At 52.8% G+C, this 230,686-nt stretch carries 206 protein-coding genes, 6 tRNA genes, 2 other RNA genes and 2 pseudogenes (2 of these 216 only partly in view); 102 read left to right on the top strand and 114 right to left on the bottom strand.

From position 1 onward, the window contains the following. Nucleotides 1-1,785, top strand: partial view of a gamma-glutamyltransferase gene (gene ggt / locus EOV40_RS01410; RefSeq protein WP_128104833.1) — the 3' portion only. The gene continues 36 nt to the left of window position 1, outside the view; 1,785 of the gene's 1,821 nt are visible here — the last part of the coding sequence; its start codon lies off the left edge, out of view; it ends in the stop codon at nt 1,783-1,785. A gap of 2 nt (nt 1,786-1,787) precedes the next feature. Here ggt and EOV40_RS01405 read toward each other — a convergent pair whose 3' ends face one another. Beyond that, complete coding sequence (locus tag EOV40_RS01405) at nt 1,788-2,837, bottom strand: lysine-2,3-aminomutase-like protein (RefSeq protein WP_128104832.1); 1,050 nt, start codon at nt 2,835-2,837, stop codon at nt 1,788-1,790. A 20-nt stretch (nt 2,838-2,857) separates the two neighbouring features. Here EOV40_RS01405 and epmA point away from each other — a divergent pair, with 20 nt between their 5' ends. The 3 genes from epmA to EOV40_RS01390 all read left to right on the top strand — a co-directional run bounded on the left by epmA (nt 2,858) and on the right by EOV40_RS01390 (nt 5,429). Next, the gene (gene epmA, locus EOV40_RS01400; protein ID WP_128104831.1) at nt 2,858-3,883 is read left to right on the top strand and encodes an EF-P lysine aminoacylase EpmA; all 1,026 of its coding nucleotides are present in this window, start codon (nt 2,858-2,860) and stop codon (nt 3,881-3,883) included. A 91-nt stretch (nt 3,884-3,974) separates the two neighbouring features. After that, a complete protein-coding gene (locus EOV40_RS01395) occupies nt 3,975-4,385 on the top strand; it encodes a hypothetical protein (protein WP_006116827.1) in 411 nt (136 codons plus the stop codon). A 72-nt stretch (nt 4,386-4,457) separates the two neighbouring features. Next, nucleotides 4,458-5,429: a fasciclin domain-containing protein gene (locus tag EOV40_RS01390; protein WP_244296965.1), complete on the top strand. Its 972-nt coding sequence runs from the start codon at nt 4,458-4,460 to the stop codon at nt 5,427-5,429. A gap of 102 nt (nt 5,430-5,531) precedes the next feature. Here the strand turns inward: EOV40_RS01390 and EOV40_RS01385 are convergent, their stop codons facing one another. The 4 genes from EOV40_RS01385 to EOV40_RS01370 form a co-directional block, all read right to left on the bottom strand. Continuing rightward, on the bottom strand, nt 5,532-5,957 hold the full coding sequence (locus EOV40_RS01385) for a DUF2501 domain-containing protein (RefSeq protein ID WP_196332629.1): 426 nt from the start codon (nt 5,955-5,957) through the stop codon (nt 5,532-5,534). Between the two features lie 161 nt (nt 5,958-6,118). Beyond that, the gene (locus EOV40_RS01380) at nt 6,119-6,691 is read right to left on the bottom strand and encodes a thiamine phosphate synthase (protein ID WP_128104830.1); all 573 of its coding nucleotides are present in this window, start codon (nt 6,689-6,691) and stop codon (nt 6,119-6,121) included. Nucleotides 6,692-6,735: 44 nt separating this feature from the next. Further along, nucleotides 6,736-7,650 (bottom strand): class I fructose-bisphosphate aldolase, encoded by a 915-nt coding sequence (locus EOV40_RS01375; protein ID WP_050819101.1) that lies wholly within the window; start codon nt 7,648-7,650, stop codon nt 6,736-6,738. Further along, nucleotides 7,647-8,177 carry a hypothetical protein gene (locus EOV40_RS01370; protein WP_128104829.1) on the bottom strand — a complete coding sequence of 177 codons (531 nt, stop codon included), beginning with the start codon at nt 8,175-8,177 and terminating at the stop codon, nt 7,647-7,649. The genes EOV40_RS01375 and EOV40_RS01370 overlap by 4 nt, the downstream gene beginning before the upstream one ends. Nucleotides 8,178-8,232: 55 nt before the next feature. On the opposite strand from EOV40_RS01370, the gene EOV40_RS01365 reads away from it, so the two are divergent. The 5 genes and pseudogenes from EOV40_RS01365 to EOV40_RS01345 all read left to right on the top strand — a co-directional run bounded on the left by EOV40_RS01365 (nt 8,233) and on the right by EOV40_RS01345 (nt 10,459). Then, on the top strand, nt 8,233-8,535 hold the full coding sequence (locus EOV40_RS01365) for a hypothetical protein (RefSeq protein WP_050819099.1): 303 nt from the start codon (nt 8,233-8,235) through the stop codon (nt 8,533-8,535). Nucleotides 8,536-8,541: 6 nt separating this feature from the next. Further along, a pseudogene (locus tag EOV40_RS01360) lies at nt 8,542-8,868 on the top strand (cell division protein ZapA); the annotation flags it as partial. A gap of 21 nt (nt 8,869-8,889) precedes the next feature. Beyond that, a non-coding RNA gene (gene ssrS, locus EOV40_RS01355) (6S RNA) lies at nt 8,890-9,045 on the top strand. Then, nucleotides 9,032-9,619: a 5-formyltetrahydrofolate cyclo-ligase gene (locus EOV40_RS01350; protein WP_128104828.1), complete on the top strand. Its 588-nt coding sequence runs from the start codon at nt 9,032-9,034 to the stop codon at nt 9,617-9,619. The genes ssrS and EOV40_RS01350 overlap by 14 nt, the downstream gene beginning before the upstream one ends. A 24-nt stretch (nt 9,620-9,643) precedes the next feature. Next, nucleotides 9,644-10,459: a TIGR00282 family metallophosphoesterase gene (locus EOV40_RS01345; RefSeq protein ID WP_128104827.1), complete on the top strand. Its 816-nt coding sequence runs from the start codon at nt 9,644-9,646 to the stop codon at nt 10,457-10,459. 27 nt (nt 10,460-10,486) lie between these two features. Here the strand turns inward: EOV40_RS01345 and EOV40_RS01340 are convergent, their stop codons facing one another. From EOV40_RS01340 to EOV40_RS01330, 3 genes are read right to left on the bottom strand one after another with little or no spacing between them, the layout of a single operon-like run. Further along, a complete protein-coding gene (locus EOV40_RS01340) occupies nt 10,487-10,909 on the bottom strand; it encodes an NUDIX hydrolase (protein WP_208729232.1) in 423 nt (140 codons plus the stop codon). Beyond that, nucleotides 10,903-11,781: a TIGR01459 family HAD-type hydrolase gene (locus EOV40_RS01335; protein ID WP_128104825.1), complete on the bottom strand. Its 879-nt coding sequence runs from the start codon at nt 11,779-11,781 to the stop codon at nt 10,903-10,905. Before EOV40_RS01335 ends, EOV40_RS01340 begins: the two co-directional genes overlap by 7 nt. Beyond that, nucleotides 11,778-12,851: a quinone-dependent dihydroorotate dehydrogenase gene (locus tag EOV40_RS01330; RefSeq protein WP_128104824.1), complete on the bottom strand. Its 1,074-nt coding sequence runs from the start codon at nt 12,849-12,851 to the stop codon at nt 11,778-11,780. Before EOV40_RS01330 ends, EOV40_RS01335 begins: the two co-directional genes overlap by 4 nt. A 175-nt stretch (nt 12,852-13,026) precedes the next feature. Between EOV40_RS01330 and EOV40_RS01325 the strand changes: the two genes are divergently transcribed. The 5 genes from EOV40_RS01325 (at nt 13,027) to EOV40_RS01305 (ending at nt 18,561) form a co-directional block, all read left to right on the top strand. After that, nucleotides 13,027-13,644, top strand: a complete 618-nt coding sequence (locus EOV40_RS01325) for a hypothetical protein (protein ID WP_050819094.1) — start codon at nt 13,027-13,029, stop codon at nt 13,642-13,644. Between the two features lie 164 nt (nt 13,645-13,808). Beyond that, nucleotides 13,809-14,567, top strand: a complete 759-nt coding sequence (locus tag EOV40_RS01320) for an aspartyl/asparaginyl beta-hydroxylase domain-containing protein (protein WP_128104823.1) — start codon at nt 13,809-13,811, stop codon at nt 14,565-14,567. Between the two features lie 95 nt (nt 14,568-14,662). Beyond that, nucleotides 14,663-15,742, top strand: coding sequence for a DNA polymerase IV (dinB, locus tag EOV40_RS01315; protein ID WP_128104822.1), 1,080 nt, complete (start codon nt 14,663-14,665; stop codon nt 15,740-15,742). Nucleotides 15,743-16,000: 258 nt separating this feature from the next. Continuing rightward, nucleotides 16,001-17,494 carry an amino acid permease gene (locus EOV40_RS01310; RefSeq protein WP_128104821.1) on the top strand — a complete coding sequence of 498 codons (1,494 nt, stop codon included), beginning with the start codon at nt 16,001-16,003 and terminating at the stop codon, nt 17,492-17,494. Beyond that, nucleotides 17,491-18,561 (top strand): hypothetical protein, encoded by a 1,071-nt coding sequence (locus tag EOV40_RS01305; RefSeq protein WP_087651693.1) that lies wholly within the window; start codon nt 17,491-17,493, stop codon nt 18,559-18,561. Before EOV40_RS01310 ends, EOV40_RS01305 begins: the two co-directional genes overlap by 4 nt. Nucleotides 18,562-18,636: 75 nt before the next feature. Here EOV40_RS01305 and EOV40_RS01300 read toward each other — a convergent pair whose 3' ends face one another. Next, complete coding sequence (locus tag EOV40_RS01300) at nt 18,637-19,407, bottom strand: glycosyltransferase family 2 protein (RefSeq protein ID WP_128104820.1); 771 nt, start codon at nt 19,405-19,407, stop codon at nt 18,637-18,639. Next, nucleotides 19,404-20,954 carry a CgeB family protein gene (locus EOV40_RS01295; protein WP_128104819.1) on the bottom strand — a complete coding sequence of 517 codons (1,551 nt, stop codon included), beginning with the start codon at nt 20,952-20,954 and terminating at the stop codon, nt 19,404-19,406. The genes EOV40_RS01300 and EOV40_RS01295 overlap by 4 nt, the downstream gene beginning before the upstream one ends. 329 nt (nt 20,955-21,283) lie before the next feature. Between EOV40_RS01295 and EOV40_RS01290 the strand changes: the two genes are divergently transcribed. Further along, a complete protein-coding gene (locus EOV40_RS01290; RefSeq protein ID WP_128104818.1) occupies nt 21,284-23,134 on the top strand; it encodes an HAD-IIIC family phosphatase in 1,851 nt (616 codons plus the stop codon). Nucleotides 23,135-23,211: 77 nt separating this feature from the next. On the opposite strand, the gene EOV40_RS01285 is transcribed toward EOV40_RS01290, so the two are convergent. The 6 genes from EOV40_RS01285 to EOV40_RS01260 all read right to left on the bottom strand — a co-directional run bounded on the left by EOV40_RS01285 (nt 23,212) and on the right by EOV40_RS01260 (nt 31,370). After that, entirely contained in the window at nt 23,212-23,691 is a 480-nt protein-coding gene (locus EOV40_RS01285; RefSeq protein ID WP_128104817.1) for a hypothetical protein, read from the bottom strand. A gap of 230 nt (nt 23,692-23,921) precedes the next feature. Beyond that, entirely contained in the window at nt 23,922-26,666 is a 2,745-nt protein-coding gene (locus tag EOV40_RS01280) for a M16 family metallopeptidase (RefSeq protein ID WP_128104816.1), read from the bottom strand. Between the two features lie 43 nt (nt 26,667-26,709). Further along, a complete protein-coding gene (locus EOV40_RS01275; protein ID WP_128104815.1) occupies nt 26,710-27,375 on the bottom strand; it encodes a 2OG-Fe(II) oxygenase family protein in 666 nt (221 codons plus the stop codon). Between the two features lie 131 nt (nt 27,376-27,506). Then, nucleotides 27,507-29,753: an excinuclease ABC subunit UvrB gene (uvrB, locus tag EOV40_RS01270; protein WP_050819083.1), complete on the bottom strand. Its 2,247-nt coding sequence runs from the start codon at nt 29,751-29,753 to the stop codon at nt 27,507-27,509. Nucleotides 29,754-29,822: 69 nt separating this feature from the next. Continuing rightward, entirely contained in the window at nt 29,823-30,275 is a 453-nt protein-coding gene (locus tag EOV40_RS01265) for a hypothetical protein (RefSeq protein WP_128104814.1), read from the bottom strand. 111 nt (nt 30,276-30,386) lie between these two features. Then, nucleotides 30,387-31,370 carry an aldo/keto reductase gene (locus tag EOV40_RS01260; protein WP_003624799.1) on the bottom strand — a complete coding sequence of 328 codons (984 nt, stop codon included), beginning with the start codon at nt 31,368-31,370 and terminating at the stop codon, nt 30,387-30,389. 133 nt (nt 31,371-31,503) lie between these two features. Here EOV40_RS01260 and EOV40_RS01255 point away from each other — a divergent pair, with 133 nt between their 5' ends. Next, on the top strand, nt 31,504-32,001 hold the full coding sequence (locus EOV40_RS01255) for an NUDIX hydrolase (RefSeq protein ID WP_208729230.1): 498 nt from the start codon (nt 31,504-31,506) through the stop codon (nt 31,999-32,001). Between the two features lie 14 nt (nt 32,002-32,015). Here the strand turns inward: EOV40_RS01255 and EOV40_RS01250 are convergent, their stop codons facing one another. The 8 genes from EOV40_RS01250 to EOV40_RS01215 all read right to left on the bottom strand — a co-directional run bounded on the left by EOV40_RS01250 (nt 32,016) and on the right by EOV40_RS01215 (nt 39,681). Next, nucleotides 32,016-34,973, bottom strand: a complete 2,958-nt coding sequence (locus EOV40_RS01250; RefSeq protein ID WP_128104813.1) for a glycosyltransferase — start codon at nt 34,971-34,973, stop codon at nt 32,016-32,018. A gap of 106 nt (nt 34,974-35,079) precedes the next feature. Then, nucleotides 35,080-35,595, bottom strand: a complete 516-nt coding sequence (locus EOV40_RS01245) for a disulfide bond formation protein B (RefSeq protein WP_128104812.1) — start codon at nt 35,593-35,595, stop codon at nt 35,080-35,082. Next, nucleotides 35,592-36,938: an alpha,alpha-trehalose-phosphate synthase (UDP-forming) gene (locus tag EOV40_RS01240; protein ID WP_128104811.1), complete on the bottom strand. Its 1,347-nt coding sequence runs from the start codon at nt 36,936-36,938 to the stop codon at nt 35,592-35,594. The genes EOV40_RS01245 and EOV40_RS01240 overlap by 4 nt, the downstream gene beginning before the upstream one ends. A gap of 3 nt (nt 36,939-36,941) precedes the next feature. Then, nucleotides 36,942-37,685: a trehalose-phosphatase gene (gene otsB / locus EOV40_RS01235; protein ID WP_128104810.1), complete on the bottom strand. Its 744-nt coding sequence runs from the start codon at nt 37,683-37,685 to the stop codon at nt 36,942-36,944. 176 nt (nt 37,686-37,861) lie between these two features. After that, nucleotides 37,862-38,449, bottom strand: coding sequence for a DUF2155 domain-containing protein (locus tag EOV40_RS01230; RefSeq protein WP_128104809.1), 588 nt, complete (start codon nt 38,447-38,449; stop codon nt 37,862-37,864). Then, nucleotides 38,446-38,667, bottom strand: coding sequence for a hypothetical protein (locus tag EOV40_RS01225; RefSeq protein ID WP_050819075.1), 222 nt, complete (start codon nt 38,665-38,667; stop codon nt 38,446-38,448). The genes EOV40_RS01230 and EOV40_RS01225 overlap by 4 nt, the downstream gene beginning before the upstream one ends. A gap of 51 nt (nt 38,668-38,718) precedes the next feature. Continuing rightward, nucleotides 38,719-39,264 (bottom strand): outer membrane lipid asymmetry maintenance protein MlaD, encoded by a 546-nt coding sequence (mlaD, locus tag EOV40_RS01220; RefSeq protein WP_128104808.1) that lies wholly within the window; start codon nt 39,262-39,264, stop codon nt 38,719-38,721. 48 nt (nt 39,265-39,312) lie between these two features. Continuing rightward, a complete protein-coding gene (locus EOV40_RS01215; protein ID WP_128106172.1) occupies nt 39,313-39,681 on the bottom strand; it encodes an NADH:ubiquinone oxidoreductase subunit NDUFA12 in 369 nt (122 codons plus the stop codon). A gap of 209 nt (nt 39,682-39,890) precedes the next feature. On the opposite strand from EOV40_RS01215, the gene EOV40_RS01210 reads away from it, so the two are divergent. The 6 genes from EOV40_RS01210 to EOV40_RS01185 all read left to right on the top strand — a co-directional run bounded on the left by EOV40_RS01210 (nt 39,891) and on the right by EOV40_RS01185 (nt 47,098). Next, nucleotides 39,891-41,447, top strand: a complete 1,557-nt coding sequence (locus tag EOV40_RS01210; protein ID WP_128104807.1) for a TSCPD domain-containing protein — start codon at nt 39,891-39,893, stop codon at nt 41,445-41,447. A 76-nt stretch (nt 41,448-41,523) separates the two neighbouring features. Beyond that, entirely contained in the window at nt 41,524-41,988 is a 465-nt protein-coding gene (locus EOV40_RS01205; protein ID WP_003624824.1) for a RidA family protein, read from the top strand. Between the two features lie 19 nt (nt 41,989-42,007). After that, entirely contained in the window at nt 42,008-43,156 is a 1,149-nt protein-coding gene (locus EOV40_RS01200; protein WP_128104806.1) for a GNAT family N-acetyltransferase, read from the top strand. Nucleotides 43,157-43,274: 118 nt separating this feature from the next. Next, nucleotides 43,275-44,189: a bifunctional methylenetetrahydrofolate dehydrogenase/methenyltetrahydrofolate cyclohydrolase gene (locus EOV40_RS01195; protein ID WP_050819071.1), complete on the top strand. Its 915-nt coding sequence runs from the start codon at nt 43,275-43,277 to the stop codon at nt 44,187-44,189. Then, nucleotides 44,186-44,935, top strand: a complete 750-nt coding sequence (locus EOV40_RS01190) for a methylenetetrahydrofolate reductase (protein WP_128104805.1) — start codon at nt 44,186-44,188, stop codon at nt 44,933-44,935. The genes EOV40_RS01195 and EOV40_RS01190 overlap by 4 nt, the downstream gene beginning before the upstream one ends. Before the next feature lie 60 nt (nt 44,936-44,995). Continuing rightward, complete coding sequence (locus EOV40_RS01185; RefSeq protein ID WP_128104804.1) at nt 44,996-47,098, top strand: hypothetical protein; 2,103 nt, start codon at nt 44,996-44,998, stop codon at nt 47,096-47,098. Nucleotides 47,099-47,143: 45 nt separating this feature from the next. On the opposite strand, the gene EOV40_RS01180 is transcribed toward EOV40_RS01185, so the two are convergent. Both EOV40_RS01180 and EOV40_RS01175 read right to left on the bottom strand, forming a co-directional pair. After that, entirely contained in the window at nt 47,144-47,641 is a 498-nt protein-coding gene (locus EOV40_RS01180) for a kinase inhibitor (protein WP_128104803.1), read from the bottom strand. Nucleotides 47,642-47,660: 19 nt separating this feature from the next. Then, on the bottom strand, nt 47,661-47,873 hold the full coding sequence (locus tag EOV40_RS01175; RefSeq protein WP_003624836.1) for a hypothetical protein: 213 nt from the start codon (nt 47,871-47,873) through the stop codon (nt 47,661-47,663). Between the two features lie 170 nt (nt 47,874-48,043). Here EOV40_RS01175 and queA point away from each other — a divergent pair, with 170 nt between their 5' ends. The 7 genes from queA to EOV40_RS01140 all read left to right on the top strand — a co-directional run bounded on the left by queA (nt 48,044) and on the right by EOV40_RS01140 (nt 54,262). Continuing rightward, nucleotides 48,044-49,126 carry a tRNA preQ1(34) S-adenosylmethionine ribosyltransferase-isomerase QueA gene (queA, locus tag EOV40_RS01170; RefSeq protein WP_128104802.1) on the top strand — a complete coding sequence of 361 codons (1,083 nt, stop codon included), beginning with the start codon at nt 48,044-48,046 and terminating at the stop codon, nt 49,124-49,126. Beyond that, nucleotides 49,123-50,283, top strand: a complete 1,161-nt coding sequence (tgt, locus tag EOV40_RS01165) for a tRNA guanosine(34) transglycosylase Tgt (protein ID WP_128104801.1) — start codon at nt 49,123-49,125, stop codon at nt 50,281-50,283. The genes queA and tgt overlap by 4 nt, the downstream gene beginning before the upstream one ends. 12 nt (nt 50,284-50,295) lie before the next feature. Further along, the gene (queG, locus tag EOV40_RS01160) at nt 50,296-51,366 is read left to right on the top strand and encodes a tRNA epoxyqueuosine(34) reductase QueG (RefSeq protein WP_128104800.1); all 1,071 of its coding nucleotides are present in this window, start codon (nt 50,296-50,298) and stop codon (nt 51,364-51,366) included. Then, a complete protein-coding gene (locus tag EOV40_RS01155; protein ID WP_050819063.1) occupies nt 51,363-51,608 on the top strand; it encodes a ribbon-helix-helix domain-containing protein in 246 nt (81 codons plus the stop codon). Before queG ends, EOV40_RS01155 begins: the two co-directional genes overlap by 4 nt. A 79-nt stretch (nt 51,609-51,687) precedes the next feature. Continuing rightward, a complete protein-coding gene (locus EOV40_RS01150) occupies nt 51,688-52,515 on the top strand; it encodes a TerB family tellurite resistance protein (RefSeq protein ID WP_128104799.1) in 828 nt (275 codons plus the stop codon). 244 nt (nt 52,516-52,759) lie between these two features. Beyond that, nucleotides 52,760-53,608, top strand: coding sequence for an MlaA family lipoprotein (locus EOV40_RS01145; RefSeq protein WP_080986737.1), 849 nt, complete (start codon nt 52,760-52,762; stop codon nt 53,606-53,608). A gap of 27 nt (nt 53,609-53,635) precedes the next feature. Further along, the gene (locus EOV40_RS01140) at nt 53,636-54,262 is read left to right on the top strand and encodes an MlaC/ttg2D family ABC transporter substrate-binding protein (protein ID WP_050819061.1); all 627 of its coding nucleotides are present in this window, start codon (nt 53,636-53,638) and stop codon (nt 54,260-54,262) included. 52 nt (nt 54,263-54,314) lie between these two features. Here the strand turns inward: EOV40_RS01140 and EOV40_RS01135 are convergent, their stop codons facing one another. The 3 genes from EOV40_RS01135 to EOV40_RS01125 form a co-directional block, all read right to left on the bottom strand. After that, nucleotides 54,315-54,818 (bottom strand): GNAT family N-acetyltransferase, encoded by a 504-nt coding sequence (locus EOV40_RS01135; RefSeq protein WP_050819060.1) that lies wholly within the window; start codon nt 54,816-54,818, stop codon nt 54,315-54,317. A 123-nt stretch (nt 54,819-54,941) separates the two neighbouring features. Further along, on the bottom strand, nt 54,942-56,621 hold the full coding sequence (gene ettA, locus EOV40_RS01130; RefSeq protein WP_128104798.1) for an energy-dependent translational throttle protein EttA: 1,680 nt from the start codon (nt 56,619-56,621) through the stop codon (nt 54,942-54,944). Between the two features lie 80 nt (nt 56,622-56,701). Further along, nucleotides 56,702-56,775: transfer RNA gene (locus EOV40_RS01125), tRNA-Ile, on the bottom strand. A gap of 156 nt (nt 56,776-56,931) precedes the next feature. On the opposite strand from EOV40_RS01125, the gene ppa reads away from it, so the two are divergent. The 4 genes from ppa (at nt 56,932) to EOV40_RS01105 (ending at nt 59,352) form a co-directional block, all read left to right on the top strand. Further along, nucleotides 56,932-57,459 carry an inorganic diphosphatase gene (gene ppa, locus EOV40_RS01120; protein WP_003625653.1) on the top strand — a complete coding sequence of 176 codons (528 nt, stop codon included), beginning with the start codon at nt 56,932-56,934 and terminating at the stop codon, nt 57,457-57,459. Nucleotides 57,460-57,617: 158 nt separating this feature from the next. Then, nucleotides 57,618-58,436: a DODA-type extradiol aromatic ring-opening family dioxygenase gene (locus EOV40_RS01115; protein WP_128104797.1), complete on the top strand. Its 819-nt coding sequence runs from the start codon at nt 57,618-57,620 to the stop codon at nt 58,434-58,436. 81 nt (nt 58,437-58,517) lie between these two features. Next, a complete protein-coding gene (locus tag EOV40_RS01110; protein ID WP_128104796.1) occupies nt 58,518-59,126 on the top strand; it encodes a YceI family protein in 609 nt (202 codons plus the stop codon). Nucleotides 59,127-59,275: 149 nt separating this feature from the next. Continuing rightward, nucleotides 59,276-59,352, top strand: a tRNA-Asp gene (locus EOV40_RS01105). 98 nt (nt 59,353-59,450) lie between these two features. On the opposite strand, the gene EOV40_RS01100 is transcribed toward EOV40_RS01105, so the two are convergent. Both EOV40_RS01100 and EOV40_RS01095 read right to left on the bottom strand, forming a co-directional pair. Further along, nucleotides 59,451-59,978: a carboxymuconolactone decarboxylase family protein gene (locus tag EOV40_RS01100; RefSeq protein WP_050819057.1), complete on the bottom strand. Its 528-nt coding sequence runs from the start codon at nt 59,976-59,978 to the stop codon at nt 59,451-59,453. Between the two features lie 203 nt (nt 59,979-60,181). Then, entirely contained in the window at nt 60,182-60,724 is a 543-nt protein-coding gene (locus EOV40_RS01095) for a peroxiredoxin (protein WP_128104795.1), read from the bottom strand. A 180-nt stretch (nt 60,725-60,904) separates the two neighbouring features. On the opposite strand from EOV40_RS01095, the gene EOV40_RS01090 reads away from it, so the two are divergent. The 3 genes from EOV40_RS01090 to EOV40_RS01080 all read left to right on the top strand — a co-directional run bounded on the left by EOV40_RS01090 (nt 60,905) and on the right by EOV40_RS01080 (nt 62,795). Then, nucleotides 60,905-61,867, top strand: coding sequence for a hydrogen peroxide-inducible genes activator (locus EOV40_RS01090; protein ID WP_050819056.1), 963 nt, complete (start codon nt 60,905-60,907; stop codon nt 61,865-61,867). Between the two features lie 108 nt (nt 61,868-61,975). After that, the gene (gene ykgO / locus EOV40_RS01085) at nt 61,976-62,101 is read left to right on the top strand and encodes a type B 50S ribosomal protein L36 (RefSeq protein WP_003625637.1); all 126 of its coding nucleotides are present in this window, start codon (nt 61,976-61,978) and stop codon (nt 62,099-62,101) included. Nucleotides 62,102-62,105: 4 nt separating this feature from the next. Next, a complete protein-coding gene (locus tag EOV40_RS01080; protein ID WP_128104794.1) occupies nt 62,106-62,795 on the top strand; it encodes a tetratricopeptide repeat protein in 690 nt (229 codons plus the stop codon). A gap of 15 nt (nt 62,796-62,810) precedes the next feature. On the opposite strand, the gene EOV40_RS01075 is transcribed toward EOV40_RS01080, so the two are convergent. Together EOV40_RS01075 and EOV40_RS01070 are read right to left on the bottom strand one after the other, a co-directional pair. After that, the gene (locus EOV40_RS01075; RefSeq protein WP_128104793.1) at nt 62,811-63,707 is read right to left on the bottom strand and encodes a prephenate/arogenate dehydrogenase family protein; all 897 of its coding nucleotides are present in this window, start codon (nt 63,705-63,707) and stop codon (nt 62,811-62,813) included. After that, nucleotides 63,700-64,791, bottom strand: a complete 1,092-nt coding sequence (locus tag EOV40_RS01070) for a lysylphosphatidylglycerol synthase domain-containing protein (protein ID WP_087651689.1) — start codon at nt 64,789-64,791, stop codon at nt 63,700-63,702. The genes EOV40_RS01075 and EOV40_RS01070 overlap by 8 nt, the downstream gene beginning before the upstream one ends. Nucleotides 64,792-64,984: 193 nt before the next feature. Between EOV40_RS01070 and hpnA the strand changes: the two genes are divergently transcribed. The 7 genes from hpnA (at nt 64,985) to EOV40_RS01035 (ending at nt 73,212) form a co-directional block, all read left to right on the top strand. Next, nucleotides 64,985-65,980: a hopanoid-associated sugar epimerase gene (hpnA, locus tag EOV40_RS01065; protein WP_050819052.1), complete on the top strand. Its 996-nt coding sequence runs from the start codon at nt 64,985-64,987 to the stop codon at nt 65,978-65,980. Nucleotides 65,981-65,990: 10 nt separating this feature from the next. Next, nucleotides 65,991-67,187 carry a glycosyltransferase gene (locus EOV40_RS01060; RefSeq protein WP_128104792.1) on the top strand — a complete coding sequence of 399 codons (1,197 nt, stop codon included), beginning with the start codon at nt 65,991-65,993 and terminating at the stop codon, nt 67,185-67,187. Nucleotides 67,188-67,299: 112 nt separating this feature from the next. After that, nucleotides 67,300-68,160, top strand: a complete 861-nt coding sequence (gene hpnC / locus EOV40_RS01055; RefSeq protein ID WP_050819050.1) for a squalene synthase HpnC — start codon at nt 67,300-67,302, stop codon at nt 68,158-68,160. Nucleotides 68,161-68,258: 98 nt separating this feature from the next. Next, on the top strand, nt 68,259-69,137 hold the full coding sequence (gene hpnD, locus EOV40_RS01050; RefSeq protein WP_128106171.1) for a presqualene diphosphate synthase HpnD: 879 nt from the start codon (nt 68,259-68,261) through the stop codon (nt 69,135-69,137). A gap of 21 nt (nt 69,138-69,158) precedes the next feature. Next, on the top strand, nt 69,159-70,457 hold the full coding sequence (gene hpnE / locus EOV40_RS01045; protein WP_128104791.1) for a hydroxysqualene dehydroxylase HpnE: 1,299 nt from the start codon (nt 69,159-69,161) through the stop codon (nt 70,455-70,457). Nucleotides 70,458-70,523: 66 nt separating this feature from the next. Continuing rightward, nucleotides 70,524-72,494, top strand: a complete 1,971-nt coding sequence (gene shc / locus EOV40_RS01040; RefSeq protein ID WP_128104790.1) for a squalene--hopene cyclase — start codon at nt 70,524-70,526, stop codon at nt 72,492-72,494. A gap of 4 nt (nt 72,495-72,498) precedes the next feature. Continuing rightward, nucleotides 72,499-73,212: a phosphorylase family protein gene (locus tag EOV40_RS01035; protein ID WP_128104789.1), complete on the top strand. Its 714-nt coding sequence runs from the start codon at nt 72,499-72,501 to the stop codon at nt 73,210-73,212. A 5-nt stretch (nt 73,213-73,217) separates the two neighbouring features. Here the strand turns inward: EOV40_RS01035 and EOV40_RS01030 are convergent, their stop codons facing one another. The 7 genes from EOV40_RS01030 to EOV40_RS01000 form a co-directional block, all read right to left on the bottom strand. Next, complete coding sequence (locus tag EOV40_RS01030) at nt 73,218-73,547, bottom strand: hypothetical protein (RefSeq protein ID WP_244296957.1); 330 nt, start codon at nt 73,545-73,547, stop codon at nt 73,218-73,220. Then, a complete protein-coding gene (locus EOV40_RS01025; RefSeq protein WP_050819045.1) occupies nt 73,525-75,051 on the bottom strand; it encodes an efflux transporter outer membrane subunit in 1,527 nt (508 codons plus the stop codon). Before EOV40_RS01025 ends, EOV40_RS01030 begins: the two co-directional genes overlap by 23 nt. Nucleotides 75,052-75,060: 9 nt before the next feature. Continuing rightward, nucleotides 75,061-75,972 carry an HlyD family efflux transporter periplasmic adaptor subunit gene (locus EOV40_RS01020; protein WP_003625609.1) on the bottom strand — a complete coding sequence of 304 codons (912 nt, stop codon included), beginning with the start codon at nt 75,970-75,972 and terminating at the stop codon, nt 75,061-75,063. Nucleotides 75,973-75,998: 26 nt separating this feature from the next. Then, complete coding sequence (locus tag EOV40_RS01015; protein ID WP_019088863.1) at nt 75,999-76,193, bottom strand: DUF1656 domain-containing protein; 195 nt, start codon at nt 76,191-76,193, stop codon at nt 75,999-76,001. 22 nt (nt 76,194-76,215) lie between these two features. Further along, nucleotides 76,216-76,710, bottom strand: coding sequence for a MarR family winged helix-turn-helix transcriptional regulator (locus EOV40_RS01010; protein WP_050819044.1), 495 nt, complete (start codon nt 76,708-76,710; stop codon nt 76,216-76,218). 133 nt (nt 76,711-76,843) lie between these two features. Further along, nucleotides 76,844-77,269: a phage holin family protein gene (locus EOV40_RS01005; protein ID WP_003629184.1), complete on the bottom strand. Its 426-nt coding sequence runs from the start codon at nt 77,267-77,269 to the stop codon at nt 76,844-76,846. A gap of 39 nt (nt 77,270-77,308) precedes the next feature. Then, nucleotides 77,309-77,611: a hypothetical protein gene (locus tag EOV40_RS01000; RefSeq protein WP_003625602.1), complete on the bottom strand. Its 303-nt coding sequence runs from the start codon at nt 77,609-77,611 to the stop codon at nt 77,309-77,311. A gap of 73 nt (nt 77,612-77,684) precedes the next feature. On the opposite strand from EOV40_RS01000, the gene EOV40_RS00995 reads away from it, so the two are divergent. The 7 genes from EOV40_RS00995 (at nt 77,685) to EOV40_RS15495 (ending at nt 81,967) form a co-directional block, all read left to right on the top strand. Then, nucleotides 77,685-78,800 (top strand): ATP-binding cassette domain-containing protein, encoded by a 1,116-nt coding sequence (locus EOV40_RS00995; RefSeq protein WP_128104788.1) that lies wholly within the window; start codon nt 77,685-77,687, stop codon nt 78,798-78,800. Between the two features lie 35 nt (nt 78,801-78,835). Further along, nucleotides 78,836-79,948 carry an extracellular solute-binding protein gene (locus tag EOV40_RS00990; RefSeq protein ID WP_128104787.1) on the top strand — a complete coding sequence of 371 codons (1,113 nt, stop codon included), beginning with the start codon at nt 78,836-78,838 and terminating at the stop codon, nt 79,946-79,948. Further along, nucleotides 79,930-80,367 (top strand): spermidine/putrescine ABC transporter permease, encoded by a 438-nt coding sequence (locus EOV40_RS00985; RefSeq protein WP_128104786.1) that lies wholly within the window; start codon nt 79,930-79,932, stop codon nt 80,365-80,367. The genes EOV40_RS00990 and EOV40_RS00985 overlap by 19 nt, the downstream gene beginning before the upstream one ends. After that, on the top strand, nt 80,364-80,816 hold the full coding sequence (locus EOV40_RS00980; RefSeq protein WP_128104785.1) for a YcgN family cysteine cluster protein: 453 nt from the start codon (nt 80,364-80,366) through the stop codon (nt 80,814-80,816). Before EOV40_RS00985 ends, EOV40_RS00980 begins: the two co-directional genes overlap by 4 nt. 69 nt (nt 80,817-80,885) lie before the next feature. Continuing rightward, entirely contained in the window at nt 80,886-81,563 is a 678-nt protein-coding gene (locus EOV40_RS00975) for a M48 family metallopeptidase (protein WP_128106169.1), read from the top strand. A gap of 72 nt (nt 81,564-81,635) precedes the next feature. Beyond that, nucleotides 81,636-81,722, top strand: a tRNA-Leu gene (locus tag EOV40_RS00970). Between the two features lie 89 nt (nt 81,723-81,811). Next, on the top strand, nt 81,812-81,967 hold the full coding sequence (locus EOV40_RS15495) for a DUF6538 domain-containing protein (RefSeq protein WP_341873035.1): 156 nt from the start codon (nt 81,812-81,814) through the stop codon (nt 81,965-81,967). A 310-nt stretch (nt 81,968-82,277) separates the two neighbouring features. Here EOV40_RS15495 and EOV40_RS00960 read toward each other — a convergent pair whose 3' ends face one another. After that, nucleotides 82,278-83,063, bottom strand: a complete 786-nt coding sequence (locus tag EOV40_RS00960) for a glycosyltransferase family 2 protein (RefSeq protein WP_167506837.1) — start codon at nt 83,061-83,063, stop codon at nt 82,278-82,280. A 786-nt stretch (nt 83,064-83,849) separates the two neighbouring features. Here EOV40_RS00960 and EOV40_RS00955 point away from each other — a divergent pair. From EOV40_RS00955 to EOV40_RS00935, 4 genes and pseudogenes are all read left to right on the top strand, one after another. Next, the gene (locus tag EOV40_RS00955) at nt 83,850-85,121 is read left to right on the top strand and encodes an autotransporter strand-loop-strand O-heptosyltransferase (RefSeq protein ID WP_128104783.1); all 1,272 of its coding nucleotides are present in this window, start codon (nt 83,850-83,852) and stop codon (nt 85,119-85,121) included. A 5-nt stretch (nt 85,122-85,126) separates the two neighbouring features. Beyond that, nucleotides 85,127-88,275 (top strand): annotated as a pseudogene (locus EOV40_RS15515) (Hint domain-containing protein). A 302-nt stretch (nt 88,276-88,577) separates the two neighbouring features. Next, complete coding sequence (locus EOV40_RS00945; RefSeq protein WP_128104782.1) at nt 88,578-90,932, top strand: TonB-dependent siderophore receptor; 2,355 nt, start codon at nt 88,578-88,580, stop codon at nt 90,930-90,932. A gap of 639 nt (nt 90,933-91,571) precedes the next feature. Beyond that, nucleotides 91,572-91,778, top strand: a complete 207-nt coding sequence (locus tag EOV40_RS00935) for a cold-shock protein (RefSeq protein ID WP_003623691.1) — start codon at nt 91,572-91,574, stop codon at nt 91,776-91,778. Between the two features lie 69 nt (nt 91,779-91,847). Here the strand turns inward: EOV40_RS00935 and EOV40_RS00930 are convergent, their stop codons facing one another. The 6 genes from EOV40_RS00930 to EOV40_RS00905 all read right to left on the bottom strand — a co-directional run bounded on the left by EOV40_RS00930 (nt 91,848) and on the right by EOV40_RS00905 (nt 101,741). Beyond that, on the bottom strand, nt 91,848-93,332 hold the full coding sequence (locus EOV40_RS00930; protein WP_128104781.1) for an efflux transporter outer membrane subunit: 1,485 nt from the start codon (nt 93,330-93,332) through the stop codon (nt 91,848-91,850). A gap of 4 nt (nt 93,333-93,336) precedes the next feature. Next, nucleotides 93,337-96,492: an efflux RND transporter permease subunit gene (locus tag EOV40_RS00925; RefSeq protein ID WP_128104780.1), complete on the bottom strand. Its 3,156-nt coding sequence runs from the start codon at nt 96,490-96,492 to the stop codon at nt 93,337-93,339. A gap of 5 nt (nt 96,493-96,497) precedes the next feature. Continuing rightward, entirely contained in the window at nt 96,498-97,688 is a 1,191-nt protein-coding gene (locus EOV40_RS00920; RefSeq protein ID WP_128104779.1) for an efflux RND transporter periplasmic adaptor subunit, read from the bottom strand. A 497-nt stretch (nt 97,689-98,185) separates the two neighbouring features. After that, on the bottom strand, nt 98,186-99,538 hold the full coding sequence (eat, locus tag EOV40_RS00915; RefSeq protein WP_128104778.1) for an ethanolamine permease: 1,353 nt from the start codon (nt 99,536-99,538) through the stop codon (nt 98,186-98,188). Between the two features lie 32 nt (nt 99,539-99,570). Next, entirely contained in the window at nt 99,571-100,356 is a 786-nt protein-coding gene (eutC, locus tag EOV40_RS00910) for an ethanolamine ammonia-lyase subunit EutC (protein ID WP_128104777.1), read from the bottom strand. Then, nucleotides 100,353-101,741, bottom strand: a complete 1,389-nt coding sequence (locus EOV40_RS00905; protein ID WP_128104776.1) for an ethanolamine ammonia-lyase subunit EutB — start codon at nt 101,739-101,741, stop codon at nt 100,353-100,355. Before EOV40_RS00905 ends, eutC begins: the two co-directional genes overlap by 4 nt. Before the next feature lie 92 nt (nt 101,742-101,833). Between EOV40_RS00905 and qhpR the strand changes: the two genes are divergently transcribed. After that, nucleotides 101,834-102,979, top strand: coding sequence for an AraC-like transcriptional regulator QhpR (gene qhpR / locus EOV40_RS00900; protein WP_208729228.1), 1,146 nt, complete (start codon nt 101,834-101,836; stop codon nt 102,977-102,979). Nucleotides 102,980-103,004: 25 nt separating this feature from the next. On the opposite strand, the gene EOV40_RS00895 is transcribed toward qhpR, so the two are convergent. From EOV40_RS00895 to EOV40_RS15180, 3 genes are all read right to left on the bottom strand, one after another. Continuing rightward, nucleotides 103,005-104,039, bottom strand: a complete 1,035-nt coding sequence (locus EOV40_RS00895; RefSeq protein WP_128104774.1) for a sulfate ABC transporter substrate-binding protein — start codon at nt 104,037-104,039, stop codon at nt 103,005-103,007. Nucleotides 104,040-104,065: 26 nt separating this feature from the next. Next, complete coding sequence (locus tag EOV40_RS00890) at nt 104,066-105,733, bottom strand: OprO/OprP family phosphate-selective porin (protein ID WP_128104773.1); 1,668 nt, start codon at nt 105,731-105,733, stop codon at nt 104,066-104,068. Nucleotides 105,734-105,952: 219 nt separating this feature from the next. Then, a complete protein-coding gene (locus tag EOV40_RS15180; RefSeq protein WP_128104772.1) occupies nt 105,953-106,162 on the bottom strand; it encodes a hypothetical protein in 210 nt (69 codons plus the stop codon). A gap of 550 nt (nt 106,163-106,712) precedes the next feature. Between EOV40_RS15180 and cysT the strand changes: the two genes are divergently transcribed. The 5 genes from cysT to EOV40_RS00860 all read left to right on the top strand — a co-directional run bounded on the left by cysT (nt 106,713) and on the right by EOV40_RS00860 (nt 111,807). Next, nucleotides 106,713-107,552: a sulfate ABC transporter permease subunit CysT gene (gene cysT, locus EOV40_RS00880; protein WP_128106168.1), complete on the top strand. Its 840-nt coding sequence runs from the start codon at nt 106,713-106,715 to the stop codon at nt 107,550-107,552. Continuing rightward, a complete protein-coding gene (locus tag EOV40_RS00875) occupies nt 107,549-108,367 on the top strand; it encodes a sulfate ABC transporter permease (RefSeq protein ID WP_128104771.1) in 819 nt (272 codons plus the stop codon). The genes cysT and EOV40_RS00875 overlap by 4 nt, the downstream gene beginning before the upstream one ends. After that, entirely contained in the window at nt 108,364-109,401 is a 1,038-nt protein-coding gene (locus EOV40_RS00870; protein WP_128104770.1) for a sulfate/molybdate ABC transporter ATP-binding protein, read from the top strand. Before EOV40_RS00875 ends, EOV40_RS00870 begins: the two co-directional genes overlap by 4 nt. Nucleotides 109,402-109,571: 170 nt before the next feature. Further along, nucleotides 109,572-111,053 (top strand): amino acid permease, encoded by a 1,482-nt coding sequence (locus tag EOV40_RS00865; RefSeq protein WP_087651680.1) that lies wholly within the window; start codon nt 109,572-109,574, stop codon nt 111,051-111,053. A 148-nt stretch (nt 111,054-111,201) separates the two neighbouring features. Further along, nucleotides 111,202-111,807 carry a GcrA family cell cycle regulator gene (locus EOV40_RS00860; protein WP_128104769.1) on the top strand — a complete coding sequence of 202 codons (606 nt, stop codon included), beginning with the start codon at nt 111,202-111,204 and terminating at the stop codon, nt 111,805-111,807. 84 nt (nt 111,808-111,891) lie between these two features. Here the strand turns inward: EOV40_RS00860 and EOV40_RS14930 are convergent, their stop codons facing one another. Beyond that, nucleotides 111,892-112,581, bottom strand: coding sequence for a bactofilin family protein (locus tag EOV40_RS14930; protein ID WP_208729226.1), 690 nt, complete (start codon nt 112,579-112,581; stop codon nt 111,892-111,894). Between the two features lie 214 nt (nt 112,582-112,795). Here EOV40_RS14930 and EOV40_RS00850 point away from each other — a divergent pair, with 214 nt between their 5' ends. Next, entirely contained in the window at nt 112,796-113,794 is a 999-nt protein-coding gene (locus EOV40_RS00850; protein WP_128104767.1) for an adenosine kinase, read from the top strand. Between the two features lie 30 nt (nt 113,795-113,824). On the opposite strand, the gene rnd is transcribed toward EOV40_RS00850, so the two are convergent. Continuing rightward, nucleotides 113,825-115,033 carry a ribonuclease D gene (gene rnd, locus EOV40_RS00845; protein WP_128104766.1) on the bottom strand — a complete coding sequence of 403 codons (1,209 nt, stop codon included), beginning with the start codon at nt 115,031-115,033 and terminating at the stop codon, nt 113,825-113,827. A gap of 119 nt (nt 115,034-115,152) precedes the next feature. On the opposite strand from rnd, the gene queF reads away from it, so the two are divergent. Next, a complete protein-coding gene (queF, locus tag EOV40_RS00840; RefSeq protein ID WP_035362188.1) occupies nt 115,153-115,623 on the top strand; it encodes a preQ(1) synthase in 471 nt (156 codons plus the stop codon). Nucleotides 115,624-115,682: 59 nt separating this feature from the next. Here queF and atpC read toward each other — a convergent pair whose 3' ends face one another. The 6 genes from atpC to EOV40_RS00805 all read right to left on the bottom strand — a co-directional run bounded on the left by atpC (nt 115,683) and on the right by EOV40_RS00805 (nt 121,049). Next, on the bottom strand, nt 115,683-116,093 hold the full coding sequence (gene atpC / locus EOV40_RS00835; RefSeq protein WP_128104765.1) for an ATP synthase F1 subunit epsilon: 411 nt from the start codon (nt 116,091-116,093) through the stop codon (nt 115,683-115,685). Nucleotides 116,094-116,120: 27 nt separating this feature from the next. Then, nucleotides 116,121-117,593, bottom strand: coding sequence for a F0F1 ATP synthase subunit beta (atpD, locus tag EOV40_RS00830; RefSeq protein WP_050819015.1), 1,473 nt, complete (start codon nt 117,591-117,593; stop codon nt 116,121-116,123). Between the two features lie 31 nt (nt 117,594-117,624). Further along, nucleotides 117,625-118,515, bottom strand: coding sequence for a F0F1 ATP synthase subunit gamma (locus EOV40_RS00825; RefSeq protein ID WP_128104764.1), 891 nt, complete (start codon nt 118,513-118,515; stop codon nt 117,625-117,627). Between the two features lie 17 nt (nt 118,516-118,532). Then, entirely contained in the window at nt 118,533-120,068 is a 1,536-nt protein-coding gene (atpA, locus tag EOV40_RS00820) for a F0F1 ATP synthase subunit alpha (protein ID WP_050819014.1), read from the bottom strand. Continuing rightward, a complete protein-coding gene (atpH, locus tag EOV40_RS00815) occupies nt 120,068-120,691 on the bottom strand; it encodes an ATP synthase F1 subunit delta (protein WP_012812312.1) in 624 nt (207 codons plus the stop codon). The genes atpA and atpH overlap by 1 nt, the downstream gene beginning before the upstream one ends. A gap of 284 nt (nt 120,692-120,975) precedes the next feature. Beyond that, nucleotides 120,976-121,049 (bottom strand) — tRNA-Gly (locus EOV40_RS00805). 224 nt (nt 121,050-121,273) lie between these two features. On the opposite strand from EOV40_RS00805, the gene EOV40_RS00800 reads away from it, so the two are divergent. From EOV40_RS00800 to EOV40_RS00785, 4 genes are all read left to right on the top strand, one after another. Then, nucleotides 121,274-121,350: transfer RNA gene (locus tag EOV40_RS00800), tRNA-Trp, on the top strand. Nucleotides 121,351-121,493: 143 nt separating this feature from the next. After that, the gene (gene secE / locus EOV40_RS00795; RefSeq protein ID WP_003629800.1) at nt 121,494-121,688 is read left to right on the top strand and encodes a preprotein translocase subunit SecE; all 195 of its coding nucleotides are present in this window, start codon (nt 121,494-121,496) and stop codon (nt 121,686-121,688) included. Nucleotides 121,689-121,692: 4 nt separating this feature from the next. Further along, entirely contained in the window at nt 121,693-122,223 is a 531-nt protein-coding gene (nusG, locus tag EOV40_RS00790) for a transcription termination/antitermination protein NusG (protein WP_003629802.1), read from the top strand. A gap of 147 nt (nt 122,224-122,370) precedes the next feature. Continuing rightward, nucleotides 122,371-124,005, top strand: a complete 1,635-nt coding sequence (locus EOV40_RS00785; protein WP_128104763.1) for an NAD-dependent malic enzyme — start codon at nt 122,371-122,373, stop codon at nt 124,003-124,005. 55 nt (nt 124,006-124,060) lie between these two features. Here the strand turns inward: EOV40_RS00785 and EOV40_RS00780 are convergent, their stop codons facing one another. Continuing rightward, nucleotides 124,061-126,088 (bottom strand): S9 family peptidase, encoded by a 2,028-nt coding sequence (locus EOV40_RS00780; protein WP_128104762.1) that lies wholly within the window; start codon nt 126,086-126,088, stop codon nt 124,061-124,063. Between the two features lie 110 nt (nt 126,089-126,198). Between EOV40_RS00780 and EOV40_RS00775 the strand changes: the two genes are divergently transcribed. Both EOV40_RS00775 and EOV40_RS00770 read left to right on the top strand, forming a co-directional pair. Further along, complete coding sequence (locus EOV40_RS00775) at nt 126,199-126,861, top strand: DedA family protein (protein WP_050819010.1); 663 nt, start codon at nt 126,199-126,201, stop codon at nt 126,859-126,861. Further along, the gene (locus EOV40_RS00770) at nt 126,858-127,808 is read left to right on the top strand and encodes an SDR family oxidoreductase (protein WP_050819009.1); all 951 of its coding nucleotides are present in this window, start codon (nt 126,858-126,860) and stop codon (nt 127,806-127,808) included. Before EOV40_RS00775 ends, EOV40_RS00770 begins: the two co-directional genes overlap by 4 nt. 53 nt (nt 127,809-127,861) lie before the next feature. Here the strand turns inward: EOV40_RS00770 and EOV40_RS00765 are convergent, their stop codons facing one another. Continuing rightward, nucleotides 127,862-130,210, bottom strand: coding sequence for a helicase-related protein (locus EOV40_RS00765; RefSeq protein WP_128104761.1), 2,349 nt, complete (start codon nt 130,208-130,210; stop codon nt 127,862-127,864). Nucleotides 130,211-130,528: 318 nt separating this feature from the next. Here EOV40_RS00765 and EOV40_RS00755 point away from each other — a divergent pair, with 318 nt between their 5' ends. Genes EOV40_RS00755 through EOV40_RS00745 form a run of 3 tightly spaced genes read left to right on the top strand, consistent with a single transcriptional unit; the run spans nt 130,529 to nt 134,254 of the window. Next, nucleotides 130,529-131,425, top strand: a complete 897-nt coding sequence (locus EOV40_RS00755) for a ferredoxin--NADP reductase (protein WP_050819007.1) — start codon at nt 130,529-130,531, stop codon at nt 131,423-131,425. Between the two features lie 60 nt (nt 131,426-131,485). After that, entirely contained in the window at nt 131,486-132,883 is a 1,398-nt protein-coding gene (gene gorA / locus EOV40_RS00750) for a glutathione-disulfide reductase (RefSeq protein ID WP_128104760.1), read from the top strand. Nucleotides 132,884-132,889: 6 nt separating this feature from the next. Continuing rightward, nucleotides 132,890-134,254, top strand: coding sequence for a dihydroorotase (locus EOV40_RS00745; protein ID WP_128104759.1), 1,365 nt, complete (start codon nt 132,890-132,892; stop codon nt 134,252-134,254). Between the two features lie 94 nt (nt 134,255-134,348). Here the strand turns inward: EOV40_RS00745 and EOV40_RS00740 are convergent, their stop codons facing one another. From EOV40_RS00740 to EOV40_RS00730, 3 genes are read right to left on the bottom strand one after another with little or no spacing between them, the layout of a single operon-like run. After that, nucleotides 134,349-134,813 carry a hypothetical protein gene (locus tag EOV40_RS00740; RefSeq protein ID WP_003629813.1) on the bottom strand — a complete coding sequence of 155 codons (465 nt, stop codon included), beginning with the start codon at nt 134,811-134,813 and terminating at the stop codon, nt 134,349-134,351. Nucleotides 134,814-134,829: 16 nt separating this feature from the next. After that, a complete protein-coding gene (locus EOV40_RS00735) occupies nt 134,830-135,966 on the bottom strand; it encodes a DegT/DnrJ/EryC1/StrS family aminotransferase (RefSeq protein ID WP_128104758.1) in 1,137 nt (378 codons plus the stop codon). Then, nucleotides 135,963-137,993 (bottom strand): polysaccharide biosynthesis protein, encoded by a 2,031-nt coding sequence (locus tag EOV40_RS00730; protein WP_128104757.1) that lies wholly within the window; start codon nt 137,991-137,993, stop codon nt 135,963-135,965. The genes EOV40_RS00735 and EOV40_RS00730 overlap by 4 nt, the downstream gene beginning before the upstream one ends. Between EOV40_RS00730 and EOV40_RS00725 the strand changes: the two genes are divergently transcribed. Continuing rightward, nucleotides 137,987-139,084, top strand: coding sequence for an MraY family glycosyltransferase (locus tag EOV40_RS00725; RefSeq protein ID WP_128106167.1), 1,098 nt, complete (start codon nt 137,987-137,989; stop codon nt 139,082-139,084). The two genes, EOV40_RS00730 and EOV40_RS00725, sit on opposite strands and share 7 nt — an antisense overlap. 8 nt (nt 139,085-139,092) lie before the next feature. Here the strand turns inward: EOV40_RS00725 and EOV40_RS00720 are convergent, their stop codons facing one another. The 3 genes from EOV40_RS00720 to EOV40_RS00710 form a co-directional block, all read right to left on the bottom strand. Further along, nucleotides 139,093-139,539, bottom strand: a complete 447-nt coding sequence (locus EOV40_RS00720; RefSeq protein WP_003629818.1) for a hypothetical protein — start codon at nt 139,537-139,539, stop codon at nt 139,093-139,095. A 142-nt stretch (nt 139,540-139,681) separates the two neighbouring features. Continuing rightward, the gene (locus EOV40_RS00715; protein WP_208729219.1) at nt 139,682-140,155 is read right to left on the bottom strand and encodes a MarR family transcriptional regulator; all 474 of its coding nucleotides are present in this window, start codon (nt 140,153-140,155) and stop codon (nt 139,682-139,684) included. Nucleotides 140,156-140,253: 98 nt separating this feature from the next. Then, nucleotides 140,254-141,840: a leucyl aminopeptidase family protein gene (locus EOV40_RS00710; protein WP_128104756.1), complete on the bottom strand. Its 1,587-nt coding sequence runs from the start codon at nt 141,838-141,840 to the stop codon at nt 140,254-140,256. Nucleotides 141,841-141,849: 9 nt separating this feature from the next. On the opposite strand from EOV40_RS00710, the gene EOV40_RS00705 reads away from it, so the two are divergent. Further along, entirely contained in the window at nt 141,850-144,384 is a 2,535-nt protein-coding gene (locus EOV40_RS00705) for a helicase-related protein (protein WP_208729293.1), read from the top strand. A 176-nt stretch (nt 144,385-144,560) separates the two neighbouring features. Continuing rightward, nucleotides 144,561-144,893 carry a ferredoxin FdxA gene (gene fdxA / locus EOV40_RS00700; protein ID WP_012812302.1) on the top strand — a complete coding sequence of 111 codons (333 nt, stop codon included), beginning with the start codon at nt 144,561-144,563 and terminating at the stop codon, nt 144,891-144,893. Between the two features lie 279 nt (nt 144,894-145,172). Here the strand turns inward: fdxA and cyoD are convergent, their stop codons facing one another. The 5 genes from cyoD to EOV40_RS00670 form a co-directional block, all read right to left on the bottom strand. After that, the gene (cyoD, locus tag EOV40_RS00690; RefSeq protein ID WP_050819001.1) at nt 145,173-145,505 is read right to left on the bottom strand and encodes a cytochrome o ubiquinol oxidase subunit IV; all 333 of its coding nucleotides are present in this window, start codon (nt 145,503-145,505) and stop codon (nt 145,173-145,175) included. Continuing rightward, nucleotides 145,505-146,110: a cytochrome o ubiquinol oxidase subunit III gene (gene cyoC, locus EOV40_RS00685; RefSeq protein ID WP_003629826.1), complete on the bottom strand. Its 606-nt coding sequence runs from the start codon at nt 146,108-146,110 to the stop codon at nt 145,505-145,507. The genes cyoD and cyoC overlap by 1 nt, the downstream gene beginning before the upstream one ends. 1 nt (nt 146,111) lies before the next feature. After that, nucleotides 146,112-148,103, bottom strand: a complete 1,992-nt coding sequence (cyoB, locus tag EOV40_RS00680) for a cytochrome o ubiquinol oxidase subunit I (protein WP_087651677.1) — start codon at nt 148,101-148,103, stop codon at nt 146,112-146,114. Nucleotides 148,104-148,108: 5 nt separating this feature from the next. After that, nucleotides 148,109-149,035, bottom strand: coding sequence for a ubiquinol oxidase subunit II (gene cyoA / locus EOV40_RS00675; protein WP_006116679.1), 927 nt, complete (start codon nt 149,033-149,035; stop codon nt 148,109-148,111). Nucleotides 149,036-149,648: 613 nt separating this feature from the next. Further along, nucleotides 149,649-150,425 (bottom strand): Bax inhibitor-1/YccA family protein, encoded by a 777-nt coding sequence (locus tag EOV40_RS00670; protein WP_128104754.1) that lies wholly within the window; start codon nt 150,423-150,425, stop codon nt 149,649-149,651. A 188-nt stretch (nt 150,426-150,613) separates the two neighbouring features. Here EOV40_RS00670 and EOV40_RS00665 point away from each other — a divergent pair, with 188 nt between their 5' ends. From EOV40_RS00665 to EOV40_RS00650, 4 genes are all read left to right on the top strand, one after another. Further along, a complete protein-coding gene (locus tag EOV40_RS00665; RefSeq protein ID WP_128104753.1) occupies nt 150,614-151,177 on the top strand; it encodes a hypothetical protein in 564 nt (187 codons plus the stop codon). A 208-nt stretch (nt 151,178-151,385) separates the two neighbouring features. Beyond that, nucleotides 151,386-153,614, top strand: a complete 2,229-nt coding sequence (locus tag EOV40_RS00660) for a PQQ-dependent dehydrogenase, methanol/ethanol family (RefSeq protein WP_050818997.1) — start codon at nt 151,386-151,388, stop codon at nt 153,612-153,614. 52 nt (nt 153,615-153,666) lie between these two features. Beyond that, on the top strand, nt 153,667-155,085 hold the full coding sequence (locus EOV40_RS00655) for a cytochrome c (protein WP_050818996.1): 1,419 nt from the start codon (nt 153,667-153,669) through the stop codon (nt 155,083-155,085). A gap of 129 nt (nt 155,086-155,214) precedes the next feature. Then, on the top strand, nt 155,215-155,856 hold the full coding sequence (locus tag EOV40_RS00650; RefSeq protein WP_208729217.1) for a uracil-DNA glycosylase family protein: 642 nt from the start codon (nt 155,215-155,217) through the stop codon (nt 155,854-155,856). 6 nt (nt 155,857-155,862) lie between these two features. Here the strand turns inward: EOV40_RS00650 and EOV40_RS00645 are convergent, their stop codons facing one another. The 6 genes from EOV40_RS00645 to EOV40_RS00620 form a co-directional block, all read right to left on the bottom strand. Beyond that, nucleotides 155,863-157,158: a glycerate kinase type-2 family protein gene (locus EOV40_RS00645; protein WP_128104751.1), complete on the bottom strand. Its 1,296-nt coding sequence runs from the start codon at nt 157,156-157,158 to the stop codon at nt 155,863-155,865. 63 nt (nt 157,159-157,221) lie between these two features. Next, the gene (locus EOV40_RS00640) at nt 157,222-159,456 is read right to left on the bottom strand and encodes an FUSC family protein (protein WP_050818995.1); all 2,235 of its coding nucleotides are present in this window, start codon (nt 159,454-159,456) and stop codon (nt 157,222-157,224) included. 144 nt (nt 159,457-159,600) lie between these two features. Then, nucleotides 159,601-160,134, bottom strand: a complete 534-nt coding sequence (locus tag EOV40_RS00635) for an adenine phosphoribosyltransferase (protein WP_050818994.1) — start codon at nt 160,132-160,134, stop codon at nt 159,601-159,603. 161 nt (nt 160,135-160,295) lie between these two features. After that, nucleotides 160,296-162,539: an ATP-binding protein gene (locus EOV40_RS00630; RefSeq protein WP_128104750.1), complete on the bottom strand. Its 2,244-nt coding sequence runs from the start codon at nt 162,537-162,539 to the stop codon at nt 160,296-160,298. Nucleotides 162,540-162,642: 103 nt separating this feature from the next. Beyond that, nucleotides 162,643-163,905: a multidrug effflux MFS transporter gene (locus tag EOV40_RS00625; RefSeq protein ID WP_128104749.1), complete on the bottom strand. Its 1,263-nt coding sequence runs from the start codon at nt 163,903-163,905 to the stop codon at nt 162,643-162,645. 160 nt (nt 163,906-164,065) lie between these two features. After that, nucleotides 164,066-164,845 (bottom strand): TVP38/TMEM64 family protein, encoded by a 780-nt coding sequence (locus EOV40_RS00620; protein WP_128104748.1) that lies wholly within the window; start codon nt 164,843-164,845, stop codon nt 164,066-164,068. Between the two features lie 14 nt (nt 164,846-164,859). Between EOV40_RS00620 and EOV40_RS00615 the strand changes: the two genes are divergently transcribed. From EOV40_RS00615 to rodA, 7 genes are all read left to right on the top strand, one after another. Then, the gene (locus EOV40_RS00615) at nt 164,860-165,909 is read left to right on the top strand and encodes a COX15/CtaA family protein (protein ID WP_208729292.1); all 1,050 of its coding nucleotides are present in this window, start codon (nt 164,860-164,862) and stop codon (nt 165,907-165,909) included. Nucleotides 165,910-166,204: 295 nt separating this feature from the next. Further along, nucleotides 166,205-167,794 carry a 2-isopropylmalate synthase gene (locus EOV40_RS00610; protein WP_128104746.1) on the top strand — a complete coding sequence of 530 codons (1,590 nt, stop codon included), beginning with the start codon at nt 166,205-166,207 and terminating at the stop codon, nt 167,792-167,794. A 204-nt stretch (nt 167,795-167,998) separates the two neighbouring features. After that, a complete protein-coding gene (locus tag EOV40_RS00605; RefSeq protein ID WP_003629847.1) occupies nt 167,999-169,045 on the top strand; it encodes a rod shape-determining protein in 1,047 nt (348 codons plus the stop codon). Nucleotides 169,046-169,140: 95 nt separating this feature from the next. Then, entirely contained in the window at nt 169,141-170,055 is a 915-nt protein-coding gene (gene mreC / locus EOV40_RS00600) for a rod shape-determining protein MreC (protein WP_128104745.1), read from the top strand. A 4-nt stretch (nt 170,056-170,059) separates the two neighbouring features. Then, nucleotides 170,060-170,623 carry a rod shape-determining protein MreD gene (locus EOV40_RS00595; protein ID WP_128104744.1) on the top strand — a complete coding sequence of 188 codons (564 nt, stop codon included), beginning with the start codon at nt 170,060-170,062 and terminating at the stop codon, nt 170,621-170,623. A gap of 19 nt (nt 170,624-170,642) precedes the next feature. Next, nucleotides 170,643-172,571 carry a penicillin-binding protein 2 gene (mrdA, locus tag EOV40_RS00590; protein WP_003629851.1) on the top strand — a complete coding sequence of 643 codons (1,929 nt, stop codon included), beginning with the start codon at nt 170,643-170,645 and terminating at the stop codon, nt 172,569-172,571. Next, nucleotides 172,568-173,734: a rod shape-determining protein RodA gene (rodA, locus tag EOV40_RS00585; RefSeq protein ID WP_128104743.1), complete on the top strand. Its 1,167-nt coding sequence runs from the start codon at nt 172,568-172,570 to the stop codon at nt 173,732-173,734. Before mrdA ends, rodA begins: the two co-directional genes overlap by 4 nt. Nucleotides 173,735-173,821: 87 nt before the next feature. Here the strand turns inward: rodA and EOV40_RS00580 are convergent, their stop codons facing one another. The 8 genes from EOV40_RS00580 to hrcA all read right to left on the bottom strand — a co-directional run bounded on the left by EOV40_RS00580 (nt 173,822) and on the right by hrcA (nt 183,366). Further along, nucleotides 173,822-175,051 carry a tetratricopeptide repeat protein gene (locus EOV40_RS00580; RefSeq protein WP_128104742.1) on the bottom strand — a complete coding sequence of 410 codons (1,230 nt, stop codon included), beginning with the start codon at nt 175,049-175,051 and terminating at the stop codon, nt 173,822-173,824. Between the two features lie 12 nt (nt 175,052-175,063). Next, nucleotides 175,064-175,504, bottom strand: coding sequence for an ExbD/TolR family protein (locus tag EOV40_RS00575; protein ID WP_012812288.1), 441 nt, complete (start codon nt 175,502-175,504; stop codon nt 175,064-175,066). Nucleotides 175,505-175,558: 54 nt separating this feature from the next. Continuing rightward, nucleotides 175,559-175,978 carry an ExbD/TolR family protein gene (locus EOV40_RS00570; RefSeq protein ID WP_128104741.1) on the bottom strand — a complete coding sequence of 140 codons (420 nt, stop codon included), beginning with the start codon at nt 175,976-175,978 and terminating at the stop codon, nt 175,559-175,561. A 29-nt stretch (nt 175,979-176,007) separates the two neighbouring features. After that, nucleotides 176,008-177,021 carry a MotA/TolQ/ExbB proton channel family protein gene (locus tag EOV40_RS00565; protein WP_244296871.1) on the bottom strand — a complete coding sequence of 338 codons (1,014 nt, stop codon included), beginning with the start codon at nt 177,019-177,021 and terminating at the stop codon, nt 176,008-176,010. Between the two features lie 106 nt (nt 177,022-177,127). Further along, entirely contained in the window at nt 177,128-177,877 is a 750-nt protein-coding gene (locus tag EOV40_RS00560; protein ID WP_012812286.1) for an energy transducer TonB, read from the bottom strand. A 341-nt stretch (nt 177,878-178,218) separates the two neighbouring features. Continuing rightward, a protein-coding gene (gene prfB, locus EOV40_RS00555) for a peptide chain release factor 2 (RefSeq protein WP_124296306.1) occupies nt 178,219-179,350 on the bottom strand; the annotation gives its coding sequence in 2 pieces (ribosomal slippage) (nt 178,219-179,280 and nt 179,282-179,350; 1,131 coding nt in all). Between the two features lie 57 nt (nt 179,351-179,407). Continuing rightward, nucleotides 179,408-182,170 carry a penicillin-binding protein 1A gene (locus tag EOV40_RS00550; protein ID WP_128104739.1) on the bottom strand — a complete coding sequence of 921 codons (2,763 nt, stop codon included), beginning with the start codon at nt 182,168-182,170 and terminating at the stop codon, nt 179,408-179,410. 95 nt (nt 182,171-182,265) lie between these two features. Continuing rightward, a complete protein-coding gene (gene hrcA / locus EOV40_RS00545; RefSeq protein WP_012812285.1) occupies nt 182,266-183,366 on the bottom strand; it encodes a heat-inducible transcriptional repressor HrcA in 1,101 nt (366 codons plus the stop codon). A 99-nt stretch (nt 183,367-183,465) separates the two neighbouring features. On the opposite strand from hrcA, the gene rph reads away from it, so the two are divergent. Both rph and rdgB read left to right on the top strand, forming a co-directional pair. Continuing rightward, nucleotides 183,466-184,200, top strand: a complete 735-nt coding sequence (gene rph / locus EOV40_RS00540) for a ribonuclease PH (RefSeq protein ID WP_050818987.1) — start codon at nt 183,466-183,468, stop codon at nt 184,198-184,200. Then, the gene (gene rdgB, locus EOV40_RS00535; protein ID WP_128104738.1) at nt 184,197-184,796 is read left to right on the top strand and encodes an RdgB/HAM1 family non-canonical purine NTP pyrophosphatase; all 600 of its coding nucleotides are present in this window, start codon (nt 184,197-184,199) and stop codon (nt 184,794-184,796) included. Before rph ends, rdgB begins: the two co-directional genes overlap by 4 nt. Before the next feature lie 19 nt (nt 184,797-184,815). Here rdgB and EOV40_RS00530 read toward each other — a convergent pair whose 3' ends face one another. The 4 genes from EOV40_RS00530 to aroA form a co-directional block, all read right to left on the bottom strand. Further along, nucleotides 184,816-186,168 carry an L-dopachrome tautomerase-related protein gene (locus EOV40_RS00530; RefSeq protein WP_208729290.1) on the bottom strand — a complete coding sequence of 451 codons (1,353 nt, stop codon included), beginning with the start codon at nt 186,166-186,168 and terminating at the stop codon, nt 184,816-184,818. Between the two features lie 113 nt (nt 186,169-186,281). After that, nucleotides 186,282-188,000 carry a 30S ribosomal protein S1 gene (gene rpsA, locus EOV40_RS00520; protein WP_042786349.1) on the bottom strand — a complete coding sequence of 573 codons (1,719 nt, stop codon included), beginning with the start codon at nt 187,998-188,000 and terminating at the stop codon, nt 186,282-186,284. 284 nt (nt 188,001-188,284) lie between these two features. Continuing rightward, nucleotides 188,285-188,938, bottom strand: a complete 654-nt coding sequence (gene cmk / locus EOV40_RS00515; RefSeq protein ID WP_128104737.1) for a (d)CMP kinase — start codon at nt 188,936-188,938, stop codon at nt 188,285-188,287. Beyond that, nucleotides 188,935-190,335: a 3-phosphoshikimate 1-carboxyvinyltransferase gene (gene aroA / locus EOV40_RS00510; RefSeq protein WP_208729215.1), complete on the bottom strand. Its 1,401-nt coding sequence runs from the start codon at nt 190,333-190,335 to the stop codon at nt 188,935-188,937. Before aroA ends, cmk begins: the two co-directional genes overlap by 4 nt. A 192-nt stretch (nt 190,336-190,527) precedes the next feature. Here aroA and EOV40_RS00505 point away from each other — a divergent pair, with 192 nt between their 5' ends. Continuing rightward, the gene (locus EOV40_RS00505) at nt 190,528-190,863 is read left to right on the top strand and encodes a TIGR02300 family protein (protein WP_050818983.1); all 336 of its coding nucleotides are present in this window, start codon (nt 190,528-190,530) and stop codon (nt 190,861-190,863) included. 74 nt (nt 190,864-190,937) lie between these two features. Here the strand turns inward: EOV40_RS00505 and folB are convergent, their stop codons facing one another. From folB to ffs, 6 genes are all read right to left on the bottom strand, one after another. Then, nucleotides 190,938-191,339: a dihydroneopterin aldolase gene (folB, locus tag EOV40_RS00500; RefSeq protein WP_003624885.1), complete on the bottom strand. Its 402-nt coding sequence runs from the start codon at nt 191,337-191,339 to the stop codon at nt 190,938-190,940. Nucleotides 191,340-191,342: 3 nt separating this feature from the next. Next, entirely contained in the window at nt 191,343-192,143 is an 801-nt protein-coding gene (locus EOV40_RS00495) for an SDR family oxidoreductase (protein ID WP_128106165.1), read from the bottom strand. Between the two features lie 20 nt (nt 192,144-192,163). Beyond that, the gene (recR, locus tag EOV40_RS00490) at nt 192,164-192,760 is read right to left on the bottom strand and encodes a recombination mediator RecR (RefSeq protein ID WP_003624888.1); all 597 of its coding nucleotides are present in this window, start codon (nt 192,758-192,760) and stop codon (nt 192,164-192,166) included. Between the two features lie 31 nt (nt 192,761-192,791). Further along, nucleotides 192,792-193,115: a YbaB/EbfC family nucleoid-associated protein gene (locus EOV40_RS00485; RefSeq protein ID WP_003624890.1), complete on the bottom strand. Its 324-nt coding sequence runs from the start codon at nt 193,113-193,115 to the stop codon at nt 192,792-192,794. A gap of 100 nt (nt 193,116-193,215) precedes the next feature. Further along, nucleotides 193,216-195,213, bottom strand: coding sequence for a DNA polymerase III subunit gamma/tau (locus EOV40_RS00480; RefSeq protein WP_128104735.1), 1,998 nt, complete (start codon nt 195,211-195,213; stop codon nt 193,216-193,218). 71 nt (nt 195,214-195,284) lie between these two features. Continuing rightward, nucleotides 195,285-195,382, bottom strand: an RNA gene (ffs, locus tag EOV40_RS00475) — signal recognition particle sRNA small type. Between the two features lie 29 nt (nt 195,383-195,411). Here ffs and EOV40_RS00470 point away from each other — a divergent pair. The 3 genes from EOV40_RS00470 to nagA are packed head-to-tail and all read left to right on the top strand — an operon-like array spanning nt 195,412 to nt 198,369. Continuing rightward, nucleotides 195,412-195,954: a hypothetical protein gene (locus tag EOV40_RS00470; RefSeq protein ID WP_167506836.1), complete on the top strand. Its 543-nt coding sequence runs from the start codon at nt 195,412-195,414 to the stop codon at nt 195,952-195,954. Between the two features lie 33 nt (nt 195,955-195,987). After that, a complete protein-coding gene (gene gluP, locus EOV40_RS00465; RefSeq protein WP_128104734.1) occupies nt 195,988-197,253 on the top strand; it encodes a glucose/galactose MFS transporter in 1,266 nt (421 codons plus the stop codon). Between the two features lie 12 nt (nt 197,254-197,265). Next, on the top strand, nt 197,266-198,369 hold the full coding sequence (nagA, locus tag EOV40_RS00460; protein ID WP_128104733.1) for an N-acetylglucosamine-6-phosphate deacetylase: 1,104 nt from the start codon (nt 197,266-197,268) through the stop codon (nt 198,367-198,369). Between the two features lie 47 nt (nt 198,370-198,416). Here the strand turns inward: nagA and mdoH are convergent, their stop codons facing one another. The 3 genes from mdoH to EOV40_RS00445 all read right to left on the bottom strand — a co-directional run bounded on the left by mdoH (nt 198,417) and on the right by EOV40_RS00445 (nt 202,528). Further along, nucleotides 198,417-200,549: a glucans biosynthesis glucosyltransferase MdoH gene (gene mdoH / locus EOV40_RS00455; protein ID WP_208729214.1), complete on the bottom strand. Its 2,133-nt coding sequence runs from the start codon at nt 200,547-200,549 to the stop codon at nt 198,417-198,419. Between the two features lie 2 nt (nt 200,550-200,551). Further along, complete coding sequence (locus EOV40_RS00450) at nt 200,552-202,096, bottom strand: glucan biosynthesis protein (RefSeq protein WP_128104731.1); 1,545 nt, start codon at nt 202,094-202,096, stop codon at nt 200,552-200,554. 66 nt (nt 202,097-202,162) lie between these two features. Continuing rightward, nucleotides 202,163-202,528, bottom strand: coding sequence for a winged helix-turn-helix domain-containing protein (locus EOV40_RS00445; RefSeq protein ID WP_087651664.1), 366 nt, complete (start codon nt 202,526-202,528; stop codon nt 202,163-202,165). 69 nt (nt 202,529-202,597) lie between these two features. On the opposite strand from EOV40_RS00445, the gene EOV40_RS00440 reads away from it, so the two are divergent. After that, nucleotides 202,598-203,110 (top strand): GNAT family N-acetyltransferase, encoded by a 513-nt coding sequence (locus EOV40_RS00440; RefSeq protein WP_128104730.1) that lies wholly within the window; start codon nt 202,598-202,600, stop codon nt 203,108-203,110. Nucleotides 203,111-203,118: 8 nt separating this feature from the next. Here the strand turns inward: EOV40_RS00440 and recA are convergent, their stop codons facing one another. Both recA and EOV40_RS00430 read right to left on the bottom strand, forming a co-directional pair. After that, nucleotides 203,119-204,144, bottom strand: a complete 1,026-nt coding sequence (gene recA, locus EOV40_RS00435) for a recombinase RecA (protein WP_280114343.1) — start codon at nt 204,142-204,144, stop codon at nt 203,119-203,121. A gap of 260 nt (nt 204,145-204,404) precedes the next feature. Beyond that, nucleotides 204,405-205,859: a gamma-glutamyltransferase gene (locus tag EOV40_RS00430; protein ID WP_050818972.1), complete on the bottom strand. Its 1,455-nt coding sequence runs from the start codon at nt 205,857-205,859 to the stop codon at nt 204,405-204,407. 47 nt (nt 205,860-205,906) lie between these two features. On the opposite strand from EOV40_RS00430, the gene EOV40_RS00425 reads away from it, so the two are divergent. Beyond that, nucleotides 205,907-206,785 carry a DsbA family protein gene (locus EOV40_RS00425; protein WP_128104729.1) on the top strand — a complete coding sequence of 293 codons (879 nt, stop codon included), beginning with the start codon at nt 205,907-205,909 and terminating at the stop codon, nt 206,783-206,785. A 53-nt stretch (nt 206,786-206,838) separates the two neighbouring features. Here EOV40_RS00425 and hemA read toward each other — a convergent pair whose 3' ends face one another. Both hemA and EOV40_RS00415 read right to left on the bottom strand, forming a co-directional pair. Continuing rightward, a complete protein-coding gene (gene hemA / locus EOV40_RS00420) occupies nt 206,839-208,146 on the bottom strand; it encodes a 5-aminolevulinate synthase (protein ID WP_128104728.1) in 1,308 nt (435 codons plus the stop codon). Between the two features lie 60 nt (nt 208,147-208,206). Then, nucleotides 208,207-208,683, bottom strand: coding sequence for a hypothetical protein (locus EOV40_RS00415; protein ID WP_128104727.1), 477 nt, complete (start codon nt 208,681-208,683; stop codon nt 208,207-208,209). 157 nt (nt 208,684-208,840) lie between these two features. On the opposite strand from EOV40_RS00415, the gene EOV40_RS00410 reads away from it, so the two are divergent. The 3 genes from EOV40_RS00410 to EOV40_RS00400 all read left to right on the top strand — a co-directional run bounded on the left by EOV40_RS00410 (nt 208,841) and on the right by EOV40_RS00400 (nt 213,070). Next, nucleotides 208,841-210,751 (top strand): transketolase-like TK C-terminal-containing protein, encoded by a 1,911-nt coding sequence (locus tag EOV40_RS00410; RefSeq protein ID WP_128104726.1) that lies wholly within the window; start codon nt 208,841-208,843, stop codon nt 210,749-210,751. A gap of 73 nt (nt 210,752-210,824) precedes the next feature. Further along, nucleotides 210,825-211,847, top strand: a complete 1,023-nt coding sequence (gene gap / locus EOV40_RS00405) for a type I glyceraldehyde-3-phosphate dehydrogenase (protein ID WP_128104725.1) — start codon at nt 210,825-210,827, stop codon at nt 211,845-211,847. Continuing rightward, nucleotides 211,847-213,070 (top strand): phosphoglycerate kinase, encoded by a 1,224-nt coding sequence (locus tag EOV40_RS00400; protein ID WP_003629435.1) that lies wholly within the window; start codon nt 211,847-211,849, stop codon nt 213,068-213,070. The genes gap and EOV40_RS00400 overlap by 1 nt, the downstream gene beginning before the upstream one ends. 89 nt (nt 213,071-213,159) lie before the next feature. Here the strand turns inward: EOV40_RS00400 and EOV40_RS00395 are convergent, their stop codons facing one another. The 7 genes from EOV40_RS00395 to EOV40_RS00365 form a co-directional block, all read right to left on the bottom strand. Then, nucleotides 213,160-214,053 carry a DMT family transporter gene (locus EOV40_RS00395; RefSeq protein ID WP_128104724.1) on the bottom strand — a complete coding sequence of 298 codons (894 nt, stop codon included), beginning with the start codon at nt 214,051-214,053 and terminating at the stop codon, nt 213,160-213,162. A gap of 46 nt (nt 214,054-214,099) precedes the next feature. Beyond that, on the bottom strand, nt 214,100-214,762 hold the full coding sequence (locus tag EOV40_RS00390; RefSeq protein WP_003624925.1) for a tyrosine-protein phosphatase: 663 nt from the start codon (nt 214,760-214,762) through the stop codon (nt 214,100-214,102). 176 nt (nt 214,763-214,938) lie between these two features. Further along, entirely contained in the window at nt 214,939-215,721 is a 783-nt protein-coding gene (locus EOV40_RS00385; protein ID WP_003624930.1) for a succinate dehydrogenase iron-sulfur subunit, read from the bottom strand. Between the two features lie 36 nt (nt 215,722-215,757). Then, nucleotides 215,758-217,569, bottom strand: coding sequence for a succinate dehydrogenase flavoprotein subunit (sdhA, locus tag EOV40_RS00380; RefSeq protein WP_050818965.1), 1,812 nt, complete (start codon nt 217,567-217,569; stop codon nt 215,758-215,760). Between the two features lie 117 nt (nt 217,570-217,686). Continuing rightward, nucleotides 217,687-218,100 (bottom strand): succinate dehydrogenase, hydrophobic membrane anchor protein, encoded by a 414-nt coding sequence (sdhD, locus tag EOV40_RS00375; protein ID WP_050818964.1) that lies wholly within the window; start codon nt 218,098-218,100, stop codon nt 217,687-217,689. A 1-nt stretch (nt 218,101) separates the two neighbouring features. Beyond that, nucleotides 218,102-218,575, bottom strand: a complete 474-nt coding sequence (gene sdhC / locus EOV40_RS00370; protein WP_050818963.1) for a succinate dehydrogenase, cytochrome b556 subunit — start codon at nt 218,573-218,575, stop codon at nt 218,102-218,104. Between the two features lie 136 nt (nt 218,576-218,711). Next, nucleotides 218,712-219,734: an aspartate-semialdehyde dehydrogenase gene (locus tag EOV40_RS00365; protein ID WP_087651661.1), complete on the bottom strand. Its 1,023-nt coding sequence runs from the start codon at nt 219,732-219,734 to the stop codon at nt 218,712-218,714. A 401-nt stretch (nt 219,735-220,135) separates the two neighbouring features. On the opposite strand from EOV40_RS00365, the gene EOV40_RS00360 reads away from it, so the two are divergent. The 5 genes from EOV40_RS00360 to EOV40_RS00340 all read left to right on the top strand — a co-directional run bounded on the left by EOV40_RS00360 (nt 220,136) and on the right by EOV40_RS00340 (nt 225,561). After that, nucleotides 220,136-221,287, top strand: a complete 1,152-nt coding sequence (locus EOV40_RS00360; protein ID WP_128104723.1) for an NAD(P) transhydrogenase subunit alpha — start codon at nt 220,136-220,138, stop codon at nt 221,285-221,287. Next, a complete protein-coding gene (locus tag EOV40_RS00355; protein ID WP_128104722.1) occupies nt 221,284-221,610 on the top strand; it encodes an NAD(P) transhydrogenase subunit alpha in 327 nt (108 codons plus the stop codon). The genes EOV40_RS00360 and EOV40_RS00355 overlap by 4 nt, the downstream gene beginning before the upstream one ends. Beyond that, nucleotides 221,611-223,026, top strand: coding sequence for an NAD(P)(+) transhydrogenase (Re/Si-specific) subunit beta (locus tag EOV40_RS00350; RefSeq protein WP_050818960.1), 1,416 nt, complete (start codon nt 221,611-221,613; stop codon nt 223,024-223,026). A 75-nt stretch (nt 223,027-223,101) separates the two neighbouring features. Next, a complete protein-coding gene (adhP, locus tag EOV40_RS00345) occupies nt 223,102-224,130 on the top strand; it encodes an alcohol dehydrogenase AdhP (protein WP_050818959.1) in 1,029 nt (342 codons plus the stop codon). A 39-nt stretch (nt 224,131-224,169) separates the two neighbouring features. Further along, nucleotides 224,170-225,561, top strand: coding sequence for an NAD-dependent succinate-semialdehyde dehydrogenase (locus tag EOV40_RS00340; RefSeq protein WP_128104721.1), 1,392 nt, complete (start codon nt 224,170-224,172; stop codon nt 225,559-225,561). Between the two features lie 83 nt (nt 225,562-225,644). On the opposite strand, the gene EOV40_RS00335 is transcribed toward EOV40_RS00340, so the two are convergent. The 4 genes from EOV40_RS00335 to xseA all read right to left on the bottom strand — a co-directional run bounded on the left by EOV40_RS00335 (nt 225,645) and on the right by xseA (nt 228,888). Continuing rightward, nucleotides 225,645-226,820 (bottom strand): phosphoserine transaminase, encoded by a 1,176-nt coding sequence (locus tag EOV40_RS00335; protein WP_128104720.1) that lies wholly within the window; start codon nt 226,818-226,820, stop codon nt 225,645-225,647. A 32-nt stretch (nt 226,821-226,852) separates the two neighbouring features. Beyond that, nucleotides 226,853-226,939: transfer RNA gene (locus EOV40_RS00330), tRNA-Leu, on the bottom strand. A 55-nt stretch (nt 226,940-226,994) separates the two neighbouring features. Next, nucleotides 226,995-227,336: a hypothetical protein gene (locus EOV40_RS00325; RefSeq protein WP_003623232.1), complete on the bottom strand. Its 342-nt coding sequence runs from the start codon at nt 227,334-227,336 to the stop codon at nt 226,995-226,997. A gap of 97 nt (nt 227,337-227,433) precedes the next feature. Further along, entirely contained in the window at nt 227,434-228,888 is a 1,455-nt protein-coding gene (gene xseA / locus EOV40_RS00320) for an exodeoxyribonuclease VII large subunit (RefSeq protein ID WP_128104719.1), read from the bottom strand. Between the two features lie 51 nt (nt 228,889-228,939). Between xseA and purD the strand changes: the two genes are divergently transcribed. Then, nucleotides 228,940-230,223, top strand: a complete 1,284-nt coding sequence (purD, locus tag EOV40_RS00315) for a phosphoribosylamine--glycine ligase (protein WP_128104718.1) — start codon at nt 228,940-228,942, stop codon at nt 230,221-230,223. Nucleotides 230,224-230,286: 63 nt separating this feature from the next. On the opposite strand, the gene rimI is transcribed toward purD, so the two are convergent. Next, on the bottom strand, nt 230,287-230,686 hold the 3' portion of the coding sequence (gene rimI / locus EOV40_RS00310; RefSeq protein ID WP_208729288.1) for a ribosomal protein S18-alanine N-acetyltransferase. 38 nt of this gene lie beyond the right edge of the window; the window shows 400 of its 438 coding nt (coding positions 39-438); its start codon lies beyond the right edge, outside the window; it ends in the stop codon at nt 230,287-230,289.

Genomic DNA, 230,686 nt, shown 5'->3' with positions numbered 1-230,686 from the left:
CGTTTGGTGGCGATGGCAGTGCTTTGTATGGGAGTGGGGGCCACCACCATCCAGCCGGTATGGGCAGCGGCCCCCGTGGCATCTGCGCCAGACCCGCTGGCATTCAGCACAACACAGCCTGATCACCTCCCACCTTTAGCACCCACGCGTGGGGCGCATGGCATGGCCGTTTCTGCCCAGCGCCTTGCATCTGAAGCCGGAGCGCACATTCTGGCCCAAGGCGGCAACGCAGCAGATGCCGCCGTGGCCATGGGTTATGCATTGGCTGTTGTTTACCCTGCCGCGGGCAATCTGGGCGGTGGTGGCTTTATGCTGCTGCGCCCACCGGGCAAACAGCAAAGTGTTTTTCTGGATTTTCGGGAAAAAGCTCCTGCTGCGGCCACCCCCACCATGTTTTTGGATGAACACGGCAATGTGCTGCCCGATCAATCTGTAACCGGCTGGAAGGCTGTTGCCATTCCCGGCACTGTGGCTGGGCTGGAGGAAGTGCATAAACGCTGGGGCAAATTGCCGCGTCAGGCTGTGCTAGCCCCAGCCATTCGGCTAGCGCGTGAAGGCTTTGTGCTGGAAACCGGAGATGTGGCGTTACTGAACACCTCGACCGAGGCTTTTCGTAAAGACTCCTATGCACGGGCTATTTTCCTGCGCCCCGATGGCTCCCCCCTGCAGGTGGGAGATAAACTGGTGCAAAAAGACCTTGCTCGCTCGTTGGAACAGATTGCCCGCCACGGTGCAGATGCTTTTTACAAAGGCCCCATTGCCCACGCCATTGTAGATGCCTCTCGCAAAAATGGTGGCATCCTCACCCTTTCAGATTTTGCGCGTTACGCACCGCGCGAACTTTCTCCGCTAACGTGTCATTATCGCGGGCTGGAAGTGGAAACTGCACCGCCCCCAAGTGCCGGTGGCGTTGCCTTGTGTGAAATGCTGAACATTCTGGGTGGCTACAACATGCAAACCCTTGGTTTGCACACAGCCCCAGCTTTGCAGCGCGAAATAGAAGCCATGCGCCACGCTTATTCTGACAGGCGTGATCTGGGTGATCCGGCTTTTGTGCCCAACCCCAGCCAGCATTTGCTAGACACAACTTACGCAGCCGAAATACGGGCGCACATTCCCACAGATCACGCTGTGCCTTCTACATCCCTGAAAGCCGGGGATGCTTCTGCCGAAAAACCTGAAACCACGCAGTTTTCTGTGATGGACAAAAATGGCTTTGCCATTTCCACCACATACACACTGAACGGATGGTTTGGGGCCAAGGTGATGGGGGGCAATACCGGCATTTTCATGAATGATGAGATGGATGATTTTTCCATCAAACCCGGCGCGCCCAATATGTTTGGTATTCCCGGCAGCACAGCCAATGCCATTGCTCCGGGTAAAACGCCTCTTTCTTCCATGACACCCACCATTCTCTCCCGCAATGGCAAGCCCATTATGGTGATAGGCAGCCCCGGTGGCTCGCGCATTCCCACCATTGTGCTGTCTGTTATTCTGGGTGTTGTGGATTACGGATTAGACATCCAGCAGGCCATTGATCTGCCGCGCCTGCATGAACAGTGGATGCCTGATGCAGTGGAAATAGAATCCGGCGCAGTTTCCTCATCTGTAGAACAGACACTGGAGCATGAGGGCTACCATTTTGCCCCTCATGCGCCGTGGGGCATACCGGAGGGCATTCTGACAGGCGGCCCACGCTTAACAGACCAAACCACAGGTGCTCCTCCTTATTTTGGAGGGTATGACAGGCGCCACCCCGGGGGTGCCGCTATAGGTGAGTAAGCCTATAGCCGGTCCAACTTGTGGGTGGTTCCTTTAGGGTCTTTCACCTGCTTGGGGCCTTGCACATACTCAGGCCCCAACGGCACCTTGCCGTAGCCCCCGGGAATATCCAGCACATAGAGCGGCCACGCCAAACCGGTTACGCGCCCGCGCAAACCTGCCAGCAAGCGCTGCCCTTCCTCTACCGGCACATGAAAATGCGCTGTGCCGGGGGCCGGGTCCAGCTGGTGCAAATAATACGGGCGCATACGGGTTTCCACCATGGCGCGGAACAGATCTTCCAGCGCCTGCTCGCTATCATTCACACCACGCAGCAAAACAGACTGCCCCAGTAGCGGAATACCCCTGCGCACAATGCGCTTAAGACATGCCCGTGCGGGTTCGGACATTTCCCGCGCGTGGTTGATGTGCACGGCCATCCACATAGCTTTATCTGTTTCCAGCGCATCCAGCAGGGCATCTGTTACACGCTCAGGGTCGGCCACGGGCACGCGGCTATGCACCCGAATGGTGGTGACATGCGGCATGGCTGAAAGCGCTGCCACAATATCCCCCAGCCGGCGCGGAGAGAGCATAAGTGGATCTCCCCCCGTCAGAATCACTTCGCGAATCTGCTCATGCGTGCGCAGCCACTCCAGCGCCTGTTCCAGTGCGGCATCATCCAACACACCGCCATCTGGCCCCACATGCTCGCGCCTAAAACAGAACCGACAATAAAGCGGGCAGATCAGCAAGGGCTTCAACAGCGCCCGATCTGCATAACGGTGCACAATGCCGGGAACAGGTGAAAGCGCGTTATCCCCAATAGGGTCAGAGCGTTCCTCTGGAGCAATCTCCAGTTCCTGCGCGGAGGGCACAACCTGCACACCTATCGGATCATCTGGCGCGGTGATTACATCCAGAAAAGCTGGTGGAATGGCCGTGGCATAATGCTGGGCAACAGCATCCAACATCTCGCGCTGTTTGGGGGGCACCAAACCGGCTGCTATCAGATCATCCGGGGTGCGCAATGTTTTGCGCCGCGAAAAAGAGGGCTTGACCGGGAAAGACATGTCACGCCTCTACTCCTCTCATGTCAGACTCTGCAACTGTTCAGCCTGATCCGGGTATGAAAGACCCCGATCATATTCTTGACCGGCTTCCTTTTCTGCTGCGCCGTAATCTGGTTTTGCGCGGGACACGTGCCTTTCTGGAAGCGCGTGGTTGTGTGGAAGTGGAAACGCCTTACGCCGTGCCTACACCGGGGGAGGAGGTACACCTCCAACCTTTTCATACAGTGCAGGAAGCACCTGATGGCGTGCAACAAAACCTGTTCCTGCACACCAGCCCGGAATTTGCCATGAAGCGTATTGTGGCGGCTACCGGATTGCCTGTTTTTCAGTTTGCGCGTGTCTGGCGAAATGGCGAGGGCAGCCACCTGCATGCTCCAGAATTTACCATGCTGGAATGGTATCAACCCAACATGACGCTGGATGGGCTGATGGATGAAACCGAAGCCCTTTTGCAAGCCGTATTGCCGCCGATTCTCCACCATTCTGGCCATAGCCTGAACATATCCGGCCCGTTTGAGCGGCTGACCATGCAAGAAGCCTTCCATCGCCATGCCGGTATCGACCTTCTGCCAACAGAAGGAAATGCGCAGGCTTTGGCAAAAGCAGCGGGCTGCACTTTGCGTGATGGTGAAACGTGGGAGGACCTGTTCTTCCGCCTGCTGATGGAGCGCATAGAACCCGCTATTGGCCGCACACGCCCAACTTTTCTAACCCACTGGCCCGCCAGCCAAGCCGCACTGGCGCGCAAAAGCCCGCAAGACCCCCGTGTGGCTCTACGGTTTGAACTTTATGCCGCAGGCATGGAGTTAGCGAACGCTTTTGAAGAACTGACAGACGCCACAGAACAACGCTCCCGTTTTGAGGCCGACCGCCACCAGCGCAAAACCCTCTACCCCGACCGGCCCGAATGGCCCGTAGATGAAAAACTGCTCAGCGCCCTGCCCCATATGCCCACCTGTTCTGGCATTGCATTGGGGTTTGATAGGTTAGTTATGCTGGCTTGCGGCACAACACGTATACAGAACGTCTTGTGGATAAACGGTTAGTCTGCAACATTTGGCGCAACCATAATATGCTGTTCAACATTCATCCGTATGATGCCCGGTTACAAAACTGCCGGCGGGAGCCAGAGCTGCCATGATGCATAAAAGATTTATCCTGCTGCTGGGCGCTCTGGCCCTAACGGGTTGCCAAGTTCCCAGTAAAAAGGAACGGCGCCAGCTTGATTCCATGATCGGCAAACAAACAACCGATGTAGTGCGTACATTCGGCGTGCCTACGCGGCAATTTGTTTCTGGCAACCACACCTTTCTGGCCTATATCAACCAGCAAACCGATTACACCATGCCCATGAGCGGATGGGGATGGGATGGCGGCTGGGGCGGCTGGGGCGGATATGGCCCTGGCTGGGGTATGGGCGGCTGGGATGGCGGTTGGGGCGGCATGGGCGGTGGCATGGGCACAGCCTATACCTACACCTGCCAAACCACGTTTGAACTGGTAAACGGTATTGTAACAGCCTGGACAATGCGAGGAGACGGGTGCTGAGTATGCCCGGTGCAGTCTTCTACTTCATGAAGCCAGACTTTTTTCAGCGGCATGATCTTTTAGGAGACATCCATGCACCTTAAGCGTGTTCTGTACAGAACAGCCTTTAACCCACGTGCGCTTGCACCCGCTGCCATAGGCATTGCAGCCTTGGCCCTTGCCGGTTGCACACAAAGCCGCGCACGGCAGGATACGTATAAGGTTGCCAATTCAACCTGTTCGTACATGATGCCAACAGTTTCGGGCACACGTACCTACATGCCTGCCCAACAAACCCAGCAACTGGGAAGAGAGCCAAAAAGCGCTCCCGACAGTCAGATTGCTTACCCCAACCCAGAAACTCCGGCTTTTTGTGACCGCCCCTTGTCGGACACCCTCCCAAGTTCTTTGGAAATGGCAGATTATACTCATCTGCTGAATACAACAGGCCTGCTTGCCACCTTGCAGCGCAGTGGACCGTTTACAGTTTTCGGTATCCCCAATTCTGCGCTGGAAACCTATGATGCCCAGACAGGCAACAAGCTGACAAACCCGGACAATACGGCAGTTATCAAGGAAATTCTGTCCTATACCATTGTCAAAGGGCGTTGGCCGCTGGCCAAAATCAAGCAGGCTGCTCTGGCCTCGCCCACTCAATCTGTCGGACTACCAACCCTGAATGGCCAGTTGCTTTCAGCGTGGGTGGATGGGCCTTCTGGCCAAGTGGTTATAGGCAACGGGCAAGGCATGACATCCCACCTATGGGTTACGGGCATTCCGCAATCTAACGGTGTGCTGTACTTCACGCAGGATCTTGTTCTTCCACCTGTTGCGCAACAAAATGCAGGTGCCAGCACATCTGCTTCTGCGGTCTCTGTAGCTCCAGCCAACCCACTGCCCACAGCACAGGCACAGGCACAGGCACAGGCACAGGCACAGGCACAGGCACAGGCACAGGCACAGGCACAGGCCAGCACGATTGCCGCGCGCACGCAACCGGCTACAGCCTCCTACTCCTCTCGCAAGGAAAACCTGACAACGCCGCCTGTTTTACAGCTGCCCTGAAAACAGTTTGAGAACACGCAAAAAGCCCCTGCCAGTGTAAATACTGGCAGGGGCTTTTTTACAGATGGAGCAGACAGAAGGCCTGCTAACATCATCGCAGAATTAAAGGGCAGACTGCGCCTTATCCAGCACCATGCTGCACAGCTTGGTTTTGAGTTCACCCTTAAGGTTCGCCAAGGAGAACATCTGGTTATTGCCGGTCTGCAACAGGCCGCGCTGGCCAGCTTCATATGCGCTGGAAGATGTCACACCCGGCTGCTGTGTCAGGCTACCCAGAACGGATTGCGCTGTAGAAGAGCTCTGCTGGAGCACATTGTTCTGCACGCAGTAACCAAGAATACCGGCCAGGTTGCCCGTGCTGGCAGAAGAAAGGCTTGGCAACATGCTGGATGCCATGCTTGCACCCTGGCTTTCCACACCGCTTTCAGCACCAGACAGAGCACTTTTGCCGATAGAGCCCAGTCCACCACCAAAACCCTGTGCATGCACAGCCGGAGCAGCCACAACACCAGCAGCCATAGCCAGCATCAGGAATGTTTTTTTATTCAGCATGGAAAATATCCAGTTCTCGATAATCGTGCCGCTTCCTTCATCCGCAGATCAGCATGATCTGTTTGATCAGAAAGCGCGTTCTGATACTTAGCATTGCCCGCAAACATGGCAAAAAACCGTATCAAACCCGACAAAAATCAGCCCTGCCACGCATCTGGCTGCTGCCACCACTGTTTGGAGGGCATAACAAAATCTGCCCCGCTGGCATTTAACACCGCCAGATCAGCCGGTGTTTGCGCCTGCGCCACCACGGGCAGTTCCATCATTAAAGACCACCAGCGTGTAAGAGCAGAAACAGTTTCAAGCGATGCCCCATCTTCTGCGCCAAAGCAGATGTAATCTGCGCCATCTTCACCAGCGCACATGGCGGCATCACGGCTTTCCCCTACAGCCACACCAAGCTGGAGGTCCGGCCCAATAATACGCCGCACATCTTTTACAGAAGCCGCTGTATATGACGCAGACAGGTGCACGCCATCGCACCCGGTTTCCTGCGCAAGAGTGGGAGCGTTTTCCAGCATCAGGGCGATATCACGCGCCTGAATAACCGGCTTAAGAAGCAGCACGGCCTGCCGGGCTGTAGAGGCAGGCATATCCGCCAGCCGCAGCAACAAAGCTGCGGGCTGATGGTGGGCCAAACCTGCCTCAAGGACAGGTAAAAAAGCCTGCGCATCAGACACAGCAGGCGTGACAAGATAAAGATCAGACATAGCGCTCCTTATCTCATGCCCGCTGCGCAGATACTACGGCTGTTTTAGCCTTTGAAAATGGTGGTGATTTTGTCCAGCAGAGCCAGAGCTTCTGCCTTCGGACGCTGGAACACGTTACGGCCGATAATGGAACCGAAGCCGCCACCATCCTGAATACCCTGAATGGTCTGCAGCAGTTCATCCGTGCTGGTATGCGCACCACCAGAGAAGATCACGATACGGCGGCCAGCAAAGCAGGACTGCACCACATGCTGCACGCGGGCAGCCAGAGTGGCAACGTCAATCTTGTTCTGCTCATACACGGGCTTGTTGGCATCCAACGCCACCACATCCGTCGGCGGCTTTACCTTGATGATATGCGCGCCCGTCAGCGCAGCCATATGTGCGGCATAAGCGCATACATCCACTGCGGTTTCAGCCTTTTTGTCCAGCACGGGGCCACGTGGGTAGCTCCATACAATAACGGCCAGACCGGCAGCTTTGGCTTCTGCTGCCAGTTCACGCAGCTCTTCCATCTGCTCGAAGCAGTACTCGGAACCCGGATAGATGGTGAAACCAATACCGGAGCAGCCCAGACGCAGCGCATCAGACACTGTGCCCGTTACAGCCTGATCTTTTTCTGTCGCAAGGCTGTTGGAACTGTTGCACTTCAGAATCAGCGGAATTTCGCCAGCATATGTTGCTGCGCCGCATTCCAGCATGCCCAGAGGGGCTGCATAGCCGCTCAGGCCAGCTTCAATAGCCAGTTCAAAGTGATAATGCGGATCATACGCTGCCGGATTGGCTGCAAAGGAACGGGCCGGGCCATGCTCAAACCCCTGATCAACCGGCAGAATCACCAGCTTACCCGTGCCACCCAGCTTACCTGCGTTAAGCAGCCGCGCCAGATTCATCTTGGTGCCGGGATTATCGCTCTCGTACTGGTCGAGAATAGCCTTAACCTTGGGGGTAAGTGTCATGGGTAACAATCCTTTTTTTGCCTTGTGTCCGGCAGTTTATTTTCCGGATCTGAGGATTGGCAATAACCGTCGGTGAAATACCCGACAAGAGAAGACGTGTGACATAATAACGGTATAAGGTGAAATGATGGCGGCCGAGCACTCAACAGCATGCCAGATTCCTGCAAATAAACCGCTTTTACCGCCTTAAACTGGGCTGTAGGAGCCTGCAACACAGCATGTTTTTGCCCCATGCGTACAGCCCCCAATGCATAAGCTGCGCTGCCACCGCAATCCAGCGCATGCCAAAATGCACAGCCTACCGAATCCTCCAGCGCCGCAATAAGGGCCAACCACCACCCTGCCCCCATAAACCCAGCCGCACCTGGGGCAGAAAGAAAACCAAAACGCGCGCTTGTGCCGTCTATCATGCTCTCCACTTCACGCGCAGCCCGACAGGCAGCCATGCCAGATTCGTATCCATCAATCGTAAACAGCCTGTCTGGCTGCAATTTTGGCAAGAAAAGTGAAGCGTTTTTGGTTAGCATGCTTGACGCCATCGCGTTTGCGGGTGATTCCTGAGCGCAGTTGACAAAAACAAGAATGCAGGATCAAGCCGTGGAGCCGTCTTTGCCCCAGACTGACGAACACGCTGGTAAACAGCACCCGGCCACGCAGCCGCTGGCTGGGCAAGACCCCATAGCCCGGCTGGATCGTGCCTTGCAACGCATTTCCTTTGCTGTTGAAAAAGGGCTGCAACAGCAAACCCGTACAGGTGCAGAAAAGCAGGAACTGGTGGCCAATGTAGATGCCCTTCTCTCCCGCGTGCGTGATGCGCTGGAACGGGCAGACAAGCCATCTCCCCTTACGTTTTACAACCCGGCAGAACACGAACAGGGAAACTGATAGAGCATGGCACTTGTTTCGGTTCGGATTAACGGTCACAGCTATACGGTAGGGTGCGATAACGGGCAGGAACGCCACGTTCAGGCCATGGCCCAGCAGGTAGAACGCCGCGTGCAGCGTGTGCGGGACATGGGCTTTAGCGGAGATGCCCGGGTGCTGGTGCTGGCCGCCCTTTTAATGGCAGATGAAATACAGGATCTTTCTGGCAGCCGCGTGCCAGATGCCACCATACAGGCTGCAAAAGATGCCGAACGCCTGCGGGCAGAACAGGCTTTGACCACCAGCCGTTTGGCAGATTTGGCCGAACGTGCGGAATCTCTTGCAGCGGAGCTTGAGCGCGCCTACATAGATGGGGCGGGGCTGCCCAACGCGTGAGGCAAGTCATCCCCTGGGCCGATAAGCACTTCCTAGGGAGCTGGCTCTGTTGTGGCCCTGGTCACATTACCCGGCGCCCACCTGCACTCGCAGGTCCTGGAGGTTGAAAGACCCACGGTTCATGGTGGCTCCGCACATTTCTTCCCCTCAAGGTGATTCGCCTGCTGTTGCCGCGCGCAAAAAAGAATTGCGCCAGCACTGCATGGCCACGCTAAAGGCGCGTGATGAGGCGCTGGACAGCGGTATTCTCACCCATTTGCATACAATGCTGTACCCGCAGTTGCCTGCCGTTGTGGCTGGCGTGTGGCCACTGCCGCATGAAGTAAACTTATGCCCACTGTGCCACATATTGGTGGATGCAGGTGCAACCATGGTGCTGCCTGAAACACCCCCACGTGGGCAGCCGCTTATTTTTCGGCGCTGGACACCCGATACCCCCATGATGCAAGGCCGTTTTGGCACAGAATTTCCCGCAGGGCCTGTGCTGCAACCCGCCATCATATTGGTGCCTTTGCTGGGGTTTGACCGCACAGGCAACCGGCTAGGATATGGCGGCGGATATTATGATCGCACTCTGGCCGCCCTGCCCGATGCGCTCAGCATTGGATACGCACCCTCCTGCCAAGAATTAGACAGTCTGCCTACTGGCCCGTATGACAGGCCACTTTCCTGTATTGTGACTGAAAAGGAGATTCTCCGTTTTGACTAACTGCAAGCACAGGAAACCTTTGGCGTGAGACTCCTTTTTCTGGGTGATATTGTTGGCCGCACAGGCCGTGAAGCCGTTTTAAGCCGCCTGCCCGCTCTGCGTGAAAAACTGGCGCTGGATCTGGTTGTGGTAAATGCCGAAAACGCTAGCCATGGCTTTGGCCTTTCCCCCGCTATTGCCACCTCTCTGCTGCAAGGTGGTGTGGATGTGCTCACCCTGGGCAACCATGCGTGGGATAGGCGCGATCTGATCGGGCATATTACCTCCGAACCCCGCATTGTGCGCCCACTCAACTATCCCCCCGGCACGCCCGGCCAAGGGAGCGTGGTGGTAGAACTGGCAGATGGCCGCAAAGTCCTTGTGGTCAACGTTATGGGCCGTTTGTTTATGGACCCGTTGGATGACCCATTCCGGTGCATGAATGAACTGTTAAACAAGCATCGCCTTGGCGCCACCATACAGGCGGCCATTGTGGATGTGCATGCAGAAGCCACGAGCGAAAAGTGGGCTATGGGCCATATGCTGGATGGCCGCGTTTCTTTGGTTGTGGGCACGCATACGCATACCCCTACGGCAGACCATCGGATTCTGGCAGGTGGCACTGCGTTCCAGACAGATGCAGGCATGTGCGGAGATTACGACAGCGTTATTGGCATGACCAAGGAACCTGCAGTTACACGCTTTGTGCGTAAGATGCCGGGCGAACGCCTGCAACCCGCTGAAGGTGAAGCCACAATATGCGGAATTATGGTGGAAACAGAAGATGCCACCGGCCTTGCCCGCCGTGTGGCTCCCCTGCGCCAAGGTGGCCTGCTGGCCCAGACGCTGCCTGATTTTTAAATCAGGCTTGGCATTTGTGGCGCTGTTTTAGGCTGACTGATCTTTCAAGGCAGCTACAGCTTGCTGTGTGGCAATGGTAAGGGACTGGGGCAGCGCATCTAACGCAAACCATTCCAGCCCATCATGCTTATGTGGCTCGCAGATATGGGGCTGTCCGGTGTACTGCCGCACCTTGTAAACTGGGGCAACCCAATGCGCGCCTGCTGCCGGATCAATCTGATCCACCACGCAAAGCAACGCACCCAACTGCACGGCTAAGCCGGTTTCTTCCTGCACTTCGCGGATAACGGCAGCCGGTACGGTTTCAAACGGATCCACCTTCCCGCCCGGTAAGCCCCAGCACCCTGCTTCTGGCTGTTTAAGGCGGCGTATCAGCAGAATGTGGCCAGCATCATTCAGAATAGCTGCGCCACATCCTACTGCTGGTAAAGTCGGCTGCGCGCTCACCACACCAACCTTTTAATAGCGGCAACTGGCGCCAAACCTGCGGCTTTGGCTTCTTCTTTTGCCAACTGGATATCATCCCCGATCATTTCCTGATGGATACCACCCAGAATCCACAACCCGGCCACACCTACAGCAGAAGCACCGCGCATATCGGTGGCCAGTGCATCGCCAATGGCCAGAATACGCTGGCGCGGCACATTCAGCATCTCAAAAACAGGTTCGTACACACGGGGGTATGGCTTGCCAATCCAGCTTACCTTACCGCCCTGCTCTGCATAAAAGGCGGCAAGTGCACCGGCGCAAATCTGCCGTTTGCCGCCTTTTACCACCACCATATCCGGGTTGGCGCATACCATTGGCAGGCCACGTTCCAAACAAGCGCGCAGTTCTGGCAGATATGGATCTAGTGAGCCTACGCCGCGTTCGGCATCTGGCCCGGTGTTCATGATAAAATCGGCATCGGCAGGCTGCGCCACGCGCTGCACATCCAAGCCATCATACAGGCCCAGATCATGCGTGCCACCAATATGCAGCACTTTTGGGCCCAGATTGGCAAACCAAGGGTCTGTTCGCGCTTTTAACAAGCGGCGCGTTTCTTCACCGCTTGTCATCACACCATCATGCAGTTCACGAGAAATGCCAAAGGCTTCAAGCTGCGCGCACACCACATCTGCCGGACGAGGCGCATTGGAAAGCATGACAATTTTTTTGCCAGATGCACGCAGGGCCTGCAAACAGTCCACAGCACCGGGATACGGCTGCACACCGTCATGCACCGTGCCCCATAGATCTATAATGTAGCCATCATACTGATCTGCCAGCGCAGCAAGGCCTGTAATCTGCTGCATATCTTCTACAGTTTGTTGCGCTGTCATAGATCCTTACCCCGAATATCATCCAGCGTTTCAATGCCCTGCGCGCGCATGATCTGCTGCATTTCACGCTTTAGCCGTCCAACCAATGCGGGGCCTTCATAGGCAAATGCGGTGTAAACCTGCACCAAATCCGCCCCAAGTCGGATTCGGGTCAGAATGTCTTCACCGCTTTCAATGCCACCACAGGCCACCAATGCCAGACGGCCAGCCGCAGCCTGCGCAACCAGACGCAACATTTCCGTTGCACGTGGTTTGAGCGGACGGCCAGAAAGCCCTCCGGCTTCTGTGCGATACGGACTTTGCAGGGAATCGGGGCGGGCCAGTGTGGTGTTGGTAACAATCAGCCCCTGTGCGCCGCCGGCTACGGCTGCTTCTACAATCGGGCCGATGGCATCATCTTCCAGATCCGGTGCCAGCTTAATCAGCAACGGCGGCCGTTCTGCATGGCGGGCAGAAATGGCATCCAGAATCCCACGCAAGCGGGCGGCATCCTGCAAACCGCGCAGGCCCGGCGTGTTGGGGGAAGAGACATTGAGCACAATGTAATTAACGTACGGCTTAACGCGGGCCACCAGTTCTGGATAATCACGCTCCGGGTCTGCACCGGTTTTGTTAATGCCAATATTTGCACCTACAGGCACCCCGGCCCCACCACCACGGCCTGATGGCAATGGGCGAGACAGACGTGCCAGACGTACGGCAAACTTGTTGATACCCTGATTGTTAAAGCCCATGCGGTTAATAACCGCCCGATCTTCCGTAAGGCGGAAAAGCCGGGGCTTGGGGTTGCCAGCCTGCGGGCGTGGCGTAACGGTTCCGGCTTCTACAAACCCGAATCCCAATTGCGCCAAGGGGCGCAGAACGCGGGCGTTCTTATCAAACCCGGCGGCAATGCCGATGGGGTTGGAAAACCGCATGCCCAGCGTGCGCGTGGCAAGGGCGGGATCATCCTTGGGCCGCTTTATGGGCACGGATACGCCCAGTGTCAGGGCATCCAAAGCCAGTTCATGGGCCTGTTCCGGATCTAACCGGCGCAGGAACGGAAGAGAGAGTGAGGCAAGCACAGACATGCCTTGTGTACTGCCCCAAGCCCCGCCTCAAGAAAAGCAGAAAAAACAGAGCCACCACACAAGCGTGAGAAAAGTTGATGCATTTTTATCTTGATAATGAGAATTATTCTCATCTAAAGAGAGTTATCGCACACGCCACACAAAGGATGAAGGCCTCTGCCTTCAGGAATGCGCCATGACACGTTCACCTGTTTACCTGACGGATCTTGCCTGCAGCGAACGGCTGACACTTTGGACCATTCGCCGCCTTGCAGGAATACAAACAACTCCGCGCACGCCCACAACCGGGCCATCGGGCGGCCTGTTTCTACCCTGCTTCAGGCAGGAGTTTCTGGCTGTTGCACAAACCTTTCATGATGCGCTGACAGATATGGCCGCGCTGGAAATGCCTGCGCTGGATATCCGGGTTGGCTGTGCTCTTTCTGTTACCAGCACAGAGTATCGTCTTTTATTGGCAACAGAAGCCGCGCAGAATGAGCGCAATACAGATATGGACGCCCTGCTTAAGCCGCTGGTACCTTTTGCTGGCCTGCGTGCACGCCTTGCTTCTGCCATTACAACGTTGGGGGCTTGCCTTGCCGGGGCGGGGTACTGGCTTTCTCATAGTTCCAGCCGTGTTGTGCCCACCAAGGTATCGGAACGCCCCTCTGCTTATGGGGCTTACCCGGCCACGGCAGCACTTTCTCTTGCACGCTGGCATGATCTGGATATGCAACCCAGACAAATGGTGGCGCACTGGCAGGAACGGGCCACCTCAAAATACCAGCACTCGCAAGGGTTTCCGGTATCTTGATCAGGATAATAATTTTTTCTAAGGGAAAACGTGACACTGAATCTCAGGAAGCGTTTTTCCCTTACGTGTAAGGTGAGACCTTCTGCGCCGTTTTCTTGAAAGTTCTGTGGCAAGGCAGGTCTCTTTTGTTCGCGCTTCCCCAAGCAAGAACACAGATAGAAGCCATGAAAGATCTGCCATCTTCCCAGCCCAATAAGCGCCCATTCCTCATCCGGATCGGAAAAACCCTGCGTCCGGTTTTTAACAAGCTCATTGCACGGGATTCTCTCATTCCCAATACGCCGGTTCTGAATCCGGACATTTTTCCATGGACCCAGATTCTACAGCGTTACTGGCAGGATATTGCCCGCGAATTTCATACCCTAAATGCTGCTGGAACAGCTATTCCGCCGTTACGGGCTCTTTCTCCTGATCACACCCGCATTGCCCCGGATACACGGTGGAAATCCTTTTTTCTGTACGGCTATGGCGTGAAAGTTCCGGAAAACTGCGCGCGTATGCCCAAAACAGCAGAACTGATTTCTCGTATTCCAGATTTGAATTCCGCCTTTTTCTCGGTGCTGGAACCCGGTGCCGTTATTCCCCCACATTATGGCGTAACCAAAGGGTTGATAACCTGCCATTTGGGAATTTCCGTACCCCGCAATGCCAATGACTGCTGGATTCGTGTCGCAGGCCAAAAACTGGTGTGGCACAACGGGCAGTGCCTGCTGTTTGATGATACGTACCAGCATGATGTGCACAACAACACATCAGACACACGCATCGTGCTGTTGATGCAAATCCGCCGCCCTACCAAAGGCATCGGCAAAATTGTGCAAAACCTCTTTTTAAACGGTATCCGCCATTCTGCTTTTGTTAAGGATGCCCAGCACAACATTGCCCAATGGAACCAACTTCAGGGCACAATGAAAGCCGCCTGATGTTTCAATTTGCAAACTCGGTTGGTAGGATTTTCAGCCGAGTTTGTTGTCTATTTGTTCCCTTTTGTGTGGTCTTCTGCTAACACACCTAGGTGATGACCGCAGTTGTACGCCGCATTATCCATATTGATATGGATGCTTTTTATGCATCTGTTGAGCAACGGGACAACCCAGCGCTTAAAGGCCAACCTGTAGCGGTAGGCAGATGCCAGGAGCGCGGTGTGGTTGCCGCTGCCAGTTATGAAGCCCGGAAATTTGGCGTCCGTTCAGCCATGCCTTCGGTTCAGGCACAGCGCAAATGCCCACACCTTATTTTTGTGCCACCGCGTTTTGATGTTTACCGTGCCGTTTCTGCCCAGATTCACGCTATTTTTGCACGTTATACGCCCCTTATTCAGCCTCTTTCATTAGATGAGGCCTATCTGGACGTCACGCATCCGCTCCTTCCCCGCCCCTCTGCCACGGCCATTGCGAAAGAAATACGTGCTACCATTTTGCAAGAAACAGGGCTCACAGCTTCCGCAGGGGTCTCTTACAACAAATTTCTGGCCAAACTGGCCTCCGATTATCGCAAACCCAATGGGCAGTTTGTTATTCCACCCAACCGGGGGGAAGATTTTGTAGCCGCCCTGCCCGTAAATGCTTTTCATGGCGTGGGCCCTGCCACAGCCCGGCGGATGCACACACTGGGCATTCATACAGGGGCAGATTTACGCCGTTTTTCGCTGGATATTTTGCGCCAGCATTTTGGCAAGGCGGCAGCATTTTATTATGGCATTGCTCGCGGCAAAGATGATCGGCCGGTAGAACCAAACAGGCCGCGCAAATCACTCGGCAAGGAAGTCACGTTCGAACAGGATTTGCACACCCAAACCGAATTACATGCGGCATTACGTGAACTGGCTAGCAAAGTGTGGGCCGGGTGCCAGAAACGAAACCTGACAGGCCGCACGATTACCCTGAAATTACGCTATACAGATTTTGAACAATGCACACGCAGCCTCTCTCTGGCCGATCCGGTACAAGATCAAGAAATTCTGGCCGAAATGGCGTGCCGGTTACTTGCGCCATTGCTGCCTGTGCGCACCCCGGTAAGACTTTTGGGTATTACACTTTCCACTCTTTTAAATCCACAAGATCAGGAAGCCACAACGCAGCTCTCTTTACTTTCTTAGATAACAAATAAATAACATTTTTATCCTCATGAACAGTACTTATATTTGAATTATTTCAATATCAAAACAAAATATCCATATTTGTCTTTTCTGATATTAATATGGATTCTGCATATTCCTTATACGATTCAACTTCATTCTTGCTCACTATTCGTATTTAATTGCGATTATTTAACGGTTCCATCTTTACAACCTGCAAAATCCAATGCACCCGATACCAATCGGTTCTGACATAATTTTGTAATCAAGGTTGACGAGATGACTGCTTCCCCCACCTCAGACGGGCATACACCTGCCAATGCAGGCGCACGCACTGAAGATGGATACCATCGTGGTTTGGGTAAGCGGCAAATCCAAATGATCTCGCTGGGCGGGGCTATCGGCACCGGGTTGTTTTTGGGGGCTGGCTCTCGCCTGCAGGCTGTCGGACCTTCTCTCGCCTTGGTTTATCTGGTGTGTGGTGTTTTTGCTTTTCTGATGCTGCGCGCATTGGGGGAATTGGTAATGTACCGCCCCACCAGTGGCAGCTTTGTTTCCTACACGCGGGAATTTTTAGGCCCTAAAGCCTCTTATATTGCAGGCACCATGGCCTTTTTTAACTGGGCTGTAACAGGCATTGTGGATATTACTGCCGTGGCGCTTTACATGCGCTTTTGGCCTGTTTTTTCCAGCGTACCGCAATGGCTTTTTGCCCTGCTGGCCCTTGTGCTGATAACCGGCATGAACCTGACCGGCGTAAAATGGTTTGGTGAGCTGGAATTCTGGCTTTCTTTGGTCAAAGTGCTGGCCTTGGGCGGATTTCTGGTTATCGCGCTGGTTATTCTGGCCTTGCGTTATCCCGTAGATGGGCACGCAACCGGGCTGCATCTGATTACCGAAAATGGTGGCATGTTTCCCCACGGCTTTTTGCCGGCACTGGTATTGGTGCAAGGCGTTGTATTTGCCTACACCAGTATTGAGCTGATTGGCACTGCTGCGGGGGAATGTGAGGATGTTAAATCCGTTCTGCCGCAAGCCATTAACAACGTTATCTGGCGTATTGCCATTTTTTACGTAGGCACCATTACACTGCTTGTACTGCTGCTGCCGTGGAACACGTATCAGGCTGGTGTCAGCCCCTTTGTTACCTTCCTCTCCAAGTTAGGCGTGCCGGGCATAGACAGTGTGATGAATGTTGTGGTGCTCACAGCAGCTCTCTCCAGCCTGAACTCCGGCCTTTATTCTACTGGCCGCGTACTGCGTGCACTGGCGCTGGATGGGGCTGCCCCACGTTATTTGGCCCGCATGAACAAACAGGCTGTGCCTTCTGCGGCCATTCTTTCCACCGTGGCCATCTATCTGGTGGGCGTGGTACTGAATTACTTCATCCCCAGCCAGATTTTTGAAATTATGCTCAGTCTGGCTTCACTGGGTATTCTCAGCACGTGGTGTTTTATTGTGCTGTGCCAGATTCAACTGCGCAAAAAAATTCGCTGTGGAGAGATTGCCCCCACCTCTTTCCCGATGCCGGGCGCGCCATTTACCTCTTGGCTGGCTCTCGCCTTCTTTATTGGCATCGTTGGGCTGATGGCGTTTGATTACCCAACCGGAACGGCAACCATATGCGCCATTCCCCTGCTGGCTTTGGCGCTGGCATGGGGCTGGCGCCGTATGCGCTCCGCCCCGGAACATGACGCCGTGCCACAAACCGTTCCTTCTGTTGTGTTGACGGAAGATTTTTTGGTTCCCCATGAAGGGTCAGACAGATCATGATTCAGGCAGCCAGTGTGTTTTCCTCCCTCCAGCCGCGCGCAGGCGTTAAGTGTTGCCCTGCTGTTTGTCGCTCTCTGGTTGGCACATTGTTGCTTTCTGTCGGCCTTTCCACCGCGCATGCTGCTGATACAGGCAACAGTGCCGCTGCTGGGTCTCAAGCTCCGGGGGAAGCACGCCCGCAATGGTATACGGGATCTCTCGTCTCACCTTCTGGTGCGCTTTCCAAATCTGGGGTGTTCGCGTGGGAACCTTACGTCAGTTACAACCTGCCCGTGGGGTACCTGGATGCTAATGGCAACAGCCACCCGCTCCACCCACGCCAGCAATCCGTTTCCAATTTTACGCTGTATAAATATTCCATCACTGATTCCATCAGTATTCAGGTAACCCCTACCATCAGTTACTTGTGGAAGAAGAAAGCAGGCACCAGCAGCGGGCTCAAATTTGGAGATCTGCCTGTTGATTTAATGTGGCGTTATCTGGACGCAGATCCAGCACGCTATATTCCAGCGCTCAGCGTATTTGCCGGGGTTGGTTTCCCCACCGGCAATTATCAAAGGCTGGGCCGGGCTGAAGATGGTGTTGGCTCTGGTGTTTATACGTTCCGCCTAGCCTTTACGGAACAATCCACTTACACGCTGCCGGGTCAGCATGAACTGCGCTTGCGTATGTGGGGCACTTTCCGCCGGGCACTTACAACTGCACATCTACATAATGTGAGCAGTTATGGCACTGAGGTTGGATTCCGCGGCACAGCGCAACCCGGCATGTATGGAGAAAGCGGGTTTTCTCTAGAATTTGGCATCAACCAGAAATGGGTGTTGGCCATGGATCTAGCGCGAGACTGGGCCGATGGATCTCACGTTAAAGGCCGTACGCCTACAAGCGGTAAAATAGAACGGATAGACCGTATCAACAGTTCTTCAGGGGACTGGCTGATAGCCCCTGCTGTTGAATACAACTGGTCCCCCCGTTTTGGGGTTATTGCTGGTGTTTCAACCTATTTTGCCGGCCACAATACCGGGTTTTCGGTTTCACCGCAGGTGGCATTTAATAGTGTGTTTTAACCGTTGCATATTAAAAATAAAAAAGAGCGGAATTGCTTCCGCTCTTTTTTATAACGCTGTATCTAGAATACCTGATTACTCAACCAAATCTGGGTGACGGAACTCCATCACCAATTCCAGATCATAATGTGCAGCCAATGCTTCCGTTACTGTGCGGGAAGAATTATGCACACGGTAGCGACACAGAATTTCTGGCAGATATCCGGGCTCTAACCCTGCATCAATAAACTTCAGCCAGAAATCATAATCTTCCCAACCTTCTTCAATATGTGAGAAGCCGCCAACCTTTTCCCACGCGCTTTTACGGATAAGCGCCATCACATCCACATAGTTGTTCTTGCGCATGCGTGCGGCATCCCAGATATCGGCATGGCCAATACCTTTGCGATCTCCAAACTCTTCAATCTGGGTATAAACCGCTGGAAACTTACCCTGCAAAAGCGCTGTGTAGATTTTTTCTAGCGCAGTTGGATAAATGGTATTATCGGCATCAATAATAAACACATACTCTGATTGCGCATGTGCAAACGCCATATTGCGCGAAAATGATGGCCCCTGATTCCGCGGGTTGGTCAAACACTGCAGGCTATAAAAACGCTGCTTGTTTTCTTCCATCCATTCCGCAATCACATCAACGGAATCATCTCGCTGGGAGCAATCATCAACAACCACAATTTCCAGATCAGCATGCGTTTGGTCTGCAATGCTATCCAGGCACTCTTCAATAACAGAAGCATAATTAAAGTTGGTAACGCAGACCGTAATCAGGTTTTTGGGCTTCCGAGATTTTTTCTTATAGGAAAAAACAACTTCCGGGCTGGGGTCCCATGGCTTGATAACGCTCATTTCACAGTGCTCCACACAGCAGAAATATAGTTTTTGAGATCGATATTCTTGGAATTGAATATTTTTTCATCTTGCAGCAAATCAAAGATATTCTGCTGAATTCTGGCTGCCTCTTTTTGCCCATCCTCAGTCTGAATCAACCATTCCACCAGATTGGGCATATGCCGCGGCGTTTCAGACAGAAAGTGCTCACCTGCCTTATACAGCGGATGCGGGAAACATTCTTCTGTAACAACGATAGTACCGGAAGCCAGACCCTGCTTGACAATACGATGCCATTCAAAAAAGCAGTTATCATCACGATGAATGTTTAACGCTACCTTGGAGTTTTCTGCGACATAGCGTGGAAGGCGCGAAAGAATGTCGTAAACACCGGTAGAGGGGATAGGCCCATCTGCCTTACGGTAATACAAGAAGCACTGGTAGTTGGAAAAGAAAGCTGCTGAACGTGAAAAGAACTTTTCGCGCTTGCGGGAAGCATTCCCAAAAAAGCTGACATCAATATCACGCTCGGCAATTGGTCGGAATGGCGTAGAACCTGTTTTGGCCTTTTCTGGCAAAATACGGAACAAGGGATGCTTTTTGTCTGCCTCGGAAAGTTTGCAAGCCTCTATTTTAACCGGCGGATCAAAGTGGAAGACCGGAAGCCCGACATCTGAAAAGGATTTGAGATTTTGATAACACAGATCCATCACCCCAGCTGACATAAGGATGTACAGAATGCCACGTGTAAACCAGAGTGTCTGAGGTTGTTCTGTATTGAACATGATGGATTTTCTAATAATCTCATCACGCTTCCAGATTTCATTGCCATCCAGAAAGAAGAACTCATGCGGAGCACAGAAAATGCAGAGTTCAGGTGTTTCTTCCTCTGGCGTTTTTTCGGTCAGCACCTTGGCATTCAAACCGGCATCGCACAGATAGTCGCTTAAACACTCGGCCAGTTCCTGAATAAAGGAATTACCTTCAGAGTGGTAGAATACCCCAATTGTTTTAGGAAAATTCTTACCATAAACTTTATCAGTTATCTTGTAATTAACGTCGTGCTTACATTCATTACCCAAAAAGCGCATGATTGAACGCTTGGAAAAAATTTCTCTCCCTTCGCCAATACCATACAGCAAAGCATGGCGGGCAGTTGGCATACTGGCGGATGAAACATCGCTGTTCATACGCACATAATCTTCTTCATTAAAGAACGGATATTTCTTTAATCTGTTCAATGCATTCGTAATGGAAACATACGAATATTCCTGCAATAGACCTTTTTCAAAGAAAAACATATGGTCATTATTTCTTATATAATGAGCAAAGGGATTCTCATTCTTCCCGATCACATTTTTATAAAGATTATAATATATTTCTGTATTGAAATTATCATTAGGATTACGGTTTTCATGCACCCCGTAAAGAACATAATGTATAATTGGATCAAGACCAGATTTTTTCACATCTGGATTTTCTTTTAAATAAAATTCAATATCGAATTTTCCTGAATCAATTATTGATTTTATGTCTTTTTTATTCCAGGCAGTTAAACTTACCATTGCATCTTCCGTTTGAATGCTATCTCTATTTGCAGGTTCTTATTCAGAATATAAATTTTTATGTTAGAAAATACAACAGTTAACTATTTCTCTACATGAAAATTATTCTGTTTATCTATAATTTTCTCATTCCCCTCCCTGAATTCATTGCCTAAAAATACTTTCCTTCATGTTGGCGGGAGACTATAAAGAGGTTCATTGTGTTGTATGAATTAATTTTTTATAAACTTTCAATGAGGCCTTACGCTCTTACTCATTTCCCTCACTGAACAAGCAATCTCTTCATTACGAATCTAAATAGAATAAGAGCTATCTTGGCGGAGTTCTTTATGTCGACAACAACAAACAATAATTCTCCTCTTGCATCTCCGGATTTTCTATTTCCTACAGATCTTCAAAAAACAGAGCGCAAGATCAATCGCATTCTCTTGGTTGGCTCATGCTTAACTTCTTTATATTTGGAAGCCTTTAAGGGATATTATCCAGATATCAATTTTGATTACATCCCTTATAATTTTGTAAGTATTTTACCTGAAACCCCACCCGTACCGGCAGATCAGTACGATCTACAATATGTACAAATTCCATTACGCACTGTTTTAAGTGACCGTGTGATAGAAGGGTTTAGGCTTAACGACCCAGCATTTGCAGAGAGTATTCTGCACGATGCCTTAAACACGCTAGATGTCATGCTAGATGCGGCACTGCTTTACAACCGCAAACATGGGTTATTAACATTTGTCTCTAACTTTATAGTTCCGCAAATAAGCACAGCTTCCAGCTTGCTCTCACAAGGTACAGAAGTAGACCTGACCTATATGGTCAGGCGCTTGAACATGCATCTGGCCAAAAAAATTTCCAGTTATAAAAATGCCTATGTACTAGACGTTGATTCCGTCGTGTCTTCTTTAGGCAAATGCTATGTGCTGGATGATGTTATTTACTTCCATACTCATGGCGGTTTGTCTTTTCAGGATTGGGATGATTTCGGTGCCATTGAACGCAATGAACCCATTCCTGCACTAGAAACCATTTATCCTATTCACCGGGAAGAATTTATTAAAACCATTTTCCGCCAGATTGTTGCAGCTCATCGCACTGTACATCAGGTAGATCAGGTTAAGGCCGTTATTTTTGATCTGGACAACACCCTATGGCGCGGCCAGATAGCGGAACATTACCGCCCAGAAGTACAACCTTGGCCACGTACCGATGGTTGGCCTGTAGGTTTGTGGGAAACTATCCATACCTTGCGCGCACGCGGTATTCTGGTGGCCATTTGCTCCAAAAATGATGAAGCCTATGTGCGTGAACGGTGGGATGATATTATCAACCCGCAGTTTATTAAATTGGAAGATTTTGCCTCTGTTAAAATTAACTGGACGCCCAAACCAGAAAATATTGCTGCCATCTGCCAGGAATTTAACATCAAACCCAAAAGCGTTGTGTTTGTAGATGATAACCCTGTAGAACGCGCTGCTGTTAATACGGCGTTTCCTGAAATTCGTACAATTGGCGGCAACCCGTATCTCACGCGTCGTATTCTTTTGTGGTCCCCCGAAACGCAGGTTGCTCGCCTGACACAGGAATCAGTCCAACGGGAAACCATGATCCGAGGACAAATTGCCCGTGAAGAAACACGCACCAACCTGAACCGTGAAGAATTTCTGGCATCGTTGGAATGTACGGTCTGCCTCACCTACATCACAGATGCAGAACAACCAGAACTGGCACGTGCCTTAGAACTTACCAACAAGACCAATCAGTTCAACACATCTGGTAAACGTTGGACATTTGAAGAACTCACACGCTTTCTTGCTGAAGGCGGAGAAGTTATTGTTGCAACTGTTCAGGACAAATTCACTAAATATGGATTGGTAAGCGTAATATACCTACGCAATAATGAAATTGTACAGTTTGTTATGAGCTGCCGTGTTTTGGGCATGGAAGTAGAAAAGAGTATTATTGCTGATGTTGTCAGCCACGTTAGAGAAAAACATGGAGATGTTCGTGTAACGGCATCTATTCATGATCTTCCAGATAATACGCCATGCCGTAACATTTATAAGGATTGTGATTTCCGGGAAGATTGGGTTTCTGAAAATATTCACTATTATATTCTGGATGAAAATAAAGAAGTAGAGTTTCCGTCTCATATAGAAGTTGTTGAAGAAATATAAAAAATATCTTTTATATAATAATAAAAAAGGGCGTATGGTTTAATAACCATACGCCCTTTTTTTAAATTTAGCGCATCCTAGCGTAGTGGACGACCTTCCTGAAAACCATAACAGATGTAATGGATAAAAGGCCCCGGCCCAAACCCAGCTACATCTGGATTTACCCGTAAATAGGAAAGGCTATTGAACAGCGCATTCGGGTTTCTACCTTCCTTAGCACCGTAATCCAGAAAGTGTTCCAGCGGATCTACACCCGCCTCACAAATATCTGGATATGCATTAAGGTACCACTGGCTATCAAAAAAGATAGCGGCCCGACGTTCTTTTTCAGCTTCTTGTTCCACAATACTCGCCTGAGACTGAAGTGCTAATGCAATTTGTTCTGCCGCCGGAGCCTGTGCAGGCTTGGCTACAGGGTCTGCTGCCACCTGTTCTTCAACTTGAGGCACCACTTCTGGTTCATGTGTTTCTGACGCTGTTGGGGCCACAACTTTTTTACGCGCCACTTTCACACGAGAAGAACGAACCTTACTGACAGGCTTTTTTTCACCGGACATCACAACACCCCCTCGTGATCTTCTGCATAGCAAGCTCTTCGATACATAAATGATTTTCTGATAAATCTAATACAAGCATAATTATTTTTCTGTCCAGAAAATACTGACACCCAATCCACTCGTACTATTTTTAATTTCTAAATACGAGTGGGAAAAGATAATTTACAATGTATCCGTAAAATGCATATGAAAAACCCATTCATAAAATATTTACGAATACATGTCATTATTTACCAAGTAGGCGTAGGACCCTTTACAATAACAGCAAGATCATCTGGTCTGATCCATTTACGGAACGCTGCCTGCACTTCTGCACCAGTGGCTTTGTAATATACTTTTGCCCCACGATCAGCATTATCAAGCGGCAAGCCCAGATCTTCCAAGTAAAGATACTGCGCAGCAATCCGGCCCAAACTGGCTCTGGCAAGAGGTAGGCTCCGCAACAGTGAGGCTTTGGCCAAAGAAAGTTCCTCTGCTGTAGGAGGTGCAGACTGCATGGCCTTCAGATCTTTCATAACAACACTCTGCGCTTTACCAACTTTATCCGGATCAGCACCATAGTTGACAGTATAGGCCCCGCGCGTACGCCCCCAATCAAAAGAACTGCTTACAGAATAAACATAGCCTGTCTTCACCCGCATATCTCTATACAGACGTGAAGAGAACAGCCCGCCGCCTAGCACCTCATTGCCCAACTGCAGCAGGAAGTGATCAGGATTTTGTGCTGTCAGCCCTAATGTTTCTGCCAGTACAACATCATTCTGCACACTACTCTTATCAGGCACTGTTGCGCGGGATGTTTTGCTCAGCGGTACAGTCGGCAGATTAACATCAGGTACTGGTCCTTCTGCTTTCCAGCTACCAAAAGCTTTTTCTAATACAGCCTGTGCTTTTTCTGGTGAGATATCACCCGTTACAACAATAGTTGTCAGATCTGGGCGCCATGCACTTTGGTAATAATGCAGCACATCATCACGGGTTACGTTCATAATAGATTCAGGTGTAGCATCACGCTGTGTCGGATCTGTTTCCGGCAGAATGGCGGCCTTGATAGCTTTATCAAACAGATGCCCAGGAGATACCAGCTCCCCAGCCTGTGCCTGTGCCAACTGTGTGCGTACAACCGTAAAATCTTTTTCTGGGAATGCCGGGTGCAATTCATTTTCTGCAAGCAGTTCCACACCTTTTTCAAAATCAGGCGTAAGAACTTGCAAAGAAAAATTGCCCCCTGCATCTTCCCATGCAGGCACATCATCTAGTGCTTTCTGAAAAGCCAGACGATCATGCTGCGTTGTGCCATAGGAGAACAGAGCCTCTGTTAAGCTATGCACACCTTCCTTGCCCTTGGGTTCCTGCAATTCGGGTGTCTGACGAATTTGGCCAGAAAGCTGAATGGTGTGGCTGACATGAGATGGCCAGACAATCAGCTTGATGCCGTTCGATAAGGTGCTGACTGCAGGCAGTGGTGTAGGTTTTGGTTCTTCCAGTTTGGCCAGAGCTTTTTCTGCCCATTGCGGCAGTTTTACTGGTTTATCTGGAGCTGTTGCAAAAGATTCTGCCCCGCCAAAGCCTTTGCCAGAAACGGCCTTGCCGGATGCTTCTGGGGTAAGAATAGCAGACACAGCATGTGCCGGATCAAGCAGCTTTGCGGCCAGATCATTCACGGCCTTTGGTGTGACGGCCTGATAGGCGGCTACCAGATCTCCCGGGCTATCCAGATTCTGAAATGCCAAGGCGTTAGACCAAATAGATGCCAGACCACTTACAGAGTTGGCGGAAAACTGAAGCTGGGCAATTTCTTTTTGCTTGGCAGCTTCAACAAGTTCTGCTGGTACGCCTTCCTTACGGATTTTTTCCAGCACAGCTTTCATGGCATTCATGGGGCCAGAAGCATCTGCACCTTTGGGGAAAGCCGCAAGCGCCAAACCAAAACCCGCTTCTTTTTTAGGGGCGTATTCAAACCCTGCGTATAACGCCTTGCCCTGCGGCACCAGATCATACAGCGCACCACGCTGGCTGGAGAGCACGTCTGACAGAATATCCGCCGTTGCGAAATCTGATGAAGAACTGCCTGCCATGGGGAAGGCAAGCGTTGCAAACCCAACAGGGTAATCTGTAGAAAGCGTAAGTGTTTTAGCCGGCGGTGCCACCGGAGTTACCTTGTGGCGCTGCGGTAAATCCTTGCGCGGGATATCGGCAAACGTATCCTGCACCAACTGCAAGGTAGAAACCGGGTTAATATCACCCACAATAACCAGCACGGCATTGTTGGGGCCATACCACTTCTGGTAAAAATCTCTCAGATCAGCGGCCGTGGTTTTATCAAAGGAAGGCCGTGTGCCCAGTGCATCGTGTTCGTAGGGCGTACCTGCAAACAGAATACCCTGTAACTGTTCCAGATACCGATATGCCGGGCTGGAAAGATCACGCGCAACTTCCTGCTCAATCGCGCCGCGCTCTTTTTCCCAATCCGCTTCAGACAGGGTTAAGCCGTTCATGCGCAGGGCTTCAATTTTCAGCAAAACAGGCAAATCCTGCGCCTGCGCTGTATAGAAATACTGCGTTACGTCTTCTGTTGTATCTGCATTATAACTGCCGCCCAAGCGCGTGCCGATAGCTGCAAGCTGATCCTTATCCAACCCCTTGCTGCCACGAAACATCATATGTTCCAGCGCATGTGCCGTGCCGGGAAAGCCTTCTGGCACTTCTGCCGAGCCGACAAGATAGTTGATTTCCGTTGTAACAACCGGAGCCAACCGGTTAGGGACGATCACAACCTTAAGGCCATTCGGAAGAGTGGCCCGCACAACCTGCGCACTGCTCAGGCTAGGGGGTACAAGAGCAGACGGCATACCCGGTGCGGCGTCCTGAGCATGAGCCAGTGTGGGAGAAAGGGCTGTTCCTCCCAACAGGGCCAGCGTTACGGCCAGCAGTGAAAAGTGTTTACGGGCAGCAGACGGCTTGCGGAAAATCATTCAGGTTTCCTGTTCAATGCAGCAACAGATCAAAAAAGGAAAGTTACTGCCCCAATTGCGGCAAAGGCAACTTTTTAACCAAGGCAGAAAGTTTATGCCGCCGGAGTTCAGACCGGGCACGTGCATCTTCTGTCATGTAATTTAACTGGATGGTATAGCGCTGCCCCACAAACTGCTTATGCCCATGCCATGTGGTTGGACCGTTGGGAAAAATCAGCAAGGTGCCATCTACTGGTGGCACTTCCTTGGCGTAATCTTCAATATCATGCGGGCCACGCAAAAGGCGCAAACAGCCTGCCTGCCGCTCCCATGCCTCACCGGCCCCCGATGGGTTCAGGTACAGCAAAATGGTTACGCGTTTGGCCAATGAATCTGTGTGGATGCGCCCATCTTTTTCACGCGTACGCCCACGAATGGTGAGCATGGAAGGCGCATGATCGAGATTGAGATGAAATTTTTCCGCAACAATCGCCTTTAAACGCGGGCCTTCCAGTTCTTCTACCAGATGTTGCATAAGAGGAGAGAGCTGCAAGGACTCTGGCGGGAAAGATCCGCCAGACACAATATGCGGCCGATGCGCAAACAAACGCCCCAGATCTTCTGACCGGATAAAATGCGGCACCACCACATGCGGGAAAGGATCTGGCGCAACAGGCGCTTGCTCCAGTGCTGTATAATCCGGCTGGATAAAAGTATCTGACGTTGTCATGCCGTAATGTCCGCACAAATAAGGGTTTGCTCTGCGGACGGTAGAAGGGATAAGCGGCAGAAACAAGGCCTGCCCGAACGCTTACGGTGTTTCGCTATATTTTTGGCCGATACCTGCCGTCTTTCTTTAGGTTACCGCTTTTTTCGTCTGGCTGCCGGGTCATACCCACCCCCACCTGGCCCCAATGGCCGTGGCACCTTGTCTTTTTTGGGTTTACGGCCACTTGTCTGCGCTTTTCCTGCGGTTGAAGCCGCTACCGGGGGTGGTTCCAACCCAAGCTGCAAGGCTTCCAATCGCTGAATTTCATCTCGCAGGCGGGCAGCAGTTTCAAACTCCAACTCTGCTGCTGCGGAGCGCATACGCTTTTCCAACCCGGCAATGGCCGCGCCCAAATCTTGCCCCACAAACTCTGCAACGCCGGTATCTTCATCCGGCGCGATGGTGACGTAATCCTGCTCAAACACAGAAGAGACAATATCGCTGATATTCTTGCGCACGCTTTGTGGCGTAATGCCGTGCTCTGTGTTCCACGCCATCTGTTTTTCACGCCTACGGGCTGTTTCCTCTACGGCGTATGTCAGGGAATCCGTCATTTTGTCTGCATAAAGCAGAACCCGGCCTTCTACATTTCGGGCCGCACGGCCAATGGTCTGGATAAGAGAGGTGCGCGAACGCAAGAACCCTTCCTTATCTGCATCCAGAATAGCAACCAGCGAACATTCTGGAATATCCAAACCTTCTCGCAGTAAGTTAATACCAATAAGCACATCAAATGCACCCATGCGCAGGTCTCGAATAATTTCTATCCGTTCCAGTGTATCTACATCGGAATGCAAATATCTTACCCGAATACCGGCTTCGTTCATGTAATCGGTTAAGTCTTCCGCCATGCGTTTGGTCAGCGTTGTCACCAACACGCGCCCACCCTTGCCAATGGTGGTGCGACATTCTGCCAACAGATCATCTACCTGATGCTCAACAGGCCGGATAATTGTAATGGGGTCCACCAACCCGGTGGGACGAATAACCTGCTCAGCAAATACGCCGCCTGTGCGTTCCATTTCCCACGGACCCGGCGTGGCACTTACAAAAATGCTTTGTGGGCGAAACTTGTCCCACTCCGCAAAATTCAAAGGCCGGTTATCCAGACAGGAAGGAAGCCGAAACCCAAACTCCGCCAGAACGGATTTGCGCGCATGGTCTCCTCGTTCCATGCCGCCAATCTGCGGCACGGTTACGTGGCTTTCATCTACAATCAACAGCGCATCTTCAGGCAGATATTCAAACAGGGTTGGTGGTGGATCCCCCGGTTTGCGGCCTGAAAGATAGCGGGAATAGTTTTCGATCCCCTTACACACACCTGTTGTTTCCAGCATTTCCAGATCAAAGGTGGTGCGTTGGTCCAGCCGTTCTGCTTCCAGCAGCTTGCCAGCCTTTGTAAACACATCAAGCTGTTCGCGCAGTTCCTGCTTGATGCCTTTAATGGCCTGATTCAACGTAGGGCGTGGGGTTACGTAATGGCTGTTTGCGTAAATGGTAATTTCCTGCAGATCAGCCGTTTTTTCACCTGTCAGGGGGTCAAACTCTATCAGCCCGTCAACCTCATCCCCAAATAGGGAAACACGCCAGGCTCTATCCTCATTCTGCACGGGAAAGATATCTATTGTTTCACCACGCACACGGAAAGTGCCTCGCGCAAATGCGGCATCATTCCGACGGTACTGGAGTTCAACAAGGCTTTTTATCAGCTTATCCCGGTCTATCTCTCCGCCTAGTTCCAGCTTCACCACCATGCGGGAATAGGTTTCTACAGATCCGATACCGTAAATACAGGAAACAGAAGCTACAATAATGACATCGTTCCGCTCCAGCAGCGCCTGTGTGGCGGCATGACGCATACGGTCAATCTGTTCGTTTATCTGGCTGTCTTTTTCAATATACGTATCAGAACGTGGCACATAGGCTTCTGGCTGATAGTAATCGTAATAGCTAACAAAGTATTCAACTGCGTTATTGGGGAAAAACTGCTTCATTTCCCCATAAAGCTGGGCTGCCAATGTTTTGTTGGGTGCTAAAATAAGCGTAGGCTTTTGTGTGGCCTCAATAATCTTGGCCATGGAAAAGGTTTTACCAGAACCCGTAACCCCCAGCAGAACCTGATCGCGTTCGCCAGCTTCCACCCCTGCTACCAGTTCACTGATAGCCTGCGGCTGATCCCCCGCCGGTTCGTATTCCGATACCACTTCCATGCGCTTGAGGCGTGGACGTGGAGCCTGCTTTTCCGGCTCGAACAGAACTGGGGGAAGGCTAGCGGCGCGCTCGCTTAATGAAGGGCGCTTTTTACCACGTGCCGCAGAGGAAGAAGTTTTGGAAGCCATTGCCCAAACATGGGCTGCCACAGCGCCTTGCGCAAGATATGAAAGCGCCCAGACCGCGACAAAACCGCCTTAACGCACTACATGGAACAAAATGCGGGACAACGGGGTATGAGAAAGCACAATCACCACCAGCCCCAGCCCAATACCCACACGCCCGCCAATATAGGTGCATGCCTGAGAAAGTTCATCTCGGCTGGCCATATCCATAAACGGATCCAGCCCTTTATAATCAGCCAGTGCGCGCATACTCCGATAACGCGAAAGCGCATCTGCCCCTAATCCGGCACGGCTAAACTGCTGGGCGCTATAGTTATCCAAGTCTTCTTTACGAAATTGAATGGCCCCTGCCCGCTGAGAAACAGATTTAGGCCCACGCCCAAACATTTCAAGAAATCTGAGCCTACGGGTAGGAATACCCAAATATTCCGCAGCCTCTACACGCCCCAACACCTGCTGAAGCGGAAACATACAGACTGTCGCCTGCTCAGGCTCAGCCTGATAAGGAGGATGCGGCTCTTTCATAACTTAATAGAGTGCGAAAAAAGCCGCATCTGAGTCAATGCGTATGGGCCACCGCCAGCCTTGCGGCGAGAACAGGGCTGGAGGAGCCAGCCCTGTGCCTGTTACGCCGAATTAGGCCCGCAGTGGAGGAGCCATAAACTCTGGGCCTACCGGATCTTTGATATCCTTGGCCAAGATGGCATCAATAGCTTTCATGTCTTCTGCATCCAGCTTCCAGCCAAAGGCATCATCCACGCCTGCAATCTGTTCTGGCTTACGCGCACCCCACAACGCAATAGTTGGACCACGATCCAACACCCAGCGGATAGCCAGAGCCAACATGCTTTTGCCGTACTTGTTGGCAATGGCTTTAAGATCTTCCACCGCCTGCAAATACTGCCCAAAACGCGGCTGCTGGAACTTGGGGTCTGTTTTGCGCAGATCATCTCCTTCAAACTTCCGGTCTGCCGTCATGCGGCCAGAAAGCAGGCCACGGCACAGCGGACCATAAGCCAGCACAACCAGATTGTTCTTTTCTGCATACGGCAGAACATCGCGCTCTATTTCACGCTCAAACAGGTTGTATGGCGGCTGCACGGCAGAAACCGGGGCAAACTTGCGGAATTCATCCATCTGCGCAGGTGAGAAATTGCTCAGCCCCAAGGCTTTAACCTTGCCGCTTTTAACCAGATTTTCCAGAGCACGGGCTGTTTCTTCAAACGGCGTGCGCGTATCGGGCCAATGAACCTGATACAGATCAATATAATCTGTGCGCAAACGGCTTAAAGATTTTTCAACTTCTTCTTCAATCCGTGCTGGCCGACTATCCCTGAAAACCTTGCCGTCCTGCCAGTTCAGGCCAACCTTGGTGGCCAGAATAACGCGGCCACGTCGGCCCTCCAAAGCTTTACCAATAACTTCTTCAGAATGCCCAAATCCATAGACTGGTGCTGTATCAATCATATTGATACCAAGCTCCAGAGCTTCATCTATCGTCTTACTGGCGTTTGCATCATCTGCACCGCCCCACATGGAACCACCAATGGCCCACGTACCTAGCGCAATGCGAGAAGCAGGTTTGGCTATACCCGGAATGGCAATTGTATCTGCCGACATAAGATGCGCTCCTTGATAGCTGGTTTGTATTTTCCGTGCGCAACATCCACACGGTTATGGCTGTATTTAACACGCATTTTCTGCATTGGGGCAAAGGGAAAAAACAGCCCAATCCCTTTTACGCAGATAAGGGTTGACCAGCATTCATGACCTTCTACACTTCCCGATCATGAAAACATCATGCCATTCCTGTCTCCCCCGCTCCGGTGTTCTTGCTATTGTACGCAGGCAGAATAATTTTTTGCTTGTTCGGCGCGCCAATGCACCAGATGCCGGGTTATGGGGTTTCCCGGGAGGACGGATTGAACCGGGAGAAACAATTTTCCATGCCGCAGAACGTGAATTATTAGAAGAAACATCCTTACCTGCAAAAGCAACTTCTGTAATAGATGCATTTGACAGCTTGCATTATGATACCGATGGAAAACTGGCGTTCCATTACATCATTCTTGCCGTAAGATGTGAGGAGCACGAACACACCCAGAACCCGGTACAGGCTGGTGATGATGCCTTGGAAGCACGCTGGTTTTCCTATCAGGACATCAGCACATTAGGGGCACGTGCCAGCGCACGGCTGCATAGTCTGGCACGTCAGATTCTGAAAATGGAAGATCCGACTCACCTCATCTGACGTGCAGATATCATTCAGGAAATTTCTAAAATTTCCTTTATTGCTTTTACATAATTCTCTTGCGTGTTCTCTGTAGAAATCCGCTTGAGTTCACGCACATGCACTTTTTCCCACATCTGCTTGTCTTCATACAGTCGGACAATGGCATCTGCAAAACCCTGTGCGTCTGAGATACTGGCGCACAGCATATCTTCACCCGGCACCCATCCAACCTGCTCACACAAGATATCCGTTGCTACAATAGGAATACCATGTGCTGCGGCTTCGTGCAGTTTGTAGGGAATGCCCGCCGCATATCGGGTTGGTGCCACAAATACTCGGTGGCTATTGTAAACAGGGGTTACATCCTCTACCCGCCCCGTCACCACAACGCGTGGATTGTTAAGAAGCGGCGTAAGATCAACACGCGGGTTTACATAGCCACAAACTGTAAACTTAACATCCTCTGGCAAACGATCATCCAGCAATGGCAACACTTCTCCGCTAAACCAGGCAAGAGAATCTACATTAGGTGAATCCTGATCGTGCATAGCCCCCAGAAAAAGAATATTCCGACGCTCTTCCCATCCGGGAGACCATGTTGAAGCATTTTGCAAATGCCCAAGAACATGAACATTCGAAAAACCATGCGCATTAAGGATTTTTGAATCCTTGCTGTTCACTGCAATAATTTTTTCAGCCATGAACAGATGTCTGAATTCGTGCTTCAGAAGATCATCTACTGTGTTTTCTGGCGTTTGCCCCCGTAATTCCATTTTACGGTACTCACGCGGGGCCGATACGGCTTCAGTATCAATAATCACCATTGTGCCTGTTAGGGCATCAGCACAATCCATCAGCACTGGGGCCAGACGGTCTGCATTATGCGTGCGTGCAATCCAGATAGCATCGTAATATCCGGCGCGGGATTTAATAAAATCTTCCAGTTCTGGCAGCTCCCTATCCCAGATCACCTCTGTCTGATCGGGAAAAGCCATGCAGATATCTTCCTGAGATTCTGTGGGTCTAAACACCGGATACACCGTTACCTGGCATCCTGCAGCAATCATGCTGCGCACAATATCATTTGAACGCGTAAAGCCTGACCCCAAAAACCGATAGGGTAATCTGTCTTCAATAAATAAAATGCGTTTCTGATCCTGCCTGCTGAAACGGGCCTTTATCAGCATTCTTGGGTTGTTCAGGCTTTTCTGGCGCAAATATGCTGTATGCTTACGGCGAAATACATCCTGATTGCGCGCTATCATGGAAGCACCGCTCATAAAACTGGATGTACCGTATTCATAATGCACCACAACCACCGAAGGGTCGTACACAACATCAAACCCAGCTTCATGAATACGCAGGCACAGATCTGTTTCTTCAAAATACGCTGGGGCATAATCCGTATCAAAGCCACCTAGTTGGCGCAGCAAAGATGTACGCACCATCAAAAATGCACCGGCGCAATAATCTACGGATCTTACAAAGTTAGCTTCTGGCACATCCGGCCGCTGGTCACGCAGATAACCGCACACAGAACCATCGCGCCAGACAATACTCCCTGCTTCCTGCAACAAGCCATTGGTGCGCACAAGTTTGCCACCAACGGCCCCTATTTTCATTTTGTAGCGTAGCCGTGCCAAGGCATTGCCAATGGCTTCTGGCATCAACTCTGTATCGTTATTCAGATAAAGCATGAATGGACCACGCACTTTTTCCAATGCGGCATTGCAACCCAACAAGAAACCAACATTGCCTGGAAAACGTACAACATCCAAACCACGCACATAACGTTCAATATGGCGCACACCATCTGTAGAACCAGAGTCCACCACAATAACCTGCATTTGGCCATTATAGTTGGCACGTAACGAGGCCAATGCGCTCATGGTCATGGCAAACAGGTTATGCGCTACAATAATAACGCTTAAATCTGGCACATCGTATGTGAAATCCAATGTCTGATTCAACAGAACAGGCAACCGAATTTGACACATTTCATGATAAAGCTTTTTGGAAAGAGCTTCGCTTTCCTTCAGCCCTGCCACATCATCTTCTAACCTGCCGTTATGGGCAATATAATGCGCGAATGCATCTGGGAAATCACCACGGGTAACTTCCTTTTGCACAACCGCATTACGATAGTAGCCTTCCAAATCAACATTGGCGCTTGGTTTACGCAGTTCATGCACACCATAACGTAAAAAATGTTCATAAAAATTACGGAAGTTTCCGCTTTCAACCGCACCACTTACATCATGGTTAACGCTGCCATAAAACTCTTCCGAAAAGTACGCGTTCGGATTGTAATCTGTTGGTGCGGAATTAGACAAATAATGGTGCAGGGCAGAAAGCCAACGCCCTGAATCCAGTTCCTTCCTGACATGTGGATAGGTTTCCAGATACCATTCAGGGTCAAAATACCAGGACAAACGGTGCCCATATCCCTGCTCAGGTTCCAGATTACGTACGCATTGTGCAAAAGCACCCAAGCCTTCAATACGTGCATGGCCGCTTTTGAGATACGCTGTTGGGTTAAAAAACCATGACCCCGTCAAAAACTGCTCATCACCCACATTTAGGTAATGATCATAAAGATTTCGAAATCCGGCTTCTTCCAATACCGCAGGTTGAAGAGCTGGCTGCTGTTTGAAATAGAATTCACGATCAAAAAGCCAGTGTGGATTATGGGAAGAAGAACCCGTGCGGCAATAATGGTCAAACCCAGATTGCCATTCACCTTTGCTTACGGCATCAGCAACAGCAGGATAACGCCGCAAATACCAATCTTCATCAAAATATGGATTGGGTGAATGGCGGAGCGCAGGCCCCTTTTCCCTATAAAATGCCTCTAATGCCTCTGCACCTTCAATACCCAGAAATTTCAGAACATCCTCATATTTTTCTGCGTACCATGTTGCGTCAAATACGCTCCAATCGATTTTTTTAATATTACCGCTTAAAGACATAGAGATATCCTGACATTTCATTCAGGCACACAGTATAAGATTTATACGTGGTGCTTCAACCGCTACAATACGGCAACGAAGTGACCACGCCTGCAACAATAAAAACCTAACACTTAAACTGTAATATTTAATGGAAAATACGACGCGTTACACGTTCCAGCTTTTTACGCCAGACCATAAAAATCCATAACACGGCAGCAGCATACAGGCCGCCCATTGCCGCCATGGAAACCGGAACCTCCGGCACCAGATACGTAGCTGCATCACAGGGTTTGGAAGGCAGCAAAGGCATGGATGCCAGACGCTCCGCCATAGTGTGCCCAGATATATGCGGCGCATGGCATGCCGGCAGTGGGCTTGGCCACCATTGCCACTCCACCCCTACATGGCAGATAGAAAGCCCGATATCTGCCACCATAAAAGGCACTGTTAACCACAAAAGCTGCCGTGTCACTTTATCTGGCAACATAGCAGCCACAATGGCTGTACCAAGCAGCAGGCGCCACGGCCAACGCTCCCACAGGCACAACTCGCACGGCATAATTTGCAAAACATGTTGGGTGTACCACACCACCCCCAGCGCCAATAATGCTGCACCTGCCAAAAATAGCGCCAGTGGCCGAGATGCGTGGCTCCCCCTCATTCAGACCGCACCTCTGCCAATGCCGTAATAAAAGAACGCGCCCAACTGCCAGCCGTAACACGCCAGACATCTGGCTTCAGCCGTTTCCACCGCACCTGTCTTTCTGAAAGAGACATGCTGAGTGATTTATGCAAGGCATCCGCCACTTCATCTGCATCATGCGGGTTTACCAAAAGCGCATCTTCCATTTCTGGCGCAGCACCAGCAAAACGGGAGAGAATAAGCACGCCGGGATCTTCCTCATCCTGAGCCGCGACATATTCCTTGGCAACCAGATTCATACCATCCCGCAAGGGCGTTACCAACGCTGCGCGAGAAAGGCGGAAAAACGGCGCCAACAGTTCACGCGGGACAGGGTGCGTGAGGTAGCGGATAGGAACCCAGTCAAAATCTCCATACGTGCCGTTAATATGGCCAACCACACCATCCAGTTCTTCACGCAGCATCTTGTATTCTGGCACACTGCCGCGAGAAACCGGGGTGATCTGAAGGTAAATAACCTTCCCGCGATATTCTGGGTATTTGCGCAAGAACGTTTCATACGCCCGAAAACGCTCTGGCAGCCCCTTGGAATAATCCATACGGTCCACGCCGATAATCAACGGCAGACCGCGCAGGCTTTTTTCAAGCTTCTGCACCTCCGGGTTATCCAAACCAGAAGAAGCCTGCTTCTGAAAACTTTCGGGGTCTATTCCAATAGGGAATACCCGTGCCTGCGCAGGCACACCCACAGCGGAAAAGCCTTCGTTAACATTCCGGGCATCGTCTTCTGTCTGCACACCCATCACATCATAGGCACGCAAAGACCGCATGAGCTTTTCTGCGCCCGGCAAGGCCCGCATCAAACTCCATGGTGGAAACGGAATGTGCAGGAAAAAGCCGATACGGCATTTTATGCCTAATTCACGCAGCGCAAGCCCAAGTGGGAATAGATGGTAATCATGCACCCATATCAAATCATCAGATTTCAATAAGGGAGCAAGTTTCTGCGCAAACATGGTGTTTACGGCATGATATGTATGCCTATCCTGCCGGCTATAATTCATTAACCCGGCGCGATAATGGCAAAGTGGCCAGAGGATTCCGTTGGAATACCCTTCGTAAAATCCATTATATTCAGACTGGGTGAGATCTACGGTGGCGTAGGTTACATTCTCCACCGTGTCTATGCTAACGCGCCGATCTTCCCCTTCATCATCTGGGATTTGTTGGCCGGACCACCCAAACCAAAGGCATTCCTGCCCTTGCACGGCATCACGCAGGGCAACAGCCAACCCTCCAGCAGGTTGAGCACGGTCGCGTACAGCCGGAACGCGATTGGAAACAATAACAAGACGCCCCATCCCTTATCGGCTCCCGCCTGTAAGGGAAGCCAGCCAGGCCCGAAAAATAGAAGGTGTTGGAAAATCAGATGGAATGCGCAGCCCCACGCCCCCCATTCTACGCACAGCGGCTATGGCATCTTCATCCGTTACGTCATCCCCTACAAACACAGGCTTTCTGCCCGTAAAGGGTGGACTTTCCATTAACAGGGAAACGGCATAGCCCTTATCAATTCCGGCAGGGCGAATTTCCCACGCCATTTTGGCCGGCAAAAGCAAGAATGTGCCTTTAGATTGCTTAACCCATTCATCCGCTGCCTTACGCAATGTTTCTGCAGCTTCTGGTGCGGCACGGTAATGCAGAACAAAACCGCCTTCTTTATGCTCTAAGCGTGTGCCCGGCAGTGTTGCCAGCAGATCTCGCGCTTGAGCTAGCCATTCAGGTGGGAGAGTAGGCAATGCTGCGCGTTCAATAGGGCCACCGGGGCGATGCCGAATGGCCACCCCGTGCTCACCCGCAACGGCAAAAGGCACATCGCCCAGAAAATGATCAATCTGATCAATCGGGCGGCCAGAAACAACGGCCAGGGCATCTCCACATGCTTCACGCAGGCGGCGCAGGCTATCAAGAAGCCCGTTTGGCACCACAACAGATTCTGGTGTGGGAGCAATATCAACCAGAGTACCGTCAAAATCGAGCAGAAAGGCAGTTTCATTCAACGGGGGTAGATGGAAACGGAAATCCTGCGCACCGAGAGAACCTAGCACGTTTGCACCTCAATTCTTGTTGTGATGGCCGGCCCTGATGACAAGACTGCTAGGCACTTGCAGCCAGACCACGATATTTTAACACGTTGCCGAACACCCCCTGCTTCGACAACCACCGATCTTACAGACCTGCCGCGCGGAACCGGCACAAAACTGAAACGGTTCCTTACCCAACGCTAATAAACGCCACCGGTTTCTTGTTTGTCTGGTATGGCATCGGGAATATCCGGGTTGCCTGCATGGTTGGAAGATGAATTATCACCCGTAGGTGCTGGGGCTGTGTCCGAACCAGATGTAGGCGGCGCAGCAGGTGCAACAGGCTTAGGCAATGGGGGTAACATAGGCTCTGTATCCGCCCCTTCGCACCGCACCATCCGCACATCGTAAACAGGGCTTTCAAACACGCCTAATGCAGGCTCTGCTGCCAGCATCCAGCCTTGAAAAGTAGCTCCGTTGGGATGTTTATCCTGTAAAGCTAGCCATGCTGCGGCATCGGGCGAAAGTGTAGGGGGACGTTGCAGACAACGTGAGGGCGTAATGTCCAGACTTTTATAATGCGCCGTTGTACCGACTGGCACAGAAAGAACTTCTACATGGGCATCCAGCCTGTCTAGCACCCTGACAACAGCTGTATTTTTACCTTGCCACGTATCAGGTGCGTAAACTGCCGGAGGTGCCAGAGCAGTACCGGCAGCCTGCGCCAGCATAGGCATTGCAGCCAGAACAACTCCACAGGCCACGGCTTTAGGTACTGTGCGCCTCATACTGCCTGCCCTCCGTTTTTAGGAGAAGCAAGGCTATCAACCATATCTTTCAAACGCGCCCGCATAAACTGCTCACTCACCCCCATCAGCATGGCATCCTCAAACGCATCGCGCACAATGTCCTGCACTTCCTGCCAGTTTTCTTCCAGAACACGCAGTTTTTCATGGCAGGTTATGGGGTCTCCATCATCCTGTGGCCAGAAGCGTGGCTTTTCCATGCTGTTTGTTTCCCGGCTTCAATTTTGAATTAACGGATTTTTATGTCTGTTTCAGGGCAGATCATTCCCGCCCGTGCCACCACCATTTGCAGGTGCTGCCTTGTTGGCACGTGTGAGGGTATCCGTAACCGAGAAAATAAACTTGCTGAGCAACTGCTCCAGACTGATGGAGCCCTGTGTCTGCCCAACTGTTTCACCGGGTTTAAGGGTTTTGTCATCCCCACCGGGGGAGAGGGCAATATACTTGCCACCCAGCAGGCTATCACTGGTGATAATAGCTGCCGTATCATCTGAAAGATGAATATCGGACCGCACAGTGAAGGTGACATGCGCCTTAAAGGTGTGCGGATCTACGGTTTCACGCACCACCTGCCCGACTGTCACGCCTGCCAGCCGCACGTCAGAGCCAATATCCAGCCCGTCTATGTGCGTAAAATCAGCATTAAGCTGGTAACCGGTTGTGTCTGTCTTGCGGCCTTCGCCCACCACGGCAGCCACCAGCATGCCGCCAATAGCCACCAACACAAAAGTGCCTGTAAGCAGTTCTGTAAGACTACGCCGAGATTTTTCTGCCATTGCTGAAGCCATAAGCCGCATCGCACTCCCTGTATTGCCTGTTCGGTTTAGCAGGAAATGCGCAGCAGATCACGCATCAGGTGTCCATGCCTCGTAATCTCCCGTTGCGGGAGGGTGCTGACCAGTGGAATACAGGCTTCCCGGTGGCCTGTAAGCTTGTGCCGTACCTGTCATATTTGGCTTATGCGGAAGCTGCCACGGCTTGCGTTCTTCTGCCGGAATAGGCGCATCCAGCGTGTGGTGCAGCCACCCCCACCATTCTGGCGGCACGGCAGAAGGATCCTCCCCTTTCAGGTAGATCACCCAGCGTTCGGGCCGTTCCACCCCACCACCCTGACGGGCCGGGCCTGTTGATTCGTAATAGCAGCGGCCATCGGCATCCTTGCCAACCAGCCGCCCCTTCCGGCGCGTATGCAGCCATGTTCCAAAGTTTGCCATGTTGTGGATGATAGGACTCCGCGCCATGCCCGGTCCATGAAATATGCACGTGTTTCCGATCAACTGCGCTCGAGCAGCCGGTATTGGGACGGGAAACACAACCTCACAAAAAGTTATCCCCCATATCCTCATTATGCAGAGTGTTAACTGCCTTTTGGCTGCACGATTCCGGGTTCCGACGCGATAGGCGGAAACGATAAACTGCCCGCATGAACGCAACAGCCAGACGCCACTGGAATGGCGTGCTGATGAGCACGCTAGAGGCCGCAGCAGACCCGGACGCTCCCCTTCGCTCCGTTACGCTGCCCGCAGAATGGGATACAGATGCCGCAACGGCATTGGCCCAGCTTGTACCAGGAGATGAAGCGCTGGATCTGCCCAGCCTTGCCTCCCGCTGGATTGATGCGCTGGCACCAGATGATGCCACGGCCCGATCTTTGGTGTGGATGCTGCTTACGCGGCAGGCCGCCCCAACAGAAGCCGTATGGCATTGCCGTTTTGACCGTCCGCCGGGCTTTATTGTTAATCTGGCGGCCTTTGTTTCCCCCGGTGAAGGGTTTGCTGCGCGCACGTTTGTTGCGGCTCTGCGGCTGATCTGTTCCGTATTGCGCCATGCCGCCAGCACGCTGGCCAACCAGCGCAATGGGGAACTGCCGCTGCCAGATTTATTTGCACCAGAACAAACAGAAGCAGCCCCCACTGCACCTGCCGATACGCTTGCCCCCACCCCTTTGGCTGGTGATATTCTGCTAACCAATCTGGACGCATGCCTTGCAGGCGTTGGGCTGGATTATGATAGCGAAGATGGCCGTGCCGCCGCATGCGCCATAGCTGCTCTGGCCACACTCACTGCCCATGCTGGCCGTGGGCCGGAATCTCTCCCGTTGCCACCAGTGCGCACCGTTCTGCCCGGATTGGGGGAAACCCTGCGCGCTGTCTGGAACGAAGCAGCAGTGGAAACAGAAACGCCGTTGGCCCCGATTGAAACCGGCTTTTCTGCCTCCAACCCGATAGACGGGCTTTTGGGGGTAGAAGCCTGCGGGCTGGCTCCGGCTTTTTCCATGTTGCGGCCAGATGGCAAACTTTCCAGAAGCGCTTTGCTGCGGTTGGAAGCACGCGGCTTTACGGTTGAAACCGCTTTGGCTGCGGCGCTGGCGGGTGAAACTGTTTTACCTCAACCCGGCCCTAACGCGCATTTGGCCATGTATCGCGCTCTGACTGGGTTTGTAGACCGCATGCCCGCCCGGCCAGAAGTGCAGAACCAGCCAATCCGCAACAAGCTGGAGCGTGGCATACGCCGCACTTTGCCCCCTCGGCACGGCGGTTTTACGCAAAAAACCACTATTGGTGGCCACCGGCTGTTCCTGCGCACGGGGGAATATGAAGATGGCACGCTGGGTGAACTCGCCCTTACCCCCACGCGGGAAAGCGGCATGGTGCGCGGGCTGATGGAAAGCCTGGGTGAAGCCGTGAGCATTGGCCTGCAATACGGCGCTCCGCTGGAAGCCTTTGTGGAAAACTTTGCCTACACCTGTTTTGGCCCGGCTGGCACGGTGGAGGGAGACCCGGTTGCCTCCTACGCCACATCCATGTTGGATTACGCCTTCCGCGCCTTATCAGACACGTATCTGGGTGTGCGGCTGCCAGATGGCCCGCACCAAGATGCACAATCTGACCCCGACCCGCTTCTGCCGCTGGACCTGCCAGAAGCAGATGATACGCCCCCCACCGGGCGCAAGCGCCGTAATCTGCGGCTTGTCTGCTAAAGGCATACGGTCCATTCTGCTGGGCAAGAGGCAAGTTTCTGCTTCTTGCCCAGCTTTTTAACACAAGGAATACAGCGTGATGAGCACTCCTGAATCCCGTCTGGCTGAACTTGGTATCGAACTGCCTACACCTGCTGCACCTGTTGCCAACTATGTAGCCTGCGTTCAAACAGGTTCTCTTCTGGTGGTTTCCGGCCAGTTGCCACTTAAAGATGGCAAGCTGTTTGCTACCGGCAAGCTGGGTGATGCCGTTTCTGTTGAAACAGCGGTTGAAGCTGCGCGTTACAGCATGATCAATGTGATCGCACAGGTGCGCGCCGCTGTGGGCGATCTTTCCCGCGTGAAACGCGTGGTGCGTCTGGGTGGCTTTATTGCCTGCACGCCAGAGTTCACCTCACACGCAGCCGCCATGAATGGTGCATCTGATCTGGCTGTTGCCGTATTTGGTGATGCCGGGCGCCATGCGCGCTCCACCGTTGGCGTGCCCTCCCTGCCGCTGGATGCCCCGGTTGAAGTAGAAGGGCTGTTCGAAATCGGCTGAGATTGCAGGAAAGACAGACATGGCTGACTGGTCCGTATCTCTGCACAACAGTATTCACGCCATTCCGGCAACGGAGTGGGATGCCTGTGCGGGGGCGGATAACCCATTTGTCAGCCATGCTTTTCTTTCTGCATTAGAAGACAGCGGTTCCGTACGCAAAGAAACAGGCTGGCTGCCACAGCATGTCAGCCTGCACGCGCCAGATGGGCAACTGGCCGCCACTTGCCCTGCCTATATTAAAGGCCATTCGTGGGGTGAGTATGTGTTCGACCAAGGGTGGGCACGCGCCTTTGAAGCCGCTGGTGGGCGCTATTACCCCAAACTGCAAATTGCCGTCCCCTTTACCCCAGCACCGGGCCCGCGCCTTTTAACGCGCCCCGATGCACCGGCAGAAACCCAAAAAGTTATGGCGGATGCCCTACGCCAGATCTGCCATGATACGGGTCTTTCCTCCGCCCATGTAACATTCTGCACTGAGCGGGAAAGCAATGTTCTGGCTGAACGAGGGTGGCTCCCGCGCCTTGGTTTACAGTATCACTGGCACAATCAGAATTACGCCTGTTTTGATGATTTTCTGGAAACACTTTCATCACGCAAGCGCAAAGCCATCCGGCGAGAGCGGCGTGATGCCAATGCCGCTGGCCTGAGCTTTCATACCCTACGCGGGTCAGACATTACGCCGGAAGACTGGCAAGCCTTTTACACATTTTACCAGAACACGATTGATAAAAAGTGGGGCAACGCCTACCTGACGCCAGATTTTTTCCCGCTACTTTCTGAACGCTTGCAAGACCGCGTTGTGCTGATGACAGCACGGCATGAAGGCACACCCGTTGCCGCTGCCCTCAACCTTTTGGGAAGCGATACATTGTATGGCCGCAACTGGGGCTGTGTTGGCAACTGGCCATTTTTGCATTTTGAGCTATGCTATTACCGCGCCATAGATTTTGCCATTGCCCACGGCCTCAAACGAGTAGAAGCCGGAGCGCAGGGTGAACATAAAATCCAGCGCGGCTATTTGCCTGCTCTCACACATTCTGCCCATTGGCTGGAAAACCCCTCTCTTCGCAATGGTGTTGGGGCTTTCCTTCAGGCAGAACGCCCCGCCATATTGGCGGAAGCCGAGGCCCTTAACGTGCTTTCTCCCTATCGGCAGAGTGAAACATGACCTGAAATTTCTTGCGCATACCGGGCATATACGGGTGAAAACGTTGTCGTTTGGCGTTTTTTTGCGTATGCCCCGGCTTGAAACCCCACACGCTTCTGCATGATCAACTGGCAGCTCCATGACCAACGCATCTTCATCCTCCCTTCCCTCCGATCATCAGGCTTCCCTGATTGATGGCAAAGGCTTTGCCGCCAAAATGCGTCAGCATATCCGTGAGGATGTTCTGGCGTTTCACGAGAAACATGGCGTAACGCCCGGTCTAGCAGTTATTCTTGTTGGGAATGATCCTGCCAGCGAAGTGTATGTGCGCAACAAGGCGGTGCAGACCCATCATGCTGGTATGCGCTCCTTCATGCATATGCTGCCCGAAAACACATCGGAAGCCGAACTTCTGGCGCTGATAGACCGCCTGAACAAAGACCCCGAAATTCATGGCATTCTGGTACAGCTTCCCCTGCCAAACGGGCTGGATGGCCGCCGCGTAACCAATGCCATTCTGCCTGAAAAGGATGTGGATGGTCTGGGTGAAATCAACGCTGGCCGTTTGGCTGTAGGTCTGCCCTCGCTCATTCCCTGCACGCCGCTGGGCTGCCTGCTACTGCTGCGTGACCAGTTGGGAGATATGAAAGGCCAGCATGCCGTGGTTATCGGGGCTTCCAACCTTGTGGGCAAACCTATGGCCCTGCTGCTGCTGGCAGAAGGCTGCACGGTTTCTATTGCGCATATTCACACGCGCGATACGGCAGCTCTTGCACGGCAAGCCGATATTCTGGTTGTGGCCACGGGTTGCCGTGAACTGGTGCGTGGAGACTGGATTAAACCCGGAGCCACCGTAATTGACGTTGGTATCACCCGTATCAAAACCGATGATGGCAAAACCCGCCTTGTGGGCGACGTTGCGTTTGATGAAGCTGTTAAAGTGGCAGGCCGCATTACGCCGGTTCCCGGTGGCGTTGGCCCAATGACCATTGCCTGCCTGCTGAAAAACACACTCACCGCAGCCAAATTGCAGCTTGAGGGGAGTGCGGAATGAGCCTTTCTCGCCTTTCGGTTGAGCTAATCCCACGTTCTGCTGAGGCTCTGGCAACAGATGTGGCTACAGTTAAAGCCACATTTTCCGTTGCAGATACGCTGAACATTCCTGACCTGATGCGCTTTCCCCTCCGCAGTTGGGATGCCGCGGCACTTGTACGCCCACAGTTCGGAAATGTTATTCCACACATCCGGGCCATAGATATTGCACCAGATGCCCCCCTGCCCGGAGCAGACCAACCGGGGTTGGAAGAGATTCTGGTTGTGCATGGTGACCCTCCGGCAGATCTCAGCCACCGTACATACCCCAACAGTACGGAAAGCATTATCCGCCGCTACCGGCGTGAAGCACCACACCTGAAAGTTTATGCGGCGTTTGACCCTTACCGTCGCGCACCGTGGAAAGAGCTGGAAGATGTGGCCCGCAAGAAAGAAGCCGGAGCCATTGGTTTCTTCACGCAGCCTGTATTTGACCTAAAACTGTTTGACCTGTGCCGGGAATGGATGCTGGGCGAATGCGTGTTCTGGGGGCTTTCCCCCGTTATTGGCCCCAAATCACGCTCGTATTGGGAAACAACAAACCACATTGTTTTCCCGCGTGATTTTTCTCCTACGCTGGATGCCAATATCCAGTTTGCACAAACGGTGCTTAAGGAACTGGCGCAGGAAAAAGGCAAGGCCTACCTGATGCCGGTGCGCATCAAGCTGGAACAGTATCTTCCCCACCTGCTGGATGCTGTGGCATAAAAAGTCGTGCCATTGTTCTACATTATTTCCACCAGCCCGATCGTTTTATAGGATCAGCCCATGCCGTTCTATCTTCTCTCTTGGCATGGTGCTCTGGTGGGTTACTCGGGGCTGCGCCTGCACGCGGTTTCCTTTGCGCGATCCTTTATGCGTGGCACAACTCCAGCCACGCTGGATGCGCAATCTGGGGTATTAAACCCCGGTGGAATATTTGCCCAAGCAGAAGCGGTCGAAAACTTTGCTGGCCGCCCGCTTGTGTCTCTCCGGGCTGGTAAAGGTTATCTTTCCAGCCGAGAACAAACTGTATTTGACGTTGTGCCGCTTTGCGCCACATGGGAACGTTTTCTGCTTTTGCCGTCAGAGTTGCTTTCCATCCTGCGCGATCTTACAGAACAGGAATGGTATCTGGGCACACGTTTTGTTGGCCGCGCCACCTGTGCAGAACATCATCTGCAATTGGGTGGCCACAAATGGCCAGCAGAACAACTGCAAGCCACACGCACAAAAGACACCATAACGCTATGGAGTGAAGCTGCACCAGAAAAGGTCACCTTTACTGTGTGCCCTTCCCATATTTTATCTGGGCTGATGGAAGATGTGCTGCATCTTCTGCAAACAAACACATTGCGCCCTGCCACAACACCTTGGGCAACGCTGGATGACCTGCGCGAACAGATTCTGCGCTTAAGTGTTACCCCGCGTGATACAGGTACATGCGTGCAATTGGCGCGTTTATGCGCTCTTTTTGGACAATGGGAGCTGGCTGACGGCTTTCTAACCCTTGCCCGCCAGCATGACCCACGGCCCGAACAGCAATGGATGGCCGCCATTCTGGCGCTGCGCACTAAAAATTACGATACTGCCGCCATGCTCATGGAGCAGTCTCTTACCACTCGTTATCCTGACCGAGATATCAGCACACTGCTTGCCCCATTGGTGGCACGGCAAAAAGCTGGAGAAAGTGCTCTTTTGCTGGTGCCTGGCGTTTTAAGCAGCGTCGGCCTTCCTGCTTTTGAAACACCGTTTGATACGCTGCTGGTGCCTATGCGCCTTGCAGCCAAAAATGGCCCCGATATTCGGCGCGTTTATAGCTCTTTGTTTGAGCAGGCTTTCCAGAAACTGGATACAGAAAACCGCCTGCGCCTGTTAACAACAGAAGCGCGGTTAAATGGCCTGAGCTGGTGGGAAGAACTAGGCTTGGGCCATACAAGCTGGCTAGCTGGCCTACAGGCCGAAGCGGATGAGCATTACGCCATTGCCCGCAAACTGGCTGTGCAGGATAACATGGCCCCTGCCTCGTATGATCAAGGGGTATTTTCATGGCTCAGCATGCAGGAATGCGGGCGCTTGGCCAGCCGCGCCATACCGGATGTAACGGGTGTGGCAAACTGGCAATGGCACTTCAGCATGCCAGAAGAACAACCTTCCACCTGCTTGGCTTTTGCCTGCACGGGGCAACATTTTGATCTGGTTCCGGGGCTTGTTCTTTCCCTTCTCCATGCGTGCCGGGAAGATCGTTCTGCTGGCAAAATCCAGCTTTGCCTTGGTGTTGCCAACCCAACGGTGGATCAGCTTACCTTTCTTTCCACTGTTTCAGAGTGGTTAGAAAGCCATGCCACAACATTGCGGCTCAGCTTTGGGCACGGAGAGACCAGATCAGATGCCACCGCGCTGGAACCGGCATTACGCTATCTGATTCTGCCCGATATTGCCGCCCAGTTTAGGGTGCCGGTTTTGATAGGAGATTGCGCAGGCTATTTTCCTGCCAATTTTGTAAGCCTGCTGCGGGATATGAAAGCCCATGCAACATATGGCTTTGATCTGACCCAGTTTGATGACAACGGTCAGCAGCAATATGGCACGCCGTGGAGCATGAATACGGCTTTGGCCTATTTTGGCGAAGCCGAACTTGTACCCGCCATTGCCGCTTTTATGAGTGATTATTTGAATACTGTCTGCTCACCCAGCAATCCGTATCATACAGACATGGACCGCTGTGCATTGGCTCAGGTCTTTCGTCGGTTTGTCAGGTCTCGCTGGGCGCAACTTTCCATCCGGTTCTTAAATGATGGTCCGCCCCTTCTGGTTATGCCGCAGCATGAGCAAACAGGGCTTGTGACACCAGATGATGTTTTAAACGATCTGAAAGCCTACACACGCTAGGGACATTCCCCTGAACCTGATAAAAAGGTTCAGGGGAATGAAAACTTAGTCGCGGGAGCCACTACCATATAGAGCTGTCAGGCTGGCAGAAGCCAACTTGTGATGGTTGACCATAAAACCAACCAATGCCGGGCTGGAATCTTCCTGCACATCCAACGTAGGCACATCCAGCGCATAAACCGTAAAGACATAACGGTGCACACGCCCCAGCGGAGGGGCAGCCCCACCATAACCCGGCACGCCAAAATCTGTGCGCACCTGCATGGCACCTTTTGGCAGCTTATCCCCGGCCGAACCGGCACCTTCTGGCAGTGCTGTAATAGTAGCGGGAATATTCACCACCACCCAGTGCCACCAGCCCGAACCAGTTGGGGCATCGGGGTCATATACCGTTACCACAAAGCTTTTGGTGCCTGCGGGGGCATCTTTCCATTCCAACGCGGGGGAAAGATTCTGCCCGTGCTGCCCCATGCCATTGTAAACCTGTGCCTGCGGCAGTGTATCACCATTTACAAAGGCCGGGCTTGTAAGAACAAATGCCATAAAAGCGGCTCCCGTGCTGTTACCAGTTACGGCTGATCAGCCAGAATTCTTCAGATGTCAGCGTAACGCCTGCTTTGGATTCTGCTGCTGCTTTGGCCAGAGCTTCAATCCGTTCAATCATAATAACCTTACGCTGATGCGCTTCTGTGGTTTCATCGCTGGTTTTCAGCACACCCAAAGAAACTTCAGCGGCCTTGGCAACACGTGCTGCATCCAGAAGTGCGTAAGACATAAATTGTCATCCTTTAAAATATCTGTGCACCGGAATACCCTCCGGCGTTACTGAAAGGGGAATCTGGCCCCTAAGCGCCCTCTCTTCAACCCCTACAGGCTGCATGCCACCTGCAGAACTGCGCCTTTGCCTCTGGCCTTGGCCCAACCTATTGCGTAAACGGTGCCATCATGAGCAGTGACCGCACCGAAGATTTTGATTTTCACCTTCCAGAAAGCCTGATCGCGCAGGAACCCGCCCGCCCGCGAGAAGCCGCGCGCCTTCTGGATGCCACACAGCCCGACATGTTTGCTGACAGGCATATCCGTGATCTGCCCTCGCTTCTGAAGCGGGGAGATTTGCTGGTTGCAAACAATACGGCCGTTATTCGTGCCCAGCTTCATGGCCTGCGTGGAGAAGCCAAAATTGGCATTACGCTGGACCAGATTCAGCCAGATGGCAGTTGGCATGTGTTGGTGCGCAATGCGCGCAGGCTCAAGGTGGGCGATACTATTGCATTCCCCGGTGTGCAGGACACAGCCCGCGTGCAGGCGTTAGAACCCGGCGGGGGGGCGGTCCTTCGGTTCAGTGCGGAAGGGGATGCTTTTGATGCGTTTTTGCAAAAAGCAGGCGCATTGGCATTGCCTCCCTATATTCATCGCCCGGAAGGACCAACGGCGCAGGATACCAGTGATTACGCCACTATTTTTGAGCGCAACAAAGGGGCCGTGGCCGCACCTACTGCCGGGTTGCATTTTACACCTGCGCTGCTGAAGGCCATAGATGCCACAGGCGCCCAGCGCTGCACACTTACCCTGCATGTAGGGGCCGGCACCTTTTTGCCTGTGCGTGAAGCCGAAATTTCTGAACACAAAATGCATTCAGAACGCGGCATCATCACCCCGGAAACAGCAGAACGTATCAACGCCACCCGTAAGGCTGGCGGGCGTATTATTGCCATTGGCACCACCAGCCTGCGCCTGTTGGAAACCGCAACAGATGAAAACGGCATTGTGCATCCGTTTGATGGCACAACCTCCATTTTCATTCGGCCCGGCTATCAATTCCGCGCTGTGGATATGCTGCTCACCAATTTCCACCTGCCGCGCTCTACGCTTTTCATGCTGGTTTCCGCCTTTGCAGGGGTTGAGCGTGCCCGGCAGATTTATGCCCATGCCGTTGCCAGCGGTTACCGCTTTTATTCCTACGGCGATGCCTGCCTGCTGCGCTGCGCCCACTCCATCCATGCCCACCACCTCGGAACAGTAGAATGACCCGCTTTAACTGGACGTGTGAAAGCACAGATGGCGCCGCGCGCGCAGGCATGCTGCACACAGCCCACGGCCCTGTGGCCACCCCAACCTTTATGCCGGTTGGCACCGTTGGCACGGTAAAAGCCATGACCATGGATGCCGTGCGCTCCACCGGTGCTGGCATTGTTCTGGGCAATACCTATCACCTCATGCTGCGGCCGGGGGCAGAACGCATACGCGCCTTGGGTGGCCTGCATAAGTTTATGGATTGGTCTGGCCCGATTCTGACAGATTCAGGGGGCTTTCAGGTTATGTCCCTTGGCGCGCTGCGACGCTTGGATCAGGACGGCGTCACCTTCCGCTCCCATATTGATGGTTCTGAACATCGGCTCACGCCTGAAAGTTCAACAGACATCCAGCACGCGCTGGATGCCACCATCACCATGTGTTTTGATGAATGCCCAGCCCTACCTGCACCGCCGGAAGCCATTGCGGCTTCCATGCGGCTTTCCATGCGCTGGGCTGCGCGCTCCCGCCAGGCTTATGTGCAGCGCGAAGGGTATGGTCAGTTCGGTATTGTGCAAGGCGGCACGGAACCTGAACTGCGGGCAGAAAGCGTAAAGGCGCTCACCGATATTGGGTTTGAAGGCTACGCCATTGGGGGCCTAGCAGTTGGCGAAGGGCAGGAACTGATGTTCGCCACGCTGGACACCACCACCCCCATCATGCCGCAGGACAAGCCGCGCTACCTGATGGGCGTAGGCACCCCAGATGATCTGCTGGGCAGCGTGCAACGCGGCGTGGATATGTTTGACTGCGTGATGCCCACACGCGCAGGCCGCACCGCCCGCGCCTATACCGAGCGCGGTACGCTCAACCTGCGCAATGCACGCCATGCCACAGATGCACGCCCCATTTCTCCGCATTGTGACTGTCTGGCCTGTTCACGCCATAGCCGCGCCTATCTGCACCATTTATTCCGCGCCAATGAAATTCTCGGCCCCATGCTGCTGACATGGCATAATATTGCCTATTACCAGCGCCTGATGCGCCAGATTCGGCAGGCGATTATTGAAAAACGGCTAGATGCGTTGGCCACCACTTTGCGTGCAGAATGGGCAGCAGAGGACTGGACGGAAGATGAAATGCCACAACCCACCATTCCGCCTGTTCCCTGAACAAGTGCTTCCATGACTGCACCCGCAGCAAAACTGGCGGAAAAAATACGCATCAAGGCGCTGGAACTGGGGTTTGATGCCATTGGCTTCTGCCCCGCTCATCTGAGGCCAGAAGTGCGTGCGCGGCTGAAAGACTTTTTGGCTGAAGGATATCATGGTGAAATGGGCTGGCTGGCAGACCGCACAGAGCAGCGCAGTCAACCCACCGCTCTATGGCCAGAAGCCCGCAGTGTTATTGCATTGGGCCTGAACTATGCACCGGCAGAGAATCCATTAAACACACTTCAGAATCGCACATGCGGGAATATTTCCGTTTATGCGCGCCACCGTGATTATCACGATGTTGTTAAGGGCATGCTCAAGCATCTGGCACAGTTTGTTGTGCGTGAAGCCCGCATGGTGCTGGATACACCCCCGGATGTGAAAGTATTTGTTGATACAGCCCCCGTGGCAGAAAAGCCTTTGGCCGCACAGGCCGGGCTAGGCTGGCAAGGCAAACACACCAATCTGGTTTCCCGACAACACGGAAGCTGGCTTTTTCTAGGTGAAATCTACACCACGCTGGAACTACCAACATCTGCCGATTCTGGGGGCAGTTGCGGCAGCTGTACCCGTTGCCTGAATGCATGCCCCACACAGGCTTTTCCTGCTCCTTATCAAATGGATGCACGCAAGTGCATTTCCTATCTGACCATTGAACATGCAGGCCCTATTCCTGCCCCACTACGCAAAGCCATTGGCACACATATCTATGGGTGCGATGATTGTCTGGCCGTATGCCCGTGGAACCGCTTTGCTCAGGCATCCCGCCACATCAAGCTACAACCGCGGCCAGATTTGATAGCGCCAGAACTGGCAACGCTCAGCCAGCTTGATGATGCCGCTTTTCGCACCATGTTTTCTGGCTCTCCCATCAAACGCATTGGCCGCAATCGGTTTATACGGAATGTGCTGATAGCCATTGGCAATTCCGGCCACCCGGCACTGCTGCCCTACGCACAATCCTTGCAGCAAGACCCGGATTCTGTGGTGGCGGAAGCCGCAAATTGGGCCACGCAGTGCCTGATGGGAGAGGCAACTTGAGCCGCCATTTACGCAAACGCAGCCTAATTCTGGCAGGCCATGATACCAGCGTGGCACTGGAACCCAGCTTCTGGAACGCGCTGGAAGATATTGCAAACCAGCAAAAACAAACGTTGCCTCAACTGGTTACAAAGGTGGATGCAGCACGTTCCCCCGAGCAATCACTGGCCTCTGCCTTGCGGGTTTATGCGCTGGAATGGCTGACACACCAACTTGCCGCAAGCGCGACTCCCGGCACCTGAAAACAACGCAGAACTGCTGTGCCCGCTTTAACGCATCAGGTTGTTTGGGCACGCTGCCAGAACGTGATAAACTGCTTTTATGGCGATCTGGGGTAAAATTTTTGGTGGCGTAGCCGGTTTTGCCGTAGGCGGCCCGGTTGGCGCAGCGGTTGGCACAGCACTGGGCCACGCAGCAGATACAGGTGCGATTCTTCAGCCCCCTACAGGCGGTTGGAGCGATAAATGGGCTGCGCGTGCACGGCCAGACCCTAATGGTGCAGCCACCTTTGTGGCCGCCAAGCTGGCTGCTGCCCTTGGCAAGAAGGAACAGCTTTATGGGCTGTCCTGCGTTATTTTAAGCGCCAAGCTGGCCAAGTGCGATGCACCCGTTAACCGGCGTGAAATCAACGCCTTTAAATCTCGTTTTCGCGTGCCTGATGAAAACATGCGTGAAGTTGGCCGCCTGTTTGATATGGCCCGCCAGCGCACGGATGACTACGAGGCTTTTGCGCGCGAACTGGGGCAGGTTTACGCAACAGACAAACGCCCGTTGGAAGACCTGATGGGGATTCTGTTTACAATTGCACGGGCTGATCTGGCTGCGGATGAACCGCTGGCTCCAGAGGAAGAGCGCTTTCTCAAGCGCGTGCATGCCCTGTTTGGCCTGAGCCGTGGCGCTTGGGAGCGTGCAGCCCATGGGCGGTCTACCCCAGCAATGGCTGAAGATGATGCCTATGCTGTTATGGGGGCCTCGCCTGATCTTTCAAACGAAGAACTGCGCGCTGTCTGGAAAAAGCTGGTGCGGCAATATCACCCGGATATCCTTCTGGCCCGGAATGCCAGCGCCGTTGAAATTGAAGCCGCATCCGTCAAGATTTCACGCATTAACGCTGCGTGGGATATCATCAAGCGTGATCGTGGTCTTTGATTTCAGGATTCTCTTTTCTTTTTGAAGCAAGATAGAAAGTGCGACTTTCTAGCAACAGGTTGCACAAAAATCTCTCACTCCGCTGTCAAAGGTCGCGCACACAGGTCTATTTTACGCCCCTGTTTGTTATGCAAGTAAGCCCTGCCATTGCGCCGCTGGTTTCTCGTGGTAGAGAAAGCGACAGCAATTGGCCTGCATACAGCATGGGCCAGACAGTCGTCACAGAGCAAAGGTAAAGGTGGCAATGATTTCAGGACGGAACGGCTCAAGGCTCCGCCCTCGCGCGCAGGCAAAAAAAAGTCAAACGCGGGAAGGTTCCTCGGCACAGCGCCGTTTTCGTCTGGGCACATTCTGCCTGGCCGCCACTTTGCTGGGCACGGCAGGATGCAGCGCCATTAAGGCACCTGTGCCCAAGGACCCGGATGCTCTGGCTGAATACAAGGCTGCGAACGATCCCTACGAACCGTTGAACCGCAAAATGTTCAACATGACCATGAAGTTCGATAAGTGGGCCCTTCGCCCCATGGCCAAGGCTTACGTATGGGCCGTACCGCGCCCGGTGCGTAATTCTTTGGGCAACCTTGTCAGAACCATGAACGAGCCCTCCGTGTTCTTTAACGATGTAGGGGCCGGCAAACCACGCCGCGCAGGCGATATGTTTGTACGCTGGTGCGTGAACATGACTGTCGGCTTGGGTGGTTTGATTGACGTGGCTAAAATGGCCGGGTTCCCGCACCATGATAACGATGCCGGCATGACATTGGCCAACTGGGGCATTCCCGCAGGGCCTTATCTGTTCCTACCAATGGGGCCATCTTCTATCCGTGATGGTATTGGCTACGCCATTGACCAAGGCCTTTCTCCATGGGACTATGTGCCACGCGGATACGGGTTGGTCAGCTTCAACTGGGCGTATAACCTGTTTGGGGTGGTTCATGCCCGTTCTGAGCATCTGGATGAGCTTGATGCGCTGGAACGTGATGCGTTGGATCCTTATGCCACCATCCGCAGTGCCTATCAGCAACAGCGCCGGGCGCAGGCCGAAGCCATCAAGAATGATAACCGTGCGACCGTGCCAGACTGGTACCATTAAGAAAAACAGCCAAAAGGGTACACAGACATGAAATTTCTTTCAAGCCGCCGTGTTGTTCTGGGTGCCTTTGCCCTGCTTTGCGCTGGTGGCCTTTTTTCCGCTCCTGCACGCGCTGCGGAAAACGCAAAACAGTTTATTCAGGTGTTTGGCAATCAGCTTGTTGCCATCGTCAACAGCCCTATTCCGTTGGCTGAAAAGAAAGAAAAAGTGCTGCCTTTGGTGCAGAAAAACGTCGATATTGATGGAATCGGTCGTTACTGTCTGGGCCGTTACTGGAAAACCGCTTCTCCAGATCAGCAGCAGCGTTATCTGGGCCTGTTCCATCAGGTTCTGGTTAACGCCATTACGGACAAGCTGGGTGAATACCGCGGCGTAAACTTTACGCTGGGCAATGTTACCAGCACTGGTGCTGGTGAATACGCCGTAGACAGCACGCTGGTGCGCCCACAGCAGCCTGCCGCTGCCATGCAGTGGATTGTAAGCGATACCTCTGGCAGCCCCAAAGTGGTGGACGTTATTGGTGAAGGTGCAAGCCTGCGCCTGACACAGCGGAATGACTATTCATCCTACATCGCACGCAATGGCGGTAACGTAGGTGCCCTGCTGGATGCCTTGCAGCGCCAGCTGAGCCACCACAACGCACCGGCTAACTAACGCAAACATATTCCAATTTAAAAAGGGGTGTTCCATATGGAACACCCCTTTTTTATGGCTTGGGCCAAACGCTTTCATAAACCAGCATTGTCTGGCCATCTCTCTGAAACGTTTCTTCCACCCGCATCCCAATGCCGCCCAGAATAGTGCGGGATGCCACATTGCTTTCTGCCGCAACGGCAATCACTTTATTAATCCCGGCGTCATGCGCAAAGTTAAGGGCTGCCCCTGCGGCCTCTCGCGCAATGCCACGGCCACTGGCCCACGGAAAAAGTGCAAAACGCAGGGCAAAGCCGCGTCCATCTGGCCGGTCATGAATACCGGTCATCCCTACAAAGCGGCCTTTTTCATGAATAGTGAAAATACCTACCCGATGGCAGGCCCAGAAAGCGATATCATCCGCCATTTCCAGTTCCGCCTGTTGGCGGCTGCGCACACCACCAAGCATGCGACCAAAGGCACCTCCATCTGCCTTCAGGCGCACCATATCTTCCATATCCCGCCAAGTTACGGGCTTAAGCAGTAAGCGCGGAGTTCTGACCGAACGCGAATCCACAATTCACACCTTGCAGCAAAGAAAAGGCAGGTACCCTTCCTTTAATTGCACATGCTGCCGGTAATACATGGTGCCTTCATCAAGATAGGAGCCCAGTAAACTCAGGGCTCCTATTAACCTTACTTAGCGCGCAAGAGGTTTGTACTGGATACGGCCTGGTTCTGTAGCCTCCGGGCCCAGACGACGGCGCTTGTCTTCTTCATATGCCTGGAAGTTCCCTTCAAACCATTCCACGTGGGAATCGCCTTCAAAGGCCAGAATATGCGTTGCCAGACGGTCCAGGAACCAGCGATCATGCGAGATGACCACAGCACAACCAGGAAATTCTGCCAGTGCATCTTCCAACGCACGCAGAGTATCTACGTCCAGATCGTTGGTCGGTTCGTCCAACAGGATCACGTTGCTTTCCTGACGGAGCATCTTGGCCAGATGCACGCGGTTGCGCTCACCACCAGAAAGCACGCCTACCTTCTTCTGCTGGTCAGACCCTTTGAAGTTAAAGGCCCCAACATAGGCACGTGAAGGCACAGCCCGTTTGCCAAGATAGATCACATCTGTGCCGCCGGAAATTTCTTCCCACACGGTTTTGTCTGCATCGAGATCATCACGAGACTGGTCTACGTAGCCAAGCTTGACGGTTTCACCAATCTTCAGATCACCCGCATCTGGCTTTTCCTGCCCAATAATCATTTTGAACAAGGTGGATTTACCAGCACCGTTCGGGCCAATAACCCCCACAATGCCACCCGGTGGCAGCTTAAAGTTGAGGTTATCAATCAGCAGGCGCTCACCAAAACCCTTGGTTAGGTTTTCGGCTTCAATAACAGTGCCACCAAGGCGTGGGCCAGGCGGAATAACAATGTCTGCCACGCCGCTAACTTTTTCAGCACTAGCAGCCAGCATTTCCTCATATTTGGTAATACGGGCTTTGCTTTTGGTCTGCCGGGCTTTGGGGCTGGCGTTAATCCATTCCTGTTCCGCAGCCAATGCGCGTTGGCGGGCACTTTCTTCCTTTTCTTCCTGAGCCAGACGCTTACGCTTCTGTTCCAGCCAGGAGGAATAGTTACCCTCGAACGGAATACCGCGGCCACGCTCGATTTCCAGAATCCAGTTGGTCACGTTGTCCAGGAAGTAACGGTCATGGGTAATGACCATCACGGTGCCATCGTAATCCTTCAGCGTGCGTTCAAGCCACGCAACACTTTCAGCATCCAGATGGTTGGTGGGTTCGTCCAACAGCAGCAGATCGGGCTTTTCCAGCAACAGGCGGCACAGGGCCACGCGGCGGCGCTCACCACCGGAAAGCTTATCGACCGGGCTATCTGCCGGCGGGCAGCGTAGGGCGTCCAGCGCAATATCCAGCTTGCGGTCCAGCTCCCAGCCATCACCGGCATCAATCTTTTCCTGCAATTCGGCCTGTTCGGCCAGCAGGGCATTCATTTCCTCATCTTCCATGGGTTCGGCAAAGCGGGCGGAAATCTCGTTAAACCGATCTACGGCCTTTTTGAGATCACCAAAGCCCAGAGCCACGTTCTCACCCACGGTCAGCTTGGGGTCTAGCTGCGGTTCCTGCTCCAGATAGCCAACACGCACACCTTCTGCGGCCCATGCCTCACCACCGAATTCCTTATCGATGCCAGCCATGATTTTCAGCAGGGTAGACTTACCAGCACCGTTCACACCCAGAATGCCAATTTTGGCACCCGGCATGAAGGACAGCGTGATGCCTTTGAACACTTCACGCCCGCCGGGATAGGACTTTGTCAGATCCTTCATGACATAAACGTATTGATAGGATGCCATGATAATGAACTCCCGTAATGCGGATGGGTAAGATAAAACTGGCGGGTGCGACCACATCGGCGCAGCAAGCTGTTATCGCCTGCGCCCGGCAGGACTTGAACCCGCAACCAAGCCGTTATGAGCGGCCCGCTCTAACCAATTGAGCTACGGGCGCGCAGGCGGGTTCCTGATTACGCAACCTGAGCGATTTGGCAAGGGTTTCTGTGCTGAAAACTGCCAGTTGGCATGAAAAACGCATTACTCTTGGCAAGCGGGCATCTGCCAGATAGGGTTTGCCGCCTTTAATTTTTCAGCTCTGGAGCAGTCTTCAATGGACGTTTCAAAACTTTCCCCCGGCAAAGATGTGCCGTTTGATATTAACGTCGTGATCGAAATTCCGCAGGGTTCTTCAGTCAAATACGAAATTGACAAAGAAAGCGGCGCCCTTGTGGTAGACCGTTTCCTGTTCACACCCATGGCTTACCCCACGGCTTACGGCTTTATCCCCAACACGCTGGCAGCTGATGGCGACCCGACGGACGCTCTGGTGCTGACCCCGCACAATGTTGTGCCCGGCTGCGTGATTCGCGCCCGCCCGATTGGCGTTCTGAAGATGGAAGACGAATCCGGTCAGGACGAAAAAATCATCTGCGTCCCGCACGACAAAGTGCACCCGCAGTTTACCAAAGTGGAAAGCGTGAGCGATCTGCCGGAAATTACCGTGCAGGCCATTGAACACTTCTTCACCCGCTATAAAGACCTCGAAAAAGGCAAATGGGTGAAAGTGACCGGTTGGGGCACCAAGGAAGAAGCAGGCGAGTTCATTGTAAAAGCTCTGGAAGCTGCAAAAGGCAAATAAGCCGCCTTTGCACTCTGCTTACAAAAAGCTGCGGTGGCTTCTGCCCCGCAGCTTTTTTCTTGCCTCATACCCTGCGTAAAAAGAGTTCTTCCAGAAAACGGCTTATCAAGCATGCCCTTCCCCTCCAATATGAGACACGGATATTGGAGAAAACCAGCATGCCCATCACGGGGTCTTCCCTTCCCTCACGTCAGCCCGTTCTCTTTCTCCCTCATGGTGGTGGCCCCTGCTTTTTTATGGATTGGCCCGATACGTGGGACCGGATGGCGGAATATCTCCGCAGTACGCAAAACACCCTGCCCCGCAAACCCGATGCCATTGTGGTGGTTTCTGGCCATTGGGAAGAAGACATCCCCACCGTTACGGCTGCGCCCAATCCACCGCTCATTTATGATTACTATGGCTTTCCACCACATACCTATCAGTTGCAATACTCGGCACCAGGCAGTCCTGCGCTGGCCAGCACTGTTTGCAACCTTTTGCATGAAGTTGGCATGCCATGTGCCACAGACGAAGAACGCGGGTTCGACCACGGCGTTTTCATCCCCTTTATGCTGGCGTTTGAAGACGCCAATATTCCGATTGTGGAGCTATCCCTGCTGAAAAGCATGGATCCCGCAGCCCATATTGCCCTTGGAGCTGCTCTGGAACCTCTGCGTGCCCAGAATGTGCTGATTGTTGGCACGGGCATGACCTATCATAACCTACGCCACTTCATGAACGGCTCTCCTGCTACCAATCAGGCTGCACAAGAATTTGATACATGGCTGGCAAAAGCGGTGACCACCCCACCAGTTGAACGCAATACACAGCTCATACACTGGACCTCTGCACCCGGCGCACGCGTCTGCCACCCGCGAGAGGAACATTTACTGCCACTTATGGTGGCAGCAGGTGCTGCCGGACAGGATGAAGGCGTGCGCACGTATAGCGATATAGTTTTGGGTAAAGCGCTATCTGGATTCCGCTTCGGTTAGAGGCGGAAAAAACTTACCGGAAACTTTCTGTTTGCTCAGGAGCTATGCCTCTAAAAGCTCTCGTTTTTGAAGGAACAGCTTATGAGCACCTCTTTCCCGCGCCCTTTCCTGACACTTGTGGGATTAACCGTTGTTCTCTCCACAGCTCAAGCTGCTCCAGCCTTTTCTGCCGTTGAACAGGGAAACTACGCTGTAGATCCCAACCACACACAAGTGGTGTTTTCTGTGCTCCATCTGGGCTTTACCAATTATGCTGGCTTTTTCTCCAACGCATCGGGCACGCTTGCGCTGGATCCTGCCCAGCCAGCCCAATCCCGGCTGAGCGTTTCCATTCCTGTTGGCAGCATCCTGACACCCAGCACCAAACTGACCGAAGAGCTCAAAACATCTGAGTGGTTTGATGTGGCCCGCTACCCCAAGGCTGAATTTGTTTCCTCCAAAATCACACAAACCGGCACAGACACGGCTGATATTGAGGGGCAATTCACGCTACATGGCATTACACAGCCGCTCACCCTGCATGCACGCTTTATAGGTGCTGGGCAAAACCCCATGAACAAAACCTATACTGTGGGCTTTCAGGCTACGGGAGAGCTGAAACGCAGTGCCTATGGCATAAAAACCTATGTGCCTCTGGTGGCAGACAAAGTGGAGCTTTCCATTGCTGGGGCATTTGAAAAGGCAAAATAAGCCATTCCTTTCAAAAGAAATTGCCGCTTTTCTGGGCTTGGCGAGAGAAAATTTTCCTGAAATGAATTTTTTTATGAAAACCCTGTTGCCAAACGCGAAAACATCGCTATAAAGCGCGACATACCAACGCACGAAAGCGCGTTGAAACTGCGGGTGTAGCTCAGTTGGTTAGAGCGCCGGCCTGTCACGCCGGAGGTCGCGGGTTCGAGCCCCGTCACTCGCGCCACTTTATTTCCTTAAAAATTTAATTTCTTTTAGGAACACAAAGTGGTGCGGCCTGCTTTTGTCCGGCTGCCAAGCAGCCGGAAGCAAGGCTTTTCAGCTTCAATCACCTAAAGCGCTGGCACCTTGCAGAATAACTGCAACGGCATGCACTGTGGCAGCAATACGCGCAGCTGTTTGCACAGCAGATGCCCCCAACGCTTCGCGCACGATCTTTTCATGGCTGGTTACGCACAGATCACACCCGTTAATCACGGAAACCGCCAGACACCACAGCTCAAAATCAGCTTTTTCCACACCGGGCTTGGCAATCACGCTCATGCGCAGCTGTGCAGGCATTTTGGAATATTCACCACCCGCCATGTGCACAAAGCGATAGTAAATATTGTTCATGGCCATGATGGCGTTGGCTGATTTAGCCGCCGTCAGTGCTTCGGGGGAAAGTGTTGAAGCAAACTGCGCCACAATGGCTGATGTCACTTCATCATTCCGGGCTGCCAGTGCAGATGCCACAAATGTACCCGCAAGCTGCTGCGGTGTCAGCGTAACATCATTGGCCAAGGAGCTGAGATTCAGCCGCAGGTCTTTGGCGTAATCGGGAATACGATCCTTGATTGAATCAATGGACATAGCGTTTTCCAGTTTTCAGGTTATTCGGAAAAATCAGACGCATAGCGTCATTACGGTTTTTGCCGCGTAAGCTGCACCATTATTTGGCACAAATGGTAACCACATCAGGGCTACCGCCTTCCCCTTCTGGAAGAAGGCAACGGGTGACAAATGCCACCCGCAACCGCCTCATCCGGCCCGTAGGCCAGATGAAATTTTCAGGCTCAGACTTTAATAAAGTCGTCACCCTTCTTCCAGTTACATGGGCACAGTTCGTCGCTCTGCAGACCATCCAGAATACGCAGGATTTCCTGAGGGTTACGACCAACGGACAGATCGTTAACGGACACGTGGCGGATCACGCCATGCGGGTCCACAACAAAGGTCGCGCGCAGGGCAACGCCGGCTTCTTTAGCCAGAACGCCTGTGCTTTCTGTCAGCTCACGCTTGATGTCAGCCAGCATCGGGATCGGCAGATCCTTCAGGTCATCATGATGCAGGCGCCAGTTAAGGTGCACGAACTGGCTGTCGATGGACACACCGTACACAACGGCATCACGATCAGCGAAGTCTTTGGCCAGCTTACCGAAAGCCACGATTTCTGTCGGGCAGACGAACGTGAAGTCCATCGGCCAGAAGAATACGATCTTCCACTTACCGGCATCGCTCTTGTCAGAAATCTGAACGAAATCGCCCTTCAGGCCTTCCGGGCCACCAGGAACGGCGGTCAGATCAAAGCTTGGAAATTTATCGCCAACTGTCAGCATAATCTTGCTCCTTATAGCTTGGCACACGCCATGCAGCACCAACGTGCCACCGGCTGTGGTATCCTGTATGGCGCGGCTTTTTCATTTAAGCCAATGAATATTTTATATCAAAATCATTGAAGTATTCGATGAAATGCCGAAGATTTGCCTCTCAGATACATTGCATCAGGAAATCATGCCGTGCTGCCGCTGCCTTCTGCCCAGCAATTACGCTATCTGATCACCCTTTCAGAACTGCGCCATTTCGGGCGGGCCGCTGCCGCTTGTGCTGTAACGCAATCCACCCTTTCCGCCGGAATTATGGCACTGGAACGCCAGCTTGATGCCCCTTTGCTGGACCGCACCGTAGGCAAGAAAGTGGTGTTCACCCCTTTGGGGCACGAAATTGCCCTCAAAGCCCGGCAGGCACTGGCCGCGCTGGAAGCCGTGCCACAACTGGCCGCCGCAGCCCGCACACCACTGACAGGGCCATTACGAGTCGGCATTATTCCAACCATCGGGCCGTTTCTGATTCCGCAACTTGTGCGTAACCTGCGAGAGCATTTTCCGCGCCTTTTACTCTCCATTACGGAAGACACCACAGAACATCTGCTAGAAAAACTCTCCCTCGGCCAGTTGGACATACTGGTGCTGGCCATGCCCTGCCTGTGTGATGGCACGGAAACACACCCATTATGGCAAGATCCTTTCCGGGTGATTATGCGGCCTGATCACCCATTTTCTGCCTTATCTGCCGTGCCCGCTTCTCAGTTATCCGAACACAGTATGATCATGATGGAAGATGGGCACTGCCTGCGTGATCAAACTTTGGCCATTTGCCGCCAGAGCCCAAGCCGTAGCGGATCTGAAGGAGAAAGCGACTCCACTTTTACCGCCATGTCTCTCCACTCCATGGCAGAAATGGTAGAACTGGGGTTGGGCATTGCCATCATGCCCGAACTGGCCATTCATGCCGGCATTCTGCAGGGGCGCAATCTTATTGCACGGCCTCTCACCAGTGATCTGGCGCGGCGCACCATTGGGCTGGCATGGCGGCCGAGATCTCCCCGCGCCGCAGATTTTCAGACACTCGCCGCAACCTTTGCGGCATTGGCTCCACCTGTATCTACCTCTCGCAAAACAAATAAAGCCGTTAAATTGTAAGAAAATGCGCCCGAAACTGCGAGAAATATTGACTCTAACGCACGCACCCGGTATGTGCCGAGCCAACTTATTTTGTACGTCCATCAGCATCGGCGGAGAAAACGGGCCATGAAAATCAGAAACAGCCTGAAGTCGGCCAAAGTGCGCGATAAAGACTGCCGTGTAGTGCGTCGTCGCGGCCGGGTTTATGTTATCAACAAGAAGAACCCTCGCATGAAAGCTCGTCAGGGCTAATTGCATGCGTCATCCGGCCCTTTTTGGCTGGCTGAACACGCATGTCATGCGTAAAACCCGTTTTTCCGCTTGCCGGAGAAACGGGTTTTTGTTTGTCGGCCTCTGCGCAATACATCTGGGCTTTCCCACTACGGTGTGGGCACAAGCCAGCACGCCACCGGCTACCTCTGCTCCCTTACAAGCAAATACGGCAGCACAGCATCCCAACAGCGTTGCTGAGCAGATCAAACAGCTCTCCACGGCCTTGGCTCATGCCAAAACGCCAGAAGAAGCTCATGATCTGCAAGAAAAGCTGGAAGCCCGCCGCTCTGCCAAACTCTCCCCCACCACGCAGCTTCTGGTGCGTCGGGCTGAAAAAGACCTGACAACCGATAAGCCAGATGATGCAGTGGAAGACATAGGCGATGCACTGGCCCTGCAACCTGACCAAGCCATTCTGTGGCGCACACGCGCCCAGATGCGCCTTGTAGCTGGAGACCTAAAAGGGGCTATCACCGACATTGGTGAAGCCTTGCAGCGTGATCCACTAGACGTGGAAAGCTGGAGTCTGTTGGCGAGCGTTGAAGAACATCGGAATGATGGCAAAGCCGCCCTGAAGGCATGGCAGAAAGTGCTGGAACTCAGCCCCATGACAGACCGCAACCACAAGCGGCTGGATGCGCTGCACATTAAAGCCTACGGGCAACCCACCTGAGAAGGAGGCAGGGCGTTAGGCCTGCTTGTTCTCAATCAGGCTTTTGCGAATTTTGCGGCCCCGCTCAATCCGATCCACAATGTAATCAGAATCTCCCCACCGGATGGCGCGCGCCATAGCCTGTGCATCTTCCATAAACCGGCCCAGCATTTCCAGCAGTGCTTCACGGTTAGAAAGAAAAATATCCCGCCACATAATGGGGTCTGATGCCGCAATGCGCGTAAAATCCCGAAAGCCGGATGCCGCAAAATCCAGCACTTCAGACCGGGTTTCACTCGCCAGATCATCTGCTGTGCCGCAAATGGTAAAGGCCAGCAAATGCGGCAAATGGCTTACAATCGCACAAACACGATCATGATGTGCAGGTGTCATTTCCCGCAAGCGGGCACCGCAACGCTCCCACAAGGTACACACTTTTTCCAGCGCTTCTGTGGTGGTGCAGTCTAACGGCGTAATCAGGCACCAGCGATTCTCAAACAAATCTGCCAGCCCGGCATCTGGGCCAGAAAACTCCGTGCCTGCCATGGGGTGCGTGGGCACATATGGCACATCTGCCCGAAGTGAAGGGCTGATGGCTTCAATAACCGATACTTTGGTAGAGCCGACATCCGTTAACACTGCGCCGGGCTTCATGGCCGGAATAACCTGTGCGGCCACTGGCCCCATAGCGCCTACCGGCACGCATAACATCACACAATCTGCCTGTGCGGCTGCGGCTGCGGCATCTGTTGTCACTTCATCCGCAATACCCAGTTCTGCCACACGGGCGCATACATCCGGGCTTTGATCCACCGCTATAAGCTTGCGGGCCAGATTGCCCTCCGCCTGCGCGCGCCGCAGCACGGAAGACCCGATAAGCCCCGGCCCAATAACAGCCAGTGTATCAAAAACAGGTACTGTATCCTCAGCCAAGGTGGGTATCCTTCACCACTGAAGAAGATGGAGGATAAGCGGCCTTGTCCTCATCATTTTTGTCATTACCGCGCAGGCCGTGCATTTCCATGAACTGCCATGCCAGCAGAACGGGAATGCCGATGATAATTTCACGTCCGCGACGCAGCAGAGAAAGCCCAAGAGACACAGAAGGATCAATGCCAAAAGCATGGCCCAACGCCATGTAGGCCCCTTCCTGCACCCCCAAGCTACCGGGCACTAAAAAGCCCAAAGACATGATGGCGCAGGTAACACCTTCCACAGCAATGGCATTGGGGAAGGAAAGATGCGCCCCCAGAAAACGCGCCGTCAGCCACAGCATGGCCGCACTGCCCAGCCACCCCACAAAATGGTACAGCGCAGAGCGGCAAATATGCCACGGGCGGCTCCATGCGGCTTCCATCTGCTCTTGCAGATCATCTGCGCCTTGTGTGAGGTTTTCATGCCATTGGGAAGCAAGGCTGCGGGTAAATGTGCCACCAAATTTGCGGAACAAATTACCACCATGCCGCTGGGTCCAGATAAACCCGGCCGTACCCGCAATCAGAAACACCGCGCCACACACCACGGGCACAACAAACGGGCTGGAACGCTGATGCGCCACCAGAAAAGCAACGGCCAGCAGCACAAAAGCCACCTGCCCCATCACTTCCGTGGTGATATCTACCAGATTGGCGCAAGCCGCCTCTGGCAACGCCACTTCCCGCTTATCGCCTTTATAAAACCCATGCGATGAACACGTGGCCCGAATCCCGATAACAATGCCACCAAGCTGAGAAAAAGGCAGACATGTAGCCGCCGCATCGCGCACCATACGGGCGGACAGCAGCCGGAAATAGCCCAGTTCGGGAAAAGCCGCATGCCAGGCCAGCCCCAGAACGCCATCTACCAGCAACTGGCAGCATACCATTACAAGAAAGCCGCCCAGACCTATACGCATAACAGCATGCAAAACGGAATCGAAACCGCTCCATGCCATTGCTGCCGTAACGGCCACAAGCCCGAGAAAAGTAAGAAAAACCGTAAGCTTCTTCAAGGCCCCAGCTCTGTCTGTCCAGCACACCCAAGGCCCTTTGCCATGTGGTAAAAAGCAACCGGCGCATCAGTGTGTGTGTGTGATTGGTCCGTCCCCTTACACCACCACGGGGTCTGGCGCCACCTCGGACAGCAGGATAAAGAAACAGACCTGCCGTTCGGGATTAACGTCCTTACCACTTTTATTTACGTATCGTACCTCTGGGGGAGCGTATATTCTCATGACTGCCCATACCCTCGTAACCGGCGCAACAGGCTTTGTTGGTTCCGCCGTAGCCCGCACTTTGCTGGAACGGGGGCATTCCCTGCGGCTAATGGTGCGCGACGGCAGCGACAGACGCAATATTGCGGACATTCCTGCCGATCTGGTGGACGGTGACCTTTCGCGCCCCGAAACCTTTGCCCGTGCGGTAGAAGGCTGCCGCTACGTGTTTCATGTTGCGGCTGATTACCGCCTGTGGGTGCCAGACCCCGCCCCCATGATGACGGCAAACGTAGAGGGCACGCGCCAGCTTATGCTTGCCGCACAAGCGGCTGGTGTTGAAAAAATTGTGTATTGCTCTTCTGTCGCGGCATTGGGCCTGATTGGTGATGGCTCCATTGCCGATGAAAACACACCAGTGCAGGAACATGCCGTTATTGGCATTTACAAGCGCTCCAAATACCGGGCCGAGCAGGAAGTGCTGCAACTGGTGCGCGATCAGGGGCTGCCGGCTGTTATCGTTAACCCCTCCACCCCCGTTGGCCCGCGAGACATCAAACCCACCCCCACCGGGCAGATGATTCTGGATTGCGCCGCTGGCCGCATGCCGGCCTATGTAGATACAGGCGTGAACATTGTGCATGTAGATGACGTTGCAGAAGGCCATGCACTGGCGCTGGAACGTGGCACAATTGGCGAAAAATACATTCTGGGTGGAGAGAACTACCTGCTGGGTGATCTGTTCGCCATGGTTTCAGAAATTGCCCACGTGCCGCCGCCAAAAATCAAACTGCCGCAGGAAGTAATCTGGCCTGTAGCTATTGTGTCTGAATGGCTTTCCCGCTCCTTTGGCATCAATCCGCGCGTTACGCGTGAGATGCTGGCCATGTCCCGCAAAAAAATGTTCTTCTCATCTGATAAAGCCAAGCGTGAACTGGGGTATAACCCACGCCCTGCACGCAAGGCGGTAGAAGATGCCATTACCTGGTTCCGCAATAATGGCATGCTGAAATAGGAGAGCAGCGGTGATACTGGCTCTGGCTATTTTATGCGCCATTATCTGGATCGGGCTGATATTTTTTCATGGAAAGTTTTGGCAGGCTGGCCCCATTCTGCGCCCCGCAGAAGCAGGCCGAACGCATATGGACATTGCGCCAGATGTTACGGTGGTTGTGCCTGCCCGAGATGAAGCTGACTCCATTCAACCAGCCCTTTCCTCCCTGCTGGCGCAGGATTACGTGGGCCGTCTTTCCGTTATTTTAGTAAATGATCGCAGCACGGATAATACCGGGGGATTGGCACGTGCATTGCCAGACCCCCATAACCGGCTGACAGTTATAGATGGGGCAGATCCTTCTGCCGGGTGGAGCGGCAAGCTATGGGCCGTTGCCCAAGGTGTGGCAGAAGCCGAACGCCAATGCGCAGATGGCAGCGGCTACATGCTGTTTACAGATGCAGACATCCTTCATGCGCCTGCACATGTTTCCACCTTGGTAGCCAAGGCACAAACAGACCGCCTGCACATGGTTTCCGAAATGGTGGAACTTCAGTGCGAAAGTCTTGCCGAGCGCGCTCTGGTGCCAGCCTTTGTGTTCTTTTTTGCCCTGCTTTACCCCTTTGCCAAGGTAAATAACCCCAAGGACAAAACTGCCGGTGCAGCCGGAGGCACCATTTTGCTGCGCCGCGATATGCTCCGCCAGATTGGTGGCATTGAAGCCCTGCGTGGCGCCCTGATAGATGACTGCACATTGGCAAGCTGCGTTAAACAGGCGGGCGGCCATTTATATCTAGGCCATTCCTGTCTGGCCAAATCTGTGCGCCCCTATCCAACCGCTGGTGATATCTGGCGTATGATTGCGCGCACGGCCTATGTGCAGTTACGCTTTTCCCCTACGCTATTGGTGCTGACAGTATTGGCCATGATTGTGGTGTGGCTTGCCCCTGCGGCACTTGCTCTTCTGGCGCATGGGCCTGCACAATGGGTGGGAGCAGCCACACTTGTGGTTTCTCTTTGCGCCTTTATCCCTACACTTCGGCGCTTTCGCCTTTCGCCCTTATGGGCATTGGCGCTGCCGTTTATCGCACTGTTTTATACAGCCGCCACTATCGGGTCTGCCCTTAACCATCACCGGGGCAAAGGTGTGGTCTGGAAAGACCGTGCTTACACCGAAGCTATCCCCAATGATGGGCGTACGCTGGAACAAAAAAGCCGGCGTGCCTGAAATATATCTGAAGTTCCCCTCTGGGCAGGGCCGCAGTTAAGGGATAGGCATTCCCGGCAGCCTCATGTAAATCACGGGGCTGCCCTTATCGCGCAATCATATTGAGCCAGGCATGACCAACACAACCAGCGTATGGGGAACAGCAGACGTTTCATCCGGGAAGGGAGCTTCCGATGAAAACTTTCCCGTCGGCTCCCTGCTCATCAGCAAAAGGCTGCGTCCGCATGTGCATGCCTATTATGACTATGCGCGCGTTATTGATGACATTGCAGACAGCGAAGCTCTTGCCCCCGATGACAAGATTACACGCCTGAATGCCATGGAAGAGGTTCTGCTGGGCAAGCGCGAACCTATCAACCGGCCCGATGCCCAGAGTGCGGCCACACTGCGCCGGTCTTTGCTGCAAACACATGTGCCGTTTGAAACAGCAACCGATCTGCTGATTGCCTTCCGTGACGATTCGCGCGGGCATGTCTATCAGACATGGGATGATCTGCTGCAATACTGCCGATATTCCGCCAACCCTGTGGGCCGTTATCTGATAGGCCTGCATGAAGAATCTTCCGCAGCCTTTGTTCCTTCCGATGCACTTTGCACATCATTGCAAATTCTGAACCACCTTCAGGATTGCGCGGGAGACCTCAAACGCCTGAAACGCTGCTATATTCCGGCAGACATGATGCAACGCTGTGGCACATCGCAAGATGATCTGCTGGCGGGCAGCACCTCCCCTGCCATGAGGCGTGTTTTCAACACCATGCTAGATGGCGTGGATGCCCTGAACCAGCAGGCATCCGCCTTAGCGGCCCATATCCGTGACCGCAGGTTCCGTATGGAATGCGCCGCTATTGTAGAGCTAGCACACTGCCTGACCCGCCGCCTACGGCGTGAAGACCCCTTGGCAGGACGTGTGGCCTTGCGCCGGGCAGACGGCATGCATGCAGCCATTGCGGCCCTGCGGGCATGGGCATGACCTTCCCGAATGGCAGAACTTCTGTAAAAAGAGCCTGACCAAATAACTTTGACAATCGAACAACAAGTGAGAAGCGCGTGACAACCCCAGACATCCAGATGCATGACGAGCCGACCCCCCTTGGGTGTGATCCTGCTGATCTTGCCTGGGTGGAAAGCACGGTCAAACAGGCAGGAACATCCTTTGCCGCTGGCATGCGCATCCTGCCGCCCATGCGCCGTTACGGCATGTATGCCATTTACGCTTTCTGCCGTGTGGTGGACGATATTGCCGACGGGCTCGCCCCATTGGCAGAACGCACGCAGGCGTTGGAAGAGTGGCATAAAAAGATTGCCCACCTGTATCAGGACAGGCTTGAAACCCCACATGAACCGCTAGAACGCGTTCTGCTGGCCGCCATTCCGTTCTTTGCCCTGCAACAGGCGGATTTTGATGCCATCATTGATGGTATGCTGATGGATACCTCTAGCCCAATTGTGGCGCCGGATGAAAAAACGCTGGACCTTTACTGTGACCGCGTGGCCGCAGCTGTTGGCCGTTTGTCTGTGCGTATTTTTGGTGAATGTTCCGATGAAGGTAATAAAGTTGCCTATCATCTGGGCCGCGCCCTGCAACTGACCAATATCCTGCGTGATTTGCCAGAAGATGCCGCCCGTGGCCGCCTGTATCTGCCATCCGATCTGCTGGACCGGTTTAACGTGCCGCATGATCCGGTAAAGGCGCTTACCGCCCCCGGCTTGCAGGAAGTTACCAAAATTATCGCAGCCCGCGCGCAAGACCACTTCACCACGGCATTTGCCACCATGAAGCTCTGCCGCCCACGCACCATGTTGCCAGCCCGCATTATGGGCGCCAGCTATGAAACGGTGCTGAAAAACCTGCGCAAACGTGGCTGGGGGCCTGATGTGCTGCGTCAGCTACCAGAAAGCTCCACCGTGGGTAAGGTTTACGCACTCGCCTGCTCTTATCTTCCCTGATCGCACGACAAGGAAACGGTGATGACAGGCACTTTGCATATTATTGGCGCGGGCATGGCCGGTTTGGCTGCTGCGGTAGAAGCCGCTGGCTCCGGCCCTCGTATTATCGTGCACGAAGCTGGCCGCGCCTGTGGTGGGCGTGCACGCTCTTATATGGACCGTCAGCTTGGTTGCCGGATTGATAACGGCAACCACCTGCTGCTTTCTGCCAACAAAACCGTTTTCCGTTACCTGGGGCTTACTGGTGCGCTGGATACCTTAACAGGCCCCCACGCACCGCTCTTCCCCTTTGTTGATCTTGCCGAAGATGCCCGCTGGACATTAAACCTCTCCCGCGGGCGTATGCCGTGGTGGGTGTTCCAGCCGCATCGGCGTGTGCCGGATATGCGCCTTCCAGATTTGCGCAGCCTTTACCGGCTGATGAATGCAGATGAAAACGAAACCGTTGCAGATTGCCTGCTACCCGGTGCCCTGGCCCGGCGGCTTTTAGAACCGTTTGCTATTTCGGCCCTCAATACACTTACAGATACCGGAAGTGCCGCATTGCTGGGCGCTGTTATCCGTGAATCCCTTTCCTTGGGTGGGAAAGCCTGTATTCCGTGGTTTGCCAAGGATGGTCTTTCCGAAACCTTGGTAGATCCGGCCCTCAAGCACCTGCAGGATATGAATGTAGAAGTACGCACCCAAAGCCGTATTACCGGCGTGCAAGAAGCGCGCGGCCGCATTACAACCCTGCATACCCCCGAAGAAGACATTATCTTGGGGCCTGATGATTCCATCATCATGGCTGTGCCCGCCCCTGTAGCGCACACGCTGTTGGCCAACAAGATTGCTGGCATAACTGCCCCAACGGAATTTGAAAGTATTCTAAACCTGCATTTCCGGCTGGATGAGCGCCCCATTCCACAAGGCTCTTTTGCGCAATGTGGATTTATGGGCGTTATTGGTGGTGTAACGGAATGGGTTTTCCTGCGTGAAAATATTCTGTCCGTTACCGTAAGTGCCGCCAACCGCTATGCAGACCAGAATCAGGATGATCTGGCCCGCACCATCTGGCAGGAAGTCTGCCGCGCTTGTGATGCCGTGCTGGAGCAACCCCTCCCGGCCGCACCGGCAGCCCAACGCGTTGTGTGGGAAAAACGCGCAACCTTTGCCGCCACGCCAGAACAAAACCGCTTGCGCTGCGGCCCAGCCACACCTTTGGTAAATCTGGCTCTGGCCGGAGACTGGACAAACACCGGCCTGCCCGCAACCCTTGAAGGGGCCATGCGGTCTGGCGTGCAGGCTGTTCATACTCTGGGCATCAAACACCCACGGTAAACTATCCCTTAAAACGCACTGCGCTCTAAACAGCTTTACGCTTGCAAGCAGAAAGGATTTTCTGACATGGCCGCCGATGGGAGTGCTCTTTCCGAATCACGCCTTTCTTCAGAGGCTCTGGATCGTGCGGTCCTTAGTGCGCATACGGCGCTCAGTCAGGCCCAACAAGATGATGGGCATTGGGTTTATGAACTGGAAGCCGATGCCACCATTCCTGCTGAATATATCCTGCTCGAACATTTCATGGACAGGATTGACGATGCGCTGGAGCAGAAAATTGCCATCTACCTGCGCCGCATCCAAAGCGAAGAACACGGCGGCTGGCCCCTTTACCACAATGGCAAGTTTGACCTTTCGGCCACTGTAAAAGCCTATTTCGCGCTCAAAGCTGTGGGAGATGATATTAACGCCCCCCATATGCAACGTGCGCGAGAAGCCATTCTGGATCATGGCGGCGCAGAACGCTCAAACGTGTTCACACGCTCCCAGCTTGCTCTGTTTGGGGAAGTGCCGTGGCGTGCAACCCCGGTTATGCCGGTGGAATTGATGCTTCTGCCTGCCAAGGCATTCTTTTCCGTATGGAATATGTCTTACTGGTCGCGCACGGTTATTGCCCCGCTTCTGGTGCTGGCAGCCCTGCGCCCTGTGGCTGCAAACCCGCGCCAGGTCCATGTGCGGGAGTTGTTTGTAACGCCACCAGAAAAAGTGCAGGACTGGATCCGCGGCCCTTATCGCTCTGCATGGGGATATGTTTTTAAAGGGCTGGATAGCGTTTTGCGGCCAGTTGTGCCGTTTATTCCCGAAAAAACACATAAAAAGGCTATTCAAGCCGCCCTTGATTTTATCGAGCCTCGCCTGAATGGCAAAGATGGATTGGGGGCCATTTACCCCGCCATGGCCAACGTGGTGATGATGTATCGGGCCATGGGCGTGCCAGATGAAGACCCACGTGCAAAAACAGCGTGGGAAGCCGTGCAGGCCCTCATTGTTGAAAAAGACGATGAAGCTTACTGCCAGCCCTGTGTTTCCCCCATTTGGGATACCGGGCTTTCTGGCCATGCCATGATTGAGGCGGCTTCCGGCCCCGATGGAATTGCACCAGAAAAAACCCTTAGTAAGCTGAAAACAGCCTGTGCATGGCTTCGTAGCAAGCAGATCCTGAACGTGAAGGGAGATTGGGCTGTTCGTAACCCCAATCTGGCTCCCGGCGGATGGGCTTTTCAATACGGAAACGACTATTATCCAGATGTGGATGATACAGCCGTAGTGGGCATGTTGCTGCACCGTGAAGGCGACCCTGCAAATGCTGACTCCATTGAGCGCGCGCGCACATGGATTGTGGGCATGCAAAGCACAGATGGCGGCTGGGGCGCTTTTGATATCGACAACAACAAGGATGTGCTCAACCACATTCCCTTTGCCGATCATGGCGCGTTGCTGGACCCACCGACAGCAGATGTCACTGCGCGCTGCATTTCCTTTTTAGCCCAGTTGCGCAACCCGGAAGATGAGCCCGTTATCCAGCGCGGGCTGGAGTATCTGCGCAAAGAGCAGGAAAAAGATGGCTCCTGGTTTGGACGATGGGGCACAAACTATATTTACGGCACATGGTCTGCCCTGTGCGCCCTGAATGCTGCTGGCGTTTCTCACGATGACCCAGCCGTGGTGAAAGCCGTGGAATGGCTACGTTCCGTTCAGCGTGCAGATGGTGGCTGGGGTGAAGGATGTGAATCTTATGAAGGCGGCCCACACGGTACATATGGTGAAAGCCTGCCCTCACAAACCGCATGGGCTGTTCTGGGCCTTATGGCTGCAGGACGTCGGGATGATCCGGCCGTAGCGCGCGGGATCTCATGGTTGGCAGACCAGCAGGATGCTAACGGGGAATGGCACGAAGACCCCTATAATGCTGTTGGCTTCCCCAAAGTGTTTTACCTGCGTTACCACGGCTACAAGCAGTTCTTCCCACTGATGGCGTTAGCCCGATACCGCAACCTTGAAAACAGCAATAGCCGACGCGTTTCCTTTGGGTTCTAAATCAATGACATCATCAGTTTCTGCGCAGCCTTCCCCATCTCGCCCCGGCATCTTGGTGGGGTTAAAAGCGGAAGCACGCCTTATACGTTCTATTTTCCCTCATGCTGCCATTGCAGCCAGTGGTGCCACACATGCCGGAGCAAAGCGGGAGGCTGCCAGATTAGTGGCCAGCGGGGCTGATTGCCTGCTTTCCTTTGGTTTGGCTGCCGGGCTCAACCCTGCATTATCTGCTGGCACCATTGTTATCCCCGAGAAAGTCTCTTGCTGGGGTGCAGATGCCGTGTGCGATGCCACCTTGCGCCATATTTTAGGTGGAGATCAGACCGGTGTGCAGGGCGGTACGTTGCTGCATAGTGATACTGTTGTGATGGATGCAGCCCATAAGGCAGAGCTTTTTGCGCAATCTCACTGCCCTGCATTGGATATGGAAAGTGGTTTTCTTGCCAAAGCAGCAGAAGAAGCTGGTCTACCTTTTGCGGTACTGCGGGTTGTGTGCGATCCAGCAGACCGTTCCCTGCCCCCTATTGCAGGATCGGTTCTTTCCCCTGAAGGGGGGCTGCAAATCGGCAAGTTGATATGTGATGTCTTACGCCACCCTACACAGATTGGTGGGCTTATTCACCTTGGGCAGGATGCCGCTCTGGCACGTAAGGCCATGATCTCGTTTCTAACAGCGCGGGCACAAACGCCAGCTTTCAAACGGCTTGCTGGCAGCTGATTCGCTTAGCGCCCATTCATATCGGATACAATTTCATCTGCGTCCTCATCATCTGAGGATGCTTCAAAACTTTCCCAGACATTCTGTGCTACCGGGCGATTGAGAAACACAAACCCGGCCGCTACCATGATAGCGCCTGAAACAGGGAACACCCATCGCAAAGCCAGCATGGCCCAGCTATCTTGCGGGTGGCTATATGCTACCGCCAGCCAGCCGGTAACGCACATCAGCGTAAAACCACCGCCCACTAACAAAGCAATAAGCAGAACGCGCCTGACGTAAGGTGACGCCAGGGCGTTTTTCTGATCGAGATTACTGTTTGAAGGCGCGGGCAAGGAAGTTCTGCGTTTCAAGTGATACGGGCAACGTGGTGTTGGTAAGGGCAACGCCTTTCCACCCAGCACCCAGAGCCGTGTACAAGTTTACCGCATCACGCAGACGCTCGAGCTTGGCAAGCGCCTCCATGTTCTGCGCGTTCAAGGTTGTGCGTTCCGTTGTCAGCACTTCCAAAAATCCTACCAGACCGGCACCATAGAGTTTACGCGCGCGCTCACTGGCAGTTGCACTATCTTCTGCGGCTTTATGCAGTTGTTCGGCATATTCAATGTCATCATGCCATGCAGCCATGGCATCTTCCACTTCCTTAAAGCCCTGCAGCACTGTCTGGCGATATGTCAGACGTGCAGCTTCTGCCGCAGCCTGTGCTGCACGAACTTCCGCTGTCATCTTGCCGCCGTGCATCAATGGCATACTGGCCATCAGCAGGAACTGCCAGCTCATCGCATTTGCCTGAAACGCCTGATACATGGCGGATGCATTGGGGTTAAAGGTGAGCGGCACCACAAAGTGTGGGTACAGGTTGGCAACAGCTACGCCAATCTGAGCCGTAGCCACGGCGTATTGCCGCTCTGCCATACGGATATCCGGACGGTTGGCAATAACAATGGATGGCAGTGTGGCAGGAAATTCCGGCACAATTGGCAGAGGCCGCGGTATCTTCAGCTCCTCTTCCAGTTCACCCGGCATTTTGCCCAACAACACCGCAATGGCGTGTGTCACTTGGGAAACACGCGTTTTGAGCGGCTCACGCGCAGCAATCTGCGCATCCATTTCTGCCTGCGCCTGTGCAATCTGCAGGGTGTTACCCACACCTTCCAGATACAGCTTGTTGGTTAGGTCCAGCGCATCCTTGGCAACGCGAATGTTATCTGTGGCAATCTTGATCTGCAGCTGTGTCACGCGCAGCAACATATAGTCAGACGCAAGCTCGGACAAAAGCCCCATCAGCAGTGCACGGCGGCCTTCAATATTGGCTTCCACCTGATGTTCATGCGCTTCCACATCACGACGGATACGCCCGAACATGTCCAGCTCCCACGATGCCATCACACCATATGTAAGCATGGAGGCTTCTGGCCGGTTCTGAGGGTTGCCCGGGCGGATTGGCCAGTTATCGATGTTGATGGAATAGCGCACATCACCACCGCCCATATTGGCATCCATTTGCGGATACCACTGCGCGGCAGACCGATCACGAATAGCCCGCTCAGCCAAAATACGCTGCCCGGCAATTTGCAGGTCATAGTTGCCTTTAATGGCATCCTCAACCAAGCGGGTTAGAATGGGGTCTTTGAACAAAGACCACCACTCTGTCATTTCCTTATTGGTGCGTTCAATTTCTTCAGGTGTAGCCGGATGCTCTTCCTCCGTCTCCTTGAACGCGGCCGGAACCTTCATGCGGTCTGGCTGATAATTTGGCCCTACGGTACAGGCTGACAACAACATGGATGTTGCCAGAAACAGCCCAAGGCGACGACGACCCTTCATGTTCTGTCTCATATCCTGCGCTTACAGATGATCTTGCAGCCAGGTCGTCAACTTTCCGCGGCGGCCTCTGGGTTCAGGGCCTACGCTGACAGTTGCCGTCATGCCTGCCGCCAGCGTGACACTATCGGGCACATGGTCAATGTGAATACGCACAGGAATACGCTGCGCCAGACGCACCCAGGTAAAGATCGGGTTCACATCCTGCAGCCCAAGTTTATCTGGTGTGCCGTTGGTATCATTAATACCGCGCGCAATGCTGACAACGTGGCCTGTAAGAATAGGCTTGTAGCCCATCAGCTTAACGCGGGCTTCATCACCCACGTGCACGCCCCACATCTTTGTTTCTTCGAAATACCCGTAAACCCAGTAGGAGTCGGAATCGATAACGGCCATACGGGCCTGCCCGGCAGACGCGTAATCACCCACTCGCAAGTTCAGGTTAGTGATGTAGCCATTTACCGGAGAATACAGAACCGAACGCTGCAAGTTCAGTTTAGCCACATCCAAGGCAGCGCGTGCGGCATCAACAGATGCAATCTGCGTTGCCACATTAGAGTTAAAGACTTCCTGTTCTTCGGCCGACACAATGCCACCCAAGCCCATACGGCGGCGGGCATCGTTGCGTTTCAGCTTCAAATCTTCCAAAGCACCGTCAAGCCGGGCCTGTGCCTCACGGATAGCAAGACGGAAACGCACCGGATCGAGCACAAACAGGGGGTCACCCTTATGCACGAACTGGTTATCCACGATGGGAATCTGCACCACGGTGCCGGAAACTTCAGGTGCCACGTCCACAACGTACACACGCACACGGCCATCTCGGGTCCAGGGTGCAATCATATACACGTTCCACAGGGTAATCCCCAGAACGATGGCCAGTGAGACGACCGCAAGGGTCAGAACAACTCGTATCAGGGTGCGCAGAAGGGGCATTGCGGAGACTCAAAAGCCTTTTCGGGTCAGACGTAGAGGATCAGCAGGCAAAGGATACTGACGTATAACGATACTTCAAACAACGCGATATGCCAGAACCAGCCCAGAAGGCCGCTCCACCACAACACGAAGCGAACAAACATTGTAATCGGCAGCGCCGCTAGGGCGTACACGACAATAGGTGCAATAAAAACACCAAAAATATTGAATTCAGCTAGCATGGCACTGTTCTGGAAACTGGCATTACCGCACGCCTCTTTTATCACCACCAACAGTATCCCGGTGGTTTTGGGCGGCTTGCTCAACCCGGTCAAGAACGCCGCAGCATTCTTCCAACTCCTGGCTGGAAACATCTTCCGTCAGGCGGGCTGTCACTTCATCAGCCACGCGGCTGACAAGAGCAGCAACACTGCGCCCTTCTTCCGTAATGCTGACCAATTTGGAGCGGCGATCTTCTTCATCCGTTTCACGCACCACGTAGCCGCGCTTTTCCAACACATCCAAAAGCCGCACAAGTGAAGGGGCTTCCAAAGAGAGGGAGCGGGCCAGATCTGTCTGGCGCATAGGTGTTTTGGAGAAGTTTAGATAATAAATGGGCCGCCATGTGGCATCTGTCAGGCCAAAGGCCCGCAGATCGGCATCAATCTCCCGCCGCCACACAGCAGCAAGACGCGCCAGCCTGTATCCAAAGAAACGGCGGGGCTCATTGGCCATAACGGGATGATGATTCGGTTCCATTCCCTACCCACACTAGTGAGCGTGCAAACAATTTGCACACTCACGAAAGACAGCGCCATCATTTACAGAAAAAATCCTGCGCGCCAATGCAAATTTGGAATGGAACCTATGGTTTCGTCCAGAGTGGACGATTTCAGTCCTTTTTCCGCCGCACAACGTCCCACACTTTGCGGGATCCGCCGCGGCCCATGGCTGTTGCAACGGTTGCTGTTACAGCTGCCATGGTCATGGAGTCGCGCATCATGGTGATGTTGCGGTCACGGGCGATGCGGGCTTCCACTTCCTGAACTGTCAGGTAAGAGCGGCGGCCAAACAGTACACAAACCAGAGCTACAAAGAGATCCAGGCCGAATACCGTAAAGGCCGCGCCTACTGGGCCAAAATGCCCCACAAAAACCAGAAGCACCCAAAGGAGCCCATGCCCTGTAATCAGGGCAAATAGTCCAAATACTGCCGCCATTGCCAACAATACGGCCTGCTTGCCGTATCGTATGGCCATCTGTTGCATCAGGTTGGACTGAGCATTCAGGGCGGATTTACCAAGATCAAAGATACGCATGGGCTCCGAGGCTACCTTTGTTCAGATGACGCACAAGCGTCAGCGTGACAGACGCCCAAGGATAAAGCCCACCACGCCGGAAATGGCAATGGACAACCAGGAAGACTGACCACGATTACGCTTAGCAAGATCGCTTTGTGCATGATCGGCCAGTTCGCGCGCATTGGCAACCGCCTGCTCTTTCAGCGTACCGGCTTTATCCCCTGCGCGGCCCAGTGCGGGCACCAGATGCTGGGTCACAAGGCGTTCAAGATGTGCTTTTACGGCTTCCAATTCGTCCCGTGCCGTGTCTGCTGCGGCTTCGCCTGCTGCTTTTACTTCTTTGATTTTATCTGAAGACATGAAAGAAACCTCCGTTTACCTGCCTGAAATATAGTGCACTTTACTTCTAACCCACGGAAAGGGACATAGTTGCATGCATACCACGCATGGCTCATCCACAGCACTGGCGGTTCACAATCTAGCGTTCTTTCACAACGCACAACCCCTCACGCTTTCTCTACCGGCGGGAAGCTGCACAGCCATACTGGGAATCGGGCAGGACAATGAGGATCTGACCTATCTGGCAGAAACATTGGCCGGCAGACGCCCCTGCACGGTTGAGCAGATAGAAATTAATGGCACACCATATAACTTAGGCACATCAGGCCATAAAAAACTGGCAACAATAGGTCCGCATGCGCCCTTGTTTCCGCATATTTCCGTTTTGGACAATATTCTCCTGCCCCTCCGCGCCAATGGCACATTCCATAAAACAGAGGTCTCACACCGCGGGGCTGAAATACTGGCCCTAACCGGATTGGAAGCCCTGCGCGCCCAACCGGCACGCACACTCAATGCAGAACAGATCTTTCGGACACAGCTCGCCCGTGCCCTGATTACACAGCCTGATGTTATGGTTCTGAACCAGCCTTTCGAAAAAATGGATCAGCCAACCATCCGCCGTGCAATCACGTTTCTGGACCGGTTACGCCATGCCATAGGATTGAGCATTCTACTGCTTTCACGACAGAAACAGGATTGCATGATGGCGGCAGACCAGATTGGCATTATGCAAAATGGCACCCTGTTACAAATAGGAGATGTTGCCACCCTTCTAAACCGCCCAGCTTGCCTGAGCGTGGCGGAACAGTTTGGCGATGCCAATGTGATCAGCGGCAAGGTACTTCTTATAGAAGATGACATTGCCGAACTACGCCTACCATCAGGCGAGACAGTAAAGGCTGTGGCCGATTACAATCTGGAAGAAAATGACCTTGCCAGCATCTGCATCCTGCCAGACCGTCTTTCTGTTTTATTTCCACGCTCTGGCGGGTTTGAAATAGAAGACAAAACTGATATTGCCTGCACTCTTGTTTCGGCCCACCACATTGGCCACGCCATTGCCATGCGCTTTCGCACTTTGGATGGAACAGAAATTATAGCCCACCGGCCACTGGTACATTTGCCGCGTGAGCTACGCCCAGGCAACAAAGCCATCTTGGCCTGGCAACCACAGAACGCTATCGCCTTTCCGATGGATGCAAAATAAGGCTAAACTAACCTGCCTTCATCTGGCTGCACTATATGCGCGAGGTTACCCTGTTTTCTTTTTCTTTCCTGCACGGTCGCTCCAGCGGGACTCCGTCACCCCACTCTCAGAAACAAGAGCCTTCTGCCGGGACCATCTCCCGACGGAAAGCCCTGCTAGCTGGGTTGGGCGGCGGTGTAATCTCTCTTGCTCCCCACACGGTTCTGGCACGCTCTGCACGTAAACACGCGGTTGCGCATACAGACGCCGCCCTAAGGGTTCTGACATTCTCGGGCAAGATTTGTGAGACACAGAAAAAAATCCTTTTTGCCGGATACACGCGTCAGACACATCATCGCATCATAACTTCCGGGTGGGACGGATCTCTCACTGCTCTTCAGCAGCAGGAAAAAACCAATCCCAAACATTGGGCTGCCGTCATGATGGAAAATAGCAGCCTGGCGCTAGGTGGCAGCGCAGGCTTACTTGCCCCTTTACCTGAAGATGCCGCAGAACCTAATTATTCAACCAGCATTGATTATGCCATTGCGTGGGATAGCTCACGTTTTGATACGCCCCCCAACTGGGGTGACTTTTGGGATGTTGCCCGCCATCCGGGCCGCCGCAGCTTACGACGTGACCCGCGCACAACCTTGGAAATTGCCCTGCTGGCTGACGGTGTGCCATCTGAAATGGTGTACCGCACACTCAATACCCAAGACGGGTTAATGCGCGCCTTCCGAAAACTGGATCAGTTGCGCCCTTACATTGTGTGGTGGTCCACCCCGGAAGAAGCCGGACAGATTTTAAAAAGTGGAGGCGCCCTGATGGGACTGGCCCCCACAGGAGAAATGCTGAACACAACCGTAGGAGACACCAAACGGTTTGGCATATGCTGGCAGCAACGCCTACAGATACGCTATGGATGGGGGGTGCCTCATAGCTCCGCTTCCACGGCTGCCGCGCTCAGTTTTGTATCATGGCTTGATCAGGCACAGCAGCAACAGGCTTTTTCCAATGCATGGCCTTCTCTACCCTCTATGAGAGATATGGCCGTAGATAACAACTTACGCCACCTGGCAGCTCCGCTTGTTGTTGATGATATCTTTTGGATAAATCACTTAAACATCATTGCAGAACATTTTGAACAATGGGCGCTCCGCAAGTGATCCCTTCTCTCATGCACATCGCGTTGCCTTATTCTTTTTGGTGGGGATTTGTCAGTATAAGTATGACAAGCATATTTCTGATGTTTGTTCTGCTTATTCTGGCATTTGCCACACATGCTGGGCGTATTTTTTATATTTCATTCTTTATGCTATTTATTCCTACATCAGTTCTGGGTATTTTCCTGCCCGTTATCACCAACGCATCCTATACTCCTTTTTTACAGGGCGCTTTAAGCTTGCCTTTACTTGCCCTCTGGCCGCTGGCTAAACTTCAAACCCTACCAGAAGCATGGGGGCCAACAGCGCATGAGCTAGGAGCCAACCGCAGCACCTGCCTACGGCTCATTATCTGGCCTCTTCTTAAAAAACCTTTATTCACAAGCTTTTTTCTCTCCCTCTTTTTTGGCATTGCACAATGACAGAACCTTTTTGGGAAACCACTCCACTTGCAGAAATGAGCACAGAGCAATGGGAAAGCCTGTGCGATGGCTGTGGGCGCTGCTGTTTGCATAAACTGCGTGATGATGACACAGAAGAACTGCATTACACATCTGTTGCATGCCGCCTGCTAGATGTAAAAACCTGCCAATGCACTGACTACGCGCAACGCCACCGCAAAGTGCAAGACTGTATTACTCTGACACCGAAAATGATTCCTGAACTTGATTGGCTGCCACCAGACTGTGCGTATCGCCGCCTTTCAGAAGGTCGAGGCCTGCCACAATGGCACCCATTGCTGACGCATACTGCTGAATCTGTTATCACTGCCGGTGAATCTGCTGCAGGACGCTGCGTAAGTGAAAGACGTGCAGGTGCACTGGAAGACTACATTGTCAGTTGGCCCGGCCTTCCTGCTGAGGAATCTTAGTAAAAATCTTTACCCAGAAAGGATGTTTTCTTGAATTATAAAGAGAATTCCTCCTGGCCAGACCACGTGATGTTGCAAGGGTATGGTGCTGCAAAAATAATCTGGCGTATTTCAACAAAAGCCAAACGCTGCATCATACGCATTTCTGCAAAAGAACAGGCTGTGCTTGTTACTTTACCAAAAAATTTTCCGCACACACAGGCCTTGGCATTTTTACATAAACAAGCACACTGGATAACAACGCGACTTGAAAAATTAGTACAGACGCCGCGCTTTACAATTGGCTCCAAAATTTCCATTCAAGACAAAGATTATCTCATTTGCCATGCGCCTGATCGCAAAGGAGGTGCATGGCTAGAAAATGAGTGCCTTTTTGTAAGCGGAGACCCCTCTTTTCTTGCCCGCCGGGTAGAAAACTTTCTCAAACAATACGCAACCAAAGTTCTCGCTGAAGAAATACACCAGATGGCCCAAACTGTCGGGCTACACCCTACACGCTTGGATATTCGTGACACATCAAGCCGCTGGGGCAGTTGTTCTTCTTCTGGGCGTATCATGTTGTCTTGGCGGCTCGTAATGGCACCATTTTTTGTACGCCATTATTTGATTGCCCATGAATTAAGCCATCTACAACATATGAATCATAGTCTCCAATTCTGGAAAATGGTTGACAGATTAACCCCTCATAGACAGCAAGCTGAAAGTTGGCTGCGACATTTTGGGGCTATTTTACAGGCTGTTCGATAAACATCCTGTTGCAGTTCTTGCCGACCATGCTAAAACGCTTCCAACTACTTTAGATGCACCCATTGCATCTACGCGAACTTGGCGGAATGGTAGACGCAGGAGACTTAAAATCTCCAGCCCGTAAAGGGCGTGCGGGTTCGAGTCCCGCAGTTCGCACCACAGACACCTGAAATAGAACGATTTTTCGGCTGAATGAGGGGCAAAGGCTGTCTTTGCTCCACTGAACTTCCCCACTGCGGAAAAATTTTATGCTATGTGTCCGAGGTACCACCTACCGCTTCGGTCATATCGTTCCCTCATCCCTGCGAACAGCCTTAAACCGGCGGAAAATATGGTTTTCCCTGAAAACCGGCTACCAGAATGAAGCCCGCAAACGTGCTTCTTTACTTCATACCAGAACCTAGAACTGTTGATGCACGCCCATTCTGTGCTGCCTGAACCGGACACTTTAAGCAGGCTTGAGGGACTGCGGGATTTGCCGAATGTGATTCCACCTTCATTTGCTCAGGAAACGGTGTCAGCACCGATGCCAAAACCCCAACGACAAATCAAACCGGCCAAAGCTGCTCCTCTTATGCTGTCGGGTGCTCTGAAACGCTTTGTGTTGGACAGCTAGCTATTCTCTTTCTTTCCTCTTTTTGATCAAGACTACATCACATTATACACCGCACATTCTCTCCTCTAGCTTGAGGCACTCAAAGCGTTTGATCAAAATTAAAGACAATCAAGAAAAACATCGGGAATTGCCATCATTGGAGAAGTAAGCGTATCGGGATCTGATTGTTTGCTCAAAACATCATCAAGAGTTCCCGGCGCTATAGTTGATCGATAATGCTCCATGGCACGACGCATGGCTATGTCTGGCACTCGATGAGATCCTCCCAAACCTTCTGCTACTGATCTGGCACTCCAGTCTAGTGCACGAGTGAGTGCTAGCCGTTCCATAAGATACTGTTCATCGGCGTATTTTAGATGAAATAGCCATAGAGCATGATCAAAGATCGATGGTGTATGTGCCGTATGAAGGCCTGGCATCCAGTCAGTTGGAACAGAAGAAACGGCGGGCTTAGAAGACCATTTTGACAAGACACCTAGCGGTCTCTGACGCAAAATTGGTAAAGACCAATCAAGTGGCTGAGTGGGATTACCAGGATCAATTACTTCGCAGCCTACACAGCGACGCGTCCCAGACGGGGTATCCCGTAGCATTGCGGTGAGGCTCGAAAAGAGTTGTGGGTTAGGAACGATAAATTCGTCCGTGTCTGTCGTGATAACCCAGTCATATTCAGAAAGCAGTTTGCGCTGCCAAACTGATAATATCTCGATATAGTCATACTCATCAACTTGGCCACGAGGTAAACGCTCAGTACGTACACCGCCAATGCTGATAGCAGGACTGCTGCCATGATCGAGCACCAGGAGATTTTCACGACCAACTAACTTTTCATAATGCCTTACCCAAAGAGGCAGCATAGTGCGCTCTTGATAAGCTTTGGTCATTACAGCTACTCGAGGCATTACTGGTGTCATTATTGTTCAGACTTTCAGAGCAATTACATTTCTCCAAGCGAGAAATGCTTATAATTTACCTGTAAAACTCGCTTTCTCAATATGATCGCTTATTTCCAATTCAAGCCATGTCGGATTACACCGGTCATTCAGATTACCACGCTAGCTTTTTAACTGCCCCACGAGCTTGCCCACACACTGAACCTGCAGTCACCATACGAAGGACGATTTCGCCTGTTGTTCATGCCTTTCTTTGGTCTGAACATGTCTTTGCCGATCAGAAATCACAGATGGGACTGTTTATGCGCACCGCCGGTATCATACGGGCCACCATGAGAATTGGGCTGGCCAAGGCGCAAAGGTATCTCCCAGTATCATAGCTCACTCTTTAACTGGAGATGAGCGTTCACAATTAATTTTATCAAACAGTGCTTAATTTTCCAATAACCAAGAATATATCATATATAATTTAAAACACTTTCCACATGAACATGCTTTATATATGTTTTTTACAGAAGATTACCCCACACAAATAAACATCCCAAAAATATTACGGAAATTCTCCGTTTATATACCTAACATTTATATGTTTTTTATGGATATTTATGTTTCTATTGCACAAACACAATTAAATGTTATAATTTTCTCCAACAATTATCTAACAAATTAATGAGCAAAGACCCGTCCTTATGCACACACATGGTTAATGAAATGGAAACATATTTTGCATTTCCAGATCAAATATAGTCAAAAACTCTCTCCTGGTGGCCAAAACATATGAACAATCAACCAAACACAACAAGTAATTCAACTAATCAGTCGCAAACAACGCAAGCGCCTCCATATCCCACAGCCGCAGCATTGCCTACACAGCAGGCTCCAAAGAATATTCGGTTTGATTTTAATGAAGGATGTCGGGTCCATCTCCCTTTACTGGAAGAAGCTGAAGGTACGTGGCGTATTGAGCTCACAGATTTGGATACCGGAAATATTTTATTTGCACAGGCAGGATTAAACCAAGCTCTCGTGCGCTCATCCAAACGTTGGTATGTACGATTTGGCATCACCATTTGGCAGGATTCTAAAGCAGAAGACGGAAAAACTACCAGTACGCAGGTTTTCTCCTACGCTTACGATTCAAAAGATAAGCAGGTACTCATCGTATTTCCTGTTGGAACATTGGGAGATACATTGGCATGGATGCCGTATGCAGCACGCTTTGCTGAGGTGCGACAAGCACAAGTGACATGCGCCATGTCCGAACTTCTGATTCCATTATTTAAGGATGCTTACCCTCACATCAATTTTGTGACGCATGATGATGTGCGGGCCCAAAAACTAACAGATCAGGCCTACGCAACTTATTACCTAGGCCTCTTTTTTGATGACGCAACGTGTGACTGGCAACCTTCTGACTTCCGCTTGGTCGGGCTCCATAAGACCGCAGCATATATTTTGGGCGTAAACCCCAAGGAGGAGCCAGCAAAAATCAGTTTTTCAGATGAAGGACGCCCCATTAAGGAACCCTATGTCTGTATTGCGGCCCAAGCTTCATCGCAATGCAAATACTGGAACAATCCAACAGGATGGGACGAAGTTATCAAATGGCTTAAAGCCCAGGGATACCGGGTGATCTGCATTGATCAAAAAACCGTACATGGCACTGGCATTGTCTGGAACCACATTCCTTATGGCGCAGAAGACCAAACCGGCAGCCGCCCGCTAACAGAACGAGCGCGCTGGCTAAAACATGCAGACTTTTTTATCGGGTTAGGCTCTGGCTTATCTTGGTTGGCATGGTCAACCGGAACCCCTGTGGTGATGATTGCGGGCTTTAGTCATCCCACAACCGAATTTGAAACGCCTTTCCGTGTCATTAACTGGCACACCTGCAATTCCTGCTGGAATGATCCGAAAGAGCGATTTGATCATCACGATTTCCTGTGGTGTCCGCGGCATGCCAATACACCACGCCAGTTTGAATGTACGCGGCTTATTACGGCCCAGCAGGTCATTGAAACAATAAAACCTCTTGCTCATAAAAGATAAAAACCATGTCTGATATTTCTCAAAATACTACTATTGGTGGCGATAGCAGCAGCACCGAGCAAAATGGCGGAACCGTTATAAATGGTGTGGGCCTTTTTGTAAGCTCAGGAGGCACAGCCAATGGTGTGACTGCTGAAGCGGGAGGATATATACATGTTTACAATAATGGGTCTGCCACCAGCTCGTTAATTTCTGGCGGCACGCTTGAGACTGTTGGAGACGTTTCTTTTACATCAGCAACCGCCGGCGGGAATATCCTCGTTTCCTCTGGCGGCATAAGCGATAACGATACTATTGGTGTAAATGGGCAGGAAACTGTTTGGGGAACAGCCAATAATCTCACCCTTTCAGGAAGTGGGGCTCACGCCTACCTGAGTGCAGGCGGAAGTGGTGCAAATTGGACCGATAAAGACGGTGGTTGGGTAGGTGTATATGATGGCGCCACGTTAACGAGCATTGGAATTACGGATTCAGGTACATTCGTTGACGTTTCGGGCGGCCAGGTCACGAGCGCTACCGTCACAAGTGGCGGAACCCTTCAGATTGAACGCGGTGTAACAGTTTCTGTTATCAGCGCCATATCGGGCGGAAATATTCAAGTTTCGGGCGGCGGCACAGCACAACAAAGCTTTATTGGCGCCAACAGCAATATGGATGTTTACAGTGGTGGCACCAGTATATCTGCCACCCTGAAAGAACCTGATGCCACGCTGAATCTTTCCGCTGGCACTGCATCAGACACAATTCTTTCTGCTGGTGCCGTAAATGTTTTTGCCAGCGCTACACTTACAGATACAACAGTTCAAAGTGGTATTATCAATCTATCTGGCGGCAGTGCTACAGTTGTAAGCGCAACAGATGGCAGTGGCGGCATTATTGTTAATAACGGTGGCAGTTTAACCTCTGCAACGCTAGCAAGCGGGGGATATGTTCATATTTCTGCTGGTGGCACTGCAACTTCTGATATCGTTTCAAGCGGCGGCACAGAGTATGTAGACAATGGCGGCAGCAGTATTTCTGCTCAAATTTTAACATCAAATGCAAATATCATTGTATCGGGTGGTGGTGTTGCCAGTGGTACTAAAATTATCAGTGGCTATGCAACAGTTTATGATAACGGAGCAATGGCTAATGGCTCCATACAAAGCGGGATCATAACCGTTTTTGGTGGGCGTGTTACCAATATAAATGCTGATAATGGCGGCGGTTTTGATGTTTCTGGCGGCACTGTTTCTGCCCTGCATATCAACACAGGAGGTTTTATAAATCTTTCTGATGGTGGCTCTGCTACGGATATTACCGGCAGCGGAAGCAATCTTGCAGATGGAAATGGGGGGATAAACGTTTTTGGTGGTACACTTACAAGCGCATCTTTTCAGGATGGAAGTACTTTAAGCGCCACAGGCGGAACAATTCAGAACGTTACGTTCAATAGCAATGGTTATGGCTTTGCTTCTAATGCAACTTTAACAAGCACGATAATTAACGCAAATGGCAATTTGGTTGTTTATGATGGTGCCACAACAAACAATACAGTTATACGCGGCACAAATGCCTTTGAAGCTGTTTCTGCGGGTGGAAGCTCTCTTAATGCCATTATAAGTGATGGAGGTAATGAATACGCCAATGCAGGCGCTACAATTATCAATCCTACTGCTGAAAATGTGGGGCCATTACCGTTGATGGTCAAGGCATTTTAAGTGATGCAACAATTCAAAATGGTGCATCACTCAATGTTCAAAATAGCGGCACACTCAGTGGCACCGTAACTCTGCAGAATGGCGGCACAGTATCCATTTATTCCAATGCTGGCGGCACCATTGTTATGGATGGTGATACAAATACCGGCCTGATTATCTCTGGGCTGGCAGAAGGCGGCATTGTCAGTACTGTTATTTCTGGTTTTAACGGCACATCTGGTGGAGATTCAGATGGCATTGTGCTGGACGGCATAAAAGAGGGAGATGTCAAAAACGTAACCTATGATGCCAATGATACTAATAAAGTATGGATTAACCTGAAAAATGGCCACTCCATAGGTTTAACTATTGATGGTGTATCGAAGCACGGTAATGCCCTAGTTGTTGGCGATGATGGCAACCTGATTTACGAGGTCTGCTTCTTGCGTGGAAGTATGATCCGTACGCCTAAAGGAGATGTTGCTGTCGAAAATCTTCTGACTGGTGATGAAGTTATTGCCTATGACAGCAACACCCAACAGAAAATCACACGCCCAGTGGTATGGGTAGGAAAAGCTCAATGCTGCGTTCGCTCTCATCTACCTGATGATGAAGCTGGGTATCCTGTACGTGTGTGCAAAAATGCCATTGCAGATGGCGTACCTTATAAGGATATGCTGATTACTGCCGAACACTGCTTGTTCTTTGATGGTAAATTTGTACCCGTGCGTATGCTGGTAAATGGAGTTTCCATTTTTTACGATAAATCCATCACTTCTTACGATTACTACCACGTGGAAACTGCGCAGCACTCTGTCATAACTGCTGATGGCATGTTGACAGAAAGTTATCTGGATACGGGCAACCGTCGTGTGTTCCATCAGGAAGGAACAGTGATCCGTTTTGGTAGTGCTCGTCGCGATTGGGAAAAAGATGCCGCAGCACCTTTATGCGTGGAGCGTGCTTTTGTTGAACCCTTGTTCCACAAACTAGCAGCACGCAATAATTTTTCCGAAACGCCCATAACATCTTCTGAACGCACAGATAATCCTTATCTGCATCTCATAACAGACAACGGAACCATGCTCCGCCCTATCCGGCAGGATGGGCAGCGCTACAACTTCATGCTGCCAGTCAATACACATTCCGTACGCATTGTTTCGCGTGCCAACCGTCCAGCAGACGTCATTGGGCCATTTGTAGATGACCGTCGTCTGATGGGTGTTGCTGTGAGCGATGTGCTTCTGCTGTCGGCACAACAACAACATAAAATCACGGCTCACCTTCAGGCCCAAAAGCCAGATGGTTGGCATGATACCGATTGGACTGATTGTGCATGGACCAATGGTAACGCTGAACTCCCTTTGGAGGGCTATCTCTCTCCCGGCAATATTGGCACCCTGTCTATCACTCTTCGTGCAGCAGGTCCCTTTTTGATCAATCATCAAAACGTGGATACCAAACGTTCTGCCTGATAAACTGGCGTAATAATTATTTCAAACAGGCTCTACTTTGTATGTGGAGCCTGTTTTTTATTGCGGCATTGCCGCCCATCACCTCTAAAGCAGGCTGCAAAAGCAAAACCTTAAATAAAAAGGCTGCATCTCTTAGCGCGCTGCAACCTCTTCCGCATAACTGTATTATTTTGGCATCACTCTCCATCCATATTTATGCATATACAGATTTATGTACCAATATATATAGACAAACTGATATCAGGCCCGGCAAAAGAGGCTCACCCCTTTAATTTTACTTTAACCCCGGACCTGCCAGATCTATGCACGATCGTTTCCATACTTTTTGCGCCGCCGGAACGTTTGGCGCCCTTTTGTTGACAACCTCGGCACTGGCTGCAACGCCTGCTTCTACAAACCTGCCTACAGGCAATAAACAAACTGCCATCAAAACAGCAGCACCCAAAAAACAGGCCACCGCGGCCCCTATTGCAGGGATACTGGATGGCTCCAATGGTGAAACCGTGAATGTTCATGGCCACCATGCAGCAGATGGCACCGCCGCCAAATACATGAACAAAATTGTTTATCTTGGTCCATTAGGTAACCGAGATACTCTGGATACGCCCTATTCCGTTATGGGGGTTCCGCATGATGTTGTGGTGAACCAGCAAATCCGCAACCTCAATGATATGGCGCAATATCTTCCATCCGTGCAGTTGGAAGTTCGCGGGGACCCCAACACATCTCGCCCTCAATCCCGTGGGTTTGAAGCTGATGTTATCTCCAACTCTCGCCTTGATGGTCTAAACGTTGTTGCCACCACACCTTATGCGGCAGAATGGGTAGATAACCTGCAGGTTCTTAACGGCTTGGCAGGCGCAATGTATGGACCAGAAAACCCAGCCGGTGTTTTTGAATACACCCTTAAACGCCCGACAGATCGGCGTACTGAACGCCTTTCCGTTGGCGTGGATTCCATCGGCACACCAACTGTGAATGGTGATATTTCTGGACGTTTAGGCCGAAACGGCTGGTTTGGTTACCGCCTGAACATGCTGCATGCTAATGGCACGGCTTATACACAAGGCAGTATGGTCCGCCGTGAAATGGTGAGCGGTGATTTTGATATCCACCTTGATGACAAGACGGTTATCGAAATTGACGCCAGCCACTACACTTTTGACCAGCGCGGCACTGCGCCCGGGTTTGGCATTCTTGCAACTGGTGTAGGCGGAGATAAGCTTCCTGAAGCGCCGGATCTTAGCAAGCGGCTTGCTCCTGAATGGAGCGGCTACAATATGGAAACCAATACGTTTCTTGCCAAAATCAAGCACCAGATCAACAAGGATTGGAGCTTCACGCTGGGTGGGCTGTACCAGGATGCCGCCAGACAATCCTTTGGTGTGGCAGATACGCTGTGCGATGGCAGTAAAACCTGTGGCGGTCTGAGAGGCAGCGATGGCTGGTTCAGCTCCAAAGCAACAGCTACAACGACGGCGAATGATTTCCGTGTAGGCAGTAACATGGCCTATTTTAACGGACGTGTTCACACTGGCCCCTTGCAGCATGATCTGGTGATTGGCACCAACGGCTACATGATGGGCAATTACAACCCTACAGGAGCTGTAACAAGCGCGCAGAACCTGGGGGTATATAACCTTTACGGCGCCTCCCCCTCCAAGGGCACACAGCCTTATTATCATGGGCGCTATAAATCCAGCAGTGTCACCAGCCAGTCTTTTATTATTGGTGACACCATGCGCATTAACAAACATTGGTCTGTTATGGGCACCCTTGCATGGAGCTGGATCAATCAGGAAAGTGCGCTTAATTCCAAAACACCTCTGAGAAAAACATTTGATACATCAGCAGCTTTCAGCCCGACAGCCAGCGTGATGTATAAACCAACAGATAACCAGACCATCTATTTCACTTATGGTCGTTCTGTTGAAGCTGGGCCTGTTACCCCTAACAGTGCAAGCTACACCAATACCAACATGGCGCTGCCCATTGCGCATTCCGAAGAATATGAAGTGGGTTATAAACTGCGTTATAAAACAATGCAGTTTAACGTTGCCGGTTTCCGTATGACATCACCTTACGCAATGTATGTTGCTGCACGGAATCCAAACGCTGGCTGCGCTGCCATGACCAACTGCCAAACCTATCAATATGGCGGCACGCAGCGGAACTATGGTGTGGAAGCCCAGATTTCTGGCGAAGTCCTACCTAACCTTTCTGTACTTGCTGGCATGACATGGTTGGATGCAGAACTGGTGCATGCTGCATCTGCTTCTCTCAACAATAAGGAAATTGTTGGCGCGGCACCTTTGCAGGCCAATATGTTGCTGGATTACCGCCTACCAGCTTCCATGGGATCATTCGCATCTGGCTGGGCCTTTAATGCCAATGTTCATTACATGGGCAACCGTGCAGCAAATGTTACCAACACACTCCATACCGGATCCTACACCACGTTGGATCTGGGCACGCGCTATGCCTTCCATGTGGCGCAGTTTCCATGGGTTGTGCGTTTTGGGGTAAGCAACGCAACCAATGAACGCTACTGGGCCTCTGTTTATACAGGCGCGCCAAGTGGTACATCTGGTGCTGCATCCAGCTTGTATGCAGGGTTGCCACGTGTTTATCACTTCACTTTCTCTGCGGAGTTCTGATACTTTTTTCCGCATAAACAAACGCACGGAAAATAGAGCCAACATGCGCGTGACCAATAGGTTGATAACTCCGCTGGTTCTATTTTCCATCTGCATCAGTTTTTTCATATTCAGAAATATAGAAGGCTTTGGCGGCCTGCCTTTTAGCGATGAATCCGGGCACTTTCTAGGTGTTCTCGCCATGCAGCATGGTGATCGGCTTTATCGGGACTATATTGATGCGCATGGGCCTCTTGTTTTCATGCTTTCGTGGATACTTGTCCCTGTTGCTGGTGTTTCACACCTCTGGGTCTTCCGATCTGCTTGTACCTTTTGCGACTTATACGTCTGCCCCGTCCCCATCCTGAGACATAAATAATGCCTTATTAAATTTTATGCCGGTGTTTTATTTAACTTTATAAATTCAAAAATAAAAATAATAAAAGCGTTATTATACAGCCTGTTGGCCTAGAAATAATGATTTAATTTTGGGTGGCCCTCAGTTTATCCTTGCATTCCTTGTGTTTTGCGCACATTGATAGCGCAAGCGGATGCTTTTATCTGAGTCATCGGCGCATGTTGCGTCAGTTTTTCTCCTTAAAAGTTATGATTTCGTGTGTATTTTGTGCACGACCGCTGTTGTAAAAAAGGAGCCTTGTTATGGCAACAGGCACCGTAAAATGGTTTAACCCCACAAAGGGTTTTGGTTTCATTCAGCCGGACAATGGGGGACAGGACGCGTTCGTTCATATCTCTGAGCTTGAGCGCGCCGGTATGCATACCCTTACCGAAGGTCAGCAGGTTTCTTACGAGCTTGAAGCTGGCCGTAACGGCAAGACATCTGCAGTAAGCATTAAAGCAATCTAATTGCTTTAAGCTGCATATGATGCTGTAAAAAGCCGCCCTTTGGGGCGGCTTTTTATTTGCAATTTTGTATTACCCTTTTTCCTTCCAGCCACCGCCCAATGACCGGTAAAGCGTGACCAGATTTTGATATCTGAGTACATCTACCGAAATTTGATTTTGCTGTGCCTGTAAATAAGAACGCTGCGATTCCAAAGTTGTTAAGTAGGAATCTATTCCTGCCTCATAACGCATTTTGGCAAGACGATAAGCATCTCCCGAAGCATTTACCAAGGCATCCACTTCTTTCTGCTCATCCAGATAGGCTTTTCTGCCAGCCAGCGCATCGGCAACTTCCCGAAATGCTGTCTGCACTGTTTTTTCATACGTCGTAATTTTACTATCCCGGCGCGCTTTGGAGGCTTTCAGGTTTCCTGAATTCTGCCCCCATGTCCACAAGGGAATCTGGATGTTCGGGTTAACCCCCCAAGTGGTTGCCGCAGATGTAAACAGCTTATGAAACTGCAAGCTGGAAATACCATCACTCGCCGTGAGTGTAATACGCGGGAAAAACGCAGCTCGTGCCGCACCAATATCCGCCTGCGCAGACAACAGATCATGTTCAGCCTGCACAATATCCGGCCGACGGTTTAACAGATCCGATGGCAAACCAGCTGGCACATCTGCCAGAACAGTCTGCTGCCCCAAAAGAGAAGGTGGAGGTAAATCTGCAGGAATAGGCGCACCTATCAGCAGGCTGATAAGGTTTTCATCCTGCTCCACTTTTCTTTGAGAATCAGCCAGCAAACCAGCACTTTGCGCAACCTGCGTTTCTGACTGCCGAACAGTCAGTAAATCAGCTTCTCCGTGGTTATATTTATCCTGAATCAGCTGCAATGTGCTTTTCTGGCTGCTTAAGGTATTCTGTGCCAATGCAACAGCCTGCCTGTCACCCAACCATGCGATATAGGCATTAGCAACCTGTGCAATAATACTGATGGTAACACCGCGCAGGTTTTCACGCTGGGCAAGTGTTTCTTCCGCTGCCTCCCGGCTCAGGGAGCGAATACGGCCAAAGATATCAATTTCGTAAGCCGAAAACCCAATACCGCCCTGATAAAAACGGAACGGATCACGCGCCATACCATTACTGGTTTTATCGGTATCCAAACCCGGAGCAAAGCTCAAACCCGCAGCATCAGAGGGAGCCTGATACATTGGCCCACCCGTTGCCCCAATGCTGGGGAATAGGCCAGCATGCTGGATATCATAACGCCCTTGGGCTTCTACAATGCTGGCCGCAGCCTGCCTGATATCTCTGTTTTCACGCAGAGCAATGGTAATCAGCTGTTGCAAACGCGGGTCTATAAAGAAGTCCCGCCAGCCAATATCGGATGCTGCTTTTTGCAGCATGACATTATCTGTGTGCTGATAATCTGCCCATGTTTGTGCAAGCGGCGGCTGTGGCCGCTTGTATTTGGGTATCATGGTGCAGCCACCCAAAAGCCCGACAGACACTGCAAAACATGCAACCTGACGATACAAACGCGACTGACGTGATACGGAAAGATGCGTCATAGTTTTACTCGTGTCCGTTAGAATTCATAATCTGGGCGTGCGGGTCTGTACGTTCGCTTATGCGCTTCACCTTGAAAAGCCGAAGAACAACCACAAAGAATACAGGCACAAAATAGACAGCCAGCAACGTTGCTGATGCCATACCACCTACCACGGCTGTGCCAATGGCAACACGCGCAGCAGATCCAGCACCAGATGCAATAGCCAGTGGAAATACGCCCACCACAAAGGCAATAGATGTCATCAAAATCGGGCGCAAACGTTCACGTGCAGCAGTGAGAACGGATTCTTCCAAGGATTTGCCTTGTTCAAAACCCATTTTGGCAAATTCAACAATCAGAATGGCGTTCTTAACTGCCAACCCAACTGTTGTAAGGAGCCCTACCTGGAAATAGACGTCATTCGCCAAGCCACGCATCAACGTGGCAATAATTGCGCCAACAACCCCCAACGGAATAACCAGCAGAACCGCCAGCGGAATAGCCCAACTTTCGTACAACGCTGCCAGACACAACAAAATAACAATCATGGCCAGCGCATAAAGTGGACCAGTAGAAGACCCCGATGCATTCTGCTCGAAAGAGAGACCAGTCCATTCATACCCAATACCTGCGGGCAGCTTTTTCAGGATATTGGTAATTGTTGCCAATGCCTGCCCGGAACTGTACCCCTCAGCGGGTTGGCCCAAAATTTCAAAAGCATTGAAGCTGTTATAGTTTTCAACCTTCTGCGGGCCAGAAATCCAGTGAGCGCTTACAAAGGCATTCAGCGGCACCAATGTGTTCGTAAAGTTACGTATATACCATTTATCCAGATCCTGCGGCTGCATGCGAGAGCTGGCAACACCTTGGATGTATACCTGTTTCACACGGTCATTCCGCGTAAACTGGTTCACGTAAATAGAGCCCAACGCCCCTTCAATAGTGGTATTGATATCATCAATTGTCACACCAAGGGCATTTGCTTTTTCCCGGTCAATATCCAGATGATACTGGCCAGCATCTTCCATGCCATTGGGGCGTACTGCCAGCAGGCTAGGGTCTTGCGCCGCCATACCCAACACCATGTTGCGGGCTTCTAGAAGTTTTTGATGGCCCAAATGCGCACGATCTTCCAACTCAAGGTCAAAGCCCGTTGCGTTACCCAACTCCAGAACGGCTGGCGGGTTAAAGGCCAGAATCTGCGCTTTGGGGCTCCCCCAGAAATGCATCATAATCCGCATGGCAATTGCAGCAGAAGATTGCGATGCCTTGGGACGGACAGACCAATCTTTCAAACGGATAAAGAACGCACCAGAGTTCTGGCCCTGCCCGGCAAAGTTAAACCCGTTTACAGAATAAACGGATTCAACAGAATCAGCTTCCGTCTTCAGAATATAATCTGCAACAGCGTGGTTAATCTCGGCTGTTTTTTCCATAGGGGCATTGGGCGGCATAGTGATCTGCCCAAAAATCAGCCCTTGATCTTCATCCGGCAAAAAGCCACCGGGCACCCGTAGGAACAAAACCACCACTACGGCTGTAATGAGAACAAAAGCCCCCATTGCCAGCATAAAGTGCCGCAAAAGATAGTTTACACCACCCAGATACCCATTGGTTAACCTTGCAAAGTTACGGTTAAACCACCCTGCCAAACCTTTGGTTTTTTCATGCTGCCCCGGCTTGAGCATAGTGGCGCACAGCGCTGGTGTAAGAACCATAGCCACCAGCACGGAAAGCCACATGGCCGAAACAATAGTAATGGAGAACTGCCGGTAAATAACCCCAACAGACCCAGAAAACGCAGCCATAGGCAGGAACACGGCAGACAGAACCAGCACAATGCCCACAAGCGCGCCCGAAATTTCATCCATGGAAACACGGGCAGCCTCACGCGGGGAAAGCTGCTTTTCCGTCATCACACGCTCAACATTTTCCACCACCACAATGGCATCATCCACCAGCAAACCAACAGCCAGCACCATGGCCAGCATGGTAAGTGTATTGATGGAATAGCCCAGCACATTCAGCAAACCGAACGTACCCAGCAACACAACGGGCACCGCAATGGTGGGAATAAGCGTGGCGCGGAAGTTCTGCAAAAACACCAGCATGACCAAAAAGACCAGACCAATGGCTTCAAGCAGTGTTTCAACCACTTCCTCAATAGAAAGGGTAATAAACGGTTCGGTATCCAGCGGATAAACAGTTTTCAAACCCGGTGGAAAAAACTGTTCCAGCTCATGCAACTGGGCACGCACTGCGGCTTCTGTTGCAATCTGGTTTGCGCCCGGCGCGAGTTTAAGCGCCATGCCCGAAGCCGGCATATTATTATAATAGGAATTGGTATTGTACGTCTGTGGGCCCAGCTCAACCTTGGCAATATCGCGGATACGCACCTGCGAGCCATCAGGCTGCACTTTCAGCAGAATTCTTTCAAACTCTTCCGGTGATGTCAGACGCTGCGGACCAATAATGGTGGCATCCAGCCGGATACCCTTGGTTGCCGGCAAACCGCCAAGTTCACCAGATGAAAGCTGGATGTTCTGGGTTTGAATGGCTGTTTCAACATCTCTTACTGTCAGGCCATAGTTAAACAGCTTGGCCGGATCCATCCAGATACGCATGGAGTATTCAGAACCAAACAGCGTATGGTCACCCACGCCGGAAACACGGCTGAGCGGGTCTGAAATATTGGACGCCACGTAATCTGCAATATCGCCACCGTTCATGCTGCCATCGGTGGAGATAAAGGCCACCACGAGCATGAAGTTCTTAACAGCTTTGGTAATGCTCAAACCCTGAGCAGTAACTTCCGTTGGCAGTTTGGGCTGCGCAAGCTGGAGCTTGTTTTGCACCTGCACCTGCGCAATGTCCGGATCTGTTCCCTGCGCAAAGGTCAGATCAATTTCCATCTGACCAGACGCGTAGGACTGAGCCGAAATATATTCCAGATGATCCAGCCCAAACATCTGCTGCAAGATCGGGCGCACAACGGTATCGTTCACCGTATCAGCCGAAGCACCCGGATACGTTACACTGATTGCAATTTGCGGCGGCGCAATGCTGGGGTACTGGGAAATAGGCAGCCGAAAAATAGACAGCCCCCCAACCAGCATAATAATAAGACTGATCACCCACGCAAAAATTGGCCGATCAATAAAGAAGCGTGAAAGGCTCATGCTGGTTACTGGCTCTTTTGAGAGTTCTGATCTACGGGGCTGGCGGCATTGGCTGCTGGTTGTGGGGCTTCTTCGTGCGGATCAACCTTGGCTCCGGGCATTACTTTTTGTAGCCCTTCCACAACAATGCGTTCGCCTTCCTTCAGCCCAGATGTCACAATCCAATTGGTACCAACGGTTTGCCCTGTCGTGATCTGGCGCAGATCCACCGTGTTATCGGGTTTAACAACCCATACTTGAGGATCACCATGTGTATTCCGTATTACGGCATCCTGCGGCACCATAAGGGCTGCAGGGTCTATCCCCTCATCCAATTGGGCATGCACGTACATACCGGGCAGCAACAGCTTATCTGGGTTGGGCATAATGGCACGTACAATAACAGTGGCCGTAGCCGTATCCACATTCACTTCAGAAAGCGCCATCTGGCCTGTGTGTTCATAGACAGAGCCATCTTCCAGCGTGACCCTTACCGGAACTTTACCATCTTCCTGCCGTTGAATACGTCCTTCTGCCAGTTCACGCTTAAGACGCAGCAACGTGATGGCAGGCAAATTGACGTCAACATATATAGGGTCCAGCCGCGTGATAATGGCCGTATTGTCTGTCTGGTTTGCTGTTACCAGCGCACCAACGGTTATCAGCGTACGGCTGATCCGGCCAGAAATGGGCGCATACATCTTTGTATAGCCCAGATTTACCTGTGCACTTTCTACCTGCCCCTGTGCGTTCAGAATGCGCCCTTGCGCTTCCTTTTCCGCTGCCACGGCATCATCGTAATCCTGCTGGCTAATGGCATGAGACTGCACAAGCCCGCGATAGCGATTCAGTTTGGCGCGCGCTGTAACTTCGGCTGCCTGGGCTTCTGCCAGTTGCCCACGAGCTGTGTCATACACCGCCTTATAACGTGAAGGATCAATTTGGTACAACTGCTGGCCAACAACAACATCCGCACCTTCACGGAACAGGCGTTTTTCAATAACACCTGTAACCTGGGGGCGAACCTGTGCAATTTCAAAAGCATCCGTACGACCAGGAAGAGTGGTATGCACCGCAACAGGCTGCTTTTTCATAACCTGAATCTGCACACTTTGCGGTGGCATTTCAGGGGTAGATGCCTTCTGATCGCATCCTGACAGCCCTATGAGCACACCCACAACAGCAGCATGGGTTAAACTACTGACTTCCCGCTTCATATGGGAATCCTTTTAAGAAATTTTGAAATAATCGTTGCTCCAACATTTGCAGATACTGTTTTAAAATAACATCTTACTCACCCTGCACCTGCAAAAAACCATATGTTTTACCTGAACAATGCAAACCATTCAGAATACAATTCAAAGCCGCATAAACAAGATCATTTTAGTCCTGTTTCTTGCATAAATCTGCGGCTTGTCAAACACTATATTCATATCTGGCTTGCCTGAAACGCAACAATGCTACCGGGCTCTAGGAACTTCCGGCATAGCAGTCTGCATCTTGTCGTGTCATGATCACTTTTGCGTGATTATATGCCTTTGCACGACAGTACATGCAAGGCTTGAGATGCATTTACATTCTCATTTACGCGAGAATAAAAATTAAAAACAAAAAATGTTATAACGCTTGGAATATGCCCAAACGTTATAACACAGCACTAAACGGCCAATAAAATATAATCTAACAATACGTTACTGTATAATATTTGGCAGCATTAAAAATCTGACTGTGGTTTGCGCGAAAAGGCCATGAAAAGGCATGTAATAACCGCAATAAACCCAACATAGATGAAAAATATTGTCAGATTATAATAGATAACTGCCACAAGTGAGATAATGGCCCCCAGCAACGCAATTGCAGGCAAAATCGGATACAACGGTGCCCGATACGGGCGAGACAAAGCGGGCTCTTTCAGACGCAAGCGAAACAGGCTGACCATGCTCAGCAGATACATGGTCAAAGCACCAAACACAGACATAGTTACCAATGTGGCCGTTAAAGACTGCCCATTGATAGAGATAATGTCATCCGAAAAAATCGCTGCAATTCCGATGCTGCCACCAGCCAACGTGGCCGTATAAGGCGTTTTGAAACGTGGATGCAGTTTACCCAATACAGTAGGCAGGAACCCAGCGCGTGCCAATGCAAAGATCTGCCGCCCATACCCCATGATGATACCATGCAAAGACGCAACCAGACCAAACAGCCCCAGCCACACCAGCATGTGCAACCAGCCGCTGTTGCTGCCCACTACGGCCTTCATGGCCTGAGGCAAAGGGTCATTCAGATTGGCAAGAGTATGCCAATCCCCCACGCCGCCAGCAAAAAGCATGACACCAAATGCCAATGAAACGAGAGTAAGCACACCCGCAATATATGCGATAGGGATAGAGCGGCGCGGATCTTTTGCCTCCTCTGCCGCCATGGCAACGCCTTCGATAGCTAGAAAGAACCAGATTGCAAATGGAACGGCTGCAAAAATACCGCCCATAGCTTCCCAGCCAAAATGCGGTGCAACACCCCAGCCGTTCTGAAGAAAGTTGTGCCATGAAAACGCAGGGGCCACGACCCCCATAAACACAAGAAGTTCGATAATAGCTGCAATTGTCACAAACAGTTCAAATGTCGCAGCAATATGTACCCCCACAATATTCAGTGTCATGAACACCAAATATGCCCCCAATGCCGCAACTTTTGGAGAAAGATGTGGAAACTGCACATTCAGATATGCACCAATAGCCAACGCAATAGCCGGTGGTGCAAAAATAAATTCCACCAATGTGGCAAGCCCAGCCAACAAACCACCCCAGCGCCCTAATGCCCGAAAACTATAGGCAAATGGCCCACCAGCGTGCGGAATGGCGCAGGTAAGTTCCGTAAAACTAAAGATAAACGCTGTGTACATAACGGCCACAAAAACTGTGGCGACCAAAAACCCTAAAGTTCCAGCCGTGCCCCAGCCATAACTCCAGCCAAAATACTCGCCGGAAATAACCAGACCAACAGCAATACCCCATAAATGGAACGTGCTGAGAGATTTATTGAGATGCGTTGAACCCTCGCCCATGCTTCAGTACATCCTTTTGTATCAGAGAATTATCAAGAAATTTTCGGTATATTTTCGATTATTCCATTCTCTGGGGAAGAATCTTTCAAACCAATTCCTGTTTCTTTCAAACGCATGGCTTTCTGCATCAACCAGGTAAGTTTATCGGCCGCAGCAGACGTTGAAAGACCATATGAATGAATATTTGACAGACAGTTTCTGGAAGAATCTGGACAGCCCACATAAGGTGCGTATGTCAGATACACTCCCATACTGTCAGCTACACTTAGACCGGGGCGCTCCCCAATCATCATGACAACAATTTTTGCACCCATTTTCTGGGCAATTTCATCACCCAGAGCTACCCGGCTTTGCGTTGCCACAACCAAAGGTGCAATACGCCACCCAACCAACCGCTTGCACATAACCCTATACAGCGGCAGGGCTTCCTTTTGCGTTGCAATAGAAGATAGTCCATCTGCAGCAACAAACACCACATCCCATTGCCCATGAGGCAAAGCCTCAAGTGATGCAGCATTCAGCCTGCGCCCCAGATCTGGACGGCGCAAATACGTTTGCCTATCTTGCGCTTGGCTAGAAACGCAAATCACAGGCACATCTTCCATTTCTGCCTGTAAATGCGCAACATCCAAAGGAATATGCACAGCATCCCGTGCTTTGGAATGAGATTCCTGAAACGCCAAAACATCTTTTGTGCATTGTGCATTTCCAGAACGATTCAAACCAATTCTGGCCCGCGTGAACTGCCGCAAATCCTGCCAGTCATCACGCTTTTCCAATGGTGCTGAACCTGTAGAAAGCAGCTTTTTATCTGTCATGCTGCACCTACCAACTGCCCTAGTCGGGTTTGCCCCGGTGCAATTTCTTTCATGCGGTTGTACTTGCTATCGTACAGCTCCATTTTTTCCAACCATGCAGCAAATTCTGGAGCAGGTTTTAAACCCAACAAATTGCGCAGTGTCAGAATGTCATGGAACGAAAGACTTTGATAATTCAGCATCACATCATCAGCACCTGGCACACCTATCAGAAAGGTAATGCCCGCTGTGCCAAGAAGCACCATCAAATTATCCATATCATCCTGATCGGCTTCAGCATGGTTGGTGTAACAGGCATCACACCCCATTGGCACACCTAACAGCTTGGCACAGAAATGATCTTCCAAACCGGCACGGATAATCTGCTTTCCATCATACAAATATTCAGGGCCGATAAATCCAACAACTGTGTTTACCAGTAAGGGATTATACGAACGGGCCACTGCATAGGCGCGTGCTTCTGCTGTTTGCTGATCCATACCATGATGCGCGTTAGCTGAAAGTGCCGCACCCTGACCTGTTTCAAAATACATGACATTCTGGCCAACCGTGCCACGCTTAAGCCCTACCGCAGCATCTTGCGCTTCTGCCAGAATAGAAAGATTGATACCAAACCCTTCATTTGCCTTTTGTGTACCCGCAATAGATTGAAAAACCAGATCTACCGCCCCGCCCTTATTCATGATTTCCAATGTATTGGTCACATGCGTAAGCACACAGGTCTGGGTAGGAATATCATAACGCTGGCGCGCATGATCCAACATGTCCAATAAGGCCATGCCATTTGCAACACTATCTGTAGCCGGGTTAATGCCAATAACGGCATCCCCCATACCATACAGCAGACCATCCAGTGTGGATGCAGCAATGCCTTTAAGATCATCCGTAGGATGATTAGGTTGCAAGCGGGAAGACAAACACCCTTCCAAACCAATGGTATTTCTAAAACCCGTGATGACACGAATTTTGCTCGCAACACTCATTAAGTCCTGATTACGCATCAGCTTGCTAACCGCCGCAGCCATTTCTGGCGTAATGCCCGGAGCAACAGCCGCCAGTGTTGCGGTATCAGCTTCATGCGAGAGCAGCCAATCCCGAAACTGCCCGACTGTCATATGTGCTAGCGGCGCAAAGGCTGCCTTATCATGCGTATCCATAATAAGGCGCGTCACTTCATCTTCCTCATACGGAACGAGAGCGACATCCAAAAAGGTCTGCAACGGCAGATCAGCCAAGGCATAGCGCGCTGCAATGCGCTGCACATCCGACTGTGCCGCAACACCAGCCAACTGGTCCCCAGATCGCTCGGACGATGCTACTGCCAGCAACGTTTTCAGATCATCGAAGCTGTATGTTTCACCCCCCAGAGTGCAACGATACACCATTGCAGGAACTCCTTAGCTACGCGCGAAAGAGATGTGATTCACTTTCTGCATGCATTCAAATTATATCTATTTCGGAATGATATCATAGAGAAATGATTTGCGACTTGACTGCTCGCTACATATTTTTAACATTTCACCACAAAGAAGGCCGCAGATTACACACCTGCTTCAGACAAAGGATTGCAATGTCTCCCCTGCCCGCCTTTTCTGCCTCTGGCGTTATGGCCGCCGCCGCTTCTGGCGCAGAAGGCTTTATTACAAGCCATGGGGGCGATATTGACCGCATTGCGGGCCGCGCGGGGTTGGCTCCGGGCAAGTTGGCCCTGCCCACAGATATGCTGAGCCTGAACGCATATTGCCGCCTGTTTACGGAAGCAGCAAAAGAAACCCAGCACGGCAATCTGGGCCTATGGTTTGGGCAGCAGTTTCAACCTCAAACATTGGGGCTGATCGGGTTTGTGGCGCTTCTTTCCCCCACGGTAAAAGATGCCATTCATAATCTTGCAACACACTTTATGTATCATCAAAGCTGCACGCACACGCGCCTTGTACGGCAGGGTAACCTATTGCGGCTTGAATACGCCATTACAGATCCAACCATTACAGAACGCCGGCAAGATGCAGAACTCACACTCGGCATGTTCTGCAATGTGCTGCGCTATGCTTTAGGGCCTGCGTGGCACCCAGAAGAAGTGCATTTTGCACATACGCAACCCGAACAGGCACACGAACACCGAAATGCCTTTCAGGCAAATGTTCATTTTGGCCGCCCCACCAATGCACTTATTTTCCGCGATATTGGTTTGGAACGCGCAATGCCGGATGCACAACCGCATACGCTGGAAATTGTAAAAGCATCTCTTATCTCACTCGCCCGCAACGGGCACAGCACACCTCATCCGTACGTATCTTTTAAAGAGCAGGTTTTGTTAGCACTTGAAGAAATTTTACCAGAAGGTGGGCACCTTACCTTATTAGCTGCACGCATGAACATGCCGGCCTGGACTTTGCAAAGACGCCTTGCAGATCATGGAATATCTTATTCTGATCTCGTGGAAACCACACGCTATAAACACGCCTGTGGTTTACTGGAAAAGCCAGAATATGACATCAGCCAGATTTCCAGATTATTAGGATATTCAGAAACCAGTGCATTTAGTAGAGCTTTTCGCAAATGGAGTGGTGTTTCTCCACGCACATGGCGCCAGCAATACATGCCAGCGCCATCCAGCATCTAAGATCAAAAATCCTACGTCTCAGATATTATCTATAAAGGCTGTCAAAAATTCCACCATTTGAGAAATGGTCTTTTTGCAGCTTTGTCCATCCACCAAGGCTTGCAACATCAAAGGTTTCTACCTTAGGAAACACCTGCCCATATTCCGCCAATACTGCTGGATCTACGGGGCGAAAATAATGTTTGGCGCCAATTTTTTGGCCTTCTGGGCTAAACAAAAACTCAAGATACGCTTTGGCAACAGCTTCTGTGCCATGTGCCTTCACATTTTTGTCCACCAAAGAAACAGGTGGTTCTGCCAAAATGGTTTGTGAAGGTACAACAATATCAAACTGGTCTGGCCCGATATCACGTGCAGCCATTAATGCTTCATCTTCCCATGCCAACAAAACATCACCTAGGTGGCGTTGTACAAAACTGTTTGTTGCACCGCGTGCCCCGGTATCCAAAACTGGAACATGCTTAAACAAGTTTTTCAGATAATCTTTGGCTGCATCTTCCGAACCTTTATTCTGGTGCAATGCCCATCCCCATGCCGCCAGGTAATTCCAACGGGCACCCCCAGAGGTTTTGGGGTTAGGTGTAATAACCTGCACACCATCACGCACAAGATCCGGCCAATCCTTGATGTTTTTCGGATTTCCCTTGCGCACAAGAAAAACAATTGTGCTCGTGTATGGTGTAGAATTGTGCGGCAGACGTGTTTGCCAATCCGATGCAATCAAACCTTTCTGTGCGAGCAAATCAATATCATAGGCCAAACCTAATGTGACCACGTCTGCGGGTACACCTTCCAGAACAGAACGTGCCTGTGCACCAGATCCTCCATGCGCTGTTTTGACAGTGACACTGTCTTCTGGATGTGCCTGATGCCAGACATTTGCAAAAGCTTTGTCCACATCAGCATACAACTCACGCGTGGGGTCATAAGAAACATTCAAAAGGTTGAAAGAGGCTGCCTGTGCCTGCCCAGCATGCATACCCAAGAAGGTTCCGCCCCCTAAAGCAGCAGCCCCAACAAGCAGGCGACGACGAGAAAGAGAAAAGGCTTTGTTTTTCATGAGTATCAGACCTTCAAAACAGTTTTTCAGAATGCCGCCTGCACGCGGCCAACAACTGCATTTCCATCGCGCCCAAACAGATTAACGCCACCAGATACACCCTTGGAACGCGTGACAATAAAGTGTGCGTAATCCAACATCACCTTGATATGCCGGTTAGGATACCAGTTAAACCCACCCTGCCAGACTGTTTGCTGGTTGCCGTTAACGCCTTCTCCACCCTGATTTTCCGTGCCGTACAAGTCTGTCACACTCCAGCGCCCACTTACTTCCAGCGCGCCCCAGTGGCCGGTGGCCGGATCAAAGTCATACGTTACACCGGGTGTGGTAAATGCTGCCGTTTTCTCACTATACACTCGGGGAGTTCCCAAAAGTGTATAGTTTGCAGCCACATACCAACCATCAAACCCAAGGGAAGGCAGATGCACAGTTTGGGCCTGATGATCACGCTGTACGCCAATATGGTAGTATTCACCTTTCAGCAAAAAACGCTTCCAGCGTAATGCCAACTGTGGCCCAGCAGCCCAGATTTGCGCAACATCTGTAAGAGCGCCTGATGTTAACAGGCTGGTTTCCCCCAGCGGCACTTCCATATTGTCTGACAATTTCAACTGGCGACCACTACTGTTTTCATTAACCTTGAATACAGAAGTTGCACCGGCACCTACATGCACATCTATGTCTTTTGAAACATAAGGACGACCAGCCGCACGGATAACCGCACCTGTCTGGCTATCAACTATCGTGGTGTCCTTGGAGCGGTCCCCAAACTTTTGGCCTGTAAAATAACCTGAAACAAGCCAACGTTTTTCGTAATGCTCACCACCAACACTAAAGCGTGCCACGCCACCAGCAAGATTACGCACCAGATCCACAATGGTAGGACGTTCCAGAAACTCAAAAGCGCCTGAACGTTCTGCACTTTCCTCTTCCATACGCGGCTGGAAGTACCCAACTGTTAGCGTTGTATTCCGCAACCCTGTGTAATTCAGGTTTGCTTCAAACAAGCCTACTGTTCCATCAACACTGCTGGATCCAAAATCTGGTGTGACGTTCACAACCCAATCTTTATACCGCCATGAAAGATAAAGCCGTAGACGACGTGCGTTCTGTGTTAAAGAATTGAAATTACCTTTGGTTTCCCCATTGCGTGGGGACATACCAAAAAATCCACCCACATCTTCCTGAGCTAGCAAGCCAATAGAAAATGCGTAGGCTTTATCATCTGATGCAATGGTTGGACGTCCTTTAGGAAAACCAACCTGAATGCCACCAATATGGACTGTTTCTTCCTTTGCTGAAGCAGCCTTGAATTCAGCCCATGAAGCCACAGGACCTTCCGGCAAAGCCGGGTGGCCTTCCGCCCCGGTGCGGGGGCCATGATGCACAGGATTTGAAGGTTCTTCTGCAAACACAGGCTGAGGCTCCTCCACCCCAGCAGCCACAAGGTGCGGGTGCGTAGTGCGGGATGCAACCTTGGCATTGTTGTCCTTACTTTGTGCAACATGCTCATATCGTGAAACGCGCATTTGCAGGCGGTGGATTTCACCCTGCATATCACGCCGCATCATGGCCATTTCACGCCGCAAAGCCGCAACTTCAGCTTCTGATGTTTCTGCATGTAATACGCACGGAAAAAACAGACCCGATATGGCTGTTGTCAGCAAAAAACCAGAGCGAACGGAACCAGTCATTAAGCGCCCCCAACAACCACTTTGGTTGTTTTTAACCCACATGGGAAATACTTGTTGTTTTACTTGAATACGATTTTACGTATATTATTTCGAACCGAGAACTATTTAGCTTGCAGAAGCCCTTCCTGTCAAAACATAAAACACTGTTTGGAAAGGCTTTTATTTCTGCATACGCCTAATAGATCAGGCAGGTTGCTTTAATACACGAAACACCTGTTTTTAGGTGCGCATTCCACCCCGCCCTTGGCTTCCACGACGGAACACGCATGTAACAGACAAGATTGGATTATCCGTTTGCGTAAATCTGCTGTTATGTAAAGATTTTACGCTTTCATGCGCCGCATAAAAACGACGTGTGGAACGGTCTGCTTCCAAAATAACAGTACCCAAAAAAGTACCATTCACTTCGATAATCTGAGATTCCAGCATTTTAATGCCTCTGGATAAAGAACACACCCAGCCGGCAAACTGATTATCCGGCCAGATCAGGAAAAGAATATAGGCGCATATTCAAACGCCTTTGCAGCACGACATCGAGCCGTGCAGCACATTCGTAAACAAACCGGATACATGCACATCACCCTTTGTGATTCTGCTACGTTGTCACCTGAAAGACATTATGAGCAAACACATAACCACGCAATAATAAACCATCACGAATGGTTATTTTTTTTAACAACAAAAATCTACGCATGTTAATTTTTATTGTTAAATCAATCATCTAACCAAAAACTCCTGTTCGGAAAAATTTTTATATCAGCAGACATCTCCCCTGAGAATCGCAGAAAATTTTTAACACGTCCATTTTTCGTATTTTTTTATTTCCAGCGATAGGATAGGTTTTAATAACATTCAGCGTAAGGAAAGACTCTCAAAACCCAGCATGGTTTGACCCACAGAGTATGCCGCATGGCATATTCCATCTTCAAAACAAATCATACGTATAACGTGCCGCTACGATGGATTTACCTGCTTGCCTATGTTTTTTCTGCGCCGCCATACTCTGCCCGGCTTTCCACTTACCTTTGGCATCACGCTTTTATGGGTAGGATTGCTTGTTATTCTGCCCTTGCTGGCCCTTATCTTACGCCCTTGGCAGGATGGCACGGCTGCCATTTTGCAAACCCTACATGATGCCAGGGTATTTGCGGCCTTTCGGGTTAGCTTTGGTTGTGCGCTGTTGGCGGCTTTGCTTGATCTGCCTTTAGGCATTTTGCTGGCATGGACATTAGTGCGGCTTCGTCCGCCGGGCTACAAAATCATTAATGCGTGCATTGATCTGCCTTTTGCTATCCCCACATCCGTAACAGGTATTACGCTTGCCACTTTGTACGGCCCCAATGGCTGGATGGGAAAGCTGCTGGCCCATGCCGGTTTACAAGTAGCCTTTACGCCAACCGGTATTGTCATTGCCCTCATGTTTGTGGGCCTTCCGTTTCTGGTGCGTACCATCGAACCTGTATTGCAAAACTTTCCATTAGAAGTGGAGGAAGCCGCTTTCCTTCTGGGAGCAACACCTTTTCAGAAATTTTACCGCGTCATTCTGCCCGCCATTCTGCCGGCAACATTAAGCGGTTTTGGGTTGGCCTTTGCACGCTGCATTGGTGAATATGGCTCTGTTATCTTTATTGCAGGCAATCAGCCTTTCCGCAGTGAAATTGCGCCTCTGCTGATTGTTATGCGCCTGCAGGAATTCGATTATTCTGGTGCCACCACTATTGCTGTCATGCTGCTGTTTACCGCCTTGTTCTGCCTTGGTGGTGTAAGCTTCTTGCGCCAGCGCGCCTCACGCGGGCTGATTATGGAAGAAACAAAATGACAACCGCACGTTTTTCCATAAGCCGCTTGATTCTGTGCGGATGCAGTTACGCTATTGTGCTGCTTATGCTTCTGCTGCCACTCGTGCTTATTTTTACAGAAGCGCTGAGGCAAGGAATGCATGCTGCTGTATCTACCTTGCTGGAACCCGATGCTCTGGCCGCCATTTGGTTGACTGCATTTGTGACCGTCATTGTCACCATAACAAACACGCTAGGTGGTATTGCCGCCGCATGGTGCCTGACAAAATATTCTTTTGCAGGCAAACGTTTTCTCATTATGCTCATAGAACTGCCTATCAGCGTATCTCCCGTCATTGCCGGCCTGATATGGCTTTTGCTGTTTGGGCAGGAAGGCTGGTGGGGCAACTGGTTAACCACCCATAATATGCAAATTGCCTTTGCTGTGCCCGGCATCGTGCTGGCCACTCTGTTTGTTACCTTCCCTTACGTCACGCGCACACTTATGCCCTATATGGAACAGCAGGGCCGCGATGCAGAAGAAGCAGCATTTTTGCTGGGTGCAAATTTCTGGCAAACATTGTGGCAAGTTACCCTGCCAGATGCTCGGTGGGCACTCCTCTCTGGCATTCTGCTCACCACTGCCCGCGCCATTGGTGAATTTGGTGCCGTTTCTGTTGTTTCAGGCCATATTCCGGGTGTGACAGAAACGATGCCACTGCATATCGAAACCCTTTACAATGGATACCAAACAGTAGCGGCCTTCAGCATGGCCGCACTTCTTGCCCTATGTGCCATGAGCACAGTTCTGCTTCGCACACTATTTGAGCATTCTTTTAGGAAACAGCCTTCATGAGCGTTAACCTGCACTCTTTTACACAATATGCTCCTGGTTCCTCCCGCAAGATTTTGGACAATATCAATCTGACAGCTGAAGACGGCGCCTTTATTGCGTTGGTTGGCCCTTCTGGTGCAGGCAAAACATCTTTGCTGCGCGCTATTGGTGGCCTCTCTCCGGTCTATGAAGGGCAGTTGCTGATTGATGGTCTCCCCATTGGTCATGCAGATTTACCAAAACGTAAAACTGGCTTTGTATTCCAGAACTATGCACTGTTCAGGCATATGAGTGTAGCGCGCAATATTTCCTTTGGGCTGGATGTTTTACCGCGCAAACAGCGCCCAGATCGCACAGCTATTGCCGCCCGCGTGCAGGATCTGCTGGAACTTATTCAGCTTCCACATTTGGCAGATGCCCGCCCGGATCAGCTTTCGGGCGGGCAGCGGCAACGTGTTGCCTTGGCGCGTGCCCTTGCAACAGAACCCAAGCTGCTTTTGTTGGATGAACCATTTGGAGCGTTGGACCCAATTGTACGCCGTACCATCCGTCGCTGGTTGCGAGAGCTCCATGACAAGTTGGGCCTTACAACCATTCTGGTTACGCACGACCATGAGGAAGCTCTGGATATTGCTGACAGGCTGGTGGTCATGCAGGATGGCCGTATTGTGCAGGATGCTGATGCCAATACGCTCAACACATCTCCGCAAACACCATTTGTTATGCAATTTTTGGGTGAGACACTCGAATTTGCGGGGGAAATACAGAATGGGCAGTTTATCCCGGAAGATACTGATGCCCTGCCGTTTCCGGTAAGTGAAAAGAACGGCAAAACAACCGTATTTATCCGTCCTTGCGATGTGCAATTTATGCGCGGCAAAGGAGCGGCTCATATCCTTTCTCGCAGCCGCAACCCCAACGGGTTGTATCATTATGCCGTGCAGACCACGCAAAAAGCGCTTGATATTACAACACCAATGCCAACAGAAATTTCCGAAGGTGAACAATTTGGGTTGGATATTTCACATGGCAAAATCTTCTCAAATCTTCCGTAGGATAAAGCTCTGCCCATAAGCCGGATTGACAGCACAGATTTTATATGTTGCGTTAAAATAACGGTTGATATGCAAGAACTTAGATAACCTTTTGCATTTCTGTATAAATTGATTCTGTATTTTCAATTTATTGTGAAAATACAGAATTTCTATCTGCACGGAATGTTTGTATGCCCGACAAAACCTCCACTCCGCACACAAAACCAGCACATACGGCAGAAGGTTATCATCGCGCCCTCAATAAACGGCAGATCCAGATGATCTCCATTGGTGGCGCTATTGGCACGGGTTTGTTTTTGGGTGCGGGTGGACGCCTGCAAGCCGTGGGGCCCTCGTTAGCGCTGATCTATCTGGTGTGTGGAATTTTCTGTTTTCTCATGCTGCGCGCTTTGGGTGAGTTGGTCATGTATCGCCCCACCAGTGGCAGCTTCGTTTCCTACACTCTGGAATTTCTCGGCCCCAAGGCATCTTACATTGCTGGCGCCATGTCTTTCTTCAACTGGGCCATGACAGGCATTGTCGATATTACCGCTGTAGCGCTTTACATGCATTTCTGGGGCACTTTTGCGCACATGCCCCAATGGGTATTTGCCATGCTGGCGCTTTTGCTCATAACCGGCATGAACCTAATTGGCGTGAAATGGTTTGGGGAGATGGAGTTCTGGTTTTCCCTCATCAAGATTGTCGCGCTGGTTCTCTTTCTCATTATCGGAAGCGCCATTTTGGGCCTACGCGTGCCCATAGATCACCATGAAACAGGATTGAACCTGATTACACAGCATGGTGGCCTGTTTCCTCATGGCATTTTACCGGCGCTGGCACTCACCCAAGGGGTTATTTTTGCCTATTCAGGCATAGAAATGATCGGCACCGCTGCCGGTGAATGTCAGGACGTGCGCACCGTTCTGCCCACGGCCATCAATAACGTGATGTGGCGCATTGCCATTTTTTATGTTGGCACGGTTACCTTGCTGGTTCTTCTGCTGCCTTGGTCTGCCTATCAGGCAGGCACCAGCCCATTTGTGACATTTTTCTCCCATCTGGGTATATCGGGCGTGGATTCCATTATGAACATTGTAGTGCTTACAGCAGCACTCTCCAGCCTGAACTCTGGCTTATATTCTACAGGCCGTGTTTTACGCGCATTGGCTTTGAATGGCTCTGCCCCGCGCTATCTGACACATATGAGCAAACAGTCCGTTCCTTCTGCTGCCATTCTTACAACCGTTGGCATTTACCTTGTTGGCGTTTTTCTAAACTACTTACTGCCTTCGCAAATCTTTGAAATTGTTCTCAATCTGGCTTCTCTGGGAATTATCAGCACTTGGTGCTTTATTTTGCTCAGCCAGATCAAGCTGCGCCAAGCCATTAATGCAGGCCGCATAGCACCTACCGGGTTTGCCATGCCGGGTGCACCATTTACATCTTGGGCAACCATTTTGTTTTTTTGCAGCATCATTGTGCTCATGGCGTTTGATTACCCAACAGGATCATTCTCTGTGGCCTGTATTCCCATTCTGGCCATCATCTTGTTTGTTGGCTGGAAAACCTTCAGCCACAAGCCCATTCACCTTGTTCCCCCCACACAATCTTCCATCACGCTGACCGATGATCTACTCGGAACATCAGACACCCCAAACAAGCAGGGCTAACCATCGCACCCAACTTAATTCTTATAGTGCAACCTGTCTTGCAGGCTTTCTTCTTGAGATGAAACGGGCATCACCGTAATATATCCGCGACTGAAAGCGTGGTATTTTCCCCGCGAACGATGCAATATTTATAGTAAGGTGGCCGTAAATGGAGTGGACCGAAGAAATTATCGCCCAGCTCAAGGCATTATGGGCGGAAGGTCTTTCAACGGCAGAAATTGGTAGGCGTCTTTCCATCACCAAAAATGCGGTTGTCGGAAAGGCGCATCGTTTGGGATTGCCTGCGCGGCCATCCCCCATTCGGCGTAATGCCAAGCCCAAAACAGCAGAAAAAGCCGAAGCTCCTGCAGCTACCTCTTCTGCTGCGGCACAAACGGCAACCCCTGTACAACCTGCCAAACAGGCCGAAGCAGCGCCCGTGGGTGAAACAGAAAAACACCAACCTACGCCATCTGCTCCTGCACGTTCTACGCCACCGGAAGCCGCGCCTGCTCCTGCTGTGGAAGAAAAAGTCGCAAAAAAAGAAAAACCCGCGGCTTCAAGCAAAAGCAAGCCCAAGGCACCTTTGCGCAGCATTTCTGATCCGGAACCACAAAAACGCCGCGGCCCATCTTGCTGCTGGCCGATCGGTGACCCTGGCACGCCGGGCTTCCACTTTTGTGGTGCTACCCCGATACCGGGCAAACCATATTGTGAGGAACATGCGCAGATTGCCTATGTAAGGCTGCGCGACAGGCGCGATAACGTCGCCTAAATTATATCTTCTAAAATAATATAAACCCCATCCCCTGAGGGCCTTATAAAGTAGGCCTTCAGGGGCAAGTCAGGGGCGTTATACTCAGCCTTCGGCTGCCGCTGGCTTTTCTGGCGCCGGCGCTGCTGAAGAAGGCTTGGAAGCAGAATCACCGCTCAGCATTTCCAGCTGACCTGTAATCTGGCCACCATCTTCAACCTTCAGGCGATGACAGGCTGCCTTGCCAAGCAAACGGCCACTGCCCTGCAGTGTCAGGCTACCACGCGCCGTTAGCGTACCATCAACGGTACCAGCAATTTCTGCATTTTCCACTTCCACACCACCACGGAACAGGCCACCGGGCTTAACCACCAGTTCCTTGGCTGTAATCATGCTGGATTCAACAGTGCCTTCAACCACAAGACGTTCTGCGTCCTGCACGGTTCCCTGCACGCTAATGCCACGCCCCACCACCAAAGTGCGTTGTTCCGGCTCATCCTTTTTAGGTTGCTGAGGTTGCTGCGGCATACCGCGCGCTGCAGCCGCACCAGGAAACGGCGGCATACCTGCACCGGAAGGAAGAGGGGAACCGGAAGGAAGAGGCGCACGACCCATGGATGAGGTCTCCTTTACTGTATCTGTGTCAGGGCGGGGCGCAGGTTTTGCTGGCGTTCCCGCTGGATTAGAAGAAAAAATGGAACCAAACCCGCCAGCGGAACGCTGTGCGCCCGCCTGACTGGCAGAACCAGGCTGCTCAGATGGCCGATTATCTTCGGGCTTACGTCTTTTAAACAAGAAAATCCCCCGCCTTGCTGGCTGTTCACTCTTGGACAGGCCCCACTACTCAGGCACCCGTCCGCATCAAACCGTCTCGCCATGTGCTCATTTTCTTATACAGCCAGGCGGTTCTGCGGCAAGCATTCCATAAGCCCTAGTGTTGCCCTTTTTATGGCAGCACTGTAGCGAAACAGCTGGTATGTGAAATTTTTCAGGAAAATCTGCCGCTATCATGACTGTTTCAGATGTAAAATATGACATCCTCGGCATTGGTAATGCCATTACGGATATTCTTGCCCGTGTAGAACCTGCCTTTCTGCAAAAACAAGGCCTGACCCCAGGTAGCATGACGCTGATTGATGCAGACCAGGCCGACACATTGCAGGCCCTTTTGGCCCCAGAACAGATTATGGGCGGTGGTTCTGTGGCAAATAGCTGCGTTGTGGCTGCTCAGTTTGGCGCACGCGTTGCTTATCTGGGTAAAGTTGCGCGAGATGATGCGGGCAAACAGTTTACCGAAGATATGCGCGGCAATGGTATTACTTTCCCATCTGCGCCGTTGAACACACAGGTTTTTGATAACCTGCCAACAGCACGTTGCATTGTTATGGTAACACCAGACGGGCAACGCACAATGGCAACCTATCTGGGCGCGTGCACCTGCTTTACGCCAGAAGACGTGCTGCCAGACATGATTGCAGACTCCAGCATTGTGTATCTGGAAGGCTATCTGTTTGACCCACCGCATGCGCAGGAAGCCTTCCGCCGTGCAGCTGCGCTGGCACATGCGGCTGGGCGCAAAGTGGCTCTTTCCCTTTCAGACCCATTCTGCGTTGGCCGCCACCGTCAGGCCTTTTTGGATCTGGTGAAAGGCCATGTAGACATCCTTTTTGCAAATGAGGATGAAATCTGCGCTCTGTACGAAACAGAAAACTTTGATGTTGCCGCGCGCCATACCGCGCAGGACACCACCTTTGCTGCGCTTACACGTTCTAGCTTGGGCAGTGTTGTGCTGCACGATGGACAAATGACCAAGGTTGCCCCTGTGCCCACTCAGGTTGTGGATACAACAGGCGCTGGAGATGCCTATGCCGCTGGCTTTATGGCGGGCCTGACATCTGGCCGAACATTACCAGAATGTGGCCGCCTAGCTTCAGTCGCGGCATCTGAAATTATCTCACATTACGGCGCACGCCCACTTTCTAACCTGTGGGAAGAAATGGGCTTCTAAGCCTGATAGCTTTGTGTCTTCCGTTTTTATTTAAACGGAAGACACATCCGTATTTTGTGGAATAGCCACAACGCGACCAGACTTTACGCAGAGGGCAATTTTTCCCTCACACAAAGCCTGAGCTGTTTCACCAAACACCTTGCGCCGCCACCCCGCCAGCACAGCATGAGGCTGAGAAGGATCAAGCGCCAAAGCATCCAGATCATCTGCAGATGCCACCAAGCGCGGAGCGACATCGTGCTTTTCACAGCAAGATGTTAAAAGCACCTTCAACAATGCCACCAACGATGCTGACGGCCTTGGTGTATCTTTGCTCTTGCTGCGTGGAGAACGCGGAAGTTCCGAGTCTGGCAAAGCCTGTGCCTGCTTGATAGCCTGCAACAAAGCTTGGCCCGTACGCCCTTCTGCCAACCCACGAGAAACACCGCGAACACGCGTTAAAGCTTCAGTTGTTGCTGGCGTCGTTGCTGCAATTTCCAGCAGGCTTTCGTCTTTCACCAGTCGTTGACGCGGAACATTCACGCGCTGGGCTTCACGCTCACGCAAGGCAGCAATGGCACGCAACACTGCCAGCATACGCCGGTTATTGGTGCGTGCACGTAAACGCTCCCACTGTTTTTCCGGGTCTGGGCGAAATGTGGCAGGGTCTTCTAGCTCGGCCATTTCAGCCGCAACCCAATCCAAACGCTTTTCCTGCTCCAGTTTTTTAACAAGCCGCTCATAAACCAGCCGCAACCACGTTACATCGCCCGCAGCATATGTCAGCTGGGCCGGGGACAATGGCCGCACAGACCAATCTGTAAAGCGGTGGCTTTTATCAATCATATGTCCGGTTAAGGAACCAACCAGACTGTCATACCCAACCTGATCTCCAAACCCAGCAACCATCGCGGCAACTTGCGTATCAAAAAGCGGAGTCGGCAAGGCATCAAACAGGTGCAGAAAAATTTCCAGATCTTGCCGGGCTGCGTGAAACACCTTCAGCACTGCCGTATCTGCAAAGAGATTTTTCAGCGGGGTCAGATCAATACCTTCAGCCAGCGCATCTATCAGCACGACATCATGAACCGCACCAATCTGAACCAGACAGAGTTCGGGCCAGTATGTTTGCTCCCGCATAAACTCCGTATCAACCGTTACGAAGCTTTCATTATGAAAGGGTGCAAGAGCCGCCTCTAACTCCTGAGTAGAGGAAATAAGGCGCGCGGGAGGGAATGCAGGGGTTGCTGATCTGGCCATGTTTTTCTTCATACATCCAGACTGTTAGAAAAAGAAGTGACCAAACGTTACACGTGAAACTTGACGAAAAAGCCAAGGCACGGAACATCTGCAAAAAACCACATGTGCAGGAAAACAAAATGACCCCAGCCGATGATGGCCGCGACCAGTTAACCCAACTAGGAAAGCAGGTTGCTGCCCCGCAAAGCCCAGAAGAAGCCATTCTGGAACGTGTGCCCGCCCCTTACCCAGATAAACACTATCTTGTACGCTTCACCGCACCAGAGTTTACATCGCTTTGCCCCATTACCGGCCAGCCGGACTTTGCACACATTGTTATTGATTATGTGCCGGATAAATGGATTGTAGAAAGCAAATCACTGAAGTTGTACCTCACCAGCTTCCGTAACCATGGCGCTTTTCATGAAGCTTGCTCAATCCAGATTGCGAATACCCTTGTTGAAAGGCTAGCGCCACGCTGGCTGAGAATTGGTGCTTACTGGTACCCCCGCGGCGGTATTCCGATTGATGTATTCTGGCAAACGGGTGAACCACCTGCTGGTGTATGGGTGCCTGCACAAGATGTGCCCACCTATCGTGGTCGCGGCTAATTAGGCATAAAAAAAAGCCACCATATTAGGTGGCTTTTTTTAGAACATTCTCAACAACCTCAGCTGGCGGGAGAGCCTGCCTCGATTTCAGCACGCACAGCCTGAATCTGATCCTGCAGCACACTCAAACGGGTTGTATCCGTTTTATCTGCCTGATCCCAAGCTTCAGACAACGCTTCCAGCTGAGCTGTTGCATTATCAATAGAAATTTCGCTTACCGGCACAGCCTTGTCAGCCAATACGGTGCAGCGTGTGGGGGTAATGTCTGCAAAGCCACCGCCAACAAAGTAACGATCGTTCACTGTATCCCCGTCATACAGGGCAACAACACCACCACGCAGAAGAAGCATCATGGGTGCCCGTTCTGGCATGGCGGCAATATCACCTTCCATACCAGGCAGAACAGCCATATCTACTTCACGCGACACCAGAACCTTTTCAGGACTGATTATCTCAATCTGGATCGGCATGAATGCGCTCCTTCCCGGAGTCGGTTATTAAACCGACTCTCTCATTTTTTCTGCTTTGGCAACAACGTCTTCGATAGAACCTACCATGTAGAAGGCAGCTTCTGGCAGATCGTCATATTCACCAGCGCAGATGGCTTTAAAGGAACGCACGGTATCGGCAACAGAAACCAGCTTACCCGGTGCACCCGTAAACACTTCTGCCACATGGAACGGCTGAGACAGGAAGCGCTGGATACGACGAGCACGTGCCACAATCAGCTTATCGTCTTCAGACAGTTCATCCATACCCAGAATGGCAATGATATCCTGCAGAGATTTGTAGGTCTGCAGAATACGCTGCACTTCACAGGCCACATCATAATGTTCCTGACCAACAATCTGCGGGTCCAGAGCACGAGATGTGGAATCCAGCGGATCCACGGCAGGATAAATACCCATTTCTGCAATTGAACGGTTAAGAACCGTAGTTGCATCCAAGTGGGCAAAAGTTGCGGCAGGTGCAGGGTCAGTCAAGTCATCGGCGGGCACGTACACGGCCTGCACAGATGTAATGGAGCCCTTTTTGGTGGATGTAATACGTTCCTGCAGGGCACCCATTTCCGTAGCCAGCGTAGGCTGATAACCCACGGCGGAAGGAATACGACCCAGCAGAGCGGACACTTCCGAACCAGCCTGCGTAAAGCGGAAAATGTTATCAACGAAGAACAGAACGTCCTGATTTTCTTCGTCACGGAAGTATTCAGCCAGCGTCAGACCCGTCAGAGCAACGCGCGCACGTGCACCCGGCGGTTCGTTCATCTGCCCGAACACAAGCGCCACTTTGGAGCCTTCGGTAGAACCGTTTTCACCCAGTTTGATAACGCCAGCGTCCTGCATTTCGTAATACAGGTCGTTCCCTTCACGGGTACGTTCACCAACACCAGCAAACACAGACACACCACCGTGCGCCTTTGCAATGTTGTTGATCAGTTCCTGAATAATAACGGTTTTGCCCACACCGGCACCACCAAACAGGCCGATCTTACCACCTTTAAGGTAGGGGCAAAGCAAATCAACAACCTTAATGCCGGTCATCAGAATTTCTGATGCGGCGGCCTGATCTTCAAAAGCAGGTGCCTGACGGTGAATAGGAGCGCGACGTGAGGTCGGGATCGGACCTTTTTCGTCAATCGGCTCGCCAATAACGTTCAGGATACGGCCGAGTGTTTCCGGGCCAACCGGCACAGAAATCTGTGCGCCTGTATCAGCCACTTCTGCACCACGGACCAAACCGTCTGTGCTGTCCATGGCAATGCAGCGCACTTCGTGCTCACCAATTTCCTGCGCAACTTCCAGCACCAGTGTCTGATCACCCAGCTTGACGTGCAAGGCATTCAGAATTTTAGGCAGTTCACCTTCGAACTGCACGTCAACAACCGGGCCCTTAATCTCGGTAATGCGGCCAACTGCATTGGTCTTCGTGGCCGCAGGGGCCTGGGTCTGGGTTGTGGTATCCGACATGGGTCAGCTCCTGCGGGGCAAACGAGCGGGCTCAGACAGCCTGTGCGCCCGAAATGATTTCGATCAGTTCGTTAGTAATGTTTGTCTGGCGAGTTCTGTTATAAACCTTGCTCAGACTATCAATGGAACGCCCAGCATTACGCGTTGCGTTATCCATTGCCGTCATACGGGCACCGTTTTCGCCCGCTGCGGTTTCAAGCAGCGAAGCATAAATCTGAACTTGCAGATTACGCGGCAGCAGCATTTCCAGCAGCGTTGCTTCATCTGGTTCAAATTCATACAGAGCCACATCATTAGATGCCGCAGCAGGTTTTTCTTCTGCCTCATCCATAACCATGGGCACCAGCTGCTGACATGTCGGCACCTGTGTCATCGCGTTTTTAAACTTGTTGAACACAAGGGAGCAGACATCAATCTCTCCTGCTTCCAGCAGGGTGTTGATTTTTTCACCCAGATTGCTGGCAGCAGAAAAAGGTACTTCCTTACCGCTAACGCCGATAACCTTATCAATGATAAGATCAGCATAATCACGAGAAAAGAAGTTGAATGCACGGCGGCCAACAGGCAGCAACTTGACCGTTTTACCTTCAGACTGAAGGCGACGGATTGTCTGCACTGTCAAGCGATGCACATTGGAGTTAAAACCGCCACAAAGCCCGCGGTCACTGTTCAACGGCACCAACAGATGCACCTTATCCTGACCTGTGCCTGCCAAAAGGCGCGGACCACCGTCCTCACCTTTTGTAGCAGCAGCAAGCTCACCTAGCATACGACGCATGGCCGCTGCGTAGGGACGTGCGGCTTCCGCACTGGCCTGAGCCCGCCGCAGCTTGGCAGCCGCCACCATTTTCATGGCGCTCGTGATCTTCCGTGTCGATTTGATACTTCCGATACGCGCGCGGAGTTCCTTCAGGGAAGCCATTGGACGATTCTACCCTCTTAGCCGGCAAAGTTGCGGTTGAAGGTTGTCAGGTATTCTGTCAGGCGTGCTTCCAGATCTTTGGAAAGAGCCTTTTCCTTTTTAATGGTATCCAGAATATCTTTACCTGCGCTGCGCACATCGTTCAGCAGCGCACGTTCCCAACTCACAACCTTATCGACAGCAATACCATCAACAAAACCACGGGTGCCTGCAAAAAGCACAACAACCTGTTCTTCAACGGTAAGCGGAGAAGACTGGCTCTGCTTCAGCAACTCAACCAGACGGGCACCACGTGCCAACATCTTCTGGGTTGCCGGATCAAGGTCAGATGCAAACTGAGAGAACGCAGCCATTTCACGATACTGCGCCAGTTCCAGCTTAATCTTACCTGCAACCTGCTTCATGGCTTTGATCTGTGCAGCAGAACCCACACGAGACACAGAACCACCCACGTTCACCGCAGGGCGAATACCGCGATAGAACAGGTCGGTTTCAAGGAAGATCTGACCATCTGTAATGGAAATAACGTTTGTCGGAATATAGGCAGAAACGTCACCAGCCTGCGTTTCAATAACAGGCAGAGCCGTGAGCGAACCTGCGCCATATTCATCAGACATCTTCGCAGCGCGTTCCAGCAAACGAGAATGCAGGAAGAACACGTCACCCGGATAAGCTTCACGGCCTGGCGGACGACGCAGCAGCAGGGACATCTGACGATAAGCCACAGCCTGCTTGGAAAGATCATCGTAGCAGATCAGGGCATGCATACCGTTGTCGCGGAAGTATTCACCCATCGCGCAAGCGGCATAAGGTGCCAGATACTGCAGCGGAGCCGGATCAGATGCGGTGGCAGCAACGACGATGGAATATTTCATCGCGCCTTTTTCTTCCAGCAGGCGCACAAGCTGCGCAACTGTGGAACGCTTCTGGCCGATAGCAACGTAAATGCAGTAAAGTGACTTCTTGTCGTCACCTTCATCATTCACGGTTTTCTGGGCAAGAATGGTATCTGTCAGAATGGTGGTTTTACCGGTCTGACGGTCACCAATCACCAGTTCACGCTGACCACGTCCAACCGGCACGAGGGCGTCAATGGCTTTAATACCGGTCTGCATCGGTTCATGCACGGACTGACGCGGCATAATGCCAGGCGCTTTCACTTCAGCGCGGCGCAGCTCAACGTCTGCCAGCGGGCCTTTACCGTCAATCGGGTTACCCAGACCATCAACAACGCGGCCAAGCAGTCCCTTACCAACGGGAACGCTCACCACCATGCCGGAACGGGTAACAGTGTCACCTTCACGGATGTTGGTGTCATCACCGAAAATAACGATACCGACGTTATCGCTTTCCAGGTTCAGGGCCATGCCCTTCTGACCGGCGGTTGGAAAGTCCACCAGCTCGCCTGACATTACATTCTGCAGGCCGAACACACGGGCAATACCGTCTCCGACAGACAGAACCGTGCCGGTTTCGACAACATCAGATTCCTTATCGAACGAGGCAATCTGCTGCTTGAGGATATCCGAAATCTCTGCGGGACGGATTTCCATCACGCGGCTCCCTTCATGGCGTAATGCAAACGAAACAGGCGAGTCTTAAGGCTGGCGTCATAAAGCTTTGCCCCCACCCGCACGACCAAACCGCCGAGGAGGGAGGAATCGACACGCTCGCGAATATTGATACGGGAGTATCCGGCTTCCGCCAGCCGTGCCTGCACTTGGGCACGTTGCTCAGGCGTAAGCGGATAAGCACTGGCAACTTCTGCCACCACTTCACCCCGGCGGGAAACGGCTAGCGCATCAAGCGCAGCCAGAATCCGGCGCAAAACAGGCAGGCGGCGGTTATCAGCCACAACGCCCACAAAATTACGAAGAGTCTGCCCGAACCCCTGTGCCTCAAGCACAGCCAAAACGGCTTTGCGAGATACAAGAATATCAAGACGCCTGTCTTCCAGGACCGTGCGCAAAGGCGCACTTTCATCAATCAGGCGCGCAAGAGCGGCACCTTCATCAAGCACTGCATCCAACTGGCGCTGTTCGGCTGCAAGATCATAAAGCGCCGTTGCATAACGGCCTTCAAGACCATTGGAAGCAAAAGCAACCGGTTGTGCTGTCGTTACGCCCGAGGCCACCACTCTTTTGGTTCTTTCCTTCTGTGCGCGCCGGCATTCCACACTAACAAACTCTGACGGTGCCGCGGCTTATCCGTTAAAGGTCTTACAGCACGCAACCATCGGCGCGGCCTCTAGCATGCTCATCAGCCCCACGCAACATCCCTGACGCGCCATTTTTGTTTCCACACCCGTTTGTGCCACCCAAAGCGCGCAAAAACAGGCCATAAATCACCACAAACCACGAAACAGAAAAAGACGCCAGACACGTAATAAAAAACTCACCTGCCAACATCCACGATGATGGGGGAGAAATTCTTGATCTGCCAAATTTTTAGGAAGAAAGATGGAGCGGACAGAGGGAATCGAACCCTCCTCAGTAGCTTGGAAGGCTACTGCATTACCACTATGCTATGCCCGCATACTCCATGTGCTTTTGCCACTAACTGCAAAGGCGACATTTTGCAAGTTTGAAGATAAAAATTTTAACCATCCACCAAAAAAGGGCAGACATTTGTTGTTTGCCTCTTGACTTTAAGCCCGCAACATATTTTCTTCCGCCACCTGCAAAGGCTGCTGTTAAGTGGCTGGTCAGGCTGACGGTTATCCGTTATAGCATTGATCCAGCTACGGCAGACAGGCTGTAGGGGTGTAGCTCAATTGGCTAGAGCGCCGGTCTCCAAAACCGGAGGTTGTGGGTTCGAGACCCTCCACCCCTGCCAGGTTTAAGATTGCAGGTTCTGCGCCGTAGTTTCCGCCTTGTTTTTCTAAGTTTCAACGCGGAAATCCTGTGCGGAATGTGTGGTGTATTCAGGACTGCCGCCGGAAAACATCCGGTTTTCGTGCAGTGTAGAAAGGGTGGTTCGTGTCGTTCAGTCCCGGTAAGTTCCTGCATGATGTGCGTGCCGAGGCGGAACGGGTCACATGGCCCACCCGCCGTGCTACCTTGGTAACCACGGGCGCCGTTCTGGCCATGGCAGGCATGGCATCCATTTTCTTCTTTTTTGTTGACCAGCTGATCGGTCTCGGTGTGCGTCAACTTTTCGGGCTGGGAGGCTAACGACATGGCCAAACGCTGGTATGTGGTTCACGTCTATTCGGGCTTCGAAAAGAAAATTGCCCAGCACATCCGTGAAGAAGCGGAACAGAAGGGCCTGAGCGACCATATTGATGAAATTCTGGTGCCTTCTGAGGAAGTCATTGAAGTGCGTCGTGGCCAGAAGGTAAATACGGAACGCAAGTTCTTCCCTGGCTACGTCCTTGTCAAAATGGAAATGACTGACGAGACATGGCATCTGGTAAAAGATACCCCAAAGGTTACGGGTTTTCTGGGAACCAGAAACCGCCCTACCCCTATTTCTGCTGCTGAAGCTGAACGCATTATCAAGCAGACAGAAGAAGGTGTGCAGCATCCTCGTTCTGCCGTCTCGTTTGAAGTTGGCGAGCAGATTCGCGTGGCAGATGGTCCGTTCACGTCCTTTAACGGTGTGATTGAGGAAGTGGACGAAGAAAAAGGCCGCTTGAAAGTCAGCGTCTCTATTTTCGGGCGTTCTACACCGGTGGATCTGGAATACAATCAGGTGGAAAAGCTGTAAAATCAGCTTTTTTATCCGAAAGAACTCAAGGCGGCCTTAGTGCCGCCTTTTTTATTGCCTTAACCCAGACTTGCTGTTTGCGCTCTTTCTTTCTGCATAAAAAACCGCTGTAATCTTGCCCTTGGCCTCACAATTCATGGAGTTATCATGCCATCTGCTTCCACGCCCCAACTGCGAGGAATGGCCCTTCTTAATAATGCGCACCTGAACAAGGGCACGGCGTTTACCGAGGAAGAGCGCCGCCTTTATGGGCTGGAAGGATTGTTGCCCACACAGGTTGAAAACCTAGACAGGCAGGTAGAACGCATCCACCGCCACCTTGAGGCCAAACCCAGCAATCTGGAACGCTATATTTATCTGAGCGGCCTGCGCGATCAGAACGAAACCCTCTTTTACAAAGTTCTGATGTCTAACCCGGCCCGATTCGTGCCGATTGTATATGCGCCCACACTGGCCGCCGTATGCCAGCAATTCAGCCATATCTATCGCCGTCCCCGTGGCATGTATATCAGCTTGGATATGCGTGGCCGTATTAAGGATGTGCTGCACAACTGGCCGATGGAAAATGTCCGCTTCATGTGTGTGACCACAGGCGGCCGCATTCTTGGGCTGGGTGATATTGGCGTAAACGGTATGGGTATCCCCATTGGCAAGCTGGATCTTTATACAGCCTGCGGCGCAGTGCCCCCCGATTCGCTTTTGCCTGTGCAGCTTGATATTGGCACCACAAACAGCGCTTTAAGAGCTGACCCTCTGTATCTGGGGCTGCGGCGTGAACCTCCCCTGTTAGAAGAACTCGATTCTTTTGTAGAAGAATTTATTGAGGCCGTGCAGGAAGTCTTCCCGCAAAGCTGTATCCATTTTGAGGATTGGAAGGGCACGGATGCCCTACGCTACCTCAAAAAATATCATGACCGCGTGCTGTGCTATAATGATGATATCCAAGGCACGGCCGCTGTTACCTTAGCGGGCCTGATTACGGCACTGAAAATCAAGAACGAATCGCTGACCCAGCAACGCTTCTTGTTCCTGGGGGCGGGTTCCTCCGGCATTGGTACTGCCGATATGCTGGTTTCCGCCTTGAAACAGGAAGGGCTATCTGAGCAGGAAGCCATTGACCGCATTACATTAATGGATGTGAACGGTCTTTTAGAAACGTCACGCACTGATCTGCTGCCCGAACAGGAACGGTTCGCCAAGAATCTCCCGCCATCACGTGATCTGCTGGGCATGATCAAAACTGTTAAACCCACAGTGCTGATTGGTGTTTCCACCGCTGGCGGCTCTTTCACCCAAGATGTGGTGGAAGAAATGAGCAAGCTGAACGAACGCCCCATTATTTTCCCGCTGTCGCTGCCGCAGAAAAATGGGGAATGCACGGCTGAGCAGGCCTATGAATGGTCTAAAGGACGCGCACTTTTTGCTGCAGGCCTGCAGTACCCAGAAGTGACGTATAATGACCGTACGTTCTATCCGGGGCAGGCCAATAACTTCTACATCTTCCCCGCTCTGGGGCTGGCTGTGTATGCTACCTGCCCCAAGCTGATTACAGATGAAATGGTAATTGAAGCCGCACAGGCTCTGGCGGATCAAGTAGATCCTGCAGCGCGTGAACGGGGACGGTTGTTCCCGCCACAAAGCGATATTCTGGAAGTGTCCATCACCTCCGCCACACGTATTGCTGAGTTTATTTTTGATAAAAACGCCGCGACGGTGGAACGCCCCAAAGACATTCGGGCTTGGATTGAAAATCTAACCTACAAACCACGCTATACAGACTAACCCTTAAAAAAAGGCTGAAGGGCATTTGCTCCTTCAGCCTTTTTTATTCCCGTGGTTAGTTCTGCACAGCAAATCCAAACACATTGGCATAAAAAGCCAATTCTTCTGCAAAGGCCGTGCGAATAGTCGCTTCCTTGCGGAAGCCATGCCCCTCCCCTTCAAATTCTCGTAAAGTCACAGGCGTTCCCACGGCTTTCAAAGCTTTGGCCATGGAATATGCCTGTTCTGGCGGTACAACTTTATCGTCCATTCCCTGCAATAGCAGCACAGGGGCGCGAATCTGATCCGCAACGGAAATTGGAGAGCGCTGCAGATAAAGCGCCTCAGCTTCTGGCCACGGGCCAATTAAACCATCCAGATAGCGTGCTTCAAATTTATGTGTTTCCTGCGCCAAAGCGCGCAAATCAGTTACGCCATACAGGCTCACACCTGCCGCAAAGATATCTGAAACAGCCAACGCTACCAGCACAGTCATACCTCCTGCACTGGAACCCCGGATGGCAATACGATTCGGGTCCACACGCCCCGATTCTACAACGGCACGGCAAGCAGACAGACAATCTGCCACATCCACCACACCCCACTGGCCTTTAAGACGATTCCGCCATGCACGACCGAATCCGGTAGAACCGCCATAATTCACATCCAGCACGGCAAACCCGCGAGACGTCCACCACTGGATTTTAAACGACAAACCTTCCTGCGCCCGTGCAGTAGGGCCTCCATGAACCTGCACAATCATGGGAGGACGCTCCCCCTTTGGCACACACGCATGGCGGTTGGTTGGCGGATAAAAGAAGGCATGCCCCATCAAGCCCTCTTCCCCATCCACTGAAAAACAAATCGATTCGGGTATAGAAATATCTGCAACATCCAGTTGTTCGGTTGATGCGCGCTGCAAAATAATCTCTGCACCTTTCTCAGGCGTGCCCACCACAACAGAAGGCAGAGCATCTGGTGGCGCTTGCAACCAGGCAAAACGGCCATCTGCCAAGGGAACAGGGCATTGGTCCGGTTTGGCATGGAAGATGCGATACTCAGATGCACCGTCCTGTTTTATCCAACATGTTGCTTGGCCCTGCGTAACGGCCAGAACCAGACAGCCCTCATTTTTGAGTAATTGATAGCTATTCTGCCCAAACACCCATGCTGGCTGCCCTACTTCCCCTTCAGGAGCAGGATAACGGGATAAGGTCGGGCTTTTTTCCTGCCAATTCACGTTCCATATCGTCCAACTTCCTGAACGATCAGACAAAACAAGCAATTGCCCATCAGATGTCCAGCGCGGCTCTATAAGCGATTCGCTTATTTGTTCGCCCGCCAGCACACGAGCACCTTCAATACCGCAGATGTCACCCGAAGCATTTCTCTGAACACGGGCAAGGCACAGGCGCGTGGCATCCCACGGCATGTTGGGGTGATCCCACTCAATCCATACCAACAATGTTCCATCTGGTGACAAAACCGGAGCGGCGTAAAAATCTGCTCCAGCTTTCAGCACCGTACCGGCTTTGTTGCCTTGAGGGTGCAATGCCACCAGTGCCGTTTTGGCCTCACCCGCTTCTCGGTGATCTTCCCGCACGGCCAGCACTGTTTCGGAACTTACGTCAAACCGCAGATCAGCAAACCGAAGCCCTGTCTCTCCAGCCACAAAAACTGCTGCGGTATCTTCTTCCCTGCGCAGCCACACGCTTACTGTACGTTTATCGGAATAGGCAATGCAGCCTCTTTTTACAGCATAAGCGCCACCGCCATACTCATGCACACAGGTTGCCACATCTGTATCTGGCTCCAGCGCTTCAGAGGCACCTTCTTCCTGCGTCCAACACATCAGCACAGAGCGGCCTGCCTCTGCGGGCCGTCGTTCCAGCCAGAAAACCGTATTTTCTACAGCCCGAACCTCAGAAAAAGACAGTGTCTTTCCTGCCACCAGATCCGGCGTAACAGGGGAAGGCCATGTGCCACACGGCATTGGCGTGACAGAAGAAGAAAGAGGAGGTGTGTTATTCATGCTGGTATTTTTTACCATTCTGGCAGTTGCATCCAGAAAAACATGCACCCGGACACCGCACGTGTTAAGCATTGCACCATACGCTCTTACGCAGAATGCTTGACACAACAGAACCTGAACGGTTTCTGCCGTGAGCAATCTCGTGCTCTGTCTAAATTGGATGTTCTGTTCTGTTACACTCTTTGCACAATTTCTTTTCAGTAGATTACCTGAGCAGCCTTTTCGCCCAATACGGTTATGGGGTGGTAGGGGTTGTGGTAATGCTAGAAAGCATGGGCTTTCCGCTGCCTGCAGAAAGCCTGCTTATTACCGGAGCGCTGTTTTGTGCCACAACGCACAAGCTGCACATTGAGGGCGTAGCGCTGGCCGGTGTGCTGGGTGCCATTATGGGCGACAATTTCGGCTATCTGATTGGCCATCTTGTTGGACTGCGGATGTTGCAGAAATATGGCCCCAAAATTGGCCTGACATCTCAGCGCCTTTTGTTAGGACGCTATGTTTTTCTCAAACACGGTGGCCCGGTTGTATTTTTTGGACGGTTTATTGCCGTACTGCGTATGTTTGTAGCCTTGCTGGCCGGAGCGAACCATATGCCGTGGCATACGTTTTTATTCCATAACGCGCTTGGCGGCATATTCTGGGCCGGTGGTTACACGCTTATTGCCTATCTGCTGGGGAACGAGATCCTTCGGCTTTCCGGGCCACTTGCTATCGCCTTTGGGGCAGTGGCCTGTATTGTCATCGGGTCTTTGTTCATATTCATCAAGCGCAATGAAAAACGTCTGACGGAGGAAGCCATGAAAGCAGCCGAGCAGGATGAACGCTTGAAAGTTCTTCCCTCATGACAGGGCGCAGAGCATGGCGCGTTAACCACAGCCAACCTGATCTGAAAGGGCAGGTTGCCCTTGTAACCGGTGGCAATAGCGGGCTGGGTTTTCAGGTTGCTTTAGGGCTTGCCCACCGGGGGGCACGTTTATTGCTGCCCGTAAGACACGCAGAGCGTGGGCGTGAAGCCATATCCCGCATCAAAGCAGAATGCCCAACGGCACAGATTATTCCTTTACCGCTGGATCTTTCTTCGCTCCAGTCTGTCGCGGAATGTGCTGCGGCTGCCACAAAATACACAGACCGGCTGCATCTGCTGGTGAACAACGCGGGCGTTATGGCCCCGACACGCCGCAAGGAAACCAAAAACGGCTTTGAGCTTCAGTTCGGCGTGAATCATCTGGGGCATTTTGCCCTGACAGCCCATTTGCGACATTTGCTGGAAAACGCTCCGGGCGGTGGGGTTGTTGTGAGTGTGGCCAGTTTGGCAGCCTGCAAGGGCCATATTCAGTTTGATGATCTGCAATCCCGCTATCGCTACAGCCCTTTTGGGGCATATCAGCAAAGCAAGCTCGCCAACCTGCTTTTTGCTATGGAATTGGCGCGCCGGGCGGGTGAACAGGGATGGAATGTGCACGCACGCGCAGCACATCCCGGTTGGGCCAGCACATCCATTATTGCCAATGGGCAGGCGGCTAGTCTGCCCGCGCCCCTTGGTCGTATTGAGCAATTTCTAGGCGGCATGATTCTACGCGTTATGGGGCAATCCGCCGCGCATGGGGCTGAGCCCATTTTATACGCTGCACTGTCCCCCACCGCCCGAGATGGGGATTATTACGGCCCGCAAGGGCATCATGAACGCCGCGGACCACCCGGACCAGCCCATATTCCTCCTACGGCGCGCAAAGGCAGCACTGCCGCACGCCTATGGGATGTTTCTGAAAGACTGACCGGCACAAGCTGGTAATATCTTATAAAAAGGGTGGTGTCTCATAAACCAGACACCACCCTTTATTGTATTCAGAAGCGAGTCGAACGGCGTGTACGGCTCTGCTGCCGTAATACGCTTTCAATCCAGTCATTCAGCCTGCGTGTTGTGTCTTCCGCTTCTTCCTGATCTGGGTAAATTTCAGGAAAGCGTAGCGCCAGCCACCGCCATGCTACCAAACGCTTGTGCCGTTTTTCAGCACGTTCCAGTTCTTCACGCCCTGCCCGCTCACTTGGAGGCAAACGGCCCGTTCCCGGCGGAAGCACGCGCCGCCCTGCGGCATGGTCTGCGGCCCAACCTACCAGACGGCGGATTCCATTATCTCGGTCATCCACCGGGCACATGGCGTAAGACCAGCGCGTTGTCAGATCCAGCCCTTCCACCCCTTCCAAGGCAGAAGCAATGGCAAAAGCCTGCTCCATATCTGACAACCGATAATTCGGATCATCCTTACGCAGCACGGCACGATGAATACGTGAAAGAACACCGTACAGACTTTGAGAGCCAATTTCTGCTGCCACAGCTTTTACGATATCGGCATCAGGCTGCACGTATGGCCGCAAATCATCAGGCTGTTCGGGGTCTGCTTCCAACTGCCGACGAATAAAGGTTGGGCTGCCTGCACCAGCAAGAACGGCAACAACGCCGGTTTCGTGCTTGCCAAAACGGCCTGCACGCCCGCCAATCTGCTTTACTTCCTGCACGGTCAGATCCCGCGTCTGGCGGCCATCATATTTTTTCAGGGCCGCAAACACCACGCGCTTGATGGAAAGATTAAGCCCCATGCCAATGGCATCTGTGGCCACCAGAATATCGGCTTCTCCATCATTAAAACGCTGGGCTTCTGCACGCCGCACCTCCGGGCTTAACGCCCCATACACCACGGCCACACGCTTGCCGTGCTGAAGCAGGGCTGCGCGTAAATCCAGAACCTCCCGGCGGGAAAACGCAATCAACGCATCCCCTGCCCCCAGATCCGCAAGCCGCACAGGGTGCGATGCTGCGCGCAGCGGGCTTTTGCGTTCCAGAGAAATTTCATCCAGTGGATCTCCGCACAATTCAGCAATACGCCGCACCATGGGAATACAATCTGGCGCGCCCAATACATATAAGTGGCGTGCAGGTGCACCCATAATGGCGGCTGTCCACGCGGCACCACGGTCTGTATCAAACAGCATCTGGGCTTCATCAATAACAGCCACATCTACAGGGCTGTAAAACGGGCACATTTCCACCGTTGCAGCCAGATGCTTGCTGCTCGGCACCACAATCCGCTCTTCACCCGTAGAAAGAGAGGCCTCAACGCCTCTGGAAGCCAGTGCTTCACGAAATTCATGCGCCAGCAACCGCAACGGAGCCAGAGCCAAGCCGCTTTCAGCCTGCGCCAGTGCATTCAGGGCCGTATAGGATTTGCCGCTATTGGTTGGCCCCGTAACAAGGGTAATCTGTCTGTTAAGCGCGCGGGCAGTACGAAAATGCGCGGCATATCGGTCGAGCGCAGCCACACGGGCAATAACGGAATTGGCAACCTTGCGGCCCATATCCGGTGCCGTTTTAGGGCCGCCAAATTCTGCCCCGCGGCCATTATCTTTCCGCCATTCACCCAGCTTGCCACGCAAAGCCACCAATGCGGCGGGGTCAAACTCCCACTTCTCACGGCCGCCGGATTCGCGCACCTTTCTGGCAACTGGCAGACGATTCTCTGCAATCCAGCGCAAAGCCTCACGTTGGGAGCAACGCAGCAGGCGCGGTACTTCTGCAAACGGAACAAGACTTTCTTCCCATTCCCGCAGTTGCGCTTCTTCCTTGTCGCGCTTCTGGCGGGCTGTCTGTTCTATTTTGCTGGCGGTCTGCTGCCTGCGGGCTTCCTCCCGCCGGGCCGTTTCAAGAAACGGATCTCCCTCTGGCAAACCAAACGCTACGGCAATAGCCATAAGCAGCAGATCTGTCTGATCGGGGGAAAGCACACGCCCTGTATCCACCAGATCAGCCTGCACTGTTTCAAACACAGCCCGAGGCGTTGCAGCATATCCACGCAGGCGAGACTCGGCCACAGGTGCTAGCGCGCGCTCTAGCTCCTGATCACCAGCCTGCGGGTCTGTAATACCGGAAACAGCTTCTTCTATTTCTTCCCGGCTGATCCAGATACGCCCGCTGCGGCGTGTTTTATCCAGCAGGCGGGAAATCCAGCGCTTGCGCCGCACCTGGCACAAAACCTGAAGGTAGGTTTCATCCGGCACCTCATGGGCGCCGGGCTCAAGATTACGGGCAAGGCGGCGGAGAACTTCGTGTTCTTCCTTGGCCTCTGGGGCAATAGTGGTGCGGGCTACAGCGCAGGCAAGAGCCTGACGGGCTGGAGAAGCAGAGCTGTCTGACGTCATGCTTTCTCTCTTGCGTCATCCTGCGGGCCGGAACAATGCCTTGGCGGCATACTTCATGCAAAATAAATCAGAAACCTGCCTTGCTCCTACAGCCCGATTTGGCCATTGTGGCGCCCCCAACCTACCCAGCAGACAGAAGCGGCAGGCGGTTTTCAGCCAGTTACGTGTTGCGCGAACACGTTGTGTGATGAATTTACACTGGCATTAGACGCCTCACCCTTCTAAAAACGCCGCCAGCAAGAAATTCACGGTGCTTTTGTATCTACTACGCAAAGGCACATTGTTCTGATCTGCTACAAGCGGAGTACATAGCGGTCCATGTCTGAAACCATGCTTGAAAACGACATCCTGCCACGGATGTCTGCCTCTGAAGTGCCCAGCGGCCTGCTGCCTGTTGATGGACAGGAAGGCGTGTGGCATCTGGCCCCGCCTACAAAAGAATACGGGCACCTTTACCCTGCCAAGGTTCTGACCGTTCATCACTGGACGGACCGCCTGTTCAGCTTCACCACCACCCGTGACCCCGGCCTGCGCTTTGAAAACGGCCAGTTTGCCATGATCGGGATTGAAGTAGACGGCAAGCCCCTGCTGCGTGCCTATTCCATTGCATCCCCCAACTATGCGGATGAAATGGAATTTCTTTCCATTGCTGTGCCCAACGGCCCGCTCACATCCCGCCTGCGCCACGTAAAAGTGGGTGATACGGTGCTGATCGGCCGCAAACCAACCGGCACGCTGTTGCTGGATAACCTGCGCCCCGGCCGTAACCTGTATTTCCTGTCCACCGGCACAGGGCTGGCCCCGTTCATGAGCCTGATCAAGGATCCGGAATGCTACGAACGGTATGACCACGTTATTCTGACACACACTGTGCGTCTGTCTGGCGAACTGGCATATTCCAACCATATCCGCCACGAACTGCCGGAACACGAGTTCCTTGGTGAAGAAATCAAGGAAAAGCTGCTGTATTACCCAGCCGTTACGCGTGAAGACTTTGCCGTAACAGAACGCATCACCAAGCTGATTGAATCGGGCAAGATCTTCAAGGATCTGAACATTCCTGAGCTTGATCCCGAACATGATCGCGTCATGATCTGCGGTTCTCCGGAAATGCTGGCTGATACGGAAGCCCTGCTGCGTGCGCGTGGGTTTGATGAAGGCAACATGTCCACCCCGGGCGCATACGTGGTGGAAAAAGCGTTTGCCGAACGATAAGGCACGCGTTTTTATGCCCAACACCGCCGCTTAAGACACATTATTAAAGGAGCACGCCCCATGAGCTATGATTTTGATCTTCTGGTTATTGGGGCGGGTTCCGGCGGCGTACGGTGCGCGCGCATTGCGGCCAGCCACGGTGCGCGCGTTGCCATTGCAGAAAGCCGACACTGGGGCGGTACCTGTGTGAATTTGGGCTGTGTGCCCAAAAAGCTTATGGTACAGGCCAGTGAATACGGTGATATGGTAGATGACAGCCACGGATTTGGCTGGACTTCTACCCGCGGCACGCATGACTGGGGCAAGCTGATGGCCGCCAAGGATCGGGAAATTACCCGCCTGAACGGCATTTATGTCTCCATGCTGGAAAAAGCCGGTATTACGCTTCTTACCGGCCATGCCCGATTTGTAGATGGGCACACTGTCCGCATTGAACCTTCCCCCCTTGCGCCGGATGAAGCCCCCCGCACCATTACGGCAGAACGCATTGTTATTGCCACCGGTTCCACACCCGTAAAACCTGATATCCCCGGCGCAGAACTGGCCATTACATCAGATGAGGCCTTTCACCTGCCGCAACGGCCAGAACGGGTGGTTATTATTGGCAGCGGGTATATCGGGCTGGAATTTGCCGGTATCTTTGCAGGCTTGGGTTCCAAGGTAGATCTGGTCTACCGGCGTGATTTGCCCTTACGCGGTTTTGATGAAGAAATGCGCAGCGCCATGGCAGAAGCCATTGATGCACGCGGCATTACCCAGCACCGCCACGCCTGTTCCACCGCCATTGCCAAAGAGGGCGCAGACCTTGTGGTAACGCTGGATAATGGCCAGCGCCTGCACACAGATTGCGTATTTATGGCAACAGGCCGACGCCCTAAAATTGATGCGTTGGGGCTGGAAAACACAGCCATTACCACCGCAGATAATGGGCGCATCAAGGTGGATATGAATAGTGAGACAGCCCAGCCGGGCGTTTACGCCATTGGGGATGTTACTGACCGTATCAACCTTACCCCTGTTGCCATTGCAGAAGGCCATAATCTGGCTGACCGCCTGTTTGGCAAAGGGCCTGCCCGCCAATGGTGCTATGCCACAACCCCCAAGGCTGTTTTCTTCTCCCCTCCGCTGGCAACCGTTGGGCTGACAGAGGAAGAAGCCGCCCGCAATGGCGTGGTAGACATTTATTTCACACGCTTTACCCCCATGCGGCACACTCTGACCGGCCGCACACGTAAAACAGTGATGAAGCTGGTTGTTGACCAAAAAAGCCAGAAGGTTGTGGGCGTGCATATTCTGGGGGATGACGCACCAGAAATGCTTCAGGGTGTTGCCATTGCTGTAACGGCTGAACTGACAAAAGCAGATTTTGACCGCACAATCGGTATTCACCCCACATCGGCTGAAGAGCTGGTGACCATGCGTACCCGCACGCGGGAAACCCCAAAAGCTGAAGGATAATTCCCTATGGCACCTTCTGCCCCTTTTATTGGCGACCAGCGCGGCCCTTTTGATCTGGCATTAAAAGGTGGTTCCGTTGTGCTGCCTGATGGCACAGTGGAAACCACTGTTTATGTGAAAGACGGCACCATTACCGCCATTGGCGGGCAGGCTGATGCCGCCCGCACCATAGACTGCACGGGCCTGACCATTCTGCCGGGCGTTATAGATACGCAGGTTCATTTCCGTGAACCGGGTGCAGAGGAAAACGAAAACCTCGAATCCGGTAGTCGTGCTGCTGTGCTGGGCGGGGTAACGGGCGTGTTTGAAATGCCCAACACCAAACCCACCACCTCTACGCCAGAAGCAGTGGCAGACAAGCTGGCACGCGCAAAAGGCCGCATGTGGTGCGAACACGCCTTTTACGTGGGCGCTACGGTTGATAACGCCGACCAATGCGGTGAACTGGAAACACTACCGGGCACTGCTGGCATCAAGGTGTTTATGGGCTCTTCCACCGGCAGTCTGCTGGTTTCGGAAGACAGTATGCTGGAACGCGTGCTGAAATCTGGTCAGCGCCGCGTGGCTATTCATGCCGAAGATGAAACTCGGCTAAAAGAACGCATGGCGGAACGGATTGAAGGAGATCCTTCATCCCACCCCGTTTGGCGGGATGATGAAACAGCCCTGCGTGCCACCACACGTGTGCTGCATCTGGCCCGCAAAACCGGGCGGCGCGTGCATGTGCTGCACATCACCACCCCTGCTGAACTGGCCCTCATTGCCCAGCACCGCGATGTGGCAAGCTGTGAACTTACCCCCCAGCATCTGACACTGGCGGGGGAAGAAGCCTATCCCCGCCTCGGCACCTTTGCGCAGATGAATCCGCCAATCCGTTCTGGTGCACATCGTGATGGCCTGTGGCATTGGGTATCCCAAGGCTTGCCAGATGTGATTGGGTCTGACCACGCACCCCATAGCAAGGAAGCCAAAGCCCGCACCTATCCGGCCTCTCCCTCTGGTATGCCGGGCGTGCAAACGCTTCTGCCCCTTATGCTCAACCATGTTGCGCACCATCGGCTCACACTGCGCCGCTTGGTGGATTTAACATCCGCTGGCCCACAGCGTCTGTTTGGCTTGGTGCGTAAAGGCCGCATTGCCGTTGGGTATGATGCAGACTTCACGATTGTGGATCTGAAAGCCCAGTGGACGATCAAGGAAGAATGGTTGGCCTCACGCTGCGGGTGGTCTCCTTTTACAGGGAACACCATTACTGGCCGCCCTGTTGGCACCATTATCCGCGGTCATCAGGTGATGTGGGAAGGCACATTGGCAGACAAAGCCATTGGCGAGCCTTTCCGTTTTGATGCCACAGACAGGCCTGCAGGCTAAACCTCCGGCGCAGCCATTCAGCGCATAGCAAAAACCCCTTCCACCGTATTGGTGGAAGGGGTTTTGTTTTTATGGTGCTATACGTTTGTAAAAATCAGGGAAAGCTGGACCGTTTATAGGGGTAACGGTCAACCATCATCCGCAAAGGCGCAAACTCCTTGTTGGAAAATGACCTGTAATGCACCTGTGAGCCATCCGGGTTTTCAACAAACACGGTAGAGTTCCAATCTGCGGCACTGATACCTGTCCAAAGTGTGAGCACCAGTGCTTCCTTGCCTTGGGCATCATTCAACACCATGCGGGCATCGCCCGATGATGGCGGCGTACGTGTTAACGGCCCCCAGCCACCTTTGTTATCCTTAAACCAGTCATTCACCGCTTTTACTTCATCCGGGCTTAGAGCACGTGTGCGGTGCATGGGACCAACATCCAAAGTGCCGCTGGCTACTTGCGGAAAGGAAACCGGCTTCAGGTTAGGTAGCGCCACTTTCCAGATCAGCGCTGCCGTACTGAGCGTAAAAATAAAAAAGCCAATAATAAAAGCCGTCTCTTTCCGCATTATCTGTATCTTTCTCTTACCCGCGCACCGCTGCAATAACGCGGGCTACTTCTTCATCAGTCAGTTCCGGGTGGATTGGCAGCGCCAAAATCCGCTGTGCCAGATCTTCAGAAACAGGCAGCGCCGTACCATCATGATGATCACGGTAGGCTGGCTGTTTATGCAGCGGCAGCGGATAGTAAATGGCTGAAGGCACACCTTGCTCTTTCAGGCGGGCCTGCATCTGCTCACGCTCGGCACTGTTTTTCAGCAATACGGAATAAATGGCCCACGCGCTCTGGCTGTCTGGCACACGTGCAGGCACCTGCACCACATCTTTCAGACCTGCATCGTACTGGCAGGCAATTTCCTCACGCCGCGTCAGTTCTCGTGCAAAATCATCCAGCTTGGCCAGCAACACAGCGGCTTGCAGGGTATCCAACCGCCCATTCATACCGGTGCGCAAAACCTCATACCGGGTTGTGCCTTCGCCATGCGTACGCAGGGAACGATAAAGAGCAGCGCGTTCCGGGTCATCCGTGAGAATGGCGCCGCCATCTCCGTACCCACCCAAAGGCTTGGACGGAAAGAAGGAAAGCGTTGTTGCTGTGGCTTCCCGCCCCAAAGGCGCACCATTCAGCTTTGCCCCAAAGGATTGTGCGCAATCTGCCAACAGAAAAAGATCTTCTTCCTGCGCAATGGTGCGCAAATCTGCCCACGGTGCAGGCTGGCCGAACAGATCCACCCCAACAATGGCGCGGGGCTTCAATTTACCTGCTTCTCGCACAGCACGAATACGGCTGCGCAGATGCTCTGGGTCAATCTGGAAAGTGTTTGGGTCAACATCTACAAAAACGGGCGTGGCACCCAAAACCAAAGGCACTTCTGCCGTGGCGGTATAGGTAAACGCTGGCAGGAACACAGCATCACCCCGGCCAATCTGCTCCCCCATCATCACAATCTGCAAGGCATCTGTGCCGGAGGAAACACCCACGCATTCCTGCGCACCGCACCACTGGGCCAAACGCTGTTCCAGTTCCTGAACTTCTGGCCCCATTACAAAGCGACAATGCGCCAGAACAGCCTCCAGCCGCTGCCGCAATGCGGGCTCCAGCCGTTTTTGCTGGGCTGCGAGATCAAGAAAAGCGATAGGCCTGTTTTGTGAACTGTTCATAATGCCACCTGCTCATTGCCATCGGCCTGCGCCTGTCCGCTGTGTACAACACCCGCAGCCATAGCACCAGACGCCGCAGATTCCGGCGCCAGGGCACGCACCTCTCCCGCTGGGTTATGATCGAATTCCGGCACCAGCAATGCCAGAATACGCAAAGCAGCCTGCACATCACCTTCTCGCGCATAGGCCGTAATCTGATCCACCGCCTGGCGTATCTGCTCCAGATCCACCAACCGAGGTGTGGCCATCAGTAAGCCGGGTTCATCGGTTGGCACCGGGGCTTCCCGACCGTGAAACAGTTCTTCATACAGTTTTTCACCGGGCCGCAGACCCGTGAAACGGATGGTTACATCTTCATCAGGACGCAAACCGGCCATATGGATCATCTGCCGGGCCAGATCTACAATACGGACGGGTTCGCCCATATCCAGCACAAAAATACCACCATGCCGCAGCAGGTCATCTGTGCCAGAACCATCGGTATGGCGCATGCCGCGCACGCTGGCTTGCAGCACTAACCCCACAGCTTCTGGCACTGTCATAAAATACCGGCGCATTTCCGGGTGTGTGACTGTAAGCGGGCCACCGCGTTCTAGCTGCCGACGGAACAGAGGAACCACAGAACCGGTAGACCCCAGCACATTGCCAAAGCGCACGGTAACACACCGCATGGCATCAGACTTACCCGATGCACGGGCACGTACATCCAGCGCCTGACAGTACATTTCTGCCGCGCGCTTGGATGCCCCCATCAGGCTGGACGGATTTACCGCCTTGTCTGTTGAAATCACCACCATGGCCTGCGCCCCATGGCGGGATGCTGTATCCGCCACAACGCGTGTACCATGCACATTGGTTAGCAACCCTTCTGCCGGGTTTGCCTCTACAATTGGTACATGCTTCAGGGCGGCAGCATGAAACACCAGTTCTGGGCGGAAACGGGCCATTACCTCATCTAGCCGGGCTTCATCTCGCACATCGGCTACAACCACTTCACGCGGCACATGGGGGGCACAATCTGCCAATTCTACATCTATCTGCCACAGTTCAAACTCACCATGGTCGAGCAGGATAAGGCGTTCAGGGCCTAACAGGGCAATCTGCCGCACCAGTTCTGAACCAATGGTGCCACCGGCCCCCGTAACCAGAACTGTGTGGTTACCCACAAGCCGCTCCATACCTTCGCGGTCCAATGGCACTTGCGGGCGGTTGAGCAGATCTTCCAGCGGCACGGGGCGCAACTGCACACGTTCTGCTGGGGTAAGATCTGTTAAAGCGGGCGTGCGCAATACCGAGATACCATGCACAGCCGCAGCATCCAGAACATTTGTCAGGGCACGACCACGGAAAGAAGGATCTGTCACCACCAAGGATTCGGGCAGTACGTTGTTTTTTGCCAGCCGGTCTAAAATAGCTCCAATATCTTCTACGTGCCCAAGAATGGGCACGTTATGGATGCGCCGACCTGCTTGATGCGTGCCCAAAGCCACAAGCCCGACAACACGAATCCCGGCTTCCGGGTTGCGCTCCAACGCACGCAAATACAGATCAGCAACCGTATCTGCCCCTATCAACACCACACGCCGCAAATTGGCGCGGCGGAGGGCTATTCTGTGCGCCAAGCGGTACCCAACACGCAGCCCGCCCAACATCACCAGCAGAACCAGCGCATAAATAATGGGAAAGGTCAGACTGGGTAGCGGAAAGCCCACAGCCACAAGCCCGCATGAAAACAGTACGGAACTGGCAATAGAGGCCCCAGCAATACCCAAAAGATCTGAAACGCCCGAAAACCGCCAGTACTGTTGCGGCATACGAAATGGCACCCCGCTGACAAGCAGCGTGATAGCCCCTCCAACCAGAAACCAGAGTGGATGCAGCAACCCATCTTGCGGGGCTGCCAACCACCGTGCCAGAGGTGCTGCCAAGGCTGCCAATACGCCATCCAACAGGATATTTACGGCTATCCTGTTTACAGGGCGCAGGCGCGGATTACGGTGCAGGGGCTGAGAGTGTTGTGATGCCATTATCTTGCACCTATAGCGTAGCACCTGCCATCCTAGAAGCGGCTCAACCGGACGACTGTCTTTTCATGTCTTTTTCTTTTTCCTGTGTGGCAATTTTTTGCCTGTTAGGTGCTTGCATTCTTTCAGCCTGCCTTGTGCGGGGTATGATCGGGCTTGCCGTTATGGATACACCGGGGCACCGCAGCGCCCATGATACGCCTACACCCAAAGGGGGCGGCATAGGCGTAATGCTTGCTTTTGCAGGTGTTTTGCCGGTTCTTATGTCTGTTACTGGCCAGCCACTTTTGTCTTTCTCAGCCTGCGCGTTGGCTGCTGCCACCTTGTTGCTGTGCGCTGTTTCGTGGCTGGATGATATTTACCAATGGTCTCCGGCTATTAAATTTGCAGCGCAATGTGCCGCAGCCTGCATAATTGTAGCTGGAGGCATTACTCTGCCTTGGCCCACACCGGTTATTGGGGCTGCTCTTTCCATATTGTGGCTGATATTTATCACCAATGCCGTCAACTTTATGGATGGGTTAAACGGACTGATTTCTGGCTGTTTATGTGTTGCAGCACTATGTCTGGCCGGAGCCGCCACTTATCTGGGCGTGCCGGCCTTACGCTGGCCTGCATTGCTCATGGCTTATTGTCTGGCAGGTTTTCTACCTTTCAATTTCCCCAATGCGCGTATTTTTCTGGGTGATGTAGGAAGCCAAGGGTGTGGCTTATTAGCTGGAGCCGCAGCCCTGTATATCGCGGCACATTCTCCACTGCCCTCTGGATGGGTTGTTGGGCCTGCACTGCTATTTCCGTTGATTTATGATGTTATTTTTACGCTTATTCGCCGCAAATTGGCCGGACATTCCTTGGTACAAGCGCATCGTGGGCATTTATATCAGGTGTTACACCGGAGCGGCATATACGCCCCTGCCCTTTCCATTATGGAATGGGCCTTCACGCTTTGGGGGATGATGGTAAGCTGTTTTGTAGCCCCCATGCCGGTTGTGGCGGGAAGTATAACGGCTTTTATACTTGTGTGTGTGCCCCAACTTGTATGGACAGGCTTTGCCATTTTACGCACGCGCCAACACCCTGTTGGCGCGTGGTAAATATAGCTTTATTTTTCCAACGTTAGGGTCAAACCCTGTGCAGAACCGGCAAGCCGAGCACCCTGAGAAATGGTTTCGATCTTGATGCGCACACCGTTCTTGTTTTCCAGAACAGCACCGCCCAAGCCTTGGCCCAGCGTTGCTTCGCCATGAGCAGCGCCATAGGTGCCATTAAAATCTGACAAACGATGCAGATTATAAACGGTACCTTTGCCTTCAATTTTGGAATAGCCAACGGCAGCAATTGTGCCACCGGTAATGGAAAACTTATAAGTTTTTCCGCCGTAACGCAGCCTGCCACCACCCCATGTATAGCCTACACCAATATCGGCTGATCTTGCCGTAATGGTAACCGTAGCTGTGGGCGAGCCCATAGCATCTTCAGCATGGGCAACAGGAATAAAACTAGCTGATGCCGCAAGCGCTGCTGCAGCAAAGAATGAAGAAAATCGCATGAAACGTTCCTTTCTTCTTGTTGGTCAGGCTGAAAAATCAGCCTGCTGCTTTAATATATAAAACAGCAGGCTTTTCAGAAAACCGTGAAGAAAAAACGTTTACTGCCTACAAAAGTTTCAAACTGGACGAAGCAGCTAGAACTCAGGCAGCCATCACACGGCGCACACGACGGGCGGCGGGTTCACGCTCTGCAGAACGCTGGGCCTTGCGGGCTGCGTTTTCTACAGTTTCACCCATAATGGTGCGAATTTCCTTCAGGTAAGCAGCACCTTTAGGTGTACGCTGTACCAGCACGGAACGACGATCCAGCGGATCAACCTTACGGCGTGCCAGATCCAGTTCACTCAGCCGGTCCAAAGCACGTGTAATGGCGGGCTTGGAAACATTCAAGCTGGCAGCCAAACCACGTACGGTATGGCCAGTTTCATCCAGATAGCACGTCAAAAACACTGCCAGTTGGCGAGCGGATAAATCTGGAGCATCTCCACGCACCAAAGACACAATCGTATCGCGCAGAGTTTTGGCCAGATCCTCTGTTTTTTCTGCTGCCTGAGGCATAAGCTTCACTTTCCTTTTGCTGCACGCTTTTCCTGATCTCTCAGGATAAAGCGACATGTTCCCGCTTCCTGTTACGGAACGAATCCCCTTGGGATTTCATATAGGAGGCGAAACGACTCTTTTAAAGTATTAATAAAAACATATTGTCTCTTCTTTTATGACACCTTTGTGGCAGCGGCATTTTGTTCTTCACAAAAAAGGTTCGTAATAGCTTTAAAAATGGTCCGAACCCCAGGAGAATCCCCACCTTTTGGCCGTCCTGGGCGAGAGCTGTCATTCCAGGCATAACTGTCGATATGCACCCAGCGCTGATCTGGATTTACAAATCGTTCAAGAAATAATCCGGCAGTAATCGCACCTGCCATAGGTCTTGATGAAATATTACTAATATCTGCAACAGAACTTCCTAGCCATTCCTTATACCCCTGCCACAAGGGCAAGCGCCACATGGGGTCTGCTTCCTGCTGCCCGGCTTCCAAAAATGCCATGGCAACAGCTTCGTCATTACACAACAAGGCGGGTAAATCTGGCCCCAGCGCCACACGCGCAGCGCCTGTTAGGGTTGCAACATCTAACAACAGATCAGGTTTCTGTTCCCCGGCTTCGTGCAGCAAATCACACAAAACCAGACGGCCTTCTGCATCTGTATTGCCAATTTCCACTGTAAGGCCAGAACGGCTGCGCACCACATCCAACGGGCGCATGGCATGGCCGGACACACTGTTTTCCACACACCCCAGACGCACTTCCAACCTTACGGGCAAATCCTGCGTCATAATCAAGCGGGCAAGAGCCAAAACAGTTGCCGCCCCACCCATATCTTTTTTCATGCGTAGCATGCCGCTAGAGGGCTTGAGATCGTAACCCCCACTATCAAAGCACACGCCCTTACCCACCAAAGAAATCAGCGGTGCTTTTTTATCTGCCGTACTGCCCTGCCACTGCGCCACCACCACGCGTGGGCCGCGGTCTGATCCATTCCCCACATGCGCCAGTAAAGGATAGGCTTTATCCAGCGCAGCACCCTTTATGACGTCCATATGGGCACCAAATTCCTTGAGCACCGTTTTGGCTGCACGTGCCAGATCTGATGGCCCCAACAAATTTGCGGGCGTATTGATCAGATCACGCGCAAGCCAAATGGAACGCGCCATTTCCGATGCCACGCTTGCACGTTCCTGCGCCGTGACCACCAGCCGTGTTGTGGGTTTTTTGGCGGATGCAGATTTCAGCCCATACTGATACGCCCCAAGGCAGAAACCCAAAATGACATCATGCCGCGCAATGTCATCCGGCGCTTCTACCCGCCAATCTCCTGCGGGCAGGTCTTGTGCCAGCACCCCGAAAACAAATGGGTCCACCACACCTTGTTCGGGCACTCCAAATAATGCTGTTGGCACCCCATTTGTATCTGGCACCATTACCAGCTGGCCCGGACGCGCCTTAAAGCCGCAACTTTCTGCAAAAGCCGCTGCTTGCTCCCCTATCCATGAGCCCAAAACTGCCTGATCCGAAGGGCGAACAGCATGAACAGTGCGCACCTTGCTTCCTCGACGGGACACAACCAGACAATCGGCTTCACGAACAGGCATGACATTTCTCCCTTCGCTTTCAGGCAAATGGCCTGTCAGCATATTTTGGTTTGTAAGGATAATGGCATCTGATGGCTTGCTTTTCCACACGCAGCAGCAGACGATGTTTGCATGATGGTTTCTTCCCGCCGTATGGCTGCTGCCGCTCATCACGCATCTATGCCGGACGATGCTCCCGTGCGGGCCATTCTGGGGCCCACCAACACCGGAAAAACACATCTGGCGCTAGAACGGATGCTGGCCCATTCCTCTGGTATGATCGGCTTTCCGCTGCGGCTGCTGGCGCGTGAAAACTACGAACGCATGGTCAAGCTTAAGGGTGTGCGCTCTGTTGGGCTGATTACGGGTGAAGAAAAAATCATCCCACCGCAGGCACGCTGGTTTTCCTGCACGGTAGAGGCCATGCCATCTGACCGTAAGGTAGAATTTGTAGCCGTAGATGAAATTCAGCTGTGTGCGGACCCGGAACGAGGCCATGTTTTTACAGACCGGCTTTTGAATGCGCGCGGGCAGTCTGAAACGCTCTTTCTGGGCGCAGAAACCATCGCGCCACTGCTGAAAACCCTGATCCGCGACATAGAAATAGACACACGCCCGCGCCTTTCCAACCTGACATATACAGGGCACATGCGCCTATCACGCCTGCCAGCGCGTACGGCCATTGTGGCTTTTTCCATGGCCGAAGTGTACGCCATTGCAGAACTCATCCGCCGCAAACGCGGGGGGTGTGCTGTGGTGATGGGGCAGCTTTCCCCACGTACCCGCAATGCGCAGGTAGCCCTCTACCAAAACCGGGAAGTGGATTATCTGGTAGCAACCGATGCCATTGGCATGGGGTTGAATATGGATATTCGGCACATTGCCTTTGCCAATATCTGCAAATTTGATGGTTACAGAAACCGGCTGCTTACCCCGGCGGAAGCCGCACAGATTGCAGGCCGCGCAGGCCGCGGCACGCAGGACGGTACTTTTGGCACAACTGGGGAATGTCCTGCCTTTCCCGAAGGAATGGTGGAGGCCATAGAAACCCACCATTTTGAACCGCTGCCGTTTTTGTGGTGGCGTAACAGCAAGCTCAATTTTACGTCTCCCAGCACACTTTATGCCAGCTTGTGCCAAAAGCCCCCTGACCGCTGCCTGAAATCTGCCGCTCCAGCATCTGATCTCTTGGCACTCTCTGCGCTGATGCAGAATGCCACAGTGCAAAAACTGGCCCACACACCTGCGCGCACTCAGCTATTGTGGGAGGTGTGCCAGATTCCAGATTTTCGCAAACTGGGAGAAGACAGCCACATCCGGTTGTGTGAGCAAATTTTCATTCTTCTTGCCCAAAAAGGGCACCTACCTTCTGCTTGGATGAAATCTCGCCTTGCCAATTTGGAGCAATTGGAAGGGGATATTGATGTTCTGATGCAGCGCCTTATGGGTATTCGCACGTGGTCTTACGTTTCTGCCAGACCGGATTGGGTGGAAAACGCTGCACATTGGCGTAACCATACCCTAAGGCTGGAAGATGCTCTTTCTGATGTATTACATGAACGTCTGACAACGCGCTTTGTAGATAAACGCGCGGCAAGCTTGGCACGACGCCTGGAAGAAGCAGACACCACCCCTTTGCTTTCAGCCATTACGCGGACGGGAGAAGTAAGTGTAGAAGGGCATGCTGTAGGCCATATGCGGGGCTTTAGCTTTATACCAGACCCCGAAGCTGCGCAGTCTGACCAGAAATTGATTCTTAAAGCAGCGCGCAGAGCAGCACGTAACCAGATTCCCCATCGTGTTGCGCAGTTCCTACAGGCACCAGACACCGAAATAACGCTGAACCTGCAAAGTGGCGCACTCAATTGGCAGGAAGATACGATTGCGCGTTTGCAAGCCGGGACAGATGTGCTGCACCCAGTTATTGAAGTGCGCGAGGCAGAATTTCTGGAACCCGGTCAGAAAGAAAAAATCCGGCAACGGCTGGCTACCTTTGTGAACGCATACATCCACAAAGAGCTAGCACCGCTCTTTCGGGCAGAAAAAGCAGTTGCAGATCAACCGTTACTCCGCGGCATGGTGCATATGCTGGTAGAAAGCGGTGGCGTGGCGGAGGTGCCGCACCTTTCCACCCTGCCTGCATCTGCCAGACACATACTGAAGCGCCTTCAGATCACCCAGCAAAAAAATACGGTGTTCTGTAGTAAAATGATGCGCCCTGGCGCCATGGCTTTGCGCGCGCTTTTGCTCAGCCTGCACTCTGGCATTGTATTGCCAGAACTTCCACGCTCAGGTGCCGTTTCTGCGCCTTTACCCGCCAAGCTAACAGCGGCTCAAAAATCTCTGCTTATGCAACTTGGGTGGATTATTTCCGAAGGCACCTTAATCCGACTCGATATTGCTGCTGCGCTGTATGCAGAATCTGTTTCCCTGATTGCACACGGATCACGGCAGATTCCGAATTTCTTTGCCTCTCGGTTAGGGGTGAAAAAGGCTATTCTTCCGGGCATTTTGCGCAGCCTTGGGTTACATGTGCAAAAACCCCAGATTTTACCGGATACACACGCAGGACCACCCGCCCCTTTTCTAATTATCCCCCGGAAAACTGTAAAAAATCGGAAACACTCAAAAAAGCGTACAGGGAAAGTTCCGTCAGAAAAATATAACCACAACAGTCCCTTTGCTGTGCTGGCAACGCTTCGGCAACACCCCTAACCCTAGCTCTGCTGTAAAAAGAAAGCTGCCCTCCTTACACAGGCGGGTTGCCATCAGGCCAAAAGCGCCTCATATCTGCGCCATCCTTGGTGGCAGGCTTCTATATAACGGTACTGCCATCTGACCCCACGCGGTGAGAGCCCCTCCTCCACCGCCAGATATTTTCGGAGATGGCAATGACCTACGTGGTCACTGAAAACTGCATCCGCTGCAAATTCATGGACTGTGTGGAAGTCTGCCCCGTTGACTGCTTCTACGCTGGTGAAAACTTTCTGGTCATCAACCCAGATGAATGCATTGACTGCGGCGTGTGTGAGCCTGAATGCCCCGCCGAAGCCATTTTCCCTGATAGCGACGACCGTGCAGCAGCGTGGGCAGAAATCAACGCAAAATACGCCACCCAGTGGCCAAACATTACACGCAAGGGCACGCCCCCGGCCGATGCGGAAGAATGGAAAGACAAGCCTAACAAAACAGAGCTGCTTTCCCCCAACCCGCAGAAAGACTGAACACCCTTATTTACTTGGGTTTAAAAGAATGGTGTCGGCCCTAGGCTGGCACCATTTTTTTATGCCCAGAACCTAACACGCACGCTTCAGCTTGGATGTTCCACACTTCATTCAAAGCCCACATCGTGGCAGAGAACAGTGGATACCAGTTGCCTTGCATAGGTTCGCCAAAAAGACATAGCCCATAAAAAAAAGCCCCTGTAGCCATTATAGCTACAGGGGCTTTCTTCAGCTTGCTTTCCCACCGCCACTTAACGTGGCGGTAGAAACCTCACCATATTAGCGGGACATCATGTGCAGCGCGGTGTTGTTCATAATGAACACCGAACCAACAATCAGGATGGCCACGAAAGCAACGGTGAAAACAAAGCACATGTTGTTCCAGCGCTGTTCGGAGTCTCCGCCCATGTGCAGGAAGTAGTGCAGATGCACCAGAACCTGAACCAGAGCGAGAGCTGAAATAGCAGCCAGAGTGCCGGCTGGCGAAAGGCTATGGCTCATCACCACGCCAAACGACAGGACCGTCAGGACAACGGCAAGAACAAACCCGATAATGTAAGAAGATACGCTACCGTGGCTCTCGCCTGAGGAGGATGTATGCGGATTGCTCATCAGATCATGCTCGCCAGATAGACATAGGTGAAAACGCAGATCCAGACGATATCCAGGAAGTGCCAGAACAGGCTCAGGCAGGTGAGCTTATTCATCATACGTTCCGGAATTTCAGTCGTACCCATCAGCTGAGCGATCAGGGTAACAATCCAGATCAGACCACACGTGACATGCAGACCGTGAGTAGACACCAGCGTAAAGAACGCAGACAGGAATGCACTGCGATCCGGACCGGCGCCTTCTGCGATCATGTGCGCAAATTCACGCAGTTCCAGCCCCACAAAGCCAAGGCCAAGCAGGAAGGTAACGCCAAGCCAAAGGATAACCTTGGAAACCTGGCTCTTATGGGCGGCAATCATGCCGAACCCATAAGTGATGGACGAAACCAGCAGGAGGGCTGTTTCCAGCCCAAGCCCACCGAATTCGAACAGTTCGTGGCCGGTTGGGCCACCGTTAAACTGGTTACGCAGAACTGCAAACACGGCAAAAAGCGTGCCGAAGATAATGCAGTCCGTCATCAGATAGACCCAGAACCCGAACACCACCGGAGATTCGTGGTGATGTTCGTCGTGGCCTGCGGTCTGAACAGTTGTGTTCTGTGCCATGTTATTCAGCTGCCTGTGCCATCAGTTTACGGGTATGCTCGTTTTCAATCCGGGCAACCTCTTCGGCAGGGATATAGTAATCAATATCCTTATCAGCGCTGCGGGCAATTACCGAACCGATAACACCAACAAGGCCAATAGCAGCCAGCCACCAGATGTACCAAACCGCAGCAAAACCGAAGATCAGGGCAAAGATACCACAAGCCAGACCCAGAGAGGTGTTCTTGGGCATGTGGATTGCTTCGTACTGAGCACCAGCCTGACGGGTATCAATACCATTTTCCTTATCATGCATGAACGCATCGAGTTCGTGCACATGAGGAACGATAGCAAAGTTATAAACCGGCGGCGGAGAAGACGTGGACCATTCCAGCGTACGACCATTCCATGGGTCACCGGTCACGTCGCGGTTCTGCGGCAGGTTACGGTCACGGATGGAAACATACAGCTGTGTAAGCTGGCAAGCGATACCAAGCATAACCAGAACTGCACCAACTTCAGCAACCAGCAGCCACGGATGCCATGCCGGGTTGTCGTAGTGGTTCAGACGACGGGTCATGCCTTCGAAACCGACAATGTAGAGCGGTACGAATGCGCAATAGAAGCCAACAAACCAGAACCAGAAAGCGCGCTTGCCCCAAGTTTCATTCAGTTTGAAGCCCATCACCTTCGGGAACCAGAAGTTCATGCCGCAGATGTAACCGAAATACACACCACCAATAATGGTGTTATGGAAGTGAGCAATCAGGAACAGGGAGTTATGCAGAACGAAGTCAGCACCCGGAATAGCCAGCATAACGCCGGTCATACCACCGATGGTGAAGGTGATCATGAAGCCAACAGCCCAGTACATGCAGGCATGGAACTGGATGCGGCCCTTATACATGGTGAACAGCCAGTTAAACAGCTTAACACCAGTAGGAATGGAGATGATCATGGTCGCGATACCGAAGAAGGCATTCACGTCCGGACCAGCGCCCATTGTGAAGAAGTGGTGAACCCACACAAGGAAGGACAGAACCATGATGGAGCAGGTTGCGTAAACCATGGTGCTGTAACCAAACAGCGGCTTGCCGGAAAATGCAGGAACAACTTCCGAAAACACACCGAAGGCAGGGATAACAAGAATATAAACTTCTGGATGGCCCCAAGCCCAAATCAGGTTGAGGTACAACATCTGGTTGCCACCACCATCATTGGTGAAGAAGTGCATCCCGAAGTAACGATCCAGACCCAGCAGAGCAACTGCAACCGTCAGAACAGGGAAGGCCACCATGATCAGGATGGAAGCACAGAAAGCTGTCCAGGTGAAAACAGGCATTTTCATCCAGGTCATGCCCGGAGCGCGCATCTTCACGATGGTTACAAAGAAGTTCACACCGGTCAGCAGCGTGCCAACACCGGAAATCTGAACGGCCCAGATGTAGTAATCAACACCAACGCCAGGGCTGAACTGATTTTCGGACAGAGGCGGATATGCCAGCCAGCCGCACTGCGAGAATTCACCAATGAACAGAGAAACGTTCACCAGGATAAACGCAACAGCCGTCATCCAGAAGCTCAGGTTGTTCAGGAACGGGAAGGCAACGTCACGCGCACCAATCTGCAGAGGCACGATGAAGTTGAACAAACCAGTCATGAACGCCATGGCCAGGAAGAAGATCATGATCGTTCCGTGAGCGGAGAAGATCTGATCGTAATGGTGTGGTGGTAGATAGCCTGGGTTACCTGCATACGCCAGCGCGAGCTGAGTACGCATCATGATAGCGTCAGCAAAACCACGGAAAAGAGCGACCAGTGCCAGGATGATGTACATCACGGCTAGACGCTTGTGATCAACAGAAGTGAACCACTCTTTCCAGAGGTAGCCCCACTTACCGTAATACGTAATAAGTCCCAGTACCGCGACACCGACAATGACAACGCCGATGAACGTCCCTACCAGGATCGGCACATCCAACGGGATGGCCGAGAGCGATAGTCTCCCTAGCATAGATCCTATTCCTTCATATTCATGTCGGACATCGCAGACTGCTGCACCTGGATCATCTTGCCAGTGCTTTTGTCCATGACCATGCCATTGTTGTACTTGGCAACGATCGTGTTGAACATGCCGGGTTCAACATGCGCGAAATACTCGACGGGGTTCGCTTCGCTTGGGGCAGCAAGTTTCGGATAGGTCTGGCTATCCAGCTGCTCGGAAGAAGACTTCACCTTTTCAACCCAGGCATTGAATTCATCACCGCTTACAGCAAGCGTGTGGAATTTCATGTCAGAAAAGCCACGGCCACTGTAGTTGGCAGATTCACCCAGATAGTCGCCTGGTTCGCTCGCCAGCAGATGAAGCTGGGTCTGCATGCCTGCCATTGCATAGATCATGGAACCAAGACGCGGGATGAAGAAGGAGTTCATCACGGAATCAGATGTGATGTTGAAGTCAATCGGGGTGTTGACCGGAATGGCCAGCTGATTGACCGTTGCAATACCCTGTTCTGGGTAGATGAACAGCCATTTCCAGTCCAGAGCCACCACTTCAACGTGCAGAGGCTTGGTATTAGCTTCTGCTTCAAGTGGCTTATACGGGTCCAGAGAATGACAGGTCTGATAGGTAATCACTGCCAGGAAGAGGATAATCAGGGAAGGCACGCCCCAAATAATCACTTCAATTTTGTTGGAGTGGCACCACTTCGGCAGATACTCGGCGCTCGTGTTAGACTGGCGATACTGCCAGGCAAACAGAAGCGTCAGCAGGATGGTCGGAATCACAACAATCAGCATTGCGACTGTGGAGGTGGCAATTAGGGTTTTAACCCCTTCACCCACCGGGCCTTTCGGGTCGAGAACATCAAGTTCACACCCGGCAAGCAGCAATGCTGACGATAGGCCGCCCAATCGCGCCACTCTCGCCAGTAACTTGTTTTTCATCGCACGCCTCTTGGTTCTGACATCAAATTAGCCTCACTAAGACTCTTTGTTCTGCTGCCATAGAAGCCTGACAACAGCAAGAAAAACCGCGTTTCAACACGTCCCCCCTACCACTAACACATGCCAGACCGTTATTTCCCTCATAAACAGAGGGAACACGACACATCATGCCGGTGACAAAATGAACGGAGTGCGAAAACACCTTGTCGGCACTTTATTCCTAAAGCGCAGATTCTCAAATGTCGGAAAAGTTCCATCAGCCTTTCGTCATAATCAGGTTAGCTGATATGGCGCTGCGGCATGGGTACGCCGGTGCGATAAAAACAGGGGCAAACAACTTCACGAAATATTACAAAATATTTCATTATATCTTATCGAAATACAATTTCGCTTTCGATTTCATGCCGTTACATGAAAAAAATTTATCTCACATTTCCGTTACAGAATCTTGAATCACAATAACGGCCTGTTTTAGTACGCATTCCAGACAAACATGCCGCCATTCATCCAGAGCATACCTTCCCATACAAAAAAACCCAGCCCTCTGAGGGGCTGGGTTTTCTTTTCCAAGATGCCGACAAAGCCAGTAACCTATGCCGACTCCTTATATAAATTAGTCGTTGGAGTTTCTTGCGCCCATAAACTGCAGAAGAAACTGGAAAAGGTTGATGAAGTTCAGATACAGGCTCAACGCATCATATACGCTGCGCTTGGCTGTCATTTCCGGGCCTTCATATGCAGCAAGCTGCGGATAGGTGACCCGAATACGCTGCGCATCAAACGCACTGAACGCTGTGAAGATGAAGACGCCGACAATGCTGTACACATAGTACAAAGCCGGGCTCTTCAGGAACAGGTTCACCAAACCAGCAATCAGCAGCCCAAAAAGCCCCATCATCAGGAAAGAGCTGAAGCGCAACAGGTTGGCTTTGGTGACATATCCCCACAAAGATGTTGCGGCGAACATGCAGGCCGTTACCAGAAAAACCCGAACAATGGATGTATCTGTATAAATAACGAAGATATTGGCCATACTGGCGCCCATGGCAGCGCAGAACGCCCAGAACAGTGCTTGCGCACCCTGTAGGGAAAGCCTGTTCAAACCAAAGGACATCACCAACACAAACGCCAATGGTAAAAGCATGGCAACGTCACCCAACAATGTTGGGCGCGGCACCAAGCCACCCGGCACTTGCACCACCTGAAAAAACAGGTGGCTCAAACTTGTGTTGGCAATAACATATGCCACTATACCGGTAAGCAGCAGGCCAGATGCCATCCAGTTATAAACGCGTAGCATATAGGCCCGCAGCCCAGCATCCAGATTGGCTGCCTGCGCATTCCAGTCTGTGGGCGTAGCGGGGGATCGGTAGTCGTGACTAAACGACATGGTGTTTAACTCTCCTTGTCCGGACAGGCCGGCTTTGCTTAATACTTGTGGCTGCCCTGCCCTGTCGTCAAGGGTTACAAAGAATCAGGTCAAAAACAGGGCGTTTGATTCCCGCCTGATTGTTATCTCTTAATATAACGCATTCCCCCACAAATCGGCTCTCACAAGCCAAGGAATAAAGTACCAGTATGTTTCTGATTGCCGGGATCCGCCTCCCCGCCCCCATGCTGGAGTTCTTCCAGCAGATTCAGACCTTCTTTCCCAACCGGGAATGGGAGCCTGAACCCTTCCTCTTTTTGCCTCTGGTAATTGTGGGAGAAACCACTGACCCAGACATCATGGAGAATCTGGATACAGGTCTGCTTTCTATCCAAACATCAACACCGGCAACACTTGTTCATGCTGGGTTAGACGTTGTGCAGCAAGGTGAACGAATCATTCTTACGGCCAAGATTCTGTCGGCTGTGTGTGATCACCTTTCCGTGAAAATCAGGCGTCAGGCTCAACACGCAGGCCTGAAGGTGAAGCGCACCTGCCACCCACTCAGCGTGCCACTCGCCACGATCTCAACAGTTCCCCCAGAAGACGTCCACAACTGGTTACGTATCCACCATAGCCTGCGTGCACCAGAAGAGGAGGTTTATGAATTCACCCTGTTCAGTTCTTGGAAAAATCGTGAAACGACAGATATGGAACTTCTGGCTGATTATGCGTTTACATCAGGTTGCATCGCACCCTCATCCTTGTTATAACAAGAATTGTAAGCGCCTTTCATAACCTGATTGTGAGCATAATTTCCTGCTCTACAGGCCTGTAAGCACGGGAAATTATCCCGCAGAATGGAAGCTGCTATTCCTTCCCCGTGATTGACAGACAGCGTTCCCCTTGGCTGTTGTGTGAGAAACCGGCCTGCCGGCTATCTTTTTCCTCACCGTATATAATAGTCGAGGACATGAACGCATGACCCGCCCCGCCTCCGCCAAGAGACGTTCACTGCTAGGAATTCTCGCGGCCGGAACAATCTGTGCCGCTGCTTTGCCTTACGCGGCAGTCCCTGCCCGCGCTGACGGTCAGGGTAATACGGGGGAAGCGATCATCCATGCAGATGATCACCCCGAAAACTGGCTTTCTTATGGTCGCACCTACAGCGAACAGCGCTATAGCCCGCTTGATCAGATCAACCGCTCCAACGTGGGTGATCTTAAGCTGGCTTGGTACTACACGCTGGATACCAACCGCGGTCAGGAAGCAACCCCGCTGGTTGTAGATGGCATTATGTACGCCACAACCAACTGGTCCAAAATGGAAGCGCTGGACGCTGCCACAGGTAAGCTGCTTTGGCAGTATGACCCCAAAGTGCCAGGCAACATTGCTGACAAAGGCTGCTGTGATACGGTTAACCGTGGTGCAGGCTATTGGAACGGCAAGGTTTTCTGGGGCACGTTTGATGGCCGTCTGGTTGCTGCCGATGCAAAAACCGGTAAAAAGGTTTGGGAAGTTAACACCATCCCAGCCGATGCCTCTCTGGGCAAGCAGCGCTCCTACACAGTGGATGGCGCGGTACGCGTAGCAAAAGGCCTGGTGCTGATTGGTAACGGTGGTGCCGAGTTTGGTGCCCGTGGCTTTGTTTCTGCATTTGATGCCGAAACCGGTAAGCTGAAATGGCGCTTCTACACCGTTCCGAACAACAAGAACGAACCTGACCACGCTGCATCAGATAATATTCTGATGAACAAAGCCTACAAAACCTGGGGCCCCAAAGGCGCTTGGGTTCGCCAGGGTGGCGGCGGCACCGTATGGGATTCTCTGGTTTATGATCCGGTCAGTGATCTGATCTATCTGGCTGTTGGTAACGGGTCCCCCTGGAACTATAAGTATCGTTCCGAAGGCATTGGCTCCAACCTGTTCCTGGGTAGCATTGTCGCACTGAAGCCTGAAACCGGTGAATATGTCTGGCACTTCCAGGCAACTCCGATGGATCAGTGGGATTACACCTCGGTTCAGCAGATCATGACACTGGATATGCCCGTGAATGGCGAAATGCGCCATGTGATCGTGCATGCACCTAAAAACGGCTTCTTCTACGTTCTGGATGCCAAGACTGGTGAGTTCCTGTCCGGCAAAAACTACGTTTACCAGAACTGGGCTAATGGTCTGGACCCTCTGACAGGTCGCCCGATCTACAATCCAGATGGTCTGTACACCCTGAACGGCAAGTTCTGGTACGGTATCCCCGGCCCACTGGGTGCGCATAACTTTATGGCTATGGCCTACAGCCCAAAAACGCACCTGGTCTATATCCCGGCTCACCAGATTCCGTTCGGTTATAAAAACCAGGTTGGTGGCTTTAAGCCTCACCCGGATTCCTGGAACGTTGGTCTGGATATGACCAAGAACGGTCTGCCTGATACCCCAGAAGCCCGTACAGCCTACATCAAGGACCTGCACGGCTGGCTGCTGGCATGGGATCCGGTCAAGATGGAAACCGTCTGGAAAATTGACCACAAAGGTCCGTGGAACGGCGGCGTTCTGGCAACCGGCGGTGATCTTCTGTTCCAGGGCTTGGCCAATGGTGAATTCCACGCCTATGACGCCACGAATGGTAGTGATCTTTACAAGTTTGACGCACAGAGCGGCATTATCGCTCCGCCTATGACCTATAGCGTCAACGGCAAGCAGTATGTTGCTGTTGAAGTGGGCTGGGGCGGCATCTACCCCATTTCCATGGGTGGTGTGGGCCGTACTTCTGGCTGGACAGTTAACCACTCCTACATCGCTGCGTTCTCTCTGGATGGCAAAGCCAAGCTGCCAGCTCTGAACAACCGCGGCTTCCTGCCAGTAAAACCACCTGCACAGTATGACCAGAAGGTCGTTGATAACGGTTACTTCCAGTATCAGACCTACTGCCAGACCTGTCATGGTGATAACGGCGAAGGTGCAGGCATGCTGCCTGATCTGCGTTGGGCCGGTGCTATCCGCCACCAGGATGCCTTCTACAATGTGGTTGGTCGCGGTGCGCTGACGGCTTACGGGATGGATCGCTTTGACACCAGCATGACGCCGGATGAAATTGAAGCTATCCGTCAGTATCTGATCAAACGAGCAAACGACACGTATCAGCGTGAAGTGGATGCTCGGAAGAATGACAAGAATATTCCCGAAAACCCGACACTTGGCATTAACCCCTAATGCCTAGGCAGAGTTACGACGTCATTCAGCACACAGGCGATAAGTGGTAAAAATGATGATTAACAGGCTAAAAGCTGCCCTGGGGGCAGTCGCTGTCGGGCTTCTTGCGGGAACGTCCCTGGCGCATGCACAGAACGCTGATGAAGATCTGATCAAGAAGGGCGAGTATGTTGCGCGCCTAGGGGACTGTGTGGCTTGCCACACATCCCTGAACGGTCAGAAATATGCTGGTGGTCTTTCTATCAAGACCCCCATCGGCACAATTTACTCCACCAACATCACGCCAGACCCTACGTACGGGATTGGCACCTACACATTTAAAGAGTTTGATGAAGCCGTGCGCCATGGCGTGCGTAAGGATGGTGCTACGCTGTATCCAGCAATGCCCTACCCATCCTTCGCCCGTATGACGCAGGATGACATGAAGGCTCTGTACGCATACTTCATGCATGGCGTACAGCCGATTGCTCAGAAAAATCATCCAACTGATATTTCTTGGCCGATGTCCATGCGTTGGCCGCTGTCCATCTGGCGCTCTGTATTTGCTCCGGCTCCCAAGGACTTCACACCGGCTCCCGGCACAGATGCTGAAATTGCACGTGGTGAATACCTTGTAACCGGCCCTGGCCACTGTGGTGCGTGCCACACACCGCGCGGCTTTGGTATGCAAGAAAAAGCTCTGGATGCATCTGGCGGGCCAGACTTCCTTGGCGGCGGTGGCGTAATCGACAACTGGATTGCCCCAAGCCTGCGTAACGATCCGGTTCTGGGCCTTGGCCGCTGGTCTGATGAAGACCTGTTCCTGTTCCTGAAATCCGGTCGTACCGATCACTCCGCAGCCTTTGGTGGCATGGCAGACGTGGTTGGTTGGAGCACCCAGTACTTCACCGATGCGGATCTGCACGCCATGGTGAAATACATTAAATCCCTGCCGCCGGTTCCGCCTGCACGTGGTGATTACAGCTACGATGCTTCTACGGCTCAGATGCTGGATTCCAACAACATCTCCGGCAATGCTGGTGCAAAAACATATGTGGATCAGTGCGCAATCTGCCATCGTAACGATGGTGGTGGTGTAGCCCGTATGTTCCCGCCGCTGGCTGGTAACCCAGTTGTTGTTTCCGATAACCCGACATCTGTTGCTCACATTGTGGTTGATGGTGGCGTTCTGCCTCCTACCAACTGGGCACCTTCTGCCGTGGCCATGCCGGATTACAAAAACATCCTGTCTGACCAGCAGATTGCAGATGTTGTAAACTTCATCCGTTCTGCATGGGGTAACCGCGCACCGGCTAACACAACAGCAGCAGATATCCAGAAACTCCGTCTGGATCATACGCCGCTGCCAACACCGGGTTGGGCTAATGCAACTGAAGAATCCGCTACATGGGGCCTCTTCATGCCGCAGCCTTACGGCGCTGGCTGGACCTTCGCGCCGCAGACACATGCTGGTGTGGATGAAGCACAGTAAAGCTTCTGCCTAAATAACTGGCCTCTTTCATGGGGCTGGTTAAAAAGCGCTGTAGTGTTACCACTACAGCGCTTTTTTTATGTTGTTTGCATTGTGAGTGAGCAGATCATCCCCACATGTTTGAACAACATGAGTCAGACCCAGACAAAATTGAAATTGTACACACCACATTCTGCAGAAAGCAGTGATGTGGAAACACAACTGAACTGTCTGGTGCAGGAAATCAGACAGTGCACGGCTTGCGCACATAAGCTGCCATTAGGCCCACGGCCCGTTTTGCATGTTTCCCCCCATGCACGTTTACTTATTGCCGGACAGGCACCGGGCACACGCGTACATGAAACCGGGGTTTCTTTTAACGATGCTTCGGGAGATCGCCTGCGGGGTTGGCTTGGTATGAGCCGAGACGTCTTTTATGATTCTAACCGCGTAGCCATTTTACCTATGGCGCTTTGTTATCCGGGTGTGTTGCCTAAGGGGGGCGATCGTCCACCCCCACCGGAATGTGCCAGCTTATGGCGCGAACGTATTCTGGCTTTACTGCCAAACCTGCGCCTAACCCTTTTAGTTGGATCCTACGCTCAGAATTACGTTTTGGGAAAAGGCAAAGTATATGAGCGGACAGAGAATTTTCAGGATTTTCTCCCGCAATATTTTCCCTTGCCGCACCCATCATGGCGCACCGGAGCATGGGAGCGTAAAACCCCCATGTTTCAGGAAAAAATCATTCCAGCTCTTCGGCACGAAGTGGCTCGGGCACTGGCTGATTAAACAGAACTAGAGCACCAAAAGTAGGCGCACGTCATTCACATTCGTTAACGTTGGGCCTGTTTTGACAAGGTCATCCAATTTCTCAAAAAAGCTGTAACTATCATGCCGTACCAGAAAATCCTCGGCCGCTATATTGTTTTGCAGGCCGCGTTCTAATGTATCCGGGGTAAATATGGCGCCTGCAGCATCTTCCGTACCATCAATGCCATCAGTATCCCCCGCCAACCCCCATATACCTGCCTGCCCATGTAAAGCGACCGCACAAGAAAGCAGAAACTCCGTATTACGCCCGCCCTTTCCTGGTTTTGTACCTGCACGAATACTCACGGTTGTTTCCCCGCCGCTCAGCAAAACAGCCGGAGCACGCACAGGCACAGCATGCGCCTGAACAGAACGCGCAATACCACTCATCATCACACCCATGACGCAGCTTTCCCCTTCCAGGGCATCTCCTAAAATCAAAGGAGTAACGCCTGCTTTGCGCGCCACCTCTGCTGCTGCCTGTAGTGCCATAAAAGGGGTTGCTATCATTTCAACCCGATTGTCTGCGTTGACAGAATGCTGAGCAGAAAATGCAGTGGTGTTTTTCTCCAGAACATGACGAACAGATTCAGGCACGTCCAAATTGTATTTATCAAGAATACGCAAAGCATCTTGAGATGTTGTGGCATCCGGCACGGTAGGACCGCTGGCAATAATTGCCGGATCATCTCCGGGTACATCACTAATCACAAGTGTTACCACTTGCGCAGGTGCGGCTGCTAAAGCCAGCTTGCCACCTTTAATAGCTGACAAATGCTTACGCACTGTATTCATTTCAGAAATTGCCGCGCCAGAATGTAAAAGCTGGCGGCCAATATTCTGCTTTTCTGCCAGAGTGATACCCTCTACCGGCAAAGCCAGTAGCGCAGACCCTCCGCCTGAAATCAGGGCAATAACAAGATCATCTGATCCCAACCCTTGAACGGCCCGCAAGATATCATGTGCAGCCTGTTCGCTCCGCGCATCTGGCACGGGATGTGACGCTTCCAGAATCGTAATATGGCGCGTTGGAACAGCATGCTCATCCCGCGTAACCACAACACCCTGCAAAGGCACATCTGGCCACGCAGCTTCCAGCGCGGCCGCCATAGCGGCAGAGGCCTTGCCCGCCCCCACAACAATGCAGCGGCCTTTGGGTTTTTCCGGCAAATATTCTGCCAACACCTTAAATGGATCTGCTGCAGCAACCGCTGCATCAAACATGCTGCGCAACAGGATACGGGCTTGCTCATCCTGTTCTATTTTGATGTCTGACTGCACCAATGAAACATTCTCCTGCAATGCTTTACCCTAATATCAGAACCTGTTTATGGCCCATCTGGTTTAGGTAAATGCTTTATCCAAATATGGAGAAGACGCATCAAAGAACGCTCGGTTCTCTGCCAATTCTGTTTCTATCACGCGCAGGCTGGCCAATGCCCGCAACATTTCTTCACGAACTGAAAGATTTGCTTCGGTTTCTTCGCAGTTTAACAAATACTCTACAGCTATATGTGTTGCGCGCGCAGTCCGGCCATATTGTCCACCATATCGGCCTGTAAAACGCTGCATGCGTTCCATCATGACTTCTACGGCTTTTTGTGCTTCTGGCGGCAGAATATTCTTTGCCAGAACAGTACGTAACCGCAGCACGTTCAATGCGATGGTCATGCTAGATAGCACGCCGCTTAAATACCGTTCCAAGACATAGGTATTCCCATCATCCGTTGCCATGGTGGAAAGGCGCACAAAACCATCTACACTGCGCCCGATAATTTCCGTTACCGCAGGTGGTCTGCGCTGCCCTGCCAAACGGCGCAAGCCACGCAGAATGTTCACACGCATATCCCACCGCAAGCCGTCTGGATCATACGGCAGAAACACGCGGTACATCCACATGCAGAACATCATGGCCAACAATAGCGGCATGGCGGTGTTGAAATACATGATTTCATCCATCCGGCCCTGATTGATTGGCCCCACTAGAATAGGCAGAAACAGATTATAGGCCACAGCCGCAAGCACCAGCGGAGGCCACGCAAAGGCTAACCCACCAATCAACATGGGCACAGCCAGACACATGGCCATCATTTCATAAATGGTCGGCTGGGCCATCACCCACAGATCAAGCAGTGCGCTCATGCCAATGACACATACAGTGCCATGCAGGAACGCCTGTGTGGCAAGAGCAGGCTGCTCCAAAGTAGAGAACAGCGCACACACAATGCCCACAAACATAATAAATGTAAGGCCGTCAGGCCACGCGGTGGTAATCCATATAACACCAGCCAGAAAGATGGTGACGGAAGCCCGCAAGCTATTGGTAAACGCCATCCGCCAGTCTCGGTAAGACTTCATGGGGTAGCGGAAATGATCATGCGGTTGCGGATTGCGGCTCATTTCAAACTGTTCAATGGCCAGATACAATTCTTCCAGCATGGTATCCAGCTTATGCAACAGTTGCCCTTGCCGGGTGAGCACTTCCTCCTGATTCACATCCATTGGGGGATGCGTGGCGGCTTCCATTTCTTTTTCCAGGCAACTCGCGGCCAGTTGTCGGCAGGTTGCCCGTAAAGACGTGAGATCCCGTAAAACCGGCTCAATAGGCTGATCATTATCCAGCCTGTCTGGCAGAGCCTGCAAAAAAGTGCTCACCTGCCGGGCTGTATCCTGATACTCCGCCCCCTGACTATGCGGCACCTCCAGCAACGCGCCCAAATCCAACCCGCGTGACAGCAACACTGTAATGGCTGCCAGAGCAGCTCGGGCGTGATCACCCTCGTGCTGATGCTTCCCCATTTCAATTTCAGCAAACTCGACCTGATCGCTCAGCGCGATAAGAGTGGAGAACACCCCGGGCGAATTTGCCACAGCACGCCTATCGCCCTGCAACAAGCGCAAAATGGCGGGCACCGCGCCTTTAAGGGCCTGCACAAAGTTGGTTGCCAGACGTGTTCTGGCCCGCAGCCCCAACTGATACTGAAATAGGGAAGAAATTGTGGTTTCCACCACAATACCAAGCGTAATGTATGTGGCACGCGCCATTGCGATCTGAAAAATATGATCGGGCGCTACTATGCCGTCCAGCGCAATAATAACGTATGTAAAACCCGATGCCCGCATACCATGGATACGGTAATTGGTCATAGCCGCGGGGCCAGGCAACAACGTGCCTATAAAACAGAAAGTGCCAATCCCTACAGCCACAAAAAAGATATAGAGCAGTGGTGATTGCGGCATACTGGCCACCAGCACGATGGCGCATATTGTGCCCACCACCATGCCGAACATATGCCAGCGCGCCTTGGCAATGGATTTACCGCGCGTGCCCTGCGCCACCATCCATACGGTAAGAGCAGCCCATTGCGGGCTCCCCAATTCCCACCACAAGGCAATGCCAAGAGCGATTAAGGATGAAATGGTGGTGCGAAGCGCATACCCAAAAGAAAGCAGATTGGGCGCAAACAGCCAGCGCAAGTGGTCAAGCTTGCGTGGTGGACCGCCACCAACAAGCGCCTGCCGGACAATAATAGAGACCGACCGCCAAAGCTGCCCCAAGGAAAGCGTCATGCTTTTCACGCGGCCAAACCTGAGGTGCTAATGGGGAAACAACGTGCCATACATCTTCTCTTACCCCAACATGGCAGAAAAGCGTATTCACACCTCATATGTTCTGTTCTGCACCCAGATGTGCAAACAGAACATATGAATATTGAAAAGTGCTTATTCTTCGTAAGTTAATAAAGTGGAAACTGGTGCATCCACTTTATTACGGCCACCCAGGCTGGTTAGCTCTACCATAACAGAAGCGCCTACCACGTTGGCTCCTGCCTTGCGCAGCAGTGCTACAGAAGCGGCCAAGGTGCCACCGGTTGCCAGCAGATCGTCCATAACCACAACGCGCTGGCCGGGCTGAATGGCGTCTGCCTGAATTTCCAGCGTATCGCTGCCGTATTCCAGATCATAGGTGTGGGAAATGGTTGCACCCGGCAGCTTGCCACACTTACGCAGCATCAGCAGCCCGCATCCCAAGCGATCCGCCAGCGGTGCAGCTGTTAAAAACCCGCGGGATTCAACGGCTGCCAGCAAGTCTGGCTTAAGTGGCGCTACCTGCCGCGCCAAACGCCCCATGGCCAGCTGCCACGCATCCGGATTCCGCATAAGAGTGGAAATATCGTAAAATAGAATGCCCGGTTTAGGAAAATCGGGAACGTGCCGGATAAAGCGCTTGAGGTCGATTTCCTCATGTGCCGTCATGGCCTTAATAATCCTTCCTGCGTGCCAGCCCAAGGCTGACCCTCTGTTACTTCTGCCTTGTATCCTGCCAAAAAGAAGAACACGTTCGGGCAATCCGGCGCCCGCTCTATCCTGCATGCGCCGGTTCTGCAAGGTATGGCGGCTTTTCCCTTATGGTCTGCTTATGCCCCGGTACGTGCACTCAGTGCTGCTGTTACCACTTCCATCAAGCCATCCCGGCGGAAGGGTTTGGCCAATAGACGCGCGTTTGCCACACCACCTTCTGGCAGTTTGGAATCCGCTGTAAGATCCCCTGACATATAAACCACAGCCAGTTCAGGATACCGTTCCACCAACACGCGTGAAAGGGTTAGACCATCCAGCGGGCCGGGAAGCTGGATATCCGTTACCAGCAGATCAAGAGCCCCTTCCGCAGCCGCAGCCACATCAAACGCCTGTTCACCATCGCCAGCCTCCAACACGCGGTGGCCCGCCATGCTCAGAATGGTCACGACAATATCGCGAATAGCTGCGTCATCTTCCACCACCAGCACCTGCAAAGCCTGTGATGGCGCTGGTTTGCTTATTTTAGGCAGCGCGGTCGGCTGCAAAACCTGCGCAGCGGAAAGAGCTGTCGCCTTGGGCAACCACAAGGAAACCTCCGTCCCACTCCCGCTGCCAGTTGCCACCACAACGCGCCCCTTCACCTGTTGAGAAAAAGCCAGAACCATGGCCATGCCAAGCCCTGTTCCTGCACCCTCTCGCTTGGTGGTAAAAAACGGTTCAAACAGATGGTCCAATACCTCACGTGTCATACCGCTGCCGCTATCAATCACGTCCAGCCTCACCCAATCCCCGGCGGGAAGCGGAGTCGGGTCGGACACCACGCGCATGTTGCGGTCTTCCTCAACAGGCAGGCTCATCAGATCTGCATTGACGGAGAATGTCACATTCCGAGCGGCAATACGCAGCCGACCACCAGAAGGCATGGCATCTCGCGCATTGATAGCCAGATTGAGCACCGCACTTTCAAGCTGTGCCGGGTCTGCCCGCACGGGCCATACGCCCGAAACATCTGCACATTCCACCACAATTCTGGGGCCAATCACGCGCGCCAACAGCCCATCGAGCAGGGAAAACAGATCGGCTAGGTCAAAGCAGTCTGGCACTCCGGTTTGCTGCCTGCGCATAAAGGAAAGAAGCTGGCTTGTAAGAGCTTCAGACCTATGCCCTGCATGTGTTGCGGCAGACAGATATTCCTGCCGTTGCTCTACCTGATCTGGCAGATCGTGCTCTGCTGCAAGCTCCAGATTTCCCAAGATAACGGTCAGAAGGTTTTTGAAATCGTGGGCAATGCCTGCGGTAAACTGCCCCAGCGCGCGCAGCTTTTGCGCCTCACCCAATGCGCGCTCACTACGCAAACGCATGGTAATATCTGCAGCTGTCAGCACAAAGCCACGCCGTTCTGCTGCTCCATCTGGAGCAAAAAACAATGTGCGGCACAGTTCCAGATCTGCGCCATTAATGCCCTTGCATTCCACCACTACAGGCGGTGCGGGCTGCCCTTTGGCCAAGCTGGTTTCAACATGCTCCAATGGTTCAAGCAGCGGTACACCATCTACCACCAGCACTGCGCTTAAATCATTGTAAGACAGGCCAGGTTTGAAAAAACTCTTTTCCAAACCCAGCGCCACAGCCAATTGTTCGTTCCAGTGCCATAAGTGGCCATCGGCACCAAATACGGCCACGCCAAGGCTCAAACTGTCCAGCGTTGCCCGCAAACGCAAAGCCAGATCACGCGATGAAGCCTCGGCCCGTGCTGCTGCCAAGGAAGAACGATCCAGCACCCAACCTGCTGAAACAAGGCTGAAAACACCAGTCAGAATCCCCAGCAACGCCAAGCGGCGCTGCCAGCTTGTGTTGCGCAGCATATTGGCAACACGGTCTGCCTGATCAAGCGTGCTGGCCCGGCTGAGAATGGAAAGATTCTGATCCAGATCCGCCAGAAGTTGCGCCCCTCCGGCGGGCGTGCCCTCTGGTGAATGGGGCCATGCACTTATGGTTTCAAGCTGCTGCCACACGCTTTGCAGTGGTTCTACGCGGCCACCGCCTTCACGCAGTTGCACTACACGAAAGGATTCGAACTCACGCCGTGCATCAGAAAGCTGCTGAATGGCCTGCACATAACAACTGCCATCCTGCGGCTTATGTTCGGCCATCCATGCATAATGGCATATGCGGGCATCACTGGTAGCGTGGTGCAGCCCGCGCAAGTAATTGCCTGCCGCGGTGCTCTGACGGTCCAGATTACCATGCCGGGCCATTTCATTGCCCAGCTCAATCCCCATTGTACCAAAAGTTACAATCAGCAGCCCGGCGCCAATAAGCGCCAGAACGTGGGCCCGTCTTGCTGGATGCCGTGGCATGTTATGCACGCTCCCTTCCCTCACCCCATCTTTTCATCTGGACTGGGCCGCAGCCCTGTCGCCGTCAAGAGCAGAGCGGGCATAACCGCTTTTTGTACAATTTTTAGTTCACATTCTGTCGATTAGGCCGCAGCAGCCCCATCAGGAACATCAGAATAGCACCACAACACATGCACCCTGCCATAGGAATTGCAGACACAGCCGGAAATTGCCCAACCACAACGCCCGCCACAGCACCCAGCACATATTGCAGCGTGCCAGCCAGAGCCGAGGCCGCCCCGGCAAGAGAGGGATGGTCTGCCAAAGCCCCCATCATGGCATTGGGGAAAATAATACCTGTAGGTGCAAGGGCCAGTAACATGGCCGCAATAACCAACCACACTTCATATGGCTGCCATGCCGGAGGTGCGTACCACGCGCTCCACAAACTCACTGCTACCAGCAGAATCCCTCCAGTAACGGAAAGGCAGATCGCGCCCATCAGCAGCTTGCCGGAATCAATACGCCCCACTAACAGCCCGTTCACTTGGGAAGCCCCGATCATGAACACCGCAAAAAAGCCGAACAGCATGGAAAAATGCAGCGGTGAGAAATGAAACAGCTGCACAAACACAAATGGAGCTGCCGTAAGATAGCTGAAAGACATGAAGGTGGAAAAAGCCGTTATCAGCGCATGGCTGGCAAAGGCCCGATCTCGGATGAGGGTGACGTAACGTGTCACAAGCGTGAAGGGAGACAATGCGACCCGCCGATCATACGGGAGGGTTTCTGGCAGCACGAACAGAATAAGCGCCACGCATATCGCGCCATAGGCCGCAGAAGCCCAAAAAATAATCCGCCAGGACACAAACTCTACAACCAGACCACCCAGCATGGGGGCCAAAATAGGCACAACCCCCATGACCATGACCAACTGAGACATCATGCGTGCCCCGGCATTACGGTCTGGCACCATATCGCGCACACAGGCCGTGGGAATAACCAGGCTGGCCGATGCCCCAACGGATGCCACAAACCGCGCAATGGAAAACGTGGTGATATCTGGCGCAAATGCACATACGGCAGAAGCCACGGCATACAGGGCATTGCCTATAAGCATGGGGCTACGGCGCCCAAACCTATCTGATAAAGGGCCAACCGTAATCTGCCCGATAGCCAACCCCACAAACCAGATGGACAGCGTAAACTGCACATTGCCCGCACTTGTATGGAAGGTCTGCTCCATGGCCGGAAAAGCAGGCAGATAGATATCTGTCGAAATAGGTCCAACGGCTGTCAGGAACCCTAAAAGCAGAGGTACCCACATGGGGATGCGCCCACCAATAAAAGACGTTCCGGCATCCCGCACAGCAGAGGGAGAAGCCATAAGCAGCACTCCAAAAAACAAACAAAAACAGAAGGAAAAGAAAAATGTCTGGCAAAAACAGCGCTAACAGCTCTGCAGGCTAGCGCCTTACTATTTTACAAGAGGGTTAGAATGAGCCCTTAGTTCCTGATACCTCAGAAACAGCCAGACCATATACGGATCAGGAAACCTGCCGGGCTATACGTGCATGCCGCCATAACCACACCCCAATGGCGCCAGACAACACAAACAACGCGCCACCTGCGGCATACTGCCAGAAAGTACCTACCTGAACCCCTGCCCCCAACAAAACGGCAACAAGGTTCTGCGGGATACCGCCCAAAAGGGTTGCTGTAAAAAACGGCAGCACATCCATACCTGAAATGCCCCCCAAAAGGTTCAGCAGTAATGCGGACCCCACGGGCAGCAGCCGCAAGGTAAGGATACTAGAAAACGGCTGACGTGTCAGAAATGCGTCCATTTGGGCAAAACGTTGCCCCAATTTCTGCCGCGCCCATACACGCCCACCCCATCTGGCCCAGAAAAACCCGGCCAAGCACCCCAATGTGGAGGCTATGGTGATAAGTGCAAGGCCTTCCCACAATCCATAAGCCAATCCGGCGGCAAATCCGGCCACTTGGCGTGGCAGCCCAAACCCACACCACAAAACAGCACCAGATAGAAACACCATGCGGCCCCATACGCCTTGGCGCAGTACATCCGTACCATGCAGCATGGTATGAAGAGCTGGCACATGCCGCAACCCAACCGCCCCCACCACCAATACAAGCAGCATGAGCAGTGGACGCAAAAGCGATACAGAGGACCGAGAGGGAGGACGAATATGCTGTTCCATCCAGCCTAGCGGTACCATCTTCTTGCAGCAGCCCGCAAGCTGGCTGTAAACCCGATACAGAAATTTAACCCACAGCGCCAAAGGCTGCCATGCCCACCTCATCATCCCCCCAGACAGACATGACACCCGCCCATCGCAAGCTCATTTCAGGCTGGCTGTTTCTGCTTTGCTTCATGCTGCTGGGCATGATCGCCATTGGCGGCGTAACGCGCCTGACGGGTTCGGGCCTTTCCATTATGGACTGGCAGCCCGTAAGCGGCTTTATCCCGCCCCTTTCTCACGCTGAGTGGGAAAGGTTGTTCGCGCTTTATAAAACCATTCCACAATATCACCTTCAGCATGAAGGATTTGGGTTGGAAGGGTTCCAGAAAATTTTCTGGGCGGAATGGATTCACCGCTTCTGGGGCCGTCTGATGGGGCTGGTGCTTCTGCTGCCCCTGATCTGGTTTGTTGTGAAAGGGATGATTACGCGCCGGCTGGCCCTGCTCTTGTTCATCTTTTTTATTCTGGGTGCACTACAGGGTGCCATTGGGTGGTTTATGGTGGCTTCTGGCTTCCGCCCCAACAGCACGGCGGTGGAACCCGTACGACTTGTGCTACACTTGAGTGCGGCATTGTTACTTTATGGCGCTATTTTGTGGACGGCATTTTCTATCCGCTGGCCCACGCCAGAAAGCCATGGCTCATCTTCCGCCGCACGTTTGGCTAAGCGGTTGGCTTGCTTCACCATCGTGCTGCTGTGCACCACCATTATTGCCGGTGGGTTTGCGGCTGGCACACATGCAGGGTTCCTGTTCAACACCTTCCCGCTGATGGATGGGCATCTGATCCCGACCGATTATGCCCAGCTTTCCCCTTTCTGGATGAACTGGTTCATCAACAAAGCGGCTGTGCAGTTTGACCATCGCCTTCTGGCCACTCTTACAGCCCTGAGTATTGGCGCTGTGCTCCTTGTTGGCCTGAAAGCAACGGATCTGGGGTCTAAAGCCCATAACGCCTTCATTCTGCTGGGATGGGCTGTGGTTATTCAGTACGCGCTTGGCGTAACCACCCTGCTGTTGATGGTGCCTGTGTGGGCTGGTGCTGTGCACCAAACATTCGCTGCCGTGTTGCTGGGTGTTATGCTGTATGTGCTGCATTGCCTGCGCGGCACCAAGGCTGTGGCCTGAGAGAGCCTTTAAGAACGTTTTAGTGTTGCGTTTGAAAAACTGGACGGTATGGTGCTGCGCATGAATTCCGAGTGGTTCACGTCCGATTCCCTGCAGACCCGCAAATTAGCGGGCGCGGGCGGCGTGGCCCTCCGTCTGGATCTTCTCCTTCGACTAATCTGCCCCTGAGCGAGCCAGGTGGCCCAGCGCTGCCACGCCCAGGGGAGAACGAAAAGAGCGCCCGTGCATAAACGGGCAGAATATGGCACAGCCCCTCTATTCTTGTTCCAGACCAGACTTTTTCAGGAAGAATTCCATGTCTGCTGATACCACCAGCTTCAATCATCCGTCCTTTGGCCGCATGACGCCAGACCGCGTGATTGTGTTTGACACCACCCTGCGTGATGGCGAGCAATCTCCCGGTTTTTCCATGAACCTGGCAGAAAAACTCCGCATGGCGGAAGCGCTGGCCAATCTGGGCGTGGACGTGATTGAAGCGGGCTTCCCGGTTGCTTCCAAAGGTGATTTCGAATCCGTTAACGAAATTGCCAAAAATACCAAGGGTTCCGTTATCTGCGCACTGGCACGTAGTGGTGGCGCCAAGGATATTACTGCTGCGGGTGAGGCTCTGGCCCCGGCAGAACGCAAGCGTATCCACAACTTTATTTCCACCTCTCCGCTGCACATGAAATACAAGCTGCGGATGGAGCCAGAAACTGTTCTGGAACTGATTACATCTGGCAATGCTGCAGCCCGCAATCTGACAGATGATGTGGAATGGTCTGCTGAAGATGGCTCCCGCACAGAACCGGATTTTCTGTGCCGCTGCGTGGAAGCCGCCATTAAGGCTGGCGCCACCACCATCAACATTCCCGATACGGTTGGTTACGCCACACCCGAAGACATGGAAAAAATCTTTTCCATGCTGCGCCAGCGTGTGCCGGGTGCAGATCAGGTGATTTTCTCTGCCCATAACCATAATGATCTGGGTCTGGCTGTTGCCAATACGCTGGCTTCTATCCGTGGTGGTGCGCGGCAGGTGGAATGCACCATCAATGGTATTGGCGAACGTGCAGGCAATGCCGCGCTGGAAGAAATTGTGATGGCGCTGCGCACACGGCATGACCAATACCCCTTCACGACCGGCATCCATACAGAAGGCCTGCTGAAAGTTTCTCGTATGCTGGCCACCATCACCAGCTTTGATGTGCAGCCTAACAAGGCCATTGTGGGCCGTAACGCCTTTGCGCATGAAAGTGGCATCCATCAGGATGGCGTGCTGAAAAATGCCGCAACTTATGAAATCATGACCCCCGAAAGCGTGGGCTGGACCCGTTCTTCCCTGGTTATGGGCAAACATTCCGGGCGCGCTGCCTTCCGCGACAAGCTGAAGGTGCTGGGTTATGAAGGCATGGATGAAACACGCCTGAACGAAGCCTTTACCCGCTTTAAAGATCTGGCTGACCGTAAAAAGGTTGTGTACGATGATGACATCATCGCGCTGGTGGATGATGAAGCCCGTGACCACGACCGCATCCGTTTTGGTGCGCTGAGCCTGAAATCCATTTCTGGCCAGCCTTCCGAAGTTGATCTGGAACTGAGCGTGGATGGCAAGGCTATTGATGCCAAAGCCACAGGCAATGGCCCTGTGGATGCTGCGTTTAATGCCCTGCGCAAGGCTTTCCCGCATGAAGCACGTCTGGCCCTGTTCTCTGTAGGTGCTGTAACGGAAGGCACGGATGCACAGGCCCGCACAACCGTGCGTCTGGAAGAAGCCGGCAAAATGGTAGACGGTCAGGGTGCAGATGCAGATACAGTTGTTTCGGCCGTACGCGCTTATGTGCATGCACTGAACAAGCTGCTGGTTAAACGTGCACGGACAGAACCAGAAGCCCTGACAGTCTGAAAAAACTTTTCAGACCCTCCTGCAAAACCGGGCAGACAGACCTTACCTTGAGATTATATGTCAGTTTCTTGACGGAAGGTCTTGTCTGCCTCGTTACGCACCGGTAATTCCTGCTCACATATTTCCAAAGCAGCAGGGGCAGGTTAGCGTGCCCGGCTTTCTCGTCCTCTGTTGTATGGTGCCCGCTTCAACCAGGAGTCCTGGATGTTTTCTCGTCTGCTCGGTCTCATGTCTGCCGACATGGCTATTGACCTGGGTACTGCCAACACCCTTGTTTACGTAAAAGGACGGGGTATCGTTCTGAACGAACCGTCTGTTGTGGCTATTGCAGATATACGAGGAAAAAAGCAGCTTCTTGCCGTGGGCGAAGAAGCCAAGCAGATGGTTGGCCGTACGCCGGGTAATATTACGGCCATTCGTCCCATGCGTGATGGCGTGATTGCTGATTTTGAAGTGGCGGAAGAAATGATCAAACATTTCATTCGCAAGGTTCATAATCGCCGCGCCTTTGCCAGCCCCCAGATTATTGTATGCGTGCCCTCCGGCTCCACTGCTGTGGAACGCCGCGCCATTCAGGAAAGCGCAGAAAGTGCCGGAGCGCGGCGTGTGTTCCTGATTGAAGAGCCCATGGCAGCCGCCATAGGTGCTGGCCTGCCGGTTACAGAACCTTCTGGCAGCATGATTGTAGATATTGGCGGCGGCACCACAGAAGTGGCCGTTATCTCCCTCGGCGGTATTGTGTATGCACGTTCCGTACGCGTAGGCGGAGATAAAATGGATGAAGCCATTATCTCCTATATTCGCCGCACCCACAGCTTGTTGATTGGTGAAAGTTCAGCAGAGCGTATCAAAATTAGCCTTGGCTCCGCTATGATGCCGGATGAACCGTATGAAAACGGCCCGTGGCAAGATGTTAAAGGGCGTGATTTGATTAACGGTGTCCCGCGTGAAGTGCAGGTTTCACAAGCTCAAATTGCGGAAAGCCTTATGGAGCCCGTAAGCCAGATTGTGGATGCCGTAACAACCGCGCTGGAAAACACCCCACCAGAACTTGCTGCCGATATTGTTGATAAAGGCATTGTTCTTACCGGCGGTGGCGCGTTGCTCTACCGCCTGAGCGATGTGCTCCGTCTTGCAACAGGCCTGCCAGTTACAGTAGCTGAAGATGCACTTTCCTGCGTAGCTTTGGGCACAGGCCGCGCCTTGGAAGAAATGAAACGTCTGCGCAACGTGCTGACAACAATGTATTAACCCAAGGCACCAGCTATCTGGCTGTAATCCGGCGCCAGAATGCAAACGGGCATGCCTTCCGCTTTCCTTCCCTCTAATTGGGGTTCCCGGCTTTCATGATCCCGGTTTCCATCCAGGTAAGACAAGCTCTTGGCAAACTGGTTTTGCCAGTGCTGCTGCTATTGTCTGTTGGGATTATTATTGCTGGGCAAGCCGATAGAAGGCTGGCTGATACGGCCCGCATGTATGTAGCAGATGCCTTAGCCCCTTTGTGGGGGCTTATTGCTCATACGCAAACAGATGTCAGCCACCTTGTGCAGGGCGTAAAAGACGCCCGGCATTTGGCTGAAGAAAACGCCAAGCTCCAAACCGAAAACGCCAAGTTGCGCCGTTGGTATGATGTAGCTGTCTCCCTCGCGCGGGAAAATGATAACCTAAAAACAGAGTTGCACTGGGTGCCAGAACCTACCCCTGCCTTTGTAACAGGCCGGGTGGTGGCAGATAGTGGCGGCATGTATGCCCGTGCTGTGTTGCTTGTAGCTGGCACCACCAGTGGTGTGCATGTTGGCAATGTGGCTTTGGCAACAAATGGTCTGGCAGGACGGGTTACCGAAGTTGGCCCTCATGCAGCACGCGTCTTGTTAATAACCGATATTGCCAGCCGCCTCCCCATTGAGCTGGAATCCAGCCATGCCACGGCCATAATGGCAGGCGACAACTCCCCCATGCCAAGGTTGATGTACTACCCGCAGGATTCACGCCCCATTGAAGGGGAGCGTGTTGTCACCAGTGATCAGGCGAGCGCCTTCCCCATGGGGCTGCCTATTGGCACGGTACATTATCTGCACCCCGGACAACCGGTTGTGCAGCCCTTTGTGCAACTGGATAAATTGACCATGCTCCGCGTGTTCGATTTTGGACAATCTGAAATTGAACCACCTGATGCACCGGGCCACGTGCCACTTACCCGCCCGCATAGGCCATTAGCACTGCCGTTCAAGACACTTCTGGGACAAGGGCAGGAAGGGTAACCTGATGTCCGATTCCACACCCCCATCATGGGACCCAGATCTTGAACCACGCCTAACACTTGGTCAGAAGCTGGACCGCACAGCGCGCCATCTGCTGCCATCGGCTTTTATTGTTCTGGTTATTATCTTTTTTTCGGCACCCCTTGCCATTCCCGGTTCTGCCGAACTGCTTTCCGCCATTGTTATTGGCTCGGTATTTTTCTGGTCTGTTTGGCGGCCTACGGGCATGCCCGCTCTGGCACCGTTCTTGCTAGGCCTGTTTATGGATCTGGTTGGTTTTACACCTTTGGGCGTCAGTTCATTTATTCTGCTTCTGGTGTACGGAATCAGCACCTATGCCCGGTTTGGGCTCATGCGCATGAATTTTTTAGTAGTATGGTTCCTTTATGGTCTGATAGGTGGAGCCGCTTCTTTACTGCAATGGGCGTTGGCATGTTTGTTCCGGCTGCACGGCCTTGATCCGGCGCCTGCCTTTTTTGAAGCACTGCTGTGCATAGGGGTTTATCCGTTGCTTTCCGCCACCTTCTCATGGTTCCTGCATATTCTGGATGAAAAGGAATCCGCATGAACAGGCATGAAAGCTTCTTATGTGGCTGAAGCGGCGCAAGAAAGAAAACCGGCGTTTTCTACCTGTTCGTGAACAGAAAGACCCCGCCCGTGGCGTTTTTACACGCCGGGCGCTGCTGTTTATGGCTGTCCAGACTGTGGCCTTGGGGGAGCTAGGCCGCCGCCTATATAAAATCCAGATAGAAGATGGCGACCATTATGCCCGCATGGCTGCCAAAAACCGTATCAGCAAGCGCCTTCTGGCCCCGCCGCGCGGGCGTATTGTAGATCGCTACGGCGTTGCCCTTGCCAATAACAAGGAAAACTGGCGCGCCCTTTTAATGCCCGAAGAAACCACAGATGTGACGGGCACGATTGAACGGTTTTCCAGCATTATTCCGCTAGATGAACGTGATCGCACACGAATCGCGCGTGAAATGCGGCATCAGCGACGCTTCGTGCCCGTCATGCTGCGCGATTTTCTCTCATGGGATGAAATGGCGCGCATTGAACTCAACGCGCCCTCTCTCCCCGGTGTGTTGATTGATGTGGGCACACGCCGCGTTTACCCGGAAGGCGAATTGCTTGCCCACATTATCGGCTATGTCGCCCCGCCTAATGAGAAAGATGTGGCCCGCTCTGCCTTGCTGGCTCTGCCGGGGATGCGCGTAGGCCGCGCAGGTATTGAGCAAAGTCAGGATGACAATCTACGCGGCACAGCTGGATCTGTGGAAATGGAGGTCAACGCCGTTGGGCGTGTGATGTCTGAACTGAACCGCGAAGAAGGCGTGCCAGGTGAAGAAATCAGCCTGACCATAGATCGTGCGCTCCAGCAAAAAGTGCTGAACGCTATAGGGGATCAAACAGCCTCTGCCGTGGTGATGGACTGCCAGAATGGCGAAGTACTTGCCATGGTCAGCACGCCTTCGTTTGATCCCTCACTGTTTGATAGCGGTGTAAGCCACGCGCAGTGGATTGAGTGGACAAACAACCAGCGCACGCCCCTTATCAACAAAGCCGTGGCGGGGGTGTATCCACCGGGCTCTACTTTCAAGCCTGCCGTGGCAATGGCAGCTTTGGAATCCGGCCTTGTTTCCCCCACAGATCGTTTTTTCTGCCCCGGTCACCTAGATGTCGGTGGCACACGTTTTCACTGCTGGTCTCGATGGGGCCATGGATCTGTTGATCTGCATCTGGCGCTTAAATATTCCTGCGACGTTTATTTTTACGAAGTCGCACGCCGTATCGGCATGGAACGCATTGCAGCCACAGCACATAAATTCGGCCTTGGCACGCAGTTGGATATTGAGCTGCCCCACACCCGCACCGGCCTGATTCCTACTCCGGCATGGCGGCAGGCTCACCACCATCACTGGAATGGTGGGGATACAATTGTAAGCGGCATTGGGCAGGGGTTTGTACAGGTTACGCCACTACAACTGGCTACCTATACAGCCCGTATTGCCTCTGGCCGGGCTGTACAGCCCCATCTTGTACGTGCCATTAACGGAGAAATTGGCAAGCAAGTACAACCAGACCACTGGCCCACCCTTGATATGCCAGACAGATATTTGGCAGCCCTGCGCTCTGGCATGTTTGCCGTTATTAACGAACCCCATGGAACAGCCCCCAAGGCACGGTTAGACCTACCCGGCATTACCATGGCTGGCAAAACGGGTTCGGCACAGGTGCGGCGTGTTTCCCGCGCATTGCGTGAAAGCGGGCATTTTAACTCCGCCAATCTGCCGTGGGAGTATCGGCCGCATGCATTGTTTATCTGCTTCGCCCCGTATGATTCCCCACGTTATGCCGTTTCTGTTGTGATCGAACACGGAAACGCAGGCGCTGATGCAGCAGCCCCGCTGGCTCGTACCATCATGCGCGATACTTTACTGCGTGACCCGGTAACACACACCACACCGCCGCCAGAAAGTGTCGCTGATGCAAGCAGCCTGGTAAGTGATCCATGAAGTTTCATAAACGGCTGCTCAGAGCAGAACCCAGCTTCCGCCTTATGTCTAAGCTATGGCGTATCAGTTGGCTTTACATTCTGCTGATCTGCACATTGGCTGGCGTTGGTTACGTTACGCTCTATTCTGCCGGGGGTGGCACACCCTACCCGTTTGCCGCCCCGCAAGCTGCACGCTTTGCTGTGGGCTTGGTGATGATGATTACCATCGCCATGCTGCCGCCGCGTATGCTTATTCATGCAGCAGCACCCATGTATGTGCTCTCACTCATACTGCTGGTAGCGGTGTTGCGTATGGGCCATGTGGGTAAAGGCGCAGAACGTTGGTTGATTATAGGAGGGTTGCAGGTTCAACCCTCAGAATTCGCCAAAATTGCGTTGGTTTTGGCACTTTCTGCATGGTTTTCCCGCATAAGCTATGCCCGAATGGGCAACCCTTTATGGTTAATACCGCCAGCTCTTATCGTGCTTGTACCTGTTAGCCTTGTTCTCAAAGAACCTAACCTTGGCACGGCTGTCATTATTGGGGGTATTGGGGCATCGCTATTTTTTGCTGCCGGAATGCGCCTTTGGCAAATTGTGCTGCTTTTGCTTCCCGTGCCTTCGCTTATCAAGTTTGCATACAACCATCTGCATGATTACCAGCGTGCGCGCATAACCACCTTTTTGCACCCTGAAAATGATCCACTGGGAGCGGGCTACAATATTATCCAGTCCAAAATTGCACTTGGTTCTGGCGGTATGTGGGGGCAGGGTTACCTGCATGGATCACAGGGGCAATTAAACTTCCTGCCCGAAAAACAGACAGACTTCATTTTTACAATGATTGCCGAAGAATGGGGCTTTGTAGGCGCTGCTGCTGTTATCGGGCTGCTGCTCATGATCATTCTGGGCGGCATGATCATGGCTATCCGGTGCCGTAATCGCTTTGGCCGCCTTATTGCCCTTGGCATCAGCATGAACTTCTTTTTTTACTGCTTGGTAAATCTTTCCATGGTGATGGGGGCTATCCCTGTGGGCGGTGTGCCTCTGCCATTGGTCTCTTACGGTGGCTCTGCCATGCTGAATGTCATGCTGGGGTTTGGGCTGCTACTTTCTACCTGGGTTCATCGTGATTCTGTCGATGATGAAGACGAAGAAGACGCCAACAAAGAGCGTATCTGATACTTCTGTTCCCGTAAGTTCATTCCTTATAAAAAAGGCCGCTCTCAATATCAGAGCGGCCTTTTTTAAATTATTTTACGGTCGTGATTATTTAGCACTAGCAGGCTGCGTTACACGCAAGATCCAAAGCTGTGCAATATCATGCGCACCGTTGTCTCCTTCAACGCTACGCAGAGCAGCCAGAGCCTGATCCTTATGGCCAGCATAAAGCTCTGCCAGCCCCAAATGCAGGCGTGCGATATTCACGTCACTTACGCCCTTGCTGATAGCCTTCTGCATAAGTTGCAGACCTTTATCAGCCTGCCCGAAAGTAACGTAATTGTACCCAACCGTCAGCAAATCATCCCCATTGCTGGCGGAAGTAGCTGCCTGTTCATCTGCTGCAATAGAAGCCTTTTTGGAAGCGACAGCCTTTTCAACCATGGCCTTCAAACGGGCCTGACGTGGCGCTTCTGCCCCCTGCCCCAACACACCCGATTGATAGCCCTGGTTCATCAGGTCTAGCGCCAGTTGCGGCGTATTCTGCTGCACGGCAATTTCCGTCATATCCATAAAGTCACGCGCTTGGGAAACATCCCCAACGGCCAAGCGGATACGATAAACATCCAGTTGCAAGGAGGCCGGAATTTTGGTGTTTACAACCAGTTCATGCAGCAATAGCGCCCAGTATTCCTTTTTGGGATAATAGGTTGCCAGCAGAACATACGCGTGGGTTGTGGCCGCAGAATCTTTTAGAGCCGTCGCACTGGCCGCAAGCATTTGCAGTTCAGATTCGGTAGGAGTTTTACCAGCCTTTATGGTGGCATCAGCCTGCTGCTTCACCACCTTGATGGTGTTGGGGTAATCCTTCTGCAGATAGTAGGATTGCGCCAGCAACGTTTCCATCTGGGGGTCAGACCCGGCAGCTTTTAGGTAACGCTGAATATTGGCAATAGCTTTGGGGTAATCCTTGGCTGTATAAGCCATGGTCGCCTCAGATTTCAGCATCTGATTTTTCATAGCCTGTGGCGTGCGCGGGGAAGCAATCAGCTTATCATAAGCCGCTGTTGCGGCAGAAAGATTACCAGCCTGCGTGGCCACGGCTGCGCGCATCTGTGCAATGGTATAATCTTCGTAATCTGTTTTGCCTTTTACGGCATCCGCAGCATTTACTGCATCCATTGCCTTGGCATAATTATGTGCTGCCAGAGCAGACTGCGCGGCTTCCAGTTCTGTCCCAACCTGTTGGCCGAGTTCATCTGCCGCATGTGCAACGGGTTGCATCACAACCCATGCTGTTGTTGCACAAAAAAGGGTACGTAAAAAACGAGAAGCCATTCTCAAAAATCCTCACTTACCGTCAGCGAACTGTTCCTGTCCGACGATTCCGAGTTTTGTGACGCCGAGACGCTGTGCGTCGGCCATGACGTGGATAACGGTCTTGTAGTCAGCCAGACGGTTGGGCTGGAGGTGGAACTCCGGGCGGGAAGCCTCTGGCCCGCTGGCGATCTCACGCAGATGCGCCTGCAGATCGGCCTCGCCATTGATGGGCTGGCCATTCCAGGTCAGCGAGTTGTCAAAGTCCACAACCAGTGTCACCACAGGTGTTTCTTCCGTGCTGGGCGGCGGGTTGCCCTGCGGCAGATCAATCGAGACCGCCTGCGTCTGCAACGGGATGGTGATGATCAGCATGATCAGCAACACCAGCATCACGTCAATCAGCGGCGTGGTGTTGATATCAACAATGCCTTCATCTTCCGTTGTGCTCTCGGAGCCAACATTCATGCCCATGGCCTGTGCTCTCCCCCACAGGATGAGGTGGCGTGCTGCGCCACCCGCCCCTGCCTATTTCGGCTTTTCCGTAATGAAATCGATATGGCTGATGCCCGCTTCCTGACACGTCGCCACCAGACGGCCCACACTCTCATAGCGTGTGGTCACATCTCCGCGGATCTGGATCTGCGGCTGGGGCTTCTGCACCGCCGCCTTCTCCAGCCGGGCCAGAAGATCGGCCCGGTCCCTGATCGGCGTTTCATCCCAGAAGGTCTGACCATCCGCCGTGACTGCCAAAACCACATTGCTCAGCTTGGTCTGGGTTGGCTGGTTCATGTCCTTGGGCAGCTGCACCTTCACGGTATGTGTCGCCACCGGAATGGTGATCAGAAAGATGATCAGCAGCACCAGCATCACATCCACAAGCGGTGTGGTGTTGATGGCGGAGACGACGTCGTCTTCCCCGCCGCTATCGCCAACCTGCATGCCCATAAGCGTTCTCCTTGCCTTGACCTGAGCGATTAGCCGACGCGGTTGGAAACCGTGGCCGTGGTGGGGGAGTTATCCGGGCGCACCACAATCTGATCCACCGCAGCCCCATGACGCACGCCACCGATGAGGATGGACTGCAGGTCAGCAGCAAAGTCACGCACCAGGTCCATGGCCGTCTTGTTGCGGCGCACCAGCAGGTTGTAGCCCAGAACGGCCGGCACCGCGGTGGCCAGACCAATGGCCGTCATGATCAGGGATTCACCCACGGGCCCTGCCACCTTGTCGATGGAAGCCTGACCGGCAATGCCGATGGCTGTCAGCGCGTGATAGATCCCCCACACCGTGCCGAACAGACCGATAAACGGAGAGGTGGAACCCACCGTGCCCAGAAAGGCCAGACCCTTTTGCAGGCTGTTCTGGATGTTGTTGACCGCGCGCTGGATGGACATGCCCGTCCAGCTATGCAGGTCAATGCTTTCCTGCATCGTGCCTTCATGGTGTTCGGCAGCCACAATACCGGTATCGGCGATGTAGCGGAACGGGGATGTGGAAGTGAGTGCGGAAGCACCTTCCTGAATGCTGTGCTTGGTCCAGAAGCTTTTGGTGGCTTCCTTGGCGGCAGCGAACAGGCGGGCCTGCTCGATGAACTTGGTGATCATGATATACCATGTGCCCAGGGACATGGTGAGCATGATCAGCAGCACGCCGCGGGCAATGATATCCCCATTGGACCACAGAGCACCCAGACCGTAGGGGTTGGCTTCTTCCTTGGTGTCTGCTGCAGGTGGCGCCTGTTCGGCCGGGGCGCTGGCAGCAGGTGCAGGCGCTTCTGGCGCCGCAGGGGCTGGGGCTGCATCCGGTGTGGCGGCAGGTGCCGGTGCGGAAGATGGCGCCGCATCAGGAGCCGGGGCCGTGGCTGCGGGTGCGGGTGCTGCGGGCGCGGCATCCTGCGCAAAAGCCGCAACTGGGGCTGCAGTGCTCATCAGCAGCGCCAGAGCCGGAGCCGCAAGACCTGACACAAAAGAACGGGGCAGTCTGGTCATCTTCCTCATAATCCTCATCATCAGGGCCCGATCCGCTACCCTGTTACGCAAACAGATCGGGCAATCCATATTTGTACTACTGGCCAGTATGAAAACTGACCCCGTTTTAGTCATCCAACCTAAATCGGATGACATAGACCTTGTGCAGTTCCTTCACCGGTGCGCCATTGCGCGTGGCCGGACGATAACGGGCCTTGTGCACGTAATCCAACGCAGACTGGGCAAAAGCCTGACCACCAGAGACCGACTGCACATGGCAGTTGCTGGTCATGCCGGAAGCTTCCACATCGCAAATCAAAGTCACGCGGCCTTCGATGTTGTCTTCCTCCATTTCTGGGGGATAGACCGGCTGCACGTTATTTAGCGGTGCAGAACCAGCAGACGTATCTGGTGCATCTGTTGTGCCATCTCCGGCTGCTGCCGCACTGCTTGGCGCAGATGTTGCCGGCGGCGCTGCTGCCGTTTTGGTCTGCGGCGGTGTTGGGTGCTTAGGCGGCGCCTTGGCCACATGCTTGATGGGCGGCTTGGGCGGGGGTGGCACCTTGATCTTGGGCGGCGGAATGTACGGCGGCGGCGGCACAGCCATAACCGGCGGTGGGGGCGGGGGTGGCGGCGGTGGAGGAGGTGGCGGCGGGGGTGGCAACATAACTGTTTTGATAGGCGGATGTGTAACAGGAACACTTGCCGTGGTTCCCATACCGTACATCAGCCCCAGCACGCCCATAAGATGCAGCGCGACAACCACCAACAGGGCAACAACACTGACAACAGCCCCTACCCGGAACGTATATTTCACCGAGCCCGGCTGTTGCTCGTAGTCATTCATATTTGCACGTCCTCCTTTGTCACCCTGCATCGCAACGGATGCTATCGTCTTACCCTTGATACACAGGGCGTTACCGGAGCCTGTTTACCTTGGTATGACAATAGCAGATTGCTGTTCTGCCATACAGGTAACCTTTCCCGACTTTCGATTGGGCAATCTGAGAGGCTTTCTGTCAAGAATGTTCTGTTAATTTCACATTTTCTTTCACAAAGACAATCTGTTCTGGCGTAGGAACAAAATTGCTCTAACACTGAATTTTCTAAGCTTTATCAGTGTTTTTCTGTTTCATGATGCCCGTTCTCACAACAAAAAAGCAGGCCCAAAATGGAACCTGCTTTTTTGTATTTTTGTTTCGATTTAGGAATAAACCATTACTGGGCTGAAGCACTCGCCTCAGATCGCGTCGCCCCTACCCGCATGGCAAGCGCGGCTGCCATAAAGGCATCCAGATCACCATCCAGCACTGCATCCGGGTTGCCGGTTTCTACCCCTGTGCGCAAATCCTTTACCATCTGGTAAGGCGCAAGCACGTAAGAGCGGATCTGATGCCCCCAGCCGATATCCGTTTTGGCAGCTTCTGCCGCTGCGGCCTCGGCTTCGCGCTTCTGCAACTCTGCCTCGTACAAACGTGCACGCAACATCTGCATGGCCGTTGCACGGTTACGGTGCTGAGAACGGTCTGTCTGACAGGCCACAACAATGCCTGTGGGCATATGCGTAATACGGATAGCGGAATCCGTTTTGTTAACGTGCTGCCCACCAGCACCAGATGCCCTAAAGGTATCTACCTTCAGATCTGCGTCATTGATTTCGATTTCAATGGAATCATCAATAACGGGATACACCCAAACAGATGCAAAGGATGTCTGGCGGCGCGCTGCGGCATCAAACGGTGAAATACGCACTAGGCGATGCACACCCGCTTCTGTTTTCAGCCAGCCATAGGCATTGGGGCCGGAAACAAGAATGGTAGCAGATTTCAGGCCCGCCTGTTCCCCTTCCGAGCTTTCCATCAGCGTGACCTTGTAGCCATGCGCCTCTGCCCAGCGGGTGTACATACGCAGCAGCATTTCTGTCCAATCCTGCGCTTCCGTACCCCCGGCACCTGCGTTTACTTCCAGGTAGCAGTCATTGCTGTCCGCTTCCCCAGAAAGCAGGCTTTCTGTTTCACGCCGTTTGGCTTCTTCCGCCAGATCACGCAGCGTGGCCATACCTTCGGCCACTAAATCTGCATCTCCTTCAGCTTCTGCCAGTTCAATCAGTTCGCTGGTGTCGCGCACATTGGTTTCAAGCGCTTCCACACCTTCAATCTGGTTGGCCAGAAGGGTGCGCTCACGCATCATTTTTTGCGCAGCGTCTGAATCATTCCACAGATCGGGATCTTCTGCCCGATTATTCAGTTCAGCGAGTCTTTCCTGGGCGACATCCCAGTTAAAGATGCCTCCTCAGCAGTGCCACTGACTGCTTGATCTGGTCGTTAAGGGCTTCAGTCTCGGCAGACATCAGGCCGATTCTCCATATTTTTCTATCATGTCAAAAAAGACAATGTGGTGTTGGCCCTCAATAAAGGCCACCCATACCAATGTCACCCCCGGCTGGTGCAGAAGGTGCTGCAGAACCAGACGAACCACCATTACCAGAAGGAGCATGCTCTCCAGATTGGCCGCCTCCAGAACCTTCAGCAGCCATATCACTTTCAGAATCAGGCATGTTTTCAGCACCTGTATCTGCGGCTGTCAGTTCCTGTGGGTTTACGTTGCTTGAAAGGTTTGCACTCAGCCCCGGCACCTGCCCTTCCTTAAAGGCATCTATGGCCACGCCCCTGCCCGTATCATACTGCACAAGTGTAATGCCCGCGGGGGGTACAAAATCCTGCCGTGGATAACCATCCAAGGCGGTTTTCATCACCTTGTTCCACAAGGGACCAGCAATGGCGCCCCCAGTTTCATTTTTACCGAGGGACTGAGGCGTATCAAATCCGATCCACACGACAGTTACGATATCTGGAGTATATCCAGCAAACCACGCATCATTAAAGTTCTGGCTGGTGCCGGTTTTGCCCGCAATCGGCACATCTATACCCGTTCCAGCTCGCACACCCGTGCCGCGCCGGATAACATCCTGCAACATGGTGGTAATCTGGAACGCACTTTGGGCGGATGCCACTTGCTGCCGGCTATCATGCAAGGCAGGCACATCATTCTGCCCCGGCATGACAATGGGCTGCTCTACAGAAGCCGGGGTAGGTGTTGGTTTTCCTGCATCTGCGGGTTTCTGATCCGATGGTGCATCGGGGAACACGGCATCAGCCGCTGGTTGGTCTGCCGCCTGCCCACCATTGGTGTTCGTATCAGGTTGTGCGGAAGCTGTGGTCAACGCCAGCCCCTCCGGCCGCCAGATAACGTGGCCTTCACGGTCCTGCACATCGTCCACCAGTGTTGGCGTCACCTTACGCCCACCTGCCGCAAGCGAGGCATAGGCTCCGGCTTCCTTCAGCACTGTGGTTTCCACGGCCCCCAATGCTGCGGGGAGCACATGCGGCATGGAATCCACCAACCCAAGGTTGGTTGCCATATCCGCCACGGTTTTCATGCCCAGATGGGCCGCCAAGCGAATGGTAACCAGATTGCGCGATTCACGCAGGGCATCATGCAGAGTGGTGGGGCCCCAAAAATCTTTTTCATAGTTATTGGGGTGCCATGCTCCGTAAGAAACAGGGGAGTCATCAAACTTCTGGGAAGGGGAAATCCCCTGCTCCATGGCATCCAGATAAACAAATGGCTTGAAAGAAGACCCCGGCTGACGCAGCGCCTGTGTTGCGCGATCAAACTGCGAAGCCTGAAAAGACCACCCACCCACAAGAGCCAGAACCCGGCCCGTGCGTGCATTCATGGTTACAATGGCGCCTTCCACCACAGGCACCTGCATGAGGGCAACGTGCCCACCTTCGGCCTGCGGTTGCACCATCACCACATCACCGGCACGCAATGGCTTAAAGCGTCGTGCCCATGCCATATCCTTGGCCTGCACGACACCTGTACGAGGCTCGCCTCCACTTTGGGACGCATTGTTCCGCCGCACGACGCTGCCTTCAAGCCAGCCCACTTGCCCCTTTGCATCCAGCACAACAGCCAAACGCCACTGGTCAAGCATACCCGCAGGCACCGGAACACCCTGTAAAGCCTGTACCCATTCTGCTGTAGAGGTGGATGTCCCGATATCGGAGAGATGATGCACTGGCCCACGCCAGCCACGATGTGCCCGATCATACGCCATCAGCCCTTGGCGCAAAATATCCTGAGCATTGCGCTGGAGCGGCAGATCCAAACTGGTGTGAACATCCAACCCGCCCTGCATGGTCACGTCTTGGCCGTAACGCTCCATCAACTCGCGGCGCACTTCTTCCGCAAACCATTCTGCACCCGGTGCCGGGCCGGGGCGCGTAAAGCTGCGAGTGGTCAACGGCTGGGCTTCTGCTACGCGCGCGGCATCATGCGTAATGGCCCCAATATCGGCCATACGTTCCAGCACCCAGTTTCTGCGCCCTCGAGCTGCATCGGGGAAGCGTACAGGGTTATAATTAGTGGGAGATTTAGGCAGCGCCGCTAAAAATGCGGCCTCTGCATCATCCAGTTGATCAAGCGGCTTGTTGAAATAGGTCTGGGATGCTGCGGCAATACCATATGCGCCGCTGCCCAGATAAATTTCGTTCAGGTAGATTTCCAGAATCTTGTCTTTGGGCAGAACCTGCTCCACCCGCATGGCCAAAAAGGCTTCCTTAGCCTTACGCCGGAAAGACACCGCGTTGCTGCCCAGCAGCATGATACGCGCCACCTGCTGCGTGATGGTGGATGCCCCAATAGGCCGCTTGCCTTTGCCGCGCGTTAAATCCGTAAGGCCAGCACGCGCAATGGCAACTGGGTCCACCCCTTTGTGTGTCCAGAATTTCTGGTCTTCTGCCGCCACAAATGCATTTTTGACCTTATCGGGCACGGCACTAATAGGCACAAAAATACGCCGCTCATTCGCCAGTTCGGCAATAAGCTGATCATCTCCGGCATAAAGGCGGCTCATGACTGGCGGCTGATAGGAGCGCAAGCCCTCTACCGTAGGCAGATCCGCCACAATCCCTTCGTATTGGGACCACAGCAGAACCACAGCACCCGTGGTGCCAACCAACGCCAACGCAGCCGTTGCCCCAAGCACCTTCCGCCATTGGCGAAAGCGCGGGCGGCGTAGATCGGGCCTGCGATTTTGCGGAGACCTGCCCTGAGAATGGCTGGAAGATGAACCCTGATCACCAGAAGACGGAGCGCTTGTCATACAGGCCCTTTACCATTCTCACACATAATCGTCTGCCCTGTTTGCGCATTGTAATAAAAATCATGGCCGAATTCCGACCACATCTACAAACAGTGCTAACCCAACATGTCACCCAGCAGGCGGGCTGTATAATCCACCACCGGTACAATACGCCCATAATTGATACGGGTGGGGCCAATAACCCCGATAGCCCCTACTATCCGGTTCGCCTCATTACGGGCAGGCGCCATAACAACAGACATACCCGTAGCCCCAAACAACCCGCTTTCTGCACCAATAAAAATGCGCACCCCTTCAGAGTTCTCTACCAACTCCAACAGGCGCAACATGGTTTCCTGCGCTTCCAGCCGGTCAAACAGTGTTTGAATGGCCAGTAGCCTGTCCTGCCCATCTACATCGGCCAATAAACGAGACTGCCCGCGCACAATCAGGGTGCCCCCCAGCCCGTCTCCGCCACCATCCCAAATGGCAAGGCCGCTTTCCACCACCTCTGCTGTAAGACCATTCAGAATACTTCGGTCTTCCGTCATTTCAGAGCTTACGCGCGTGCGTAAATCTGGCAGAGATGCCCCCATGGCCCGTGCATTCAGGTAATTTGCTGCCTCCACCAAGGCAGAAGGCGGCATACCGGGCGGTGTTTCGATAACACGGTTTTCAACATGCCCATCTGCACCCACCAGAATAACCAGTGCGCGATTGCTGCCTAACGCCACAAACTCAATGTGCTTGATGCCACCATCCCCTTTGGGCGCCACCACCAGCCCGGCTGCATCGGACATGCCCGCCAAAAGAGATGAAGCCTCTGTAAGCGTATCTTGCAGTGAGCGCCCTTTGGCCTCCAGCGATTGGCCGATGACCCGCTGGTCTTCTTCCGAGAGCGCGCCAAACTGCAACAGGCCATCTACAAACAGCCGCAACCCTTTTTCTGTAGGCAACCGCCCGGCAGATGTATGGGGGGAAAACAGCAGCCCGGCTTCTGTAAGGGATGCCATGATATTGCGTATTGTGGCCGGAGAAAGCGGCAGCCCAAGCCTGTGAGACACAGTGCGGGAGCCAACGGGTTCCCCACTCGCTACATATTCTTCCACCACTTCACGCAGAATAGCCGCAGACCGCGCATTCAGCCCCGGAGGCAGAGCAGCTTTTACTGGCAGCAAACCACGCTTCATGACACAAGGGCTCCTTCGCATATCCATAAATCCCGGATAGCCTTTATATACCTTATTCGCGCAGTTTTACTGCCGACAAAAGCGCACCATACGCGCCAGACATCTTATTTTACCAAGGAGCTTTCCATGCGCCCTTCAGGCCGCCAGCCAGACCAGATGCGCCCGATTACCATTGAAACAGGCTTTGCCCACCACGCTGAAGGCTCTGCCCTTATTCGCGTTGGCGGCACGGAAGTACTGTGCACTGCCAGCGTAGAAAACCGCGTGCCGCCTTTTTTGCGTGGCAAAGGTACAGGCTGGGTTACGGCAGAATACGGCATGCTACCCCGCGCCACCCACACACGCGGCAACCGCGAAGCTGCCAAGGGCAAACAGTCTGGCCGCACGCAGGAAATCCAGCGCCTTATTGGCCGCTCCCTCCGAGCCGTCACAGATCTGGACGCTCTGGGTGAAATGAGCATTACGCTGGATTGTGATGTGCTGAACGCTGATGGTGGTACGCGCTGCGCTTCCATTACAGGCGCATGGGTGGCGCTGCGTCTGGCTCTTGGCAAACTGGTCGCCACCAATGTACTGCCACGCCTGCCACTGCGCGGGCAGGTTGCTGCCGTTTCCTGCGGGCTGACAACTGAAGGCGCTGTGCTGGATCTGGATTACGTGGAAGATAGCTCTGCTTCTGCTGATACCAACTTTGTGCTGACAGCAGACCGTCGCATTGTGGAAATTCAGGGCACAGCAGAAAGCGCACCATTTACGGAAGATGCGTTTGACAACCTGTTTGCACTCGCACGCAAGGGTGTAACCGAGCTGTTTGAAGCCCAGATGGCTGCCGTGGAAGCTGCAGAAAAAAAGCGCGCATGAACACCATAAAACTGGAGCGTGGCAGCACCCTTGTGCTTGCCACGCACAATGCTGGCAAGCTGGCAGAATTTGCCACTCTGCTGGCTGATTTTGGCATCAAGGTTGTTTCTGCTGGTGAGTTAAACTTGCCAGAGCCAGAAGAAACGGCAACCACCTTTGCAGGCAATGCCGCCATTAAGGCCTTAGCCGCCGCCAAAGCCGCCAACCTGCCCGCACTAGCCGATGATTCTGGGCTATGTGTGGCCGCACTGGATGGCGCACCCGGCATTTATTCTGCGCGCTGGGCTGGCCCGAACAAAGATTTTGCTGGGGCCATGGCGCGTATTGAAAAAGAAATTGGGCAAGGCAAACGCAACGCATGGTTTATTTGCGTGCTGTGTCTGGCTTTGCCTGATGGCCGTACAGAAAGCTTTGAAGGCCGCATAGATGGCCAGATTGTCTGGCCACCACGAGGCACACAGGGCCACGGATATGATCCGATTTTTGCCCCCGATGGCGAAGCCCGCACATTTGCTGAAATGACTGATGCAGAAAAAAACGCCATCAGCCACCGCGCCCGCGCCTTTGAGGCCTTTAAAAACGCGTGCCTGAGCTAAAAACCTAACTGCCTACACACTAACCACCTGCCGGTTCTGCGGAACTGACAGGTGGCCCCTGAATGGGGAAGCGAATGAGCAAATAAGGTGGTTGGCGCTCATCCGTACCATCATGAAAGCCCGCAAGACGGTTCCACTGCCCCAGTGTGCAATACACATGGGTGTGCGTGCAAAAAATACCGTCTGGAGAAAGAATCCGCGGATCATGCACCATGAGTTCCATGGAACCATCCGTATTGCGGCGAAAAATGGAATCATGCTCAAAATTGGTGGTGTAAATGCGCCCTTGAGCATCTGTTGCCAGACCATCCGCCACACCTTTTTCTCCTTCATCCTTTACGGCGGCAGCCAACGCACTTTCTGAGGCAGACATATCTGACAACACGGCCGTAGGCAGGCTGTACAAGCGGCGACTGGTAAGAGGGGAATAAAATACGCGGCTGGAATCCGGGCTTAAGGTAATGCCATCCACCCCGCCGGTCACAAATTTGGGTTTTTGCGCGGGATCGTATTTAAGCGGCAATCCTTCCACCACAGCCATAAAACCAGCCTCTGCCTGTGTAGAGGAATGTTTCCCCAACACGCGCCGTTGCTGACCTGTAGCAATATCTACCACCACCAAAGCCGGACTGTGGCCGAAGGAACTATCGGTTACGTAAACAATTCCTTCCGCTCCATGCGTAAGGTCCACCCGCAAATCATTCATATGGCTGTCAGGCAACAAAGCTGGAGCTTTTAGAACGATAGAACGCACCAACTTATTGGCAGCAGGATCAAAGCAGACAATTTTTGCAGCACCCGGCTGCAAAGGTAATCCGGCCAATTTGCCATCATCAATTGCCCAGATAAAACCGCGCGTATCCTGTGTCATACCGTGAATGGAAAGCAAACGTTCTGCCGGAGGGATATCTGATGGCATGCTCAGTGCAGCACTTGGCCACGGAACAAGATGGCCATTCACCAATTCCGCCAGCGTGGCCCCTTTATGGTTAATGGCATGCCGTGGAAAGCCTACAAAAACACGGCCATTATCCGTCACCACAATGCCCGATGGCCCCGGCCCATAAAACTCTGCCACAATCTCGAATGACCCGGCAGATTCGTAACCCTGATCTCCATGCACCCCGGTTTGCACAATAGCGCTTGGAGTAGCACGCACAGATTTGGCGAGCGCCAGACCTACCCCCGCACCACCAGCCACAAGCAGATGCCGCCGCGCCAGTTTGGAGCTACGTGTGGGGCTAAACGGCTTCTGATTCAGCGTTATGTTCCGGCGCACCATTCCGTTGTGTCTCCAGTTCTTGGATGAATCTGAAACACAGTGTGGCACAGATTGGCAGATATCCGGGTGTTTTCTGCCCAGCCCTTTCATCACAACACAGCGCAACACAAAAAAATGGCGCCGGAAACCGACGCCATTTTCTTAAAACGTAATGCTCAAAAAACATAAAGGAGCAGTCAGACCGCCCCTTTATGGCTGAACAATTAGTCTTCGCCGTCTGTGTTACGACGACGGATAGCTGCACCCAGGATATCACCCAGGGAAGCGCCGCTATCAGCAGAGCCGTATTCGTTGATGGCCTGCTTGTCTTCTTCCACTTCACGACCCTTGATGGTCAGGGCCAGCTTGCGGGCTGCACGATCAACAGAGATGATCTTCGCATCCACGCGTTCGCCAACAGCAAAGCGTTCCGGACGCTGTTCTGCCTTATCACGGGCCAGTTCAGCGCGACGGATGAAGCCGGTCAGAACGTCATCAACCTTCACTTCGATACCGTTCGTCTGAACAGCGGTCACGGTGCAGGTTACGATGGAGCCCTTCTGAACGCTGGCAAGCGCATCGGCTGCCGGATCTTCCTGAAGCTGCTTGATGCCCAGAGAGATACGTTCTTTTTCCACATCCACGTCCAGAACCTTGGCTTTGACAACCTGGCCCTTTTCGTAGTGCTTCATGGCTTCTTCGCCCGGTTCGTCCCAAGACAGGTCGGACATGTGAACCATGCCGTCGATGTCTGCAGACAGACCGATGAACAGGCCGAACTCGGTGATGTTGCGGATTTCGCCTTCTACGGTGGAGCCAACTTTGTGCTCTTCCGCGAACTGCTCCCACGGGTTGCGCTGAACCTGCTTGAGGCCCAGAGAAATGCGGCGCTTGGCGCTGTCAACATCCAGAACCATCACGTCCACTTCCTGAGAAGTAGCGACGATCTTGCCCGGATGGACGTTCTTTTTCGTCCAGGACATTTCAGACACGTGCACCAGACCTTCAACACCCGGTTCCAGCTCAACAAATGCGCCGTAATCGGTGATGTTGGTCACGCGGCCCGTGAAGCGTGCACCCGGCGGGTACTTCAGGGCAACATTTTCCCACGGATCAGCTTCAAGCTGCTTCATGCCAAGGGAGATACGCTGCGTTTCCGGGTTGAAGCGGATAACCTGCACGCGCACCGGCTGGCCGATCTGCAGAGCTTCGGACGGATGGTTGATGCGCTTCCAAGCAATGTCGGTCACATGCAGCAGGCCGTCAACGCCGCCCAGATCAACGAACGCACCGTAATCGGTGATGTTCTTGACCACGCCATCCAGAATCATGCCTTCCGTCAGGCCCTGGATCAGTTCGCTACGCTGTTCAGCACGCGTTTCTTCCAGAACGGCACGACGGGACACAACGATGTTGCCACGAGCGCGATCCATTTTCAGAATCTGGAACGGCTGGGGCACACCCATCAGCGGGCTAACATCACGCACAGGGCGGATATCTACCTGGCTGCCGGGCAGGAACGCCATGGCGCCACCCAGATCAACCGTGAAGCCACCCTTCACACGGCCATAAATGGTGCCGTTGACGCGGTGATTGGCTTCGAAAGCCTTTTCCAGGCTTGTCCAAGCTTCTTCACGACGTGCCTTTTCACGGGAAAGCACAATGCTGCCGTCGCGGTCTTCATACCGTTCAACATACAGTTCAACGATATCGCCGGGCTTAACTTCCGGCTTTACACCCTGTGGTGCAAATTCACGCAGAGCAACGCGGCCTTCGCTTTTCAGGCCGACATCAACGATAGCGTAATCATCGGTCAGACGAACAACGCGGCCACGAACAACGGAGCCATCAAAGCCCGTGTCCCGGCCAAGGGTTTCGTCCAGAAGGGTTGCAAAATCTTCACCGCGGAAATGGTCCGCAGTCTGGGTTGTGGCTGAAGCCATGTGTAACTGTTAACCTTGGGCCCGCCTGCAATGGGCAAGCAAGCTATTCCTGCGCCCCGCATTATGCGGCACGGCTTACTTGGCATGTCTATAGGGGCCATCCCCTGTAGCCTTTTTGCCAAGCCTCAAATCAAAATAAAAACAAACCTGCATGGTACGCAGTGTTTGATCATGCACAGACACTGTGTACAGGCCGCTTGTCAATACAAACCACCCGTGCACAGCCTGAAAACCGCCAGAAAAACGGCATTACGTTACCACTGTAACACAATTCCGCAGAATTTTTATTCTGAGATTCCAGCGAGTCGTTCTCTTACAATCTGCAATGCTTTTGCCAAAACGGCATCTGCTTCCAGTTCATCTGTTTCAATCACATATGCGTCATCCGCCACAAGCATAGGGGCAGATGCACGCCCGGCATCTGCATCATCTCGCGCACGTAGGGACTCTTCCAGTTCTGCTATACGCGTTGGTGCATCAGGGGCATTGCGGTCTCCACCAAGCTGTAAGAAGCGGCGCAAAGCCCGTGTGCTGGGGGATGCTGTAATAAACAGCTTTACGTCTGCATCTGGAAAAATGGCGGTGCCAATATCGCGCCCATCCAGCACGGCCCCTTTTTCCTGCGCGAACCGGCGCTGCGTTTCCACCAAAGCAGCGCGCACTTCTGGCTGTGCCGCCACCTTGCTGGCAGCCTGTGCCACTACGGGTGTGCGTAAATCTGGTCTTTCCAAATCGGTGGGCAGTAAGCGGGACGCAAATTCCTGCGCAGGAGAAGCCGGATCCTGCCCAGCATCCAACGCCAAGCGCCCAACAGCACGGTAGAGCAAACCTGTATCCAGATACGGCAGATGCAAAGCTTCTGCCAACCTGCGCGCCAACGTGCCTTTACCTGCGGCGGCTGGGCCATCCACTGCGATAACTGGGCCGCCTCGTGTCATGCTACAAACCCCGCGCCAATGCTGTTCATCAGATCCAGATACTGCGGAAAGCTGGTTTCGATAAAAGAGGTATCATCAATTTCCACAGGTTTTTCAGCCACAAGGCCCATAACAGAAGCACTCATAGCCAGACGATGATCCATGTGAGTTTCCACCTTGCCGCCGCCGGGGATATGACCTGCCGTGCCGTACACAATCATATCATTCCCTTCCACAGCAGTGCGAACGCCGTTGTTTTCCAGCAGCGCTACGGTTGCAGCTAAACGGTCGCTCTCCTTCACCCGCAGTTCTTCAACCCCGCAAAAGCGTGAAACGCCAGATGCGTAAGCTGCGGCAACTGCCAACACCGGATATTCATCAATCATGGAAGGTGCACGTTCTGGCGGCACTTCCACGCCCTTGAGAGCAGACGCACGCACACGCAAATCCCCTACAGGTTCTCCGCCTTCTGTGCGTGCATTCAGGATTTCAAGCTGCGCACCCATTTCCTGCAATGTAGTAAACAACCCGGTGCGCAATGGGTTGAGCCCCACCCCAAAAATGGTGATGTCAGACCCAGCCACCAGCAGCGCCGCAACAAGTGGGAAAGCTGCGGATGAGGGATCACCCGGCACGGCAACATCACGCGCCACAAGGTTGGGGCGCCCCTGCAAACGAATGATTCGGCCACCATCTGGCGTTTTTTCTACAGAAACTTCTGCCCCAAAATGGCGCAACATATTTTCTGTGTGATCACGCGTAGCAACCGGCTCTTCTACGCGCGTTTCTCCAACTGCATTCAACCCCGCCAGCAATACGGCGGATTTAACCTGCGCAGAGGCAACGGGAAGGCGATAATCCAGCGGCTTGGGGTCTGCCAAACCACGAATAGCCATGGGCAGACGGCCACCCTCACGCGCAAGGAATGTGGCACCTGTTCCGGCCAGCGGGTCCATAACGCGCTTCATGGGCCTGCGGCGGAGGCTTGCATCCCCTGTCATCACAGATGTCATGCCATGGCTGGCCAAAATGCCAGACAACAGACGGGCTGCTGTGCCTGAATTGCCCATATCCAGCACGTTATCGGGCTCTTTAAGCTGCCCAACACCTGGCCCGCTTACGCGCCACTGGCCCGGCCCTTCCTGCACGGCATCTGCCCCCAAAGCACGCATGGCTGCGGCTGTGCACAGCACATCCTCGCCTTCCAACAGGCCAGAAATATGCGTGGTGCCCTTGGCAAGGGATGCAAACATAAGGGCACGATGGCTGATAGACTTATCTCCCGGCACGCGGATGGAGCCAGAAAGAGGAGCTTGAGCGCGAGAAACCCGTAACGGGCGGGTGGAAGATGTGGTCTGCTGTGTCATACCTTGTTCATTCCGGCGTGTGGGGCGGCAAGTCAATCCGCCAGAAACCATAAAAACTGCTTTCTGCTGCCAGAAAATGCATTTGTTCTGCAAGTCGGGTTTGACAGGACACAAAACACAATGGCATTTGGCGTCGCCTTATAGTCTGGTTCGATTCCATCTCGCGTTGCGGGAAGGTATCAGCCTTCTTTCCGGGGCATCTGTGCCCCCCAATCTGACTGCTCAGGATCGACAGGTAGCAAGATGTCTCAGCCCGATCTCGGCACCAAACGCGTCTGCGTCTCCTGCGGTGCCCATTTTTATGATCTCAACCGCACTCCAGCCGTATGCCCCAAATGTGGCACGGAACAGCCCCCACTGGTGCCCCGTTTGCGCCGGAGTTCTGACACCCTGTCCAACACCCCGGCAACAGCGGCACCCGCCAAGAAACCCAGCGAAGACGACATTGATCTGGATACAGATGCAGATACAGATGCCGATGACGTGCTGGAAGATACCGCCGATCTGGATGACGATGATGATGATGACATCAGCTCTGATATTGATGTCAGCACCGATTCGGACGAACACGATTCCTGATCTGCTGCCATAAACACGGCAAAGAAAAAGCCCGCCTTATGGCGGGCTTTTTTTATGAAGATCTCATCAAATTTTTACGCAGGTGTTGAACGTCTTTCTATTTCCACACCAACGGCTTCGATTTCTTCAAAAACATCCAGCTTTTCAATTCGTACCCGCACCACTTTCACGCGGTTATCCGCCAGCACACCGGCAGCAATACGTTCTGCCAGCGTTTCCACCAGCCTGACATGCCCTTCTGCCACAATCTGACGCACCAGCACGACCACCTGCTCGTAGGAAACGGTACGGCTCAGATCATCCGCACCAATTTCCAGATCTGTGCGGTCATCCACCCCGAATGAAACGGATACGCGAATACGCTGCGACACCCCCTGTTCGTGCGGAAAAACGCCAATATTGGCATCCAGAATCATGTTGCGGATAAACAGGCGGCGCAAAGGCGGCTGATCCGCCCACGGAGCAAAAACAGCCATTTTCTATTCTTCCAATACAACACCGGCTGGCAACGCCGGAGACCATTGTAAATGCTGCCCACCATCCAGCGCCAGCATCTGCCCTGTTACAGAGGGTAAAGCCAACAGCGCCAGTGCGGCGCGCGCAACTTCCTGAGGCGATGTGCCATGCCCCAAAGGCACAGAGGCACATTGCCGGGCAAACTGTTCTTCTGTCTGCCGCGTACTTGGCAATGCCGGCCCGGGCCCTATGGCGTTCACACGTATACCTTTAGGAGCCAGAGCCAGCGCCATTGTCTGTGTTAACGTCCACAAAGCGCTTTTAGACACCGTATAGCTGACAAAATGCGGTGTAAGAGACCACACGCGCTCATCCAGCATATTCAACACCATACCTTGCGCCGTTTCTGGTAGCGCCTTGGCAAAATGCTGCATCAGCACAAATGGGGCACGCAGGTTGGGTTTTAGGTGCGCCATCCAGCTTTCTCGCGTGGCATTATGCCATTCATCCCGCTCAAACGTAGAGGCATTGTTGACCAGCACACCCAGCGGCCCACCCAAGGCAGCCGACGCCTGTTCGACCAGAGGTTCCACCCCTTCTTCGCGCGCCAGATCTGCTTGCAACAGGCAGCTTTTCTGCCCGCATGCGTTAATGGCGGCTGCAGTTTCCTGCGCATCTTCCTGGCCTGAGCGATAGTGAATTGCCACATCAAAGCCAGCCTGAGCCAACTCCAAAGCTATGGCACGTCCAAGCCGAGCCCCTCCGCCCGTCACTAACGCACGACGGGGAATGACCGCCGAAATGGGAAAACCATCCAGTGGCATCGTATCAGCCTCCTTTATCGTCATGCTGGGCGCCGGGCACCCAGTGCTGCGGCCAGAGTGCCATCATCCAGCACATCCAGCGCCCCACCCATGGGCACGCCTTGCGCAACACGGCTGACAGTTACACCACCATAAGGCGCAAGCTGATCCATCAGCCAATGCATGGTGGTGGCACCTTCCACCGTTGCACCTAGTGCCAGAATAATTTCGCGCACCGTGCCTTTGTTCAGCTTTTCAAACAGCGGGGCTACGTCCAGATCTTCCGGCCCAATTCCCGCCAATGGAGAGAGTGTGCCACCTAGAACCTGATACACACCACGGTGCACACCTGCCCGCTCCAGCGCCCACAGATCACCCACTGTTTCCACAACACAGATCAAGCCCTGATCTCGCAAAGGATCAGAGCAGATATGGCATGGATCTATCGTATCCAGATTACCGCAGGATGAGCAGGTTTTTATGGCATTGCCTGCCCGCTCCATTGCGTGCGCCAAAGGCGCAAGCCGGGTTTGCGGCTCCTTGAGCAAATACAATGCAACCCTGCGCGCAGAACGCGGGCCAAACCCCGGCAACCGGCCCAAAAGCCGGATAAGCTGCTCTATTTCCTGCCCACCCATACCGGACAATTCTGTTACTCGTTCCGCTGTATCAGAACGGCAGTTTCATGCCGGGCGGCAGGTTGAGGCCACCTGTCACTTTCTGCATTTCTTCTGCCGCTTTTTCATCCAGCTTTTTGCGCGCATCTGCACAGGCGGCCACGATCAGATCCTGCAGCATTTCCATTTCTTCCGGATCAGCCAGTTTGGGATCAATTTTAATGGAGCGCATGTCCCCTTTGCCACTCAGCACAACCTGCACCATGCCTGCGCCGGCTGAACCTTCAATGTTCATGGCTTCCAGCGTGCTTTGCATTGCTTCCATTTTGGACTGCATCTGCGTAGCCTGCTTCATCAATGAGGCAAGATTTTTCATCAACTATCCCTTTATTCTCAAAACTGCCCTGTCTTTGGCAGCCTGTTGCTATATGTCACACCACACAGCCTGAGGGGCGTGCATTACCTGCTCACCGGAGTCAGTCTGGAGACATGCCCGGATCATAGGGCCGTTCATCATCATCCAGAAACTCTGCATCCAGCGGTGCAAAAAGCAGCTCGGGCACAGGTTCTTCTGGCGGTAGGCCGTAATCATCCAAACCGTGATCGCGCACTTCGCCCAATTCCGCATCCGGGAAAAACTTGAGAATGGCTTTTACCAGTGGATGCGCTTCAGCTTCCTTACGCCGAAACTGGATGATCTCAGCACCTTGCGCATCTAGCGTAGGTTCGCCTTCTTCTTCCGAAAGGCCGACCCGCCAAGACATACCTGTGGCACGGTCCAATACTTTGCGCAGTTCTTGCGCAGCGCCTGCAGGCACGTGCTGCTCAAACCGCAACACAATATGCCCCGGCGCAAAGGACACCAGATGTGCTGCATGCCGAAGCTGCCCGTGCAGGATGGCTTCTTTCTGGTCCTTCACCAAAGCCACGGCTTCTCGCCATGTACGCGGATGAGGGAGAGTTTGCGCCTCAACAGATGGCGTAGGCACCGGAGCCGCCACTGGCACGGCAGCAGAAATGCTTTGCCCACCACTCACCATACGCAACGGCGGCGGCTGATGCCCTGCAGAAACAGATGGTGCTGGCACAGCAGAAGTGCCCCCAGCAGTTGGCATTCCAGAACTTGCACCCATACTTGGCGCAGTTCCCCCCTGTCCTGCCGAACTTCCTGCTCCAGAAAGTCGTTTTATTAAATCTTCTGGAGATGGCAGGTCCGCCACATAACAGAGGCGAATAAGCACCATATCCGCGGCAGCTCGCCTATCAGATGCAGCTTCTACTTCCTGCATCCCTTTTACCAGCATCTGCCATGCCCGCATAAGCACCGGCACTGTAAAAGTATCCGCCATATGCGTGCCGCGCACACGCTCGGCTTCTGGCATATCTGCTGAATCGCGCAGACTGGGCACAGCACGCAAGCGGGAAACCGTGTGCACCAGCTCCAGCATATCCCCCAGCACAAGGCCGGGGTCTGCCCCGCGTGCGTATGCGGCATCCAGCAACGCCAAAGCCTGCTCAGGCTTACCTGTCAGCACAGCTTCCAGCAGATCGAACACCACTTCCCGATCCGCCAGCCCCAGCATGTCACTGATAACTGTGGCGCCAATAACGCCATCTGCATCAGTCTGCCCTGTACCCTGCGCTATGGCCTGATCCAGCAAGGAAAGCCCATCACGCACCGAGCCATCAGCCGCCCGTGCCACCAATGCCAGTGCATCTGGCGACAGACGCACATGTTCTTTTTCTGCAATGCGGGAAAACAGCCCCACCAGTTCAGATTGCGGAACACGACGCAAATCAAACCGCTGGCAGCGTGAGAGCACCGTTACCGGCACCTTCCGCAGTTCTGTAGTGGCAAAGATAAACGTAACTTGTGCTGGTGGCTCTTCCAGCGTTTTGAGCAACGCATTGAAGGCATTGCGAGAAAGCATATGCACTTCGTCAATAATAAAGACCTTCATGCGCCCCTGCATGGGGCGGAAGCGCGTGGCCTCTATTATCTCGCGCACATCATCCACGCCGGTGCGGGAGGCGGCATCCATTTCCAGAACATCAGGGTGCCGATCATTTAGAATGGCCACACAGTTGGCACACACACCACATGGATCTGCCGTTGGGCCACCCTTGCCATCCGGCCCAATACAATTAAGAGCGCGCGCGATAATACGGGCCGTAGTGGTTTTACCCACCCCACGCACACCAGTAAGCATAAACGCATGTGCCACCCGCCCAAGCGCAAATGCATTACGCAGCGTGCGCACCATGGCTTCCTGGCCAATCAGATCATCAAATGTGGTCGGACGATATTTACGGGCCAACACCCGGTAAGGTGATGCTGCCTGATCCTGCTGCGTTGCGGGAAGCTGTTCTGGCGCCTGCTGGGCGGGCTCATCACCAAACAGACCGGGGCCTTCCATTTCAGGATTGGGAAGTCCCTCATCCTGAGGAAGCTGCGCGTCTGTTTTGTCGCTCATGCCTTGCCCGAAGAAAAAGTTCACGCCTTGTTTTATATGCGAAACACGTGCCGCATTGGCGGAAAATAACGGGTGGAAAGCCGAACAATGACCCGGACGAAACTTACCATGGCTGCTTCCTTCCGGATCTGACCGGGTTGGCAAGGTATCCGTCCACTGCCGACTTTCCGCTTTTTACATAACACTAAACGGGTGCACATGCCAACCCTGTGTAATAGCCACCAAAGCCCGTTGCTTTACCTTCTGGCCATGAACAGGCTAAAAACAGAGCACCCCAGAAGCACAGACCTGTGTATTAAGAGAGTTTTGCGCGTGTTTTTATTCCGCCCTTCCACTCCGCTTTTTCGGCCACTTGCTTTGGCATCCCTCTTTTTTATGGGCTCTTTTGCTGCATCAGCAGTCGCGCGTGCAGATGATGATCCGCCGCCCCGTACAAACATGCCCAATGTGCAACTACAAAAAGAGCTGGCTGTCCTACACTTTAAACCAGAAGCAGCCAGCCCGGCCTGTATTGATGCCCTGAAGGAATTGCACAAAACACAGGATATGCTCAAAGCTGAAGAAGCGCGGTCCCATGATCAGGATCTGGCTATTGCGGAGGATGTGCTGGAATCCGATTTTGAAAACTCCATAGAAATGTGCGCCCCAGATGTGCAGCGCCTGTGCGAAGCACCCAACCCTTCCGCTGAACTGGCACATACTTGCGAGAAAATTGACAGCCTGCCTGATTCTGCAAACTAATTTTTCTTTAAACCCAGAAAGGCTTGGCCCTGCATGCACAATCGCACCTTCTGGCGCGCTGTTTCTTGCCCGGCCGGGCCTTATGGCTGGCTACCCCTTATTCTGGTTGCAATATTATTTTTTATAATCGGCTTTGTAACTTGGTTAAACGGCCCGCTGATCTCCTTTGTAAAAATTGCATTTTCTCTTGATGACATAAGTGCATTTTTAGTTCCTGTCGTTTTTTATATTTCCTACTTTTTATTCGCTATTCCAGCCGGTAAAATTGTAACAAAACAAGGCCTGCGGCAAAGCCTGATATATGCCTTAAGCATTATGACAGCAGGCATGATTGTTACAGGCCAGTTTATGAAAGCGGCATCCTACCCCGGCACATTATGCGGATTTTTAATTCTGGGTAGCGGATTGGCGCTGCTGCAGGTTGCGGTAAACCCTTATATAAGCTTTTTAGGCCCAAGTGATCGCGCTGCACAACGCATTGCAATTATGGGCATTTGCAACAAAGTTGGCGGCATTTTAGCGCCTGTTGCTTTAGCGACTTTCGCTATGCCGCATATCGAAAATTTACAGTTCTCTTATAGAAATCCGGCTTTACAGCAACAATTTATTTCCACACTTTACTGGTCTTATATAGGCATGGCTGCACTTTTGGCACTGACCACTTTATATATAAAGTTTTCAAGTTTACCTGATATAAAAACGCCTCTTTCAAACGATAAAGAATGTAACACTCCAACAAAATTCAATCCCAACTTGTGGTTGGGTGTTATTGCCATGTTTCTTTACGTGGGCGTAGAAGTTCTGGCAGGCGATGCTATTGGCACCTATGCATCTGGGTTTCATATTCCATTAAATATCTCCAGTCTTTTCACATCAGCCACGCTTTTTTGTATGCTTTGTGGGTATCTGGCAGGGTTAATATGTGTGCCGCGCTTTCTATCTCAAGAGCGCGCTCTTTTGCTCTCCTGTTTTGCGGGCTCCACCCTAAGCGTTTTGGCATATATGGCGCACGGATATGTTTCTGTTGCATGCATTACGTTTCTTGGATTTTCAAATGCCATGATATTCCCATCTCTTTTTCCAACTGTTTTAAACTCCACTCAAAATAAAACCTCTTTTGTATCTGCGTTGCTGGTTATGGCATATTGTGGGGGTGGCATTGTGCCGCAATGCTTTGTGTGGCTAAAATCCATTATAGGATTTCAGGCAGCATTTTCAGTATTATCTTGCATATGCTATTTTGTAATTTCTTTATTTATCCTATTTTTTTCAAAAAAATCTCACACCACAACCCTCTGATGGCTTTCTAATATGACCGAACTTTCTGGAAATCTTGTGCTCCCAAATACAATTGTAAGCGGAAGCATAAATTTTGAAACCACAATTCAGAATATTACCCCGACCAAGCATGAAACAGACCGCTATATCCTCCCGGGCTTTATTGATGGTCATATCCATGGGGGTGACGGTGCAGATACAATGGATGGTGTAAAAGCCATTCACACACTCAGCCAGTTTCATGCCCAACATGGCACGACAACATTGTTGCCTACAACAATCACCAGCCCGTGGCCTGATGTTATCAGCACGTTGCAGGCTATTGCTGAAGTTACCAGGCAGCAGATTCCCGATGGCCCCATGATACATGGCGCACATCTGGAGGGGCCTTTTGTAAGCCCACATAAACTTGGCGCCCAACCGCCGTTTAATATTCCACCAACACCAGATAAAGTTTCAGAAGTTCTTTCCTTAAACTGCGTGCGCGTAGTGACATTGGCGCCAGAGTTGCCACATGCACAAACCGCCATGGAAAGTTTTGCCAAAGCAGGCATACGCGTAAGCCTTGGCCATACAGTTGCCAGTTATGAACAAGCCCATCAGGCTATTTGCCATATTTGCAAAGCTGGCGGCGTGGCTGGTGGTACGCATCTCTTTAACGCCATGCCTCCCATTGAAAGCCGACGCCCCGGCCCTGTCACGGCCCTTATGTGCAGCGATGCCTATGCTGAAATGATTTTTGATACACACCATATTCACCCAGCAACATTCCAGTTGGCGCAACGCGTTATGCCGGATCGGCTTGTTTTTGTAACCGATGCCATGCGTGCTGCTGGTTTGCCAGATGGCCCAAGCCAACTTGGCGGGCAGGCCGTGATTGTAGAAAACGGTACAGCACGCTTGCCAAATGGTAGCCTTGCAGGAAGTGTGCTGACACTCGATGTCGCACTACGTAATGCCGTGCATACCGGAACGCCATTACACGAAGCTGTAGCGCTATTAACGCGCAATCCGGCAAACTATCTGGGCTTGCATGACCGCGGCACACTGGAAACCGGAAAACGTGCTGATTTTGTTGTAATGGATTCTAACCTGCATGTGCAGGAAGTATGGGTAGGTGGCCAGCGCATTCATTAAAAAACGGGAAGAGTTTTTGTTTTTCTTCCCGTCTTAACATGCCCGATTTACTCTGAAAGTTGCAGAACGCTTTCTACACCTTTGCGCGTACCAAGCACTGCAGCTTTTTCTTTTACTGTCAGCTTGTGCTCAACTTCAGAAACCGTGTGAGATTCGGAAAGTTTCACCAAGCCAACCAACTGATCTGGATTGATAGGATCACCAGCTTTACGTTCTGGTGGCAGCATGGCCATATGTGCCTGCGCCAGCCCTACATCTGCACGCAAAGCGCGCAAAGCATCTTCTGGAAGCTCTGGAGCCTCATCACTTTCGCGGTCCTGTTCAACCTTTTTTAGAACATCCGGCATATTGGTTTCTTCTGGCACCAGAAGTAGACCTGCTTTACGAAAATCCAAGCCCACATTACGGCTGCTGGTAAAAGCCACCAGAGGAATGGAAAAAACCAGCCCCAACAAAACAGGTGTCATCCAGAAAAACAGTGATGGGGAAACAACCCATGCTCCAGCACCCAACAATAAGCCGAAAATGGTAAAACGCCCATATTGGCGCACAATATCCATAAACGGCACGCCGCCATCATCTCGCCGCTGCGCATTCCAACCGGAATCATGGCCTGTGAGAATGGAGAATACGCCAAGCGTTTGAATCAACATGGCTATTGGGGCAATCAAGCCACCAATCAGCGTTTCCACCAATATGGAACCTGCTGCACGTATGGCACCACCACACCCTTTGCAATTTTCTCTATCCAGCAAAAGCGCGATATAAGCGAGAAGTTTTGGTGCCAGCAGCACAATCATGGTGCCAATAAACACGTACTTCGCCTGCACTGGATCAACATGTGGCCAGTGCGGGTAAAGAAGTTTTGTTTCACCAAAATATTCAGGCCGTTCAAAATGTGCCTGAAGGGAAATGAGAATACCAGTTAGCAAAAATACAAGCCACAAAGGGGATGTTACATAAGCCCCGATACCCACAATCATGTGCATCCGGCTAACCCAATGCAGCCCCTTTGTTGGCAGAACCTTGACGTGCTGAAGGTTGCCTTGGCACCAACGCCTATCACGAATAGCAACATCAGTAAGAGAAGGCGGGCTTTCCTCATAAGAACCATCAAGCGCTGGCACCATATGTATGGCCCACCCCCCACGGCGCATCAGAGCAGCTTCTACAAAGTCATGGCTCAGAATATGCCCACCAAAAGGTGGTTTGCCCGGCACATGCGGCATACCCGCCTGTTCGGCAAACGCGCGTGTGCGGATAATGGCATTATGGCCCCAATAATTTCCTTCGGAGCCATGCCACCATGCAATACCGTAAGCAATAACTGGCCCATACACGCGGCCCGCAAACTGCTGCAAACGCGCAAAAAGCGTTGTGCCACCAGTAATAACTGGAAGTGTCTGTATTAGCCCTACGCCGGGGTTACGCTCCATAGCGGCGGCCATACGCACAAGCGTAGCGCCAGACATAACGGAGTCTGCATCCAGCGTAACCATATGGTCATACGCTCCGCCAAAGCGGCGCACCCATTCCCCTAGATTACCTGCCTTACGTTCCACATTGTTATGGCGACGGCGATAAAAGATATGATCATATCCGCCAGTTTCTTCACGCAGTGCCAGAAATGCAGTTTCTTCTTCTACCCATACATCCGGGTTTGTTGTGTCCGACAAAATAAAGAAATCGAACGCAGCCAGTTCTCCTGTTTCCTGCAAACTGGCGTAAATGGCTTTCAACCCCGCCATAACGCGGCGAGGGGGCTCGTTATACGTAGGCAGCAAAACAGCGTTCCGCCGTGTGAGCTGAGGCAGAGGACCAGATTTGCTAATCCCCAGTCCAAGCCCACCATGTGCAACCAGAGAACAGAACCCGGCAACCGAAGATGTAAATGCCAGCGCAATCCACATAAACAGAGCAATAAACAACAGCAGCATGATCACACCCAAGGTGGAAACACCTGCCTCATCCATCACTTTATGTGTGCGCCATGCGCCATAAGCCGTTAGCAGCAAAGCTGATCCAATAACAGCCAGCCGACGCAGCACAATATTCCGTGGAGAGGTTACAGGCGTGCGGCCACGCCCTGCCATATTAGGTGCAGCATGAAAATTTTGCACCGGCATATCCAGCGGAGATTCTGAAGGAAGAGCACGAAACATTTGTGTAGAATCCGGCATGTTTACGGCGTCCATCGGTACAGCCACTGTTCAGATACTGGCCCGGCATCTGTTTCCAGCGCGCAGCTTAGATCCGCCACCTTGGCATCGCCCGGCACAAACTCAAATGTCGTGCGCCACCCGTTGATTTCCGGGTTTGACTCTACAACAACATTGCGAATTGTACCCGCAGATGCCTGGGGTGAAACATGAAAATGCGTATCCTTTGGCAGATGCTCAAAAGGTGCACCCACAAAATCTATGGCAAAAAAGCGGGCAGTTTTATCATCCACCACAGCGCCAACACGTGTGGCACCAATACGCGCCAGTGGCGTGGGGAAAGGTGCATCCCACCCCCAGTACATACGGTAGGTAAAGCTGTACTCCTTGCCAGCCAGCAAAGGTTCCTTTGGCCGCCAGAAGGCAACAATATTATCGTTCACTTCATTGGGGGTAGGAATTTCAACCAGATCTACCCAACCGGAACCCCAATCTCCAATAGGCTCAATCCACAAGGAAGGGCGCTTTTCATAATGCAAGGCCAGATCTTCATAATCATGAAAAGAACGCCGACGCTGCATCAACCCGAAACCGCGCGGAGAAGTATCGGAAAATGTTGAAAACTGGAGATCAAGCGGATTACGCAATGGGCGATACAGCTGTTGGTCTGCACCTGTCCACATTTGCAGGGCTTCGCTATCATGTGCAGCGGGGCGCCAATCATCAATGTGGTTGCGATCGTTCCCATCAAAATAGAACATGCCCGTAAGTGGCGCGATGCCAGATTGTTCTATTTTGGTACGTGGAAATAATGTGGACTGCACATCAAACACCGTACTTTCACCCGGGCGGATGGTGAAACGAAAAGCCCCCGTAAGAGACGGACTATCCAACAGTGCATGAATAACAACAGATTGCACGCCAGGCTCAGGTTTTTCCAACCAGAACGCACGGAAAAGAGCAAACTCCTCCCCTTTAGGGTCCCCCGTGCCATCAGCAAAACCACGAGCAGAAAGCCCGTAAATCTGGTCTTTCCCTACCGCACGGAAATATGACGCCCCAAGGAAAACACAGAACTCTTCCATCACGCCAGGGGTGTTAATAGGGGCACGTAAGCGCAAGCCTGCAAAACCCAGATTATCATCCACCCGCAAAGAAGGATCTGCATACGTAAACAAATCTGGCGAGTAAGGAACCGCCGCCGCCTGCCCATTTTGCACTTCGTAAATTTCAATCCGCGGTTTGTATAAAAAACCACGCGGATAAAACTCCACATCAAAGCCCAAATTATCGCCAGCCCATAAAGCGCGGTCTGCACGGTAGGCAATACTGCGGAACTGATCAAAATTCAGGTTTGAAAGCGCCTTTGGCAGGGTCTGATCTGGTGCCTTGTAAGCCCCATTACCCAACCTGCGAGCAATCTGCGCAACTGTGTTATCATCAAATGCACCCGTGGCATTTGCCAGCCCTTCGGCATGAGCCCGCCCAATGGCACCCCCTACCAGCGAAACCAGGGTGGCACCTGCCCCTGCCTTGATTACATCACGTCGCTGCACATTTGCTGACACGTCTGTCTCCCGCTCTTTTGCTAAATTTTATGGGATGGTTTTTTCATTGTTCTGAATAGACCCATCTCATTCTGGTGAGGTTTTTTGTGGGCACGCAGACAATAAATTTTCTAATTCCGTTATATCGGAACGCGCTGCCTGTGCAGCCTTCTCTTCAATCTGACGGTACAATGTGACAACAGTTTTACCTGTAGGGGTAAGAAAAGCCCCACCACCACCACCGGGCCGCGTAATAACCAAAGGTTCCTTAAAAAGCTGGTTCAGATTATCTACCAACAACCATGTCCGGCGGTAAGACATACCCATGGCACGCCCTGCCGCTGAAATGGAACCTGTTTCTTCCAACTTTTCCAGAAGATGTATCTTGCCGTGCCCCAGCGCAGGTTTGCCATCTGCATCCAGCCGCAATGTCAGTTTTACTCGTGCCGTCATGCCTACCCACTTTTCCAGTTATCAGCCTTTGAGTTGAATAACTGTATAAGGAAAAAACGGAAATTCTATATGACTCACAGCGCAGATAGCACTTGGCGTTCCATGACACCAGATGATCTTACCGGTGTTATGACATTAACTGCCTGCATTCACCCTGATTACATGGAAGATTGGGCCGTTTTTGAAGAACGCCTGAAACTTGCGCCCGATGGCTGCTTTTCTCTTGTGCGAGATAAAGAAGTGCTTGGCTATCTGATAAGCCACCCATGGCAAGGCCTTATTTCCCCGCCATTAAATACATTACTGCATACCCTGCCTGATAAAGCAGACAGTTGGTATATTCATGATCTTGCTCTTTCCCCCGCAGTTAGAGGGCAAGGATTTGCACAACAAGCCTTATTATTGGCTGAGAATGCTGCGCGCAGGCATAATCTGCATATTCTTTTACTTACATCCACCTGCCACGCCGTTAGCTTTTGGCAGAAAGCAGGCTTTACAGATGCCCCAACCAATAAAGCAGAACAGGCGGTGCTGGCATCTTATGATGCACAAGCCCGCCTGCTTCAACGCCCTATAGACTAGAAGAAAGTTCAGTCGCCTTCATGGTGTTCTGGCGCCACCATCATGGCCTCGGCAACAACACCGGCATGTTCACGCACACGGCGTTCAATATCAGCGGCCATTTCTGGATGATCACGCAGGAACTGCTTGGCGTTTTCACGCCCCTGCCCAATGCGCTGACTATCGTATGAGAACCAAGCCCCGGATTTTTCAACAACACCGGCTTTTACACCAAGGTCGATCAGTTCACCCACCTTGCTGATACCTTCACCGTACATGATATCGAATTCCACCTGACGGAAAGGCGGCGCCATTTTGTTTTTGACAACCTTTACGCGCGTCTGATTACCCGTAACCTCATCCTTGTCCTTGATTGATCCGATGCGGCGAATATCCATACGCACAGAGGAATAGAACTTCAGGGCGTTACCGCCCGTGGTTGTTTCCGGGTTCCCAAACATCACCCCAATTTTTAGGCGAATCTGGTTCAGGAAGATCATCAGGGTATTGGAACGCGCCACCGTGCCCGTCAGCTTACGCAGCGCCTGGCTCATCAAACGTGCATGAAGGCCAACATGGCTATCGCCCATATCCCCCTCCAGTTCTGCACGCGGCACCAATGCGGCAACACTATCCACAACCAGAACATCAATAGCGCCGGATCTTACAAGTGTATCTGCAATTTCCAGTGCCTGCTCACCGGCATCTGGCTGGCTGATCAGCAGGTTATCTACGTCCACGCCCAGTTTTTTTGCATAACCGGGGTCTAACGCGTGCTCGGCATCAATAAAGGCACATGTTCCGCCACGTTTTTGCGCTTCTGCAATGGCATGCAGTGCAAGCGTGGTTTTACCAGAACTTTCTGGCCCGTAAATTTCTACCACACGCCCACGGGGCAACCCACCAATTCCGAGCGCAATATCCAACCCAAGGGAACCAGTAGGGATAACATCTGCCTCTACTTTGGGCCGCTGCCCCAAACGCATGACAGAACCTTTGCCAAAAGCACGTTCAATCTGTCCTAGCGCGCCTTCGAGAGCCTTTGCCTTATCCATTTTTACCATTCCCTTCCTGTGGGCCGGACTGCCAGATGTTGTAAGGCCCCTGAATGTGCATAACGCACCATGCACGAAAGATTATGCGTTTAATTCCTGCCATAAAGCCCCTGCGGCAGCAACGAATGTACCGGGAACCGCTTTATGGAAACTTTTTGTTAATGTTGCGATCTCTAACTGTTCTATTAAGAACAAACTGGCAACTTTTCAAGATGACAAGCATGAGATTAAGCTGCCATCTTTTAAGATTCTGAAAATTATCAGCTCTTTTTTCCATGATCGGAAGAAAGAGCCAGCCCAAATCCTCTGGGGTCAGTCCAACCAAAGCATTTGCTGCCATCACCCGGCAAACCGGCAGGGCAGGATACAAAATTGGCACGGCCTACACCGTTGGTAACCTGTGGCCGACTACCCGCTATTGCAGCCTGCAACGCAACCGCTGCCGTATCTGCCGCAACATTTTGCCCAGATGCCGTGGCCGCAGCCTGAAACTGGTTACCGCGATGCGCAATAGCAACAGGCAGAAGCGGCAGAGGTTTCCGCACCGGTGAAGCCCCCAGCATAATGCCTGTAGAACCAGCAATACGCCCCGTACCAAACAGATTGTTCATGGTGAATGCGCAGCCAACGGATTCTCCCTGCCTATCCGTCACCACAAAAGATGTAGAAGCAGGCAAGGCTGGCAAAACAGACCCAGCAGGAATATGGCCAGAGTTCAGAAGAGCCTGTGCATCTGCAATACTGGTGGCCGCCCCTTTTGCGCCCTGCCGGGCACGCCAACCAGATACAGCCGTTTCAGCCCTTACACGGCCGCCATTCTGCCCCACATTGGAAAGGTACGCGGCAGCCATGCCAAACCCACCATCTGCAGGCGGCGGCAGAAAGCTGATATCAACACCATCAACACGTGCCGTAAGCGGCTGGGCTGCCACGGGAACAGCCGCGCGCAAATCCAATGTTGTCAGCCCGGCGCCGGCAGCGCGCGCAGCATCTGCAAATGTCTGACCCAGTGCACCAGCATAAAGATCGCCCACACCAGCAATGCGCATCCGCTCCAGTGCACCAGCCAGACGCGTTTGCACCATTACGTCATCCGCCACCAGCACATTACCGTTGGCATTACCAAAAATGGCGCGGGTTCTTTCATCTGCCAGCAAGGGAGCCTGAACAGCGGCAAGGTCAGATGCCAACAACCCGCCTACCGGCACCCCGCGGGATGCCAGATTACGGGCAGGCAACAGCAGATCAGCAAAGTCCACACTGCCGTAGCGCAACTGCATCAAATACAGGCCACGGGCCAGCATGGGCACAGAGGCAGGGCGATCTGCCCCGGCATCATTCAACCCGGCTCTGGGCAGAAACACAAAAGCTTGCCCCGCACTATCACCCGGCTTCCATGCCAGACAGGCACCACCGCCGCCCAAAGATGCGCGGGAAGGCAGCGTGACAGAAAGAGCCAGCCCAAGGGCAGCCGCAGCATCTGCCGCATTGCCCCCTTTGGCCAGAACATCGCGCCCCACCAAAACGGCCTGCGGTTCATCCGCCACAACCTCTCCCACAAACCCGGTTTCCACAGGCTGTGCGATATGGCTGCCAGAACTACAGGCCGGCAGAACAGAGGTAAGAGCAAGAGCCAAAGCCCCCGCACGCTTGCGAGAACCAGAAAGCACGGTTTTAAACCGCGTAAAACGGGGGATAATAGAACGGGCGGCCACGCCTTGCTTTCTCCACTACTGGGCCCGTCCGGCGGGCAGTCGTCTGGATGGTATGTATCTGGATTAACCTGCTTTACGGCGGGCAGCAACAGCCCAACCTTGCCGTAATGACTGCACGTGCCATACCATTCCAGTTTATGGACAAGGACACCATGCAGAATCTGAAATCTTTCTTCCGCCTTACAGCGGGTACTGGCGCACTGGCCGCCGCCCTGTTTTGTGCGGACTCCGCGCCAGTACGTGCAGCAGATAGCAGCTTTACACCTGCCCAGCGTGCCGAAATTGTAAACATCATGCGCAACGCCCTGAAAACCGACCCCTCCATTCTATCGGATGCGATTGCCTCCCTGCAAAACCAAGCCGCAGCGCAGAAAAATGCCTCTGCGCTCGATCTGGTTCGCCACAACAAACCACTTTTTGGTGGAAGCTCTACTGATGTGGTGCTGGGAAACCCACAAGGCACCCTGAATGTAGTGGAGTTTTATGACCCGCGCTGCCCTTACTGCCGCAAGGTACTGGATGATCTGGATGCACTTGTTGCCGCAGAACCAGACCTGAGACTGGTGGAAAAGGTTATTCCTGTTCTGGGGCCAAACAGCACATTGGATGCACAAGCCATTATGGCCGCTGGCATGCAGGGGAAATACATTCCGTTCCAGAAAATCCTGATGGCGGATTCTTCTGCCCCGGGGATGGATCGAATCCGAAATGCAGCACGTCAGGCAGGACTGGATACAGACAAGTTGGTGAAGGATATGAAAAGCTCAGCCGTCACCACAGCATTGGCAAAAAATGTTGCCTTGGCCCGCTCCATCAATCTGGAAGGAACACCCACCTTCATTATTGGGGATCAGGCTATTATCCCCGGTGCAGTTTCTTTATCTGAACTTAAAGCTGCCGTGGATAAGCTGAAAAGCAACCACTAACCCTCTATTACGGCGGGTGTAGGCTTTCGCCCTTCCCGCCGTAATGGTTTTTCTTACGCGGCCGAACAGGCTGCCTGACGTGCTGGCATAACGCCTTCTTCACGCAGCAGTACACCCAGCGCGTTAATTAGATCATCCATCATCTCATCTGTGTGGAACGGCCCCGGCGTAAGGCGCAGGCGCTCCGTGCCCTGCGGCACGGTCGGATAATTGATGGGTGTTGCATAGTGCCCATATTCGGTCAGCAAGCGGCGGCAAATACGTTTGCAACGCTCTGCATCTCCAATGGGAATGGGCACAATATGGCTGGGTGTCATGGTAAATGGCACACCGGCAGCCCGCAGGCGGTGACGGAACGTGTTCACGCGCTCAAAAATGGATTCGCGCCGCCAGTTTTCCGCACGCACCTTGCGCACACTGGCAAGTGCTCCGGCCACAACCGGTGGCGGCAGAGCTGTGGTGAAGATAAAGCCAGAAGCTGTAGAGCGCAGGAAATCTACAATTTCAGCAGAAGCCGTAATGTAACCGCCATGCACGCCAAAGCCTTTGGCCAGTGTACCTTCGATAATATCAACCTGATCGGCCACACCATCGCGCTGGGAAACACCGCCGCCTTCCTGACCGTACAGGCCCACGGCATGCACTTCATCCAGATAGGTCAGGGCATTGTATTTGCGGGCAAGCGCGCAGGTTCCGGCAATATCGGAAATATCACCGTCCATGGAATAAACGCTCTCAAACGCAATCAGCTTGGGAGCATCTTTTGGCGCTGCTGCCAGTTTTTCTTCCAGATCTTTCAGGTCATTATGTTCGTAAATGACTGTCTGAGACCCACGTGCACCCTTGATGCCTGCAATCATGGATGCATGATTCAGCCGGTCTGAAAAACAGATCCAACCTGGCATGGATGTCAGAATAGTTTGCAAGCTGGCCTGGTTGGAAACGTAGCCAGAAATAAACAGTAGCCCAGCTTCCTTACCGTGCAAGGAAGCCAGTTCTGCCTCCAACTGCGTATGCAGCGGGCTTGTGCCTGCAATATTACGCGTACCACCGGCACCTGCGCCATGTTCCCGAATGGCGGCGATAGCAGCGTCCTGCACCTCCGGCACAACGCCCATACCCAGATAGTCATTGGTTGACCATACAATAACTTCGCGCCCTTGCGGCAGATCACGCACAGCCTCTTCATACAAAGGGAAACGCTCTGCCTGACGGGCCAATGGCGTAAAGGTTCTGTAACGCCCCTGATGTTTGATCTGATCCAGCGCCTGATGGCAGTGATCATAAAAAGGATGGCGGGCGTTTTTTATCGCTCCCACGCTAACTTTCTCCTCGCTTCTCGTCAGAAACGGTCGGGGCATGGCGCGTACCCATCGGCCGTCTGGCCTGTGTGTTCACACGTTTGTGTATATAGTGCTGCTTTACCGCACATACACCCGCACAACCGGTTTCGTCACGGAAGAATCCGGCATAGCGGACATTTCCACCTGCGCTTCCGATGCTCCGGCGTTAATGATTTCCTGCAACACAGCACGGCCATCACCCTGCACCAAGTTCATTAGGGAAGATTGTTCCGCATCTGCATTGGCCTGTGGCGGCACCAGACATCTGACAACAAACAGAACATCAGGTTTGCGGCTAAGGGCAAGGCGCGTGATCTGATCAACCGGAGCTTCCCACTGCGATGCAGGGGTGCCTGCGGCCAGTTCAATCAACGGCGGCACAGGCGGCGGGCCCGGCGGCGGCGGCGGAATATATGGCTTGGGTGCCACACCTGCGTTCGGGTTGAAGGTTTTTTGATCAACCAGCTTGCAGCCTGTCATGCCAACCAGCACGCACCCCGCAACAACAACACGGAGAAAAGACCCTTTTTCTATCACTCGGGAAACGGGCAGCATAACAGGACAGTTCTCCACCAGAACGTGTAATGGCAATTCAACATGGCTTCACAGAGCCATTTCTGTTTCTTTCGCGCTCTCCTGCACCCGGTGCAAGCCCTTTGGGCCTTTTCGTACCCTTTTCAGCAGCAAAAATTCGTTCCACACTCTCTTTTCAATGGCACAGGCCACACTCACAGAGCATCCATTCGCCCCTTCTGCTGCAACCTTACCTGCGCAGGATAGCGTTGTGCTGCGCCTATATGCAGCAGCCCGTTTAATGCTTGGTAAAGCCAGAAATTCTGCGCATCTGGCATTGCTGCAAACACTTTGCCTGCCTGTAACAGCGCTATGGTGCCGCGTGTTGCGTTTTGATCCAGCACACCCTGATTGGCCTGATCGGGACAGGTTTGTTGTCCCTTCCGCCACCCTGCACCCCTTATTACAGGCCATGCTGCACCTCAGCGGCACTTATGGGTTTTCCGAGTCCCCTTTAGAATATGGCATGCATCCGGGCGTAGAAACTGCCCCCGGCCCTGCTGGCCAAGGCATTGCGGCTGCAGCTGGTATGGCACTTGCAGAACACCTGCTGGCAAAGCGCTATGGGCGTTCATTAGTAAACCATCGCACATGGGTGCTGGCGCGTGATGGAGATTTGGCCACTGGTGTTGCCATGGAAGCTGCGCAGCTTGCCGGGCGTTTTGGTCTGACTCAACTTGCCGTTCTCGTCAGTCCCACGCCCGGAGCAGATAGAACCGAGTTCTCAAACTCTCTGGCACGCTTTAGCGCATCCGGGTGGAGCATCCGCAAAGTAGATGCATCACAATTAAGCGCCATTAACGGCGCTCTGGCAGCCACATTACGGGCTAAAAAACCAACGCTTATTGCCTGCATGCCGCCTGAAAGCCCACAAACTTTTCGCCCTCAACCATACCTCTCCCCAGAAGAGGAACTGACAGGCCCGTGGAGCCCAACGGCCCGACGCGGCGCCACTGCATACCGTTCATGGCTAAAGCGGCTGGCCAGACATCGCCAACGTACGGCTTTTGAACGTGAAACAACCAATACATTGCCCAGCTTGCTCATGGAGGACTGGAGCCGACTGTACCGCCGCGCCATGCAGCCCACACATCAGGCTTCTACCCAGCAAGCTGCCATCACCAGCCTGCATACGCTTTCTGCCCTTTTGCCAGAACTGACGGTTCTAACCGCAACATCCGCATTGCCACGAACCTCTGCTGCTGCGCATATCCAACCAGACTGGCCGTGCAATATTCAGGAACATGGCATGGCCGGAATGTTAAATGGTATGGCCTTGCATGGTGGCATTCTGCCCTGTGGTATAGCCAGCATGATTACAGTGGACCGTATGCGCGCAGCGCTACGTATGGCCGCCCTGATGCGCCAGAAAATTATCTATCTTTTAACAGATGATGGACTGGCCCTCAGCCACGATGGTGCAAGCTGGCAACCTGTAGAACAACTTGCCAGCCTGCGCGCCATGCCTCATCTGGCCGTTTTTCGCCCAGCAAATGCACAGGAAGCTTTTGCCTGTTGGAAAGCCGCCATCCGCTGGCAATCTGGCCCGGCAGTTATCATGCTCTGCCCCAACCCGCCCGAACATTCCCATGCTGTGCCCATGCAAGGTTCTGCTGCCCGTGGGGGCTATATGCTGCATGGCAGTACCACACGGCAGGTTACCCTTATGGCATCTGGCCCAGAGGTGAGTATTGCTTTGGAAACAGAACAGCTTTTGCGGCAACACGGCATACAGGCCGCTGTTGTTTCCATTCCCTGTTGGGAAGTGTTTTCCAACCAGCCGGAAGCTTACAAAACTGCCATTCTAGGCACAGGCACACTGCGTGTGGGTATTGAGGCAGCCTCGGGCTTTGGGTGGGAACGCTGGTTGGGTAGCCAAGGATTTTTCGTTGGTATGGATGATTTTGGCGTATCCGCACCTGCCAACGCGGTGTATGAACGTTTTGGCATTACTGCCGGAGCGATTTGTGCGCGGGTTCTAAAACACTTGCGTGCATCCGGCGCCATAGAAGAAAGGTTTCTTCAGGCGCCATCACCTACCTCCCGTTAGCTAGAGCGGGAGCCGTTGTAACAATAAGAAGATCGTACAAGATCACAGAACGACAGAACGGAGAAAGAAAACCATGGCAGTCAAAATCGCTATCAATGGCTTCGGACGCATCGGCCGCCTTGTGCTGCGCGGCATTATTGAAAGCGGCCGCACCGATGTTGTGCCGGTAGCTATCAATGATCTGGGCAGCGTAGAAGCCAATGCCCATCTGTTAAGCTATGACAGCGTACATGGTCGCCTGCCTGCCGATATCCGAGTAGATGGCAACAAAATTATTGTCACTGCCAATGGCCGCACATGGGACCCGATTACCGTTTCTGCGGAACGTGATCCCTCCAAGGTTCCCTTTCAGGGCGTTGATGTGGCCATGGAATGCACAGGCCTGTTTACCTCCAAGGAAAAAGCGCAGCCGCTGCTTACAGCCGGCGCACGTAAGGTGATTATTTCCGCACCAGCTACAGATGTGGATGCCACCATTGTTTACGGTGTGAACCAGGATGTGCTGACACCGGACATGACCGTGATTTCCAACGCATCCTGCACCACCAACTGCCTGGCCCCAATGGCCAAGGTGCTGGAAGATGCGTTCGGGATTGAACGTGGCTACATGGTCACCATTCATTCCTACACAGGTGATCAGCGCACGGTAGACACACTGCACAAGGATCTGCGCCGCGCCCGCGCTGCTGGCCTGAACATGATCCCGACCTCCACTGGTGCAGCCCGCGCTGTTGGTCTGGTTCTGCCGCAGCTTAAAGGTAAGCTGGATGGCACAGCCATTCGTGTTCCTACCGCCAATGTTTCCATTGTTTCTCTGGACTTTGTGCCCAAAAACGCACCGGCTTCAGTTGAGAACGTCAACAACGCCATCAAAGCTGTTGTCGACTCCGGCAAGATGAAAAACGCTCTGGCGTATTCTGATGCACCGCTTGTCAGTTCTGATTTCAACCATGCACTGGCATCTTCAACATTCGATGCCACACAGACAGCATTGGTAGATGGCGGCAAACTTGTTCGTGTCTGCTCTTGGTACGATAACGAATGGGGCTTCTCCAACCGCATGTCTGATACAGCAGCTCTGTTCGGAAGCCTGTAATGGCAGAACTTCCTTTCAGCACGCTGGATACGCTTGACCCCAAGGGCAAACGTATTCTGCTGCGTGTAGACCTGAACGTACCCATGAAGGACGGGAAGGTTACAGACGAAACACGTATTGAACGTGTTGTGCCCACCATTCGCGAACTGGCGGAAAAAGGTGGCCGGGTTATCCTGCTCAGCCATTTTGACCGGCCAAAAGGCAAAGTGGTGCCGGATATGTCGCTCCAGCCCATTGCTACGGCTTTGGCCACAGCTTTGGGGCGGCCTGTCAGCTTTGCGCATGATTGCATTGGCCCAGATGCCGAAGCCGCTGCGCGCTCCATGCAGGATGGAGACATCCTGCTGCTGGAAAACACACGCTTTCAGCCGGGTGAAGAAAAAAACGATGCAGGTTTGTCCGCAGCCCTCGCCAGCCTTGGCGATGTGTATGTGAACGATGCCTTTTCTGCCGCGCATCGTGCCCATGCTTCTACCGCTGGCGTTGCAGCCCATCTGCCATCTTATGGTGGCCGATTGATGCAGGCAGAGTTGGAAGCCCTTTATGCTGCGCTGGAAAATCCGGAGCGGCCTGTTGGGGCTATTGTGGGCGGCGCAAAAATTTCCACCAAACTTCAGCTGCTTGAAAACATGCTGGCAAAAGTGGATATGCTGGCTATTGGTGGCGCCATGGCCAACACGTTTCTGGCAGCCAAGGGGCTGCAGGTTGGCAAATCCCTGATCGAAAAAGACATGCTGGATACAGCACGCACGATTATGGAACAGGCCAAAGCCAAAAACTGCGATCTGATCCTTCCGGTAGATGTTGTGATTTCGGAAGATTTTATTGCAGGAGCACCCACGCAGGTTGTGCCTGTAACGGCTATTCCTGATGGCTGGATGGCGCTGGACGTTGGCCCAGAAACAGTCAAGCTGCTGCAAAGCAAACTTGCTGGTTTGAAAACGCTGGTCTGGAACGGGCCTTTGGGCGTGTTTGAACTGCCACCGTTTGATGAAGGCACCAATGCTGTTGCTCAGGCCGCTGCCCAGCTCACGCAGGAAGGCAAACTGAAAACCGTAGCAGGCGGCGGGGATACTGTTTCCGCCCTCCGTCATGCCGGTGTGCTGCATAAGATGTCTTATGTATCCACCGCAGGTGGGGCTTTTCTGGAATGGCTGGAAGGGAAGGTACTTCCCGGCTTGACCGCTATCAGCACGACACTGGAAAAAACTCTGCCGATCTAAGCGAGAGTTTATAGGATTTTAGAATACCCATTTGTTCTAAAATCCAGTCTTGCAAAACCACTTCAGATTTTGTGTCTGAAGTGGTTTTTTTATGCTGCGTCTTCAGCTTTCAACTGCGGGCGTGGGTGCCCATACATTTGCATCAACCCAACACCAGCCATAACAATACACCCACCAATAAGGGTGCGCACATTTGGCACTTCTCTCACCAACACAAATGCCAGCAGAAGTGTTGTGGGAGAAAGCAAATACAGTAAGCCAGAAGAACGGGCGACACCCACCTGCCCGACCACATGCGCCCAAGCGCCATACCCCAAAATGGACGGAAACACCCCCAGCACCCCAACCAGTGCCCAAGCTTGCCAACCATTATGCGTATTTATGGCACTGGGAAGCCACGGCAAAAGCAAACCCGCGCCAATTAACAGAATATAGGCGGTGGTCACCAGCGCTCCGTAGCGCGTTACCAAAGGCCGTTGAAGCAGATAGTACGTTGCCGAGCATAAAGCTGCTGCCAGCATAACCGTGGTGCCAGAGCCGAAACCAAGGCCGCCGGGTTGGCCGCTCCCAATAATCACCACACCGGTAAAGCTGATGAGAGAACCTAGCCACCCCCACACAGTCAGTTGTTCGTTCAAGAACAGAACGGCGGCAATGGCAGCTAAAAAAGGGGCTGTATTCAACAACAGGCTGGCTGCACCAGCAGAAACTGTCTGTTCACCCGTATTAAAAAGAATATTGTAAAGCGCAATGCCAATGCCGCCACATGCCAAAAAACGTGGGATATCTTTTAACCGCGGTAATGTTGGGCGCTTTACACATAACCAGCACACAACAAGGCATGCAGCCACCATATAACGAGCAGCAGCTAACGGAACAGGCGCAAAAAAAGGAAGTGCCAACCGCACAACAGGATACGCACATGCCCAAGAAAGCAGTGCAGCCACAACGGCCAGAACAGGCACAGGTTTATGAGGCACCATGCGGCATCAGGCCTTGCAATTAAAAAGGATCATGGGAACCGTGATCTTATTCGCGCCGCAAAACCTGATCTGTCAGAAAAGAAGACAGCTTATTGGCCACAAATTCTTCTTTTAAAGCGTGCTCATCATATTCATTCCGCACCCATTCAAGAAAAGGCATGCGGCCTTCTCCCTCCGCCTGATAATGCAGAAAAAACGCATCCAGAATACCTGTGCGAGAGCTCCGGAAATGCCCGTATTTCCAAGACAGTTCCTTAAGCGCCTGTTGGGCAGATCCACCTTCAAACAGCACAACTAAGCCAGATGCCAAGCCAGCGCGATCTGCGCCAGATTTACAATGCATCAACATTGGAAAATCCAGCTTTTGGTACATATCCGCAAAACGCAGAATTCTGTCCTTATGGGGCGCACCACGGCTTTCAAACGCCATATCTACATGGTGCAAACCAAGGCCGCGCGCCGCATTGCGAGAAAGCGCATCAGACCCACATTTTCTATGCCCACGTAAGTTCACCAGCGTACGCAAGCCCAACCGTTCCATGGCTCTTTTCAAGCGCGCTGGGGTAGGATGGTTACACCGATATACTTTGCCCGGAATAACCGCGTGAAAGTTGGTCCACATCAGGCGGAAAATGGCATGATCTACAAACAGGCTGTCAGTCCAGGCCCGCGCACGGCCAGATGATGAAGAAAGATGGCCGTCAAACACGAAAAACCTCACTACCAAACAGATCGTCTTCTAGCAGGTTTCATGTTCCACCTTCCTCAGTTGCAGTCAATGCAGGAGGAAGGGAAGATGAAGTATCTTCGCTCAGGCAACAAAAAACCCGGCAGGGCAAAGCCATACCGGGTTTTTGTAAATGCACTGACTGGAAAGACGAAAAATCAGACTTTCCGTTCCAGTTGCAGTTCCTTGATACGCCCAATGGCCTTGGCCGGGTTCAGACCCTTCGGGCATGTCTGGGTGCAGTTCATGATCGTACGGCACGCATACAGCTTAAAGGTATCTTCCAACCCATCCAGACGGTCACCCGTATGTTCATCGCGGCTATCGGCAATCCAGCGATAAGCAGCCAGAAGAACGGCTGGGCCTAGATACTTGTCACCATTCCACCAATAGGATGGGCAGGACGTTGTGCAGCAGAAGCACAGAATGCATTCCCACATCCCGTCCAGCTTGGCACGTTCTTCAATGCTCTGCTTCCGTTCAGAATCTGGCGGAGGAGCACTGTCTGCCTGCATCCAAGGCTGGATGGAACGCAACTGCGCATAAGCACCATCCAAATTAGACACCAGATCTTTTACAATTGGCATATGCGGCAGCGGATAGATGCGCACATCGCCCTTGATGTCCTTGATGGGTTTCAGGCACGCAAGCGTGTTTTCCCCATCAATGTTCATGGCGCAGGACCCACAAATCCCTTCACGGCAAGAGCGCCGGAATGTCAGTGTAGGGTCTATTTCGTTCTTGATATGGATGATGGCATCCAGCACCATTGGCCCGATGGTATCCAGATCAAGTTCGTAGCTATCAATAACCGGGTTTTTGTCATCATCCGGGGTCCAACGATAAATCCGGAATGTTCTGACATTTTTTGCCCCGGCTGGAGCGGGAAAGGTTTTACCTTTCCCGATCGTGCTGTTGCGCGGCAGTCTGAGTTCAACCATGTTCGCCTCCCTTTATCGCCCGTTCGTTCCGATAACTCAGTAAACGCGCTTCTTGGGTGGGAAGACCTGCACATCATCGGTCAGGGTCTTCATATGCACCGGACGGTAGGTCAGCTTCACGCCGCCTTTGTCATCCAGCCACGATACGGAATGCTTGAGCCATTCCTTGTCATCACGGTTAGGATAATCATCCCGCGCGTGTGCCCCACGGCTTTCATGCCGCGCAAGGCCGCTTTCCAGCGTGACAGTGGCGTTTGCCAGCAGGTTTTCAAACTCCAGCGCTTCCATCAGATCGCTGTTCCAGATCAGGGAGGAATCTGCCACAGAGATATCGCTCACGCCGGTCCAGATATCGCGAATTTTGTCCACGCCTTCCTGCAGGCTTTCCTGCGTACGGAACACGGCAGCATGTGTTTGCATATCGCGCTGCAAGCGCTCACGCAGAGCAGAAACCTTGGTGCCACCTTTGGCGTAACGCAGCCGATCCAGCCGATCCAGAGCAGCTTCACCCGCACCAGCAGGCAACGGACGCGTAAAGTCTGTTGGCTTCACCACTTCCGCAGCACGGCGGGCCGCAGCACGACCAAACACAATCAGATCCAGCAGAGAGTTTGTGCCCAGACGGTTAGCACCATGCACAGACACACAAGCCGCTTCACCCACAGCCATCAGACCCGGCACAACTGCATCCGGGTTATCCGGGGTTGGGCGCACCACTTCGCCATGAATATTGGTGGGAATACCACCCATATTGTAATGCACGGTTGGCAGAACCGGCACGGGTTCCTTGGTCACGTCCACACCGGCAAAGATACGTGCCGTTTCAATAATACCCGGCAGACGCTGGTGCAGAAGATCAGACCCAAGATGCTCAAGGTGCATCATGATATGGTCTTTTTTCGGACCACAGCCACGGCCTTCCTTGATCTCGATTGTCATGGCGCGGGAAACCACGTCACGCGAGGCCAGATCTTTGGCTGTTGGCGCATAACGCTCCATAAAGCGTTCGCCTTCGGAGTTGGTCAGATAACCACCTTCACCACGGCAGCCTTCTGTCAGCAGGCAACCTGCCGGATAGATGCCAGTGGGGTGGAACTGCACAAACTCCATATCCTGCGTAGGAATACCCGCACGCATGGCCATACCGTTACCATCACCCGTACAGGTATGGGCAGAGGTGCAGGACTGATACGCACGGCCATAACCGCCGGTAGCCAGCACAACCATTTTGGCGTTGAAACGATGGATTGTGCCATCATCCTGGCACCATGCCATCACGCCGCGGCATTCACCTTCCTCATCCATGATGAGGTCGATGGCAAAATATTCGACAAAAAATTCAACATTGTGCTTCAGGCACTGCTGATACAGCGTGTGCAGAATGGCATGGCCGGTACGGTCAGCCGCAGCGCAGGCACGTGGCACAGGCGCCTTGCCGTAATCGCTCATATGCCCACCGAAGGGGCGCTGATAGATCTTGCCATCTTCCGTGCGGGAGAACGGCACACCAAAGTGTTCCAGTTCACGCACAGCAGGCACGGCCTCACGGCACATAAATTCAATGGCGTCCTGATCGCCCAGCCAGTCTGACCCCTTTACGGTGTCATACATATGCCAGCGCCAGTTATCTTCGGCCATGTTACCCAGAGAAGCCCCGATGCCCCCCTGTGCGGCCACGGTGTGGCTACGTGTTGGAAAAACCTTGGTAACGCATGCGGTGCTTAGCCCTGCGGCGCCCATTCCCAACGTTGCACGCAGGCCCGAACCACCTGCTCCCACAACCACAACATCATAAGCGTGATCAACAATTCGGTAAGCTCCCCGTGACGGAGAGGTATTGGCGTTCATCGTGACGGCGCTCCCATTGCGTTCGGCCTGTCAGTCTTTTCAGGTTCGTGCCACAGCGCTTCAGGCTTTGGGGCGCTGGCGGCACAGGCTCTTGATTCTATAAGGCGGTGGCCCGGCTTATTTGGCGGTGCTGCCGCGCACAAACAGCTTGATAACGGCAATTACGCCCAGCAGCCCCAACAGGGAGGTGCCGATTTTAACAAGCAGGCGGGTAGGCAGATGCGCCTTGCCGTGCACGTAATCATCCACAATGACCTGAAGCCCAAGTTGAGCATGGTAGAAAGTGGAAATGATCAGGGCGATCAGCATGGTTGCGTTTACGGGCTTGCTGCCCCACTTCACCACTTCTGCATGATCTGCACCGCCGAGGCGGAACATCTGCACCACAAACCACGTTGAAAGTGGAAGCAGGGAAGCTGCCGTTACACGTTCGGCCCACCAGTGGCCTACACCGGAATGCCCGGCCCCAAGCCCGCGTGCCCGCCCAAGCTGGGAGCGCATGACTTCAATATGAGGAGCAGAAGCATTCATGTCAGGATACCTTTCCTGCTTTGGCGCGGCTGCGTTTGCGACAAATGGAAACAGCCAGAAGGCCAGCTGCCAGAACAGTGCTGACACCAGCGGTAACACCCACGGCTACCGGGCCATCCTTGTTAACTTCCTTTTTGTCGTACCGGTAACCGCTATCCCAGATCAGATGGCGGATACCGCCAACCGTGTGGTACACAACGGATGCCAGCCACCCCAGCAGCACAAGCTGCCCAAGCGGGTTGCCTGTTACCTTGCGCGCCGTGGCAAAGGCCTTTGGCCCCTTGGCCGCGGCCCCAAGCCAGAACACACCCAGTGCTGCACCTGCTGTTGCGATAACGCCCGTAATACGGTTCATGATGGAAAGAACCATGGAAAGGCGATAACGGTAGACCTGTAAATGCGGCGACATGGGCCGCTGAATAAGTCTGCCGTCACTTCGGCTCCCTACATAGAGGGCCTTGCGGATATCCTGCATTGTCTGCCTCGTACCCCGTCTCTATCCCGTAGCGCCGGCTGGATCCGGCGTTTGCATCGTTTTTGTCCTACGCCCCACCCCTCTGGCCGGTCAATTCAACAGACCAACACGAGGCCGAGAGGGGCGGGATTCTCACTCAACCGTGTCTGGGCAGGAGATCGAGAGCAATCATGGTTTCGGCAATCTGCACCGCGTTCAAAGCCGCACCTTTCCGCAGATTATCGGACACACACCAAAATGCGAGACCATTGGGAACTGTTGGATCGACACGAAGGCGTGAAACGTAGGTTGCGTCTTCCCCCACCGAGTCAATCGGAGTCACGTAGCCGCCATCTTCACGCTTATCCAGCACCACAACACCTTCTGCTTCACGCAGGGCTTCGTAGGCACGCTTGATGTCAACAGGTTCCTCAAACTCAGCTACAACAGATTCAGAGTGACCAATAAACACGGGCACACGCACGCAGGTGGCAATTACATCTACATCCGGGTCGAGAATTTTCTTTGTCTCGACTCGCATCTTCCATTCTTCTTTGGTCGCGCCGTCATCCATAAACACATCGATCTGCGGAATGCAGTTAAAGGCGATCTGCTTCTGGAACTGCTCAATCTTCGGCGGGTCATTCACAAAGGTGCCGCGTGTCTGGGCGAACAGTTCATCCATCCCATCCTTACCTGCACCGGAAACAGCCTGGTAGGTGGACACCACAACCCGCTTGAGGGTGAACAGATCATGCAGTGGCTTAAGTGCCACCACCATCTGAATGGTAGAGCAGTTGGGGTTGGCAATAATGTTGCGCTTGATCTGCTTAAGGGCGTTCGGGTTTACTTCTGGCACCACCAACGGCACATCCGGGTCCATACGGAAGTGCGAGGTGTTGTCGATCACCACACAACCTGCTTTGGCAGCAATGGGTGCATATTTTGCAGACACGGAGCCACCGGGGGAAAACAGCCCAACGTCCCATCCCGTGAAATCAAATGTTTCAAGGTTCTTTACTTTCAGAACCTGATCTCCGAACGAAACTTCCCGCCCGGCAGAACGCGGCGAGGCCAGAGCCACAATTTCATCAACCGGAAATTCACGCTCCGCCAGTGTTTTGAGGATTTCACGCCCCACGGCTCCAGTCGCGCCTACAACAGCAACCCGATATCCCATAATCCACCTGCTTTTGATCGTATATATGTAGGCCATATATATGGCCTGATGGCGGCAGACCCTAGACCATTACGCAACCAAATGGAATTGCCCGCCACGGGCAGCTGCCCCGGTGGGCACACGCCCCGCCACTTTTCCTGCTTTCCTCAAGCCTTGCTATCCACCCAAAACCGAAACCCACTGCCATGATCAACCGTTCATGCTCAAGACACGCAGAGCAAGGGGTGTGCCCACTTAAACAAAATTACAATAAATTACTTGAACACTATGACTATATTTTTTGATGCACATCATTGCAGCACCCCTACGCACCGTAGTGTCATAACTTTTGTGCCTCAGGCAGGATGCAAAACCCTGTTCTGACCTTTGCCCAACTTTTACAACAGAGTTTGGAACAGACCGTGACACTTAAAATTGCAATTCTGAAGGAAACGGCAGCCGATGAAAGACGGGTTGCCATGATTCCATCAGTGGCCCAGCGCATTGCCAAACTTGGAGCCTCCTTGGTTCTGGAACAGGGTGGGGGAGCTGCTGCCACTTATACGGATGCAGCATACACACAGGCCGGTGTCACCACAGAAGCGGATCAGCAGAAACTTCTGGGGGATGCTGATATTGTGCTGGCTGTGCAGCCGCCCAGCGTGGAAACGGTAAAAAAAATGAAGCCCGGCAGCCTGCTGGTGTCTTTCATTTACGCCAAAACGGAGCCTGATCTGGTAAAGGCTTTGCGGGATGGCAAGATCACTACATTTGCCATGGAGCTTATTCCGCGCATCAGCCGGGCACAGGCTATGGATGCACTTTCCAGCCAAGCGGCTTTGGCCGGGTATTACGCACCTCTGCTGGGCTGCGTGCACATGCAGAAAATCCTGCCCATGATGACAACAGCCGTTGGCTCACTTCGGGCCGCGCGTGTGTTGGTAATGGGTTTGGGTGTTGCCGGGTTGCAGGCTTTGGCAACAGCGCATCGGCTTGGCGCTGTTTGCGAAGGTTATGATGTGCGCCCCGAAACCAAGGAAGAAGCAGAATCCGTTGGTGCGCGCTTTGTAGATACGGGTGTAGATGCTCGGGGCGCTGGCGGGTATGCACGTGAACTGACACCAGAAGAAAAAACAAAAGTGCGTGCTGCACTCAGCCAACATATTGCACAGGCTGATCTGATTATCACCACAGCAGCTGTCCCCGGCAAACACGCACCACGCCTGATTGATGCAGACCAGTTGGCCGCCATGAAAGAAGGGGCTGTTGTGGTGGATATGGGTGCACCCAATGGCGGAAACTGCGAAGGCACAAAAGCCGGAGAAATTATTAAAGTTGGGCCAGTCACATTGGTAGGTCCCACTAACCTGCCATCCTGCCTGGCAGCTCAGGCAAGTGAGCTTTATGCCAAGAATATCTATAACCTTTTAGAACAGGTCGTGCATGACGGCGTACTGAAACCTGATTTCACGGATGATGTCATCAAAGGCACCACCCTTACGCATGATGGTGCAATAACCAATGATGTCATCAAACAATTTATCGAAAGCGCTCCTGCGGAGAAAGTATCATGATTACCGCAACATCCATGACCTTTATTATCGCTTTATACATTTTCATGCTGGCAGCCTTTACCGGCTATGTGGTGATCAGCCGCGTACCATCCATCCTGCATACACCCCTGATGTCTGGCTCCAACTTCATCCACGGTATTGTGGTTGTTGGTGCGCTGGATGCGTTGTTTAACGCAACCAGCATTTACGGACAGATTATTGGCTTTATTGGGGTTTTTCTAGGAGCAGGTAACGTGATGGGGGGCTATGTGGTAACAGACCGCATGCTTGCCATGTTCCGGCCCAGCCAAAAACCGGCACCTGCCAAAAAGGAACAGCAATAAATGTTTATTGAATACATTGTGGGCCTAAGCGGCCTTATTGCTGCCGGCCTGTTTATTTACGGGCTGAAAGCCATGTCATCCCCTGTTACGGCTGTATCTGGCATTGTAACAGCCGGTTACGGTATGATCTTTGTTATTGCAGCAACTTTTCTCAATTTATTTAACGTAACTGAGGCCGCCAAACCGCACCTTCTGGTAAATGTGGTACTGGCCGTATTAGCTCTGGTTCTGGGTTGCGCATGGGCTGGCTGGCGTGGTCGTACCGTGCAAATGACAGCCATGCCACAGATGGTTGCAATTTTTAACGGTATGGGCGGTGGTTCTGCAGCATGCTTGGCCGCTGTAGAACTTTTAAGCGATGACCCAACATCTCCGCTACACCTTACCATTACCGTTTTGGGTGCGCTTATCGGGTGTATTTCGCTTACCGGTTCCATTATCGCATGGGCCAAGCTGGACGGCCGGATGAAAAAGCCGGTGCGCTTTGGTGGTCAGCGTATTTTCAATGCCGGGGTGTTTCTTGTTGCTCTGGTGTTGGGCGCACTTACGGTCATGCAATATGCCACCCCAATGGGAGAACTCCCGCGGGATCTGTTCTTCCTGACGGCCCTGCTGTTTGGTGTGTGCATGACACTGCCTATCGGTGGTGCCGATATGCCGGTTGTTATTTCGCTCTACAACGCATTTACCGGGTTGGCTGTTGGGCTTGAAGGGTATGTGATGAACAACCCCGCCCTGATGATTGCAGGTATGGTTGTAGGCTCTGCCGGCACATTGCTGACTGTGCTGATGGCCAAGGCCATGAACCGCTCACTCACCAACGTGTTGTTCAGCAACTTTGGTGATAGCACCAGCAGCGCCAAAGGCCCGCAGGGTGAAATGAAATCTGTTGATCCAGCAGATGCTGCCACCACCATGCGTTATGCATCCAGCGTGATCATTATTCCCGGTTACGGGCTGGCCGTGGCACAGGCACAGCAGAAACTTTACGAGTTTGTCAAGATTCTTGTTGCCGATGGTGTGGATGTTAAGTTTGCCATCCACCCCGTTGCTGGCCGTATGCCGGGGCATATGAACGTTCTACTGGCCGAGGCTGGTGTACCATATGACATGATTTATGACATGGATGACATAAATGATAGTTTTGCCACAACGGATGTTGCGCTGGTTATTGGCGCCAACGATGTGGTGAACCCGGAAGCCCTGACCGATAAATCCTCCCCCATCTATGGCATGCCTATTTTGAATGCTTACAAAGCACATCAGGTGTTTGTCATTAAACGTGGTACGGGCGTGGGGTATTCCGGCGTGCAGAACCCTCTCTTCTTCCAGAAGAACTGCACAATGGTATTTGGAGATGCACAGGCTGTGCTTTCCAAAATGGTTGAAGCTGTCAAAAGTCTTGGCGGCTCCTGAGCATGACAAGGGCGAGGCTTATTCCTCGCCCTTTTTTATTTCTCATATCTGTTTGTAAAATAAAGGAAGCATATCATGTCCGGAAAAATGAAAGCCGCTGTGGTTCATGAATTTGGCAAACCACTGACCATTGAAGAACTGGACATTCCCACCATTAAACCTACCCAGATTTTGGTTAAAATGATTGCCTGCGGCGTGTGTCATACAGATTTGCATGCCGCCAGCGGAGACTGGCCCAAAAAACCACATCTGCCCTTCATTCCCGGCCATGAAGGTGTTGGCACGGTTGTGCAGGTTGGCAGCGAGGTAGATTGGGTAAAGGAAGGTGATGTTGTGGGTGTGCCCTGGCTGTATTCTGCCTGCGGCCATTGCGAACACTGCCTGGCAGGCTGGGAAACCCTTTGCCCGAAGCAGGAAGAAACTGGCTATTCCGTAAACGGCTGCTTTGCCGAATATGTGGTGGCAGACCCTAACTACATTGCTCATCTCCCCAAAGGCGTAGATCCCGTAAAAGTTGCCCCCGTACTATGCGCCGGCCTGACCGTTTATAAAGGCCTGAAAATGACAGATACGCGCGCAGGGAACTGGGTTGCCATTTCTGGCGTTGGGGGGTTAGGCCAAATGGCCGTGCAGTACGCCGTAGCAATGGGGCTGAATGTTGTGGCGGTAGATATTGATGATGAAAAACTGGCAACCGCCAAAAAGCTTGGTGCAACGTACACCGTGAATGCCAGAAATACAGACCCGGCAGCATTTATGCAGGAAAAGGTTGGGGGCGTACACGGTGGATTGATCACCGCTGTTTCCACCAAAGCATTTTCTCAGGCTATGGGTTATGTGCGGGCAGGGGGCACTTTGGTGCTAAATGGCCTGCCGCCGGGAGATTTCCCAATTTCTATCTTTGACATGGTCATGAATGCCATTACCATTCGCGGCTCCATAGTAGGCACACGGCTGGACATGATTGAAGCTCTTTCCTTCTTTGCGGAAGGGAAGGTAACATCTGTCACCACAACGGATCGGATTGATAACATCAACGCAATTTTTGATGCGCTCAAGAACGGTCGGGTGGAAGGCCGCGTGGTTCTGGACTTCCGCAACTGAGCAACTCCTAATCTCAGAAACAAAAGAAGGGTTATTCTGATGGCTTATGCAACAATCAATCCCTTCACCGAAGAGCAGGTGAAGACATTCCCCACCGCCACAGATGCGGAAATTGAAACAGCGGTTGGCAAGGCTGATGCCGCTTTCCAGAAATGGAAAAACTTCTCCCATGCAGATCGTGCACGCATTCTGCAGAAAGCAGCTGACCTGCTGCGCGAAAATCTGGATGAGTATTCCAAGCTGCTGACCCTTGAAATGGGCAAGCGCTTTGCTGAAGCTCAGGCAGAAACGGAACTATCCGCTGCTATTTTCGAATACTACGCCAAGAACGCTGAAAAGCTGCTGCAGCCGCAAGACCTGCCCGTAGCAGACCCGCAGGAAGGCCGCGCCAAACTGGTGTACGAACCGCAGGGAATCATTGTTGCGATCGAACCTTGGAACTTCCCGTTCTATCAGGTTGCCCGCATTATCTCCCCTCAGCTTTCCGCCGGTAACACTGTTATCCTGAAGCACGCTTCCAACGTGCCGCAGTGTGCTGCTGCCATGGAAAAACTGATGCTGGATGCCGGGCTGCCAGAAGGAGGCTTTATCAATCTGTATCCGTCCCACGCACAGCTTGCCACGGTTATTCAGGACCCACGCGTACGCGGCGTTGCCCTTACAGGTTCTGAAGGTGCAGGTGCCAAAATTGCTGCTACAGCCGGTGGCGCACTTAAAAAGTGCATCATGGAACTGGGTGGCTCTGATGCGCTGATCGTGCTGAACGATGCAGACATTGAAAAAGCCGCCAAATGGGCTGTTTTTGGCCGCCACTGGAACGGCGGGCAGGTGTGCGTTAACGCCAAGCGCATGATTGTGGAAGACGGTGTTTACGACAAGTTTGTAGAGCTGTACCGCAAAGGCGTGAGCGCCCTGCGTATGGGTGATCCGATGGACCCCAACACCACCATGCCGCCGCTTTCTTCCCGCGGGGCTGTAGAAGACCTGAAAAAGCAGGTTTCTGAAGCTGTGGCACACGGTGCAAAAGCAGAAGAAGTTCCGCTGGAAATGCCCAACAAAGGCTGTTTCTTCCGCCCTGTTATTCTGACAGATCTGGATGAAAGCAACCCGGCACGCCGTTGGGAATTCTTTGGTCCGGTTACCATGCTGTTCCGCGCAAAAGACGCAGACCATGCTGTGGAAATCGCCAATGATTCCCCATACGGTCTGGGTGGCTCCATCTTCTCTCAGAACGAAGAAAAAGCAACTGAACTGGCCCGCAAGATGGACACCGGCATGGTGTACATCAACCACCCAACAATGGTGAAAGCTGATCTGCCGTTTGGTGGTGTGAAGCGTTCTGGCTTTGGCCGTGAGCTGATTGACCTTGGCCTGAAAGAATTCGTCAACACCAAGTTGATCGATATCGTGGACATTGACGCACCGTTCTAATAGGCGCGCTTCAACCCAACAAAAAAGGCGGAGGGAAATTTCCCTCCGCCTTTTTTATACCGTGTAACGGCAAATTTTTTTAATTACTGCGGCACAACCTGTGCAAAAGCCCAATCCAGCCAAGGCAGTAGGGCACGCACATCTGCCGCTTCTACCGTAGCACCACCCCAGATACGCAGGCCCGCAGGAGCATCACGGTAACTGGCCAGATCAAACCCAATGCCTTCTTCGGCCAGAATGGTCAGCATCTTTTTAACTGTTTTGGTCTGCTCTTCGCGCTCAAGAGCCAAGAACCACGGGGCAACAATACGTAGGCAAATTGCTGTTGAGGAACGCTCTTCACGCTTCTGAGCCAGAAATTCTACCCAGTCCGTTTTTTCCACCCACATGGTCACTTCAGCCAGATTGGCCTGGCTGCGTGCTTTCAGCCCTTCCAAACCACCGGCACCTTCAGCCCATTTCAGGCTGTCCAGCGCATCTTCTACGCACAGCATGGAAGGTGTGTTGATGGTATCACCCCGGAAGATACCTTCAATCAGACCATTCTTGTTCGTCATACGGAAGATTTTAGGCAGTGGACGTGGAGCCTGAAAACTTTCCAACCGCTGCACAGCCTTGGGGGAAAGGGCGATCATGCCGTGGGCGGCTTCACCCCCCAAAGCTTTCTGCCAAGACCATGTCACCACATCCAAGCGGTCCCACGGCAAATCCATTGCGAACGCGGCAGAAGTGGCATCACAGATCACCAGCCCATCATGCTGCGCTGGAATGGCATCTGCTGAAGGAATACGCACACCAGAGGTGGTGCCATTCCATGCCAGCACCACATCATGGTTCCAATCAACCTGCGTCATATCTGGCAGACTGCCATATTCGGCTTTCAAAACCCGTGTGTTTTCCAGCTTAAGCTGGGTAACAATATCTTGCGCCCATAGTGCTGAGAAACTTTCAAACGCCAGCACATCTACCGGGCGTTCCCCCAACATGGACCACAAGGCCATTTCCACCGCACCGGTATCAGAAGCAGGCACGATACCTACGCGCCAACCTTCTGGCACACCCAGAATGGCGCAGGAGCGGTCTATAACTTCTTTCAGCCGTGCACGCCCTTCTGCAGAGCGATGCGAACGCCCTACCAACGCATTTGCCAGCGTCGATACATTCCAACCCGGCCGCTTTGCGCACGGGCCAGAAGAAAAGCATGGATTAAGGGGACGGCTGGCCGGACGAGGAAGAACGGATAAGGAAGCGGCTGTCATAACCTTGGCCAGAATAGGGGGGAGAAGAAATCTGGTGCGAGAGAGGGGACTCGAACCCCTAAGCCCTTTCGGGCGGTCGATTTTGAGTCGACTACGTCTACCAATTCCGTCACTCTCGCAGCGTGGCCCTTTTCCTATCAGCAAATTGCCGCCGGGAAAAGAGGCATGCATGCTTTATCGGCACACTCTTTTTGTACCATCAGAGGCAATATAGGTGCCTGTCTGGGTATCAAAGCATGCATTTTGCACACAAGAATTGCCAGAAGAAAGTGGCTGCGGGTAATTTTGCACACCCATCGCCATATTTTCACGCGCAGCAGTTCCGCACAGCGGTGTGTTCAACGGTGCAGAAGGGTCATTCGTCAAATGGCTGTCATTCGTTGCAGACGGCTCGGTTGTCAGGCCCGGCGCAAAGCTTTGTGGCGGAATACGATGCCCCTGCTGAGGCGCACACCCTGCCAGTAGCCCTCCCGCCAGACACAGGCTGACAACACCAACAGAAAAACGGATGGACATGCGCTTTCTTCTTTCCTGACAGCGCGGACCGCTCCGCCCGCGTGGTTTGTATTGGCCGATCATAAACCTGATTGGCATTGCAGCTCAACTCAGCCTGTTACAGTTCCAGCACGCCTTGCTTTGGCTGGTGTGTGCCATCACCAATCACAGCCGGGCGGGCACCATCACCAAATGTCAGTTCTACGCGTTCGCCATCACGTAATTGTCCAGCACTGGTCACTGGCCGCCCCTCCGCCGTAACAAGCGCATACCCACGGGCCAACACAGCGCGGGGAGAAACAGCTTCCAACTGCCCGGCAATGCCTGCAAGAGCTGTCCGTCTTTCCCGCACCAAGGCTTGTAATGGAGCTGGAGATATCCGTAGGCGGCCCAACCGGGCATCCTGCCTTTGGAATGTATGTGCCATGCTAGCTTGCAACATGTTCGCCAGCACAGCCAAACGGGTGCGCCGCCCTGCCAATAAGGCTTCAACCGCAGGCATATGGCGTTCAACTGCAACCAGATCTGCTTTCCGCCGCTGCACCAAAGCGGGTAGGGCAACATCTAGCCTACGGCCTCTATCATCCAGCTGCATACGTGCTGTCTGCAACAGGCTAGGCAGATCCGGCATGGCAGAAGATGCACGATCCAGCCTTAAGCGTGCGGTTTGCAGCAGGCGAGAAAGCGCACCCAGTGCCCGTGCGTTACGGTGTTCTATATCTGCCAGAAGTTCCGTGCGCACTGGCACGGCCATTTCTGCAGCGGCTGTGGGTGTTGGCGCACGCCTGTCTGATGCAAAATCAATCAGGGTTGTATCTGTTTCATGCCCTACGGCAGAAATCAGCGGAATGGTACACGCAGCCGCTGCTCGTACTACGGCTTCATCATTAAAAGCCATCAGGTCTTCTAGTGATCCACCGCCACGCGCCACAATCAGCACATCCGGCCGTGGCACTGTGCCTTGGCCATCAAGCTGAGAAAACCCATCAATAGCCGCGGCAATACGGGCGGCTGCGCCTTCCCCCTGCACGGGCACGGGCCAGACAATCACAGGCCGCGGAAAACGCCTTTGCAAAGTTGTGCAGATATCATGCAGCACAGCGCCTTGAGGTGATGTTACCACCCCGATCACGCGCGGCAAAAGTGGAATGGCTTTTTTACGGGCTGTATCAAACAGCCCTTCTTCTGCCAGCCTGATGCGCAGGCGCTCAATACGGGCCAGCAAAGCGCCTTCGCCCGCATATTCCATCCGCTCTACAACAAGCTGATAGCTGGAACGCTCACCATATGCCGAGATCTTACCGGTGGCGATAATCTCCACCCCGTTTTCCGGCGCCAGACCAAGGCGGGACACCGAACCACGCCATACCACGCCAGAAATTTTGCCCCGCTCATCCTTGAGCGAAAAATACACATGGCCGGAGGGGTAGCGTTTAAGTTCCGTAATTTCGCCACGCACACGCACGCGGCTGAACGTGCCCTCCAGCGTGCGCCGGATAGCCCCCGAAATTTCTGAAACGGTAAACTCCGGCACATTGTTGCTGGCCGATGGAATGTCAAACTGTTCGGTCATGCGGCTAACCTATGCTACAGACGCTCGCCCTGAAAAGAGCAGAACATCAAGATGCAGGAGAAAACAATGCGGGTACTTCTGGTTGGATCTGGCGGCAGGGAGCATGCGCTGGCCGCAACACTTGCCCGTTCTCCGGAACTTTCAGCCCTGTTTATCGCACCCGGCAACCCCGGCACAGCAGAAGTTGGGGTAAATGTGCCCATTGGTGCACAGGATGTTCCTGCTCTTGTGCAGTTTGCTCTGGAACAAAAAGTCGATCTGGTTATTCCCGGCCCGGAAGCCCCATTGGTGGCAGGGCTGGCCGATGCCTGCGCCCGCGCCAAACTGGCCTGTGCCGGCCCCACGCAGGCTGCTGCCCGGCTTGAAGGCAGCAAAAGCTTTACCAAGGAAATCTGCTACGCTGCCAACATTCCCACAGCGCAGGCAGAACGTTTTACAGATGTAAACGCTGCCTTGACCTATGTGCGTGAAAAAGGCGCACCCATTGTTATCAAGGCCGATGGTCTGGCAGCCGGAAAAGGCGTTGTGGTGGCCACCACACTGGCTGAAGCCGAAAGCGCTGTGCAAGACATGATGGCTGGCGGCTCACTTGGTGATGCAGGCCGCTGCGTGGTGATTGAAGATTGCCTTGTAGGTGAAGAAGTCTCTCTTTTTGCATTCTGCGCAGGTGAGACAGCAACGCTGATTGGCGCTGCCCAAGACCACAAACGCATTGGAGATGGAGATACCGGCCCCAATACCGGCGGAATGGGCGCTGTTTCTCCGCCAAAAGGTTTTGGTCGGGCAGAACAGGAAGCTGCGCTTGATCTGCTGGTACGCCCCATGCTGAAGGAGATGGTGCGCCGTGGCACGCCTTTCCGGGGTGTTATTTTTGCCGGCCTGATGCTGACAGATAGTGGCCCGCAGCTGATAGAATATAACGTAAGATTTGGTGACCCGGAAGCCGAAGCATTGTTGCCACGCCTTACTTCTGATCTTCTTCCGGCTCTCAAGGCTCTTGCAGAAGATCGGCTGGATACCGCACCTGTCACATTTTCAGATCAAGCATCCGTTTGCGTTGTGATGGCAGCGCGCGGCTATCCTGGTGCGCCTGAAAAAGGTGCTGTTATTTCTGGTGTTGAAGATGCCAACAAACTGCCTGATGTGCAGGTCTTTCAGGCTGGCACCAAGCTGAATGCAGCAGGGGAACTTGTTGTAGCCGGAGGACGCGTACTGGTTGTTTGCGCCTTGGGAGACACCGTGAAACAGGCGCAGGAACGCGCTTACGAAGGCGTTAAGGCTATTTCATGGGATGGCGCAACATGGCGCACAGATATTGGTAACCGCGCCCTTTAAACAGCTTTAAATAACAGTCCTTGGCCATGCAGACCGGCTTCTGTTTGGCTAAGGGCTTGCTGTTTAGCAGGGCCGCCCCAAAACCAAGGCATCTGAGCCATCTTCATAATACTTTTTGCGCAAACCCAATTTTTCAAAACCCTGTTTTTCATAAAGGGTTCTGGCAGATTGATTATTTACTGAAACTTCCAAAAACAGGGTTTGCGCCCCTTTGTGTTGCGCAACCTGAGCACACCATGCCAACAACTGTTGGGCCAAACCGCGTTTTCTATACTCTGGTAATACGCAAACTGTTAGAATCTCTGCTTCATCCACCACACTTCGTAACATGATAAAGCCGGCAGGGTGATCTTTCACCATCACAATACCTGCATGCACTCCCGGAGATAATAGCAAAGCCGTTATGGCTGCTTGATCCCACTGGGCACCTGTATTGAAGCATTGCGTATGCATGCCGGCCAAT

The sequence above is a fragment of the Acetobacter oryzoeni genome (genome assembly GCF_004014775.2).
Taxonomy (GTDB): domain Bacteria; phylum Pseudomonadota; class Alphaproteobacteria; order Acetobacterales; family Acetobacteraceae; genus Acetobacter; species Acetobacter oryzoeni.
The sequence above is the reverse complement of the archived record's forward strand: the minus strand, read 5'-3'. Positions and strand labels throughout refer to the sequence as shown.

Excerpts from the sequence above, each read along its gene's own strand:
- EOV40_RS01405 (WP_128104832.1), bottom strand. The coding sequence starts at position 2,837 with ATGTCTTTCCCGGTCAAGCCCTCTTTTTCGCGGCGCAAAACATTGCGC.
- epmA (WP_128104831.1), top strand. The coding sequence starts at position 2,858 with ATGTCAGACTCTGCAACTGTTCAGCCTGATCCGGGTATGAAAGACCCC.
- EOV40_RS01395 (WP_006116827.1), top strand. The coding sequence starts at position 3,975 with ATGATGCATAAAAGATTTATCCTGCTGCTGGGCGCTCTGGCCCTAACG.
- EOV40_RS01390 (WP_244296965.1), top strand. The coding sequence starts at position 4,458 with ATGCACCTTAAGCGTGTTCTGTACAGAACAGCCTTTAACCCACGTGCG.
- EOV40_RS01385 (WP_196332629.1), bottom strand. The coding sequence starts at position 5,957 with ATGCTGGCTATGGCTGCTGGTGTTGTGGCTGCTCCGGCTGTGCATGCA.
- EOV40_RS01380 (WP_128104830.1), bottom strand. The coding sequence starts at position 6,691 with ATGTCTGATCTTTATCTTGTCACGCCTGCTGTGTCTGATGCGCAGGCT.
- EOV40_RS01375 (WP_050819101.1), bottom strand. The coding sequence starts at position 7,650 with ATGACACTTACCCCCAAGGTTAAGGCTATTCTCGACCAGTACGAGAGC.
- EOV40_RS01370 (WP_128104829.1), bottom strand. The coding sequence starts at position 8,177 with ATGCTAACCAAAAACGCTTCACTTTTCTTGCCAAAATTGCAGCCAGAC.
- EOV40_RS01365 (WP_050819099.1), top strand. The coding sequence starts at position 8,233 with ATGCAGGATCAAGCCGTGGAGCCGTCTTTGCCCCAGACTGACGAACAC.
- EOV40_RS01350 (WP_128104828.1), top strand. The coding sequence starts at position 9,032 with ATGGTGGCTCCGCACATTTCTTCCCCTCAAGGTGATTCGCCTGCTGTT.
- EOV40_RS01335 (WP_128104825.1), bottom strand. The coding sequence starts at position 11,781 with ATGACAGCGCAACAAACTGTAGAAGATATGCAGCAGATTACAGGCCTT.
- EOV40_RS01330 (WP_128104824.1), bottom strand. The coding sequence starts at position 12,851 with ATGTCTGTGCTTGCCTCACTCTCTCTTCCGTTCCTGCGCCGGTTAGAT.
- EOV40_RS01325 (WP_050819094.1), top strand. The coding sequence starts at position 13,027 with ATGACACGTTCACCTGTTTACCTGACGGATCTTGCCTGCAGCGAACGG.
- EOV40_RS01320 (WP_128104823.1), top strand. The coding sequence starts at position 13,809 with ATGAAAGATCTGCCATCTTCCCAGCCCAATAAGCGCCCATTCCTCATC.
- dinB (WP_128104822.1), top strand. The coding sequence starts at position 14,663 with ATGACCGCAGTTGTACGCCGCATTATCCATATTGATATGGATGCTTTT.
- EOV40_RS01310 (WP_128104821.1), top strand. The coding sequence starts at position 16,001 with ATGACTGCTTCCCCCACCTCAGACGGGCATACACCTGCCAATGCAGGC.
- EOV40_RS01305 (WP_087651693.1), top strand. The coding sequence starts at position 17,491 with ATGATTCAGGCAGCCAGTGTGTTTTCCTCCCTCCAGCCGCGCGCAGGC.
- EOV40_RS01300 (WP_128104820.1), bottom strand. The coding sequence starts at position 19,407 with ATGAGCGTTATCAAGCCATGGGACCCCAGCCCGGAAGTTGTTTTTTCC.
- EOV40_RS01295 (WP_128104819.1), bottom strand. The coding sequence starts at position 20,954 with ATGGTAAGTTTAACTGCCTGGAATAAAAAAGACATAAAATCAATAATT.
- EOV40_RS01290 (WP_128104818.1), top strand. The coding sequence starts at position 21,284 with ATGTCGACAACAACAAACAATAATTCTCCTCTTGCATCTCCGGATTTT.
- EOV40_RS01285 (WP_128104817.1), bottom strand. The coding sequence starts at position 23,691 with ATGTCCGGTGAAAAAAAGCCTGTCAGTAAGGTTCGTTCTTCTCGTGTG.
- EOV40_RS01280 (WP_128104816.1), bottom strand. The coding sequence starts at position 26,666 with ATGATTTTCCGCAAGCCGTCTGCTGCCCGTAAACACTTTTCACTGCTG.
- EOV40_RS01275 (WP_128104815.1), bottom strand. The coding sequence starts at position 27,375 with ATGACAACGTCAGATACTTTTATCCAGCCGGATTATACAGCACTGGAG.
- uvrB (WP_050819083.1), bottom strand. The coding sequence starts at position 29,753 with ATGGCTTCCAAAACTTCTTCCTCTGCGGCACGTGGTAAAAAGCGCCCT.
- EOV40_RS01265 (WP_128104814.1), bottom strand. The coding sequence starts at position 30,275 with ATGAAAGAGCCGCATCCTCCTTATCAGGCTGAGCCTGAGCAGGCGACA.
- EOV40_RS01260 (WP_003624799.1), bottom strand. The coding sequence starts at position 31,370 with ATGTCGGCAGATACAATTGCCATTCCGGGTATAGCCAAACCTGCTTCT.
- EOV40_RS01250 (WP_128104813.1), bottom strand. The coding sequence starts at position 34,973 with ATGAAATGTCAGGATATCTCTATGTCTTTAAGCGGTAATATTAAAAAA.
- EOV40_RS01245 (WP_128104812.1), bottom strand. The coding sequence starts at position 35,595 with ATGAGGGGGAGCCACGCATCTCGGCCACTGGCGCTATTTTTGGCAGGT.
- EOV40_RS01240 (WP_128104811.1), bottom strand. The coding sequence starts at position 36,938 with ATGGGGCGTCTTGTTATTGTTTCCAATCGCGTTCCGGCTGTACGCGAC.
- EOV40_RS01230 (WP_128104809.1), bottom strand. The coding sequence starts at position 38,449 with ATGAGGCGCACAGTACCTAAAGCCGTGGCCTGTGGAGTTGTTCTGGCT.
- EOV40_RS01225 (WP_050819075.1), bottom strand. The coding sequence starts at position 38,667 with ATGGAAAAGCCACGCTTCTGGCCACAGGATGATGGAGACCCCATAACC.
- mlaD (WP_128104808.1), bottom strand. The coding sequence starts at position 39,264 with ATGCGGCTTATGGCTTCAGCAATGGCAGAAAAATCTCGGCGTAGTCTT.
- EOV40_RS01215 (WP_128106172.1), bottom strand. The coding sequence starts at position 39,681 with ATGGCAAACTTTGGAACATGGCTGCATACGCGCCGGAAGGGGCGGCTG.
- EOV40_RS01210 (WP_128104807.1), top strand. The coding sequence starts at position 39,891 with ATGAACGCAACAGCCAGACGCCACTGGAATGGCGTGCTGATGAGCACG.
- EOV40_RS01200 (WP_128104806.1), top strand. The coding sequence starts at position 42,008 with ATGGCTGACTGGTCCGTATCTCTGCACAACAGTATTCACGCCATTCCG.
- EOV40_RS01195 (WP_050819071.1), top strand. The coding sequence starts at position 43,275 with ATGACCAACGCATCTTCATCCTCCCTTCCCTCCGATCATCAGGCTTCC.
- EOV40_RS01190 (WP_128104805.1), top strand. The coding sequence starts at position 44,186 with ATGAGCCTTTCTCGCCTTTCGGTTGAGCTAATCCCACGTTCTGCTGAG.
- EOV40_RS01185 (WP_128104804.1), top strand. The coding sequence starts at position 44,996 with ATGCCGTTCTATCTTCTCTCTTGGCATGGTGCTCTGGTGGGTTACTCG.
- EOV40_RS01180 (WP_128104803.1), bottom strand. The coding sequence starts at position 47,641 with ATGGCATTTGTTCTTACAAGCCCGGCCTTTGTAAATGGTGATACACTG.
- EOV40_RS01175 (WP_003624836.1), bottom strand. The coding sequence starts at position 47,873 with ATGTCTTACGCACTTCTGGATGCAGCACGTGTTGCCAAGGCCGCTGAA.
- queA (WP_128104802.1), top strand. The coding sequence starts at position 48,044 with ATGAGCAGTGACCGCACCGAAGATTTTGATTTTCACCTTCCAGAAAGC.
- tgt (WP_128104801.1), top strand. The coding sequence starts at position 49,123 with ATGACCCGCTTTAACTGGACGTGTGAAAGCACAGATGGCGCCGCGCGC.
- queG (WP_128104800.1), top strand. The coding sequence starts at position 50,296 with ATGACTGCACCCGCAGCAAAACTGGCGGAAAAAATACGCATCAAGGCG.
- EOV40_RS01150 (WP_128104799.1), top strand. The coding sequence starts at position 51,688 with ATGGCGATCTGGGGTAAAATTTTTGGTGGCGTAGCCGGTTTTGCCGTA.
- EOV40_RS01145 (WP_080986737.1), top strand. The coding sequence starts at position 52,760 with ATGATTTCAGGACGGAACGGCTCAAGGCTCCGCCCTCGCGCGCAGGCA.
- EOV40_RS01140 (WP_050819061.1), top strand. The coding sequence starts at position 53,636 with ATGAAATTTCTTTCAAGCCGCCGTGTTGTTCTGGGTGCCTTTGCCCTG.
- ettA (WP_128104798.1), bottom strand. The coding sequence starts at position 56,621 with ATGGCATCCTATCAATACGTTTATGTCATGAAGGATCTGACAAAGTCC.
- ppa (WP_003625653.1), top strand. The coding sequence starts at position 56,932 with ATGGACGTTTCAAAACTTTCCCCCGGCAAAGATGTGCCGTTTGATATT.
- EOV40_RS01115 (WP_128104797.1), top strand. The coding sequence starts at position 57,618 with ATGCCCATCACGGGGTCTTCCCTTCCCTCACGTCAGCCCGTTCTCTTT.
- EOV40_RS01110 (WP_128104796.1), top strand. The coding sequence starts at position 58,518 with ATGAGCACCTCTTTCCCGCGCCCTTTCCTGACACTTGTGGGATTAACC.
- EOV40_RS01100 (WP_050819057.1), bottom strand. The coding sequence starts at position 59,978 with ATGTCCATTGATTCAATCAAGGATCGTATTCCCGATTACGCCAAAGAC.
- EOV40_RS01095 (WP_128104795.1), bottom strand. The coding sequence starts at position 60,724 with ATGCTGACAGTTGGCGATAAATTTCCAAGCTTTGATCTGACCGCCGTT.
- ykgO (WP_003625637.1), top strand. The coding sequence starts at position 61,976 with ATGAAAATCAGAAACAGCCTGAAGTCGGCCAAAGTGCGCGATAAAGAC.
- EOV40_RS01080 (WP_128104794.1), top strand. The coding sequence starts at position 62,106 with ATGCGTCATCCGGCCCTTTTTGGCTGGCTGAACACGCATGTCATGCGT.
- hpnA (WP_050819052.1), top strand. The coding sequence starts at position 64,985 with ATGACTGCCCATACCCTCGTAACCGGCGCAACAGGCTTTGTTGGTTCC.
- hpnC (WP_050819050.1), top strand. The coding sequence starts at position 67,300 with ATGACCAACACAACCAGCGTATGGGGAACAGCAGACGTTTCATCCGGG.
- hpnD (WP_128106171.1), top strand. The coding sequence starts at position 68,259 with ATGCATGACGAGCCGACCCCCCTTGGGTGTGATCCTGCTGATCTTGCC.
- hpnE (WP_128104791.1), top strand. The coding sequence starts at position 69,159 with ATGACAGGCACTTTGCATATTATTGGCGCGGGCATGGCCGGTTTGGCT.
- shc (WP_128104790.1), top strand. The coding sequence starts at position 70,524 with ATGGCCGCCGATGGGAGTGCTCTTTCCGAATCACGCCTTTCTTCAGAG.
- EOV40_RS01035 (WP_128104789.1), top strand. The coding sequence starts at position 72,499 with ATGACATCATCAGTTTCTGCGCAGCCTTCCCCATCTCGCCCCGGCATC.
- EOV40_RS01025 (WP_050819045.1), bottom strand. The coding sequence starts at position 75,051 with ATGAGACAGAACATGAAGGGTCGTCGTCGCCTTGGGCTGTTTCTGGCA.
- EOV40_RS01020 (WP_003625609.1), bottom strand. The coding sequence starts at position 75,972 with ATGCCCCTTCTGCGCACCCTGATACGAGTTGTTCTGACCCTTGCGGTC.
- EOV40_RS01015 (WP_019088863.1), bottom strand. The coding sequence starts at position 76,193 with ATGCTAGCTGAATTCAATATTTTTGGTGTTTTTATTGCACCTATTGTC.
- EOV40_RS01010 (WP_050819044.1), bottom strand. The coding sequence starts at position 76,710 with ATGGAACCGAATCATCATCCCGTTATGGCCAATGAGCCCCGCCGTTTC.
- EOV40_RS01005 (WP_003629184.1), bottom strand. The coding sequence starts at position 77,269 with ATGCGTATCTTTGATCTTGGTAAATCCGCCCTGAATGCTCAGTCCAAC.
- EOV40_RS01000 (WP_003625602.1), bottom strand. The coding sequence starts at position 77,611 with ATGTCTTCAGATAAAATCAAAGAAGTAAAAGCAGCAGGCGAAGCCGCA.
- EOV40_RS00995 (WP_128104788.1), top strand. The coding sequence starts at position 77,685 with ATGCATACCACGCATGGCTCATCCACAGCACTGGCGGTTCACAATCTA.
- EOV40_RS00990 (WP_128104787.1), top strand. The coding sequence starts at position 78,836 with ATGCGCGAGGTTACCCTGTTTTCTTTTTCTTTCCTGCACGGTCGCTCC.
- EOV40_RS00985 (WP_128104786.1), top strand. The coding sequence starts at position 79,930 with ATGGGCGCTCCGCAAGTGATCCCTTCTCTCATGCACATCGCGTTGCCT.
- EOV40_RS00980 (WP_128104785.1), top strand. The coding sequence starts at position 80,364 with ATGACAGAACCTTTTTGGGAAACCACTCCACTTGCAGAAATGAGCACA.
- EOV40_RS00975 (WP_128106169.1), top strand. The coding sequence starts at position 80,886 with ATGTTGCAAGGGTATGGTGCTGCAAAAATAATCTGGCGTATTTCAACA.
- EOV40_RS15495 (WP_341873035.1), top strand. The coding sequence starts at position 81,812 with ATGCTATGTGTCCGAGGTACCACCTACCGCTTCGGTCATATCGTTCCC.
- EOV40_RS00960 (WP_167506837.1), bottom strand. The coding sequence starts at position 83,063 with ATGACCAAAGCTTATCAAGAGCGCACTATGCTGCCTCTTTGGGTAAGG.
- EOV40_RS00955 (WP_128104783.1), top strand. The coding sequence starts at position 83,850 with ATGAACAATCAACCAAACACAACAAGTAATTCAACTAATCAGTCGCAA.
- EOV40_RS00945 (WP_128104782.1), top strand. The coding sequence starts at position 88,578 with ATGCACGATCGTTTCCATACTTTTTGCGCCGCCGGAACGTTTGGCGCC.
- EOV40_RS00935 (WP_003623691.1), top strand. The coding sequence starts at position 91,572 with ATGGCAACAGGCACCGTAAAATGGTTTAACCCCACAAAGGGTTTTGGT.
- EOV40_RS00930 (WP_128104781.1), bottom strand. The coding sequence starts at position 93,332 with ATGACGCATCTTTCCGTATCACGTCAGTCGCGTTTGTATCGTCAGGTT.
- EOV40_RS00925 (WP_128104780.1), bottom strand. The coding sequence starts at position 96,492 with ATGAGCCTTTCACGCTTCTTTATTGATCGGCCAATTTTTGCGTGGGTG.
- EOV40_RS00920 (WP_128104779.1), bottom strand. The coding sequence starts at position 97,688 with ATGAAGCGGGAAGTCAGTAGTTTAACCCATGCTGCTGTTGTGGGTGTG.
- eat (WP_128104778.1), bottom strand. The coding sequence starts at position 99,538 with ATGGGCGAGGGTTCAACGCATCTCAATAAATCTCTCAGCACGTTCCAT.
- eutC (WP_128104777.1), bottom strand. The coding sequence starts at position 100,356 with ATGACAGATAAAAAGCTGCTTTCTACAGGTTCAGCACCATTGGAAAAG.
- EOV40_RS00905 (WP_128104776.1), bottom strand. The coding sequence starts at position 101,741 with ATGGTGTATCGTTGCACTCTGGGGGGTGAAACATACAGCTTCGATGAT.
- qhpR (WP_208729228.1), top strand. The coding sequence starts at position 101,834 with ATGATTTGCGACTTGACTGCTCGCTACATATTTTTAACATTTCACCAC.
- EOV40_RS00895 (WP_128104774.1), bottom strand. The coding sequence starts at position 104,039 with ATGAAAAACAAAGCCTTTTCTCTTTCTCGTCGTCGCCTGCTTGTTGGG.
- EOV40_RS00890 (WP_128104773.1), bottom strand. The coding sequence starts at position 105,733 with ATGACTGGTTCCGTTCGCTCTGGTTTTTTGCTGACAACAGCCATATCG.
- EOV40_RS15180 (WP_128104772.1), bottom strand. The coding sequence starts at position 106,162 with ATGCTGGAATCTCAGATTATCGAAGTGAATGGTACTTTTTTGGGTACT.
- cysT (WP_128106168.1), top strand. The coding sequence starts at position 106,713 with ATGTTTTTTCTGCGCCGCCATACTCTGCCCGGCTTTCCACTTACCTTT.
- EOV40_RS00875 (WP_128104771.1), top strand. The coding sequence starts at position 107,549 with ATGACAACCGCACGTTTTTCCATAAGCCGCTTGATTCTGTGCGGATGC.
- EOV40_RS00870 (WP_128104770.1), top strand. The coding sequence starts at position 108,364 with ATGAGCGTTAACCTGCACTCTTTTACACAATATGCTCCTGGTTCCTCC.
- EOV40_RS00865 (WP_087651680.1), top strand. The coding sequence starts at position 109,572 with ATGCCCGACAAAACCTCCACTCCGCACACAAAACCAGCACATACGGCA.
- EOV40_RS00860 (WP_128104769.1), top strand. The coding sequence starts at position 111,202 with ATGGAGTGGACCGAAGAAATTATCGCCCAGCTCAAGGCATTATGGGCG.
- EOV40_RS00850 (WP_128104767.1), top strand. The coding sequence starts at position 112,796 with ATGACTGTTTCAGATGTAAAATATGACATCCTCGGCATTGGTAATGCC.
- rnd (WP_128104766.1), bottom strand. The coding sequence starts at position 115,033 with ATGGCCAGATCAGCAACCCCTGCATTCCCTCCCGCGCGCCTTATTTCC.
- queF (WP_035362188.1), top strand. The coding sequence starts at position 115,153 with ATGACCCCAGCCGATGATGGCCGCGACCAGTTAACCCAACTAGGAAAG.
- atpC (WP_128104765.1), bottom strand. The coding sequence starts at position 116,093 with ATGCCGATCCAGATTGAGATAATCAGTCCTGAAAAGGTTCTGGTGTCG.
- atpD (WP_050819015.1), bottom strand. The coding sequence starts at position 117,593 with ATGTCGGATACCACAACCCAGACCCAGGCCCCTGCGGCCACGAAGACC.
- EOV40_RS00825 (WP_128104764.1), bottom strand. The coding sequence starts at position 118,515 with ATGGCTTCCCTGAAGGAACTCCGCGCGCGTATCGGAAGTATCAAATCG.
- atpA (WP_050819014.1), bottom strand. The coding sequence starts at position 120,068 with ATGGAAATCCGTCCCGCAGAGATTTCGGATATCCTCAAGCAGCAGATT.
- nusG (WP_003629802.1), top strand. The coding sequence starts at position 121,693 with ATGGCCAAACGCTGGTATGTGGTTCACGTCTATTCGGGCTTCGAAAAG.
- EOV40_RS00785 (WP_128104763.1), top strand. The coding sequence starts at position 122,371 with ATGCCATCTGCTTCCACGCCCCAACTGCGAGGAATGGCCCTTCTTAAT.
- EOV40_RS00780 (WP_128104762.1), bottom strand. The coding sequence starts at position 126,088 with ATGCTTAACACGTGCGGTGTCCGGGTGCATGTTTTTCTGGATGCAACT.
- EOV40_RS00770 (WP_050819009.1), top strand. The coding sequence starts at position 126,858 with ATGACAGGGCGCAGAGCATGGCGCGTTAACCACAGCCAACCTGATCTG.
- EOV40_RS00765 (WP_128104761.1), bottom strand. The coding sequence starts at position 130,210 with ATGACGTCAGACAGCTCTGCTTCTCCAGCCCGTCAGGCTCTTGCCTGC.
- EOV40_RS00755 (WP_050819007.1), top strand. The coding sequence starts at position 130,529 with ATGTCTGAAACCATGCTTGAAAACGACATCCTGCCACGGATGTCTGCC.
- gorA (WP_128104760.1), top strand. The coding sequence starts at position 131,486 with ATGAGCTATGATTTTGATCTTCTGGTTATTGGGGCGGGTTCCGGCGGC.
- EOV40_RS00745 (WP_128104759.1), top strand. The coding sequence starts at position 132,890 with ATGGCACCTTCTGCCCCTTTTATTGGCGACCAGCGCGGCCCTTTTGAT.
- EOV40_RS00740 (WP_003629813.1), bottom strand. The coding sequence starts at position 134,813 with ATGCGGAAAGAGACGGCTTTTATTATTGGCTTTTTTATTTTTACGCTC.
- EOV40_RS00735 (WP_128104758.1), bottom strand. The coding sequence starts at position 135,966 with ATGAACAGTTCACAAAACAGGCCTATCGCTTTTCTTGATCTCGCAGCC.
- EOV40_RS00725 (WP_128106167.1), top strand. The coding sequence starts at position 137,987 with ATGCCATTATCTTGCACCTATAGCGTAGCACCTGCCATCCTAGAAGCG.
- EOV40_RS00730 (WP_128104757.1), bottom strand. The coding sequence starts at position 137,993 with ATGGCATCACAACACTCTCAGCCCCTGCACCGTAATCCGCGCCTGCGC.
- EOV40_RS00720 (WP_003629818.1), bottom strand. The coding sequence starts at position 139,539 with ATGCGATTTTCTTCATTCTTTGCTGCAGCAGCGCTTGCGGCATCAGCT.
- EOV40_RS00715 (WP_208729219.1), bottom strand. The coding sequence starts at position 140,155 with ATGTCGCTTTATCCTGAGAGATCAGGAAAAGCGTGCAGCAAAAGGAAA.
- EOV40_RS00710 (WP_128104756.1), bottom strand. The coding sequence starts at position 141,840 with ATGAGCGGCAGCAGCCATACGGCGGGAAGAAACCATCATGCAAACATC.
- EOV40_RS00705 (WP_208729293.1), top strand. The coding sequence starts at position 141,850 with ATGCCGGACGATGCTCCCGTGCGGGCCATTCTGGGGCCCACCAACACC.
- fdxA (WP_012812302.1), top strand. The coding sequence starts at position 144,561 with ATGACCTACGTGGTCACTGAAAACTGCATCCGCTGCAAATTCATGGAC.
- cyoD (WP_050819001.1), bottom strand. The coding sequence starts at position 145,505 with ATGAGCAATCCGCATACATCCTCCTCAGGCGAGAGCCACGGTAGCGTA.
- cyoC (WP_003629826.1), bottom strand. The coding sequence starts at position 146,110 with ATGGCACAGAACACAACTGTTCAGACCGCAGGCCACGACGAACATCAC.
- cyoB (WP_087651677.1), bottom strand. The coding sequence starts at position 148,103 with ATGCTAGGGAGACTATCGCTCTCGGCCATCCCGTTGGATGTGCCGATC.
- cyoA (WP_006116679.1), bottom strand. The coding sequence starts at position 149,035 with ATGAAAAACAAGTTACTGGCGAGAGTGGCGCGATTGGGCGGCCTATCG.
- EOV40_RS00670 (WP_128104754.1), bottom strand. The coding sequence starts at position 150,425 with ATGTCGTTTAGTCACGACTACCGATCCCCCGCTACGCCCACAGACTGG.
- EOV40_RS00665 (WP_128104753.1), top strand. The coding sequence starts at position 150,614 with ATGTTTCTGATTGCCGGGATCCGCCTCCCCGCCCCCATGCTGGAGTTC.
- EOV40_RS00660 (WP_050818997.1), top strand. The coding sequence starts at position 151,386 with ATGACCCGCCCCGCCTCCGCCAAGAGACGTTCACTGCTAGGAATTCTC.
- EOV40_RS00655 (WP_050818996.1), top strand. The coding sequence starts at position 153,667 with ATGATGATTAACAGGCTAAAAGCTGCCCTGGGGGCAGTCGCTGTCGGG.
- EOV40_RS00650 (WP_208729217.1), top strand. The coding sequence starts at position 155,215 with ATGAGTCAGACCCAGACAAAATTGAAATTGTACACACCACATTCTGCA.
- EOV40_RS00635 (WP_050818994.1), bottom strand. The coding sequence starts at position 160,134 with ATGACGGCACATGAGGAAATCGACCTCAAGCGCTTTATCCGGCACGTT.
- EOV40_RS00630 (WP_128104750.1), bottom strand. The coding sequence starts at position 162,539 with ATGCCACGGCATCCAGCAAGACGGGCCCACGTTCTGGCGCTTATTGGC.
- EOV40_RS00625 (WP_128104749.1), bottom strand. The coding sequence starts at position 163,905 with ATGGCTTCTCCCTCTGCTGTGCGGGATGCCGGAACGTCTTTTATTGGT.
- EOV40_RS00620 (WP_128104748.1), bottom strand. The coding sequence starts at position 164,845 with ATGATGAGGTGGGCATGGCAGCCTTTGGCGCTGTGGGTTAAATTTCTG.
- EOV40_RS00615 (WP_208729292.1), top strand. The coding sequence starts at position 164,860 with ATGACACCCGCCCATCGCAAGCTCATTTCAGGCTGGCTGTTTCTGCTT.
- EOV40_RS00610 (WP_128104746.1), top strand. The coding sequence starts at position 166,205 with ATGTCTGCTGATACCACCAGCTTCAATCATCCGTCCTTTGGCCGCATG.
- EOV40_RS00605 (WP_003629847.1), top strand. The coding sequence starts at position 167,999 with ATGTTTTCTCGTCTGCTCGGTCTCATGTCTGCCGACATGGCTATTGAC.
- mreC (WP_128104745.1), top strand. The coding sequence starts at position 169,141 with ATGATCCCGGTTTCCATCCAGGTAAGACAAGCTCTTGGCAAACTGGTT.
- EOV40_RS00595 (WP_128104744.1), top strand. The coding sequence starts at position 170,060 with ATGTCCGATTCCACACCCCCATCATGGGACCCAGATCTTGAACCACGC.
- mrdA (WP_003629851.1), top strand. The coding sequence starts at position 170,643 with ATGTGGCTGAAGCGGCGCAAGAAAGAAAACCGGCGTTTTCTACCTGTT.
- rodA (WP_128104743.1), top strand. The coding sequence starts at position 172,568 with ATGAAGTTTCATAAACGGCTGCTCAGAGCAGAACCCAGCTTCCGCCTT.
- EOV40_RS00580 (WP_128104742.1), bottom strand. The coding sequence starts at position 175,051 with ATGGCTTCTCGTTTTTTACGTACCCTTTTTTGTGCAACAACAGCATGG.
- EOV40_RS00575 (WP_012812288.1), bottom strand. The coding sequence starts at position 175,504 with ATGGGCATGAATGTTGGCTCCGAGAGCACAACGGAAGATGAAGGCATT.
- EOV40_RS00570 (WP_128104741.1), bottom strand. The coding sequence starts at position 175,978 with ATGGGCATGCAGGTTGGCGATAGCGGCGGGGAAGACGACGTCGTCTCC.
- EOV40_RS00565 (WP_244296871.1), bottom strand. The coding sequence starts at position 177,021 with ATGACCAGACTGCCCCGTTCTTTTGTGTCAGGTCTTGCGGCTCCGGCT.
- EOV40_RS00560 (WP_012812286.1), bottom strand. The coding sequence starts at position 177,877 with ATGCAGGGTGACAAAGGAGGACGTGCAAATATGAATGACTACGAGCAA.
- EOV40_RS00550 (WP_128104739.1), bottom strand. The coding sequence starts at position 182,170 with ATGACAAGCGCTCCGTCTTCTGGTGATCAGGGTTCATCTTCCAGCCAT.
- hrcA (WP_012812285.1), bottom strand. The coding sequence starts at position 183,366 with ATGGATATGCGAAGGAGCCCTTGTGTCATGAAGCGTGGTTTGCTGCCA.
- rph (WP_050818987.1), top strand. The coding sequence starts at position 183,466 with ATGCGCCCTTCAGGCCGCCAGCCAGACCAGATGCGCCCGATTACCATT.
- rdgB (WP_128104738.1), top strand. The coding sequence starts at position 184,197 with ATGAACACCATAAAACTGGAGCGTGGCAGCACCCTTGTGCTTGCCACG.
- EOV40_RS00530 (WP_208729290.1), bottom strand. The coding sequence starts at position 186,168 with ATGAAAGGGCTGGGCAGAAAACACCCGGATATCTGCCAATCTGTGCCA.
- rpsA (WP_042786349.1), bottom strand. The coding sequence starts at position 188,000 with ATGGCTTCAGCCACAACCCAGACTGCGGACCATTTCCGCGGTGAAGAT.
- cmk (WP_128104737.1), bottom strand. The coding sequence starts at position 188,938 with ATGACACGAGGCGGCCCAGTTATCGCAGTGGATGGCCCAGCCGCCGCA.
- aroA (WP_208729215.1), bottom strand. The coding sequence starts at position 190,335 with ATGGTTTCTGGCGGATTGACTTGCCGCCCCACACGCCGGAATGAACAA.
- EOV40_RS00505 (WP_050818983.1), top strand. The coding sequence starts at position 190,528 with ATGTCTCAGCCCGATCTCGGCACCAAACGCGTCTGCGTCTCCTGCGGT.
- folB (WP_003624885.1), bottom strand. The coding sequence starts at position 191,339 with ATGGCTGTTTTTGCTCCGTGGGCGGATCAGCCGCCTTTGCGCCGCCTG.
- EOV40_RS00495 (WP_128106165.1), bottom strand. The coding sequence starts at position 192,143 with ATGCCACTGGATGGTTTTCCCATTTCGGCGGTCATTCCCCGTCGTGCG.
- recR (WP_003624888.1), bottom strand. The coding sequence starts at position 192,760 with ATGGGTGGGCAGGAAATAGAGCAGCTTATCCGGCTTTTGGGCCGGTTG.
- EOV40_RS00485 (WP_003624890.1), bottom strand. The coding sequence starts at position 193,115 with ATGAAAAATCTTGCCTCATTGATGAAGCAGGCTACGCAGATGCAGTCC.
- EOV40_RS00480 (WP_128104735.1), bottom strand. The coding sequence starts at position 195,213 with ATGAGCGACAAAACAGACGCGCAGCTTCCTCAGGATGAGGGACTTCCC.
- EOV40_RS00470 (WP_167506836.1), top strand. The coding sequence starts at position 195,412 with ATGCCAACCCTGTGTAATAGCCACCAAAGCCCGTTGCTTTACCTTCTG.
- gluP (WP_128104734.1), top strand. The coding sequence starts at position 195,988 with ATGCACAATCGCACCTTCTGGCGCGCTGTTTCTTGCCCGGCCGGGCCT.
- nagA (WP_128104733.1), top strand. The coding sequence starts at position 197,266 with ATGACCGAACTTTCTGGAAATCTTGTGCTCCCAAATACAATTGTAAGC.
- mdoH (WP_208729214.1), bottom strand. The coding sequence starts at position 200,549 with ATGCCGGATTCTACACAAATGTTTCGTGCTCTTCCTTCAGAATCTCCG.
- EOV40_RS00445 (WP_087651664.1), bottom strand. The coding sequence starts at position 202,528 with ATGACGGCACGAGTAAAACTGACATTGCGGCTGGATGCAGATGGCAAA.
- EOV40_RS00440 (WP_128104730.1), top strand. The coding sequence starts at position 202,598 with ATGACTCACAGCGCAGATAGCACTTGGCGTTCCATGACACCAGATGAT.
- recA (WP_280114343.1), bottom strand. The coding sequence starts at position 204,144 with ATGGATAAGGCAAAGGCTCTCGAAGGCGCGCTAGGACAGATTGAACGT.
- EOV40_RS00425 (WP_128104729.1), top strand. The coding sequence starts at position 205,907 with ATGGTATGTATCTGGATTAACCTGCTTTACGGCGGGCAGCAACAGCCC.
- hemA (WP_128104728.1), bottom strand. The coding sequence starts at position 208,146 with ATGCCCCGACCGTTTCTGACGAGAAGCGAGGAGAAAGTTAGCGTGGGA.
- EOV40_RS00415 (WP_128104727.1), bottom strand. The coding sequence starts at position 208,683 with ATGCTGCCCGTTTCCCGAGTGATAGAAAAAGGGTCTTTTCTCCGTGTT.
- EOV40_RS00410 (WP_128104726.1), top strand. The coding sequence starts at position 208,841 with ATGGCACAGGCCACACTCACAGAGCATCCATTCGCCCCTTCTGCTGCA.
- gap (WP_128104725.1), top strand. The coding sequence starts at position 210,825 with ATGGCAGTCAAAATCGCTATCAATGGCTTCGGACGCATCGGCCGCCTT.
- EOV40_RS00400 (WP_003629435.1), top strand. The coding sequence starts at position 211,847 with ATGGCAGAACTTCCTTTCAGCACGCTGGATACGCTTGACCCCAAGGGC.
- EOV40_RS00395 (WP_128104724.1), bottom strand. The coding sequence starts at position 214,053 with ATGGTGCCTCATAAACCTGTGCCTGTTCTGGCCGTTGTGGCTGCACTG.
- EOV40_RS00385 (WP_003624930.1), bottom strand. The coding sequence starts at position 215,721 with ATGGTTGAACTCAGACTGCCGCGCAACAGCACGATCGGGAAAGGTAAA.
- sdhA (WP_050818965.1), bottom strand. The coding sequence starts at position 217,569 with ATGAACGCCAATACCTCTCCGTCACGGGGAGCTTACCGAATTGTTGAT.
- sdhD (WP_050818964.1), bottom strand. The coding sequence starts at position 218,100 with ATGAATGCTTCTGCTCCTCATATTGAAGTCATGCGCTCCCAGCTTGGG.
- sdhC (WP_050818963.1), bottom strand. The coding sequence starts at position 218,575 with ATGCAGGATATCCGCAAGGCCCTCTATGTAGGGAGCCGAAGTGACGGC.
- EOV40_RS00365 (WP_087651661.1), bottom strand. The coding sequence starts at position 219,734 with ATGGGATATCGGGTTGCTGTTGTAGGCGCGACTGGAGCCGTGGGGCGT.
- EOV40_RS00355 (WP_128104722.1), top strand. The coding sequence starts at position 221,284 with ATGATTACCGCAACATCCATGACCTTTATTATCGCTTTATACATTTTC.
- EOV40_RS00350 (WP_050818960.1), top strand. The coding sequence starts at position 221,611 with ATGTTTATTGAATACATTGTGGGCCTAAGCGGCCTTATTGCTGCCGGC.
- adhP (WP_050818959.1), top strand. The coding sequence starts at position 223,102 with ATGTCCGGAAAAATGAAAGCCGCTGTGGTTCATGAATTTGGCAAACCA.
- EOV40_RS00340 (WP_128104721.1), top strand. The coding sequence starts at position 224,170 with ATGGCTTATGCAACAATCAATCCCTTCACCGAAGAGCAGGTGAAGACA.
- EOV40_RS00335 (WP_128104720.1), bottom strand. The coding sequence starts at position 226,820 with ATGACAGCCGCTTCCTTATCCGTTCTTCCTCGTCCGGCCAGCCGTCCC.
- EOV40_RS00325 (WP_003623232.1), bottom strand. The coding sequence starts at position 227,336 with ATGTCCATCCGTTTTTCTGTTGGTGTTGTCAGCCTGTGTCTGGCGGGA.
- xseA (WP_128104719.1), bottom strand. The coding sequence starts at position 228,888 with ATGACCGAACAGTTTGACATTCCATCGGCCAGCAACAATGTGCCGGAG.
- purD (WP_128104718.1), top strand. The coding sequence starts at position 228,940 with ATGCAGGAGAAAACAATGCGGGTACTTCTGGTTGGATCTGGCGGCAGG.